The sequence below is a fragment of the Chryseobacterium sp. JV274 genome, assembly GCF_903969135.1.
GTDB lineage: Bacteria > Bacteroidota > Bacteroidia > Flavobacteriales > Weeksellaceae > Chryseobacterium.
Genome location: NZ_LR824569.1, coordinates 230687 through 460581, shown reverse-complemented (window position 1 = coordinate 460581; position 229895 = coordinate 230687). Strand labels below are relative to the sequence as shown.

The 229895-nt window shown below is 36.0% G+C and carries 229 protein-coding genes, 2 tRNA genes and 1 riboswitch (2 of these 232 running past the window's edge); of the genes, 101 read left to right on the top strand and 130 right to left on the bottom strand.

What is annotated here, in order from left to right; translation table 11 throughout:
• The 6 genes from CHRYMOREF3P_RS02180 to CHRYMOREF3P_RS02155 all read right to left on the bottom strand — a co-directional run.
• Positions 1 to 207: the start of a Crp/Fnr family transcriptional regulator gene (locus CHRYMOREF3P_RS02180; protein ID WP_077417410.1), read on the bottom strand. The gene continues 369 nt to the left of window position 1, outside the view; 207 of the gene's 576 nt are visible here — the first part of the coding sequence; its start codon is at positions 205 to 207; its stop codon lies beyond the left edge, outside the window.
• A gap of 67 nt (positions 208 to 274) precedes the next feature.
• On the bottom strand, positions 275 to 796 hold the full coding sequence (locus CHRYMOREF3P_RS02175) for a GNAT family N-acetyltransferase (protein ID WP_077417412.1): 522 nt from the start codon (positions 794 to 796) through the stop codon (positions 275 to 277).
• A gap of 17 nt (positions 797 to 813) precedes the next feature.
• Complete coding sequence (locus CHRYMOREF3P_RS02170) at positions 814 to 1395, bottom strand: nucleosidase (protein WP_180563740.1); 582 nt, start codon at positions 1393 to 1395, stop codon at positions 814 to 816.
• A 110-nt stretch (positions 1396 to 1505) separates the two neighbouring features.
• Complete coding sequence (locus CHRYMOREF3P_RS02165; RefSeq protein ID WP_180563739.1) at positions 1506 to 2207, bottom strand: DsbA family oxidoreductase; 702 nt, start codon at positions 2205 to 2207, stop codon at positions 1506 to 1508.
• Between the two features lie 74 nt (positions 2208 to 2281).
• Positions 2282 to 3448, bottom strand: coding sequence for an MFS transporter (locus tag CHRYMOREF3P_RS02160; RefSeq protein WP_180563738.1), 1167 nt, complete (start codon positions 3446 to 3448; stop codon positions 2282 to 2284).
• A complete protein-coding gene (locus CHRYMOREF3P_RS02155) occupies positions 3448 to 4392 on the bottom strand; it encodes an alpha/beta hydrolase (protein ID WP_232538949.1) in 945 nt (314 codons plus the stop codon). Before CHRYMOREF3P_RS02155 ends, CHRYMOREF3P_RS02160 begins: the two co-directional genes overlap by 1 nt.
• A 155-nt stretch (positions 4393 to 4547) precedes the next feature.
• Between CHRYMOREF3P_RS02155 and CHRYMOREF3P_RS02150 the strand changes: the two genes are divergently transcribed.
• Positions 4548 to 4925, top strand: coding sequence for a winged helix-turn-helix transcriptional regulator (locus CHRYMOREF3P_RS02150; RefSeq protein ID WP_180563737.1), 378 nt, complete (start codon positions 4548 to 4550; stop codon positions 4923 to 4925).
• Positions 4926 to 5018: 93 nt separating this feature from the next.
• Here the strand turns inward: CHRYMOREF3P_RS02150 and CHRYMOREF3P_RS02145 are convergent, their stop codons facing one another.
• A complete protein-coding gene (locus CHRYMOREF3P_RS02145) occupies positions 5019 to 6215 on the bottom strand; it encodes an MFS transporter (RefSeq protein ID WP_180563736.1) in 1197 nt (398 codons plus the stop codon).
• A 255-nt stretch (positions 6216 to 6470) separates the two neighbouring features.
• Between CHRYMOREF3P_RS02145 and CHRYMOREF3P_RS02140 the strand changes: the two genes are divergently transcribed.
• Entirely contained in the window at positions 6471 to 7202 is a 732-nt protein-coding gene (locus tag CHRYMOREF3P_RS02140; RefSeq protein WP_180563735.1) for an MBL fold metallo-hydrolase, read from the top strand.
• A gap of 14 nt (positions 7203 to 7216) precedes the next feature.
• On the opposite strand, the gene CHRYMOREF3P_RS02135 is transcribed toward CHRYMOREF3P_RS02140, so the two are convergent.
• Positions 7217 to 7558: a helix-turn-helix transcriptional regulator gene (locus CHRYMOREF3P_RS02135; protein WP_077417421.1), complete on the bottom strand. Its 342-nt coding sequence runs from the start codon at positions 7556 to 7558 to the stop codon at positions 7217 to 7219.
• Between the two features lie 544 nt (positions 7559 to 8102).
• Between CHRYMOREF3P_RS02135 and CHRYMOREF3P_RS02130 the strand changes: the two genes are divergently transcribed.
• On the top strand, positions 8103 to 8696 hold the full coding sequence (locus tag CHRYMOREF3P_RS02130) for a Crp/Fnr family transcriptional regulator (protein WP_077417422.1): 594 nt from the start codon (positions 8103 to 8105) through the stop codon (positions 8694 to 8696).
• 78 nt (positions 8697 to 8774) lie between these two features.
• Here the strand turns inward: CHRYMOREF3P_RS02130 and CHRYMOREF3P_RS02125 are convergent, their stop codons facing one another.
• Positions 8775 to 9401, bottom strand: coding sequence for a chloramphenicol acetyltransferase (locus CHRYMOREF3P_RS02125; RefSeq protein WP_077417424.1), 627 nt, complete (start codon positions 9399 to 9401; stop codon positions 8775 to 8777).
• Positions 9402 to 9622: 221 nt separating this feature from the next.
• On the opposite strand from CHRYMOREF3P_RS02125, the gene CHRYMOREF3P_RS02120 reads away from it, so the two are divergent.
• The 4 genes from CHRYMOREF3P_RS02120 (at position 9623) to CHRYMOREF3P_RS02105 (ending at position 12713) form a co-directional block, all read left to right on the top strand.
• Entirely contained in the window at positions 9623 to 10465 is an 843-nt protein-coding gene (locus CHRYMOREF3P_RS02120) for an NAD(P)-dependent oxidoreductase (RefSeq protein WP_232538947.1), read from the top strand.
• Positions 10466 to 10479: 14 nt separating this feature from the next.
• Positions 10480 to 10926: a PPC domain-containing DNA-binding protein gene (locus tag CHRYMOREF3P_RS02115; protein ID WP_180563734.1), complete on the top strand. Its 447-nt coding sequence runs from the start codon at positions 10480 to 10482 to the stop codon at positions 10924 to 10926.
• 48 nt (positions 10927 to 10974) lie between these two features.
• Positions 10975 to 11559 carry a Crp/Fnr family transcriptional regulator gene (locus CHRYMOREF3P_RS02110; protein ID WP_077417430.1) on the top strand — a complete coding sequence of 195 codons (585 nt, stop codon included), beginning with the start codon at positions 10975 to 10977 and terminating at the stop codon, positions 11557 to 11559.
• 86 nt (positions 11560 to 11645) lie between these two features.
• Entirely contained in the window at positions 11646 to 12713 is a 1068-nt protein-coding gene (locus CHRYMOREF3P_RS02105) for an SDR family oxidoreductase (protein WP_180563733.1), read from the top strand.
• Positions 12714 to 12907: 194 nt separating this feature from the next.
• Here the strand turns inward: CHRYMOREF3P_RS02105 and CHRYMOREF3P_RS02100 are convergent, their stop codons facing one another.
• Genes CHRYMOREF3P_RS02100 through CHRYMOREF3P_RS02090 form a run of 3 tightly spaced genes read right to left on the bottom strand, consistent with a single transcriptional unit; the run spans position 12908 to position 14927 of the window.
• On the bottom strand, positions 12908 to 13711 hold the full coding sequence (locus CHRYMOREF3P_RS02100) for a helix-turn-helix domain-containing protein (RefSeq protein WP_077417434.1): 804 nt from the start codon (positions 13709 to 13711) through the stop codon (positions 12908 to 12910).
• A gap of 18 nt (positions 13712 to 13729) precedes the next feature.
• Positions 13730 to 14131, bottom strand: a complete 402-nt coding sequence (locus tag CHRYMOREF3P_RS02095; protein ID WP_077418092.1) for a GlcG/HbpS family heme-binding protein — start codon at positions 14129 to 14131, stop codon at positions 13730 to 13732.
• Between the two features lie 4 nt (positions 14132 to 14135).
• Complete coding sequence (locus tag CHRYMOREF3P_RS02090) at positions 14136 to 14927, bottom strand: SDR family oxidoreductase (RefSeq protein WP_180563732.1); 792 nt, start codon at positions 14925 to 14927, stop codon at positions 14136 to 14138.
• 198 nt (positions 14928 to 15125) lie between these two features.
• Here CHRYMOREF3P_RS02090 and CHRYMOREF3P_RS02085 point away from each other — a divergent pair, with 198 nt between their 5' ends.
• The 6 genes from CHRYMOREF3P_RS02085 (at position 15126) to pdeM (ending at position 23362) form a co-directional block, all read left to right on the top strand.
• On the top strand, positions 15126 to 16574 hold the full coding sequence (locus tag CHRYMOREF3P_RS02085) for a S41 family peptidase (RefSeq protein WP_180563731.1): 1449 nt from the start codon (positions 15126 to 15128) through the stop codon (positions 16572 to 16574).
• Between the two features lie 131 nt (positions 16575 to 16705).
• Positions 16706 to 17728, top strand: coding sequence for a ligase-associated DNA damage response exonuclease (locus tag CHRYMOREF3P_RS02080; protein WP_180563730.1), 1023 nt, complete (start codon positions 16706 to 16708; stop codon positions 17726 to 17728).
• The gene (locus CHRYMOREF3P_RS02075; RefSeq protein WP_180563729.1) at positions 17725 to 19305 is read left to right on the top strand and encodes an ATP-dependent DNA ligase; all 1581 of its coding nucleotides are present in this window, start codon (positions 17725 to 17727) and stop codon (positions 19303 to 19305) included. Before CHRYMOREF3P_RS02080 ends, CHRYMOREF3P_RS02075 begins: the two co-directional genes overlap by 4 nt.
• A gap of 185 nt (positions 19306 to 19490) precedes the next feature.
• Positions 19491 to 21944 carry a ligase-associated DNA damage response DEXH box helicase gene (locus tag CHRYMOREF3P_RS02070; protein ID WP_198424125.1) on the top strand — a complete coding sequence of 818 codons (2454 nt, stop codon included), beginning with the start codon at positions 19491 to 19493 and terminating at the stop codon, positions 21942 to 21944.
• A gap of 121 nt (positions 21945 to 22065) precedes the next feature.
• Complete coding sequence (locus CHRYMOREF3P_RS02065) at positions 22066 to 22668, top strand: 2,3-bisphosphoglycerate-dependent phosphoglycerate mutase (RefSeq protein WP_077417446.1); 603 nt, start codon at positions 22066 to 22068, stop codon at positions 22666 to 22668.
• A gap of 49 nt (positions 22669 to 22717) precedes the next feature.
• Positions 22718 to 23362, top strand: a complete 645-nt coding sequence (pdeM, locus tag CHRYMOREF3P_RS02060) for a ligase-associated DNA damage response endonuclease PdeM (protein ID WP_077417448.1) — start codon at positions 22718 to 22720, stop codon at positions 23360 to 23362.
• A gap of 138 nt (positions 23363 to 23500) precedes the next feature.
• Here the strand turns inward: pdeM and CHRYMOREF3P_RS02055 are convergent, their stop codons facing one another.
• A complete protein-coding gene (locus CHRYMOREF3P_RS02055) occupies positions 23501 to 24718 on the bottom strand; it encodes an MFS transporter (protein WP_180563728.1) in 1218 nt (405 codons plus the stop codon).
• Positions 24719 to 24867: 149 nt separating this feature from the next.
• Here CHRYMOREF3P_RS02055 and CHRYMOREF3P_RS02050 point away from each other — a divergent pair, with 149 nt between their 5' ends.
• From CHRYMOREF3P_RS02050 to CHRYMOREF3P_RS02035, 4 genes are all read left to right on the top strand, one after another.
• Positions 24868 to 25458, top strand: a complete 591-nt coding sequence (locus CHRYMOREF3P_RS02050; protein ID WP_077417452.1) for a TetR/AcrR family transcriptional regulator — start codon at positions 24868 to 24870, stop codon at positions 25456 to 25458.
• 70 nt (positions 25459 to 25528) lie between these two features.
• Positions 25529 to 25987, top strand: a complete 459-nt coding sequence (locus tag CHRYMOREF3P_RS02045) for a hypothetical protein (RefSeq protein WP_077417454.1) — start codon at positions 25529 to 25531, stop codon at positions 25985 to 25987.
• Positions 25988 to 25989: 2 nt separating this feature from the next.
• Positions 25990 to 26292 carry a DUF3817 domain-containing protein gene (locus CHRYMOREF3P_RS02040; protein WP_180563727.1) on the top strand — a complete coding sequence of 101 codons (303 nt, stop codon included), beginning with the start codon at positions 25990 to 25992 and terminating at the stop codon, positions 26290 to 26292.
• Entirely contained in the window at positions 26289 to 26549 is a 261-nt protein-coding gene (locus tag CHRYMOREF3P_RS02035; protein ID WP_232538946.1) for a rhodanese-like domain-containing protein, read from the top strand. Before CHRYMOREF3P_RS02040 ends, CHRYMOREF3P_RS02035 begins: the two co-directional genes overlap by 4 nt.
• Positions 26550 to 26694: 145 nt before the next feature.
• On the opposite strand, the gene CHRYMOREF3P_RS02030 is transcribed toward CHRYMOREF3P_RS02035, so the two are convergent.
• Positions 26695 to 27648, bottom strand: coding sequence for a nitrilase family protein (locus CHRYMOREF3P_RS02030; protein WP_180563726.1), 954 nt, complete (start codon positions 27646 to 27648; stop codon positions 26695 to 26697).
• A gap of 65 nt (positions 27649 to 27713) precedes the next feature.
• On the bottom strand, positions 27714 to 28511 hold the full coding sequence (locus CHRYMOREF3P_RS02025; protein ID WP_180563725.1) for a helix-turn-helix domain-containing protein: 798 nt from the start codon (positions 28509 to 28511) through the stop codon (positions 27714 to 27716).
• A 239-nt stretch (positions 28512 to 28750) separates the two neighbouring features.
• Between CHRYMOREF3P_RS02025 and CHRYMOREF3P_RS02020 the strand changes: the two genes are divergently transcribed.
• Positions 28751 to 29257, top strand: a complete 507-nt coding sequence (locus CHRYMOREF3P_RS02020) for a pyridoxamine 5'-phosphate oxidase family protein (RefSeq protein ID WP_077417464.1) — start codon at positions 28751 to 28753, stop codon at positions 29255 to 29257.
• A gap of 226 nt (positions 29258 to 29483) precedes the next feature.
• Here CHRYMOREF3P_RS02020 and CHRYMOREF3P_RS02015 read toward each other — a convergent pair whose 3' ends face one another.
• From CHRYMOREF3P_RS02015 to CHRYMOREF3P_RS02005, 3 genes are read right to left on the bottom strand one after another with little or no spacing between them, the layout of a single operon-like run.
• The gene (locus CHRYMOREF3P_RS02015; RefSeq protein WP_077417465.1) at positions 29484 to 29717 is read right to left on the bottom strand and encodes a thioredoxin family protein; all 234 of its coding nucleotides are present in this window, start codon (positions 29715 to 29717) and stop codon (positions 29484 to 29486) included.
• A 9-nt stretch (positions 29718 to 29726) separates the two neighbouring features.
• Positions 29727 to 30611, bottom strand: a complete 885-nt coding sequence (locus CHRYMOREF3P_RS02010; protein WP_180563724.1) for a dihydrodipicolinate synthase family protein — start codon at positions 30609 to 30611, stop codon at positions 29727 to 29729.
• A 32-nt stretch (positions 30612 to 30643) separates the two neighbouring features.
• Complete coding sequence (locus tag CHRYMOREF3P_RS02005; protein WP_034698222.1) at positions 30644 to 31099, bottom strand: cupin domain-containing protein; 456 nt, start codon at positions 31097 to 31099, stop codon at positions 30644 to 30646.
• A gap of 101 nt (positions 31100 to 31200) precedes the next feature.
• Between CHRYMOREF3P_RS02005 and CHRYMOREF3P_RS02000 the strand changes: the two genes are divergently transcribed.
• On the top strand, positions 31201 to 32631 hold the full coding sequence (locus CHRYMOREF3P_RS02000; protein ID WP_180563723.1) for a PLP-dependent aminotransferase family protein: 1431 nt from the start codon (positions 31201 to 31203) through the stop codon (positions 32629 to 32631).
• A gap of 62 nt (positions 32632 to 32693) precedes the next feature.
• Here CHRYMOREF3P_RS02000 and CHRYMOREF3P_RS01995 read toward each other — a convergent pair whose 3' ends face one another.
• On the bottom strand, positions 32694 to 33830 hold the full coding sequence (locus tag CHRYMOREF3P_RS01995) for an Atu1372/SO_1960 family protein (protein ID WP_180563722.1): 1137 nt from the start codon (positions 33828 to 33830) through the stop codon (positions 32694 to 32696).
• A 128-nt stretch (positions 33831 to 33958) separates the two neighbouring features.
• Here CHRYMOREF3P_RS01995 and CHRYMOREF3P_RS01990 point away from each other — a divergent pair, with 128 nt between their 5' ends.
• Positions 33959 to 34747, top strand: a complete 789-nt coding sequence (locus CHRYMOREF3P_RS01990) for an AraC family transcriptional regulator (RefSeq protein ID WP_198424124.1) — start codon at positions 33959 to 33961, stop codon at positions 34745 to 34747.
• Between the two features lie 79 nt (positions 34748 to 34826).
• Here the strand turns inward: CHRYMOREF3P_RS01990 and CHRYMOREF3P_RS01985 are convergent, their stop codons facing one another.
• The 8 genes from CHRYMOREF3P_RS01985 to CHRYMOREF3P_RS01950 form a co-directional block, all read right to left on the bottom strand.
• Positions 34827 to 35327, bottom strand: coding sequence for a CinA family protein (locus CHRYMOREF3P_RS01985; protein ID WP_180563721.1), 501 nt, complete (start codon positions 35325 to 35327; stop codon positions 34827 to 34829).
• Positions 35328 to 35460: 133 nt separating this feature from the next.
• Positions 35461 to 37599 carry a catalase gene (locus tag CHRYMOREF3P_RS01980; protein ID WP_180563720.1) on the bottom strand — a complete coding sequence of 713 codons (2139 nt, stop codon included), beginning with the start codon at positions 37597 to 37599 and terminating at the stop codon, positions 35461 to 35463.
• A gap of 54 nt (positions 37600 to 37653) precedes the next feature.
• Positions 37654 to 38031, bottom strand: coding sequence for a hypothetical protein (locus tag CHRYMOREF3P_RS01975; RefSeq protein ID WP_077417479.1), 378 nt, complete (start codon positions 38029 to 38031; stop codon positions 37654 to 37656).
• Positions 38032 to 38045: 14 nt separating this feature from the next.
• The gene (locus tag CHRYMOREF3P_RS01970; protein WP_077417481.1) at positions 38046 to 38363 is read right to left on the bottom strand and encodes a hypothetical protein; all 318 of its coding nucleotides are present in this window, start codon (positions 38361 to 38363) and stop codon (positions 38046 to 38048) included.
• 48 nt (positions 38364 to 38411) lie between these two features.
• Positions 38412 to 38999, bottom strand: a complete 588-nt coding sequence (locus tag CHRYMOREF3P_RS01965; RefSeq protein ID WP_180563719.1) for a ferritin-like domain-containing protein — start codon at positions 38997 to 38999, stop codon at positions 38412 to 38414.
• Between the two features lie 369 nt (positions 39000 to 39368).
• The gene (locus CHRYMOREF3P_RS01960) at positions 39369 to 39983 is read right to left on the bottom strand and encodes a Crp/Fnr family transcriptional regulator (protein ID WP_232538945.1); all 615 of its coding nucleotides are present in this window, start codon (positions 39981 to 39983) and stop codon (positions 39369 to 39371) included.
• A 56-nt stretch (positions 39984 to 40039) separates the two neighbouring features.
• Positions 40040 to 40636 (bottom strand): Crp/Fnr family transcriptional regulator, encoded by a 597-nt coding sequence (locus tag CHRYMOREF3P_RS01955; RefSeq protein ID WP_077417484.1) that lies wholly within the window; start codon positions 40634 to 40636, stop codon positions 40040 to 40042.
• A gap of 341 nt (positions 40637 to 40977) precedes the next feature.
• Positions 40978 to 41862 (bottom strand): DMT family transporter, encoded by an 885-nt coding sequence (locus CHRYMOREF3P_RS01950; protein ID WP_077417486.1) that lies wholly within the window; start codon positions 41860 to 41862, stop codon positions 40978 to 40980.
• Between the two features lie 96 nt (positions 41863 to 41958).
• Here CHRYMOREF3P_RS01950 and CHRYMOREF3P_RS01945 point away from each other — a divergent pair, with 96 nt between their 5' ends.
• On the top strand, positions 41959 to 43380 hold the full coding sequence (locus CHRYMOREF3P_RS01945) for a PLP-dependent aminotransferase family protein (protein ID WP_180563718.1): 1422 nt from the start codon (positions 41959 to 41961) through the stop codon (positions 43378 to 43380).
• Between the two features lie 132 nt (positions 43381 to 43512).
• On the opposite strand, the gene CHRYMOREF3P_RS01940 is transcribed toward CHRYMOREF3P_RS01945, so the two are convergent.
• From CHRYMOREF3P_RS01940 to CHRYMOREF3P_RS01920, 5 genes are all read right to left on the bottom strand, one after another.
• Positions 43513 to 44109 carry a Crp/Fnr family transcriptional regulator gene (locus tag CHRYMOREF3P_RS01940; RefSeq protein ID WP_047374905.1) on the bottom strand — a complete coding sequence of 199 codons (597 nt, stop codon included), beginning with the start codon at positions 44107 to 44109 and terminating at the stop codon, positions 43513 to 43515.
• Positions 44106 to 44486 carry a bacillithiol system redox-active protein YtxJ gene (gene ytxJ / locus CHRYMOREF3P_RS01935; protein ID WP_077417490.1) on the bottom strand — a complete coding sequence of 127 codons (381 nt, stop codon included), beginning with the start codon at positions 44484 to 44486 and terminating at the stop codon, positions 44106 to 44108. Before ytxJ ends, CHRYMOREF3P_RS01940 begins: the two co-directional genes overlap by 4 nt.
• The gene (locus CHRYMOREF3P_RS01930) at positions 44483 to 44944 is read right to left on the bottom strand and encodes a DUF1569 domain-containing protein (protein WP_228408848.1); all 462 of its coding nucleotides are present in this window, start codon (positions 44942 to 44944) and stop codon (positions 44483 to 44485) included. Before CHRYMOREF3P_RS01930 ends, ytxJ begins: the two co-directional genes overlap by 4 nt.
• Positions 44938 to 45474, bottom strand: a complete 537-nt coding sequence (locus CHRYMOREF3P_RS01925; RefSeq protein ID WP_077417494.1) for a YfiT family bacillithiol transferase — start codon at positions 45472 to 45474, stop codon at positions 44938 to 44940. Before CHRYMOREF3P_RS01925 ends, CHRYMOREF3P_RS01930 begins: the two co-directional genes overlap by 7 nt.
• 217 nt (positions 45475 to 45691) lie before the next feature.
• On the bottom strand, positions 45692 to 46834 hold the full coding sequence (locus CHRYMOREF3P_RS01920; protein WP_077417498.1) for a DEAD/DEAH box helicase: 1143 nt from the start codon (positions 46832 to 46834) through the stop codon (positions 45692 to 45694).
• Positions 46835 to 47131: 297 nt separating this feature from the next.
• On the opposite strand from CHRYMOREF3P_RS01920, the gene pncA reads away from it, so the two are divergent.
• On the top strand, positions 47132 to 47737 hold the full coding sequence (pncA, locus tag CHRYMOREF3P_RS01915; RefSeq protein WP_077417500.1) for a bifunctional nicotinamidase/pyrazinamidase: 606 nt from the start codon (positions 47132 to 47134) through the stop codon (positions 47735 to 47737).
• Between the two features lie 180 nt (positions 47738 to 47917).
• On the opposite strand, the gene CHRYMOREF3P_RS01910 is transcribed toward pncA, so the two are convergent.
• Entirely contained in the window at positions 47918 to 49096 is a 1179-nt protein-coding gene (locus CHRYMOREF3P_RS01910; RefSeq protein WP_232538943.1) for a pseudouridine synthase, read from the bottom strand.
• 101 nt (positions 49097 to 49197) lie between these two features.
• Between CHRYMOREF3P_RS01910 and aroB the strand changes: the two genes are divergently transcribed.
• The 6 genes from aroB (at position 49198) to CHRYMOREF3P_RS01880 (ending at position 55028) form a co-directional block, all read left to right on the top strand.
• A complete protein-coding gene (gene aroB, locus CHRYMOREF3P_RS01905) occupies positions 49198 to 50244 on the top strand; it encodes a 3-dehydroquinate synthase (RefSeq protein WP_180563717.1) in 1047 nt (348 codons plus the stop codon).
• A 279-nt stretch (positions 50245 to 50523) separates the two neighbouring features.
• Complete coding sequence (locus tag CHRYMOREF3P_RS01900; RefSeq protein WP_077417504.1) at positions 50524 to 51159, top strand: porin family protein; 636 nt, start codon at positions 50524 to 50526, stop codon at positions 51157 to 51159.
• Positions 51160 to 51392: 233 nt separating this feature from the next.
• Entirely contained in the window at positions 51393 to 52016 is a 624-nt protein-coding gene (locus CHRYMOREF3P_RS01895) for a porin family protein (protein ID WP_077417506.1), read from the top strand.
• Between the two features lie 207 nt (positions 52017 to 52223).
• A complete protein-coding gene (locus tag CHRYMOREF3P_RS01890; protein WP_077417508.1) occupies positions 52224 to 52808 on the top strand; it encodes a porin family protein in 585 nt (194 codons plus the stop codon).
• Positions 52809 to 53251: 443 nt separating this feature from the next.
• Positions 53252 to 53950, top strand: a complete 699-nt coding sequence (locus tag CHRYMOREF3P_RS01885; RefSeq protein WP_180563716.1) for a porin family protein — start codon at positions 53252 to 53254, stop codon at positions 53948 to 53950.
• A 364-nt stretch (positions 53951 to 54314) separates the two neighbouring features.
• Positions 54315 to 55028, top strand: coding sequence for a porin family protein (locus CHRYMOREF3P_RS01880; RefSeq protein ID WP_077417512.1), 714 nt, complete (start codon positions 54315 to 54317; stop codon positions 55026 to 55028).
• A gap of 105 nt (positions 55029 to 55133) precedes the next feature.
• On the opposite strand, the gene CHRYMOREF3P_RS01875 is transcribed toward CHRYMOREF3P_RS01880, so the two are convergent.
• From CHRYMOREF3P_RS01875 to CHRYMOREF3P_RS01850, 6 genes are all read right to left on the bottom strand, one after another.
• Positions 55134 to 56081: a glycerophosphodiester phosphodiesterase family protein gene (locus tag CHRYMOREF3P_RS01875; RefSeq protein ID WP_180563715.1), complete on the bottom strand. Its 948-nt coding sequence runs from the start codon at positions 56079 to 56081 to the stop codon at positions 55134 to 55136.
• A 141-nt stretch (positions 56082 to 56222) separates the two neighbouring features.
• Entirely contained in the window at positions 56223 to 57722 is a 1500-nt protein-coding gene (purF, locus tag CHRYMOREF3P_RS01870) for an amidophosphoribosyltransferase (RefSeq protein WP_077417516.1), read from the bottom strand.
• A gap of 125 nt (positions 57723 to 57847) precedes the next feature.
• Positions 57848 to 58570 (bottom strand): phosphoribosylaminoimidazolesuccinocarboxamide synthase, encoded by a 723-nt coding sequence (gene purC / locus CHRYMOREF3P_RS01865; RefSeq protein WP_027372243.1) that lies wholly within the window; start codon positions 58568 to 58570, stop codon positions 57848 to 57850.
• Positions 58571 to 58606: 36 nt separating this feature from the next.
• Entirely contained in the window at positions 58607 to 59302 is a 696-nt protein-coding gene (locus tag CHRYMOREF3P_RS01860; protein ID WP_180563714.1) for a DUF3307 domain-containing protein, read from the bottom strand.
• Between the two features lies 1 nt (position 59303).
• Positions 59304 to 59909 (bottom strand): SatD family protein, encoded by a 606-nt coding sequence (locus CHRYMOREF3P_RS01855; protein ID WP_047384977.1) that lies wholly within the window; start codon positions 59907 to 59909, stop codon positions 59304 to 59306.
• Between the two features lie 450 nt (positions 59910 to 60359).
• Positions 60360 to 62273, bottom strand: coding sequence for an endonuclease (locus CHRYMOREF3P_RS01850; RefSeq protein WP_180563713.1), 1914 nt, complete (start codon positions 62271 to 62273; stop codon positions 60360 to 60362).
• 189 nt (positions 62274 to 62462) lie between these two features.
• On the opposite strand from CHRYMOREF3P_RS01850, the gene CHRYMOREF3P_RS01845 reads away from it, so the two are divergent.
• From CHRYMOREF3P_RS01845 to CHRYMOREF3P_RS01800, 10 genes are all read left to right on the top strand, one after another.
• The gene (locus tag CHRYMOREF3P_RS01845) at positions 62463 to 63602 is read left to right on the top strand and encodes an acyl-CoA dehydrogenase family protein (RefSeq protein WP_077417523.1); all 1140 of its coding nucleotides are present in this window, start codon (positions 62463 to 62465) and stop codon (positions 63600 to 63602) included.
• A 20-nt stretch (positions 63603 to 63622) separates the two neighbouring features.
• Entirely contained in the window at positions 63623 to 64120 is a 498-nt protein-coding gene (locus CHRYMOREF3P_RS01840) for a DinB family protein (protein WP_077417525.1), read from the top strand.
• A 369-nt stretch (positions 64121 to 64489) separates the two neighbouring features.
• Positions 64490 to 67420, top strand: a complete 2931-nt coding sequence (locus CHRYMOREF3P_RS01835) for a reprolysin-like metallopeptidase (RefSeq protein ID WP_180563712.1) — start codon at positions 64490 to 64492, stop codon at positions 67418 to 67420.
• A gap of 470 nt (positions 67421 to 67890) precedes the next feature.
• Positions 67891 to 68604 (top strand): glycohydrolase toxin TNT-related protein, encoded by a 714-nt coding sequence (locus CHRYMOREF3P_RS01830; RefSeq protein WP_180563711.1) that lies wholly within the window; start codon positions 67891 to 67893, stop codon positions 68602 to 68604.
• A 10-nt stretch (positions 68605 to 68614) separates the two neighbouring features.
• Entirely contained in the window at positions 68615 to 69025 is a 411-nt protein-coding gene (locus CHRYMOREF3P_RS01825) for a hypothetical protein (RefSeq protein ID WP_077417531.1), read from the top strand.
• Positions 69026 to 69130: 105 nt separating this feature from the next.
• Complete coding sequence (locus CHRYMOREF3P_RS01820; RefSeq protein WP_180563710.1) at positions 69131 to 69862, top strand: hypothetical protein; 732 nt, start codon at positions 69131 to 69133, stop codon at positions 69860 to 69862.
• A gap of 104 nt (positions 69863 to 69966) precedes the next feature.
• Positions 69967 to 70434, top strand: coding sequence for a nucleoside triphosphate pyrophosphohydrolase family protein (locus CHRYMOREF3P_RS01815; protein WP_047374946.1), 468 nt, complete (start codon positions 69967 to 69969; stop codon positions 70432 to 70434).
• A 2-nt stretch (positions 70435 to 70436) separates the two neighbouring features.
• Positions 70437 to 71000, top strand: coding sequence for a TlpA family protein disulfide reductase (locus CHRYMOREF3P_RS01810; protein WP_077417535.1), 564 nt, complete (start codon positions 70437 to 70439; stop codon positions 70998 to 71000).
• A 3-nt stretch (positions 71001 to 71003) separates the two neighbouring features.
• Positions 71004 to 71609 (top strand): DUF4230 domain-containing protein, encoded by a 606-nt coding sequence (locus tag CHRYMOREF3P_RS01805; protein WP_077417537.1) that lies wholly within the window; start codon positions 71004 to 71006, stop codon positions 71607 to 71609.
• A gap of 72 nt (positions 71610 to 71681) precedes the next feature.
• On the top strand, positions 71682 to 71864 hold the full coding sequence (locus tag CHRYMOREF3P_RS01800; RefSeq protein ID WP_180563709.1) for a hypothetical protein: 183 nt from the start codon (positions 71682 to 71684) through the stop codon (positions 71862 to 71864).
• Between the two features lie 103 nt (positions 71865 to 71967).
• On the opposite strand, the gene leuB is transcribed toward CHRYMOREF3P_RS01800, so the two are convergent.
• From leuB to CHRYMOREF3P_RS01780, 4 genes are all read right to left on the bottom strand, one after another.
• Positions 71968 to 73092 (bottom strand): 3-isopropylmalate dehydrogenase, encoded by a 1125-nt coding sequence (leuB, locus tag CHRYMOREF3P_RS01795; RefSeq protein ID WP_077417540.1) that lies wholly within the window; start codon positions 73090 to 73092, stop codon positions 71968 to 71970.
• Positions 73073 to 73681 (bottom strand): 3-isopropylmalate dehydratase small subunit, encoded by a 609-nt coding sequence (gene leuD / locus CHRYMOREF3P_RS01790; RefSeq protein WP_077417542.1) that lies wholly within the window; start codon positions 73679 to 73681, stop codon positions 73073 to 73075. The genes leuB and leuD overlap by 20 nt, the downstream gene beginning before the upstream one ends.
• Positions 73682 to 73913: 232 nt before the next feature.
• Positions 73914 to 75302, bottom strand: a complete 1389-nt coding sequence (gene leuC, locus CHRYMOREF3P_RS01785) for a 3-isopropylmalate dehydratase large subunit (protein ID WP_180563708.1) — start codon at positions 75300 to 75302, stop codon at positions 73914 to 73916.
• Between the two features lie 31 nt (positions 75303 to 75333).
• A complete protein-coding gene (locus CHRYMOREF3P_RS01780; RefSeq protein WP_180563707.1) occupies positions 75334 to 76497 on the bottom strand; it encodes a 2-isopropylmalate synthase in 1164 nt (387 codons plus the stop codon).
• Between the two features lie 148 nt (positions 76498 to 76645).
• Between CHRYMOREF3P_RS01780 and CHRYMOREF3P_RS01775 the strand changes: the two genes are divergently transcribed.
• Complete coding sequence (locus CHRYMOREF3P_RS01775; protein WP_180563706.1) at positions 76646 to 78190, top strand: hypothetical protein; 1545 nt, start codon at positions 76646 to 76648, stop codon at positions 78188 to 78190.
• Positions 78191 to 78493: 303 nt separating this feature from the next.
• On the opposite strand, the gene CHRYMOREF3P_RS01770 is transcribed toward CHRYMOREF3P_RS01775, so the two are convergent.
• Positions 78494 to 79468 carry a dipeptidase gene (locus CHRYMOREF3P_RS01770; RefSeq protein WP_180563705.1) on the bottom strand — a complete coding sequence of 325 codons (975 nt, stop codon included), beginning with the start codon at positions 79466 to 79468 and terminating at the stop codon, positions 78494 to 78496.
• Positions 79469 to 79919: 451 nt separating this feature from the next.
• Here CHRYMOREF3P_RS01770 and thrS point away from each other — a divergent pair, with 451 nt between their 5' ends.
• Positions 79920 to 81839, top strand: a complete 1920-nt coding sequence (gene thrS, locus CHRYMOREF3P_RS01765; protein ID WP_180563704.1) for a threonine--tRNA ligase — start codon at positions 79920 to 79922, stop codon at positions 81837 to 81839.
• Between the two features lie 173 nt (positions 81840 to 82012).
• Positions 82013 to 82513: a translation initiation factor IF-3 gene (gene infC, locus CHRYMOREF3P_RS01760; protein ID WP_172625635.1), complete on the top strand. Its 501-nt coding sequence runs from the start codon at positions 82013 to 82015 to the stop codon at positions 82511 to 82513.
• 131 nt (positions 82514 to 82644) lie between these two features.
• On the opposite strand, the gene CHRYMOREF3P_RS01755 is transcribed toward infC, so the two are convergent.
• On the bottom strand, positions 82645 to 83205 hold the full coding sequence (locus tag CHRYMOREF3P_RS01755; protein ID WP_077417554.1) for a hypothetical protein: 561 nt from the start codon (positions 83203 to 83205) through the stop codon (positions 82645 to 82647).
• 158 nt (positions 83206 to 83363) lie between these two features.
• On the opposite strand from CHRYMOREF3P_RS01755, the gene CHRYMOREF3P_RS01750 reads away from it, so the two are divergent.
• Both CHRYMOREF3P_RS01750 and CHRYMOREF3P_RS01745 read left to right on the top strand, forming a co-directional pair.
• Complete coding sequence (locus CHRYMOREF3P_RS01750) at positions 83364 to 84437, top strand: resolvase (RefSeq protein WP_180563703.1); 1074 nt, start codon at positions 83364 to 83366, stop codon at positions 84435 to 84437.
• Between the two features lie 114 nt (positions 84438 to 84551).
• The gene (locus CHRYMOREF3P_RS01745) at positions 84552 to 85118 is read left to right on the top strand and encodes a hypothetical protein (RefSeq protein ID WP_180563702.1); all 567 of its coding nucleotides are present in this window, start codon (positions 84552 to 84554) and stop codon (positions 85116 to 85118) included.
• 82 nt (positions 85119 to 85200) lie between these two features.
• Here the strand turns inward: CHRYMOREF3P_RS01745 and CHRYMOREF3P_RS01740 are convergent, their stop codons facing one another.
• From CHRYMOREF3P_RS01740 to CHRYMOREF3P_RS01720, 5 genes are all read right to left on the bottom strand, one after another.
• Positions 85201 to 85830, bottom strand: coding sequence for a response regulator transcription factor (locus CHRYMOREF3P_RS01740; protein ID WP_180563701.1), 630 nt, complete (start codon positions 85828 to 85830; stop codon positions 85201 to 85203).
• A gap of 2 nt (positions 85831 to 85832) precedes the next feature.
• Positions 85833 to 88067 carry a sensor histidine kinase gene (locus CHRYMOREF3P_RS01735; RefSeq protein WP_232538941.1) on the bottom strand — a complete coding sequence of 745 codons (2235 nt, stop codon included), beginning with the start codon at positions 88065 to 88067 and terminating at the stop codon, positions 85833 to 85835.
• Between the two features lie 34 nt (positions 88068 to 88101).
• The gene (locus CHRYMOREF3P_RS01730; protein ID WP_180563700.1) at positions 88102 to 90570 is read right to left on the bottom strand and encodes a tetratricopeptide repeat protein; all 2469 of its coding nucleotides are present in this window, start codon (positions 90568 to 90570) and stop codon (positions 88102 to 88104) included.
• Between the two features lie 108 nt (positions 90571 to 90678).
• Positions 90679 to 91443 (bottom strand): hypothetical protein, encoded by a 765-nt coding sequence (locus tag CHRYMOREF3P_RS01725; RefSeq protein WP_180563699.1) that lies wholly within the window; start codon positions 91441 to 91443, stop codon positions 90679 to 90681.
• A 2-nt stretch (positions 91444 to 91445) separates the two neighbouring features.
• Complete coding sequence (locus CHRYMOREF3P_RS01720) at positions 91446 to 91817, bottom strand: hypothetical protein (RefSeq protein ID WP_228408857.1); 372 nt, start codon at positions 91815 to 91817, stop codon at positions 91446 to 91448.
• Positions 91818 to 92851: 1034 nt separating this feature from the next.
• Here CHRYMOREF3P_RS01720 and rpmI point away from each other — a divergent pair.
• The 5 genes from rpmI (at position 92852) to CHRYMOREF3P_RS01695 (ending at position 97702) form a co-directional block, all read left to right on the top strand.
• The gene (rpmI, locus tag CHRYMOREF3P_RS01715) at positions 92852 to 93049 is read left to right on the top strand and encodes a 50S ribosomal protein L35 (RefSeq protein WP_002979658.1); all 198 of its coding nucleotides are present in this window, start codon (positions 92852 to 92854) and stop codon (positions 93047 to 93049) included.
• Between the two features lie 119 nt (positions 93050 to 93168).
• Positions 93169 to 93513 (top strand): 50S ribosomal protein L20, encoded by a 345-nt coding sequence (rplT, locus tag CHRYMOREF3P_RS01710; RefSeq protein WP_034694451.1) that lies wholly within the window; start codon positions 93169 to 93171, stop codon positions 93511 to 93513.
• Between the two features lie 381 nt (positions 93514 to 93894).
• Entirely contained in the window at positions 93895 to 95076 is a 1182-nt protein-coding gene (locus CHRYMOREF3P_RS01705; protein WP_180563698.1) for a M28 family peptidase, read from the top strand.
• 64 nt (positions 95077 to 95140) lie between these two features.
• Positions 95141 to 96316 carry a M28 family peptidase gene (locus CHRYMOREF3P_RS01700; RefSeq protein WP_180563697.1) on the top strand — a complete coding sequence of 392 codons (1176 nt, stop codon included), beginning with the start codon at positions 95141 to 95143 and terminating at the stop codon, positions 96314 to 96316.
• A gap of 216 nt (positions 96317 to 96532) precedes the next feature.
• Positions 96533 to 97702, top strand: coding sequence for a M28 family peptidase (locus tag CHRYMOREF3P_RS01695; RefSeq protein WP_180563696.1), 1170 nt, complete (start codon positions 96533 to 96535; stop codon positions 97700 to 97702).
• 82 nt (positions 97703 to 97784) lie between these two features.
• Here the strand turns inward: CHRYMOREF3P_RS01695 and CHRYMOREF3P_RS01690 are convergent, their stop codons facing one another.
• From CHRYMOREF3P_RS01690 to CHRYMOREF3P_RS01605, 18 genes are all read right to left on the bottom strand, one after another.
• Positions 97785 to 98207, bottom strand: coding sequence for a hypothetical protein (locus tag CHRYMOREF3P_RS01690; protein ID WP_077417576.1), 423 nt, complete (start codon positions 98205 to 98207; stop codon positions 97785 to 97787).
• Positions 98208 to 98261: 54 nt separating this feature from the next.
• A complete protein-coding gene (gene hisIE / locus CHRYMOREF3P_RS01685) occupies positions 98262 to 98849 on the bottom strand; it encodes a bifunctional phosphoribosyl-AMP cyclohydrolase/phosphoribosyl-ATP diphosphatase HisIE (RefSeq protein ID WP_077417579.1) in 588 nt (195 codons plus the stop codon).
• Positions 98846 to 99598, bottom strand: coding sequence for an imidazole glycerol phosphate synthase subunit HisF (hisF, locus tag CHRYMOREF3P_RS01680; protein WP_180563695.1), 753 nt, complete (start codon positions 99596 to 99598; stop codon positions 98846 to 98848). Before hisF ends, hisIE begins: the two co-directional genes overlap by 4 nt.
• On the bottom strand, positions 99591 to 100313 hold the full coding sequence (gene hisA, locus CHRYMOREF3P_RS01675; protein ID WP_180565729.1) for a 1-(5-phosphoribosyl)-5-[(5-phosphoribosylamino)methylideneamino]imidazole-4-carboxamide isomerase: 723 nt from the start codon (positions 100311 to 100313) through the stop codon (positions 99591 to 99593). Before hisA ends, hisF begins: the two co-directional genes overlap by 8 nt.
• Positions 100314 to 100315: 2 nt before the next feature.
• Positions 100316 to 100894, bottom strand: coding sequence for an imidazole glycerol phosphate synthase subunit HisH (gene hisH / locus CHRYMOREF3P_RS01670; protein ID WP_077417585.1), 579 nt, complete (start codon positions 100892 to 100894; stop codon positions 100316 to 100318).
• 2 nt (positions 100895 to 100896) lie between these two features.
• A complete protein-coding gene (gene hisB, locus CHRYMOREF3P_RS01665) occupies positions 100897 to 101991 on the bottom strand; it encodes a bifunctional histidinol-phosphatase/imidazoleglycerol-phosphate dehydratase HisB (RefSeq protein WP_180563694.1) in 1095 nt (364 codons plus the stop codon).
• A 166-nt stretch (positions 101992 to 102157) separates the two neighbouring features.
• Positions 102158 to 103183 carry a histidinol-phosphate transaminase gene (gene hisC / locus CHRYMOREF3P_RS01660; RefSeq protein ID WP_180563693.1) on the bottom strand — a complete coding sequence of 342 codons (1026 nt, stop codon included), beginning with the start codon at positions 103181 to 103183 and terminating at the stop codon, positions 102158 to 102160.
• 284 nt (positions 103184 to 103467) lie between these two features.
• Complete coding sequence (gene hisD, locus CHRYMOREF3P_RS01655) at positions 103468 to 104742, bottom strand: histidinol dehydrogenase (protein WP_180563692.1); 1275 nt, start codon at positions 104740 to 104742, stop codon at positions 103468 to 103470.
• A gap of 276 nt (positions 104743 to 105018) precedes the next feature.
• Complete coding sequence (gene hisG / locus CHRYMOREF3P_RS01650; RefSeq protein ID WP_180563691.1) at positions 105019 to 105876, bottom strand: ATP phosphoribosyltransferase; 858 nt, start codon at positions 105874 to 105876, stop codon at positions 105019 to 105021.
• A gap of 249 nt (positions 105877 to 106125) precedes the next feature.
• On the bottom strand, positions 106126 to 107223 hold the full coding sequence (locus CHRYMOREF3P_RS01645; RefSeq protein ID WP_180563690.1) for a glycosyltransferase family 4 protein: 1098 nt from the start codon (positions 107221 to 107223) through the stop codon (positions 106126 to 106128).
• Positions 107220 to 107996, bottom strand: a complete 777-nt coding sequence (locus tag CHRYMOREF3P_RS01640; protein ID WP_180563689.1) for a polysaccharide deacetylase family protein — start codon at positions 107994 to 107996, stop codon at positions 107220 to 107222. Before CHRYMOREF3P_RS01640 ends, CHRYMOREF3P_RS01645 begins: the two co-directional genes overlap by 4 nt.
• A 1-nt stretch (position 107997) precedes the next feature.
• A complete protein-coding gene (locus tag CHRYMOREF3P_RS01635) occupies positions 107998 to 108927 on the bottom strand; it encodes a glycosyltransferase family 2 protein (protein ID WP_180563688.1) in 930 nt (309 codons plus the stop codon).
• Positions 108928 to 108932: 5 nt separating this feature from the next.
• Positions 108933 to 110102: a glycosyltransferase family 87 protein gene (locus tag CHRYMOREF3P_RS01630; protein WP_077417674.1), complete on the bottom strand. Its 1170-nt coding sequence runs from the start codon at positions 110100 to 110102 to the stop codon at positions 108933 to 108935.
• Between the two features lie 29 nt (positions 110103 to 110131).
• The gene (locus tag CHRYMOREF3P_RS01625) at positions 110132 to 110944 is read right to left on the bottom strand and encodes a 2,3,4,5-tetrahydropyridine-2,6-dicarboxylate N-succinyltransferase (RefSeq protein ID WP_077417676.1); all 813 of its coding nucleotides are present in this window, start codon (positions 110942 to 110944) and stop codon (positions 110132 to 110134) included.
• A gap of 83 nt (positions 110945 to 111027) precedes the next feature.
• Positions 111028 to 111639: a methyltransferase family protein gene (locus CHRYMOREF3P_RS01620; RefSeq protein WP_180563687.1), complete on the bottom strand. Its 612-nt coding sequence runs from the start codon at positions 111637 to 111639 to the stop codon at positions 111028 to 111030.
• A gap of 265 nt (positions 111640 to 111904) precedes the next feature.
• Positions 111905 to 112276, bottom strand: coding sequence for a DUF2255 family protein (locus CHRYMOREF3P_RS01615; protein WP_077417680.1), 372 nt, complete (start codon positions 112274 to 112276; stop codon positions 111905 to 111907).
• Between the two features lie 108 nt (positions 112277 to 112384).
• Positions 112385 to 112714 carry a LytR/AlgR family response regulator transcription factor gene (locus CHRYMOREF3P_RS01610; RefSeq protein ID WP_077417682.1) on the bottom strand — a complete coding sequence of 110 codons (330 nt, stop codon included), beginning with the start codon at positions 112712 to 112714 and terminating at the stop codon, positions 112385 to 112387.
• Between the two features lie 14 nt (positions 112715 to 112728).
• Positions 112729 to 113301, bottom strand: coding sequence for a C40 family peptidase (locus CHRYMOREF3P_RS01605; RefSeq protein WP_077417684.1), 573 nt, complete (start codon positions 113299 to 113301; stop codon positions 112729 to 112731).
• Between the two features lie 154 nt (positions 113302 to 113455).
• Between CHRYMOREF3P_RS01605 and CHRYMOREF3P_RS01600 the strand changes: the two genes are divergently transcribed.
• Positions 113456 to 114088, top strand: a complete 633-nt coding sequence (locus CHRYMOREF3P_RS01600; protein WP_180563686.1) for a hypothetical protein — start codon at positions 113456 to 113458, stop codon at positions 114086 to 114088.
• A 39-nt stretch (positions 114089 to 114127) separates the two neighbouring features.
• On the opposite strand, the gene CHRYMOREF3P_RS01595 is transcribed toward CHRYMOREF3P_RS01600, so the two are convergent.
• Entirely contained in the window at positions 114128 to 114496 is a 369-nt protein-coding gene (locus tag CHRYMOREF3P_RS01595; protein WP_180563685.1) for a hypothetical protein, read from the bottom strand.
• Positions 114497 to 114880: 384 nt separating this feature from the next.
• On the opposite strand from CHRYMOREF3P_RS01595, the gene CHRYMOREF3P_RS01590 reads away from it, so the two are divergent.
• Both CHRYMOREF3P_RS01590 and CHRYMOREF3P_RS01585 read left to right on the top strand, forming a co-directional pair.
• A complete protein-coding gene (locus CHRYMOREF3P_RS01590) occupies positions 114881 to 115564 on the top strand; it encodes a hypothetical protein (protein WP_077417690.1) in 684 nt (227 codons plus the stop codon).
• 211 nt (positions 115565 to 115775) lie between these two features.
• Complete coding sequence (locus tag CHRYMOREF3P_RS01585; RefSeq protein WP_077417692.1) at positions 115776 to 116258, top strand: hypothetical protein; 483 nt, start codon at positions 115776 to 115778, stop codon at positions 116256 to 116258.
• A gap of 4 nt (positions 116259 to 116262) precedes the next feature.
• Here the strand turns inward: CHRYMOREF3P_RS01585 and CHRYMOREF3P_RS01580 are convergent, their stop codons facing one another.
• The 4 genes from CHRYMOREF3P_RS01580 to CHRYMOREF3P_RS01565 all read right to left on the bottom strand — a co-directional run bounded on the left by CHRYMOREF3P_RS01580 (position 116263) and on the right by CHRYMOREF3P_RS01565 (position 119352).
• Positions 116263 to 117273 carry an NAD-dependent epimerase/dehydratase family protein gene (locus CHRYMOREF3P_RS01580; RefSeq protein WP_180563684.1) on the bottom strand — a complete coding sequence of 337 codons (1011 nt, stop codon included), beginning with the start codon at positions 117271 to 117273 and terminating at the stop codon, positions 116263 to 116265.
• Positions 117274 to 117338: 65 nt separating this feature from the next.
• On the bottom strand, positions 117339 to 117914 hold the full coding sequence (locus CHRYMOREF3P_RS01575; RefSeq protein ID WP_180563683.1) for a Crp/Fnr family transcriptional regulator: 576 nt from the start codon (positions 117912 to 117914) through the stop codon (positions 117339 to 117341).
• A gap of 107 nt (positions 117915 to 118021) precedes the next feature.
• On the bottom strand, positions 118022 to 118822 hold the full coding sequence (locus CHRYMOREF3P_RS01570) for an HAD family hydrolase (RefSeq protein WP_077417698.1): 801 nt from the start codon (positions 118820 to 118822) through the stop codon (positions 118022 to 118024).
• 456 nt (positions 118823 to 119278) lie between these two features.
• Positions 119279 to 119352, bottom strand: a tRNA-Ala gene (locus CHRYMOREF3P_RS01565).
• A 443-nt stretch (positions 119353 to 119795) separates the two neighbouring features.
• Here CHRYMOREF3P_RS01565 and CHRYMOREF3P_RS01560 point away from each other — a divergent pair.
• On the top strand, positions 119796 to 120443 hold the full coding sequence (locus CHRYMOREF3P_RS01560) for an FMN-dependent NADH-azoreductase (protein ID WP_180563682.1): 648 nt from the start codon (positions 119796 to 119798) through the stop codon (positions 120441 to 120443).
• A gap of 214 nt (positions 120444 to 120657) precedes the next feature.
• Here the strand turns inward: CHRYMOREF3P_RS01560 and CHRYMOREF3P_RS01555 are convergent, their stop codons facing one another.
• Both CHRYMOREF3P_RS01555 and CHRYMOREF3P_RS24375 read right to left on the bottom strand, forming a co-directional pair.
• On the bottom strand, positions 120658 to 120813 hold the full coding sequence (locus tag CHRYMOREF3P_RS01555; RefSeq protein ID WP_180563681.1) for a hypothetical protein: 156 nt from the start codon (positions 120811 to 120813) through the stop codon (positions 120658 to 120660).
• Positions 120814 to 121058: 245 nt separating this feature from the next.
• The gene (locus tag CHRYMOREF3P_RS24375) at positions 121059 to 121214 is read right to left on the bottom strand and encodes a bacteriocin-like protein (protein ID WP_219072645.1); all 156 of its coding nucleotides are present in this window, start codon (positions 121212 to 121214) and stop codon (positions 121059 to 121061) included.
• A 932-nt stretch (positions 121215 to 122146) separates the two neighbouring features.
• Between CHRYMOREF3P_RS24375 and CHRYMOREF3P_RS01550 the strand changes: the two genes are divergently transcribed.
• Positions 122147 to 122740, top strand: coding sequence for a Crp/Fnr family transcriptional regulator (locus CHRYMOREF3P_RS01550; RefSeq protein ID WP_180563680.1), 594 nt, complete (start codon positions 122147 to 122149; stop codon positions 122738 to 122740).
• 188 nt (positions 122741 to 122928) lie between these two features.
• On the opposite strand, the gene CHRYMOREF3P_RS01545 is transcribed toward CHRYMOREF3P_RS01550, so the two are convergent.
• The 5 genes from CHRYMOREF3P_RS01545 to CHRYMOREF3P_RS01525 form a co-directional block, all read right to left on the bottom strand.
• The gene (locus CHRYMOREF3P_RS01545) at positions 122929 to 123840 is read right to left on the bottom strand and encodes a hypothetical protein (protein ID WP_180563679.1); all 912 of its coding nucleotides are present in this window, start codon (positions 123838 to 123840) and stop codon (positions 122929 to 122931) included.
• 7 nt (positions 123841 to 123847) lie between these two features.
• Complete coding sequence (locus tag CHRYMOREF3P_RS01540) at positions 123848 to 124702, bottom strand: hypothetical protein (protein WP_228408861.1); 855 nt, start codon at positions 124700 to 124702, stop codon at positions 123848 to 123850.
• Between the two features lie 10 nt (positions 124703 to 124712).
• On the bottom strand, positions 124713 to 125600 hold the full coding sequence (locus CHRYMOREF3P_RS01535) for a hypothetical protein (RefSeq protein WP_228408863.1): 888 nt from the start codon (positions 125598 to 125600) through the stop codon (positions 124713 to 124715).
• A gap of 81 nt (positions 125601 to 125681) precedes the next feature.
• A complete protein-coding gene (locus tag CHRYMOREF3P_RS01530) occupies positions 125682 to 126005 on the bottom strand; it encodes a transposase (RefSeq protein WP_077417708.1) in 324 nt (107 codons plus the stop codon).
• A 4-nt stretch (positions 126006 to 126009) separates the two neighbouring features.
• Positions 126010 to 126447, bottom strand: coding sequence for a helix-turn-helix domain-containing protein (locus CHRYMOREF3P_RS01525; RefSeq protein WP_317043624.1), 438 nt, complete (start codon positions 126445 to 126447; stop codon positions 126010 to 126012).
• A gap of 430 nt (positions 126448 to 126877) precedes the next feature.
• On the opposite strand from CHRYMOREF3P_RS01525, the gene CHRYMOREF3P_RS01520 reads away from it, so the two are divergent.
• From CHRYMOREF3P_RS01520 to CHRYMOREF3P_RS01510, 3 genes are all read left to right on the top strand, one after another.
• Complete coding sequence (locus CHRYMOREF3P_RS01520; protein ID WP_180563678.1) at positions 126878 to 128500, top strand: AraC family transcriptional regulator; 1623 nt, start codon at positions 126878 to 126880, stop codon at positions 128498 to 128500.
• A 65-nt stretch (positions 128501 to 128565) separates the two neighbouring features.
• The gene (locus CHRYMOREF3P_RS01515) at positions 128566 to 129354 is read left to right on the top strand and encodes a PhzF family phenazine biosynthesis protein (RefSeq protein ID WP_077417712.1); all 789 of its coding nucleotides are present in this window, start codon (positions 128566 to 128568) and stop codon (positions 129352 to 129354) included.
• 297 nt (positions 129355 to 129651) lie between these two features.
• Positions 129652 to 130473 (top strand): alpha/beta fold hydrolase, encoded by an 822-nt coding sequence (locus CHRYMOREF3P_RS01510; protein WP_047384836.1) that lies wholly within the window; start codon positions 129652 to 129654, stop codon positions 130471 to 130473.
• A gap of 112 nt (positions 130474 to 130585) precedes the next feature.
• Here CHRYMOREF3P_RS01510 and CHRYMOREF3P_RS01505 read toward each other — a convergent pair whose 3' ends face one another.
• From CHRYMOREF3P_RS01505 to pnuC, 8 genes are all read right to left on the bottom strand, one after another.
• Entirely contained in the window at positions 130586 to 131233 is a 648-nt protein-coding gene (locus CHRYMOREF3P_RS01505; protein WP_180563677.1) for a hypothetical protein, read from the bottom strand.
• A gap of 218 nt (positions 131234 to 131451) precedes the next feature.
• Positions 131452 to 132330: a glycerophosphodiester phosphodiesterase family protein gene (locus tag CHRYMOREF3P_RS01500; RefSeq protein ID WP_180563676.1), complete on the bottom strand. Its 879-nt coding sequence runs from the start codon at positions 132328 to 132330 to the stop codon at positions 131452 to 131454.
• A 16-nt stretch (positions 132331 to 132346) separates the two neighbouring features.
• Positions 132347 to 133750, bottom strand: coding sequence for a RagB/SusD family nutrient uptake outer membrane protein (locus CHRYMOREF3P_RS01495; RefSeq protein WP_232538937.1), 1404 nt, complete (start codon positions 133748 to 133750; stop codon positions 132347 to 132349).
• 4 nt (positions 133751 to 133754) lie between these two features.
• Positions 133755 to 136979, bottom strand: coding sequence for a SusC/RagA family TonB-linked outer membrane protein (locus CHRYMOREF3P_RS01490; protein ID WP_180563675.1), 3225 nt, complete (start codon positions 136977 to 136979; stop codon positions 133755 to 133757).
• 71 nt (positions 136980 to 137050) lie between these two features.
• Positions 137051 to 137863, bottom strand: coding sequence for a FecR family protein (locus CHRYMOREF3P_RS01485; RefSeq protein ID WP_077417722.1), 813 nt, complete (start codon positions 137861 to 137863; stop codon positions 137051 to 137053).
• Between the two features lie 333 nt (positions 137864 to 138196).
• Positions 138197 to 138691, bottom strand: coding sequence for an RNA polymerase sigma factor (locus tag CHRYMOREF3P_RS01480; RefSeq protein ID WP_180563674.1), 495 nt, complete (start codon positions 138689 to 138691; stop codon positions 138197 to 138199).
• Between the two features lie 141 nt (positions 138692 to 138832).
• A complete protein-coding gene (locus tag CHRYMOREF3P_RS01475; protein WP_180563673.1) occupies positions 138833 to 139864 on the bottom strand; it encodes a hypothetical protein in 1032 nt (343 codons plus the stop codon).
• Positions 139851 to 140447: a nicotinamide riboside transporter PnuC gene (gene pnuC, locus CHRYMOREF3P_RS01470; protein WP_077417728.1), complete on the bottom strand. Its 597-nt coding sequence runs from the start codon at positions 140445 to 140447 to the stop codon at positions 139851 to 139853. Before pnuC ends, CHRYMOREF3P_RS01475 begins: the two co-directional genes overlap by 14 nt.
• Before the next feature lie 25 nt (positions 140448 to 140472).
• Positions 140473 to 140581, bottom strand: a riboswitch (TPP riboswitch).
• A 100-nt stretch (positions 140582 to 140681) separates the two neighbouring features.
• Between pnuC and CHRYMOREF3P_RS01465 the strand changes: the two genes are divergently transcribed.
• Positions 140682 to 141275 carry a hypothetical protein gene (locus tag CHRYMOREF3P_RS01465; RefSeq protein WP_180563672.1) on the top strand — a complete coding sequence of 198 codons (594 nt, stop codon included), beginning with the start codon at positions 140682 to 140684 and terminating at the stop codon, positions 141273 to 141275.
• Positions 141276 to 141282: 7 nt separating this feature from the next.
• Here the strand turns inward: CHRYMOREF3P_RS01465 and CHRYMOREF3P_RS01460 are convergent, their stop codons facing one another.
• Entirely contained in the window at positions 141283 to 141894 is a 612-nt protein-coding gene (locus CHRYMOREF3P_RS01460) for an alpha-ketoglutarate-dependent dioxygenase AlkB family protein (RefSeq protein WP_180563671.1), read from the bottom strand.
• A 380-nt stretch (positions 141895 to 142274) separates the two neighbouring features.
• On the opposite strand from CHRYMOREF3P_RS01460, the gene CHRYMOREF3P_RS01455 reads away from it, so the two are divergent.
• Together CHRYMOREF3P_RS01455 and CHRYMOREF3P_RS01450 are read left to right on the top strand one after the other, a co-directional pair.
• Complete coding sequence (locus tag CHRYMOREF3P_RS01455; RefSeq protein ID WP_180563670.1) at positions 142275 to 144884, top strand: TonB-dependent receptor; 2610 nt, start codon at positions 142275 to 142277, stop codon at positions 144882 to 144884.
• Between the two features lie 140 nt (positions 144885 to 145024).
• Positions 145025 to 145654 carry a hypothetical protein gene (locus CHRYMOREF3P_RS01450; protein ID WP_180563669.1) on the top strand — a complete coding sequence of 210 codons (630 nt, stop codon included), beginning with the start codon at positions 145025 to 145027 and terminating at the stop codon, positions 145652 to 145654.
• Between the two features lie 43 nt (positions 145655 to 145697).
• On the opposite strand, the gene CHRYMOREF3P_RS01445 is transcribed toward CHRYMOREF3P_RS01450, so the two are convergent.
• The 15 genes from CHRYMOREF3P_RS01445 to CHRYMOREF3P_RS01375 form a co-directional block, all read right to left on the bottom strand.
• Entirely contained in the window at positions 145698 to 146177 is a 480-nt protein-coding gene (locus tag CHRYMOREF3P_RS01445) for a MarR family winged helix-turn-helix transcriptional regulator (protein WP_077417736.1), read from the bottom strand.
• 2 nt (positions 146178 to 146179) lie between these two features.
• Positions 146180 to 146668 carry a GNAT family N-acetyltransferase gene (locus tag CHRYMOREF3P_RS01440; protein WP_180563668.1) on the bottom strand — a complete coding sequence of 163 codons (489 nt, stop codon included), beginning with the start codon at positions 146666 to 146668 and terminating at the stop codon, positions 146180 to 146182.
• 183 nt (positions 146669 to 146851) lie between these two features.
• On the bottom strand, positions 146852 to 148267 hold the full coding sequence (locus tag CHRYMOREF3P_RS01435; protein WP_052198577.1) for an efflux transporter outer membrane subunit: 1416 nt from the start codon (positions 148265 to 148267) through the stop codon (positions 146852 to 146854).
• A gap of 78 nt (positions 148268 to 148345) precedes the next feature.
• Entirely contained in the window at positions 148346 to 151492 is a 3147-nt protein-coding gene (locus CHRYMOREF3P_RS01430; RefSeq protein WP_077417740.1) for an efflux RND transporter permease subunit, read from the bottom strand.
• The gene (locus tag CHRYMOREF3P_RS01425) at positions 151492 to 152679 is read right to left on the bottom strand and encodes an efflux RND transporter periplasmic adaptor subunit (RefSeq protein WP_077417742.1); all 1188 of its coding nucleotides are present in this window, start codon (positions 152677 to 152679) and stop codon (positions 151492 to 151494) included. The genes CHRYMOREF3P_RS01430 and CHRYMOREF3P_RS01425 overlap by 1 nt, the downstream gene beginning before the upstream one ends.
• A 1-nt stretch (position 152680) precedes the next feature.
• Positions 152681 to 153136 (bottom strand): hypothetical protein, encoded by a 456-nt coding sequence (locus CHRYMOREF3P_RS01420; protein WP_047384788.1) that lies wholly within the window; start codon positions 153134 to 153136, stop codon positions 152681 to 152683.
• A gap of 115 nt (positions 153137 to 153251) precedes the next feature.
• A complete protein-coding gene (locus tag CHRYMOREF3P_RS01415; RefSeq protein WP_047375086.1) occupies positions 153252 to 153764 on the bottom strand; it encodes a GNAT family N-acetyltransferase in 513 nt (170 codons plus the stop codon).
• Positions 153765 to 153929: 165 nt separating this feature from the next.
• Positions 153930 to 154160, bottom strand: a complete 231-nt coding sequence (locus CHRYMOREF3P_RS01410) for a DUF2007 domain-containing protein (RefSeq protein ID WP_047422808.1) — start codon at positions 154158 to 154160, stop codon at positions 153930 to 153932.
• Between the two features lie 61 nt (positions 154161 to 154221).
• Entirely contained in the window at positions 154222 to 155547 is a 1326-nt protein-coding gene (gene lat, locus CHRYMOREF3P_RS01405; protein ID WP_180563667.1) for an L-lysine 6-transaminase, read from the bottom strand.
• Positions 155548 to 155660: 113 nt separating this feature from the next.
• The gene (locus CHRYMOREF3P_RS01400; protein WP_047384777.1) at positions 155661 to 157211 is read right to left on the bottom strand and encodes an aldehyde dehydrogenase family protein; all 1551 of its coding nucleotides are present in this window, start codon (positions 157209 to 157211) and stop codon (positions 155661 to 155663) included.
• A 477-nt stretch (positions 157212 to 157688) separates the two neighbouring features.
• Entirely contained in the window at positions 157689 to 157877 is a 189-nt protein-coding gene (locus tag CHRYMOREF3P_RS01395) for a hypothetical protein (protein ID WP_047384775.1), read from the bottom strand.
• 84 nt (positions 157878 to 157961) lie between these two features.
• The gene (locus tag CHRYMOREF3P_RS01390) at positions 157962 to 158828 is read right to left on the bottom strand and encodes an SPFH domain-containing protein (protein WP_077417745.1); all 867 of its coding nucleotides are present in this window, start codon (positions 158826 to 158828) and stop codon (positions 157962 to 157964) included.
• 351 nt (positions 158829 to 159179) lie between these two features.
• Positions 159180 to 162455 (bottom strand): cytochrome c biogenesis protein CcsA, encoded by a 3276-nt coding sequence (gene ccsA / locus CHRYMOREF3P_RS01385; protein WP_077417747.1) that lies wholly within the window; start codon positions 162453 to 162455, stop codon positions 159180 to 159182.
• A gap of 295 nt (positions 162456 to 162750) precedes the next feature.
• Positions 162751 to 163326, bottom strand: a complete 576-nt coding sequence (locus CHRYMOREF3P_RS01380; protein WP_077417749.1) for a Crp/Fnr family transcriptional regulator — start codon at positions 163324 to 163326, stop codon at positions 162751 to 162753.
• Positions 163327 to 163392: 66 nt separating this feature from the next.
• Entirely contained in the window at positions 163393 to 164034 is a 642-nt protein-coding gene (locus tag CHRYMOREF3P_RS01375; protein ID WP_077417751.1) for a cysteine hydrolase family protein, read from the bottom strand.
• A gap of 374 nt (positions 164035 to 164408) precedes the next feature.
• Here CHRYMOREF3P_RS01375 and CHRYMOREF3P_RS01370 point away from each other — a divergent pair, with 374 nt between their 5' ends.
• The 5 genes from CHRYMOREF3P_RS01370 to CHRYMOREF3P_RS01350 all read left to right on the top strand — a co-directional run bounded on the left by CHRYMOREF3P_RS01370 (position 164409) and on the right by CHRYMOREF3P_RS01350 (position 170853).
• A complete protein-coding gene (locus CHRYMOREF3P_RS01370) occupies positions 164409 to 166961 on the top strand; it encodes an FtsK/SpoIIIE family DNA translocase (protein WP_180563666.1) in 2553 nt (850 codons plus the stop codon).
• A gap of 63 nt (positions 166962 to 167024) precedes the next feature.
• Positions 167025 to 167672, top strand: coding sequence for a LolA family protein (locus tag CHRYMOREF3P_RS01365; RefSeq protein ID WP_077417755.1), 648 nt, complete (start codon positions 167025 to 167027; stop codon positions 167670 to 167672).
• A gap of 110 nt (positions 167673 to 167782) precedes the next feature.
• Entirely contained in the window at positions 167783 to 169240 is a 1458-nt protein-coding gene (locus CHRYMOREF3P_RS01360; protein WP_077417757.1) for an LptF/LptG family permease, read from the top strand.
• Between the two features lie 108 nt (positions 169241 to 169348).
• Complete coding sequence (locus tag CHRYMOREF3P_RS01355) at positions 169349 to 170140, top strand: hypothetical protein (RefSeq protein WP_077417759.1); 792 nt, start codon at positions 169349 to 169351, stop codon at positions 170138 to 170140.
• 77 nt (positions 170141 to 170217) lie between these two features.
• Positions 170218 to 170853, top strand: a complete 636-nt coding sequence (locus CHRYMOREF3P_RS01350) for a hypothetical protein (RefSeq protein WP_077417761.1) — start codon at positions 170218 to 170220, stop codon at positions 170851 to 170853.
• An 87-nt stretch (positions 170854 to 170940) separates the two neighbouring features.
• Here the strand turns inward: CHRYMOREF3P_RS01350 and CHRYMOREF3P_RS01345 are convergent, their stop codons facing one another.
• Both CHRYMOREF3P_RS01345 and frr read right to left on the bottom strand, forming a co-directional pair.
• Positions 170941 to 172002, bottom strand: a complete 1062-nt coding sequence (locus CHRYMOREF3P_RS01345; RefSeq protein WP_077417763.1) for a 3-oxoacyl-ACP synthase III family protein — start codon at positions 172000 to 172002, stop codon at positions 170941 to 170943.
• A gap of 232 nt (positions 172003 to 172234) precedes the next feature.
• Positions 172235 to 172789, bottom strand: coding sequence for a ribosome recycling factor (gene frr, locus CHRYMOREF3P_RS01340; protein WP_047384743.1), 555 nt, complete (start codon positions 172787 to 172789; stop codon positions 172235 to 172237).
• A gap of 423 nt (positions 172790 to 173212) precedes the next feature.
• On the opposite strand from frr, the gene CHRYMOREF3P_RS01335 reads away from it, so the two are divergent.
• Complete coding sequence (locus tag CHRYMOREF3P_RS01335) at positions 173213 to 174571, top strand: lipase family protein (protein WP_180563665.1); 1359 nt, start codon at positions 173213 to 173215, stop codon at positions 174569 to 174571.
• An 81-nt stretch (positions 174572 to 174652) separates the two neighbouring features.
• Here CHRYMOREF3P_RS01335 and pyrH read toward each other — a convergent pair whose 3' ends face one another.
• Positions 174653 to 175360: a UMP kinase gene (gene pyrH / locus CHRYMOREF3P_RS01330; protein ID WP_077417767.1), complete on the bottom strand. Its 708-nt coding sequence runs from the start codon at positions 175358 to 175360 to the stop codon at positions 174653 to 174655.
• A gap of 167 nt (positions 175361 to 175527) precedes the next feature.
• On the opposite strand from pyrH, the gene porQ reads away from it, so the two are divergent.
• From porQ to CHRYMOREF3P_RS01305, 5 genes are all read left to right on the top strand, one after another.
• Complete coding sequence (porQ, locus tag CHRYMOREF3P_RS01325; RefSeq protein WP_077417769.1) at positions 175528 to 176520, top strand: type IX secretion system protein PorQ; 993 nt, start codon at positions 175528 to 175530, stop codon at positions 176518 to 176520.
• Between the two features lie 84 nt (positions 176521 to 176604).
• Entirely contained in the window at positions 176605 to 177279 is a 675-nt protein-coding gene (gene cmk, locus CHRYMOREF3P_RS01320; RefSeq protein WP_180563664.1) for a (d)CMP kinase, read from the top strand.
• A 95-nt stretch (positions 177280 to 177374) separates the two neighbouring features.
• Complete coding sequence (locus CHRYMOREF3P_RS01315) at positions 177375 to 177725, top strand: YtxH domain-containing protein (protein ID WP_047384732.1); 351 nt, start codon at positions 177375 to 177377, stop codon at positions 177723 to 177725.
• Between the two features lie 80 nt (positions 177726 to 177805).
• A complete protein-coding gene (locus CHRYMOREF3P_RS01310; RefSeq protein WP_077417773.1) occupies positions 177806 to 178114 on the top strand; it encodes a phage holin family protein in 309 nt (102 codons plus the stop codon).
• Between the two features lie 3 nt (positions 178115 to 178117).
• Positions 178118 to 178618, top strand: coding sequence for a phosphoribosyl-ATP pyrophosphatase (locus CHRYMOREF3P_RS01305; protein WP_077417775.1), 501 nt, complete (start codon positions 178118 to 178120; stop codon positions 178616 to 178618).
• Positions 178619 to 178685: 67 nt separating this feature from the next.
• Here the strand turns inward: CHRYMOREF3P_RS01305 and CHRYMOREF3P_RS01300 are convergent, their stop codons facing one another.
• Entirely contained in the window at positions 178686 to 179411 is a 726-nt protein-coding gene (locus tag CHRYMOREF3P_RS01300) for a TrmH family RNA methyltransferase (protein ID WP_180563663.1), read from the bottom strand.
• On the opposite strand from CHRYMOREF3P_RS01300, the gene CHRYMOREF3P_RS01295 reads away from it, so the two are divergent.
• Complete coding sequence (locus CHRYMOREF3P_RS01295; RefSeq protein WP_077417779.1) at positions 179397 to 182006, top strand: BamA/TamA family outer membrane protein; 2610 nt, start codon at positions 179397 to 179399, stop codon at positions 182004 to 182006. The two genes, CHRYMOREF3P_RS01300 and CHRYMOREF3P_RS01295, sit on opposite strands and share 15 nt — an antisense overlap.
• On the opposite strand, the gene CHRYMOREF3P_RS01290 is transcribed toward CHRYMOREF3P_RS01295, so the two are convergent.
• Positions 182003 to 182560 carry a vancomycin high temperature exclusion protein gene (locus CHRYMOREF3P_RS01290; RefSeq protein WP_410493603.1) on the bottom strand — a complete coding sequence of 186 codons (558 nt, stop codon included), beginning with the start codon at positions 182558 to 182560 and terminating at the stop codon, positions 182003 to 182005. The genes CHRYMOREF3P_RS01295 and CHRYMOREF3P_RS01290 overlap by 4 nt on opposite strands.
• A gap of 56 nt (positions 182561 to 182616) precedes the next feature.
• Positions 182617 to 183741: a ferredoxin--NADP reductase gene (locus CHRYMOREF3P_RS01285; RefSeq protein WP_047384720.1), complete on the bottom strand. Its 1125-nt coding sequence runs from the start codon at positions 183739 to 183741 to the stop codon at positions 182617 to 182619.
• Between the two features lie 33 nt (positions 183742 to 183774).
• Here CHRYMOREF3P_RS01285 and CHRYMOREF3P_RS01280 point away from each other — a divergent pair, with 33 nt between their 5' ends.
• The 15 genes from CHRYMOREF3P_RS01280 to CHRYMOREF3P_RS01210 all read left to right on the top strand — a co-directional run bounded on the left by CHRYMOREF3P_RS01280 (position 183775) and on the right by CHRYMOREF3P_RS01210 (position 196236).
• Positions 183775 to 184335: a TlpA family protein disulfide reductase gene (locus tag CHRYMOREF3P_RS01280; RefSeq protein ID WP_077417785.1), complete on the top strand. Its 561-nt coding sequence runs from the start codon at positions 183775 to 183777 to the stop codon at positions 184333 to 184335.
• Positions 184336 to 184359: 24 nt separating this feature from the next.
• Positions 184360 to 185331 (top strand): iron ABC transporter permease, encoded by a 972-nt coding sequence (locus tag CHRYMOREF3P_RS01275; RefSeq protein WP_180563662.1) that lies wholly within the window; start codon positions 184360 to 184362, stop codon positions 185329 to 185331.
• A 250-nt stretch (positions 185332 to 185581) separates the two neighbouring features.
• The gene (locus CHRYMOREF3P_RS01270) at positions 185582 to 185959 is read left to right on the top strand and encodes a GxxExxY protein (protein ID WP_180563661.1); all 378 of its coding nucleotides are present in this window, start codon (positions 185582 to 185584) and stop codon (positions 185957 to 185959) included.
• 98 nt (positions 185960 to 186057) lie between these two features.
• Positions 186058 to 186981 carry an ABC transporter ATP-binding protein gene (locus CHRYMOREF3P_RS01265; RefSeq protein ID WP_180563660.1) on the top strand — a complete coding sequence of 308 codons (924 nt, stop codon included), beginning with the start codon at positions 186058 to 186060 and terminating at the stop codon, positions 186979 to 186981.
• A gap of 165 nt (positions 186982 to 187146) precedes the next feature.
• Complete coding sequence (locus tag CHRYMOREF3P_RS01260; RefSeq protein WP_034694513.1) at positions 187147 to 187599, top strand: MarR family winged helix-turn-helix transcriptional regulator; 453 nt, start codon at positions 187147 to 187149, stop codon at positions 187597 to 187599.
• 54 nt (positions 187600 to 187653) lie between these two features.
• Positions 187654 to 190047, top strand: coding sequence for a 3-hydroxyacyl-CoA dehydrogenase/enoyl-CoA hydratase family protein (locus CHRYMOREF3P_RS01255; protein ID WP_077417791.1), 2394 nt, complete (start codon positions 187654 to 187656; stop codon positions 190045 to 190047).
• Positions 190048 to 190127: 80 nt separating this feature from the next.
• Complete coding sequence (gene tnpA, locus CHRYMOREF3P_RS01250; RefSeq protein WP_077417793.1) at positions 190128 to 190592, top strand: IS200/IS605 family transposase; 465 nt, start codon at positions 190128 to 190130, stop codon at positions 190590 to 190592.
• Between the two features lie 103 nt (positions 190593 to 190695).
• On the top strand, positions 190696 to 191874 hold the full coding sequence (locus CHRYMOREF3P_RS01245) for a thiolase family protein (protein ID WP_047384701.1): 1179 nt from the start codon (positions 190696 to 190698) through the stop codon (positions 191872 to 191874).
• A gap of 16 nt (positions 191875 to 191890) precedes the next feature.
• Complete coding sequence (locus CHRYMOREF3P_RS01240) at positions 191891 to 193681, top strand: acyl-CoA dehydrogenase family protein (RefSeq protein ID WP_077417795.1); 1791 nt, start codon at positions 191891 to 191893, stop codon at positions 193679 to 193681.
• Between the two features lie 85 nt (positions 193682 to 193766).
• Positions 193767 to 194312, top strand: a complete 546-nt coding sequence (locus tag CHRYMOREF3P_RS01235; protein WP_077417798.1) for a hypothetical protein — start codon at positions 193767 to 193769, stop codon at positions 194310 to 194312.
• Positions 194313 to 194361: 49 nt separating this feature from the next.
• Positions 194362 to 194673, top strand: a complete 312-nt coding sequence (locus CHRYMOREF3P_RS01230) for a hypothetical protein (protein ID WP_180563659.1) — start codon at positions 194362 to 194364, stop codon at positions 194671 to 194673.
• Between the two features lie 29 nt (positions 194674 to 194702).
• Positions 194703 to 195038 (top strand): YegP family protein, encoded by a 336-nt coding sequence (locus tag CHRYMOREF3P_RS01225; RefSeq protein ID WP_077417802.1) that lies wholly within the window; start codon positions 194703 to 194705, stop codon positions 195036 to 195038.
• Between the two features lie 80 nt (positions 195039 to 195118).
• On the top strand, positions 195119 to 195565 hold the full coding sequence (locus tag CHRYMOREF3P_RS01220) for a phosphohydrolase (protein ID WP_077418113.1): 447 nt from the start codon (positions 195119 to 195121) through the stop codon (positions 195563 to 195565).
• A 10-nt stretch (positions 195566 to 195575) separates the two neighbouring features.
• Entirely contained in the window at positions 195576 to 195992 is a 417-nt protein-coding gene (locus CHRYMOREF3P_RS01215; protein WP_232538935.1) for a hypothetical protein, read from the top strand.
• The gene (locus tag CHRYMOREF3P_RS01210; RefSeq protein ID WP_180563658.1) at positions 195964 to 196236 is read left to right on the top strand and encodes a hypothetical protein; all 273 of its coding nucleotides are present in this window, start codon (positions 195964 to 195966) and stop codon (positions 196234 to 196236) included. Before CHRYMOREF3P_RS01215 ends, CHRYMOREF3P_RS01210 begins: the two co-directional genes overlap by 29 nt.
• On the opposite strand, the gene CHRYMOREF3P_RS01205 is transcribed toward CHRYMOREF3P_RS01210, so the two are convergent.
• On the bottom strand, positions 196233 to 196949 hold the full coding sequence (locus CHRYMOREF3P_RS01205) for a DUF2490 domain-containing protein (RefSeq protein WP_077417808.1): 717 nt from the start codon (positions 196947 to 196949) through the stop codon (positions 196233 to 196235). The genes CHRYMOREF3P_RS01210 and CHRYMOREF3P_RS01205 overlap by 4 nt on opposite strands.
• Before the next feature lie 71 nt (positions 196950 to 197020).
• Positions 197021 to 198832: a TonB-dependent receptor plug domain-containing protein gene (locus tag CHRYMOREF3P_RS01200; protein ID WP_180563657.1), complete on the bottom strand. Its 1812-nt coding sequence runs from the start codon at positions 198830 to 198832 to the stop codon at positions 197021 to 197023.
• A 600-nt stretch (positions 198833 to 199432) separates the two neighbouring features.
• Between CHRYMOREF3P_RS01200 and uvrA the strand changes: the two genes are divergently transcribed.
• Positions 199433 to 202225, top strand: a complete 2793-nt coding sequence (uvrA, locus tag CHRYMOREF3P_RS01195) for an excinuclease ABC subunit UvrA (RefSeq protein ID WP_077418115.1) — start codon at positions 199433 to 199435, stop codon at positions 202223 to 202225.
• Between the two features lie 129 nt (positions 202226 to 202354).
• Complete coding sequence (locus CHRYMOREF3P_RS01190) at positions 202355 to 203122, top strand: methyltransferase domain-containing protein (RefSeq protein WP_077417812.1); 768 nt, start codon at positions 202355 to 202357, stop codon at positions 203120 to 203122.
• A 71-nt stretch (positions 203123 to 203193) separates the two neighbouring features.
• On the opposite strand, the gene CHRYMOREF3P_RS01185 is transcribed toward CHRYMOREF3P_RS01190, so the two are convergent.
• Entirely contained in the window at positions 203194 to 203835 is a 642-nt protein-coding gene (locus tag CHRYMOREF3P_RS01185; protein WP_180563656.1) for an NAD(P)-dependent oxidoreductase, read from the bottom strand.
• Between the two features lie 332 nt (positions 203836 to 204167).
• Here CHRYMOREF3P_RS01185 and CHRYMOREF3P_RS01180 point away from each other — a divergent pair, with 332 nt between their 5' ends.
• The 4 genes from CHRYMOREF3P_RS01180 (at position 204168) to CHRYMOREF3P_RS01165 (ending at position 208153) form a co-directional block, all read left to right on the top strand.
• On the top strand, positions 204168 to 205277 hold the full coding sequence (locus CHRYMOREF3P_RS01180) for an epoxide hydrolase family protein (protein ID WP_077417816.1): 1110 nt from the start codon (positions 204168 to 204170) through the stop codon (positions 205275 to 205277).
• Between the two features lie 9 nt (positions 205278 to 205286).
• The gene (locus CHRYMOREF3P_RS01175) at positions 205287 to 206057 is read left to right on the top strand and encodes an alpha/beta hydrolase family protein (RefSeq protein WP_180563655.1); all 771 of its coding nucleotides are present in this window, start codon (positions 205287 to 205289) and stop codon (positions 206055 to 206057) included.
• Between the two features lie 117 nt (positions 206058 to 206174).
• Positions 206175 to 207605 carry a S41 family peptidase gene (locus tag CHRYMOREF3P_RS01170; protein ID WP_180563654.1) on the top strand — a complete coding sequence of 477 codons (1431 nt, stop codon included), beginning with the start codon at positions 206175 to 206177 and terminating at the stop codon, positions 207603 to 207605.
• Positions 207606 to 208078: 473 nt separating this feature from the next.
• Positions 208079 to 208153 (top strand) — tRNA-Arg (locus tag CHRYMOREF3P_RS01165).
• On the opposite strand, the gene CHRYMOREF3P_RS01160 is transcribed toward CHRYMOREF3P_RS01165, so the two are convergent.
• Both CHRYMOREF3P_RS01160 and CHRYMOREF3P_RS01155 read right to left on the bottom strand, forming a co-directional pair.
• The gene (locus tag CHRYMOREF3P_RS01160) at positions 208113 to 209684 is read right to left on the bottom strand and encodes a recombinase family protein (protein WP_180565727.1); all 1572 of its coding nucleotides are present in this window, start codon (positions 209682 to 209684) and stop codon (positions 208113 to 208115) included. The two genes, CHRYMOREF3P_RS01165 and CHRYMOREF3P_RS01160, sit on opposite strands and share 41 nt — an antisense overlap.
• 95 nt (positions 209685 to 209779) lie before the next feature.
• On the bottom strand, positions 209780 to 209953 hold the full coding sequence (locus CHRYMOREF3P_RS01155) for a hypothetical protein (RefSeq protein WP_180563499.1): 174 nt from the start codon (positions 209951 to 209953) through the stop codon (positions 209780 to 209782).
• A 214-nt stretch (positions 209954 to 210167) separates the two neighbouring features.
• On the opposite strand from CHRYMOREF3P_RS01155, the gene CHRYMOREF3P_RS01150 reads away from it, so the two are divergent.
• Both CHRYMOREF3P_RS01150 and CHRYMOREF3P_RS01145 read left to right on the top strand, forming a co-directional pair.
• Entirely contained in the window at positions 210168 to 211163 is a 996-nt protein-coding gene (locus CHRYMOREF3P_RS01150) for a YhcG family protein (RefSeq protein WP_149831944.1), read from the top strand.
• 518 nt (positions 211164 to 211681) lie between these two features.
• Positions 211682 to 212125: a JAB domain-containing protein gene (locus tag CHRYMOREF3P_RS01145; protein ID WP_180563653.1), complete on the top strand. Its 444-nt coding sequence runs from the start codon at positions 211682 to 211684 to the stop codon at positions 212123 to 212125.
• A gap of 240 nt (positions 212126 to 212365) precedes the next feature.
• On the opposite strand, the gene CHRYMOREF3P_RS01140 is transcribed toward CHRYMOREF3P_RS01145, so the two are convergent.
• The 11 genes from CHRYMOREF3P_RS01140 to CHRYMOREF3P_RS01090 are packed head-to-tail and all read right to left on the bottom strand — an operon-like array spanning position 212366 to position 221348.
• A complete protein-coding gene (locus tag CHRYMOREF3P_RS01140; RefSeq protein WP_149831942.1) occupies positions 212366 to 212833 on the bottom strand; it encodes a DUF3872 domain-containing protein in 468 nt (155 codons plus the stop codon).
• 10 nt (positions 212834 to 212843) lie between these two features.
• Positions 212844 to 213404 carry a conjugal transfer protein TraO gene (locus CHRYMOREF3P_RS01135; RefSeq protein ID WP_149831941.1) on the bottom strand — a complete coding sequence of 187 codons (561 nt, stop codon included), beginning with the start codon at positions 213402 to 213404 and terminating at the stop codon, positions 212844 to 212846.
• Between the two features lies 1 nt (position 213405).
• Positions 213406 to 214308 carry a conjugative transposon protein TraN gene (traN, locus tag CHRYMOREF3P_RS01130; protein WP_180563652.1) on the bottom strand — a complete coding sequence of 301 codons (903 nt, stop codon included), beginning with the start codon at positions 214306 to 214308 and terminating at the stop codon, positions 213406 to 213408.
• 15 nt (positions 214309 to 214323) lie between these two features.
• Positions 214324 to 215622, bottom strand: coding sequence for a conjugative transposon protein TraM (traM, locus tag CHRYMOREF3P_RS01125; RefSeq protein ID WP_180563651.1), 1299 nt, complete (start codon positions 215620 to 215622; stop codon positions 214324 to 214326).
• Between the two features lie 3 nt (positions 215623 to 215625).
• The gene (locus CHRYMOREF3P_RS01120) at positions 215626 to 215895 is read right to left on the bottom strand and encodes a hypothetical protein (RefSeq protein ID WP_232538934.1); all 270 of its coding nucleotides are present in this window, start codon (positions 215893 to 215895) and stop codon (positions 215626 to 215628) included.
• A gap of 10 nt (positions 215896 to 215905) precedes the next feature.
• The gene (gene traK, locus CHRYMOREF3P_RS01115) at positions 215906 to 216529 is read right to left on the bottom strand and encodes a conjugative transposon protein TraK (RefSeq protein ID WP_180563649.1); all 624 of its coding nucleotides are present in this window, start codon (positions 216527 to 216529) and stop codon (positions 215906 to 215908) included.
• Between the two features lie 14 nt (positions 216530 to 216543).
• Positions 216544 to 217536, bottom strand: coding sequence for a conjugative transposon protein TraJ (gene traJ, locus CHRYMOREF3P_RS01110; RefSeq protein WP_180563648.1), 993 nt, complete (start codon positions 217534 to 217536; stop codon positions 216544 to 216546).
• 1 nt (position 217537) lies between these two features.
• Entirely contained in the window at positions 217538 to 218143 is a 606-nt protein-coding gene (locus CHRYMOREF3P_RS01105) for a DUF4141 domain-containing protein (RefSeq protein WP_228442233.1), read from the bottom strand.
• Between the two features lie 49 nt (positions 218144 to 218192).
• Positions 218193 to 220703: a TraG family conjugative transposon ATPase gene (locus tag CHRYMOREF3P_RS01100; protein ID WP_180563647.1), complete on the bottom strand. Its 2511-nt coding sequence runs from the start codon at positions 220701 to 220703 to the stop codon at positions 218193 to 218195.
• Positions 220700 to 221032, bottom strand: a complete 333-nt coding sequence (locus CHRYMOREF3P_RS01095) for a DUF4133 domain-containing protein (protein WP_180563646.1) — start codon at positions 221030 to 221032, stop codon at positions 220700 to 220702. Before CHRYMOREF3P_RS01095 ends, CHRYMOREF3P_RS01100 begins: the two co-directional genes overlap by 4 nt.
• Before the next feature lie 10 nt (positions 221033 to 221042).
• Positions 221043 to 221348, bottom strand: coding sequence for a DUF4134 domain-containing protein (locus tag CHRYMOREF3P_RS01090; RefSeq protein WP_047384015.1), 306 nt, complete (start codon positions 221346 to 221348; stop codon positions 221043 to 221045).
• Positions 221349 to 221560: 212 nt separating this feature from the next.
• On the opposite strand from CHRYMOREF3P_RS01090, the gene CHRYMOREF3P_RS01085 reads away from it, so the two are divergent.
• Genes CHRYMOREF3P_RS01085 through arsB form a run of 4 tightly spaced genes read left to right on the top strand, consistent with a single transcriptional unit; the run spans position 221561 to position 224098 of the window.
• On the top strand, positions 221561 to 221887 hold the full coding sequence (locus CHRYMOREF3P_RS01085; protein ID WP_180563645.1) for an ArsR/SmtB family transcription factor: 327 nt from the start codon (positions 221561 to 221563) through the stop codon (positions 221885 to 221887).
• A 58-nt stretch (positions 221888 to 221945) separates the two neighbouring features.
• Positions 221946 to 222419, top strand: coding sequence for a DUF6428 family protein (locus tag CHRYMOREF3P_RS01080; RefSeq protein WP_149831932.1), 474 nt, complete (start codon positions 221946 to 221948; stop codon positions 222417 to 222419).
• Positions 222420 to 222433: 14 nt separating this feature from the next.
• Positions 222434 to 223045 (top strand): low molecular weight phosphatase family protein, encoded by a 612-nt coding sequence (locus CHRYMOREF3P_RS01075; RefSeq protein WP_149831931.1) that lies wholly within the window; start codon positions 222434 to 222436, stop codon positions 223043 to 223045.
• 21 nt (positions 223046 to 223066) lie between these two features.
• On the top strand, positions 223067 to 224098 hold the full coding sequence (gene arsB / locus CHRYMOREF3P_RS01070; protein WP_180563644.1) for an ACR3 family arsenite efflux transporter: 1032 nt from the start codon (positions 223067 to 223069) through the stop codon (positions 224096 to 224098).
• Between the two features lie 33 nt (positions 224099 to 224131).
• Here the strand turns inward: arsB and CHRYMOREF3P_RS01065 are convergent, their stop codons facing one another.
• From CHRYMOREF3P_RS01065 to CHRYMOREF3P_RS01055, 3 genes are read right to left on the bottom strand one after another with little or no spacing between them, the layout of a single operon-like run.
• Positions 224132 to 224752, bottom strand: a complete 621-nt coding sequence (locus CHRYMOREF3P_RS01065; RefSeq protein ID WP_180563643.1) for a hypothetical protein — start codon at positions 224750 to 224752, stop codon at positions 224132 to 224134.
• Positions 224753 to 224763: 11 nt separating this feature from the next.
• Positions 224764 to 225159, bottom strand: coding sequence for a DUF3408 domain-containing protein (locus CHRYMOREF3P_RS01060; RefSeq protein WP_149831928.1), 396 nt, complete (start codon positions 225157 to 225159; stop codon positions 224764 to 224766).
• Positions 225160 to 225163: 4 nt separating this feature from the next.
• Positions 225164 to 225931: a ParA family protein gene (locus tag CHRYMOREF3P_RS01055; RefSeq protein ID WP_149831927.1), complete on the bottom strand. Its 768-nt coding sequence runs from the start codon at positions 225929 to 225931 to the stop codon at positions 225164 to 225166.
• Between the two features lie 630 nt (positions 225932 to 226561).
• Between CHRYMOREF3P_RS01055 and mobA the strand changes: the two genes are divergently transcribed.
• Together mobA and mobB are read left to right on the top strand one after the other, a co-directional pair.
• Positions 226562 to 226996, top strand: coding sequence for a conjugal transfer protein MobA (gene mobA, locus CHRYMOREF3P_RS01050; protein WP_079240877.1), 435 nt, complete (start codon positions 226562 to 226564; stop codon positions 226994 to 226996).
• A complete protein-coding gene (mobB, locus tag CHRYMOREF3P_RS01045; RefSeq protein ID WP_149831926.1) occupies positions 226993 to 228252 on the top strand; it encodes a conjugal transfer protein MobB in 1260 nt (419 codons plus the stop codon). The genes mobA and mobB overlap by 4 nt, the downstream gene beginning before the upstream one ends.
• A gap of 44 nt (positions 228253 to 228296) precedes the next feature.
• On the opposite strand, the gene CHRYMOREF3P_RS01040 is transcribed toward mobB, so the two are convergent.
• Complete coding sequence (locus CHRYMOREF3P_RS01040; RefSeq protein ID WP_079240875.1) at positions 228297 to 228575, bottom strand: hypothetical protein; 279 nt, start codon at positions 228573 to 228575, stop codon at positions 228297 to 228299.
• A 176-nt stretch (positions 228576 to 228751) separates the two neighbouring features.
• Here CHRYMOREF3P_RS01040 and mobC point away from each other — a divergent pair, with 176 nt between their 5' ends.
• Positions 228752 to 229895, top strand: partial view of a conjugal transfer protein MobC gene (mobC, locus tag CHRYMOREF3P_RS01035; protein WP_149831925.1) — the 5' portion only. It continues 857 nt past the right edge of the window; the window shows 1144 of its 2001 coding nt (coding positions 1-1144); it begins with the start codon at positions 228752 to 228754; its stop codon lies beyond the right edge, outside the window.

The following is a 229895-nucleotide window of genomic DNA, read 5'->3' as shown; positions in this document are numbered from 1 at the left end:
AATATTATTTCCCTGTTCATCTACTGTATAATACCCTATCAATCCTGATTTGATAAAATAATAATACCTTGCCATAGAACCGGATTCCAGCAGAAGATCATTTTTGTGATAGTATTCTTCCGTACAGATATCCAGTAAATCCTGAATCGTTTCTTTGGATAAAGGATAATACTGATTGATATGCTTTACAAATTCTGAAATGTTCATTTGGTAATATTTTATCCTAACACGCAATTATCTTTGAAAATTTGTGCTATCTGTGGGCAAAAAAGGTTTAATCCAATGTTTTTTTCATCATCAGATCAGTCTGTTCTTCTTCTCCAAGTCTGAAAATGTGTTTATCAAATTCAACAAATCCGTTTTTTCTGTAGAAATGTAAAGCTCTCAGATTTTCTTCCCATACACCCAGCCACAGATAAGTTTTTTTAAGTTGCTGAGCAGTATCTAAAGCCTGATTATAAAGAAGCTGTCCTACTTTTTTCCCGTGATGGCTTTTCTTCACATAGATTCTTTCAATTTCCAGGCTGGTTTCGTCCTGAAGTTCTGTCTGCGCTTTGCCGGAATTGACTTTCAGGTAACCTACCGGATTGTCTTCTTCCCAGGCAATATAGAAAGAGGAGCCAGGATTATTCAACTCAGATTTTATCTTTTCAGTATTAAAGCTTTCTTCCAGATACTTTTTCATAGCCTCTTCTGTGTTATCTTCAGCGAATGTTTCTGAGAAGGTCTGAATTCCTAAGCTTTGTAAAGTTTCTAAGTCTTCAGCCACCGCTTTGTTTATGATAATTGAACTCATGATCGTAAGAATAAATGTTATGAGAAAAGAATTTTCTTAAAAGCTTCAGAAGCCAGATGTACCTGTACGCTCCAATCGTCTGCAGCGTCACTTCCGGCATCATCAGAAATATATTTCAGGCATAGAAACGGGATCTTTTCCTTTTGAGCAATCAATGCCAGTGGATAGGCTTCCATGTCTACAATATTATAATCGGTTTCGGAGTGGTTCATTTCAAAACTGTCACCACTGCCGCAAATTCCTTCTTTCAAAGTATCCATTTTAAGACCATATTCCAATACAGGCGGAACTCCGGATAGAGGGGTTTCATACAATTTAAATCCAAGTCCTCTTACATCCATATCCCTTTGGATGAACTTTGTACAGCATACTACTTCTCCCTTGTGAAATCCTTTACTTCCTGCAGAACCTAAATTTACAATCAGTTTAGGTTTTCTTGCGTGAATTTCTTTGGTTAATTCGATGGCGGCGTTTACCTTTCCGATGCCTGTAATTAATTTATTTTTGTCATTAAATACGGTTCCTGCTTCAGAATCCAATGCAAAAACAAAAAGGGTGTCATCAATTGAATAGTGAGTTTCGTTGTTAATTTTTATCATTGAGAAATCAGATTTATACAGCTGTGGCACTGCATTACAAAGATACGTTTCTTCTAATATATTAGATTAAAAACCCCAAAACAATTTATTTGTTTTGGGGTTCTGTTATCTTAAATACTGCATCCGTCAGCATCACAGGAAGCTCCGCTGCCACCGGAAAGATCCTTAAATGGACTTACGGTTTCTTTGTAAGTCTGCTGAAGTGCATTTTCAAACGCTTCTACAGGCTGAGCTCCGGAAACTGCATATTTACCATTCAGAACAAAGAAAGGAACTCCGGAAACCCCATTGTTTCTTGCTTCCTGAATATCCTGATTGACTTCATAATCCAAATTATCTGTTGTAACCGCCTGTTTTGCCTCCTCTTTATCAATTCCTAAATTTTCTGCAAGAGCAACCAAAACTTCAGTATCTCCTACATTTTTTCCGTCAATAAAATGAGCGATAAATAATGCCTCTTCCATTTCATTGGACTTATTGTGCTTTTTAGCCAAATGAAGCAATTTGTGGGCACTGAAAGTATTGGTAATCAGAGTTTTTCCAAAATCAAAATCAATTCCGGCTTCTTTTCCCATCTGGGTAACCTGACTAAGCATTTGTGTAGCCTGAGCTTCAGGAACTCCTTTCTTTTCTCTAAAATATTGAATAGTATCCTGAGTTTTTTTTTGATCTAAAGTTGGATCCAGCTGAAAACTTTTCCACTCCACTTCTACTTCATCTTTGAAAGGCAGCTTGTTTAAAGCCTGTTCAAAATTATTTTTTCCGATATAACAAAACGGACACATTACGTCCGACCAGATTTCTATTTTCATTGTATTTAATTTTAATTCAAATTAATAGAACAAAGGTAATGTATTTTATTTAATGTAACAAAAATTATTACAGTTTAATTCTGACAGCTGGACAATACCTGGCTGCGCTTTTCGAATATCCCTCTTAAGATCATCATCAGAAATGCAAGAAGCCCGAAAACAACACCTATCCATGGAATATACTCTACTCCTTTTGTAACGATTATCCATCCTCCGATTGTAGTTCCCACTGTCACACCCAGATTTCCGAACGATGTGGCAAGACTATTAGCAAATTCCAGTGATTCCGGTGCTGAAGAGATCATATAGGTAGATGCATTCAGAAAGCTAGGTGAATACAGAAATCCCCAGATTCCGATAACGGCAATCGTTGCCCATAAATTTCCATCAGAAAAATAGAGAAGAATGGGTACCAGAATGGTTCCGGAAAGAAAGATAGCGGTAGTTCCTGCCACATTTCTATTAAGCATTTTCCCGGCAATTCCATTAGCTATCACTCCAATAATTCCAAATAACAAAAGCATATAGCTTACCATTGAAGTATCCATCCCTTTGGCTTTATTCAGATAATCTGCAAAATAGCTGTAGGTAGAAAACCATGCGGTAATCATGAAAAAGTTAGCCAGTGTACTCAGAATAAATGGAGGCTGCTTCAGGATTCTGACCTGATTTCCATAAGATTTTTTCTCTTTTACAGGCATCGCAGGAAGAAGAAAGTAAATGACTGCTAAAGCAATCAGACTTACTGCAGTCTGTATCATAAATGAGTACTCCCAGGACCAAAGCCCCGCAATCCATGTGGCAAAAGGAACCGTTGTAACCATAGCAATGGCAACTCCATTAAATACAATTCCCATCAGTTCATTTTTTTTCCGGTCATCAGCCTGGGAGACGGCCACAGATAACGCTGTTGCAATATATACAGGCTGGAGAAATGCCGGTAAAATCCTAACCAGCATCAGTAGCCAGAAAGGAGGTGAAAAAGAAGACACAAATCCTGTAATCAGAAACAGGGAAATGGCTGTAAGCATTATTTTTTTACGATCAAAACCTGAGGTAAGTAAGGTCATGAAAGGTCCTGTAAGAGCGATAATTAATGCAAAAGCACTCAACAGATACCCCGCTTTGTCTATACTGATTTTATAATGTTCTGCAACTTGTGGAAGAATTCCGATGACCCCAAATTCTGTTGTAATAACGGCTATAAACCCCAGACATCCAATGTATGCGTATTTTTTCATTATACTTTTTCTCCAACAGAATTTAAATTTTGATGAGCAAAAGCAGCCATTTCACTTACGGCAGACTCTACTTCTTCCAGAATTTCTCCCATATGCATAAATCCGTGAACCATGTCTTTGTAGAAACTTGTTGTAAGTGCAACGCCTGCATTTTTCATATTTTCAGAAAGCTGTTTTCCGTCATCAAGCAAAGGATCATGTTCTGCAAGAATGACTAAAGTAGGTGGAGTTTCTTTAAAATCTTGTATTAAGACAGGAATCGCCAAAGGATTATCTTTTTCTTCGTTGGGAAGATACCAGTCCCATGCTTCTATACCCCCCTGTTTATTAAGAACCGGTCCGTTTTCATACGTTTCCCATGATTTTGAACTAAGCTGATTATCGGCTGCAGGATAAATTAACACCTGAAATTTCAAATGTTTGCCCATTTGGGTAGAAACAGCAGTAGCCAATGCTCCGCCGGCACTGTCTCCTATAATTCCTATTTTGTCAGGATCTATTCCTAAAGATTCTGCATTGGCTATTACCCACTTTATACCGTCAAGAGAATCGTTTAAGCCCGCTGGAAAAGGATGTTCCGGAGCAAGACGGTAATCTATAAAAATAACCACAGATCCGGTTTTATTAGCCAGTTTACGGACTACCGCATCATGGGTTTCGTATCCTCCAGCTATAAACCAGCCTCCGTGAATATAAATAATAGCCGATGAATTCTGAACATCCTTTCCGTTAGGACGGTAAATCCGAATGGGAATCTGATGGTTTTCCTGTTGGATATCCAATTCTTCGATCATTGAAACGGATTCTTTCTTACCACTAAGCTGAAGAGACATTGTTTCAAGGTATTTACGGGCTCCGTCTAAAGAATCCTGTGGATTGAAAGGTTGTATTTTTTCTAAATGATTTAAAATCTGTGTTATATTAGAGGTTAACTGCATTTTCATTTTTTATTTAAGTTACTATTGTTTTTGCAGGGAACGTGAGCGCTATTGTTCCTTACTGCCGCATATTTTCTGCTTTCTACGTGCAAAATTAAATCTCAAACCTTACATTTGCACTGTATACAGCTAAATGTATGGTACTAACAAATTTGTAAGTAATGGGAAAGCTAAAAGAAAATTCGACGAATAATATCAACAGACAGTATATACAAGGATGTGACCTGAGCTATGCTGTATGTAAAATCGGAGGCCGATGGAAACTGATTATTTTAAACAAACTAAAAGACGGAAAATTACGTTTCAGCGAACTTAGGAACTCTATTTCAGGAATAACGGAAAGAATGCTTACCCTACAGCTGAGAGAATTGGAAAAAGAAAACTTAGTAAAAAGGACTGTTTATGCAGAAGTTCCTCCAAGAGTAGATTATGAGCTTACAGATATTGCCCGGGAGCTGATCCCTATATGGAAACAGCTTGATGAATGGGGAGGAAAGCATAGGGAAATGATGCTTGCACTGGAAACAATTGAAGAATAAGAGATTTCGAAATTAAATAGGTTTGAAAATAAAAGGATCGGGATTTTATCAAAGATAAAATCCCGATCCTTAAACGTCTTAGAAATATAACAATTACATCTCTGCGTTTGCTCTATTTACCCTTTTTGAAAACAAAATATGAGCGATCAAAGCCAATACCCCAAATACCGTTCCTACAAGACATACGCCGCTCCATTGAGCCTTTTGCCATGCAACGGATGCCAGCCAGGTTCCGAGTGAGCCTCCGATGAAATAAGACACCATATACACTGTATTCAGTCTGTTTACAGCATTTGATTTGATCAGAAAATAATTGGTCTGGTTCATAATATGGCTGGACTGCACCCCAAGGTCTACAAGAATTACTCCTACAATGAGTCCCCAATAGGTTTCTCCGGCAAAATAAGTAAAGCCCCAGCTTCCGATAACGATCAATAAAGAATATAATATAATGCGGTTAATATCCAGATATTTTTGAAGCTTTCCCACTTTTGCGGCAGCTAAAGCACCTACAGCTCCTGCTAATCCAAAACTTCCTACAACAGATGATCCGGCATTAAAAGGTGGTTTCTCCATGTGAAAAACCAAAGTTGTAAACAATGCACACATAGACCCAAATGCCATTGCCCCGCGGAAAGATGCCAGCTGAAGAACGGGTTGTGTTCTGGCAAGTTGAGCAACAGAACGCATCAACTCTTTGTAAGTTCCTTTAAAATTAAGGGAAAGCTCAGGAAGCATTTTATATACAGCCAGCCATACCAGGATCATAAGTCCTGCCGCAATACCAAACATCGCTCGCCAGCCCCAGACTTCACCTACTATACCTCCTACAAAACGGGAAAGAAGAATTCCCAGTAACAGTCCGGACATTACCAATCCGATATTGGCCGATTTTTCTTTATCTGATGAAAGTTCTGCTGCAATAGGAACAAACAGTTGTGGAATAACCGATGTAGCTCCAATCAGCAGACTGGCAGCATACAGCATCCACAATTGAGTGGCAAAGGTCATCCACAAAAGGGATCCAAAAACAAGAAACAAGTCTATTAAAATCAATTTCTTACGGAAAAACTTATCACCCAACGGGACAATCAGCAACAGTCCCAATGCATAACCGATCTGAGTAAGTACAGAAATTTTACTTGCTGCGCTCTCAGAAACATGCAGCTCTTCTGAAATAAGTGCCAGTAAAGGCTGATTATAATAATTGTTGGCAACTACCAGTCCGGAAATAACGGCCATAAGCCAGATAACAGTCCGGGAAATACCTTGGGAAGAACTCTCCTGCATTACGTATAAAGTTTTTATTTGAATTGAAAGGGGTCTGACGGCAGATCATAATGCATCCGTCAGATTTTTAAGAGATCAAAGATAATCATTAAAAAAAGAAATTATTCTTCCTGTGTCTTTACATTTCTAAGAATAATACAGGATTCTGCGGTAAGTAGAATGATTTCAACACCCTGTCTGTATGATTGTTTTTATTGATGATATATATCGATGGAAAACCTTTTGAATGTTAGAAATATTAAGGAAATTTGCAGCATGAAAATCATTCCGCTCAAAGAAGGCAATTTCTCAGCAAGCAAAACCAAAGACTTCACTCTTTTAACAGAAGAAAATTTTGATAAAGTTGGTGGAATCAAAATGTCTGTACAGCCTTTTCTTATCATCACTGAAAATGATTATATTCTTTTGGATGCCGGAATTGGCTGGAAAAATGAGTCCGGAGCAACTGTTATTTCAGAAATTCTGGAAAGAGAAAATATTCATCCTGATCAAATCACAAAGCTATTGCTGTCCCATCTTCACAAAGATCATATTGAAGGTGCAGTAACCGCTACTGATAATGGTTTTGAAGCCACTTTTCCGAATGCCCAGATTTATATACAGAAACGTGAACTGGATTTTGCCATGGAAAAGAAAGGTAATCCTTCTTTTGATTTTACTATTTTGGAACAGCTGATTCAGCTTCCCAATATTATCTGGATGAATGAAGACAAGGGACAAATCACAGATGAGATTTCCTATGAAGTGGCAGGAGGACACACTCCTTTTATGCAGGTTTTCTGGATCAGGCAAAATGGAGAAACTGTTTTCTATGGGGCTGATGATCTTCCGCAGGCCTCTTATTTAAAATACCATGTAGCCTATAAAAGTGATTTCGATGGCAGAAAAGCCATGGAATTACGCCTTAAATGGGAAAAGGAAGCAAGAGAAAGCCGTTGGAAAATTCTTCTCTATCATGATCTGGATAAAGCGGTAATAGAAATTTAAATAAAAAAAATGGTTTAAATTTCATTAAACCATTTATAAATATCAAATTCAGAAGGAATGTTGAGTTTTTTTCTGATCCTGTTTTTTCTGTTTTGTATCGCTTTGGGTGTTACAAAAATACAGGTTGCAATTTCCTTAGTGGTCATATTGAGCTTAAGATAAATACAAAAGATCAGTTCAGAATTTTTAAGGGCTGGCTGTATAGCAGATAACTTTTTAAAAAAATCAGGATGAACCAGTCTGAATTTATTCAGCAGACGAGGGGAATTTGCTTTGGCCAGGGCCATAATTTCGTCTTGTACAAGAATTTTCTGTTTCAAATCCTCTAAATTGGGTTCAGTTTTTCTATTTTTCATAATACTTTCTCATCTCTACGCATTTCAGATACCACATCTTTTGTGAATCTGTACAAAGTCATTTTTTTCTCTGCTCAATATGGTTTTTGCTAATTTAATATCGGGAACAAAATAATTTTTATGTATTCAAAATTTTATTGGTTTTCATTACTATAATACAACAATTCATAACGTATGGTTTGTATTTATTGAATGATTGTGTTAAAAAAATCACACCTATGAATTTTATTACATTTTTATACTGGCAAAGAAAGAAAAAATGATTAAAATTTTATAAAAACCGCGTACCACATAGATACCACGTTATATTTTAAACAAAAATATCTTAACTGCTTTTATCAGCCTGTTTCCCTTTATTTACGCATTAATTTTTGGTGGGATGTAAATGTAGTGGGTTATTGCCTTTACTTTTTATGATCTCAGTCAATGTTTTCCGGGCTATGCATGTGTAAAAAATGAATATATGTGGTATGTGAATGGTACCACATGATAAGAGAAATCAATAAAATTGATGTTCCTTTATTTTATAAATAAAATCACAACTATGATTATTGATAGTTTATTAATTTCTTTTGGAGTGGAAACCAGAACTTATCATACAGGCGAGATAATCTTTCATGAAGAAGAGCTCCCATCCCATTATTATCAGATTAAAAAAGGGAAAATTAAACTCAATAATTATACGGAAGACGGCAAAGAGTTTATTCAGAATATATTCTCAGACGGCCACAGCTTTGGTGAATCTCTACTGTTTGTAGACCGGCCTTATCCTATGAATGCTGTAGCGATAGAAGATTCCGTTATTTACAAAATGTCGAAGCAGAATTTTTTGGACCTGATCAAAAGTAACCCTGAAATTTCACTCAATATTTACGAATGTCTTGCTGAAAGAATGTATTACAAATATATCATGCTGTATAATCTTTCTTTCCAAAATCCCGTTGGTAAACTAAAACTGCTGATGGATTACCTGAAAAGTTATCATGAAGATAAAACGCTTTATTCTTTCCAGATTCCTCTTACCCGCCAGCAGCTGGCATCACTCACCGGATTACGTGTAGAAACAGTTATACGGACCATAAAGCAGATGGAGAAAGACCAGATTGTGAAAATAGAAAAACGAAAGATTTATTATTAAAAGTAAAAGCCGGAGAGATCCGGCTTTAATTATTTGTTGAACAATATATGTATTATTTTCTTCAAACTCTATAATCCTCTACTGATCAAGCTGTCTTTGAAATTCCTCCAGATATTTGGCAAGATGAAGACCATCAGCCAATCCGTGATGGGCTTCAATAGAAACTGGAAGATACTTTCTGCCGTCACGGATATTGAATCTTCCAAAAGCAATTTTAGGGACTGATTCTGTAGTATTAAAATCTGTAGGGTGTAATATAGCACTGAAGGAATTCCATGGAATAGTCGTGTGTCTTACGTGGTCTTTTCCCAGTCTTCCATTGCTTAATCTTAATCCTGAAGTCTGATGCACTCCTTTTATTTCCTCCTGCAGCGTTTCATTGAAGGTTTCAAAATCTTCTGAGAAAGGAGTAAATGAAAATCCGAAAGTCCCATCCGGTCTTCCAATCGTACTGCCGGCATGAACCGTATCAAACTGTATTACCTGACCATCGATAATTCTCAGTTTTAATTCATTCACAGTATTAATTGCGACCATAGACTTGTGAAAATAGTAGGCAAAAAAAGAATATCCTTTTTCTTTCGCTGTGTCATACGCTTTTGTACAGTCTACCTCTGTTGTAAATCCAAAATAAGGGCTTGCCATTTTAGAAAAAAATTCAAAATGCTCTTTTCTGTTCCAGTTCTCTATATCTACAATCTTCATTGATTCTTATTTGCTGCAAATTTCTGAAAGTTTATCCGGTTTTAAAAGCTTATACATAAAAATATAATTAAAACTTAATTTGGTAAATCAGCTATTTGGTAGATATTTTGCTGCAAAATACACGTATTTTACAATCTAACTTGTATATCTTCAGATAACTCCTTTTCATTCAGGAGCTTCACAACATAAAACTTAATTAATAACTACATAAAAATATAACAATGGAAAAAATCGGGTTCATCGGACTAGGAAATATGGGCCACCCTATGGCAAAGAATATTGAAAAAGCAGGATTTCCACTTTCGGTTTACAACAGAACTTCTGAAAAAGCCAGGGATTTTGAAGAGAAGTCTTCAGTCTATACCCAAATTAAAGATCTGGTACAAAACAACGATATTATATTCACAATGCTGACCAACGACAGTGCTATAAAAGCCGTATATGAGGAAATTCTTTCTTTAGATATTCAAGGAAAACTCTTTATAGATATGAGTACTATTTCCCCGGAAGCCTCAAAAGAAACTGCAGCTGCCTTGAAAATAAAAGAAGCTTCCTTTATTGATGCTCCCGTAGCAGGCAGTACTCAACCTGCACAAGAAGGGACACTAATCATTATGGCTGGAGGTGAAGAAAAAGACATCCAGCGTGCTATGCCCTATCTGTTGAAAATGGGGAAATCTGTGAAACATTTGGGTGAAAACGGAAAAGGAATCGCAGGAAAATTATCTATCAATTATTTTCTTTCCACCATTTATCAGGGACTGGCAGAAACTGTTTTACTGGCCGGAAAATTAGGCATTGAAAAATCTGATATGCTGGAAATAATCAATGAAAGTGCCAGTGGAAGCGGTGCTACCAAAGTAAAAACATCTTTATTAATAGCAGACCAATATGCTCCGGCATTTGCTCTTGATCTGATGCTGAAAGATATTCTTCTTGCTAAAAATGCAGGCGCTGATTATCCTTTATCCGAAGCTTTGATTCAAACCTATCAAAATGCACACGACAAAGGCTTTGGTCAGGATGATGTTATCGGGATCATCAATTATTTAAAAACAATATGATAAATAAGGAGATCATGAATTACAAAGGAAACCATTGGTCTGCAAGAAAAGTGGATCATATCTACATCGTCAGTCTTGACAACCGTTCTAATATTGCAGAAGCTTTAACGGACTTTATTCAAAGCCAAAATATTCTGGCAGGAGAAGTTACAGGAATAGGAGCTGTAAGTGAAGCAACACTTCGTTTTTTTAATCCTTCAACCAAAAAATATGTGGATAAGACTTTTAAAGAACAGATGGAAGTCACCAATATCTCCGGAAATATCTCTGAGATAGAAGGGAAACCGACTCTACACCTTCACATTACGTTGGGAAGAGAAGATTATACCGCTTTGGCCGGACATCTTTTAGAGGCAAAAATCCAGGGAGCAGCAGAATTCATTATATATCCGCTGGATACAAGAGTCGTAAAAATTAAAAATGAAGAAATAGAAATCAATCTCTATGATTTTGAAAAATAAAGCTCCAGTTGCAGTTGAAAGTGGTATTTTTGATAAAATATTTATTTGATGTTTGAGGTTCTGCTTTCCCATATCGAGAATAAAGTTGATATTACTGACGAACAGAAAAATCAGGTTCAGACTTTCTTTACCCTTAAAAAACTTCGTAGAAAACAATATCTTCTTCAGGAAGGAGATATCTGCAAATCGTTGTCTTTTGTAAGCAAAGGTCTGTTAAAATCTTATTTTCCGGATGAAAAAGGAAATGAACACATCAATATGTTTGCCTTTGAAGGCTGGTGGATCTCAGACTTCAACAGTTTTATCAATCAGGAAAAATCGGTACTGAATATTGATGCTGTTGAGGAAACAGAAGTATTGATGATCACCTTGGAAAATTATGAAAAAATGCTGTTGCAAATTCCTGTGATGGATCGTTATTTCAGAATTTTATATCAGAACAGCCTCGTTACAAAAGATTACAGACTCATTGTTTCCAACGGTTATACTGCTGAAGAAAAATATCTTCAACTGGCACAAAAGAACCCTGAAATGATCAAAAGAGTACCTCACAATCTTATCGCCTCTTATCTTGGTCTTGCTCCTGAAACCGTAAGCAGAATCCGTAAAAAGAATTCTTTAAACAACACTTGATCCAGATCAACCCGAATGCATGATCCAAATCAAGGATAAAAGCCTCTTATCATCCATAATTTTGTACAAGAAATTTTATAATACTTATGGAAAATATTGCATTGATAGTAGGCGCTACCGGAATTACAGGAAGTAACCTCGCTGAGGAACTGATCGCTCAAGGCTGGACAACATATGGATTGTCCAGAAATCCAACCTCCAATATCCAGAGCCTTCATCCTGTTAAGGCAGACCTGATGAATGAACAGAATCTTGCTGAAGCCCTGGAAGGAATCTCTCCTACTCATATTTACTTTACCACATGGATGCGTAATGATACTGAAGAGGAAAATATCCGTGTCAACAGTATGCTTGTAAGAAATCTGTTAAATGTTTTATCTGCTAAAAAATCAGTGAAAAATGTGGCTCTGGTTACAGGACTTAAACATTATCTGGGCCCATTTGAGGCTTATGCTAAAAAAGGAGTTTTACCGGAAACTCCTGTCAGAGAAGAACATCCAAGGCTTCCTCTTCCCAATTTCTATTATGCACAGGAGGATGAAGTGTACAAAGCTTCCGAAAGAGATGGCTTCACATGGAGCATTCACAGACCACACACGGTTGTTGGATACGCCGTGGGAAATCTGATGAATATCGGGACCACATTGGCTGTGTATGCCAGCATCTGTAAGGAAACAGGACGAAAATTTATCTGGCCGGGATCTGAGGCACAATGGAATGGTGTTTCGGATGTAACAGACGCTAGAGTCCTGGCTAAGCAATTGGTTTGGGCTTCCACCACAGAATCGGCCAAGAACCAGGCATTCAATATCACCAATGGAGATGTCTTCCGGTGGAAATGGTTATGGAAAAGGATGGCAGATTGGTTTGGTGTAGAAGCTGAAGGTTTTGACGGTACGATAAAACCTCTGGAAAAAGAACTGGAAAACGACCACGAAATCTGGACTGCAATTGCAGAAAAATACAATCTGAAAGAAAAAAATCTCAACCGTCTCTCTTCGGCATGGCATACCGATCTGGATCTGGGGAGACCTCTGGAAGTGATGTGTGATATGTCAAAAAGCAGAAAACTTGGTTTCACAGCTTATACCAGTACAGAAGATTCTTTTACAGATGTCTTTAAAAGATTAAAAGCTGAAAATATGATTCCTTAATAGAAATTATTGTTGGAAAACATAAAAACGCAGAAAAGTGTAACTCAGAGAGATTATGTAGGTTGAAATTTTATCGGAGATAAAATCTTTGCATCTTAAGAATATTTACACTGCCAAATTCTCTTTGTGTCTTTGCGTTTTCCAACAATTAATTAACTCTAATATTAAAAATTGTGTTTTTTTAATGATTTATACTAAACTTCTGTAGTCGTTACGCCAAATTTCTTTTTAAAAGAAGAATAAAAATGGGATAAATTCTCAAAACCCAGATCAAGATAAATATCTGAAGGCTTTTTATCCTTGTTTTTAATTAAATAATAGGCTTCCTTTAATCTTTTTTCCTTCAGCCATTGTTTGGGTGTCATCTGAAATGTTTTATTAAAATCCCTTTTAAATCCTGATAAACTGCGACCTGTAAGCTTGGCAAAAGCATCTACCGATACATTGAACATAAAATTTTTGTTCATAAACTCCGCAAGATCAATTTTATGAGGTTCTGAAAAATCAAAAAGCAGGTTTTTAAGATCAGGATTACTCAGCAAAAGGAGTTCTATGGCTTCTTTCACCTTTAAAGCTGATAATTTTGGAGGAATCTCCAGTGTTCTATTAATGTAAGGAATAAGAGATGTAAAATAGCTGGAAAAAAAATCGTTAGGCTCAAAAAACAACCGCTGATTCCCTGGAGAATTATTATGTACAGTTATTTTGTTTTCAGCCGCATACTGTCTCAGCGTTTCATCATCAAGCGTGATGGAGATAAACTGATACTTTTCATGCGCTGAAGGATATTTAATAGTCCTGATCAGTTGATTTTTTCTGACCAGAACTACTGTATTTTCTTTAATCACAGTCTTACCTTGCTCATGAAAAGCATGTGTTTCTCCGGAGATCTGAAATCCCAGAAAATGGTCCGGAATGAATTCTTCGTGACCTCTGTAGGACTCAAAAGCACATGAATAAACCAGTTTATCGAATATGATCTCAGAAGTGTTTTCCATGATACAAATATCTGAAATTTAAGCAATAGCCAAAGCGCCCGCCTCTGCAATTTCTTTATCCTGTTCGGGAGTTCCGCCTGATGAGCCTATCGCACCAATGATCTTTCCTTCTGTGTTTTTAAGGACAACACCGCCTGCAATAGTCAGAAGCCCATCATTTGAATTCAGCATACCGTAGCTGTGAATCCCGGCTTCCGAAATGATTTCTCCCATCACATCACTGTTTACTCCGAACATCACTGCTGTCTTTGCTTTTTTAACTGCAAAATCAATCACTCCATAAACACTGTCCAGTCTTGCCAATGCTACCAGGTGTCCTCCGGCATCCACCACGACAATGCTTACAGGAATATTCATAGATAACGCTTTTTCCTTTGCTCCATGCAGCGCTTTTTCAGCGGTTTTATAATTCAGTTCCATGATATTAGCTTTTTGCAGTCCATGCATCTGCCTGAAGCTGTTTTACGAAATCTTCAGTATCTTTTGGATGTACATTTCTGAAATGACTTTCATCATCTAATGCTACATTCACAATCACCTCTGCCATAGACTGTGGATCCAGCTGATGAGCTAATGATTCTGCAGTACCATCGAAAACTGAAGGTGGTGTAAAATTAGTTTCAGGGTTGTACCAACGGGAAATAGTATCTACCCCACGGTCATTAAATCCTGTTCCAAAAACACCCGGATTACAGGTAGCAATTTTAATATTAAACTGAGCCAATTCTGTTCTTAAACCTTCAGCTATGGATCCCATAGCATGCTTTGATGCACAATAAGCAGCTACATAAGGAACAGTCCATAGTTCACCCATAGAAGTTGTAAATACGATTTTCCCCGGTTTCTTTTGATCTATCCATTTTTTGATGAATCCCTGCGCCAGTTCCAACCCACCAAAGACGTTTACATCAAACATTGAACGGATTAAATCGATTGGCTGCTCGGCAATAGGCCCGCCCTCCATTATTCCTGCATTGCTGATTAAAATATCTATATCATATTTCCCATGAATATAAGCAATATCACGAGGATTGGTAACATCCAGTTTGTCTACTGTAATTTCTACTCCCTGTTCTTTTGCCTCTCTTATAAGGTCGCTCATCTGCGGGTAAACCTGTGCAGTAGCAATTACCTTGTGTCCTTTTTTTGCTAAATCAAATGCAGCAATCTTTCCGAATCCGCTTGCTGCACCTGTAATTAAAATTGTTTTACTCATTGTATTCTTTTTTTATGTTGGTACAAATTTCTAAGATTTCAGGAAGCTCAATATTGTTGCAGCGTTCAAATTTATATTGCTGAAAAGTTCAGATAATACAGCTAAAAGGAAAATGTTTTGCTAAATAAATACTCTTTAAAAATCATAAAAAAATATATTTATCGTTAGATTTGTAACTATTAAACTAAAAAACCATGTATGCTTAAAATTAAGACACTCTTTTTGATTTTTTTATCCACTTCTTCTTTTAGCTTTGCTCAAAACTGTACTTGTGAAAGCAATTTTCAGTGGGTAAAAAAAACATTTGAGGAAAATGATGCCGGATACCAATATGTAATCGATAAAAAAGGACTTCCTGCCTATCAGGCTCATAATAATGATTTTCTGAATAAGATTAAAAGTACAAAATCAGATACTGAATGCACTCAGACTATTTATGAATGGCTTAAATTTTTCAGAGCCGGTCATTTTTCTATTAAAATGATCGAAAAAGATAATCAGCAGCCTCAGCCAGTAACACACGAAAATAATAAAACTGAAACGGTAAAAATAGATATTGAAAAATTTAAAAAAGAAATTTTATCTAAAAAGGATTCTGATATTGAAGGTATCTGGGAAGTTCAGCCTTACACTATAGGAATTAAAAAAATCGGAGATGTTTATAAAGGTTTTATTATCCAATCCGGAGCAGAAAACTGGAAACCTTATGAATTGAAACTGAGCCTTACTACTGATAAAACAAAAGGAACTTACTATTTAAGAGACAAATCCGGACAGGAAATAACCAATGTCCGATTTATTGGAAAGAATTATCTTGAAATCAATGATTTTACCTTAAAAAGAGTTTCTCCAAAATTTGAAAGAGAAGAAAATATTGAGACTTATCTTGAAGCGGCCAGCGCAGAAAAGCCTTTTTTAAAAGAAATTAATAAAACTACCCTGCTTTTAAGAATTCCTTCCTTTAATGGAGCTTTGAAAAAAGATATAGACAGCGTGATCACAGCTAACCAATCTAAAATTGAAAGCACAGAAAATCTGATCATTGATATCAGAAATAATGGCGGCGGAAGCGACAACAGTTTTGCTAAAATCATTCCGTATCTCTACACTAATCCTATCAGAAGCGTAAGAACACAATTTTATTCTACAAAGCTGAATAACCAGAGAATGCTGGACTTTTATGAGAATTATCAGAAATATGGAATCCCGGCTGAAGAAAGAGAATATCTAAAGAAAGCCTACGACAAGTTAAGTCAGAATTTAGGCAAGTTTGTAAGCCTGCAGGATGATGGAAATATGGTAGGAATCAATAAAATGGATAAAATTTCACCGTATCCAAAAAATGTAGGAATTATCATCAATGAAAGGAATGGCAGTACCGCAGAAGAGTTTTTACTGGCAGCTAAACAAAGTAAAAAAGTAAAACTTTTTGGAACTACAACTGCCGGGGTTTTGGATATCTCCAATATGTATTTCCTTCCCTCTCCCTGTAATGAATTTAAACTCGGATATTCACTCTCTAAAAGCTTCCGTATTCCGGATATGGCCATTGACGGAAAAGGGATTCAACCGGATTATTACATAGACAAAACAATCCCTGATTATCAATGGATTGATCATGTAAGCAATATACTTAACGAAAAATAATATAGAAAAGCTGTTTCAGATTGAAACAGCTTTTTTTTATCTGTTTTCAGACATTCAATCATCAAAAAATTAACTGTTTATTGTAAATTGGTTAAGTTTTTGAAGCTTGTTCTATAAAACCAGTCACACCATTGAAATTAATCACATTTACAAAAAAAGGAATCTACTGTCCTCATGGAAAATTTTATATAGATCCGTGGAGACCCGTAGATATGGCGGTTATTACCCATGGCCACGCTGATCATGCCCGTTGGGGAATGAAAAAATACCTTTGCCATCATTTTACGAAACCTATTCTGCATCAAAGAATCGGAACTGATATTGAATGCCAGAGTCTGGAATATGGAGAAATTGTGACTATTAATGGCGTAAAGCTTTCTTTACATCCTGCTGGGCACATTATAGGTTCTGCACAAATCAGACTGGAATATAAAGGATATGTGACTGTTATTTCAGGGGATTACAAAGTTCAGAATGATGGATTGAGCACTCCTTTCGAGCTGGTGAAATGTAATGAATTTGTTACAGAAAGCACTTTTGGGCTGCCCATTTACAATTGGCTGGAAGTTCCGGATTTAAATAAAAAACTACAAAATTGGGTACTGAAGAATAAAGAAAATAATAAAACATCCGTCTTTATTGGCTATTCTTTAGGGAAGGCCCAGCGCATTATGAAGGCAGTAGAAGACCTTGGAAAAATATACGTCCACTATTCTATCGGAAAACTGAATGAAGCTTTTGAAACAGTAGGAATCGACCTTCCGGACTATACCATAGCAGATTTCAGGGAACGTCCAAAAGAGATGGAACATGAAATTGTAATTGTTCCTCCTGCTTTACTTGACAGTAATATCATCAAAAAAATTCCTGATCCTGCTACGGCAATATGTTCCGGCTGGATGCAGGTTCGCGGTGCCAGAAGATGGCGGAGTGCAGATGCAGGCTTTGCCATGAGTGACCATGCAGACTGGAAGGGATTATTACAAACTGTAAAGGCTACGGAAGCCGAACTCGTACATGTTACCCACGGACAGACTGAAGTTTTTTCAAAATACCTGAATGAAATCGGAGTCCGGGCAGATGTTGTGGAAACTTTATTTGGAGAAGACGAAGAAGAATCTGAAAAAGAAATCATAGAAAATCCCGAATCATGAGACATTTTGCAGACCTTATCAACGCTTTGGAAACGACCAATAAGACCAATGCTAAAATTGATGCCATCATTGATTATCTGGAACGTGCTCCTGATGAAGATAAAGTATGGTTTATCGCCTTGTTTACAGGGAAAAGACCCAAGAGAAATGTGAATACCAATTACATGAAAGTATGGGCTCTGGAAGTTACAAAACTTCCTTACTGGCTGTTTCAGGAATCTTATTCTTCCGTGGGTGATCTTGGGGAAACATTATCATTGATTCTTCCACCCCCGCAGGAAAATATAGAGCGTACCTTATCAGAATGGATGAATGATATTGTCGGTTTAAAAGGGAAAACAGATACAGAAAAAAAAGAATTTGTGTTGAATTCATGGAATGGCTTGGACTATACTGAACGTCTGATTTTCAATAAATTAATTGGTGGAAGTTTCAGAATCGGGGTATCAGATAAAACCTTGATCAATGCTCTGACAAAATTTTCCGGCCAGGAATCAAGTGCACTGATGCATAGCTTAATGGGAAAATGGCTGCCAGATGAAGTCTCTTTTAAAGAGCTTATTGATGCTGAAAATGTAAACCCTGACAACTCAAAACCTTATCCCTTCTGCCTTGCTTACCCTTTGGAAAAGGAAACTGAAGAACTTGGAAATCCTGATGAATGGCTGGTGGAATACAAATGGGACGGAATACGCGGACAGATTATCCGTAGAAATGATGAAGTCTTCATCTGGTCCAGAGGAGAAGAGCTCATCACAGAACAATTTCCGGAGATCACAGAAGTAGTAAAAGCCATGAAAGGCAACTTTGTAATTGATGGAGAAATACTTGCGGTAAAAGATGATAAAGTATTAAATTTTAATGAATTACAAAAAAGATTAAACAGAAAAACTTTAACTAAAAAAATGCTGTCGGAAATTCCTATAGAAGTCTTTGCTTACGATTTATTAGAGCTTGAAAATAACGATCTGAGAGAAAAACCCATCTCTGCAAGAAGAGCTTTGCTCGAAGAATTATTATTAAATGAAGTGCCTCAGAACATCAGCATCTCCAAAAGTCTTGACTTTGAAAAATGGGAAGAACTGGATTCTCTTCGTGAAAATTCAAGAGAAGTAAACAGTGAAGGATTGATGTTAAAACAAAAAAACTCACCCTACCATTCCGGCCGGAAAAAAGGCGACTGGTGGAAATGGAAAATCAATCCGTTTACTATTGATGCAGTGCTTATTTATGCCCAGAAAGGAAGCGGCAGACGAAGTGCCTACTATACAGATTATACTTTTGCTGTAAAAAACGGAGATACTCTGGTTACTATAGCCAAAGCTTATTCCGGACTTACTGATAAAGAAATTATGGAAGTAAGCAGATTTGTGACCAAAAATGCCATTGAGAAATTTGGCCCTGTGAGAACTGTAAAAGCAGAACTGGTCTTTGAAATTGCCTTTGAAGGAATAGGTTTCAGCAACCGCCACAAAAGCGGTGTTGCTTTAAGATTTCCGAGAATTGTACGATGGCGGAAGGATAAAACTGTGGATGAAATTGACTCTCTTGAAGAAATTAAAAAATTAATACAATAATATTTTAACGCAAAGACGCTAAGTTTTCATGTTGTTTGTGAGTATTTTTTGATCGCAAAGGCACTGCGTTCAGCCATAATAAAGTATAGTCTTCGCTAAGTAAAACGCCTTTGCGATCGAAAAACATTAAAAACGAATATAAACTCTTAGCGTCTATTGCGTTAACATTTAAATCAAAATATAAATTGGCAGCTTTTGAACATACCGACGGATTTAAGATCATCCAACAATGGATGACCGATAAAGGTATTGCCCCTTTTAAATTCCAGTTGGAAACCTGGAAGAAATTTGGAAACGGCTACAGCGGAATGGTCGTAGCTCCTACCGGTTTCGGAAAAACTTTTTCGGTCTTTTTAGCCTTAGTTTCAGACTTCCTGAATCATCCTGAAAGCTATAAAAAAGGCTTGAAAATGATCTGGATTACTCCACTCCGATCTTTATCCAAAGATATTGCGAAAGCCATGCAGGAGGCTATTGATGAAATAGGACTCGATTGGACTGTAGGCGTAAGAAACGGAGATACCGATCCGAAAGTACGACAGCAGCAGATAAAGAAAATGCCCGAAATTCTGGTTGTAACTCCGGAAAGCCTCCATTTGCTTCTCGCTCAGAAAAATAATGAACCTTTTTTCAGAGATATGAAATGTGTCGCTGTGGATGAGTGGCATGAATTACTGGGTTCAAAACGTGGGGTTATGGTGGAACTCGCCATTTCCCAGCTTAGGAAATATGTTCCCAAGATTAAAATCTGGGGGATTACAGCGACCATCGGAAATCTGGATGAAGCCATGGAAGTTCTTATTCCTTATGAGAGCAAAAAGACAAAAATCACAGCCAAAGAGCACAAAAAGATAGATATTCTCCCGGTTTTTCCGGATGAAATCGAAATATTACCCTGGGCAGGGCACCTCGGAAACAAACTCGCAGATAAAGTTGTTCCGATTATTCTTGAATCAAAATCCACCATTGTATTTACGAATACAAGAAGCCAGAGTGAAATGTGGTATCAGCTTTTGCTGGATGCTCACCCTGATTTTGCAGGACAGATCGCGATTCATCACAGTTCCATTGATGCCCATTTGAGAATCTGGATTGAAGAAAATCTAAGTTCCGGCAAATTAAAAGCAGTGGTCTCCACATCATCGCTGGATCTTGGTATTGATTTTAAACCTGTGGATACTGTTATTCAGGTAGGATCCGCCAAAGGTGTTGCGCGGTTCCTTCAAAGAGCAGGACGCAGTGGGCACTCCCCTTTTGAAACCTCCAGAATCTATTGTGTTCCCACCCATTCTTTGGAACTGATTGAAGTTTCTGCTTTAAAAGAAGCTGTAAAACAGAAAGTCGTTGAGCCCAGAGAACCACAGGTCTTATGTTTTGATGTTTTGGTTCAGTTTCTGATGACACTTGCCGTTGGCGATGGTTTTTATCCTGATGAACTCTATGAAAGAATCAAAAAAGTTTATGCCTTCCAGGAAATACTCGATAAAGAATGGAAAAGTATTCTTGAATTTCTTACCATTGGCGGCAGTGTGTTGAAAAGCTATGAAGAGTTTCATAAGGTTGTCATTATGGAAGATGGTCTTTATAAAGTCACTTCAAGAAAGATCGCTATGCTTCACCGGATGAATATGGGTGTGATTGTAAGTGATGCTATGCTGAAGGTGAAATTTATTTCCGGAGGGTATATCGGAATGATTGAAGAATATTTTATTTCAAAATTGAAAAAAGAGGAAAAATTTATTCTGGCCGGGCGCACGCTGGAGGTTGCAATGATCAAAGATATGACCGTTTATGTAAGAGCAGCCAAAGGAAGAGCACTGGTTCCGAGTTATCTTGGCGGAAGATTGCCTTTAAGTACCAATCTGGGACATTTTTTAAGAGAAAAGCTCTCCCATGCCTTAAACCCGAAAGCTTCCGAAAAAGAACTGAAATTTTTACATCCATTGCTCATCAATCAGGAAAAGAACTCTCATATCCCCAAAGAAGGCGAATTCCTGGTGGAAATGATTAAAAACCGTGAAGGATATCATTTGTTTATGTATCCTTTTGAAGGCCGTCTGGTGCATGAAGTAATGGCCGCACTGATTGCCTATCGTATCTCAAAACTGGCCCCTATTTCCTTTTCGATGGCAATGAATGATTATGGATTCGAGCTGTTCAGTGATAAAGAAATACCGCTTAATGAAGATAATCTGCAGCAGATTTTAACCAGAGATAATCTGATGAACGATGTGATTGCAAGTATCAATTCTGCTGAAATGGCGAGAAGAAAATTCAGAGATATTGCCGTAATTTCAGGAATGGTAATTCAAAACTATGCCGGGCAGCAGCGCTCCAACAAATCATTGCAGAGTTCAGCCGGGCTTATTTTTAAAGTACTGGAAGAACATGATTCCAATCATTTTTTAATAAAACAGGCCTATACGGAAGTCTTTAACATGCAACTTCAGGAACAGCGGCTTGTAGAAGCTTTTAAAAGGATTGAAAAGTCTGAAATTATTCTAAAACATTCCCGTTCCTTTACTCCACTCAGTTTCCCGATCAAAGTAGACAGTCTGAGACAAACACTTTCCAGTGAAGGACTTGATGCAAGAATTAAAAGAATGCTGAAACTCTCCAATATAAGTGATATTTCGTAAATAAATTCAGTGAAATTTAATCTTATTCTTAGCCTAATATTCTAAGTTAATTTTCTTGATAAGTTTAAATAATCATCGTAACTTAGAGTATAGCTTCTCAGAAGTTTAAATAAAATTTAAAATGGAAAAATTGTTCTTAGTCCGCCACGGACAGTCACTCTGGAATCTGGAAAACAGATTTACAGGGTGGAAAGATATCGATATAACTGAAGCCGGTATTGAAGAAGCAAAAAAAGCAGGTCTTGCTTTAAAAGGAGAAAAAATAGATATTGCTTTCACTTCTGCATTGATCAGAGCACAGCATACCTTATCCATCATCCTGAATGAAATAGGAAACCCCAATATACCAATCGTTAAAGATAAAGCGCTCAATGAGCGTTCTTACGGAAATCTGGAAGGATTAAATAAAGCAGAAACCGCTCTGAAATATGGTGATGAACAGGTTCATACCTGGCGCAGATCATTTGATGTAGTTCCGCCGGGCGGAGAAAGTCTTAAAGATACGTACAACAGAGTAATTCCCTATTTTGAAAGCCAGATAAGACCATTATTAAAAAAGGGTGAAAATGTATTGATTGTCGCTCATGGAAATAGTCTCCGCGCACTGATCATGTACCTTGAACATCTGTCTCCTGAAGAAATTTTAGAAAGAGAAATAGCTACAGGCTTTCCACTGACTTATGTTTTTGATGAAAAGTTTCGTGTAAGCCGGAAAGTCAGCTGATTCAATTAATATAACGTAATTTTAAACATTAAATTTTCAATTATAAAGCGTGTTTATAGCAACCAAAAGCATTTCTGTCCAAAATGAAACTTTCATTCTGACCAATCAGCGTGCGGTATTCCGGGAAAGGGAAAAAGCCCTTATCCTTTCTGATCTTCATATCGGAAAAACAGCGCATTTCCGAAAAAATGGTATTGCACTGGCCAACCATATTATGAAAAGCGATCTGGAAAGATTATCAGCACTGATTGAATTCTTTCAGCCTGAAAAATTTATTGTAGTTGGAGATCTGCTTCATGCAGGGGACAATTCTGATGTGGATGAATTCTGTACATGGAAAAACCAATATCCCAATCTACAATTTTATCTTATTGAAGGAAATCATGACCGAATCCCGGAAGCATTGGAGAAAAAATTATGTTTCCATCACAAATCTGAATGGCTGGAAGTAGATGGTATTACCTTTATTCACGATTTTGATACAGCCAGATCCGGATTTCAGGTTACCGGACATATTCATCCCGGAATTGTGCTGAATTCTGCTGTAAAAAATATCAGGCTTCCCTGCTTTGCGCTCAGCAGCAATCAGTTATTACTTCCGGCTTTCAGTGAATTTACAGGATTGGATACTAAAAATTTACCTAAGAAAAGTACATTTTTTGTGTTTACAGATGCTGAGATTTATGAAATTTGATAAAGCTTTTTAATATAAACAGAATAAAGGCAGGTTTTTATCTGCCTTTATAACACCACCTTCTTCATTTATCAATCCTTGTCAAGGTTTTAAACCTTGACAAGGATTGCTCACTAAAATAAAATGATTAGTAAAATTTTAATTTTTCTTGCTTAAACGGATACTGTATAGAGTAATCAATACGGTGACCACCAAAAATAAAGCTCCAATCCAAGGTGTACTCGCCAATCCTAATGAGGAGGTCACAATCATTCCTCCCACATAAGATCCGATTGCAATACCCATATTAAAGGCAGCAATATTAATCCCTGAAGCTACATCCTCAGTTCCCGGAAGTTCTTTCTCTGCAATCTGTACCACTAATAGCTGAAGCCCGGGAACGGAAGCAAATGATAATGCTCCTAAAAAGAAAAGTGTAATAATACTTAATACCGGACTGCTTACAGTAAAATAAAATGCAAGCAATATCAATCCCTGGGCAGCAAACATCCATAGAAGGGCTTTTAGAGGATTTTTATTTGCAATTTTTCCTCCAACAAGATTTCCCAGGGCAATGGCAATTCCATAAATCAAAAGGATAAAAGTGACGGTTGACTCCTGAAACCCTGTAATTTTCTGTAAAATAGGTGACAGATAAGTAAAAACTACAAATGTTCCTCCGTATCCCATAGCTGTCATTAAAAAGGCAAAAATCAGACGTCTGTTTCCCAATACCTTAAACTGACTTTTTAAAGAAGCTGTTTTTCCATTTTTCAGGTTGTTGGGAACCAATAATAAACTGGCAATTAATCCAATAATCCCAAGGATTGAAACCCCAATGAAAGTTGCTCTCCAACCAAAATGCTGTCCTATGAAAGTTCCTAGCGGAACTCCTGTTACAATGGCGAGTGTAAGCCCGGCAAACATAATGGAAATGGCAGTTGCTCGTTTCTCCTCAGGAACTAATGAGGCTGCAATGGTAGAACCAATGGAAAAATAAACCCCATGAGCAAATCCCGTGAGGATTCTTGCCAGCACTAAAGTAATAAAGCCGGGGGCAATAGATGCCAGACCGTTTCCGATAACAAACAACAGCATGATGGAAACCAAAAGTGTCTTGCGTGGAATTTTCCCCGTTAATGCTGTTAATACCGGAGCCCCAATAGCTACTCCTATCGCATAAAGACTTACCAACAGTCCTGCTGAAGGAATCGTGATCCCTAAATCAGAAGCTACTGTTGGAAGCAGGCCTACAATTACAAATTCCGTAGTTCCTATTCCAAAGGCACTTATCGTTAATGCCCATAAAGCTGCAGGGAGACCTTTTTTAGCAGCCTGTGTTGCAGTATTAATCTGTATTTCTTTTTGATAATTCATTGTCTTGTATTTTGTTGATATTGACAAGGCAAATTTCCGACGAATAATTGTATTATAAAAATTATTTAAATTGTATCAATGTATCATAATAATGATAGTTTTATTTTAAATTTAAAATTTGTTCCTTTGTAGAATAATCAGCTATTTTAATGAAGAAATCAGAAGCTACCCGTCTTACTATTCTCCAGAAAGCGTTCGAATTGATCTATGTGAAAGGTTTCCAGACTACAAGCATTGATGAGATTATTGCAACGACTCAGGTGACGAAGGGGGCCTTTTATTATCATTTTAAAACCAAAGATGAAATGGGACTGGCTATTATCAATGAATTGATGAAACCCAATTTCAGACGCAACTTCATTGAATCTCTTCAGAATAATAAAAATCCATTGGATAATATTTATGAGATCATCTACAACCTTCTGATGGAAACTGACTTTTTAAAAGTTGAATATGGCTGTCCTACTTCTAATTTTGTACAGCAAATGGCGCCATGGCACAACGCCTTTACTCAAGCTTTGCACGAACTTTCAAAAGAATGGGAAAATGCTTTCGCAGAAAGTATAGAAAAAGGTAAGGAAGCAGGAATCATTAAGAAAGATATAAGTGCAAGAGAAGTAAGCATTTTTGTCATTTCCGGCTATTGGGGTGTCCGAAACCTTGGAAAAGTTGAAAATTCTAAAGAGGTATATCTTGTTTATTTAAAAGGACTTAAATCGTATTTTAAAACCCTTCAATAATTTTTTTGACTAAAAACATACTAATTAGTATGTTTTTATTATACCTTTGCTCTGTTCAAAAAAATAAACAATGTATCAAACCTTAACTTTTTTACATTCTCAGACCCGCTGGCTGGTTTTAATAAGCCTGATGTATGCAATCTTCCGCTCTTATAAAGGATATTCCTCCGACAGGAAATTTACCGGAACTGATAACGCTGTGAGACACTGGACGGCTACAATAGCTCATGTACAATTAATTATCGGAATGATATTCTATTTCAAAAGTCCTGTGGTCCAATATTTTTGGAAAAATTTTAATGAAGCCAAAGAATCTTTTGAACACCTGTTTTTCGGGTTGATTCATATTTCATTGATGATTACAGCTGTTGTGATGATCACTATCGGTTCCGCTTTAGCCAAAAGAAAACCTTCAGACAAAGACAAATTTAAAACCATGGGCATCTGGTTTTCTATAGCACTGATCATTATTTTCATTGCTGTTCCGTGGCCTTTTTCTCCTTTAGCAAACAGACCTTATTTCAGATAATTATGATGGATTTATTCAAAACAAAAATCGGCCGGCTAAGAATTCTGGCGATTCTGGAAGGCATTTCACTGCTAAGTTTAATATGCATTGCCGTTCCTATGAAATACTGGATGGGGAACCCATTATTTGTACGATTAATAGGCCCCGTTCATGGAACATTATTCCTGCTTTTTCTGTTCAATACGCTGAGTGTCGGCGTAGAACAAAGCTGGAAATTTAAAGAAATAACATGGAAAGTAATTCTTGCCTGTTTTATTCCTTTTGGAACATTCTATATTGACAAAAAAATCCTGAGCAAACTATGAAAAGTGTGCTTATATTCTGTGGAATAGCTTTTATACTGTATATTGTGTATAGGATTTATCAGTTTCAGACCTTAGATAACGGATTGCCTGAACTGATCAAAAAAGGAGCAGTCATTCTTGATGTGAGAACTGAAAAAGAATACGAAACGGGACACATAGAAGGTTCTGTTAATATTTCATTAGGAACAATCAGAGAGCGGTATATAGAATTGAATCCTGAAAAAACATACATTACAGTACGTTCCCATGGACTTTGAAGTGTAAAAGCAGAAAATATCCTGAAAGAAAGAGGCTTCAAACATATTTATAACGGCGGTGCCTGGAGTGATCTCCAAAAAACAATCAATCCATAAATGAATAAATAAACCCTCCTTGAACTTTGTCGCGGGAGGGTTTATATTTTTAAACCGTTTTATCATCCAGCCATATAACTTTTTGCTCAGATGAGTGCTTCTGCCCTATGATATCTCTATATAATTCAGGTCTTCGGGCCTTAATATACCTGTATCCTCCTGCCTGAGTAAGTTTTTCAGTAGTAATAACCGCAGATTCAAAACTGTTTTCCCATGACCGGCATTCTGCAATACAATCTCCAAAAGGATCTATAATCATAGAACATCCGTTTTTCAGCTGGTCATCATCCATACCGACAGGATTTGAAAAAACAATATAAGCGCCGTTATCATAGGCTCTTGCCGGAAGCCATTTCATCAGCCAATCTCTCCCCTTCATACCATCAAATTCTAAACGCAAAGAGGTAGGATCTGCTTCCCTGTTCTCCCAAAGCTGAGGATCAACAAAACCAGCTCCCGGCCTCGTGGAAGGAGTACACATGGTAACATGGGGCATAAAAATAATTTCGGCACCAAGAAGCCTCGTCGCTCTTACATTTTCAATGATATTGTTATCATAGCAGATGAGAATACCACACTTCCAGCCCATGATATCAAATATACAATACTCATTGCCGGGTGTAAGATGGGGATTGATAAAAGGATGTAATTTTCTGTACTTAGCCTTCAGCCCTGTTTTATCAACACATACATACGCTTTAAAAAGATGATCATGCTCATCTTTTTCAAACAGTCCGGCTAATATGGTGATGTCATTCTGAGCGGCAATATCCTGCAATCTTTGAATACTCTCCCCTTCCGGAATACGTTCTGCAATATCAAGGAGCTGCTCTCTGGAAAGTTTCCGTGCAAAAGTATACCCTGTAATGGAACATTCATGAAAAGCAATGACATGAGATCCCTGGGAAGCGGCCTGGCTGGCCAGTTTTTCTATGACAGACAGATTATAAGCCTTATCACCACTTCTATTTTCAAATTGTGCGGTTGAAATTTTAATATTCATTGATTTTTTTAAGCAAAGCTAGATAGCTCAGCCTCTAAAAAATTGTATAAAACCGACAAGCTTATTTATAGTTCAATGAAATTGACAGCCATTTTATTTTCTGTTTTCAAATACTGTTTGGGAGTAAGCCCGATATTGTTTTTAAATTCCCTGATAAGATGGGACTGATCGGAATAACCTGCTTCATAGGAAAGCATCGTCATATTTTTATCATCAACACTTTTATTAACAAGGCTTAAAAAGTAATGAAGACGGATAATATTTCCATATTTTTTAGGGGATATTCCCATATGAAATTCAAATTTCCTTTCCAGATGACGTTCAGAATATCCTGTGAATTTTTCTAATTCTTTGGATGATACAACGCCTTTATTTTGAAGAATATATTGCTGTGTGGCCGCTATAATATGATGATCCGTGTTTATTGTTTCGGATAAAAATTCAGTAAAAAAAACATTAAGATCATTGATAACGGTCAAGGGATTTGTTTTCTTAAAAAGTTTTTCCTGAAATATTTCCAGTTTATCCTTTAAGACATCTTCAGCAGAGACAATCTGATCTCTAATCTCTTTGGCAGAAGTTTTTAAAAGGATATTTAAAAAATAGGGCTGAAATACAATGGCAATCAGCGAAAATTTTCCTTTTGAAGAGAAATCTTTATACCCATTTAAAGTTCCATAAAAAAAAGAAAGCGGCATCCGATCTTCTGAAACACCGGAATACAGATTCATATCTCCGGAGAGAATAAGCCCGGAACTGCCATCCGTAAACAGCCTTAGACTCCTTATATCCTTTTCAGAATTTTCCAAAAAGATATAATGCCTGATAAAAGGAGTCAAATGTTTAGGAGGCGAAATCTGCATTCATCAAATGTACATAAAACTTATGGGCAGAAAAAGAAACTGTTTTAATATTCAAATTCTCTCCAAAGATAAAATCCTGGCGCCTTATATCATAAAAAAATTATCCTTGCGTCTTTGCGATTTCCAACAAATACTCATAAGTTTTTGAAAAGAAATCCATTCCATGTACCACATTTTATTGTCTTTTGGTCAGGTATTTGAATGATTTAGTCTACATCAATCACTTAAAATATTATATTATGTCAACAAAGAATCTCAGCCATCTTGAGGCGATCAAAAAAATCAAGGAACTTTCAGAAAGTGCAAAAATATGTATGTTCTGTACAGAATTGGAAACCGTTCCTGTAAATTCAAGACCTATGACTCTTCAGGAAACGGATGACAATGGAAATCTCTGGTTTATCAGCAGTGGAACCAGTAACAAGAATTTTGAAATCAAAGAAGACCGAAGAGTACAGTTGTTTTTTATGAATAACAGTGATTCCCAATATCTTTCGGTGTACGGAGAAGCTTCTGTTTACAAGGATAAGGCGACCATAGAAGAAAAATGGTCTCCTTTAGCGAAAGCCTGGTTCGATGGAAAAGACGATCCCAATGTTACCATTATCCGTGTAGAACCTAAGGAAACTTACTATTGGGACACTAAAGCAGGAAAACTGGTCAGTCTCTTCAGCTTTGTTGCTTCTGCAATCACAGGGCATAAAACGAGCAATTCTGACGGTGTAGAGGGAAATGCAACCATTTAGAAAGTTCTGAATGGGCAATAAATTCTCTCAAAGATTTTACACATAAATGTAATTAGGAAGAAAACAAAAAACGAGGCTGTTTCAGAAAGTCAAATAATTGGCTTTTGTCATTCTGACAAAGGAAGAATCTCATTGATAACTAAATACACGAGATTCTTCACTACATTTCATTTCGTTCAGAATGACAGTTTTGAAACAGTCTCGTTTATACAACAAGATTAATATTCTATTTTTTCACATCTTCCATAGATGCTCCAAAATTAATATGAAGAACGTTACCATTAGGTGTTACTAAAGCTGGTACAGATTTTACGCCTGCCTTCTCAGCCTCTTCAATTTTGTTTCTGTCATTTCCTAAATGGATAATTTCAATATTTTCCAAACCTATAAGGTTGATAATATCATGTTCTGCACTGATACATACAGGACATCCTGCATGATAAAAAATGGATTTTTTCATAAGATTGTATTAATTAACAAGGGTTTTAATAATATTTTTTAATTCTTCAGTCTCTTTTTCCTGAAGAGGTTTTAAAGGACTTCTCAAATTTCCGCCGTTTTCACTCAGAATCGTAAGCCCTGATTTTACAGCTCTTGGCAATCCTTTATTGACAATAAATTTTAAAAGGTCAAACTGCTGGTAGAAAATAGTTTTTGCTTTTTCAAGATTCCCTTCCTCAATGGCGTTGTAAAGACTGATAGTAAGCTCTGGGATAAGATTCGGTGCAGCGGTACACCAACCTCTTGCTCCGGCACAAAAGGCGGCCAGTGCCAAAGGATTAGAACCGTTATAGAATGCCACTTCCTCTCCCAATTCTCTTCTTAAAAAGTGCATCCTTTGAATATCTCCTGTACTTTCCTTAATCATTGTTACATTAGGAATTTCAAGGAGTCTTTTCAATAAGGCTGGTGACATGTCTACTCCACTCGTTGCAGGATTGTTATAGGCCATAATCGGAATAGAAATTTTACGGGCTACCGCGTCATAATGAGTTACAATTTCATCATCTGTAAGTTTCCAGTAACTCATTGGGATAATCATCACCGCATCAGCGCCTGCTTTTTCTGCAAACTGAGCATGGTGAATTGTTTTTTCCGTTGTAAGATTGGAAACTCCCACCAGCGTCGGAATTCTTCCTTTTACCTGCTGTAAAGTAGCTTCCGTTACTTCTTCTTTTTCTTCATCAGATAAGTAAGGCATTACCCCTGTACTCCCCAATGGAGCAATTCCGTGACTTCCGGAAGTAACCAGTCTTTCTACCAGATGTTTGAAAAGAGGAATATTTACTTTTTCATTTTCATCAAAAGGTGTTATGGGATAGGCAATAATCCCTTTAAATGGAACATTTTTCATGTTTTGCTGATTTAAAATTTAAAATCCTGATATTAAAGGTCTCTGCCTTCCTCTTCTCTCAACGCAACACCCAGATTCTGCAGCTGAGGAGCATTTTCGCAGGCAATATATTTGGCTGGTTCTGTGTCGCTAAGATTCTGATGCTTGTGCCATGCCCACGAAGGAATATATACGGCATCTCCAGCTTCCCAATGCACCCTTTCATCTTCTACTTCTGTCCAGCCTTTCCCTTCGATCACAAATAATACGGTTTCATAAGTATGACGGTGTCTGTTGGTTTGCTGTCCGGGAGTGAGTCCGCCAATCGTCATACTTACATTCTTACTTGGAAGATCTACAAAGAAAACCGGGTGTTTCCTTTCTGTTGAAAACTGATTGTGCTCTCCTGCATTTTCTACATTTTTATGAATCAAATGACTTGGTTTTACATACTTTGGTCTTGCAAAAGTTTCGTGAAAATCTTTAGAACTGAATTGTTTCTTATCCATGATTTTTAAATTATTATGGTTTTGTGCTTTATTGCATGACAAAATTATTTTATATTTGGACCATTCAAATGATTCAGTTTTTACATAAATAGATAGTCCAGATGCTTCGACCTTGGAAATTAGAATTAGAAATTGATAAAAAGCTTGCTAAAGCCGTTTATCTACAGATTGCAGATACAATCATTAGCGATATCCGTTCAGGAAGATTAAAAGCCGGAGATGCACTTCCCGGAAGCCGAAATCTTGCTCAGACTCTAAAAGTCAACAGAAATACTGTTGTAGAAGCTTATCAGGTTCTGATTAATGAAGAATGGGTGGTTTCCAAAGAGCGGAAAGGAATTTTTGTTTCTGAAAGCCTTCCTCCTTTGCATGAGAAAAATGCAACTAACACACATGGTTCTTTGAATCAGCAGATTATTTCCGGAGGAATGTTAATCAACTTTGATGATGGCCATCCGGACAGTAAAATTGCGCCGGTAACGGAGCTGGCAAGGGCTTACAGACAGATTTTCAGCATTAAAGCCAAGTGGCAGATGATGGGATATGGAAACGAGCATGGTGACACGGAATTCCGTAAAATGATCTCTCAGATGCTGAATCATCAGCGTGGAATGCACATTAATGAAAATGAAATTTCCATTACAAGAGGAAGCCAGATGGGTATGTTTCTGACCGCTCAGACTCTTTTAACCTCCGGTGACAACGTTATTGTGGAAGATCCGGGTTATCAGCCCGCATGGCAGGCTTTTAAATATGCAGGAGCACAGCTTTTGCCTGTACCTGTGGATAAAGAAGGAATCAATATTGAAGCTATTGAAAAGCTTTTGACAAAACATCAGAACATAAAAGCGATATATATTACTCCCCACAGACAATATCCTACAACAGTTACTCTAAGTTTGTCAAGAAGATTGAGACTTATTGAATTATCAAACCAATATAATATCACAATCATTGAAGATGATTATGACAATGAATTTCATTTCGGTTACCGCCCTATCCTGCCGATTTCAAGTTTTCCGGAACTTCAGCATTATGTATACATCGGAACTTTAAGCAAGGTTGTTGCGCCCGCTTTAAGGATCGGTTATCTGGCAACAAAAAATCAGGAACTATTGCAAAGAATTGGTGATTTGAGAAAGATTATCGATGTACATGGAGATGTAATCATGGAGCAGGCTGTTCTGCAGCTGATCAAAGAAGGGGCTGTAAAAAAACACATCAAAAAAGCAACCATCCATTATAAAAATAAAAGAGATTTTGTATTTGAACTGCTGATCAAACATATGAAAGGCATTGCAGACTTTACATTGCCTGAAGGCGGTCTTGCTTTCTGGATCACTCCAAAAGTTAAACTGGATTGGAATGCTGTAACCGCTCAGTTATTGGAAAAGAATATTAAGATCATTCACCCGAAACAATACAGCCAGAATCATGTGAACGGATTCAGGTTAAGCTACGGGGCGCTTTCTGAAGAGCAGCTGGAGCAAAGTATTCCAGTTATTTCAGAGGTTTTTGCTAAGTTTTTTTAATCTTTACAGAGCATAATGACAAAATCTGTGATTAGAGTATAGCCACAGATTTTATTTGAAATTTATTCTACTTCAAAGACCGCCTGAATTTCAACCGAAGAATTCACCGGAATTGAAGATGCTCCAAAAGTCGCTCTGGCATGTTTTCCTTTATCTCCGAAAACTTCAACGGCCAGATCAGAAGCAATATTCATCAAATCTGCATGTTTTGTATAATCGTCTTTTGTATTAAAAATTCCTGTAAGCTGCACACATTGCTTTACTCTGCTCAAATCTCCTCCCACAGCTTCTTTCAATACGGAAATAACGTTCAGCATAGTCACCTTTGTAGCGTCTTTTACCTGTTGTTCATTCACTTCAACGCCCAATTTTCCCGGATTGAGAATTTTTCCATCTTTCAAAGCAACCTGATTAATAAATACCAGATTTCCGGAACGGACAAACGGCTGATAGTTTCCTGCGGGTTTAGGAACCTGTGGAAGTATAATATTTTTTTGTCTCAGTATTTCATTAAAGTCCTGATGAGTTTCAGCGATAGGCGCGCTTTTTTTCGGGCGGGTATCTTTCAGAGCCAATGCTATTTTTGCAAAGTTTTTCCCTTGAAGCTCAGCAATATTCCGTTCTCCTTTGGTAGGTCTCTCCACATCTTTTAAAGAAGCCATACTTGTCACTCCTAAAACTGTATTTCCCTGTGGAATAGCTTTGTTTAGCTCTTCTGTTCCACGAATTCCGTTAGACACCAATACCATTCCGTGGACAGCAAGACTGTTCCAGAATGCCTGAAGTGCAAGCTCCTTTCCTGCTCCGCTCCCCGCTGACATAAAAACAGTAGCCGGAACTCCTTCCAAAGCGTGATTGGTCCAAAGCTGAACGGTTTTAGATAAAAATTCACTCATTCCTGTACTGATATTCCCGAAATAAACCGGTGAACCAAAAGCAATTCCATCGTAGTTTGTCAGTTCATCTGCCGTTGCTACAGACAGATTTTTCAGATTGGGATGTTGGGAAGCTTTGACTAATTTGATATAAGGAACTGCATTATTTTCGCTTTCAATGCCTTTGGCAATCTCTTTGGCCAGTTCATAGGTTCCGCCATTATCAGAATGGATAAGAACAAGTATTTTAGCTTTATTTTGTGCCATGATGTTGGTGATATTAGATAATAAAATTAAAATAAAAAAAAGACATAATTTTTTCATTCAGAATAAGATATAAGTTAATATTTTTTGTTGCGATAATTCTTTTTTAATGTCTGTTATCTTGATTATACAAAATTACTATTGTCGTTTTTATTAAATTTGCCAAAATATACATACAAAACGACAATATGAAATGTGGACTGATTGAAAAAACAGAAAGCCAGTTTGTAGATTCCATCGAAAAAGAAGCTTATGTATGGTGTGAAAAAAACTGGAAACATGATGACTATGAACATCAGCATAACCGTGCCCAGCTTACATTTGTGGAAGAAGGTTACCAATATTTCCATATCGACAGGAAGATTTATCTTGTTCCGCAGCATCATGTCATCTGGATTCCGTCTGAAAAAGCCCACAAAATAACTTCTGAAGCACAAACGGTGAATCTGATGGTTTTTCTGTTCAAGTCTGTTTTTGAAGATGAATTTTATCAGAATGTACAGGTATTTGCCGTTCCTCCTGTTCTAAAAGAAATGCTTTTGTATGCTTCAAAATGGAACCAGTCATTGGATGAAAATGAAGAACAGGACCTATTTTTCAAAGCTATTTTAAAAAGCCTTCCCAACTTCTGCAAAGAAAGCAGCGGACTAGAGATCCCTGTTCCTACGGATACCAGATTGATTCCTGTATGTAATGATATCAATGTTCATTTTAAATATAACCTGGATATTGATTCATTAGCTGGAAAAGCACAAATGTCTGTAAGGAGCCTTCAGCGGATTTTTAAAAATGAAACCGGAATTACCCTGCAAAAATACCTGCAGCTGACAAGGATTTTAAAAAGCATAGAGCTGATCGATACCAGACAATATACTTTAAGTGAAGTTGCTTATAAAGTAGGCTATCAAAGTCTCTCCGCCTTCACATCATCCTATTTTGCCATCATGCAGGTAAAGCCAAAAATCAATAAAAACTAATGAGTTTCAGTATGAGGTATTGTCACTTTAAAGGTTGGTCATCGCTGCAAAAAGTGTATTCTTCAGACCTGATAGTATTTTATTTTAAGATTAAAAGCCTGTTGAGCTCACTTTTAAAACATCCCAGAATAAATTCCGTATAATACAGCTGGGCATTCAGGGCTTGTGTTTTTGGGTGAAGTTCAAGCTTTTTAGTCAGAATGATCTCCCCTTTATAGGAAAATGAGAAATATGCAAAAATTTTATAGCCGGAACTCCGGTTCGGTGTACAGTAGCCGGTTGTGGCAATAGACCAATCCGATTCGTAGAGCCTTGCAACGTTTAATGCCATGGTCTCTGCAACATTTTCTGAAACACAGTCACATTCTTCAGCTTCCTGTCTGTTGACTTTTAATAGTCTTACTTTTTCCGGTAAAGAATAGGTTGTCATGCCTCCTTTATAGAACATAGAAGCATTAGGCATCTGTGAGAAAGCCAGCTGTAAACATCCTGAAGTAACACTTTCTGCAACGGAAATGGTCTCGTCAATGGTCATGAATGACTGGCTTATATATTCAAGAAGATTTTGTTGAAATTCCATAATATTATATTTTGAATGAGGTTTAAAATTAGCTTGAGGAAATGAAAAAGAGAGGTTCAAAAAGCTGCTGAATGAATAAAACAGCAGCTTTCAAAACCCAAATATTAATATGGTGTGAAAGGTATTTTAATACTTATGAATTTCTCTCCATTTCAAGATCCCATACTCTGTGTTGGGCAATAGCATTAATAAATTTATCTGCAGGATTTCCATCTTCCCATGTAATGATTCCAGGATCATCATGTTGTTTGGCTGATACATTAGAATGATGATAAAGAGCCTGTGTATCTGTACCGAAATAAATTGCCTTACAATGTCTGTAAGCTTCATTGATAAAGTGCAGCACATGATGTTTATTTTCTGAAATCATCAGTTCTTTTACCGAATCCGCACCTGAACAGATATAAAGTGCATCAAAACAGACACTGGCTGTATTGGTCAGAGAATGTTTCGGGGTCAGGTCTGTGCCGTCATTGGTTTTTATATGAGCAAGACTTGGCGCAATCAATTCAACTTTGGCACCTTCTGCTTCAAGTTTTGCCTTAAGATCGCTGACAGCTCCTCCATCAGCACCATTGGCCAGAATAAATCCTATTTTTCTGCTTTTAATCGTATTCTTAACGGTATGTCTCATGCTTAAAGCATCAGAAGTTTTTGTATTAGGGTCCCTTTCTTCGCTCTGAAGCTCTACAATATTACTGTCTGCCGGCAAACTTTGGTTGGGCCATTCTAATTTTTTGACTTCTACCCCTAATTTTTCTGCAACCCTCCAGGCCAAAGACATATCAATAAAAGCCAGCTGCCCTACCATTCTTTCTCTAATTTCAGGACGATTCACTTTAGACAATTCAAAGATCAATGCATTCTGAAGGTGAGTTTTTTCCGGTGTCGACTGGCTGTTGTAGAATAGTTTAGCCTGTGAATAATGATCTACAAAGCTTTTGCTTCTTTTCCTGATCTTTACCCCAGAAACTCTTTCCTGCTGGGAAGCAAAACCTCCTTCAGACATCATCGCCTGAAAAGGACATCCACCTCCTATGGAATTGGGTTCATAGCTCGTTTTTCCTTTGACAATCTGCTGTCTCATGTGTCCGTCCCTTTGATTATTATAAACGGTATTGATAGACCTGTTAATCGGGATTTCATGGAAATTGGGTGATCCCAGTCTTGACAGCTGAGTATCAGTATATGAAAATAATCTTCCCTGCAGCAGCGGGTCATTCGTGAAATCTATTCCGGGAATGATATGTCCGGGATGAAAAGCTACCTGTTCCGTTTCTGCAAAGAAATTATCCGGATTTTTGTTCAGGGTTAATGTTCCTACCATTTCTACGGGCACTTCTTCTTCAGGAACCAGTTTGGTAGGATCAAGAAGATCAAAATCAAATTTGTGCTCGTCTTCTTCAGGAATCAGCTGTACACCAAAATCCCATTCAGGATAATCACCGTTTTCAATGGCTTCCCAAAGGTCTCTTTTGTGAAAATCAGAATCTACTCCTGAAATAATCTGAGCTTCGTTCCAGGCTACAGAGTGTACTCCCAATTTTGGTTTAAAATGAAATTTCACAAAATGTACTTTTCCTTCCTCATTAATGAATTTGAAAGAATGTACCCCGAAGCCTTCCATCATTCTCAGACTTCTCGGAATAGCTCTGTCGCTCATCACCCACATAATCATGTGCATACTTTCAGGCATGAGTGAAATAAAATCCCAAAATGTATCATGTGCCGAAGCGGCCTGCGGAATTTCATTATCTGGTTCCGGTTTTACAGCGTGTACAAGGTCCGGAAATTTCATAGCATCCTGAATAAAAAACACAGGTATATTATTGGCCACCAAATCATAATTTCCTTCATCAGTATAGAATTTCACCGCAAAACCTCTTGCATCTCTTGCGAGATCTGTACTCCCTTTACTTCCTGCTACAGTTGAAAATCTTACAAAAACAGGTGTTTCTTTTCCCAGTTCTGTTAAAAATTTTGCTTTGGTATAGGCTGCAAGGCTTTTGTTAAGTTTAAAAACGCCATGGGCACCGGAACCTCTTGCATGCACTACTCTTTCGGGAATCCTTTCGTGATCAAAGTGGGTAATCTTTTCTCTCAGAATAAAATCTTCCAGTAATGAAGGGCCGCGTTCTCCGGCTTTTAAAGAATCCTGATTATTATTAATCTTTAAACCCTGATTGGTGGTCAGTTTTTCATTTTCATTGGAAGTACTATGTACATCCAGCTGTTCTGCTTTTTTGTTGTGTTTGTTGGTTTCCATATTCATAATCTTTTTGTGGTTGGTGTTCAAAGCAGTGAGATAAGGAAATATTCTGCAGAATTAATCTGCCTTTTTTTCCAGAATTTCAAGAAGCCTGTTGATATATTCTTCCTCCTTCAGTACTTTATAGTAGGCTGTTTTAGCATACAAAGTGAAATCCGGGGATTCAAATCTTATTTCATCATCCATATCAGTGCTTTCCATGCTGTTTTTGGTATGAAACTCACGGATATGAAGGATATATTCTTCCATATAAGCATCTATTACTCTTTTCAGAACCTCACACTGAGCATTGTTTTTAATCTTTTCCAATGATTTGATCAGAAAAGCTGTAACTCCGTAAGAATTGATAATAAGCGGAAATAAAGACTCATTTTCTAGAGCATTATTTTTATCATTCAACCCTGAATGTTGTAAAGTGTCGTTTTCAAATATCATATTCAAAAAAGGTATTAGTTATGAGAAGCTTTTAAATATTGCTCAAAATAATGGAGGTCATTTTTATCTTTGATAGACAGATAAAACATGATCTGTTCCGGCTCTTTTAATCCGATACTGTTGAAGCAGTCAAAATGAGCAATTAATGCCTGTATACTTTCAATATCAATATCTTTCAGGATAATGAATAAAAGAAATATATTTTCTTTTATTTCTTTGGCATAGATTGCTGCTCCGTCCCCAAAACATGTTCCTGAGTGGGTGATTTTTATAAAATCTTTGTGTCTCAGCGTTTTTATTATTTTCTGGCCATCCATATATTTTGATTTCATGGTTGAAACAAGCCATGTAGAACAAGCTACATGGCTTATTGTATACTTTTAATCTTCCTGTTCTGCATCAAAATTGATGGATGCTTCTGCAATATCTGTAAGATGCGAGTCGGTGTTTTCTTCTTCCTGAAGTGTTCTTTCAAGGAGATTGGCGGCTTTATCATGTCCCATGGTAATCGCAAGCTGTGCAAGTCCGCCATACGTTGCAATTTCGTAATGTTCTACTTTTTGTGCAGCAATAATTAATGCAGCATCTCTTGTTGCAGAGCCATCTTCTGTAGATTTGATGACTTCTTCACCTTCTTCAATGATTCCTTTTATAGCCTTGCATTCCTTTTTTTCGGGCTTTTCATCAATAAGTTTAAAAACTTTTTCCAGACGTTTTACATGCTTTTGGGTCTGAAGATGGTGATCTTCAAAGGCATCCTTCAGTTCTGCGGTGGTAGCGGCTTCCTGCATTTTTTCCAATGCTTCAAGAATGGCATTTTCAGCATAATAAATATCTTTCAGGGCACTTACAAAGAATTTGTGAAGCGGGGCATTTTTCATTTCATCCTTGTTGACAGTCGTCTTATCTGCAGTTCTTTTCTGGGTGGCAGAAACTGAATTATTGGTTTCTAATATTTTATTGGGCATGGTGTAAATGGTGTTTGTATTAATGGGATTACCTCTTTATATAGGTCTAAAAAGGCAATCCCGGAAAAAGAATTATGAATTATGTCTGCCTCCGAATCTGTAGGATGTCTGGCCTTTTGAACTACGATTTTCTTGAATTTCTAGTGTTCATAACTGAATTTTTACTATTACTATTTAGTGATGTGTATTGCAGCCCGTGACTAATATTAGACGGAAACAATTGAGTCTCGGTAATTTTAAAATGATGATAAAAGCAAATGCTTTTTGCGTGCCTTTATTGAGGTCTTAGGAATGGTATCGAATAATTCTTTACCAAATATACGTCAGAATAATTCACTTTTTTATGACCTGAGTCATGTTAATCGAATATTAATATAAAATTTTGCGGTCTTTTAAAGTGATGCTCCCTTCTTTTTCCATTTTTTTTAAAGTTCTGATCACTGTTTCCACACGCAGGCCTGTAAGATTGGCAATCTGCTGACGTGTAAATGCAATATGGAAACACTGGTGACAGTCTTCATCATGATAGCTTTTAAGATAATCCAGTAACCCTTTCAGCCTCTGCATAGGGTTTTGCGATGCAAGGCTCTGCATCATTTTTAATTTATAAAAAATTTCCTGTGAAAGGCAGGCATTCATTTCCAGAGAAAGATCCGGATGCTGCCTGATCATTTCAAAGAAATTATTTTTGGGAAGTCTTATTATTCGGGAATCATCAAGACATATAGCATTGATTGGATAATCCTGATTGAGAAAAAGCATTGCTTCTCCAAAGCTCTGTTTTTTGCCCAGAATATTATGAATGAATTCTTTTCCGTTTTCATTATAATTATTCAATTTTACTTTTCCTTCACCAATCTGAAAATAATATAATGCATGATCCTCTTCTCTAAAAACTGATTCCTGTTTTTTATAGTCTTTGTCTTCTGCACCAAAAGAGTACAGAAGATTTTCATCAATATTCATGCAGCTTATTGTCTTCATAACTTCACTAGTTTTTAAATAAAAAAAAATTTACAAATAGTATGCTTTAAATTAGATTAGTATAAAATTTTACGATTTTCAATTCTCACAATTTTATCTCTTTCCATATGTTTGATGGTTCTTATAGCCGTTTCCACACACAGACCTGTAAGGCTTGCCATCTGCTGTCTCGTTAACGGAACCAAAAAAGAATAAGGAGTCAGATCCTTTTGAGAACTTTTAAGATAATCCATTAATCCCCTCAGCCGTATAGAAGGATTTTGAGACGAGAGATTCTGCATCATGACAAATTTATAATAAAGTCGTTCGGAAAGGAAGTTACTTACTTCCATGTATAATTCCGGAGATTGGTTCAGTAAATTAAAAAAAAGAGTTTTATGAAGCCTTAAAACAGTACATTCTGTAATGGCTTCAGCATTCATAGGATAAGGTTTTTCTATAAAAAGTATAGATTCTCCACAACTTTCTCCGTCAGATAAAATATTTTGAATAAATTCTCTCCCTTCCTCATTATAATTATTGAGTTTTACCTCTCCTTTAATAATCTGGTAATAGTAATTACTAATGTCCCCTTCACGGAAAATAGTTTCTGAAGGGGTATAATGTCTCGTTTCTGCTCCCGCTGAAATCAAAATATTTTCGTCGATAACCATAATAGCCTTTTTTGGAATTGTTTTCTTCTTCCTATCCTCTTAGTCTCAGTAAAAATAGTATTGGCAATCGATTTCTAACTGCATGCAAAAACCGCACCTTAATTATTGGCCATAATGTTAAATAAAGTTAAATAAATCATTAATTTCAATCAATTTTAAGCTTATTGATCTAAACTCATCAAAAAATCAGCTTTATACACAATATTTTGCAATCAAAAAACACTGCAATTCAACACAACGCTTTGATTATTAAAGCAAAAGCCCGGTTTCTGTATGAAACGGGGCTTTCTATATGGAGTTCCAAAAGAATTATTGGGTTGTCATTCTCAATATATTTTTAATTATTTCGCAAATTTCTTAGTTCCTACAACACATAATATCACTCCTACTGTCACACCCAGCATTCCCATACTCACCTGCTCATGAAGAAGCCAGGCAGCCAATGCAAGGCCAAAGAAAGGCTGAAGCAGCTGGAGCTGTCCCACAGTAGCAATACCACCCTGCGCCAATCCTTTATACCAGAATATAAAACCAATGAACATACTGAAAAGAGAAATATAAGCCATTCCAAACCATCCCTGGAAACTAACACTCCCAATATCCTCAGGGAAATAAATAAAGAATAAAGGAATCATAACAGGCAATGCCAGTACCAAAGCCCAGGAAATCACCTGCCAGCCCCCTAATGTTTTGGATAATTTTGCCCCTTCAGCATAGCCCATACCGCATAAAATAACTGCCAGCAACATCAGAATATCGCCAATGGGTGAAGCAGATATTCCTTGTGAAACTGCATATCCAATCACTAAAAGACTTCCAACAATGGAGAAAAACCAAAATATAGGATGAGGCCTCTCACCCCCACGGAAAACTCCGAATATAGCGGTTGCCAAAGGAAGCATTCCCAAAAATACAATAGAATGAGCCGAAGTAAGGTATTGAAGAGCCAGTGCTGACAAAAGCGGAAAACCTACCACGCAGCCAAGAGAAACCAAGAGCAAAGGAATTAACTGCTCTTTAACGGGACGTTTTTCTTTACCCAGCCATAATACGATAAGAGCTAATATCCCTGCCACAGCTGCACGAACTATCGTCACAAAGGTCGGACTCATTTCCATGACAGCTAATTTGGTAGCAGGCAAACCACCGCTAAATAATACTACCCCTATAAAGCCGTTGATCCATCCGCTTATATTTTCATCTTTTGATATTTGTTTTGTTATCATTGTATCGAAACTTTTAATTGATGGTTCAAAATTAAAAAGGATAATTTGATAAACACAGTATCAGTTTTGTATATTTGCATGAGCACAGTTTGAAATATGAACAAAGAATTTTTATACACAGAAATTGCAGACGGAATTGCAGGACAGATCAGGAATGGTATTTTAAAGGCCGGAGATAAGCTTCCTTCGGTAAGAATGCTATGCCATGAACATCAGGTAAGTATGAATACCGCCAAGCGTGTTTTCCTGGAACTGGAATCCCAGTCTTTGGTAGAATCCAAACCGCAATCCGGTTATTTTGTGAGTCAGTTATTATCCGCAAAACTTCCTTTGCCGGAAGTGAGCCGTCCTTCATTGATCGCCAATAATGATGAACCGGATGAACTGATCAGTAAAGTATATGAAAATATGGGTAAAAAAGACCTTACTTTTTTCTCTATTGGAATTCCGTCAGGAGATCTTTTACCTCAGGCAAAACTGAAAAAAGAAATCGTAAACGCTATCAGGGAATTAAAAGAAGGAGGTACTGAATATGAAGAACTTCAGGGAAACCTGAAATTAAGAAGAATGATTGCCATACGTTCTTTACAATGGGGAGGAAATCTGAGTGAAAACGACCTGATTACTACCAATGGCGGAATGAATGCTTTGTCTTTCTGCTTAATGGCATTAGGAAAACCCGGCGATACAATTGCTATTGAAAGCCCTTGCTATCCGGGAATTCTACAGCTGGCAAACGGAATGGGTTTAAAAGTATTGGAACTTCCTACACACCCTACTACCGGAATAGAAATTGAGGCTTTAAAAAAAGTAATTCCCCAAATAGACATCTGCCTGCTCATTCCGAACTTCAATTCACCCTTGGGAAGCTGTATGCCTGATGAAAATAAAAAAGAAATTGTAAAAATACTTTCGGAAAACAACATTCCACTGATTGAAGATGATGTCTATGGAGATCTTTATTTCGGCTCTACGCGCCCAAAATGTTGTAAATCTTTTGATAAAAACGGAAATGTACTGTATTGCAGTTCCATTTCAAAAACTTTGGCTCCGGGATATCGTGTAGGCTGGATTGCTCCTGGAAAGTATAAAGACAAAATCATGAAGCTTAAGCTCCTGCATTCCACGTCCTCTATTTCAATTGTTAATGAAGCTGTAGCCAACTTTCTGAAATCAGGAAAATATGAAAAACACCTACAGCAGCTCCGCAGAACCCTGCAAAACAATTATCAGAACTATGTTCAGACCATTGCAGAAGCTTTCCCGGAAGGTACCAAAACCAGCCGTCCACAGGGAGGATTATCTTTATGGGTAGAATTTGACAAAAAGATACGGACAACAGAACTATACGATATGGCCATCAAGCAAAATATAAGTATTGCTCCCGGAAGAATGTTTACCTTTCAGGAGCAGTTTGAAAACTGTATGAGACTCTGCATAGGACTTCCGTGGTCGGAAGATACACAAGCAAAACTCAGACAGGTTGGAAATCTTGCGAAAAAAATTTATTTGAAATAAGGAAGATGGAAGTTATTATAATTTTAAGAATAGATTATGTCAATTCTTATTAAGGATGTTTAAATAATAACTATCAAGTTCTTTTGTGTTTACCAGAACTTCAAGCTTCCCTCTCCCATCTTCCATCCTTTTTTATTTATTATCCGGGACGAAGTTTTTTCTCGCCAGCTCTTTTCTTACACGGCTCAGACTCTCAGGAGTAATTCCAAGGTAAGACGCAATCATCCATTGTGGAACTCTCAAAAGTAAATCAGGATACATTTTAATAAATTTCATATATCTTTCTTCTGCCGTCTCACCAAGCAAAGAGTTGATTCTGTTTTGAAGACTTCTGATATGTTTCTGAAGCAGAAAATCACTTCTTTCAATACTGTTTGGAAACTGTTCAACCAGCTTATTAAAGAAATCAGGATGCAGAAACAGAATTTCTGAATCTTCAACCGCTTCTATATAATAAATGGATTTTTCATTGAAATAAAGACTGCTTCGGTCAGAAATCAGCCAGCTTTCAGGAGCAAACTGTATAATATGCTCTTTCCCGTTTTTATCAATGGAATACATCTTCAACAGACCTTTTTCTACAAAGAATATATGCCGGCATATTTCGCCGTACTGAAGAAGAAACTGATTTTTAGGAATTTTCTTTACTTCATAGTGCAGGCTGCAAGTGTTCACATTTTGAAGGGGAACATTTAAAACTTTGGCTAAATAATCATTTATATTCTTCATGATACAATCTGGCTTAAAGAAATATCCTGGTGTGAAGCATTGTTTACAGGTTTTCCGTTCTCTATTACAATCAGCTGCGGACTTTCGTGTCTGATCTCAAAATCTGCCGCTATTTTATTGGAAACAGATCTGTGAGCCAACAGATCAAGGTAGTATACATTGACCGGCTGATCTGAATTTTCAACTTCTTTTTCAAAATTCTTCAGTACAGTTCTGCTGATAAAACAGCTTGTTGAATGTTTAAATATAGCAATTCTATTCTGAAAAGAGTCTTCTATAGCTTTTGTAAGGTCTTCTTCAGACTCTATCTTTTTCCAGAATGTTTTTTGGTCAGGGGTTTCGTTTTTTCCACCGAATATTTTATCAAAAAAACTCATACATTAAATTGTTTTAGATGATGATCAAGATGTTTGTATTCTAAAAATGTCCAGTCTTTTTCAGTCATGTTTCCGAATAACCTGTGATGATCCGGCAGGTTGCTTTTTTCACAAGCTTCCCGGAATTCTTCAAGCGTTTTCAGCAGATTGGTTTTTGACACATCAAAATCACACTCAAAATTAACGATTAGTTTTTGAAAAGTAGGCATGTTTCTGGGAATTCCATTATTGAAGACATACATTTCTGTTTTAGTGAATATGCCTATGGTCTTATACACAAAGTTGATACGGGGAAGTTCTACTTTTTTTAAAGCTACCTGAAGAACTAGGTCACAGTGCTTTAGCATTTGACATACGTCCATTTTCCCCCATTTTCCAGGGGAATTTTCAGATAACATGGAAATTCGGTCTACAATTTCCTTATAATATATGGGATTATTAACACGCTTCCTTACCAACCTTTTTCTATCTTCAGGTTTTCAATATGGGCAAAATGATGATTACAATGCCAGACGTACAAAGCAAGGCTGTCTCTTAGATTATAATCTCTGTTATGCTCCGGATGATGAAAAGTTCTTTCAAATTGTTTATTCGTAAGGCTTTTAAGGAGTACAACCCATCTTTGGTGCGTTCCTTTCAGCATTCTCATAGCCGGTTTTACAGGCATATGGTAACTATCCTGAAGTTCTGCCCACTTGGCTTCATCATAAGGCTTTATGGTAGGATTATCTTCTGTAAGAGCCAGCTTAAAACGGATAAAACTATTCATATGACTGTCCGAAAGGTGGTTCACAAGCTGTCTTATAGTCCAGCCTCCTTCTCTGTAGGGAGTATCCAATTGATCGTCCGTAAAATGTTCAATGAGATTTTTTAGCCTGCCGGGAAAGTCTTTGATCACTTTGATGTAAGTATCCAGTGTAGTATCGCAGATATTTTCTGGAGCTTCAAACGGGCCTATCGGAAACTTTTTTTTCTCTAAATCACTCATTGCTCAAGGGTTTAATTTTTAATTATTGCCGATTTGTCCGATGGTTATCTTTTGGAACAATTTATTAATATCAGCTTCTGTAAATTTATCAAAAATTCAAGAATCTAAGGTGAATAAAGCATTAATTATACCGATAACAATTTTTGTGGTACCAATTTTCATCAAAAAAGGCTTCAATGATAAACTGAAGCCTTTTTTAAGTTATATTGATAAAGGACTAATAACCATGTAAATCAATACCTTCTGTTCTTTGTAAGGTTACTTTTCGGCCCATTTTCTTCTGGATTACTCTGAAATGCTGCAATTCATCATCTGTCAGAATACTGATTGCTGTCCCTTTCTCATTAGCACGCCCTGTTCTACCGATACGGTGAATATAATCTAAAGGAGAACGCGGCAATTCGTAATTAATCACGCATGGTAATGACTCGATGTGAATTCCACGCCCAAGCAGGTCTGTTGCCACCAAAATCTGGGCTCCGTTTACTTTAAACTCTTCCAGGTTATTCTTGCGGGCTCCCTGCGATTTCTGACTGTGAATAGCCACCGCTTTAATTTTATTCTTTTTAAGCTTTTCCACCAGGTTATCTGCAGATCTTGTAGACGAAACAAAGATCAAAGCCTTTTCCACCTTTTTTTCCTTAATTAAATAACGAAGGAAAGGACCTTTATTTTCAGGAGAAACATGATATGCAAGTTGTTCGATATTATCAATTTCAACTTCTTCTTTTTTAATTTCAATAATAGTGGGATTGATAGACAGGCGTTCTTTCATTTCAGAAACCTTATCATTTAAAGTCGCTGAAAATAAAGTCGTTTGCTTCACCACAGGCATCATTCCGAAAAGCTTATTCATTTCTTCTCCAAAGCCCAGCTGAAACATTTTATCCGCTTCATCAATCACCAGATGCTGAATTCCTGAAATACTCAATGCATTATGGTCAATTAAGTCTAAGAGACGTCCAGGAGTGGCAATAAGAACTTCTACCCCAAACATTCCTTTCATCTGCGGATTGATGGAAACACCTCCATAAACAGCCATTGTACGAATCTCCCGCTTCAGATTTTCTGTAAAAGCTCTGAAAACTTCATCAATCTGAATAGCCAGTTCACGGGTAGGAACCAATATTAAAACCTGAACATTACGGTCTTTTTTAACTTCAGCATTCTGTAGTTTTTCTAAAATGGGCATTACAAAACAAGCCGTTTTCCCGGAACCAGTCTGTGCAATTCCCATTAAATCTTTCCCCTGCAAAATAACAGGAACTGCCTGCTCCTGTATTGGAAATGGTTTTAAATACCCTAATTTGTTAACAGAACGAATAATATTGTGTGATAATCCTAACGATTCAAATGACATAAAAATACTTATTTACTGCAAAGATAAGCTATTGAGATTTAGTTCCATTTTTTTGAACCGTAAAAGGCTTGAAGCCGGGAGATGGAAGAAAGAAGTACGAAGGACATAAAGGAATACATAATACTCTCCGCTTCATCATTTTTAAAAAGTTCTTATGCAAAGACAGTTAGCAGTTGTACCACTGAAAGCACTTCCAGCTTATTATTTTTTTATTGCCGATTTGTCCGAAAATTCGGGTTTGGACAAATTTTTGAAGATTAGTTTTGTAAATTTATCAAAAATTCGAGAAATCAAAATATGAAAAAAGCGTTAATAATAGTCGATGTACAGAATGATTTTTGTGAAGGCGGAGCCCTTGCAGTCCCTGGATCCAAAGAAATTATCCCGTATATCAATCTTCTCATGGAGGAAAATGCATATGATCAGGTGGTTCTGACACAGGACTGGCATCCTGCAGGACACAAAAGTTTTGCAAGTAGTAATGGCAGACAGGTTGGAGAAAGTATTATTTTAAATGGTGTTCCACAGTTTATGTGGCCGGATCACTGTATTCAGGGAACTTTCGGGGCAGAATTCCACAAAGATCTGAACAGAGACAAAGTAACCCATATTGTACAAAAAGGCAAAAATATAGAAATTGACAGCTACAGCGGTTTCCAGGATAATAATCACTTTATGAAAACCGGACTGGACGATTTCTTAAAATATCACGATATCCAACTGGTTGAAATCGTAGGGCTGGCATTAGACTATTGTGTGAAGTTCACGGCTCAGGATGCTGTGGCCAACGGATATGTAACATGCCTTCACTTCAATGGTACACGTGCTGTAAACGTAAAACCGGACAACGCCAGAGATGCCATCTACGAGATGATTGAAAAAGGAGTGACAGTTTTAGGGTAATGATCAATTATAAATGATTAATTATGAATTCTGGAATTCATAATTAATACAATAAAAAAAGCGCAGAAAGTAATTCTGCGCTTTTTTGTTTTTTACACTTAAATGTATTGTTTAAAAGAATGAAATAAGTTACAAATCCGAATCTGCTATTCATTTTATAACTCATAATTCATCATTATATTAAAGCATTTTAAGGTTATTTACTTCCAGTTCTGTAAGGATTCTCCAGTGTCCTCTCTTGATATTCTTCTTCGTCAATCCTGCAAACATTACTCTGTCTAAAGCTTCCACTTCGTACCCTAATCTTTGGAATATTCTTCTGATAACACGGTTCCATCCAATATGAATCTCAATTCCGATTTCATTTTTTGGTTTTCCTTCAATGTACGAAATCTGATCAACAACTGCTATACCTTCATCAAGACGGATTCCTTCTGCAATAAGACGTAGATCTTCCCCTGTAAGCTTTTTATCTAACGTTACATGGTAAATCTTTTTAGCATCAAAAGATGGATGCGTTAATTTTTTAGTCATGTGTCCGTCATTGGTCAATAAAATAACCCCCGTTGTGGAACGGTCTAATCTTCCAACAGGGAAAACTCTGTAAGGAGAAGCATTAGCTACAAGATCCATTACTGTTTTTCTTGCTTTGTCATCTTTCGTCGTAGAAATATAACCTTTTGGTTTATTCAAAAGTACATAAACCGGTTTTTCCGGAGTAATATTTTGTCCGTCAAAAACTACTCTGTCGGTTTTCTGCACCTGATAGCCCATTTCGTTGACTACTTTTCCGTTTACCTCTACCAGTCCCTGAGTAATAAGATCATCAGCTTCTCTCCTGCTGCAGATCCCTGAATTGGCAATATACTTATTTAGACGGATAGTATCTTTATGAACATCTTTGTCAATTTTATTTAACCTTCTTTTTTGTACAAAAGATTTTGCTCTGTCATCTCTTTCATCTCCATTAGAGGGTCTTCTGCCATATTTCAGACTACCTCTTTCATATTTATCTCTTGTATTAAAACTGTTTCCTCCTCTTTTTGATTTTCCGAAAGATTTTCTCTCAAAGCTCTCACTTTTATTGGTGATGTAAGGTTTTTTTTCAGATTTTGAACCCATATCTTCGCTGGAACCTTCAGAGCTGTCTGTATTTCTCTTGAAAGGTTTTTTGTCGAATTTTGAGTTAGCCCCTCTATGTTCAGGAGCTGTTCTGCCTCCGTCTTTAGAAAAAGGTTTTTTAAAAGGTTTTGATCCTGAAGAATTTCCAGATCTGGAAGCACGAGAATCATCAGAACTTTTCTTGGTTGAAATTCTTGGTCTCTTTGGTCTGTCTGAATTATTATTATCTCTGCTCATTCTAAAAATTTCTGCAAAGATAGTAATTTAGTTACGAGTTAAAAATTAAGAATCATAACTTTGCACTATAGTTTACATTTTAACTTTACAAATATTAGAAGATGATAACAATATTAAACGATAATTTTTCTCAGCTTAACGGGTTTCTTCATGAAAAATCTTTCAGTAAAATTTTCATTCTTGTAGATGAAAACACTCATGAATACTGCCTTCCTATTCTTTTAGGAAATATGGAAACAGACCTTGGCTTTGAAATTTTAGAGATTGAAGCCGGAGAAGAAATGAAAAATATCCAGACTGCCAATCAGCTTTGGGAAATTCTTACGGAAATGCAAGCAGACAGAAAAGCGCTGGTTATCAATCTTGGTGGAGGCGTGATTACTGATATGGGCGGATTTGTGGCATCTACTTATAAAAGAGGTATCCAGTTCATCAATATCCCTACTACCCTTTTATCTATGTGTGATGCTTCCATAGGAGGAAAAACAGGTATTGATCTGATGCATTATAAAAATATGGTGGGAACTTTCGCATTCCCGGAACAAATCTTTATTTTTCCGAAATTCTTAGAAACATTACCGTTTAAAGAATTAAGAAGTGGGTTCGCTGAAATGCTGAAACATGGATTAATTGCTGATAAAAATCATTGGGATCAGCTGATCAAAGTTCGTAAACTGGAGGTGGAAACGGTAATTCCGCATATTCAGACTTCTATGAAAATCAAACAGGACGTTGTAGATAAAGATTTCCACGAACAGAATATCAGAAAAACTTTGAATTTTGGGCATACAATAGGCCATGCTGTGGAAAGTTTATGTTTACAGCAAGGAAATCCTATCCTTCACGGAGAAGCGGTTGCCATGGGAATGATTGCAGAAACTCATCTGGCTTATCTGGAGAATCTTATTTCTGAAACAGATGCAAATATGGTTATTGAAAATGTACAGAGATACTATCCTTACCTGGATATCAATGATTTTAAAGATGAAGATATCACTGCATTATTACTGAATGATAAAAAGAATACAGACAGTAAAATCAATTTTTCCCTGCTTTCCGGAATCGGTTCTTGTACTTATGACCATCAGTGCAGACAGGAAAACATCCTTAAATCTCTGTCTTTTTATAGAAAATTGAATAATGCTTAACTGTTTTTTGGAAAAATAAACCTGGTTTAAAAGGTTGTTTTTAACAAAATTGTCAATTTAGAGTTCTTCTAAACAAATGTTTATTTAAATTTACAACTAGCTGAAAATCAATTTTATATTTTAAAAATCACTTAAACACTAAGTGATTTTTTTATTGATTTTACTCATAAAAAAGATTTTTGGCAAGCAATTTGAAAGATACTCTGCGTTCAACTGAAAAATGTTGAACAAGTAGTAAAATTTAAAATTAAGAAAGAGTAAAATTAAAAAATTAAAGTTATGAAAAAGTTAATTTTAGGATTAGCGTTAACTGCAGGAACATTCGCATTCGCTCAACAGACAGGAAACACATCTTCTAATCCAGTAACATTTGGGGTGAAAGGAGGAATGAACGTATCTTCACTTTCAAAAGACAGTGGACTTGATGATCAGAAATCTAAAATAGGATTCAATGCAGGTGTATTTGCCAATATTCCATTGGCAGCTTCATTCAGCGTTCAACCAGAGGTTCAATACTCACAATATGGTAATAAATCAGATTATACTATAGGAGGAACCAAGTTTTCAGCTTCAACTAAATTAGATTATATTACAGTACCGGTAATGTTCCAGTACAATCTGATTCCCGACCTTTATGTGGAAGCAGGACCAGAATTCGGTTTCATGGTAAGTGCTAAAAACAAGTTCAAAAATGAATCAAACGGACAGTCAAATACCACAGATAATTACAAAGACAATTTAAATACATTCAACTTTGGTATTGGTCTTGGTGCCGGATATTATTTCACTCCGAACTTAGGGCTTACAGCAAGATACGTTGCTGGTTTAACTGATGTAGCGAAAAACAGACCTAGTGGATCTGATGCTACAAGAAACAACCTATTCCAGGTAGGATTAGCTTATAAATTCAAATAAGCTTACACATTCACAAACAAATTTTATATTCAATAGAAAAGATCAGATTAATTTTTTAATCTGGTCTTTTTTTTATGGTAAAGCATTGATCCTTTGATAAAACATTAAACATATATCCCAAACTATTGATTTTTCAATTAGTTAAAAATATGATAAAGTCTTTACTGAAGGGGGTTCACGGCATATTGTTTGTTGCTTTCCGAGCGTTAAACAACTTAAAATAAAACTAATCTATGAAAAAGATTTTTCTAGGCCTGGCACTTATCGCAGGTACTTTCGTTTTTGCGCAGAACACTTCAACTGATGCTGCCACTCCATCCACATCTTCTTCTAAAATCAAATTCGGTTTGAAAGCGGGACTTAATGTTTCCAGTCTTTCTAATATGGATATGAAATCAAAAGCAGGATTTTATGGTGGCTTTTTTGTGAATATTCCTGTCGCAAAAGATTTTGCTATCCAGCCGGAAGTATTGTATAGCGCTGTTGGGGCAAAAGAAAAAGGAGGCAGAAATTCAAAACTTAATTTAGAATACATTTCCGTTCCTGTAATGTTTCAGTATAAAGCACTTCCTAATTTTTATGTAGAAGCTGGACCTCAATTTAGTTTCCTTATGAGGGCAGAACAAAAGGATGATGTCGGAAGTTTACAACTTAAAAATGCAACCAAGGGTTTCGATTTCGGAATCGGATTAGGAGCTGGTTATAATATTACCAAAAATATTGGTGTAAATGTGAGATATACTGCAGGGTTATCTGATATTGTGAATGCAAAACAACAGAGATATCTTTATGGGTATGGCAGATCAGGATCTGTAAGAAACGGAGTATTCCAGGTAGGAGTAAATTACAAATTCTAAAGCTTGTTTAGCTTTTCTCGTTAAGTTTTAATAATTAAAGTGGGGCCGGATTAATTTTTAATCCGGCTTTTTTATGTAAAAAAAAGATTTACTTTTTCCAGTATACAGTATAAACACTGGATTTACAACCAGTTTTAACTTTGGCACGCCATTTGATTCTTAATGAAATGTTAAATAAAACTTAAAAACTATTAAAATATAAAACTTATGAAAAAGATTTTTTTAGGCCTTGCACTAGTAGCAGGTACTTTCACTTTCGCTCAGAAGACTTCAACTTCTACTGCTTCATCTTCTCCAGTTAGATTTGGTGTAAAAGCAGGTCTTAACGTTTCTACTATTTCTAACAGTGACTTAAATTCAAAGGCTGGATTTTATGGAGGTGTTTTTGCAAACATTCCTGTAGCACAAGACTTCTCTGTACAGCCAGAAGTATTATACAGTGGTTTGGGCGGTAAATATAAAGGTAACGGTGATCTAAAACTTAACGCAGATTATATCGCAGTACCGGTAATGTTACAGTACAACCTTATTCCTAATTTATATGTAGAAGCTGGTCCTCAATTCGGTTTCCTTATCAGTGCTAAAGGAAAAGGCAACGGTGGCTCTGTAGATATTAAAGACAATTTGAAAAGTTTTGATTTCGGAATTGGTCTTGGAGCGGGATATTATTTCACACAAAATATTGGAGTGAATCTAAGATATACTGCAGGATTATCTGATGTCCCTAAAAACAACCCAGGTGATGCTTCCAGAAATGGTGTATTCCAGGTAGGTTTAGCTTATAAATTCTAAAAAATTAGGCCGCTTTTAAAAGCAGACTTTCTAATCAATACAAAGCCGGATTAAATTTAATCCGGCTTTTTTATTACACTGATGTTTTTTGGCAAGAAATTTGCGTATTGAGTAGTGATTGTACTCTATTCCGGAAATCCCAACTTATGATTCCGTTTTTACAATGAAATAGGTATTGGTTCAATTGAATTTCAATGCTCAAATCTAACTATTACCATTATAAACTTTTAACGTGAACGGCATTGGGTGGATTAACACATAGAATGCAAAGCATGATACAGAAATGTATTTTGCTCAATAATTAGATACATTTTGATTTCAATAGAAAAAGTCAGGTTTATTAGTTTAAGCCTGACTTTTTCGCTTATTGCATGATTTTTATCACTTCTCCCTTTTGTGGCAGATATTTTGTCGCGATGATGAAAAATTAAAACTTTAAAATCATGAAAAAACTCTTTGTAGTACTGGCAGTTGCAGGCTGCCTTTTCGCAAATGCACAGGAAAAAAATCAGTCAAAAATTTCTTCTCCTGTTACTTTTGGTGTTAAAGCAGGCTTGAATGGATCTACGCTTACCAGAGGAGACGGTTATGAATATGATAACAATGAAAAAATGAAAGTAGGTTTTCATGCAGGAGTGTTCGCAAATATTCCGGTTTCTGAAAAATTCAGCCTCCAGCCGGAACTTCTTTTCAGCCAGCTGGGATCAAAATCAAACTATAACTACAGAACAAGCTCAGGGAATTACAGAAGAACACAGCATTATGATTATAGTACAACATTAAATTACCTTTCTCTTCCTGTAATGGTTCAATATAATATTCTGCCTCAGCTGTATGTAGAAGCAGGTCCTGAATTTGGATATCTGTTGGGAGGAAAAACAAAAGGAGATTTAACCACTATTGAGACCACTGGAAATTCAATTACGATTGATCATACAGACCATATCTCAAAGAATATTTCAACAAGCCTTTTTAACCGTTTTAATCTGGGGTTAGGTATTGGTGCCGGATATTACTTTACTAAAAATTTTGGCGTGACCGCAAGGTTTAGTGCTGGTATTACTGAAGTTTACAAGTACAACGAGGATGATAAAGTAAGAAATAATGCACTTCATATTGGGGTTGCTTATAAGTTTAAATAGGGATATTTATTATTTTCAAAATCGATACCGGACCGTAAATGGTCCGGTATTTTATTTCAGGTCTTGAAAACAGCCTGGATACCCCGTTATTTTTACAAAAAACAACTTCTGCTTTTTAATTATTTATCATTTCAATTATCTACATTAAAGCGTTCTGAGTCTTCAACTCTTTTCATAAAATATTCAGTTTGGCAATACATTTATTCATCAAAAAGGGATAAATGATTAAAAAAAAACTTTCCAAAAAGCCCTTCAAAAGCCCTATAAATAAGCATTTTTCAACTTTGGCAAGCAATTTGCAAAATAAATGGAGTCTGATTGAGAAATCATCGACACACAAATAGTAAAATTAAAAAATAAAATTATGAAGAAGTTATTTTTAGGATTAGCATTAACTGCTGGTACATTAGCTTTTGCTCAAGAGACAGAGACAGCAACAAAAACAGTAAATGCATCACCACTAAAAAAAGATGTTCAACCCATTAGATTCGGAGTTAAAGCAGGAGGAAACTCTTCTTATTTCAGTCAGCAGAAGTTCGGGATCAATACCCAGCAACTAGGTTTTCATGCAGGTGCATTCGTTAATATTCCAATTTCAAAACAATTCAGCTTCCAGCCAGAGGTATTATTCAACCAAATGGGTGCTAAAGATGTAATGTATTCTACGGAAACTGATAATGGTGTTACGAATGTAAAGACTAAAGTACAGAGCAGAGTACAAATGAACTACATTTCAGTTCCATTAATGGTTCAAATGAGACCTATTGACAAGTTTTATATTGAAGCAGGACCTGAATTCAGTTATTTCCTTAATGGTAAAAACAAATCAGAATCTACTGTAGCAAGTACTACAGGAGGAATTACTACAACTACTGCAAGTTCAAACTCTCAGGATATCGACAAAGATATGATCAACAAATTCAATTTCGGATTGGGTCTTGGTTTAGGATATGACATCACTTCCAACATCGGTGTAAGTGCAAGATACGTAAACAGCTTAACCAAAATTGATAAGAGCAGACCTGCCGCTGAAAACAACAACAGAGTATTTCAGTTAGGCCTGAACTATAAATTTTAATTAAAAGAACCAATTTTTTAACCCTAAGTGCAGTTATCTGCACGTATAAAATAGCCGGAAGAAATTCTTCCGGCTATTTATATTAATAGATAAATGTTTTAAAAATTATTCGAATATTCTCGGATCATCGCTGATCACTCCATCTGTTCCCATATCCTTTAGTTCCTTCAGTCTTTCTTTTGTATTCACAGTCCATGGGATTACTTTCATTCCTAATAAGTGGCATTCCTTTATCAATTGGGGAGTTACAAGATTATGTTCAGGACTGTAAATAGTGGGAGTGAAACTCAGGAACTTCATATCTCCTGCCACTCCACTGAGATGATCGGGATACATTTTGAATTTTTCTACAGGAATGTTTTTAAAATAAGCCTGCTGCTGAGCCAGTTTTTTATCATCCACTTTTTCTACCAACAGAGCTGTCATTATTTTTGGATATTCTTTATGAAGGATTTCCAAGGTTCTTGGATCAAAAGACTGGATAATCACTCTGTCCTGAATCTTTTTCTCTACAATAATTTTCATCATCAGATCTACAAATTCTTTCGGTTCCGGATGAAATATATTATCAGAGAAAGGGCGTGTCTTTGTTTCTATATTATAAAAAGGCAATGGTCTCTTTAGTTCACGGGCATAAGCTTCACATGCATCTATGACTTCTGAAAAGAGAGGTTTCTGAGCCTTCATTTTCTTTTGATCAGGATAGTTATTAAGCTTTTTCAGGCCTACATCAAATGTTTTAATTTTTGCATAAGGCATTTCATAAATCTTATAATAAAAACCAGAATCTTTTGGAATATAGGTTCCATCCGGTTTTGTAACCAACTCCGGGGAAAGGAAAGCATCATGGGAAAGAATCAACTTTTTGTCCTTTGTGATGGCCAGATCCATTTCCAGGGTCGTTATATTCATTTTTAAGGCATTTTTCATTGCCTGGATGGTGTTTTCCGGGTAAAGAGATTTTCCTCCGCGGTGTGCCTGCTTATCGAAAGATTGTGAAGTGTAAAGTTGGGCAAATACCAGAAAAATACCCGTGAAAAATGCGTTTTTCATATCCTGAACTTTTAATCAGACAAAATTAAAACTCTATTATATATTGTATAATACAGGAATATTAAGCTTCTGCTACATTTATATAACAAAAAGAGCCGGGTTATAGCCCGGCTCTTTTATTTTATGCTTTCAATAAAGAAGTTAATTGAATAAATCTACCTCTTCTCCTTTTTCTACAGGATATTCTTCTGTAAAGCATCCGAAGCAGTGGTTTGCAGATCCTAAAATTTCTTTCAGATTATCAATGCTTAAAAATTCTAAGGAATCTACGCCCAAATAATTTTTAAGTTCTTCTGTGGTCATATTAGCTGAGATCAGATCATCTTTAGACGGAGTATCAATTCCAAGATAACATGGGGCAATGATAGGCGGAGAAACACTTCTAAAGTGAATTTCCTTTACTCCTGCATCTTTTAGAATTTTAACAAGTCTCTTCGATGTTGTTCCTCGAACGATAGAGTCATCAATGATCACTACTTTCTTATCCTTCATCTCAGAGATGATTGGATTCAGTTTAAGGTTCACTACCCTTTCTCTCATTTCCTGTGTAGGAACAATGAAACTTCTTCCGATATATCTGTTTTTAATCAAAACAGGACGGAAAGGGATTCCTGAAGCTTTAGAGAAACCAATGGCAGCAGGAACTCCGGAATCCGGAACTCCAATAACCAGATCAGCCTCTATAGGAGCCTGTTCCCAGATTTTCTCCCCAGATTTTTCTCTGATCTCATATACATTGATGTTTTCTAAGGTAGAGTCAGGTCTTGCAAAGTAGATATATTCAAAAGAACAGATTCTCTGCTTTCCTTTTGCCTCATCCATCATATAAGAATGAAGTTTTCCAGGTTCGTTTTCATTGGTATAAATGATCTCACCAGGAAGGATATCACGTACATATTGAGCTCCTACAGCATCCAATGCCACAGATTCTGAAGCTACTACATAAGATCTTTCATCAATAGCTCCCAAAACCAATGGACGGATTCCGTTGAAATCTCTGAATGCAAAGAATTTATTTCTGGTCATCCCCACTACGGAATAAGCTCCTTCAATCTTTTCCATTGTTGCTTTAATAGCTCCACGAAGACCTAAATCAAGGTTTTTCTGGATCAGTCTCAGGATCACCTCAGAATCAGATGTAGCTCTGAAGACTACGCCTTCAGCCTCTAATTCTTGTTTTAATTCTTTCGCATTGGTAAGGTTACCGTTGTGTGCTATAGAAAGTATAATCTGGTCATATTCGTTTTTCGCGAAAAATGGCTGGAAATTATATTTCTTTTTATCTCCTGCAGTGGTATAACGGGTATGCCCAATTGCAGAATTTCCCATAAAAGTTTCAGGTTCCTGAATTTCTTTATAAACATCTAAAACCAGTCCTTCATCTTTCATATTGGTGATTCTTCCGTCTTTTAAAACGGAGATACCACAAGCTTCCTGGCCTCTGTGCTGTAACGCAAAAAGCCCGAACTGCGAAAGAGAGAAAGTATCCAGATCATTATCCGAATACAATCCGAAGATCCCACACTCTTCATTGGGAGCATCCAGTCTTTCCTCTTCCTGAGTTCTGAAAAGATTTCTTCCGTAAGTCTGGGTTTCAAACTGTTTTAAATATTCACTTTTATGAATGTCTAAACTTTTCATTTCTATTTTTTCTAATGATTAGAAGTTAGATATTAGATGTTAGAAATTAGTCTAAGTTAACTTCAGTTTTTAATTTTTGTTTTAAATAACAAATTGTTTTACAGAAACATACTTTCTCTGAAATCTTATTTCTGTAAAAGATTTTTAAGACGGTTGTAGATTTCTACATAAGCTTCAGTAACTTCTCCTAAGTCTCTTCTGAATCTGTCTTTATCTAATTTTTTCATAGTATCTTTATCCCAAAGTCTGCATGTATCAGGAGAAATCTCGTCAGCCAGGATAATTTCACCGTCTGAAGTTTTACCTAATTCGATTTTAAAATCTACCAGGATGATGTTGATTTTGTCAAACAGGTCGATCAGGATTTCATTGATATCCGAAGTCAATTCGTACATTTCGTCAAGCTCTTCGTAAGTAGCAGCTCCCAAGAAAACAGCATGGTGATCGTTGATAAGCGGATCTCCCAATTCGTCTTTTTTGTAGCAGATATCGAAGATTGTTACCGGAGATTTGATTCCCTCTTCAACTCCTAATCTTTGTGCCATACTTCCTGCAGAGTAATTTCTTACCACCATTTCCAAAGGAATGATAGATACTTTTCTTACCAGCTGCTCTCTTTCGTCCAATTGTTTGATGAAATGAGTTTTGATTCCTTTTTCATTTAAGTATTCAAAAATAAGGGTTGTGATTGCATTGTTCATTTCCCCTTTAAGATCAACCTGACCTTTCTTTTGAGCGTTAAATGCTGTAGCATCGTCTTTGAAACGTACTACTACTTCATCAGGATTATCAGTTGCAAATACCTGTTTTGCTTTCCCCTCGTACAACATTTCTTTCTTTTGACTCATAATTTTACTTTCTAAATTGTAGTTAGATTTATTGATTTATTTTATTATTATTCCTGTTAAGACAGCCAGCCCAAAACTCAGCAGTGTACCAATTAATACATATTCTGTAAGTTTTCTCTGTTTTGCCTGTGCAAGGTCGCTGAACCTGAAAACAGATTTTGCAGCTACCATGAAACCTACACCTTCCCAGTGATTCACCATGATAAAAGTGAAGACCAGCAGACGTTCTAAAATTCCGATATATTTTCCGGCACTTGATAAAGATTCGGTTTGAATAGTGTTGGGGCCATCCGGAGCGGGTGTCCATGATGACAATAAGATTTTGATAAAAATAGAAGCCGGTGTTGTCAAAAACAATGCAGCCATAATGAGCTTTAAAAATTCCTGATTCTGCAAAAAGCTGAAACAGAATTCCTGAAAATACAGGGAAACTCCGCCAATTACCAGTACATGCAGAAGCTGATCAATGAAAAACCATCTTTTTTTAGTCTTTACATTTTGAAATGTAAGTTTGGCCGCATCAATAATGAAATGAGTAATCCCCACCAAAACTGCTACCCACCAAAGTTTCAGATCCCAAAGTAAAATAAGACTTAATGCAGTGTGAATCAGAATATGAAAGTATAAAAACTTACTTTTTAGTTTATAGTTTTCCTTATCTGCAACCCATGAATTTGGCTGAAGTATAAAATCTCCGAGTAGATGTGCCAATATGAGTTTAATAAAGATCATGCTATAGTTCTGAGATTTTCTTTCTGAAATACTGGTTGGTTTCCACGATAAGCTCATAGTTGGCTCTCTTCAGTCTCTGGCTTATAGAAGACTGTGAAATAGCAAATCTTTTAGCAAGATCTTCCTGGGTAATATCCTGATTCATGATCATTTCATGAATGATTTCAGCCGTAGCCATAGTCCAGTTGTCAAAATCTTTTGATGACCATTTCAACAGAATATTAAGATCCCTGTCCACCGGGTCACTGGATGTTTTGATGGCAACGGTATGGCCGTCATTTTTAAGGTCATTAAGCAGTCTTCCGGAATGTACATAAGCTGTACCATTGGATTCTGTGATTTTCTCAGAAGAGAAACTTTCTTCACCAATACCGATGGCCATTCTTACATCTAAATTTTCCAGACTTTTAATAAGAGATTTTATGGCTAGAAACCGCCAGAAAACGTCATCAATATTGCATTTGAACTGGAATTCATCTCCTCTGTAGATTTCCCATGTGCCAGGAGCACTTCCCCATCTTTCGAGAAGATTTTTAAGTCTGGTAATCCAAACTTCAGTATCTGCATGCTGTGAATTTATAATATCACCGGTAATGACCGCTATCATACTGCAAATATAAGCATAATTACTTATAAATAAAAAATATAAGCAGAAACACTTATAGATATTGATTATTAGTGAATCTGCTTATATCGATTATATAGTAACCATAAGGTTTTTAAGCCTTTACCAAAAAATACAAAAATATGAAAATGTAAAAACCTGATAAAACTTTTTTCATTACGTTTACTTTAACTCTACATTTTTCACTTTATTTTTAAGTAAGAAGCTATTTCCTGCTATCCGCTCATACTCCTCGCGCCTTGGCGGCCATCCTAAGCTCAGCCGAAAGGCCTCTTCCTGCTGTGGGGTAACCGCTCCTATCAGGGCTAAAACAGTCATTGCGAGCAAAGCGAAGCAATCTCATCACCCCTATTAAAAAATAAAACCTCACAGATTTTAAAAATATGTGAGGTTTAGACTTGTTACTAAAAAAGCATGGTGATCCTACACCTGTTATCTTTTAATAAACTGATGTGCTTTCTCATCAAGTTGCAAGAAATACAATCCTGTAGGAATTCCCTGTACCGAAATACTTTTCTTATTTCTGAAAGGATCTTTCTCTGTGTAGATCACTTTTCCGGAAAGATCTATAATTCGGGCTGTTTTTATTTTTTCCGTTGTTCCGCTTACATAAAGATCATTGTAAACCGGGTTTGGATATATTGTAAATTCATTATTGGCAGTAATCAGTTCTGCAGTAGACAATGTGCCACCCAGATTCTGACAGTAATTAGCCGGATAAGAATCCCATTCACTCATATTAAATGTATCTGCAGGTTTATTGATGGTACTTTTTCTATATAAAGACACATTTCCATTATTATTGGTAGTATATTTTACACCAATGGCATCTATAGTAACCGTTTTATTATAAGCAAGCTCCACGTAGTTCTGTCCTGCAAACAGCATAGGATCAGAAGCTGTAACAAATCTTGCCTGATCATTGGTATAGCATGATAAAGCAGCTTTTGGATTCAAAATAACAAAAGTTTCATTATTTCCAACCTTACCTTCCAGCTCATAGGTATCACCACTATAAATAGCTCCTGAAGAATTGTTTTTAAACTGAATATTAATTCTGTAATTATTTAAATTAACCTCATGTCCGGTTTTATTAACGATTTCCAGAGCATTATTCTTAACGAAATCTGTATTGGTTCCTGATATATATTTTGTAATCATAAGATCCGAAGCAAATGAATCCAAAGCAATTGTTGAAGCTGTCACCGTATTACTGAACGGAGACTCCAGATATGCTTTATCAAAAGCCTTCACTGTAAAAGTATAAGTTGTTGAAGGGCTCAGGTGGTCTATGCTTATAGAAGTTCCTTTTGTAACAGCTACCGGTGTTGCTGAACCATTCACATAAACCCTGTATCCTAAAACATCGGTATCAGGAGAAGCCGTCCAGTTCAAATTGACAAAATAGGCATTCTGCTGCGTTGAAGCCAAGGATCCCGGAGCTGCCGGTGCAACGTTATCGGGCGTTTCAGACCAGATCATATCAATCCATTCAGGGTGGTCAATAAATGGATTTCTGTTTTTCTGTATGGTATAGATGGCGTTATTCCGGTCAATTTCTCTTTGCGAAACAGGATCTGCAGCACTCCATTGCTTCAGCATGACAACATATGGAAGATCAACGGCTCTTTCTTCGGTTCCGTCAAGCGGACACTGATCTGTAGCCGGTGTTATGTTTGCTGATGTAGTATAAGCGGTGTTAAATGACCCCAGTTTCCCCTCATATCTTACGGCAAAGTACAATAAAGTCCTTGCGATATCCCCTTTAAACTCATTTATAGGTTCGTAAACCCTTCCGGTATATGGATAGTTTGGAATTGCGGCATTGGATATCCTCGAAGTATTGGTAAAAATATAATGATTCGTATTATTTCCTATTCCATAAGGATAATTATTCCTTCGCTGGTTAATATAAGCATCAGCAGGAATAATAAAGTTCAGATCCGAATACATAGGATAATCACTGATAGATGAACTTGTACTGAATGTGCTTTGCGGCATCATATGTTCCCTGTTATAGCCCAAACCTTCTCCTCCTGCACCAGCTATTAATTGATCTGCTTTGTATTCATAAGCATCCGGTCCCGAAGGTATTTCCGAGTAGATATCCAGCATGTACTGAGTATTGGAAGCATCATGATCATAATATTTGTCAAGATCAGTTTGATTATAGAGCACCTTCAGATCGTCATAATGCCAGTTGATCATTTTATCCGAAATAATATCGTGAAGTTTCGACTTCAGAGCATATCCTGTCAATCCTGCTGTTCCATCATAATATCCGGCAGGTGCCTGCGCAGAAATAGAAGAGGAAATTAAAATGATAGGAAGTAAAATTTTTTTCATGCTTTAAAAATTGGGAACCAAAATAGTGAAATAAAAATCGTAAAAGACTGAATATTTTATTAAGAAAACATTAATTCTGAAATTATAAAAAATTGAAAATTAAACATATTATGGCTTAAATAGTATGAATGAAATAATTATTTTAGCATTCCATCAATTTGGTTATCTTTGGGCACTAACTATTATTATATGAATACAGAGACTATTGACAACATCAAAATGATAGCGGAGACGGCTAGAGAATTTGCAGAAAAGAACATCAGACCGAACATTATGGAGTGGGATGAAAGCCAGACTTTTCCAAAAGACTTATTCCACCAGTTAGGTGAGATGGGTTTTATGGGAATTGTTGTTCCTGAACAATATGGAGGTTCCGGTTTAGGTTATCATGAGTATGTTACTATTCTGGATGAAATTTCTCAGGTTGACCCATCTATCGGTCTTTCTGTAGCAGCACACAATTCACTTTGTACCAACCATATCTATGAATTTGGAAATGAAGAACAAAGACACAAATGGCTTCCTCAGCTGGCTTCCGGAAAAGTAATCGGAGCTTGGGGTCTTACAGAGCACAATACAGGTTCAGATTCAGGAGGGATGTCTACTACTGCTGTAAAAGATGGTGACGAATGGGTTATCAGCGGAGCTAAAAACTTTATCACTCACGCTATTTCAGGAGATATTGCAGTAGTAATGACAAGAACAGGAGAAATAGGTGCTAAAAACAACTCTACAGCTTTTGTTTTAGAAAAAGGAATGCCTGGGTTTACTTCCGGGAAAAAAGAAAATAAGTTAGGAATGCGTGCTTCAGAAACAGCTGAATTAATCTTTGATAGTGTACGTGTACCGGATTCCCACCGTTTAGGAGAAGTAGGTGAAGGTTTCAAGCAGGCTATGAAAGTATTGGATGGTGGTAGAATTTCTATCGCTGCACTAAGCTTAGGTACTGCAAGAGGAGCTTATAAAGCTGCTTTGAAATATGCAAAAGAAAGACATCAGTTCGGAAAGCCTATTTCAGATTTCCAGGCAATCAACTTTATGCTTGCAGATATGGCTACAGAAATTGATGCTGCTGAGCTTCTTATTCAGAGAGCTTCTACCCTGAAAAACGCAAAACAGAAAATGACAAAAGAAGGAGCTATGGCTAAACTATATGCTTCTGAAGCTTGTGTAAGAATTTCCAACAATGCAGTTCAGATTTTCGGAGGATACGGTTATACAAAAGACTTCCCGGCTGAAAAGTTCTATAGAGATTCTAAACTTTGCACAATTGGTGAAGGTACTTCTGAGATCCAGAGACTGGTAATTGGAAGAGATATTACAAAATAAATCTTTAAATCCCAATACAAATGATTAAACAGGCACTTTTAGGTGAATTTCTGCACGAAGCTGAAAACACCAGAAAAATTTTACAGGCAATCCCTGACAGCGCATTAGACTGGAAACCGTCTGAAAAAAACTGGACAACCGGACAGTTAGCCTCTCACATTGCTGAAGTATACAATTGGTACGAATCCACTTTCAATCAGGACACTTTTGATATGGGTGCGTATAAGTATGACAAAGGAGATATTTCCAAAGCGGAAAATATCCTAGCAAAATTTGAAGAAAATGTTGCCAACGCACAGAAAGTTCTTGAAAACTCGGATGAGAATACTTATTTCAATGAGTGGAAAATGGAAATGAACGGAAACGTACTTTTTCCGCCATCTCCAAGAATCCAGGTGGTAAGAGGCTTTCTTTATAATCATTTGTACCATCACAGAGGGGAATTAGTTGTTTATTTAAGATCAACCGGAAACAAAGTCCCTGGACTTTACGGCCCTACTGCTGATGATAAATTCTAAGTAAGGATTATATAAATATAGTAAGCTGTTTCAAAATGAAACAGCTTTTTTTGTAGACAGAATGTAGAATAGATGACAGCAATTATCAAAATTTAATTCACTAACATTCTTGCATATAATTAAATAATTAACAAATTTTATTGTCTCATTTTAATAAATTAATAAAGAAATATATCTATTTTATTTTTTTAAAAAATTAAAGCACATTTCATCATTTCATTTTTCTTTTATTAATAAGCTTTTTCAATTATATTCAATGTACTGCATAGTATTCTAAGTCAACATTCTAAATTTCTCTTAAAAAATTTTGTTTTTGATAATATATTTTTCGTTAGCTTTGATATTCCACAATCAAATTTAATATTTAATATGAAAAAACAATTAACGTTGATTGGAATGCTCCTTATTTCGGGTATTTCTTTCGCACAGACTGACCGTCTTTGGTCTGAAGGTTCCAGAAAAACTTCATCAGAGATTTTTGAAAACAAAACAGGCATCAGCAATCCTAAGGTTTACAACCTGGACATCAACGGATTGAAAAATGCTCTTGCAAAAGCTCCCAAAAGACTGGCTGTAGGCGAAAAATCAGAACTCATCATCTCTTTTCCAAATTCTGAAGGCAGAATGGAAAATTTTAAAGTGAGGGAGAATTCCAATTTTGCTCCTGAGTTGGCAGCAAAATATCCGGATATCAAATCCTATGTAGGACAAGGTCTGGATGATCCTAATTCCACAGTCTATTTCAGTGTTTCCCCACTAGGACTGTCATCAATGGAAATTTACGGTGATAAATCTGCGGTTTTCATTGAACCTTACACTAAAGATCTTTCTTCTTATGTAGTGTACAGAAAATCTGACAAAAAAGATGATCTTAACAAGTTTGAATGTACAGTAGTAGATGCTGCACAGAAAGGAGTTTCCAACTCTGCTCTTGCTGCAAGACCTAACGCTGATGATGCCAAACTGAGAACGTTCAGACTGGCACTGTCATGTACCGGAGAATACACTACTTATTTCGGGGGTACAAAAGCTCAGGCTTTAGCTGCAATGAACACCACAATGACCCGTGTAAACGGTGTTTTTGAAAAAGACTTCGCAGCAAGAATGGTTCTGATCACTAATAACGATGCTGTAATCTACACCAACGCATCTACAGACCCTTATTCTGCAGCTTCCGGAATGAGCAGCTGGAATTCTCAATTACAAAGCACTTTAACTTCTGTAATTGGTGAAGCCAACTATGATATCGGACACTTGTTCGGAGCTTCAGGAGGCGGTGGAAATGCAGGCTGTATCGGCTGTATCTGTACAAACGGATCAAAAGGAAGCGGATATACTTCCCCTGCAGATGCTATTCCTTCAGGAGATAATTTTGATATCGACTATGTGGCTCACGAAATGGGACACCAGTTCGGAGGAAATCATACATTCTCCATGAACAATGAAGGAACAGGTGTCAATATGGAACCAGGATCAGGATCAACAATCATGGGCTATGCGGGAATTACCAGCCAGGATATTCAACCGCATTCTGATGCGTTCTTCCACGCGATAAGTATTCAACAGATTACAAATAATATCAAAGCTAAAACTTGTTCTGTCAATACCAATACAGGAAATTCAATTCCTACAGCAAGCGCAGGCTTAGATTATACAATTCCAAAAGGAACTCCATTCGTACTGACGGGTACAGGAACGGATGCTGACGGAGATTCTCTAACTTACATCTGGGAACAAATGGACAATGCTTCTTCTTCACAAACAGGAGCAAGTTCAGCTGCCAGTGCAACAAAAGCTACAGGACCGAACTTCAGATCATGGACACCAACCACTTCTCCTGCAAGATACTTCCCAAGAATGGCTTCTGTATTAACAGGTGCAACCACTACAGCCGGGTCTGAAATCACAGTAGAAGCACTTTCTTCAGTGGCCAGAACATTAAACTTCAGATTTACCGTTCGTGATAACAAGGCAGGAGGTTCAGGAAATAATTCTGATGATGCCGTAATCACTGTTAACGGAACTGCGGGACCATTTAATATAACTTCTCAGAACTCAGCCACAACCTATGCCGGAGGAAGTTCTCAAACAATTACATGGAACGTGGCAGGAACTACAGCTAATGGTGTGAATGCAGCCAATGTAGATATCCTTTGGTCAACAGACAGTGGAAATACATGGACTACTCTATTGGCAGGAACACCAAATGACGGTTCACAGGCAGTTACTATTCCTAATTCTACTACCACTACAGGAAGAATTATGGTAAAAGGATCAAATCACATTTTCTTTGATGTAAACAATGCCAACATCTCTGTAAATGCAGGTTCCGGAACTCCTGATACCGTTGCTCCTACAGCTCCTACCCTTGCTGCTTCAGGAACTACTGCTACAACAACTAACCTTTCATGGTCAGGTGCTACTGATAATGTAGGGGTTACCGGATATGATGTATATCAAGGGGCTTCATTAATAGGTTCTACAGCTTCTACTACATATACCGTAACAGGACTTACTCCATCAACAACCTATTCTTTCTCTGTTAAAGCAAAAGATGCAGCAGGAAACGCATCTGTTTCCAGCAATACAGTAAGTGTTACCACTCTTGCAGGAGGAAGCGTTTCATATTGCTCTTCATCAGCATCTAACACAGCAGATGAAAGAATCGGAAATGTAACATTTGGATCTATTAATAATACTTCTACAGGAACAGCTGGTTACGAAAACTTCACTTCAGTTTCTACCAATGTAACAAGAGGAAGTGCTTATACGATCTCCGTTACTCCGGTTTGGACCTCTACAAAATATAGCGAAGCATATGCTGTTTATATTGATTACAACGGTGATGGAGACTTTACAGACAGTGGAGAATTAGCATGGACAAAAGCAGGATCTACAACAAGCCCAGTAACAGGATCTATCACAATTCCAGCTACAGCAACTGTTGGATCTACAAGAATGAGAGTAATGATGAAATACAGTTCAATACCTACTTCATCATGTGAAGCTTTCACGTATGGCCAGGTTGAAGATTACACTCTTAATATCGTTTCTTCAGGAAAAGGAGATCTTCAGAATACAAAAGATCTGATCACAGATATTAAGCTTTATCCAAACCCTGTAAGAGATGTACTTTATGTTTCCAATACAACTTCAGAAGACTATAAAATCTTCGATATGGGTGGAAAACTAATTGACTCAGGAAAACTTCAGAGAGGCTCTGTGAATGTAAGCAATCTAATTAAAGGTGCTTATATGCTTCAAATTGGAGAATCAACTAAAAGATTTATTAAAAATTAATAACTTTTAAAATTAAACGATGTGAAAAAAACTGCCCTTTACGGGGCAGTTTTATTTTTGCAAAATGTAAAATATTATATTAAATATTTTTATGAATGTAACTAATTTCATAAAAATATTTTATTTAAAATAAAATAACTAGTATTTGAGTTTTTTAATTTAAATTTATCGAACAATAATATTCTTTTGTTGTACCGTTTACCCAGTTTGTATTTAAGGGAGCTCCGAAGTCGTTTTTTGAACGTCTGATACAGTTGCTTCTCTCGACCCTATTTTGGCTGAATTGATCTTTCAACAATTTACTGCCAGAAAAAACTATTATTAAGGCAGATTCCGATCATTTTTTGAACGGAAAAACATTAATAATATTCATATCAACATTTCCACTTAAGATTTTTGTAAAGAATGATGTTTCAAAAAGGCAGCCCCTTCTAATACCTCTGATTTTTAAAATAATTTAAAATTTTTATATGAAACATTTATTTAAGTACCTCTTTTTTTTTACTATTGCTTCGTTCTCTATTGCCTGTAATTCAGATAGAGATGATGAAATAGACACCAATCCGGATGTCACAACCGTATTCTACAAAAATGCTGATGAACTGGCAACAACTTATGACCCCAACAATACGGCAAGCCAGCCTCTTAGAAACCAAGCCTATGATCTTTATAAAAGAGGAAAATGGAGCGAGCTGGAATCACTTTTTAAGGCTAATAATTTAAACGGCGGATGGCCGCCTGCAAACGGAGGCTACAATATCGTTGATGATGTTGCATTACAAGCTGGACAGAAATTTGACAGATACAGCGGTGCTGTAGGCAGTTATAACGGAACAGGTGTTCCTACTTTGGGAGGAAGTTTTACAAGTCCTATCATCAACGGATATACCTATACGTTTACCCAAAGAGCATTAAACCAGCCTGAAGACAAGTACGACTTCTATTATGAGATTGATGTCTTGAACAATTCAATGCAGTTTAAAACACAGACAGCAGACATTATTCCTTGGTTTAGCCAGGCGGGTAAAGGAAAGCAAACCATGTGGAAAATTCCGATTGACATCAACACTGGTTATCAGAAAACGTGGAATAAGCTAGCAGAAGAAGGCTATATAAAAGTTACCATCAAGAAAAGTCCAAGCGGAAAATATCCTAACTTAGTGGGCACAGTTATTCAGCCATAAATTCATTCAGATGTATTCAATATCAAACAAAATAAACATTACTAAAAAAGCTTCAGTTACAAAAAGCACTTTCATTAATGATGAAGCGCTTCCAGCAGCCATTACCACTTTTACCTGCTGTAATTGCGGTCATGAAAATACGGTTGAGATAAAGCCCTACGAATCAGGATTTCCAATCTTCCAGGTGTACAATGAAGACAAAATAATATCCAAAGATGAATTATTAAAACACGGAATCGTCAACGGAACTTCTCAAAGAATGATTCATTTTGGAGAATTGACTGTTAATGATCTGCCTACCTTATATTTTGGGACAGATTGTTCTTCCTGTCATTCAAAATACATCTGCGTATTCAGCTATGGAGAAAAACAGCCAGGACTAATGATATTGAGCATCTCCGGCGTTTGGAAATATGAATAACTAGAATCATTTTACTTAATATAATAAAAGTCTACAACCTTCAAGTTGTAGACTTTTTCTTAATTTAGCAAACAAACTAATTTGAACCGTGAAAAACTTCTATAAATGAAAAAAATAATCTTATTTCTTTTTACTCTATACTTTGGATCTTCATTTTCACAAAAAACACTCGCTAAATATCCGGAAGGTCAGTTTCCTTATAAAGGAGGTACCATCCAGTTATCCTCAGAAATGCAGGACTATTTTCTGAAAAGCGGATCTAAGCCATGTGATAAAAATGAAATGTATTTTGTAAGTATAAAGATTGATGAGAATGGCAAACCTGCTTTAATAAAGAAGAAAAGTGATGAAAGTATCATAGAGAAAAACAAATGCGCTTTTACTCTTGTGGTAAAATCTTTAGGAAGCCTGAAAAACTGGCAGCCTGCAGAACAAGACGGGAAAACAATTCCGGCTTATTTTGATTTTCTGTTTCAGCCGAAAGATTTTTTTGAAAATTACAAACCCGATTATGATATCATTAAAGCATATCAGTCTGCTGCTATTCCCGGTGGAATGAAAGCTTTTCGAAAAGATGTCCTTGAAAGCTTATATAATTATTTAGATTGGGAATCTTACAACCCTAAAGGAACATTTATTATATCTTTTGCAATAGATGAAAATGGAGACATCGTCAATGTAGATCTTGAACCCAAAGTAGAAAACAATAAAATTCTTCTTGAAGATGTAAAATTTGCACTAAAAAAAATAAAAGGAAAGTGGAGCCCTGCAAAAACTAAAGGGGTGCCAGTAAGTTCATGGTTTAGAATGCCTATAAACTTTAATTCACGGGAATAAAATAAAAACACTGGATAGTCTGCATTTTTGGGTTCCATATTTTACTCTTGTACATTTCACATTTTACAAATCCTTTTCTATCTTTGTGGGAAATAAAAAAATTCATGGATAAAATTGATAGTCTGAACCAAGTAGCAGAATTCCATACTACTTTCAAAGCCCCTATTTTAGATACTCCGCAAATTCCTTCTCCGGAAAGATGCAATCTGAGAGTAGAACTTTTACAGGAAGAATTGAACGAACTGAAACAGGCAATTGCTGATAATAATATTGTAGAAATTGCAGATGCATTGTGTGATCTTCAGTATGTTTTGAGTGGTGCTGTGCTGGAATTCGGACTTGGCAGCAAATTTGTAGAGCTATTCAACGAAGTTCAGCGTTCCAATATGTCGAAAGCGTGTGATAATGAAGAGCAGGCAAAGGAAACCGTTGAATTCTACAAAGAGAAGGAAGTAGAATCTTTTTATGAAAAGTCCGGAGAAAAATTTAACGTTTACAGACAGGCGGATCATAAAGTATTAAAAAACAAATACTACTCTCCTGCTGATTTAAAATCAATTATCGAGAAATAATTATGAAAAAATTTATTACCAATATTGTTGCCATTTCAAGCTTACTTTTAGCTGCACAACAGCTTAGCGCTCAAAAAGTAGTCGTAAACCGCGAGGTTGAAACTCAGAAAGACGGCAAAATGCTTTTAGGAAACCAACTGAAAGAGCAGTTTTTAAAAGCTCCTTATGCAGATTGGTATGTAAAGGAACATGATGAATATGCTCTTGACCAAAAAGCAGTCAGTGAATTGAAAAAAGAGAAAATCGGCACCTATGACATTATTGTTTTTATGGGAACATGGTGTGAAGACAGCCACAGAGATTTTCCAAGACTGATGAAAATATTGGAGGCCGTAAACTATCCGGAAAATAAATTAAACATTATTGCCGTAAACCGTAAGAAAGAATCTCCTACCGGGGATGAAAGTCTTTATAATCTTCAAAAAGTCCCTACCGTTATCCTGAAAAGATACGGAAAAGAGATTGGAAGAATTGTAGAAATGCCTACTACAGGCTATATTGAAAGAGATTTGGTTCAAATCCTTAAAAAGAACGATTCCTCTGTTATTAAAGAAATTTTTAAATAGATTTTGAGAAATTATAGAACAATCCTGTCTTTTGCAGCTGGTGCCGGCGCTATGGTGCTTCTGTTTTTTGGTCTGAAGTCCTGTCTGAACCTTGGAACTAAAACAGAACAGTCGGATTATTATATCCTGACCAATCAGATTTCCAAGATGAATAAGATGGTGGTGATAGAACAGAACACTTCCAGTATGCAGAAAACCAAAATGGGTTATGAAGTTTTCGGGAAAGAAGTTTCCAGCAACAGCATTATTACGTATACAAAGACCAATGCACAGGTTTCTTATGATCTTAATAAAATGAAGATCGAAGTGGATTCCATCAACAAAAAACTGGTTATTACAGAATTACCTGATGCTGAGATCAGAATTACACCAAGTGTTGAAATTCAATCTTTAGATGATTCATTCATAAACCGCATTTCGGAGAAAGATATTAAGAATGTCACTGCAAAGGCTAAAGAAACGGCAGAAAAATCAATTGATCAGAATCAGTTGAGAAATGAGGGCCGTAAACAGCTGATGGAAAACCTTAATAATGTTTTCGTTTTAGCGAAAGCACTGAATTATACCATTGAGGATAAAACGGGAAAAATTGGTATTCTGGGACTTTAGGATAAAATATTTCTGTTTGGCAGACCCTTTGAATGATATTATCCATATTGTTGAAATTTAAAATTCAAAGTCATGGATAAAAAAGGAAAAACCAACAAGAAAGAATCTGCCAACACCGCAGAAACCCAAAAGCAAAATCAGGATTTCCAGAATATTCCTGCAGCAGCAAAAAAGACCAATCCACCTGATATTGATAAAGAAGACATTCAGAAGTCTTCAAAAAACAAGTCAGGAAAAACGGATAATACGAAATAACGAAAAGAGCTGTTAAGGCTTATTGGTACTAAAAAACGAAAAGTTCCGTCTCATATGAGGCGGAACTTTTCTTTCTAACTATCTAATTGAACTTTTTTGTTTTCTATACAATCGTCGATTTTCCGATCTTGATATTTTCAAAATTGTAATATGATTTTTCAGAATATCTGATATGGTCGGCAATAAAGCTTCCCACTTCACTTGTTGAGTAATATTGTTTCGTATTAAGATCAATCGTGACATATTTGTTTTCAATAGCATGTTCTACAGATTGTCTTAATTTATCTGCTGCAGCCTTTAAATTAAGATGATCCAGCATCATGGCCACACTTAAAATAGAAGCAATAGGATTGGCAATTCCTTTCCCTTTGGCCTGAGGATAAGATCCATGGATAGGCTCAAATAAAGCATTTTCTTCCCCTACCGAAGCAGACGGCAGCAATCCGATAGACCCTCCAATTACACTTGCTTCATCAGAAATAATATCACCAAACATATTTTCAGTCAAAATCACATCAAAATGCTTAGGATTAAGAATCAGCTGCATAGCTGCGTTATCTACAAACATATAATCAAGCTGTACATCAGGATATTCCAGAGCTATTTCCTGGCACGTTTTTCTCCACAACCTTGAAGTATCCAGCACATTAGCTTTATCAATAAGGGTAAGCTTTTTCTTTCTTTTCTGAGCTTCCTGAAATGCCATGTGTGCAATCGGAATAATATCTTCACGGCTGTATTTACAAACATCATAGGCATAAGCGCCTTCCGGATCTGTAAATTTTTCACCAAAATAGATTCCGCTTACCAATTCTCGGAAAATCTGAATGTCAGCCCCTTCAATAATTTCCCTTTTGAGCGGACTTTTATCAATTAAAGAAGCATATGTTTTCAAAGGACGGATATTAGCAAACAATCCCAACTCTTTACGGAGTTTCAACAACCCTTGTTCCGGTCTTACTTTTGCTTCAGGATTATTATCAAAAACCGGATCGCCAATAGCTCCGAAAAGCACAGCATCAGATTCCTTACAGATTTTCAATGTCTCTTCAGGCAAAGGATTTCCTGTCTTGAAAATTGCTTCTGCACCGATTAATCCATAATCAAAATGGAATTTACATTGAAAAGCTTCAGCAATGACATCTAATATTTTAATGCTTTCACTGATAATTTCCGGACCAATCCCATCTCCGGGAAGAACCGCGATTTTAAAATAATTGTTGCTCATTTGTTTTTTGTGTCTTTAATTCAAAATTTGTGATGGTCTGTTTTCTGCTGATTAAAAAATCAATATCGTCATAGCCGTTCAACAGACATATTTTTTTATAAGAGTCTATCTCAAAAGTCTCCGTTGTATCTTTAAAGCTTACTGATTGCAATTCCACATCAATTGCAATCTCATTGTCAGGATTTTCATTGATTCCTTCTAAAATTTCTTTTAAAAACTCTTCAGAAACTTTTACCGGAAGAAGTCCGTTATTTAAAGCATTTCCTTTGAAAATATCAGCGAAATAACTGGAAATAATTACTTTAAACCCATAATCTGTCAAAGACCAGGCTGCGTGTTCACGGCTGCTTCCACACCCGAAATTATTTCCTGCAACCAAAATCTGGCCACTGAATTTAGGATTGTTTAAAACAAAATCCGGATTAGGTTCTCCTGTATGGATATTGAATCTCCAGTCTCTGAAAAGATTTTCTCCAAAACCTTTTCTGTCTATACTTTTCAGGAATCTTGCCGGAATAATCTGGTCTGTATCTATATTTTCTGCCGGCAATGGAACTGCGCGGGATTTTAAAATAACTAATTTTTGCATGTATTCTACATTGTTAGACTTTGAACCACAAAAGACACAAAAGTTTTTTTCACTTCAGTTTACTTAAGAAAGGATAAAAAGAACCTATATAAGAAATTCGCATAAGAATGAAAATCAAATATTTTCAAAAAAGCTTAAGTGCTCTTTTTATGCAAGCGAATGATAATTTCTTCTTACTTAAGTGTTACAACCTTTTGTGTCTTTGTGGTTCAAACATAATTTAAAATTACTTTTAGTTTAAACTTTCAAAAGCTGAAATTTTGCCTTCTATTGCGGCTTTCGCTGCAGTAAGAGGACTGGCAAGAATAGTTCTTGAACCCTGTCCCTGTCTGCCTTCAAAGTTTCTGTTGGAAGTGGAAACACAATATTCACCTTCCGGAATTTTATCATCATTCATGGCCAGACACGCCGAACATCCAGGCTGACGGATCTGAAATCCTGCATCGTTGAATATTTTATCCAATCCTTCCTCATAAATCTGTTTAACTACCTGTTGAGATCCGGGAACAATCAGAGCTTTTACCGCTTCTGATTTACTTTTCCCCTTAATATACTGGGCTGCAGAACGAAAATCCTCTATTCTAGCATTGGTACAGCTTCCTATGAAAACATAATTAACCTTGATGCTGTTCACTGTCTGTCCGGCTTCAAGTCCCATATATTGTAACGCTTTCTCTTCCGATTCGTTTTGAGGAGCCGGAATAACTTCACGGATTGAAATACCCATTCCCGGATTTGTACCATAAGTAATCATCGGATAGATATCTGCTGCGTCGAAACTGAGTTCTTTATCAAATGAAGCTCCTTCATCTGTTTTTAAGGTTTTCCAGTACTCTACTTTTCCCTCCCATTCTTCTCCTTCCGGAGCGAATTTTCTTCCCTGCACGTATTCAAAAGTGGTTTCATCCGGAGCAATCATACCGCCTCTGGCACCCATTTCAATACTCATATTACAAACGGTCATCCTTCCTTCCATTGACATATCTTCAAATACATTACCCGCGTATTCACAGAAATATCCCGTTCCTCCATCAGTTCCTATTTTTGAAATGATATAAAGAATCACATCTTTGGACTGAACATTTTCATTCAATTCGCCATTGACTGTAATCCTCATTGATTTTGGCTTGTTCAGTAATAAACATTGGCTGGCAAATACCTGAGCCACCTGACTGGTACCAATCCCAAAGGCAATAGAACCAAATGCTCCATGGGTAGACGTGTGGCTGTCACCACATACAATACTCATTCCCGGCTGGGTAATCCCTAATTCCGGAGCGATAATATGAACGATTCCCTGATATTGATGTCCCAATCCGAAAAGCTCAATATTGTTTTTCTTACAGTTTTCTGTAAGCTGTTCTACCTGATTTCTTGAAAGATCATCTTTAATGGGTTGTTCCTGATGTAAAGTAGGTACATTGTGATCCGCAGTAGCTACAATCTGCTCCGGCCTGAATACTTCCAGATTTCTGGATTCCAGTTCTGCAAAGGCCTGAGGACTGGTTACTTCATGGATAAGGTGCTTGTCTATATAAATAATCTGAGGTCCGTCAGGAATGGTTTCTACCACGTGAGCGTCCCATACTTTATCAAAAAGTGTTTTTTTACTGTTGTTCATTTTTACTTTTATCTTGATTTTAAAATCAAACCTATCCTATTTTTCTGCTGAAGGAATCCATCATCATGCTTAGGTCATCGTTGTCTATTTCTTTTTTAAGGTCAGCGATTTTCAAAAATTCCTTATACAGAAAATCAAGCTCATTCTTGGTAACCTCATAGCCGATATGCTTGAAACGGTAAGCCAATGCTGAGCGCCCGCTTCTGGCAGTAAGAATAATTGAAGAAGCATTCACTCCTACTTCTGCAGGGTCTATGATTTCATAAGTTTCCCTGTTTTTGATGACGCCATCCTGATGAATTCCTGAGCTGTGAGCAAAAGCATTGGCTCCTACAATAGCTTTATTGGGCTGTACAGACATTCCCATCAGTTCGGAAACCATTGTACTCATTTCATTCAGCATTCTGGAATTCACATTGGTATGCAGATTCAGATCTTTATGCTGTTTTAAAATCATGACGACTTCTTCCAATGCTGTATTGCCAGCTCTTTCTCCTAATCCGTTGATGGTACATTCAATCTGACGCGCTCCGTTGATAGCGCCGGCAATAGAATTGGCAGTAGCCAGTCCAAGATCATTGTGACAATGGCATGAAAGCACCGCTTTTTCAATTCCTTTTACATTTTCTCTCAGATACTTTATTTTCTGACCATATTCTTCCGGCAGGCAATATCCTGTGGTATCAGGAATATTCAAAACAGTGGCTCCTGCTTTGATTACTGCCTCACAAACCTTTGCCAGGTATTCATTGTCTGTTCTGCCTGCATCTTCAGCATAAAATTCTACATCCTCCACATAAGTTTTGGCATATTTTACGGCTTCCGCTGCTCTTTCAATAATATCTTCTCTTGTCGAGTTGAATTTATATTTAATGTGAGAATCGGAAGTTCCGATTCCGGTGTGTATTCTTGGTCTTTTTGCAAACTTCAGTGCTTCCGCTGCGGTATCAATATCTTTTTTATTTGCTCTTGTCAGCCCGCATACTTTAGCTTTTCTCACCAGTTTCGAAATTTCTGAAACAGATTCAAAATCTCCCGGACTGGAAATTGGGAATCCCGCTTCAATGACATCAATCCCTAACTCATCAAGCCTTTCAGCAATAATCAGTTTTTGTTCCGTGTTCAGTTTACATCCCGGAACCTGCTCCCCATCTCTCAGTGTTGTATCAAAAATTTCAATTTTTTCGGAATCCATAAGTGAAGTTTTTTACTTAATTTTGGTTCAAAACTACGGGTTGCTATATTTTTTCATTTTCACTTTTTTTGAAAATTACAATATTCAACAGTTGAAAAAACAATCGTATTCATTTATTAATCAGCATTTTAATTTATAAAAATTTACAATGGCAGAATTGCAGAAAGATTTTTTGTTTGTATTGGTAAAGTCATTGACCACCTCTGAAAAACGACAGTTCAAGTTATATGTGAACCGTCTCGGAATTAATGTAGATGCCAAATTTCTGCTGCTCTTTTCCGAAATGGATAAGATGAAGGAATATGATGAAAGTATAATTATTGAGAAAAAAATCTCTACCAAACAGCAGCTTTCCAATCTTAAAGCCCATCTTTATAAACAGATCCTCGTAAGTCTCCGTATGAACCCGAGTCATCAAAACTATAGAATTCAGCTTCGTGAGCAGCTCGATTTCGCCAATATTCTGTATCAAAAAGGACTTTACAAGCAGGCTCTGAAGATATTGGACAAAACCAAGCAGTCTGCATTGGAACTGGATGAAAAAAGTATTGCTTCTGAAATCATAGACCTTGAAAAAGTAATTGAATCACAATTCATTACCCGAAGTATTGAAGGCCGTGCTGAAGAGCTTATCAAGCAATCTCAGGAGATCAGCAAACAGAACCGCTACACCACAAAACTGTCTAATCTTTCTCTGAAATTATACAGTGAAATGCTTACCCACGGCTATGTAAAAAATGATGCAGACCGGCAGGAAGTAATGGATGTTTTTAATGCCCAGATTAAAAATATAAACCCTGAGAAGCTAAACTTCACAGAAAAACTTTGGTACTATAAAGCTCATGTCTGGAAAAACCAGCTTTTGCAGGATTATAAATACACCTTGAAATATGCTTATCAGTGGGTTGATCTTTTTCATAAAAAGCCTGAAATGATCTACAGCCACCCGGTTTGGTATATCAAAGGGAATACTTATCTGTTGAAAATCCTGTTTTTATATGGAAATATTGATATTCTGGAGGAGCATTTCGCGAATTTTAATAAAATGGTACATGCTGAAAATTTTATCCAGAATGAAAATCTTCAGTCCCTTATTTTTCTTACCCATTACAATACGCTGATGAATATTCACTTTGTAAAGGGGGAGTTTTTCACAGGAACCAAGCTTATTCCTGAAGTGGAATTAAAAATGGAAAAACTCAGAGAAAGAATAGATGAACACCATTTTATGATTCTCTATCTGAAAATGGCGGCCATGTTCTTCGGCAGTAAAATGTTTGACAAGTCTATTGAGTATTCTATGAGGATCATAGAATCTAAGGGAAATGTACAGGAAGATCTGCTGTTTCATACCAGGATTCTGATTTTAATGGCAAAATATGAGTCAGGCAATGATGAAGATTATGATGAATTTATCGCTTCTACTTTAAAGTTTGCCAAAAAAATGAAAAAGCCTGAAGAGTTTCATTTTGAAAGTATTCAGTTTTTTAAGAATCTTAATAATCAGGTATTGAATCAAAGGCAGAAAGCGTTTGAAAGTTTTGATAAAAAGCTGGAAACATATTCTAAAAATGAATATTACAGACGGTCGTTATTTTATATTGACATCCATGGATGGATTAAATCTAAAGTCCAGAATGTAGATGTCATCGAGATTATCAAGCAGAAAGCAAAGTATAAAAGAAAGCATTAAATAAAATCACACAAACCATTAATTTACAAAGTGTTGTCACGTTTAATTCATGTAAAATCAAACACCAGATCAGCTGTTTTCTTTTTAATATACTCTCTCACAGAGTTAGTATTAACAGGTCGCTTCTCTGGAGCTTTATTTTTATGAGGACTTCATCTTTTTTTCTATTAAAAGCAGATCCCGATGGGATCAAATCCAACTCCAATGGGAGTTAACTGTTAATAGGACGTATTTGTTTTAAAATTATAGCTCCAGAGAAGCGACCTGATAATTATGCTTTGATTCAACAGACAAGAAATGATTTTATTTATACATATTCTCTATAAAATTCAGTGCATTTTTATAGCTGATCTTTTCTACCAACTCAGTTGAAAACCGCTCTTCAATTTCTTTATTGACTGCCGGATATACCGAAGCGTTGGAATGTTCAGGAAAGAAAAAAGGATGACGGGATGTGTCCGGATGATCCTTCCAGTAAAAATAATCTGCACCATAGGCTATACTATCCTCTCCGCCAAGATCAAGTCCGTATTGAATATGCTCATAAAGTCTTTCAGGATGTTCAATATCAACATAATCTTTGATAAAATTCAGGCCAATCAATCCTTTTCTGTTGATCACTTCCTTCGCCAGTTCATCAGGGAGATTTCTATTGTTTTTATAAACAGTTCTGTAATTGGAATGGCTTGCAAGAATAGGAATTGAATAATTTCTCTGATCAATATAAGTGAAAATATCATAAGCCAGCTGATCACTTGTGTGAGCTAAATCAATGGCAATTTTCCGGTTAGAAATATAGTCGATCAGTACTTTACCATCGTCTTTCAAGCCTGCTGTAGCATTATTCCCGCCTCCAAAACGGTTTTCCAGATGATGCGTAATCCCGATATAAAAGACTTTTTCAGTATTTTCAATAATTGTCTCCAGGTTTTTAAATCCGGATTCCAGGCTTTGGTTTTCATCACAGAAAGCAGATGCATTTTCGATAGAAGCGATGACTCCTACCCGATTTTTATTTTCCGGATTGTTAAAATTATCATTGTTAAAAAGGAAAAAATTCTCGTTTTTGATAAGCTTTGAAAATAATTTGCTTTGTTCCAGTCCGTGAACCGTACTGTTTGCACCTGTTCCTGCATACATTGCCATCACCTGAAGCTTTACATTTCCATCCTGTAAATAAGGCAGCGAACAACCTATTTCTTTATCATCAAGCGCTGAATCTGATCTTAAAAGGTAATATAAAAGATCACAATGTAAATCGATGTTTATCCTGTTCATAGGGATTGTAATTTTTGAAATTAATATGTATTGGATTCTGATTGAATAGGGTCTATTGTATTTCAGAAATTTATAAAAGACAAGTACAATTTCTTGTCCTCATTTATTCTAACCTTTTATTATTGTATCAATATCCTGTATTCATCGGATTAAGATATTATTTTTAATCTTCTAAACTTATATTTTTATTCTTTTTGTAAGATTTAAAATTTCTATTGCTTTTTCTGTAATCTATTTAAAAACAAACCCGAGAAAACGACAAATTCCAGCCATACTAAGGCAATAAAAGTGACAGAATTATTTTCTGAGAACACTGCAATCTAAAGCATATGACTCCCAAACGTTAAAAATCTTTCTATTTTCGATATTAATTCTCATTCTAAATACAGATGGATATAGTATTTTATCTAAAAATTCCGTATTTTTGCCTCTTAAAATTTCTTAGTAAACAATGATAAAAATTACACTTCCAGACAATAGTGTCAAAGAATTCGAGGGAGCAGTGACTCCTCTAGATGTGGCAAAATCTATAAGCGAGGGATTGGCTAGAAACACCATTTCCGCAATTGTTAATGACAAACAAGTAGAAACAACCACACCTATAACCACGGATTCTACGGTACAGCTTTTGACCTGGAATGATGATCTTGGAAAGAAGGCTTTCTGGCACTCTTCTGCCCACCTTTTGGCGCAGGCTATCCTTGACTTTTATCCTAATGCTAAGTTGACGATTGGCCCTGCCATTGAAAGCGGATTCTATTATGACGTAGATTTCGGGGATGAAAGCTTATCTGAAAAAGATTTTGAAAAGATTGAAAAAAAGATCTTAGAAAACGCGAAGAAAGGTTCTACCTTCTCTCTTTACCCGGTTTCTAAAGAAGAGGCTTTAAAAACATATGCAGACAATCCTTACAAAGTGGAATTGATCTCTAATCTCAATGATGGAGAAATCACTTTTGTAACGCATGATAACTTCACAGACTTATGTCGTGGTGGTCACATTCCGAATACTGGAATCGTAAAAGCGGTTAAAATTTTAAATGCAGCAGGAGCGTATTGGAGAGGAAATGAAAAGAACCCTCAATTGACAAGAGTATATGGTATTTCTTTCCCTAAACAGAAAGACCTTACTGAATATCTTGAAAGATTAGAGGAAGCTAAAAGAAGAGACCACAGAAAATTAGGTAAAGAACTTGGAATTTTTGCATTCTCTGAAAAAGTAGGTGCCGGGTTGCCACTTTGGTTACCAAAAGGAACTGCTTTAAGAAGAAAGCTTGAAAATTTCCTTTCAGATGCTCAGAAAAAAGGAGGTTATGAGTTTGTAATGTCTCCACACATTGGGGCAAAAGAACTCTATGTAACTTCAGGACACTGGGATAAATATGGGGAAGACAGCTTCCAGCCGATCAAAACTCCGAATGAAGGAGAAGAATTCTTATTGAAGCCAATGAACTGTCCTCACCACTGTGAAATTTACAAGACTTCACAATGGAGCTACAGAGATTTGCCTAAGAGATATGCAGAATTCGGAACTGTTTACAGATATGAGCAAAGTGGAGAGCTTCACGGATTGACAAGAGTTCGTGGATTTACTCAGGATGATGCTCACCTTTTCTGTACTCCGGATCAGCTTTCTGAAGAATTTGAAAAAGTAATCGATTTAACTCTTTATGTTTTCAAATCTTTAGGGTTTGAAGATTTTGTAACTCAGGTATCATTAAGAGATCCTGAAAACAAACAAAAATATATCGGTTCTGATGAAAATTGGGAGAAAGCAGAAAGTGCCATCATCAATGCAGCTCAGAAGAAAGGATTAAAAACAGTTGTGGAATACGGCGAAGCGGCATTCTATGGACCTAAGCTTGACTTCATGGTGAAAGATGCTTTGGGAAGAAAATGGCAGCTGGGAACAATCCAGGTAGATTATAACCTTCCTGAAAGATTTGATCTTCATTATATCGGAAATGATAATGAAAAACACAGACCGGTAATGATCCACAGAGCACCATTTGGTTCTATGGAGCGTTTTATTGCTATTTTGTTGGAAAACACAGCAGGTGATTTCCCATTATGGTTAAGCCCGGAGCAGTTTATTATTCTACCGATCAGTGAAAAATATGTAGATTATTCAAAAAAAGTTTCACAATTTTTGGAAAATCACGATATTAGCGGTCAGATTGACGACAGAAACGAGAAGACAGGTAAAAAAATCCGTGATGCGGAATTGAATAAGATTCCTTTTATGCTTGTAGTAGGGGAAAATGAAGAAAATGAAGGCACGATTTCTGTAAGAAGACGTGGAGAAGGAGATCTTGGAGTGATGAAACTGGAGGATTTCGTTGCTTACTTTAAAAAAGAAGCAGCCATATAATTTAAAATTAAAAGATTGAAGGATTCAAAGGATTAATACCAGAACAGAATCTTTCAATTTTTAAATATTTAAATCAATTAAATTAAGTAATTAACCAATAAAATTATAATACAATAGCACAAAGATTTAACAACAGGGGCCCACAAAGACGTCCTGTACAGGAGGACTTACACTTGATCAACGATAAAATTCGTGTGAGAGAGCTTCGTTTGGTGGGCGATAACGTAGAGCCAGGAATTTATCCAATTGACAAAGCAAGACAGATTGCTGCTGAACAGGAATTGGATTTAGTAGTAATTTCTGATAAGGCCGAACCTTTTATTGCAAGAATATTAGAATACAAAAAATTCTTATATGAGCAAAAGAAAAAACAGAAGGAACTTAAAGCTAAGCAAGTAAAAGTGGTTGTAAAAGAGATCCGTTTCGGGCCTCAGACAGATGACCATGATTATGAATTCAAAAAGAAGCATGCTGAAAAATTCCTTGAAGAAGGTTCTAAGCTAAAAACCTACGTATTTTTTAAAGGACGTTCGATTATCTTTAAGGATCAGGGAGAAATTTTGCTTTTAAAACTTGCTCAGGAACTAGAGCACGTGGGTAAAGTAGACCAGCTTCCTAAACTTGAAGGAAAAAGGATGATTATGATGATGAGTCCTAAAAAACCAGCAAAATAATTAAGTCATTATTTTAATATAAAGAAACCTCAAAGCAATTTGAGGTTTTTTTATGCTAAAAATTTTAGAAAAGACTGTAAATGTAGCTGATCCATACTATTCTACCCATTGAATCAACGGCAAGATGCCTGTTATCCCTCAAAATTACCACAGTCATGCTCTGTAAAAAGTGGCAAAGCTTTTTCGGTGGTAAAGTATTTTGATATTCTTTTGTTTTTTAATTCCAGCTTTTTCCCTTCTATAACGAGTTCGTAAACGGGTGCTTTATCTATTTGCGTTACGATATAAGTTCTTTCCGGTGTTTTAAAAATGGTTTTGTTTCCTTCATTAGAGAATGAAAAATCACTAATTTCAAAGGTATCTTTTTCATCACAGACATTCGTCCATATTATTTTCTCTTTGGTTATGGATACACTTGTCAAATCGCATGAATAACAGTTTCCGGAGAATTCTATGCCATATTTCTCATACACATTTACACTTTTACTATTCAGGAGATCAATGGGAACAAGTTCTGAAAGCTCACCCGGTAGCTCTGATGTTGATGTATTATTTTTTTCCGGAGCAGGTGTAGAAACCGGAGCTGTTTTAGCATCTGTAGAAGCCACTTTTTCCACTTTTTTGTCTGTAGCGGGTGAACAGGAAGCTAGTAAAGCGGTCACAATTGAAAGGCTGATTATTACGTTTTTCATTTTTTATAAATAATTTTACAATACTTAGTTTATCGTTTGGTAAAATTGTCCAAATTCTCTCATTCAATATATCCCTGTTTTCAGCCATTTATTCCCTATACCAGGTAGTTTTGTTGGTATCTGTACTGAATACTGATACATTTACCAAAAAATATAAAATGAAAGCTTTAAATCAATTCTTCATCTCATCTATGATTGTTTTTGTGGGATGCAATCAGCAGAATAAAACAACAGAAACAAACAAAATAGAAACTGAAGTTAAGCAAAAAACGATAACACTGGCCGATTTCAAAAAAATAAAAGGGGTAGATAATGTACAGGATGTTCCATTTCAATTATTTACCAAGCTGGATTCTATACAATTTTTTGCGGCTCCGAATAAAGAAGCTGCTCATATGAAAATGGCTTATAATAAGTTTGATAATTATTACGGATTTGAAGAATTTGAGGACTTCTACTCTATTCATTATAGCATTAATAACAATATTTCGAACAGTATTGAAACGTTTGTCCTGAAGTCAGAATTCACTCCGGCATATGAACTTACTTTAAAAGGCGTAGATCTTTACGAGATCAGAAGCAGCACATTTAAGGAATCGAGTGATTTTAAGAACAAATCTTTTAAGAAATTTGGTACCATTGCTGAGATTTCAGAACAGGAATTTAAAGCCAGCTCAAAAAATCAAATTGGTGAAGCATTGGTAAAAAATCCGAATATACAACTGCAGGATGGCAACTGGGTATACATAGAAAATGGAAGAAAAGAAGTCATTACACAACATGAAAATATTTCTACAGAAACCGGGCCGCTTGCTAATGAATATGTGGGACAGTCACCTTTCTTAAACCTGGAGGTTTTCAAAGAAAATTCTGACGAAGTTGTAGATTCCTTCTATTCTTTTTACAGTATAAAAAACGCAGTGATGTTTGAGCTGGGTACAGAAGGCTATCCACAAATTCTTCCTACTAAAGGCTGGGTTACTTCTGTTTCATCCAATAATGATGTGGGGAGTAATTTTGTTATTTCTAAATATTTTCCACAAACAAAGAAGCAAGATAATCTTTTGTACGTGAATTTCACCAACTTCAAAATAGCAGATAATAAAAAGGCATTCTGGACTGATAATGATACTTTTTATGCAGAAGTCTATCCACTCAATTCAGCTTCAGCCAATGGTAAAAAGCAGAAAGCAGCTTATATAAAAATCCAGTTGAAAGCAAATCTGTTTTAGGAAAAATTTTTTAAGGGTAAAATTAATTTAAGTTTAGAATAAAAACCCCTGAAATCAGCCAGTGTTTATAGCTATAAAGTCCAATATCTTTGCGGTAATATTTAAAGAGATACAATGAAAAAATTAAGTTTGACCATCCTTTTTTGTTTATTAAGTTTTATAACCTTCGCACAATCACTGAAAGTAGTTATTAAACAGGACGGAAAGGTAATTCAACCTGTCAACGATGTTTATGACCTGAAAAAATCAACGTTCCAATTTGAAATTACATCTTCCAATCTGGAAGGGTTTCTAGTGGGGGCCACTACGAATAAAGATGTTTATGCAGGAGCTTTAGGCATTTTGAACACTGAGGTTGCATGGTTTCAGAATACGGGCATGGCGGAGGAATTGTATAATAAGGACAAAGAAATGTTTCTGATGGATTCTGCGCCATCATACTGGTATTATACCGATGCTAAAGATCATAGATTCGATAAAAATCCTAAAGGTAATGCAAAACAATGGACAGCTACCCGTACTATTACAAGGTTTTATGATATCATGGCAGATCAGCCTATTGATTTAAAGGATTTTAACGACAGGGTTTTCATATTAATGTATGAGCCTGTATATAATGACGAATATGATTTAGTAGGAAAAAAAAATCTGTTCCAGGCAGCTTTGAGATTCAAAGATTAATGAGTACACACCCGATTATTTGATTATATAAAAAAAGGTCTGCTTTTACGATGTAAGCAGGCCTTTTTGTTGGATGAATATTTTATTCGATCACCAAACCGTATTCTATAGCCAGTTTAATGGCGGAACTAAGATTAGAGGTTTGAAATTTCTCAATAAGATTTTTTCTGTGGCTTTCCACCGTGTGCGGGCTGATAAAGAGCTTTTCTGCCATTTGATTGGTTGTAAGTCCTTTTGCTGCTTCAGCTAAAATTTCTTTTTCTCTTCGTGTCAGTTTTGGAACATGATTTAATCCATCTGTTGATTTTTTCTCCAGAACGGACCTGGTTTGTGAGCATAAAAACCGGTTACCGGTATATACGGCAGTGATTCCTTCAAGGATTTCGGAAACTGAAGCATTTTTCTGAATATATCCTAAAGCGCCTTCCGCCAAAGAACTGTTAATAACAGGCAGTTCATTGTGAACGCTGAGGATGATAATCTGAAGGTTACTATACTTTTTCTTTAAAGGATTTATCAGTTCGATGCTGTTGACATCTACCAGATTGATGTCCAGCAGTAAAATATCAACGGCTTGTTTTGCCAGGCCTGCATTCATTTCTGAAACGTTTCTGAAACAATCTACAACATCTATGGTATCGCTGTTTCCTAAAATATTCTTCAAACCTTCTAAGAGAAGTGGATGATCATCTGTTATGGCTACTTTTATCATGTTTAATAAATAGGAATTTGAAGTTCTATACTGGTACCAATATTCAATTCGGAGGTGATATTCATTGTTCCTTTTAAAAATTGGACTCTTAATTCTATATTGTGAAACCCTGCTGTTTTTCTAACGTCCAGGTTGGTATGATCGAAACCTTTACCATTATCTTCTACCGTAAGGTTTAACAGATTTTCTTCTTCGCTCACCTGAACAATAATTTCTGAAGTATCGGCATGTTTTATCGCGTTATTCACCAATTCCTGAATGATTCTGTAGATAATCAGCTGCTTTTCCTGTGATATGGAATTACTGTAGTTAATAAATTCAGTATGGATCTCCAATGCACTATTGGAGATACGGGAAGCAAACTCCTGAATGGCTACCTCCAAACCGTATTTCGTTAATAAATCGGGCATTAAATTATGTGCTACCCTTCTTAACTCTTCTACAGCTCCATCAATCTGATCAATTGATTTTGAAATTCCTTCTTCTATATTTTCGGATTGATGAGGGTTTAAATAAGACAACTGATGCTTAGTTCCTGAGAGCAATCCTCCCAATCCGTCATGAAGATCACGGGCAAGACGGCCACGCTCCTGCTCCTGCCCTTCAAGCAATGCAGTAAGTGTGGAAATTTTGGAATTTTGTTTCTCTTTTTCCATGGCCAGGGCATGCAATTCGTCTCTTTGTTTCATAGACTTAGCACGCTGTTTATAGGCATAAAGCAATAAGAGAATCAGAACAATGAAAAAGATAATAAAGAAAATGTAGTACGTATTGATCTTCTCTTTGAATGCCAAGAGCTTTTTAAAGTTGTTAATATCATTATTCTTCTGCCGGGTTTCCAGTTTTGCTAAACGAAGCTGCTGTTCTTTTTTTTCCGATTCAAGTTCTGAAAATTTCAATCGCTCACGCTGGTTTTCTTCCACCAGCTTTAAGTTGTTGTAGACCTGTTCGCGCTGTGCACGCAAAATGTTAATCAACTTAATTTCCTGTGCTTTCTTGTCACTTTCCAGCTGCAACTTGATATATTTCTGTTCCTGTCGTTCTTTATCAAACTGTGATTCTAATCTTTTGGTAATATCCAGTTTTTCCTGATCGTAAACGCTTTTGTATTTATCTACATAACTTTTATAATAAGTCAGCGCTTCTTTGTAATTCCCCTGCTCTTCACTAATTCTGGATAAAGATTCAAGAATAGACAATTCAATATTATGATCTCGGACCGGACTTTTCCCAATTTCCATGGAGGCTTTTAGAAAATAAGATTTGGCTAAATTATAATTCTTATTCTGCAGCGCCAGTTCTGCCAGAATCCCAAATGAAGAAGCGATATGAATGGCATCACCGGTTTCCAGGCTCACTTTATTGGCCAGCTGAGCGTATTGCATCGCCTTATCACTGTCAAACTCGGTATATAAATTGGCTAAATTGATGGCTGCATAAGAAAGACTGCTTCTGTTGAGCATTCTGTCTTTATTTTTGTTGAAAGTCGCAATAGCCTGCAGATAATACTGCTCTGTTTTATTTCTCAGCTCCGTATTTGATTGATTTTGAATGTATTTTTGTTCATACACATACCCCATTCGCATATAGGCATCGAAGATAAGATTGGGATCATTTTGTTTGGATGCGAGGAACAGAAACTGCTTACTATATTTCTCTTCCAGCTGATATTCATTGAGGTTGGAATAAATAGTGGACAATTCTTTCGCTACGTTGCCAAATCTCCCGTACAGCGTGGAGGTTGTTGGTGAGTTTTCGTAATAGTCGATCGCTTTCAGATAAGCCGCAACAGCATCAGTTGTTTTGTTATTACGGGTCAGAATCCAGCCTTTTGCGTAATTAAAATAGCCTTTAGCCTCGTTACTATTGGTTTTTAAGCTATAGACCTTTGCCATGTCAAGACTTTTTGAAGACTCTGCTGTTTTATTATCCAACCGATAGTTCATGGCTTGTACAGCGTATAAAATCGTGGCATACTTTCCATCTGCCTGTTTTGATGCAATGGAAATATTGGTTTCTAAAACCTGATAAGACTTCGGTTTAAGGTTATGAAAAAATAAGGCAGTCGCGTATTTGGGAGCCAGATTGAGCTGTTCTGCTGTATTGTTTGATGCATGGCTGTATTCCTTTTCTAATTTACTTAAAACATCCTGCGCCTGAGCAAAAAACGGACAAACACATACAATAAATATAAATAATAACCTGTACATCAAACCCTTATCTCTATTAAAATTCATTCCATTAAAGAACGTAAATATAGGTAAATCACTGCTAATCTATCTTGAAACCATGCTTTTCAGCAAAAGATCTCCATTTCTGAAATTTCTTTTCATTTTTAAAAGTCGGATCTTCACCATAGTAATACACCAAACGTTGAGCTGCATATTCGTAGGCACTATAAGCATTGGCTTGTTCAAAATACTTGATGGCTTTCTTCAAATCTGCTTTTACTCCCATTCCGAGTTCGTAGATAATACCATAATAAATACCTGAATAAGACTGATCATAGTCTTTCTTTAAATACACCAAAAGGTTTTTATAATCTCTTAACTGATAATAGATTTCTGAGATTTTATCGTAATTATAATAGTATTTTTTCTCTGCTTTCTGATAAAAATCCAAAGCTTTATCATAATCCTGTAGTACATGTTCTCCAAAATAATACAGGTCACCTAAATTGGCAAGCGCCATTCCGTCACCCAGATCAGCGCTTTTCCCATAAGCCTGAATCGCCTTTTTGATATTAAAAGAATATCCTGTTCCGTTGTGATACAAAGCCCCAATATTGTTCCAGGCTACAGGATGATTTTTTTGTGCTGCTTTTTCGTAATATATAATTCCTTTTTGTAGATCAAACAATGATTCAATCTCAGGATCAGTGAGTAATATCCCTATTTCCACCAAGCTATCCAAGTCGTCTTTCTGAGCAGATAACTCAAACAAACGAAGCGCTTCGTGGTAATTTTGATTTTCTTTTGCGTCAAAAGCCATTTTTTTAATGATTCCAACCTCCATGAATTGTTCGGAGTTTTTACCTGCCTGGCTCTTCCAACGTTTATAAAAGGAAATAAAGTATTCTAAATCTTTCCCCCGGAATGAATACCGATCCAAATAAATAGCACCATATCCGGAAGCCTCTACCCGATGGATGCTTTTATCTTCATTCATTCTAAACATATTTTCACCCTGATATAGAAACAAAAGACCTTCTTCTGTTCTGTAATTCAAAGGATTGGAAATATAGTCGTACAATTCGGTTGACAGACCATTCTCAAAATCAAATAACTGACAACCTTCATTTTTTTGGACCGATAAAAATCCATTTTCCACATAATGGATCTGTTTAATTTCTGACTGGGGAGCGATTAACCAACGTTCATTGTCTGCATCAAAAAGTCCTGATCCGACTTGGGTTTCAAGGATAAAGACATTCGTTTTATACCCGACATTTGATTCTGCTTTTACTTTAATAATAGATTCATTTTCTAACAGAAACTGATGTTTTAAGGCGTGATAAATCTTCCAGTTTTTATCTTTACGAACAGCGAGAGTTTCAAAATTATCTATTAAAATCAGTTGATCCGCTTCGTCTATGATAAGACTGCCTTTTTCATCTATTAATTTTCCTTTCTTGTCAAATTTATTCGGTTTAATCCAGAAACAGGTACTTGTTTTTAAGATACTTCCTTCCAGAAAATCACCCAGATAGTTCCCTTCCCTTGTATAATATCTACGTTTGCCGGTTCCTTTTTGTTTGGTGAAAAATAGCTCAGGGAAATAATCATATTCATAAGGACTTTCGCTTTCAACAGGAATAATCAGTCCATTTTCATCGTTGTAAATCCCAAATTCCCCACCTTTTTCTACGCCTAAGAATCCATAGGCTACTCTTTCAACAGCATCATAATCGGGAGGAATCATCCATGTGTTTGAATAGATTTTTAAAATACCTGATTTTCCATTCACTTTTACTTCACCTAAAGGTTCCTGCATAAAATCGAATACATCAAAAGCATCTTCATATATGGGAGGAATCCATTCTTTTCCATCACTTTGCAGGTAACCGAATAAAGTATCTTTTTGAATCACAGATATACTGTAATTATAGTCTGCTTCAAAAATCTCATCATAAACAGCAGGAGCTAAAATACCTCCTTTTGCATCCTTCAGTCCAAATTTTCCGCCTTCTTCATATATAGAAGATGCGGCTTTTTTATAAGCAAGTTCCTCAAAATATCCCAACCCGTAATTAATCCAGTCGGTTTGTAAAATTTCGAGAAATGAAGAATACCCTGTCTGCGAGAATAAGGAATCCAACAACGAAAGATTCTGAGCTTCCACAGCCTTTTTATACAGCTTACTTTTCTGCTGAATTTCCACCAGCCATTCCTTTGCCTGTACCCTATGTTTTTCTTCGTTCATATTGAAAACATCCGTTGCATTCAATACGAAAGAGTCGTAAGGCAAGGCCTCCAGGAACTCAAACATTTTGTTGACAGGTTCGTAGTAAGCTTTTTTGTAATGCAGCTGATAAGTATCGGCCAGCAGATTGAAAAAGTAGCGTAACTGAACAATTCCCTGGTATTTATCAGAGAAAAATTCAACACCTTCCACTCTGATATCTTCTGCCAGCAGAGGATACAGCAATAATGGAATTTCATAGTTCCACTCGCCCAGATAGGTATCGAATGTCTGATTTGATTTTTGATCGTAATTGTATAAATAAATCCGGTGTGCCATTTGTTAAATTTTATCCCGTCGGAAAGCATTAAAACATTCCTGATTACAATAATTTTATTGAAATTAAATAACAGTAATTTGTAAAACTGTCTTCCAAAGAGCTTGTTATTAAGTATATTCGAAACAAATCACTGCTTTTTGCAGCTCTTTGTCATGAAATAAATACAATTGGTCTGCTGCTGTTTTTTGAAAATCGTATCCCTCCAGGCACGCAATATAGTCCATCAATATATTATCGGTTTTATAAGGTTTCTCCAAGAGGTTACATCCAGAATAGTTACATAATTCAAAAGGAAGTTGACTTGTATTGATTTCATCAAAGATCCCTCCTGTTTTTGCCTGAATTCTTTCATGTAAATATTCATTAGGCTCATCTGTTTCCAGATCCTGCACTGTCAATTTACGAAGCCGCTCTAGCCTTCTTATATCTTCTACCTCCAATCCCGGCCGATTAAAATCCCGGTCATAGAGCTTTCCATTTTTATTGAAGTATTCTTTTAATAATGAATACATGGCACTATTCATATTATATTCAATTTCATCCTCTGAATACTGATCGCTATAATTTGCCAGATCAATTTCTTTGGAAAAAGTAAAATAATTCCAGTCTGCGTCAAATTTATATTTGCCATCAATGACATCAAAACCAACCATATCTGCTTTTGTAAACCGGGTGTGGTATTGGGATGTAGAAGAACCAATTTGTCCGTCAAAAAGTTCTTTTACCGATACCATGTGCAGCCACGTATCATCCTGAGGATCTATAAGTTTTAGATTAATTGAACAAATCGGCAGAAAATATTTCTTATGATTTTCAATATCATCATAAAATACGTCTTCATATTCCGGAAAAATTTTTATTAAGTCGTTCATTTCTATTTTCTTATGAGTTGTAACTGCTTTCCTTTTTTCACAATATCAAAGGCCATGTCTTTTGCCGGTTTGAAAGTCTTTGTAGGAGCTTCACAGGTTCCTGTCTTGCGGATACTGTCAACTTCCATTTCTATTTGATCGGCCTGCGTAAAATAATATCTGCCATATACTTCTGTAAAGCAATCATTTCCACATTCCCAACTGTCATAACTTTCAAATTTTTCTTCATCTAAAAAGTTTACAGCATAAAAATTAAGAATTAATGTAGAATCTATTCTCTTTGACAGTTTATAAATTTTATCACCACCCGGAGCAATAAGTCCTCCACTATCAACAATCCAATGGGTATTTTTCAACTCATTCGGAAAATTCATTTTTTTTCTCTCGGGATTCTTGCAGCTGGTGAACAGTGCCAATATGATACTCAACAATATAAAAGTAAGAGTCTTATTCATGAGGCTATTCCATAGTTTTATACATATTCACTAAGCGTTTTGCTTCTGAACATCGGTTTCTTCTGCAAAATAATTTTATTTTGTCGAATAAAACAACAATCCGGACGGGATCAGCTATTACTTTTACAGCTTCTCCTTCACTCAATTTTATTTGGCTAGTGTTTTTACCCATACTTTTTTAGTGTTTGTTCGAAATAAGAATTTATCTTTTAATTGGGTGTGAAAAAGAAAGCTATAAAAGTTATAAATTAATGTTTATCTAAGGGAAAGACTGTCAACAGCTATCATCAAAACCATGAATTTTTAACCGTTTTATCTTTAGTAAACTTTTGAATCAAAGATAAAAATAGGGATTATAAAAAAACATCCCTGATACCAGTGGTTTTTTAATCATTTGCGCCTTTTTAGAAAACTCCTTAAAACACCTGAATTACAGCTTTTATAACAATATCATACAAAAATAAAATGCAGCTAAAGCAACTCCAATAGTTCCGGAGATGAGAAATAAGAGCATATAATACCGTCCGCTTTTATTTTCCTTTCTTATAGAATTAAATATAAAAGTGGTGAGCGTACATAAAAATCCTGTTCCGAAAAACACGATCAAAACAGCAAGAAACAATGCTCTTTCCAGGTGTAAGTCTGCAGATGATAACATATTTTGTAATTAAGAGATTAAAATTAGGGAGAATGGAAAAACACTGCAATCCCGATTATCAGCTATATTTTAAGGAAGCTAAACCATTAACAGAGATCTTTTGGCCCTTTTCAAATCATAGTATATAAGAATAACTGACCGTAAGAGGCTATAGAAAAGACAACCCCATTCGTATGCATTAAAAATTACTTTCATGTGTCACTTTTTTTTCGTAATTTTGCACACTATTATTCCTAATGTCTTTAGGAGTAACCAAAACAGATATTGATAACAAAAACAATAAAAAAGCAGAACAATGCCAAAATTAAAAACGAAATCAGGTGCTAAGAAACGTTTTGCTCTTACCGGTTCTGGTAAGATCAAAAGAAAAAACGCTTACAAAAGCCACATCTTAACTAAGAAAGAAACTAAGCAGAAGAGAAATCTTACTACTACTTCTTACGTAGCTAAAGTGGACGAGAAAAGCGTACAACGTCAATTAGCAATTAAGTAGTTTTTATAAATCTATATTCGGTTTATAAGAATTCAAAACAAATTCAACATTTTAACCCTGAAACGGTGCAAATAAGAGTAACATCAGTTGCCGCCCTTTTCAAAAAAACAATTTAAATTATGCCAAGATCAGTAAATGCCGTAGCTTCAAGAGCTCGCAGAAAGAAAATTTTTAAGCAAGCTAAAGGTTTTTTCGGTAGAAGAAAGAACGTTTGGACTGTAGCTAAAAACGCGGTAGAAAAAGCAATGCAATATGCTTACCGTGGTAGAAAAGAGAAAAAGAGAAACTTCAGAGCACTTTGGATCACTCGTATCAACGCGGGAACTAGAGAGCACGGAATGTCTTACTCTCAATTTATGGGAGCTCTTAAAAAGAACAACATCGAACTTAACAGAAAAGTTTTAGCAGATTTAGCAATGAATCACCCTGAAGCTTTCAAAGCTGTTGTAGATCAAGTAAAATAATGTAGAATAGATTTTGTTATCAATATAAAGTCCCGGGTTTTCCCGGGATTTTTTTGTTTTTATATCTTTCCTTTTCGTGTGTTTTCAGGGTGAAATCCAGTTTCAGATCTTTCAGATTTCAGGGCTATTTGATATATCATTAGTAACATTTACCTAGTTGGATAATGAATTGATAAAATTTTTAACATAAATATTTGAAATAACAGAAAAATATAAATAAATACAATTCATTTAATGAATACCAATCTAGCATAACAATAAACAATATAAAAAGATATATTATTGTTAAAAAAACAAACAATTACAGAGAATAAGACTTAATTATTGATAATAAATAATGATTTATTGCTATATTTACAATTCTTAAAATAAAGTATCAAAATGAAAAAAGCTGTAGTTTTTTTGCTGACTTCCATTGCAGTGCAAAATATTGGTGCACAGAGTTTTATTCAGGCTTATAAAAACCGGGCTGATATGGTCACGCAAGCCAATATCAATACCAACCTTCAGGAATTTGCCGGGTTTGGAATAAAAAAGACGGGAACAACAGCTAATAATAATGCGCTAGACTGGCTTAAAAACAAATATCTGTCTTATGGATATACAGCCAATGACTTTTCTGAAGATGCTTTCACCCACGGAGGCAATCCGTCAAAAAACCTGATTATCACTAAAACCGGAACTTTATATCCCAACAAATATGTCATTATCTGCGGGCATTACGACACCATCGTAGGACCTGGCGTAAGTGATAATGGCAGCGGAACTTCTATTATTCTTGAAGCAGCAAGAATTCTGAAAGATATCCCTACAGAGTATTCTATTAAGTTTATTCATTTTTCCGGGGAAGAGCAAGGCTTGGTGGGAAGTAATCATTATGTAAACAATGTAGCTTACCAAGGAGGTACAAAGGTTCTGGATATAAAACTTGTTTTAAATATTGACCAGGTAGGAGGCCTTATAGGAAATAATAACAATACCATCACTTGTGAAAGAGATACCGGAGGAATATCTTCCAATAACGCTGCATCTAATACCATAACACAGGAATTGATGACATGTACTACCCTTTACTCTCCTCTTCAGACGAATCTTTCTTATGCTTACAGCTCAGATTATATGCCTTTTGAAGCTAAAGGATATACGATTACCGGATTTTATGAAACGATCCTAAGTAATAATGAGCATACGGTAAGTGACACCTATGCCAATATTGACCCTGTGTATGTCTTCAATGTCGGAAAAGCAGCTGTGGGAGCACTACAGCATTTTGCCGTTGCCACAACATCGAATAATCTTTTAAACACCCATGAAGCTGCGGTACAGAAATCAGCAGAAGAAATCAGAATTTATCCTAATCCTGCGAAAGATCTTGTAACCGTAGAGTTTCAGCAAAAAGTAAAACAATTCAAAATTGAAGTAAACGACATGGCCGGAAACACTATTTTAACCCTTGAAAATCAGGAAAAAATAAATACTTCAGGTCTTAAAAACGGAGTTTATACATTTACCATCAAGACTGATAAGGGAAATACAACAAAGAAAATAATCATTAATAAATAATGTCAAGTTTAAAATACAGATGAAGGTTAATTTTATCAGTATTTCATGTATTACAATCATAAAAATGAAGAAAATCGCTACTTTTTTACTGGCTTCCATCGCCTTGCAAAGTCTTGGAGCTCAAAGTTTCATTCAGGCTTATCAGGACAGAGCGAATATGGTAACTCAGACCAATATTACGACTTACCTTCAGGAGTTCGCTAATTTAGGGGTCAAAAAAACAGGCACAACAGCAAACAATAACGCTCTTGAGTGGCTTAAAACAAAATATCTTTCCTATGGATATACAGCCAGTCAGATCGCAGAAGATCCTTTTACTGCAGGAAGTTATAATTCTAAAAATCTGGTGATTACAAAGACAGGAACAGTATATCCTAATAAATATGTTATCATTTGCGGGCATTTCGACAGCATTACCGGTTTGGGAGTTAATGATAACGGAAGCGGAACTTCTATTATCCTTGAAGCAGCCAGAATTCTGAAAGATATACCAACGGAATATTCTATAAAATTCATTCATTTTTCCGGAGAAGAACAAGGGCTTCTGGGAAGCAGCCACTATGCCAATACAGTAGCGTATCAAGGCGGTAACCGTGTTTTAGATATAAAACTGGTCTTTAACCTTGATCAGGTGGGCGGTGTAATGGGAAATAATAACAATACCGTTTACTGTGATGAAGATCAGGGAGGACTTCCATCCAATAATGCGGCTTCTGCAGTGGTGACCCAGGAACTGAGAAACTGTACAGCACTCTATTCTCCTCTTCTGACCGCTGTAGATCCGGCAGAAGACACGGATTATATCCCTTTTGAACAGAAAGGCGAAGTGATCACAGGGTTCTTTGAAAGGATCAGAAGTACATATCCGCATACGGTAAATGATACTTTTGCCAATACAGATCCCGTATACATTTATAATATAGGAAAAGCAGCTGTGGGAGCACTTCAGCATTTCGCAGTTGCTACAGGAACATTGGGAACGCATGAAGCTGTCGCAAAAAACACATTGGAAACTGTAAAAATCTACCCAAATCCAGTAAAGGATGTCATCAATATTGAGCTTCCCGATTTCGGAATCAAGAATTTCACTTTTGAGATTACTGATTTCCAGGGAAGATCTATTTTCAAGAGAACCAATGAAACAAAAATCAATGCTTCCGGATTGGAGAATGGTGCTTATCTTGGAATTTTAAAAGTCGGAGATCAGACTGTAGTAAGAAAAGTAATGATCGAAAAATAGTTCGCAATTCAATATCATTAAATTATAAAACCTTTGAAACTGTTCAGAGGTTTTTCTTTTTCTGTCAATCACCAATATTAAAGAATTTACAACATTCATACATCTTTCAATGCGAAATATATTGACAGCATAATAAAAATTTCATTTTATCTTAAAACATTAAACACTTCATTGTGATTTATTTACTACATTAGTGTTACCAAAATAATATTATATATGAAAAAATTTACCACAGTATTATGCACTGCATTGATGATGCAGAGTATCGGGGCTCAAAGTTTTATCCAGGCTTATAAAGACAGAGCGGATATGGTCACCCAAGCCAATATCACTACAAATCTTCAGGAGTTTAGTAATTTAGGTGTAAAAACTACAGGCTCAGCAGCAAACACCAATACACTGAATTGGATCAAAAACAAGTATATTTCGTACGGCTATACTGCCAGTCAGATAGAAGAAAGTCCTTTTACTTTTGGAAGTACCAGCTCAAAAAACTTAATCATTACCAAAACAGGAACGCTTTATCCTAACAAATATGTCATTATCTGCGGGCATTTCGATACCATCTACGGCCCGGGAGTGAATGATAACGGCAGCGGAACATCTATTATTCTTGAAGCCGCAAGAATTCTGAGAAATGTGCCTACTGAATATTCTATAAAGTTCATCCATTTTTCTGGTGAAGAGCAGGGATTAAAAGGAAGCAGCCATTATGTGAATAATGTGGTATATCAGGGAGGTGTACGTAAATTGGATATCAAACTTGTCTTCAATCTTGATCAGGTAGGAGGTGTGAAAGGAAATAATAACACAACCGTATATTGTGACGAAGACCAGGGAGGAGTTTCCAGCAACAATGCAGCTTCTGCAGTAGTCACTCAACAGTTGAGAAACTGTACAGCACTCTACTCTCCTCTTCTTACAGCGGTAGATCCGGCTGCTGATACGGATTATATTCCTTTTGAACAGAAAGGTGAAGTGATTACCGGATTTTTTGAAAGGATAAGAAGCAGCTATCCTCACAGCTCTAAAGACACCTTCACCAACATGGATCCTGTCTATGTATATAAGATTGGAAAAGCAACTGTAGGGGCATTACAGCATTTTGCAACGGCAACTACTACCATGAGCAAACCCGCTTCTAAAAACTCATTGGAAGCTGTAAAAATCTACCCTAACCCAGCCAGTAATATTCTCAATATTGAATTACCGGATGCTAAAGAAAGCAATTTCAGCTTTGAACTCAGCAATTCTATAGGAAGAACAATGCTTAAAGTAAATAATGAAAAGAAAATTAATGTTTCAGGGCTTCAGAACGGAGTGTATATTGGAGTTTTGAAAATAGGTGAAGAAACTCTTGTGAAGAATATTATGATTGAAAGATAAAATATCTCCATATTGATAGTAAAGAAAACAGCAGGAGGAACTCTCCTGCTGTTTTTATGAAAACCATTATTCAGGTCTTACCTTACTTTAAACAGTTATTTTGTAATGCTAATTCTTTAATTTTAGAAATTATCTCTTTATCATTAATAAACCCCTCTTTGATATCTGTTAATAATTCTTCCAGAGTTACTTTATAAAGCTCTGCATCATTATTTGATAAGAACTCTATTATCTCATCAAAAGCCCTATCATAATCTTTCAATTTACAAAAAGACAGATATTTTATTTGAGAAGCCAGTTCATTATGTTCATCATTTTGCAACAATTTATCAGCGATATCAATTGCCCAATCATATTCTTCCAAATGATACCAGCAATTTGCCATGAATAACAACCTGTAGCTTTCAGACTTTGAGGATAAACCATTTAATGTATTTAAAATAGTAAGTGAGGGCATGTATTGTCCACTATCCATCAAATCTTTAGCTTTTTGTAAAGGAGTCATGAGTTAAGAGATTGGTTTATTTTTTTTAATTAAAAAACATTATTTTCAAAGGTCTTATTTATTCCTGTCCTGAAGAATCTCCTCTATTTCTTCCAATGTAAATCCTTTTGCTTTCAATAAAATCAAAAAGTGATACAGCAGATCTGCAGCTTCATTTTTAAAAAGATCTTCGTTATTATCTTTTGCTTCTATCACCAATTCTACAGCTTCCTCTCCTACTTTTTGAGCCATTTTATTGATTCCTCTCTGGTATAATGAATAAGTATAAGAATCTTCTGTTTTGTTATCTATTCTCTGAGATATTTTCTCTTCCAGTTCATATAAAAATCCCTTAGTATTCTTTTCTCCGAAACAGCTGAAACTTCCTGTATGACAGACCACATTTTTAGGAACAACTTTAATTAATAGGGTATCCTGATCACAGTCTATATCAATGCTTTTTACCGTTAAAAAATTACCCGATTCTTCACCTTTTGTCCAGAGTCTGTTTTTGGAACGGCTGAAAAAAGTAACAATGCCTTCTTTTTTCGTTTTTTCAAAAGCCACTTCATTCATGTAACCCAGCATCAGTACCTGTAAAGTTCTGTTATCCTGGATAACTACAGGAACAAGGCCATTATCTTTATTAAAATCTATTTTCATCGTACTTCAATTTTTTGAGTTTTTAATTGTTGTTTCAAATCCGGAATCCCTATTTCATTAAAATGGAAAATACTGGCTGCCAGGCCTCCTGTAGCCTTTGTTTCATTAAATACTTGAACAAAATCATTTGCAGTGCCAGCACCTCCGGAAGCAATGACCGGAATACTGATATTTTCTGAAACCAACTTTGTAATACGAAGGTCAAAACCGTTTTTTGTGCCATCTCCATCCATCGAAGTCAGCAGAATTTCTCCTGCTCCCAGACGTTCTGCTTCTTTTGCCCATTCTACCGTAAGAAGTTCGGTTGCTTCCCTTCCTCCTTTGATATGAACCAGGTCTTTATCACCAACCTGTCTTGTATCAATCGCTACCACAACGCACTGGCTTCCGAATTCTTTGGCCAGATCGGAAATAAGCATGGGGTTTTTTACAGCCGAAGAATTGATGCTGATCTTGTCTGCACCGGCTTCCAAAAGCCTCCTAACATCTTCTATAGATGAAATTCCACCTCCTACCGTAAAAGGAATACTAAGTTCTTTTGCAATTTCTTTTACCAGCTCTATAAATGTTTTTCTATCCTCAATAGTAGCGGTAATATCAAGGAAGACAAGTTCATCAGCGCCTTCCTGCTCATACTTTTTAGCGAGAACTACCGGATCTCCTGCATTTTTAAGACCTTCAAAATTGACTCCTTTCACCGTAGCTCCGTCTTTTATATCAAGACATGGAATAATTCTTTTCTTAAGCATTTTCAATAAAGTTTTGAAGTTGTTGTAAGCTTATTTTTCCCTCGTAAATTGCTTTTCCGATGATTGTCCCTGCACAGCCGATATCTTTCATTTTATAGACATCAGCAATCCCTGAAATCCCTCCGCTTGCCACCAACTGAACTGAAGTTTTATATAAAATCTCAATATAAAGTCCAGTTGAAGGACCTTCCAGCATACCATCTTTTGCGATATCAGTACATATGGTGGTCTGTATTCCTTTTTCCTGATACTGAAGAATAAAATCAATGATGTCATTGTCACTTTCTTCCAGCCAGCCTGAAGTTTTAATCTTTCTGTTTTCACAGTCAGCTCCAAGAATAACTTTCTCAGTACCATACTTTTGTAACATTTCAAAACAGAATTCCGGGTTCTGAACTGCAATACTTCCTAAAGTGATCTGTTTTGCTCCGGAATTAAAGGCTGTTTCAATATCCTCCTGGGTTTTTAAGCCACCTCCAAAGTCGATATGCAGCGAAGTAGAATTAGCAATATTTTCCAGAACCTTTTGATTGACAATATGCTTTGATTTCGCCCCGTCAAGATCCACCAAATGAAGAAACTGAATACCAAAACTCTCAAATTCTTTTGCCACTTCTACAGGATCTTCATTGTATATTTTCTTTGTGTTGTAATCTCCTTTTGATAAACGGACACATTTCCCGTCAATAATATCAATAGCCGGAATTATTTTCATCATTATAAATTTATAAAGTTCTTAACTATCTGATTTCCTATAATTCCCGATTTTTCAGGGTGAAACTGCACCGCATAGAAATTATCTTTCTGTAATGATGCACTGAATGGCAGGATATAATCACAAACAGATGTTGTAAAGTCTGAAAGCTCACAATAATAGCTGTGAACAAAATAAACATCACTGCTCTTTTCAATTCCAGAAAACAGTGGTGAGGTCTGCCCTGAAACTGTATTCCAGCCCATATGCGGAACAATATCTTTTGCTGGAAATTTTCTGACATTGATATCAAAGATCCCCATCCCTTCCGTATTTCCTTCTTCATTCTCTTTGCACATCAGCTGCATTCCTAAACATATTCCTAAAACAGGCTGTGTAAGGCTCGGAATCAGGAGATCAAGTTCTCTTTCTTTCAACAGCTTCATTGTTGAGGAAGCTTCTCCAACTCCGGGAAAGATTACTTTATCAGCTTTTAAAATCCTTTCAGGGTCATCAGTAATCACAGAGTCAATATTGAGTCTGTTGAGGGCATTCTGAACAGAGTTTACATTTCCGCCGTTGTATTTTATTATGGCTATCATATTTATAAACTTCCTTTTGTAGAAGGCAGGCTGTAATTAGTATCTGATTGATTCACTGCCATTTTAACGGCTTTTGCAAAGGCTTTAAAGATAGATTCAATTTTGTGGTGCTCATTGTCTCCTTCCGCTTTGATATTCAGGTTGCATTTTGAAGCATCTGTAAAGGATTTAAAGAAGTGAAAAAACATTTCGGTAGGCATATCCCCAATCTTTTCTCTTTTAAACGGAGCATCCCATACTAACCAGGGTCTGCCGCCGAAATCAATAGCCACCTGAGAAAGACAGTCATCCATTGGAAGCAGGAAACCATATCGTTCGATCCCTTTTTTCTTTCCTAAAGCTTTTAAAACAGCTTCTCCCAGCACAATTCCTGTATCTTCTATCGTGTGGTGCTCATCTACGGCAAGATCTCCGTTTACTTTAACCGTAAGATCCATATTCCCGTGTCTCGCAATCTGGTCCAACATATGATCAAAAAAGTGAAGCCCTGTTGAAATATCTGAACGTCCGTTTCCATCAAGATTAACTTCAATTTTAATATCTGTTTCATTGGTTTTACGGGAGACTTCAGCCTTCCTCATTCCTGATTTTAAGAACTTATAAATCTCAGACCATTTTGTTGTAGACAGTTCAGCTTCATTATTAAAGTTTTGATTAAGATAAATAGCTTTAGACTTCATATTTTTAGCAAGTTGTATATCCGTAGCTCTATCACCAATTACATACGAATTTTCCAGATCATAGTTGCCATACATGTATTTTCCCAGCATTCCGATTCCTGGTTTTCTGGTAGGAAGATTTTCATATTCAAAGCTTTTATCTATTAAAATATCACTAAAAATAATCCCTTCGTTTTCAAATGCCTGTATCATTTTTTCATGAGGTTTTATGAAATCTTCTTCGGGAAAACTGCCCGTTCCCAGCCCATCCTGATTAGTTACCATCACCAATTCATAATCCAGCTCATTAACAATTTTTGAAAGATTTTGAAAAACTCCCGGATAAAACTCAAGCTTTTCCAGAGAATCTACCTGAAAATCTGTGGGTGGTTCAACAATCAGCGTTCCGTCGCGGTCTATAAAGAGTACTTTTTTCATATGTTTTTATAAATTATTTTTAACCATTAAGCTTTTTTAAGTGATTAAGGATTATTAAGTATATAGCTGAAGCTATTCATTCAGCTATATGTATTTATCTTTGATAAAACTTAAGTTTTCTTATCATCTTATTTTTCCTTAATGGTTTATATTTTAACAAGCTATTCTATATTCCTTTTAAAAGATTAATTAATTTTTCATTTTCTGCACGATTTCCTACATTGATTCTGATACATCCCGGAATGGCAGGATCTCTTCTGCTGGTTAAAATCTCTTCTTCAAGCATTTTTCCATACACATTGTCTACATTTTCCATTTTAATCAGGAAGAAATTGGCATCCGTTGAAAATACTTTAGAAATACACGTAATTCCTTCAAACTGTTGCTTCAGCCATGCTCTTTCTTCCAAAATACGGTTTACATTTTCCTGAAGTCTGTTTTCCTGATCCAGTGTATTTAAAATGAGTTCCTGGCTCAATATATTTACGTTATAAGGTGCTTTAACCGTATTGATCAGACTGGTAATTTCTTCGGATGAATAAGCCATTCCTACTCTCGCTCCAGCAATTCCCCACGCTTTAGAAAAAGTTTGCAAAACAATCAGATTGGGGTATTTATTCAAAAGCTCCAAACTTGACTTTTTCTCAGAAAATTCTATATAAGCTTCATCTACCACAACAATTCCGTTGAAATTCTGAAGATAAAATTCAATATCATCAATACTGTTTCCGGTAGGGTTATTGGGCGAGCATAAAAAGAAAATCTTCAATGAAGGATCTGCGGCCGTCTTTAAGAAATTGTCTTTTACGATTTCAAAATTTTCATCCAAATCTAGTTTCAAGACCTTATTTTCATTAATTGTTGCATAGAAACCATACATTGCAAAAGAAGGATTCATCATCAGAATGGCATCTTTTTTAGGCTCACAGAAAATTTTAATGATAAGGTCTATCAGCTCATCGCTTCCGTTTCCTATGGCAATCTGTGAGGGAGAAACATTTTTAAGTACCGCAAGCCTGCTTTTAAGCTTTTTCTGGGTAGAATCCGGGTAACGGTTGCATTCTCCGAAAGGACTTTCATTGGCATCCAGCATAACAGGAGCATTAAATTCATTGTGATCCCTGAAACTAATGTAGGGCTGTAATTGTAATATATTTTCTCTTACTAAAGTTTTGATACTATTATTTTTCATTGTATTGCTTTTCATTTTTTGAAATTAATTTTAAACCATTAAGATGAATTGAGTTATTAAGAATAGTGAAGAAAATATCTTCAGATCTTTATTAAGCAGTAAGCTGAATTCAAATGTATTTGAATCTTAACTTTACTTAAAGTCTTTATTTTCTTAATGGTTCAATTCTTTTTTGGGTAAACACAAAGGCGCAAAGTTTTTTATTCATACATTTTTTTTAGACGTAAGAAAATCTAAGATTTTCAGCAAAGGCATGAGTATTATTTTGCGTTTTCCAACGTTTATTATTTTAATCTTATGGATACTGCATTTTTGTGGGCAAACAGGCCTTCTGCTTCTGCCATGAGTTCTATTGTTTTTCCTAGATTCTGAAGACCTTCTTTTGAAAGCTGCTGAAATGTTATTTTCTTTACAAAGCTATCCAGCGATACGCCACTGTAATTTTTTGCATAAGCATTGGTAGGAAGCGTGTGATTGGTTCCGCTGGCATAATCTCCTGCACTTTCACAAGAATAGTTACCAAGGAAAACGGAACCTGCATTCTGAACCTCCGGAATATATTTTTCAAAATCATCAATGGCAAGAATAAGGTGTTCCGGAGCATAAAGATTACTGAATTCAAGGGCTTCTTCCAACGAATTCACTACAATAAAAGAGCTGTTTTCTAAAGCCTGACCTGCAAATTCATTTCTGGGTAAGTCTTTGATTTGCTGTTCAACAGCCTCTATCGTCTCTTTAAACACTTTAAGGTCTGTAGTAATAAAAACAACCTGGCTATCACTTCCGTGTTCTGCCTGTGAAAGAAGATCGGCTGCACAAAACTCAGGAACAGCCTGCTCATCAGCTATGATAAGAACTTCACTCGGACCTGCAGGCATATCGATGGCGACTCCGTAACGCTGAGCATATTCTTTGGCAGCTACAACAAACTGATTTCCCGGACCGAAAATTTTATACACCGCAGGAATACTCTCTGTACCTAAAGTCATAGCTGCTACAGCCTGAGCGCCGCCTGTTTTAAAGATTTTTGAAATTCCGCAAAGCTTTGCTGCATACAGAATCGCAGGATTAATATTTCCGTTTTTATCCGGTGGTGTACACAGAATGATTTCTTTACAACCCGCCAGGTTTGCAGGCACCGCCAGCATCAGTACTGTAGAAAATAAAGGAGCAGTTCCTCCGGGAATATAAATCCCTACTTTCTCTACAGCGCGGTTTTCGCGCCAGCAAATCACCCCTTTTGTCGTCTCTATTTTTTGAATATCCTGTTTTTGAGAAGCGTGAAATCTGGAAATATTTTCTTTTGCCTGCTGAATTGCCTGTTTCAATTCATCACTTATCTGTTTTTCAGCATCCTGAATTTCTGCATCAGATACTTTAATAGTTACCGTTTCTGCTTTATCAAACTTTCTGTTGAATTCTATTAAAGCTTTATCTCCGTTCGCTTCAACTTCTGCAAAAATCTCTGTGATCAAACCCGAAATTTCTTTCTGTTCAAGAACAGGACGTTTTACTAAATCTTTCCAGGTTTTTTTTGTAGGATATCTGTATATTTTCATTGTATTATTTTAAATTTAAATGCCTTTTTTAACTGTTAGGTTGTTAATTTATAGGGTTTTAAATGCTTTTTAAAAATACAAAGCGCAAAGTTTTTAATTCTTATACTTTTTTAAGGCGCTAGGAAATCTAAAATTTTCAGCAAATATGCGAGTATGGCTTTGTGACTTACAACAGCATTCAATTTTATCGCAGATAAAATCTTTGCGCCTTAAAGCAGTATCAAATTCATTTTCATTGCTCCCTTGCGTTAACCAACGTTCACCATTATCATTTTTCTAAATAACCATTTTATCAATCGGGATGATTAAAATATCCTGGGCTCCATTGTCTTTCAGTTCATCAATCACTTCCCAGAAGCGCTCTTCATCAATAACAGAATGAATACTGCTCCAGCCTTCTTCTGCCAATGGAATGACTGTAGGACTCTTTAATACGGGAAGAACTTCAGCGACTTTCTGGATTTTTTCGTTGGGAACATTCATCAGAATGTATTTTGAATTTTTTGCTTTTAAAACGGCTTCAATTCTGAATACGAATTTTTCAAGAATGGCTTCTTTTTCAGTTGACAACTGAGGCGTTTGAGCCAAAACAGCCTCCGATTTCAGCAAAGTAACGGTTTCTCTTAATCCGTTTTTAAATAAGGTACTTCCGGAGCTTACAATATCACATATTCCATCTGCCAGACCAATATTAGGGGCAATTTCCACAGAACCTGAAATAACGTGAATGTCTGATACAATTCCTTTTTTTTCTAAAAAGCTTTTGAGAGTATTAGGATAAGAGGTAGCAATTTTTTTACCCTGAAAATAAGAGATTTCGTCGGTCTCTACTTCTTTGGGAACAGCCAGTGAAACACGGCATTTTGAAAATCCAAGTTTCTGGATTGTGGTGATATTTTTACCTTTTTCAATCAGAAGATTTTCGCCAAGAATAGCAACATCTACCACTCCATCTTCCAGATATTGCGGGATGTCTGAATTCCGAAGATACATGATTTCCATCGGAAAGTTATCTACTGAAACTTTGAGTTGGTCTTTACCATTGTTGACAAAGATTCCGCAGTCTTTGAGAAGCTGTAGAGATTCTTCGTAAAGCCGGCCGCTTTTTTGGATTGCAATTTTTAATTTACTCATTTTGCCTTTTTTGGGGTCCGAGTAAATAAAAACTGATCTATTGAAATTTCTGAGGAGAATTCAGGAAACAAAAAAACCGTCTATTTACTCAGACGGTTTTAATTATTTTTTGATTTTAGCACAAACTTATATCAATCAATTCCGCCTAACAGAGATGATGATAGTAATGATGTAATGCTAAAAATACTGGTTTCATTGTATTGAATTATGATGCAAATGTAGGATTTATTTTTAAAATGCAAAGTTTTTTCAGATAATTTTTTGATAAAAATTCATCAGCTCTTTTGCAATGGGTTCGTCATTAAACTTCTGAACAAACTCGAAACCCTTTTCCTCACGGCGTTTTCTCTCGGATTCATTTTCCCAGAGAAATTTTAGTTTAGCCATGATATCAAGATCATTATCCGGATTCACATACACAGAGTCTTTTCCTCCGGCTTCCGGCAGACAACTGGTATTGCTGGTAACGACAACAGTTTTAGAAAAAAGCGCCTCAATCACAGGGATTCCAAAGCCTTCAAAGAAACTCGGATAGACAAAAATATCTGCCAGTTTATAAAGACAAGCCAGCTCGTCCATAGAAACTCCTTCAAGGAAGAGCACTTGCTTTTCCATTTTGTTTTTTTTCAGGAAACGTTCTATTTTCTGATAATATTTGGTCTTTCGTCCCACAACTACAAGAGGAATTTCCGTACCGTTGACTGCTTTTACAACATTCAAAAGATTTTTGCGCTCTTCGATGGTTCCAACATTAAGTATAAACCTTTCCGGAAGCTTAAATTTTTCTTTTACAACCTGCATCAGTTCCGGAGACTGCTGTTCTTTAAAAGCATGATGACATCCCTGATAAATAACTTCAATCTTTGTCTCAGGAACTTTTAAATACTGAATAATATCTCTTTTGGTCTGTTCTGAAATAGCGATGATTTTATCAGCCATATCAGCCGCTTTTTTAAATTTCCAGAAATGGATTTTCCTGTCAAAAAAAGAATAATACTGCGGATATCTTACAAAGATCAGATCATGAATGGTAACGACCTTTTTAATAGGTCTTGAATCCCATTTTAAAGGAAGTTCGCCAGATAATCCATGGAAAATATCAGCTTCTTGTTTTTGGGCATCTTTACCCATTTTCAACTGACGTGAAAAGTTCCCTTTTGAGGTTTCAATAAATTGAACATTAGGGCGTTCCAGAATACCTTTCCCTCTCTCCGATTTATTTTTGTTGAGTAACAGATATTCGTTATCCGGTTTGTATTCGGAGAGAATTCTTACAAGATCTCTTGAGTAATTTCCCAGACCTGAGGTATTGTGGAAAAACCGTTTTGCATCAAAGGCAATCTTCATCGTTGTATCTGTTTTTGGAATTCCTGGAATGTACCGAATGTATGTCCTTTTTGTTTTAGCCAGCCTACAAACGAATCAAATCTTTCTACCATATCTTTTCCTGAGTTTTTTACAGTAAATCCAGGAAGTTTAAAAGCTTCATCTTTGATTTCCTCAAATTCCCATGGATGGAAATAAATATTAAGATAATGGTCCTTTTTCAAGGTATCTGAAGCCAGCTTTTTATAGAAAGATAACGGAAAGTTGTGAAAACTCAGCCAAAACAAAGGAATTCTGAAGTTTGGTGATACAGAGGCCGGAACCTGGGTAACATTTCCTTTCTTAAAATAGGTTCTGGATACTTTTAAATTATTATATCTTCCCGGCAAAAACGTAGGGTTGATGGATGAATTGTATGAATACCCTGCTCTTTCTACTTCTTTTTCATCTACAGGCATCATTCTCGGCATTCTTAATCCTGTCACCTTTGTGGAAAATAGTTCTTCCAGTTTTTCTCTTGATTCCTTCAGGTGTTTGTTTTCAAATTCTGAATGAAACCATGTGTGAGAAGCCAGTTCATGGCCTTCATTTAATAACCTTTCAATAAGGTGTCTGCTGTTTTCTGCAAAAACTACTGTGGAAAAGAAAGTAGCTTTGGCATTATGTTTTTTAAGGATGTCAAGTATTCTCTCTAATCCTGTCTGTGAAATTGAAATCTGCTTTTCAAAGGGAATTTCACCCTTATATTCTAATGGCATATCAAATTCTTCAATATCAAAACTCAATAAAACCATTCTAAAATTTTTTGTTTTTAATAATATAATTAGGTCTTTCTTTCACCTGTTTAAATATTTTACCTAAATAAATCCCCATAATTCCGAGGATAATCAACTGAAGTCCTCCGAAGAAAACAATGGTCATAATCAATGATGCCCAACCAGAGATCTCCGTCTTTGCAATGAAAGAATGAACCACATAGGTGCCATATCCGATTACTGAAAGTGCTGAAAATAAAAACCCCAGATAAGCTGCCAAATACAATGGTTTTACACTGAAAGCTGTGATTCCCGTAAAGGCAAAAGTGAACATTTTCTTAAGATTGTAGCTGCTTTTTCCTGAAAGCCTTTCTGCTGCGGTAAAATCAATTCCTGTTTGTTTGAAACCCATCCAGCTTGTCAGTCCTCTGAGGAATAAATCATCTTCATTAAAGTTTCTCATCACTTCCACTGCCCTCGCATCCAGTAATCTGAAATCTGATCCGCCTCCTTTCGTCAAATTAACGTCTGACAGACTTGATAAAAGCTTGTAAAATATGTCTGATGTTTTTCTTTTAAAAAAGGATATCTCTTTAGGATAAGTTCTGAAAGTAAAAACTACATCATAACCTTCTTCCCATTTCTGAATCATTTCCGGAATAAGCTCTGGCGGATGCTGCAGGTCTCCGTCCATCGAAATAACTGCATTTCCCTGAGCGTTATCCATTCCTGCTTTTACAGCGGGCTGATGGCCAAAATTTCTCGAAAACTCAATGAATTTCACTTCATCATATTGGTTGGAAAGTTCTTCTAATTTTTGTTGTGTATTGTCTCTGCTGCCATCATTTACAAATATGATTTCAAAGTCGTAATTATGTAAGCCATCAAAAACTTCTTTAATTTTCTGATGGATCATAGCGACATTTCCTTCTTCGTTATAGGCGGGAATTACAATTGAAATTTTCTTCATATTTATTAATTCAGGCTGTAATTTTTCTCAAAATCTTTAGTCAGGAGTTCATAAGTTACTCTCAACCAGATCACAATACAAGGTACAGCTTTTAATGAATATTTGATGATATAGTTTTCTTTTACAAATTTCGGGAATAGATCGGAAGTGGAAAAACAAGTGAAAATAATAACAAAAACAAGCAATCCTATAATAAGTGGTGTTCTTTCTTTCTGAAGGAAAAACCATATCAGAACTCCTACAACCGCAATAATATAGGTTGGAGATTCTGAACTGGAGCTGAACAATACTAAAAATAATAAGGTTGAAGCCAGAATCATCAGTTGGAAAGCATAGTGTTTGTATTGCTTAATTCTGATATAAGGTAAAGCAAAAAGAGGTAATCCACCTGCTAAAAATATAAGGTTGGAAATGGAAGCATCTCCTAAAACTCTTCTTACAAAGCCCATCAGAGAGATATCCTGCATATTTCCCAATACCTGATTTTCACTGTTTTTTTCTACAATAGACTGAAACCAGTCTGAATAGCACTGAATCACAAATTGTGGGCTTGAATACGCCATCGGAAGTACGAAAAACAATACTGCAATGGCTATTCCTGAAAGAATAAATTTGACTTTATTTTTAATAAAGAAAAACTGCGTTAATCCTACTATTCCGTAGATTTTGACGAATATTCCTATTAAAATGGCTGTTACTGATTTTACTTCTTTTCTTTCGTAAATGTATACTGCAGATAGCAGCAAAAGCCCTGTAAGTGCTACATTGAACTGTAAACTTAAAGCCGCTGTAATGTATTCCTGAAGACAAAGCAATCCAAAAATAGCTTTCTTGCTATCTGAAAAAGGCAGTTTATAAATACCATAGATGAAGATAAAAGTATTGCCAATATTCCATAGTGAAATTCCCAGCCAATCCGGCATCATGGCAAACGGTGCAATCAATGCACTGAAAAATACGCCATAATGGTTTAAATCAAAATAAAGATCGGGATAATGGATAAATAAATTTTTCTGATGGATGGTATTAAAGAATACATTTTTAAAAATCAGATAGTTATTGATCGCATAATCTCCTCTCAGGTATTTGGAAATTGCTGTAACAACCGATATAATAAGATAAACCCCAAATATATATTTAGGGTTTAATAGTATTTTAAGGAATTTTTCTTTCAAGATTGTGGTATTAGCTTACAATATTAATCTTAAACTGCTACATTATTCTCTCTCAATGCATCATTCAGAGATGTTTTCTTGTCTGTAGATTCTTTTCTCTGACCAATGATCAATGCACATGGAACCTGATATTCTCCAGCCGGATATTGTTTCGTATAGCTTCCAGGAATTACTACTGAACGTGCAGGAACTCTTCCTTTGATTTCGATAGGGGTATCTCCTGTAACATCAATAATTTTTGTAGAAGCTGTCAATACTACGTTTGCACCCAATACTGCTTCTTTTTCTACATGAACTCCTTCTACAACGATACATCTTGAACCGATAAAGCAGTCATCTTCAATGATTACCGGAGCTGCCTGTAACGGCTCCAATACTCCACCGATACCTACACCACCACTCAGGTGAACATTTTTACCGATCTGTGCACAGCTTCCTACTGTAGCCCAAGTATCTACCATCGTTCCAGAGTCTACATAAGCTCCAATATTTACGTAAGATGGCATTAAAATAACTCCCGGAGCAATGTAAGCTCCTTCTCTTGCCACTGCATGTGGTACAACTCTCACCCCTTTTTCAGCATAGTTTCTTTTCAAAGGCATTTTATCATGAAATTCAAACGGACCTACTTCAATAGTTTCCATTTTTTGGATCGGAAAATACATTACTACAGCTTTTTTCACCCATTCATTTACCTGCCATCCGTTTTCTGTAGGTTCAGCAGTACGAAGTTCACCTTTATCAACTAAAGAAATAACCTCTCTGATCGCCTTCTGGCTGTCTTCATTTTGTAATAGTTCTCTATTATCCCAAATATTTTCAATAGTTTGTTGTAACGACATGTTTCTTATTTAAATTAGTTTGAAAAATTATACCGGCCAAAGATACAAAAAAGTTCAGCAAAACGGTTTTTAACGTTATGCTTTTAATAAAGGCTCAACATACGTTTAACCCTATTTTTATAGGTCAGGTAATTTTGTCCGTGTACTTTCATCAAATACTCCTCTTCAAGGCGTATCTGGATCTGCATCAAAATACTTCCGATCAAAAGGAAAGTCAGAGCAATGACAGTTGGGATAACAAGGAAAAAACCAACAAGGCTTACCGTCATTCCCAGAAATATAGGATTCCTGGAAAACCTGAACAGTCCACGAGTTACCAAGTCTGTTTTTGTTGTATTATCAATTCCGATCCGCCAGGAGTTTTTCATTTGAATCTGAGCTGTGATCACCCAAATTAAAGCCAGAATCATTAAAATAAATCCTGTAAATTGAATGGTAATATTCTCCAGAAAATTGATTTTAAAAGCAGAAGAAATATCGTTATAAAAAAATGAAAGAAGTATTACATACATAAACAGTGCGAATAAAACGATCTTAAAACACAGCCCTACAAGCCCATATGCAGAATCGTCCCTGGGCAGAACATTTGGGCTTTTACCAATCTGTTTTGCCACTTTGTAGCTGATACCTACAAAGGAAACAGCAAAGAAAAGTATGAAGTATAAAGGAATAAAGAATCTGATAAAATCTGCCATATGATAATAGTTTTGGACAAATTTCCTGAGTTTCGTGGTGCAATGCTATTGCAATTAACTGCAGAAAGATTACAATTACAAACATAAAAATTCTGTTCTTTTGGAGGGGAATAAATTTTTGACGGGATAGTTAAAGAATATCGTAAAACAATTTTAGGCTAAAGCCAGTTGATTGTTTGATCTTTTATTGAACGGGCTAAAGCCCGTTTCTATTGAATGCTTTATCTACTATTTTTGAGGATAATTACACCATTTTTAAATCTATTTAATCCAGAATAACGAACTCCATTGTTCTGGCAACATGTTTTTCCTGAATAATTCCCTGTGAATATGGGATATTGTGACCGGTATTGTATTTTGTTAAATACGCTTCATTAATTTCCTCAGTAAGATCATTGATATCTTGTGGGATGAGCGCTTTTATGGAATAAATAGTTTTACCACATTGGATCTCTCCTATCGGGTTTTCTAAAAATGTATTGTACCAGCTTCTTTCGGCGAGACCCCATGATCTTGCAAATACTCTGTTCTGGACAACAACCATCCAAATTTCCAGAAAGTCCGGTCTTTGAAGTCCTGCTTTTACTCCGATAATTGAATTGTTTTGAATGTAATCTAATGCACTGTCTTTATTCATTATATAAGTTTTTGGTAAAACTAGAATAAGAAAACAGGAATAAAAACTTTTTTATGTATGGGGTAAGAAATAGAATGCAGATGACTCTTTTTCTGATGTTGATGAATTTTAAAGCATCATTTTACCGAGCGCAGAATGGAGACATTCTTTATAACTTTTGGCCACGGTAATTTTCAATTCGCCGCATATGAGGTGATTGTCTTCAAAAGATTCTATATTGGTAAGATTGACAATGTATGAATTGTGAACCCGCATAAATTCTTCCGGAAGGGTTGCAATAAGGTCTTTAAGTGTTTTGTAGTAAATATATCTTTTATGGTCTACGGTATGAACTTCTACATAATTTCCGAGTCCCTTGATGACATTAATATCTTTAAAGAAAAGCTTAACCAGCTTTTTATCTGTTTTAATGAAGGCAAATGTCCGGTTCTCTATCATTTTAAAAGATATTTTTACAGAACTCTTTGGGCATGAAGGTATGCTTTATTCCAGTATTTTTCATTCAGAGATGAAATCATTACTCCTTTTGAGGTAGAAGCATGAATGAACTTTACTTCTCCATCTGGGCCAATATCATGGACGATGCCTACATGAGACACTCTGCTTCCTCCTGCTGTTGCAAAAAACAAAAGATCCCCAGGTTTTACGTCTCTGATATCAATATTTTTTCCAGCTTCAGCCTGGTCAGAAGATCTTCTTGGAAGGTTAAAATCATTTTCTTCAAATACTTTTACGGTAAACCCGGAACAGTCGAATCCTGATGATGTATTTCCTCCGAATTTATAGGGTGTTCCGATGTATTTTTCAGCATCTTTCAGAATATCATTAATTGATCTGGATACATTTCCGTCAAATTTTGAATCCAGTTTTCTAAGATTTTCAGATTTTGCAACTGTTTTCGTATTTGATTTTTTATTGCCGGAAACACTTTTCGATGATCCGCATGACACTACAAAAGCAGAAGCAATCAGTAAAACAGACCACTGCTTTATTCTTATTTTTTGTTCAAATAACCCCAATCCCATATTCGTCTGATTTATACTCGGTTAAGTAATTCTTCAACAAATATACATTTTATATTTTAATTATAATATAACTATACTACAACTATATTATAAATATATGTTAAAATTTTGATTTCAAGTATTTATTGGTATATTTGATCTCTATTTTGAATATATGGCAACATATGAAAGTCTCATCAAGATCACAGGGGCTGTAGGCGACCTTGTATTTTATACTCTGAACGGCAAAAATGTGGTTCGGAAGAAAAGCGGGTTCAATAAAGCGGCTTTTAAAAAGGATCCGTCGTATGAGAAAGTCCGGCAGAACAGTTCGGAATTCGGGCATTGCTCCAAAATTGGAAAGATTATAAGGAATACCCTGGAAGTCTATATCAGGAAAGCAGGTGATCCCCTCCTCTACCAGAAGTTTGCAAAGGTTATGACAACGATCAAAGACCTGGATATGATTTCCGGAAGGGGAAAACGAACGGTTGAAAATGGATTAAAGACTGAAGAAGGGAAAAAGCTTCTGAGAGAATTTCAGCTGGGTACTTTCCCTAATATTTCGGATTGTATCAGAATTGAGGATCAGATCCTCTATCAAAGTGAAGATTGTAGTGCTGATAAAGCCGTCATTATGACTATAAAATTAGATTCTGAAAATTACAGCACAGAATATGCTGAAGAAATAATCAGCTGGAATCAGCAACAGCCTTTTAAAAAATATTTTTCAGAAAATGATGTTCTCCTTTATTTTATGATCCTGAAGAATGATCACGATGAGATTACCCACATGGGATTTGTTTAAATAAAAAAGTCTGCAGTAGATTCTGCAGACTTTCTTGTTTTATTTTTTCTCTCCTTTCCAGGTTCCTGACTGTGCAGGTGTAGGAAGTGAGTTGGACCAGTTTCCGTTTCCTTTTTTTTCCGTCGTTAACGTTCCTTTGAAATCTCCTTGTGAAGGAAGTCCTACTCTTGCGTTAAGATCTCCTGTCTCACTTAAATTCCCGGAAATACTGTAGTTTTCATTATTAACATCGGAATGCATTGTTCCTACCACTTTACCACTCTCATCTACCACGAAGTTCCAAACTCCTTTATCATTTCCTTCATAAGAACCTGACCATGTTCCTACATAATCATAGATAGTATCATCATCAGAGCTGCAACCGATAAATAAAAACGCCATTAATAAAAGTAAAAAAAGTTTCTTCATAGTTTCAGTAGTTTTAACCTAAAATCCTGTTATTCTCAATGTACTTCCCTCCTAAAAATTCCGTCACAGAGAATAGTGCTTAATATTTATTATTTTTTTGTTCCGTGCAAATCTACTAATTTTTTCATTCAAATTATCTGAATTTTAATTAGCACCCAATATGTTTATTAAAAAACAACATATTTTGGCTAAAATACAAATATTTTTCAAACAAATACAAGGTGTATCAGCTTTGAGTTATTTAAAAAACGCTATCTGAAATTTGATATTATTTTATTCAATATCTGTTTACAATTACTTTATATTAGATTTCAGACGATTTCTACACCAGTTTTAAAGTTATTTCCTATATTCGTGAAAAATTTAACCTTTTCAAATAATAACATGAAAACAAAAACATTCTTTTTGGCAGCACTTGCTATTGGCGGGAGTTTAACAGCACAGGTTGGGATTAATACATCTACTCCTTCTCATACACTAGATGTCAATGGTCTGGTAAGAGTAAGAGGACTTTCAAATGCTGAAAAAAAAATTGTTGCTGCGGATGCACAAGGAGTTTTAACCCTTATATCTCCTGAAGAAATTTTTGCTCCGAAAGCTTTATTGAACACGTCTACTTCTTCCACTGAACAAAGGCTGACCATCTATGAAGGAAAATGCTTTCAACCTATTGATAACGCTTCTTCCTGCACCGTTTCTTTAAATCACTATACCTCCTGTTCCGGATTTACCAATCCTGTAGACACCCAAATTATTGTGGGACAGAGCATCAATACGGGTAACGGACAGTTTTTAGGAACCTGGACAGCCCGATATGTTGATAATAAAGGATTCAGTGGAACAACTGCTGTTGCCAACCAGGTTGCACCGGATTATCCAAGAATCTCCTACCCAACAGCTAATAATGTAAACTATTTAGGAAGCGGTAACTTCAATGGTCAATGTAATACAGATCTTGTAACAACGATTAACCAGACCACCGGAGATATAAAAGTAGAGTCTGTGAAACGAAACATGTTTGCACATCTTGTGTATCTCATCAACATTGCTCGTTCCAGATCTTTATAATAGTCGATATTTGATTTCAAAAGAGGCAGCTACAATTCAATTGTGGCTGTTTTTTTATCTAAGAATCAAACATTTCCATTTAGTTTAATAACTTTAACTTTCATGTTTTAATCAAAGACTTTAATAATTCTTGTTTTAAGCTGTAGATAATCATCCTATTTTTGTTTGAACGAAAACAGAATACATCACTTAAAAATCGTACTATTATACTATGAAACAGATACTGACTGAAGAAATTTTTTCCTCACCGCAATGGTTAAAAATAATCTGTTATTTTTTCGGACCTCTCTTAATTGTGACCGGATTTGGTCTTCTCATGCAGAAAGACCTTCCAAAGGAGATTATTTTTCTGGTACCTATACTTTTGCTGATTGCTGTGAGTATGTTAATGTATACCCGACTAAAATTAATTATTTCAAATACAAATATCCGATTTACTGGAGGTCTGAAACGGCATCAATTTCTCTGGACTGACATTACAGGAATAGATATGAAAATAGTTGGGAAATATCAAACTCCAGTCTGTACTGTATATTATGGCAAAAAATCACTGGAACTCCATAGAGGTTTTTATTTAAAAGGAAATTTCAATAGAATCTTATCATTGCTGGAAATGAAGACCGCACCGGAACTATTTACAGAACAATATCAAGCGATCCGTCGTCAATATCTTACTAACTGTCATGCAAACTAATCATTTACAACAAATTCTTATTTTCCATGAGAAAAGAGAAAGCTTCCTTCACTGTTTGCTCAGAATTTTTTGGATAAAAGCCTAGTTCATTTCTGGATTTAGATATATCAAAGTTCTGTTGTAATCCCGAAAACATTGCAATCTCTTTTGTAGTTAATAACGGAGGTTTTCCAGTTATTTTAGCTGAAAATTCCATTAACCCTGCAATTGCATATAGTATAAACTTAGGAACAGAGCCTGGTATTTTGATTTTCAATTCCGGATAAAGTTTCTGAGCCAATTTGGTCGTGTCAGTAATAGTCATGCATTTTTCATGAGCTAAAATATATCGTTCCCCTGAGCGCCCTTTTTGTGCAGCAAGATAGCATCCTTCGGCGACATCTTTTACATCTATCCAATTAAGTGTTATTTTGGTATCCATTGGAATTTGCTTATTTAAAATTAGCTTCAGTACACCATAAGAGACATTCAAAGGAAGAAATGCCTCACCACCTATCATCGCACCAGGCATTACGGATACCAGTTCTATTCCTAATTCTTTGGCAAGTTGAAAGGCCAGTTTTTCACCATCGTTTTTGGAATTATAATACATATCTCGGCGGTCTGGATTATACCCATTGTTTTCTTTAGTAGGGAGATTGGTGTAATCTAAAGCCGCAATAGAACTTACATAGACAATTCTTTTTACACCCGCTTCAGCAGCGGCTTGAATAGTATTCCGGGTTCCATTTATATTTACGTCGTAGATTTCCTTTTTAGGATCTTTTGCCCACAATTTGAATGAAGCTCCTACAGCATAAAACGTATGAACATCCTGAAGAGCCTTAATAAATGAAACTTTGTCCGTAATATCAGCCTGTACTACTTCGCAGTCTAAATCCTTGAAACATTCTCTATTTTTGATGTTGCGGACAGATGCCCGGACCTGAAATCCTTTATTGATGAGTAACCTTACAAGGTTGTTGCCCAAATGTCCATTGGCTCCTGACACCAATACTAAGTTTCTGCTTGTCATATCTTTTTGATTTTAAATGATACTGCAAAGTTCAGTGTTGCCCATTCAAAATCACTTCACAAATGTTACTTAACAATCTGTTTTCGGATACGGCTCAAACTTTTAGGATTCATCCCTAAAAAAGATGCAATATACTGCATAGGGACATTGTGTAAAATTTCAGGGTTTTGAGCCATCAGCTTTAAATAACGTTTTTCGGCAGTAAGCGTTGCCAGCTCCTTTGCACGTTTTTCATTGTAGGATAATGATTGCTGCAATATCAAAAAACTAAAGTCTTTAAATGCAGGACTTTGCTGCATAAGCAGATCAAGATCAGTCTTTGTAATTCGTAAAAGCTCACATTCAGTAATGCACTCCAGATTCTCATCAGATTTACTCTGATTGGCAAAGTTAGAATAAGAGGTAATGAAGCCGGGAGGACAGTTGATATGGGTGGTTATCTCATCTCCTCTATCATTATAATGGAAAAGCCGGACAAATCCAGAAACCACAAAATACAAGTACTGTGGTATTTTTTCTTCTTCCTCAATTACTCTATTTTTTAGATACGAGACAGGTTCGAAATATTGAGTACACAGCTCTCTGTCTGAATCTGAGAGCTTTACGTTTTTCGAAATAAGTTGGTACAGCTGATCATGCATAATATGACAAAAATAACAACTTCTACCTTAAAATCTCTTAACTTCTGTAATGGATAAGACTTCTCATCAAGATATAGTTCTGGTATTATTATTTTTTTATAGATGAACTAATTCAATTGCAGGAAATCCTTAATTGTTTTCAATACCCCAAAACTATCGTTAGTAGAAGCTTCAAAATTAGCGATCTGTTTCACATGAGGATGGGCATTTTTCATTGCATAGGAATATTTGGCATTCTTCAGCATTTCTATATCGTTCATATAATCTCCGAAAGCCATCGTGTTTTCAGAAGAAATTCCCAGAGACTTCTGGAGTATTTTCAGGGCATTTCCTTTATTGATATCTTTATTCATGACATCAAGCCAATGCGCTCCGGAAATAACAACTTCGAGGCCCAGGTCTTCAAATTTTTTAAGGGCAGGATAAAGATACTTTTCAGAACCATCAGGATGATAAACAGCAATTTTAAAGGCTGTATCATCAATCTTTTCCGTCAGATCATCTTTTTTCATATTTTGGGTATAGTACTTTGAGAAAAAATCCACGAACTGCTGATCATCGGTTTCATAATAAGCATATTTCTTAGCTGACAATACAGCTTTGGCTCCCGGTATTTCACGAACAGTCTTTATGATCTCCACAATATGTTCATACTCCAGAGTATCAGCAAAAAGTTCCTGATCTTTATAAACCACATAGCCACCATTTTCAGCAATAAAACCTATCTCACTCTCTATATCCCCGAAATAATGGGTAATTCCAGGCATCTGCCTTCCGCTTGCCGGTACAAATAAAATATTTCTTTTTTTCAGTTCTTTGTAAACATCCGAAAATTCAGGGCTCATTTCATGACTGGAATTCAGAAAAGTTCCGTCCATGTCAGTAACAATTAATTTAATATGCTCCATAATATAGGTCAGTGAACAAATAAAGGATAAAACTTAGATGTTCATTAATAGAAAATAATGTAATTGAATATAAAACAATACATATAACTTATTTAAATTCTTTTAAGGAATAAAAAGATCAATTAGCGTGATTCCATAAAGAAAACATCATCTTATATTTCTAGTGTTAAAGATAGATTATTAAAATTAAAAAATACTATTAAAACAGTTAATTCTATATTACGATATCTATATCAATCACAGAAAATAATTGTCTGATAGTTGTGATAAACTTTACAAATCATCCAGGTCAACTGCTTTGTTCAACTGTTTATAAAACAAATGGAATAGCTGCAATTTTTATGAGTTCTTTGAAAATTTTGTTCATTGGGAGATAAAAAAATCCTGCAAAAAATTAAATTTTGCAGGATTAATCAGCTTTTAGCGCATTTTGAAGATTTTTTCAAATACACCAAGTGGAGAATACGGGATTCGAACCCGTGACCTTTTGACTGCCAGTCAAACGCGCTAGCCAACTGCGCCAATCCCCCATGTCTTCTCTAATTGCGAAGCGGGTACAAAAGTAAGTATTTAAATGATATTTCCAACTATTTTGTAATTTTTATTGAACTAAAATTAAATAGAATGATGCGCAAAGACAATAAAAGCCACTATTAATCATCGAATAACGTCTCAATATCCCCTATATATCTGGTTTACCCCAAATTTTTTTTATGTAAATCCTCCCTATAAACCAAACAGTATTATGATCACAGTCATAGCTTAATGCATCTCCATTAATTAAATTTGAATTCCAGAAATTTATTTTCTGAAAACATACATTTTTTTGCCTCCTGATGTCCGGGAGGTTTTTCTTTTTAAGAAAATTCCTTTCTTAAACCAGCTTAAGTATATTCCAGTGTTCTCTTTATAACTTTGTCGCACAGAAATTAAGTACTGGAGATTCATTTTTTAACAATCTATTTTATACCACATGAAAAAAAAGGTTTTACATATAAACTGCCATCCACTTTTTAATGATAACACCCATGCAACGGTTCAGTTATCGGATTGTGGCTTGGAATTTTTATCCCAGATTGAAAAAATTGAAATCAATACTCTTAATTTGTACGACAGTACTGAGGCCATTATTCCCAGAATAGATGAAACATTGCTTTCTTTATGGAAAAAAAATAGTGAGACGCCCAATGAAGAGGAAACGGTTTTGCAAAAAGCACAGGAAAAACTATTGCAGCAGTGGATTGAGGCTGATTATATTCTCATATACTCTCCCCTGCACAACTTCAACATCACTTCAAAGTTCAAAGATCTTGTTGATAACATTCTTATTGCAGGGCGTACGTTTAAATACACTTCAAATGGTTCAGTAGGTTTATTGTCCGACGATAAAAAGATTATGTATGTGCAGTGCAGCGGAAGTGAATACAGCCGTGATTTCAGATATGTGAATGCAGATCATTCCACCCAATATGTCAGAACCATATTAAGTTTTATGGGAATAAACCAACTTCAGTTGATCCGTGTTGAAGGATTGGATTTAAGATCTAATCATAGACCAGCACTTATTGACAAAGGAAAAGCAGAACTACATAGCTGTTTACAGACGTATTTTAATCATTAATAAAAAAATTGTCATCACTGAGTACCTTATTAGTCTTTCCCCACTTAAAACTGGGGTTTTGCTTTTTTAGAAAAAAAATGTATTCTATAGAGAATACGGGATTCGAACCCGTGACCTTTTGACTGCCAGTAAAACGCGTTATAAAACAGCAAATGAATCCAATAAACACCAGCTGTAGGAGTATAAAAAAGGCCGGATAACCGACCTTTATGATTTAATGAACTTCCGGATCCCATGGCGCTTTAATAATAACGCTACAAGCAAAAATACAAGATTCCATTGAGCCAAATTCTCCAATATATCTGGTACCACAGTTACATGCAAAGCCTCCTCCAATTGTTTTTAAGGCATTTCTTGATAATTTTTTCATAATAAAAATTTTTGATTAGGCTGTAAAATTAAAGATGGACAAAATCCAAGGCAAGAAACAATTAGTAAGTGTGAATGGATAGACAATAAGTGTAATCAAATAACCAAAATCATAAAAACGTTGGAATTATTATTTGAATCTTGTAAAAGATGAACTATCAATATTTCAGCATGGAATAAAGATCATTTCATAAAGCATAAGTAAATACCCATAATAAAAAATCCCTCTTGATGAGGGATTGTATTTTAAAAATCTGGACATTCCATTGTATTTTCTCTCCAGTAGCATTGTGGTATCGGACTGTTAGGGCAATGCATTTCTCTTTGTCCCGGTAAACATACCTTTTGCCCCCCATTAATACTTCTTAATTTCTCCTTAGAAATTTTCTTTAAATTTTTCATGGTTTTGATTTTAGTTTAGGATCAAATATAAAAATTATTCCTAAATAAGAGATTTAACATAAAAAAAATAATCGTTATGGGTTTCCGTAACCAGAATACATTCTATAAAAGTAACTTAGAAATATGAAAGAATTTATTATAGACTGCTTATTATTTCAAAGTTCGGATTGGCTTGAAAAACTATTCGGAATCATCACTTGGCTATGTTCCCCAATAGGATGGATTGTTTTAGTTTATTATCTCTTTTTTAAGTAGCATCTACTCCACAGAAAACAGCGAGGAATAAAAAACTGGAGCCTTTGATCACATACAACCTGCCCATCGAAGAACAAAATATTTTGGGATTTCATTTTTACTTAATACGCGTAGAATACCGCTGTATATATAAAACTACAACACTGTGTATTTTTCATAAAATGGAGTTATCTTTATTCTCACAATAATTAAAGTAACTAAATCATTACATATCAAACAGGATATAGTCATGGTCCTGTACCATTTTTTAATTGTAAAGGTAATCCAGTCACCCTTTTCGATCAATTGGTACATCTTTTTCTTGAAATACCTCATAATATGTTCCTTCCTCTTTCCTTTTAATGAAAATAAGTCTTTCATAATCTTTGATAATCTTTAATAATTTTAGTTTAACAAGCTTTTATGTTATCCTTATTTCATGGTTAGTTTTATTATTCCAAATATAGTGAAATATGAGTTCTGACATTATGACTTAGATCATAAAACTTATGTTAAAATATATTAAATCCCTTCTGGCAGGGATTTTTTTATTCTAGATGGTCGTGAAGGAATTAAAAAAAGCAAGCAAAAAATGTGGTATTTTTTTTCCAAAAATTGCTGAATATGGTTTGCTTTTTGTTGTGCGTTTTATAAATTTTTTAAAAATAATTCATTATTAACTTATAAAATTTAAAGACATGATAATAAGTAAAGATTTATTATTAGCCTACGGTGCAAATTATGAAAGTTTTGAAGCGAATCAAACGATTTTTCATGAAGGAAATTTGCCAAAGTTTTATTATCAGATTATTAATGGTATTGTTGAACTAAACAATTATCACGAAGACGGCAAAGAATTTATTCAAAACATTTTGTATGACGGAGAAAGTTTTGGAGAATCTTTTCTCTTTGATGAAAAGGTATATCCTACCAATGCTACAGCTAAAACTACCTGTACTGTTCTTAAATTATCCAAAACGGATTTCTTCAGTTTACTGGAACAAAATCCGGAAGTTTCCTCCAAAATGTTTAAATGCCTGGCTGAGCGGCTATATTACAAATATGTGATGTTATTTAATGTTTCCTCACCGAATCCCTTAAATAAGCTCAAAACGGTAATGGATTATCTGAAGGGTAATAATGATAATAACAAATATTCATTCCAGATTCCCCTCACCAGACAGCAGTTAGCTAATTTAACGGGACTACGCGTGGAAACAGTTATCAGAACAATAAAAAAAATGCATAATGCACATTTAATAAAAGTTCAGAACAGGAAGATATTTTATTAAAAATCAGGAATTCAGTAATAACAGATAAAAATAATTTGAGAGGCACCCTGAAAAGGATGCCTCTAAACATATATTAAGACATTTGTGTATTGTTTTCAGTCAATTGCTGTTAGTCAAACAATGATAAAGCAGCAAGATTCCCATAATTAAAATTTATATTTTCAGAACCTGTTTATGAATCAATATCGCTATTGTTCTACGATCGTCAGAGAATTGTATGCTCCGCTTCCTGATATATCAAATTGGCTTATTGTACCGTCAAACGCTACTGTGATCCAGGTAAAAGGTCTTAACCGGTCTCCTTTGTTCAAATAAACACTTACGGTACATGCAGAACCTACTGCCACAGCATTGGGACTGGCTCCTGTATCAGAAGCATATCCATTATTTGTTTTTACCCTTTGAGTGATTGTACCTCCCTGATTTCTGACCTCCCAAATGGCTTCTGTCTGGTTATTTCCTCCAGTATTAACCTGGCTGGACTGCAGTGCAAAAGTAAAGGTCGCAAAATATACTCCGGTTCGGGGAGCAACAAACTCTCCTGTAGCCGGATCAAAATTGTTTGTAGGCACCCCTGAATCTGAGTCAAGTTTTTCTACCCAATTGGTTAAGTAGGACGACCTGCGCTGTACAATACCAGGTTTAGTTCCTATTTCTGAGGGTGTTGCACTTTCAAACAGATAGGTATCCTGGGTTACCTTATTGGCCATTACTACAATACGGGGTTTACCTTTAGGAAAAAAACTTACCCAGTTTATACCATCAGAAAATTCTAAATATCCTTTTACCCCAATGGCCGGACTTGCAACATACCGTAAAGCTCCTGCCCCAGCCTGGCTGGCCATTTTATCTGTATTGCCTATTGCCACTGAACCATTATTTCCACTGCGTAAATCTACAGCAACCCTGGGACTGGGAACCATTACTCCCAACCTTCCCGTATTGTCTATAACAACCTTCCCGGCATCGGTATTGATTTCAACGGGATTTGTAGGATTTCCTACTCCAAATCCTATTTGTGCACTCACATGAAGCACTCCCAGAAGCAGAAGAGTGAAGACTAAGGATATTTCTTTGATTTTATATGGCTGTATCATCATTTTATTTTTATAGCTCACTAATACTTAGATTATTTAATTTTCCATCATTTAAGGTATTCCTTGCAGAACCTAGATTATGTTTAACGCTGAATTTAATCGTATTACCTGTCTTCAGGTTGAAAATGGCGTTACAGTTTCCGCTTATAAAATTGCTTACTGCTCCTGCCTGAAACGCAGGATAAGAGTTTAATGTTTTGAATATGGGAATATTCTCAGTGCTCTGATTACTTTCTATTGCGGTTTCTATAAAAGTATTTTTAGGAATGTTTCCATTAGCTAGTGTAATATTAAAAGACACCAGATAAAATCCGTCGCGGGGAGCTGTAAAAGTACCATTGGAAGGATCAAAGTCCCCATTGGGAACAGCAGTACCTAAATCAACAGTCTCATTCCAGCCTGATATTGGAGTGGATGTATTATTTCCAATACTTTGCACAGAGGTCTTATTGGCATTCACAAGTGCTTTGGTTGGCGCTGTAAGAGGCAGGGCAATCCATTGCTCTCCATCTGAGTATTCTAAAAATCCACTTGTATTATAACGTATAGCACCGGCACCGGCCTCAACCGGTGTTTGTACACTTGTTCCCAGCCCTATAATTCCTTTATTATCTGCAGAACGAAGATCCAGCTTAGTAACAGGATTCAGCAGACCAATTCCCATGTTGCCTGTTGTGCTTACAACGATATCATTAGATAATTTCAATGCATCCGGGGTATTACCGTTGTCTTTTGCGGCATCTATATGTAAAGTCTGTGCAGGATTATGAGTAAAAATACCTACCTGCGCAACGAGATTACCTGAGGAAAAACATAAAATATAGGCAAGCAGTGTATAGAGTATATTTCTATTCTTTTTCATCATATTGATTTTTTTAATGTTCGATAATTGTTAAATTATTAAACCCATCATCCGGATTGGTGGGATCTGTAGAGTTACTTGTGACCCTGAGTGTAACAGCACCGCTCGAAATAAGATTATGCCAGAGCCTCGTCACTACTTTTGTACCTGCACTCAATGTAAGTGTAACCGTACTTGATCCCCCGGCTTGTGTAGACCGGGTTGCATTAGCATCATCAGAAGTACCTGTCATTGATTGCCCGAAGGTTTTATACACACTCGCCAGAACAGTGTTTGTTGTTGTATTGTAAAATTGTGATTCAACTCTGGAGCCGTCATTAATAACTACTCCATTAAAATTAAAGGTTAACAAAAAAGTATAGGTACCATCGCGGGGAGCTGTAAAAACTCCAAAATTGGCATCAAAACTATTGCTCATATCACGTACCACATTCCAGTTACCAATATTAGTTGCCGAGCCCTGTGTTATTGACTGGCTTGTAATTTTACGTGCCACTACAACCGCCTTCTGGGGAGCAACATAGGCCTTACTCCACACCGAACCATCTGATACTTCAATCTTTGCTCCTACAGGTGCGTTGATGACATCGTACCGTACAGCTCCTGCTCCTGCCGAAGCCGCACTCATTGTGGTGGTATTTAGGCCCAGAGCATTTTCCGGGCCTGCAGACCTCATATCAAGCTTTACTCTAGGTGCAAGAACTCCCAGCCCTAAAAAACCTGTAGTCTTATTGATAATAAAATCGTTTGCAGCCTGGGTAACTGTTGGCATTCCGGCAGCAGCATTATCTTGGGCACCATCTACATGTAAAATACCCTGAGGATTAGAGGTACCTATCCCTGTTTGGGCATCTACCGGAGAAAAAAAACCATGCATACCCCCCAGTATTACTATGATCATTTTTTTATTCATCTGTTTTATATTTTTAATTGAACTATTGAAGTTTGATCCATGACAGATCTTTTAAAAGGTTAAAAAATATTAGATCGGAAAAAGACTTTTCCATTTAGTAACAGTATTCCTGCTTAATTTAAAATGTCCGGCAAGTTGGGAATTGTTCAGCCGGTTCTTTTTCTGATATTCTAATATTTGATAAATCACGGATTCATTATAAGAGCGGTGTTTCTGGTTAAAAACACTGTTTTCTTTGGAACTGTTTCTGAAAAGAAGCTCATTAAGATCTATAATATCAAGTACCGATAAATCTGATTTATCTAATAAATGGCTGCATATCTCTTTTTTTTCAGGGAATTTTATATTGATTATATCATTAAAAATTTTTTTATAATCAGGCGTGTTCTTCATTTAATTAATCTTTCTTTTTTGATTGTGCATATTTGCTCACCCATTTGTACAAAGTAGATCTTGGAATTCTATACTCTTTTACAATTTGCATTTGTGTTTTACCTCCACTATCAATTTGATCCAAAATAAAGTCTACCATCTCTTTTGTATATATGTTTTTCCGGTATTGGGGAAGGGCGGTTTTCTTTTCAGAATCATTTGAAATTGCTTGAGGAGCATAAAGGATCAGATACTGAGAATAAAGCCTGAAAAAATCATATTCCAGCAGTGTACTTAGTTTCAATATGATTTCAGAATCCAGAGACTTTTCTGATAACATAGAATTCAATTCGTCTTCTGTACATTTCAGAAATTTACATATCCGGAGTACATTGATATTCCATTCTTCAATACGCAGCTTTATCAAAGATCCTATATGAATATTTTTAAGATCCAGAATCATTGCGGAAGATTTTTACAGTTATTTTTTTCATCATTCAGGTTTTTGTTTTAGAATTTTGTGTTTATATCAAAGGCTGTTTTATTGCACATTTATTTAAATTTAACTGATATATTTTTTTAAATCTTTATCACAGCATAAAGTATTCTTCAATCGCAAATGTAGATGATTGGCATACACCAAATGAGTGTGTGTAGTAAGAAATTCGGTTTATATTACATTCCCGAAACAGGCAAAATCCAGGGTTAAAATCACATAATAGAATAAAAAGAAATGACAATGTATGAAAACACCGATTAACACGGATAAAATTAATAATCAGACATTTATCTATAAAAACAGCCATATAAATTCCGAAATAATTACATTTAAATGAAAGATAATTACTTAAAATAACGCTAAAATTGCAAACAGAAAAAACAATTTAACTAGGATGAAAAACAACATTATTCTTTTGTTCGCCTGTATCATTTTCGGTTTTTACCACGCCCAAATAGATAACCGAACCATTACCAAACAAAGTATCAACAAGAAATTAGCATCCGCTAAAAATATATCTCTTGATCCTAAGAAAAAGATTCAGCTTTATTTACAGATATTACAAGATGCTAAAGACATTAATGACAGAGAATCTATCCTTACAAGCGTAAAGAACATAATGATGCTCTATCATAATATTGATGAAAATGAAAAGTCTATTGAATACTCTTATGAAGTAGAAAAGGCAGCCAAGGCAGCTGGCGATAACGAATCTATTGCTATGGCATATATTGAGAGAGGAACTGCTCTTTCAGCACTTGGTCTTTTTGATGAAAACTATAAAGAACTTCATAAGGCAGAATATTTCGTTAATAAACTTACCGATGAAAACAAAAAACACTTTAACAGGGCACATATTTACCAGGGTTTAACGGCCGGCTATTATATTCCTAAAAAAGCTCATCAGGACACTATTCTATTGTATTTCAAAAAAAGCCTGCAGGAAGCAGAAAAAATAAGTGATCTTGAAAATACCCGGCAGACAGATCAAAAGTATGACATGATCTCATATCTTTATATGAATATAGGAATGTATTATGCGATGATTTCAAATCCCAAACGACTGGATATTGCTGAAGAATACCTGCAAAAATCTTTAAACATCCTGAATCAAAGGAAATTTACTCAGATGAAAGTTGATAAAATTCCTATATTAAATTATCTGGGACACTTCTATTCGGAACAGGGTAAAAATACAGAAGCCATTGAGTATGCACAGGAAGTTTTACAATTAGAAAAGAGAACACATTCCCCTGCCAGCAGAGTAGCTGCATATGCTACTTTGACCAATTCTTTTGAAAGTCTTAAAAATAAAGATTCTACCATCAAATATATGGCTCTTTATTCAAACCTTAGCGATAGTTTAGCCCATTCAAACAAGATGTCTGCTGATAAAACTATTAAAAAAATAAATCTGCAAAAAGATAAAGTTCATCAGAATAATATCTTACAGTTCGCCGCCGTTTTTTTTATCATAGCCCTGGTTCTTGTTACAGGAGGATGGTGGTATTGGAAACGAAATCAAAATAAGCTTCATCAGCGATATGAAACAATTATTGAGAATCTGAAAAAAGAAGTACAGGTTACTGAAAAGCAATACACTGAAATCAAACCAGAAAATAAAGGACCAGAAAATAATCTAATCATCTCTGAAGAAACTACGACTCTGTTACTGAGTAAACTTTCAAAATTTGAAAAATCTGAAAAGTTCCTGAAAAAAGATCTGACACTAACCTCTTTATCCAATTCACTGGCTACCAACCCAAGATATCTGTCAGAGATTATCAAACAGTATAAAAATAAAAGCTTCAATAATTATATTAATGGGCTTCGGATTCAATTCATTACAAATAAGTTATATGATACTCCTATCTTCAGAGAATATAAAATAAGCTATCTGGCAGAAGCTTGCGGTTTCTCTTCAAGAGAAGTTTTTGCGGTTATATTTAAAAAAGAAACCGGGGTAAGTCCTTCCTATTTTATCAGTCAGCTGAAAAAAGAAAAAACAGCAGAGTGATGAATCTGTCAACAATTGTCTGAAAAATAGAGTATCTTCGTTAGAGACAGAAATTTTTATCAATCATGAAGTTAGAATTATATCAAATAGATGCATTTACTGAAAAAATTTTCCATGGAAATCCTGCCTGTGTTGTTCCTTTAAAAAACTGGTTACCCGATGAGTTACTTTTAAAAATTGCCCGCGAAAATGCCGTAGCCGAAACAGCTTTCTTTATCAACAATGGCAGTACTGTTCACCTGAGATGGTTTACGCCCGAAATAGAGATGGACTTATGTGGACATGCTACTCTTGCTACAGCGCACTGCCTCATCTCGATCTTAAACTATCAGAGTAATACAATCATTTTTGAAACTAAAAGCGGTGAGTTAACGGTTGAGGTTAAAGATGGTGTTTACTATATGAATTTTCCTTCAAGAATGCCTGAAGCAGCTGCTCTTCCGGACAGCATATCCGAAGCACTCAATATACAGCCCAAAGAAGTTTTCAAATCAAGAGATTATATTCTGCTCTATGATTCTGAGGACGACATCAAAAATATCAAAATTGAAAGATCTGTTTTTGACCTTATCAATCTGGATCCTGGCGGTCTTGTTGTAACGGCAGCCGGTACAGACAGTGATTTTGTCTCAAGATATTTTACTCCGCAGTCCTCTATTCTCGAAGATCCTGTAACCGGTTCTGCCCACTGCTCGCTCATTCCGTTCTGGTCTTCAAGATTAGGAAAAGATACACTTTTTGCCCGCCAGCTGTCTGAAAGAGGTGGACAGCTGTATTGCGAAAATAAAAATGAAAGAGTTATCGTTGCGGGTAAAGGTAAAACCTATTCTATGGGACATTTATGGATAGAATAATATTATCCCTATCCAACTGAATAGTCAAACAACTCGTTCTAGAGAAGGATATATTGAAATGACAGCAAAAAAGGCATTAATCATCCTTGGTTAGTGCCTTTCCTGTAAAAATTTGGTTATCCAAAAGAATGCAGGCAAAAAACAGATCTGACATCCCAATAAAAATTTTTTATTAAATATGAACGAAATTAAACTAGATTAATTTCAGAGAACTCAAACTGTCCTACATTTGCTAAAGAATTAAGACAACAAAAAATTATTATACAAATTAATCATTAACATTAAAAATTTAAAACTATGAGCACACTTACATTAAAAGACGGAACTGAAATTTTTTACAAAGACCAAGGACAAGGACCAGTATTAATGTTTCACCATGGATGGCCATTATCATCTGACGATTGGGATGCACAGGTTATCTTTTTCTTACAGAGAGGCTACAGAGTAATTTCTCATGACAGAAGAGGCCACGGCCGTTCAAGCCAGAATATCTATAACCATACCATTGAACAATATGCTTCTGATGCTGCGGAACTTGTAGAATTTCTTGATTTGAAAGATGTTGTTCATATAGGACACTCTACAGGTGGTGGAGAAGTGATCCGATATGTACATAAATATGCTAACGGCAGAGCAAAAAAAGCTGTATTAATCAGCGCTGTTCCTCCGGTTATGGTAAAAAGTGAAAACAATCCTGACGGAGTTCCAATGGAAGTTTTTGATGGTATCAGAGAGCAGACTTTGAACAACAGAAACCAGTTTTATTTTGATCTGACGTTTCCTTTCTACGGTTACAACAGAGAAGGTGCAAATATCAAAGACGGAATTCAGAGAAACTGGTGGAGACAAGGAATGATGGGTGGAATTGTTGCTCACTATGACGGTATTAAAGCATTTTCTGAAACTGATTTTACAGAAGATTTGAAAGCAGTTGATATTCCTGTTTTGGTATTACATGGAGAGGATGATCAGATTGTTCCAATCGAAAATTCTGCTATAAAATCAGCGAAGTTATTAAAGAACGGTAAACTGATTACTTACCCAGGTTTCCCTCACGGAATGCCAACTACAGAACATGAAACGATCAACAAAGATCTTTTGGAATTTATCCAGTCTTAACAGAAGACAGCTATTATAAAGAAAGGTGGATTATTGCAGTCCACCTTTTGTTTTTGATAGAACAGTAAATAAAAAAGCTCCAATTAAGGAGCTTGATTTTTAACAGAACTATTTATAATACTTTTACAGTCATTTTAATAAATCTCACACTGGGAATGCATAGCAGGCCGTCAGTGTAAAGGTGAACAGCTGTTATTTGCTTTCCTTGGGAAGTTAATTGGTCTATCTTAGCTTTAAAACCATGATAAACTGTATTGGCTGCATCATTTGTCATAGGAACGCTGTTGCTTCCAAACATATCTCCATATATTTGCGCATTATCTCCGTCCTGACCTATTGTATAATCTTGAATATAACTATAATTCACACTTGAGTTATTAAAATCATTCATGGCATTGTATCCAATATAAATCTCAGTGAGACTGGTAAAAGGCCCGCCATATCCCCAAATATGTTTTGCAACAAACTCTGAAAGCCTGAGTTGATTTCTTCCATACAATGGTGCTAAATCACGATAAAGCACTTCATAAGAACTTATGTAAGGATAGTTAGGATTTACATTAATAGGATTTTGGAAATTTGATGATCCATTACATTTTAATGTGATGTTTTCACCTACCAAAAGACTGGCTCCAGATTTAGCCTTCTGTAAAGTAATTTGTTTTGAGTTTGATTCTGTATTTGCCGAAGTTTCTAATTCTTCGCCGGTTGTACAAGAAAACAATAATACACTACTTGCGATAAGTAATAGTTTTTTCATAGTTATTTAGTTTATTCACCAAATGTAGAGAAATAAGTTAATAACAAATCAGCACTCATCTTACATTAACACTTCATTACCAAACAGGAAATATTTTTTCTTCTATCGAGCTTTTTCCCATTATTACTTACGATAATCAAATTCAAATCCTTTATTCTCCATAAAATCATTATTTAATAGACAAAGCGCTGAAATCTTTGATTTCAGCGCTTTGTCTATTAAAAATAAAGCTTTTTACGTTTCAGATAATTGATAAGCTCTTTCGGTCGGTCCGTCTGAATAACGTTGACCCCTTTAGTTATATACCAATCATAAACATCCGCATTTTCCAGGACCAGATCATCATTATTTCCGGCGTTATGGTGTGGCCACAATGAATTGACCCAGATTTTGACCTTTTTTTCTCTTAAAGATTTAAAATCAATCAGATCCTTTTCCGTTGTTCCTACTGTAAATTCAAAGCCGTAGATTTTATAGTTTCTGATATAATCTGAGATTTTTTTAAGATCTTCACTTTTGCCTAACTGAATAATCGGCATATAGTGAATCTCATTTTTAATATCGCCGTATTTCTGATTGAATTCAGGGTAAGATTCGTGGCCTTTAAACAAAATCTGATCAAGCATATTTCGTTTTTTTACCAAAGGATATACCTGTTTGATGTAATCAAAACCTTTATCCAGATTCAGAAGAATTTTTCCGTCTGAGATTTCCAGAATTTCCTGTAATGTGGGAACTTTCATTTGCGTTTCCACTCCCAGACCGTCTCTCAGATGGAGTTTTTTGATTTCGTCCAGTGTAAAATCAGACGGCTTTCCTTTTCCTGTTGTCGTCCTGTCAATGGTATTGTCGTGCATCAGGATCAAGACACTGTCTTTGGTCATGGCAAGATCTATTTCAGCCATATCCACTCCTTTTTCAATTGCTTTTTTTACTGCCCATACTGAGTTTTCCGGAGCTTCTCTCCAATCCCCACGGTGGGCAACCACCATTACTTTATCATCAGGAAAATCAGAAAGTGAAATTTTCTTTTGTTGCGCAATGAACAGTGAAGAAAAAGAAAAAAGGAATACTTGTAATAATTTATTGTTTAGCATAATTTCAAATGTTTAATTAATATCCGGGATTTTGTTTAATGGCAGGGTCTGTATTGATCTGTCCCTGTGGAACCGGCATCAGAAGATGATGAGGTTTGATCTGTGCAGTACTGTAACCTGCATTATTAGTAAAATGAGCAGTCATCACAGAAATAGCCTTTCCGGTTCTTAAAAGGTCAAACCAACGGTGGCCCTCTCCTACAAATTCAAGTCTCCTTTCACGATCAATTTCATTAAGCAGAAGATCTTTTGTTGAAAGGTTTACGGGAGCAATTCCTGCTCTGGTTTTAATTTTATTCAGATATAAATTGGCATTAGCAATGTCATTCTGCTCTGCAAAACACTCTGCCATCATCAGGAAAACATCGGCTAATCTCAGCACCACAAAATTGCTTCCTCCATCTGCAATGGTATTGGATGTTTTCACCAATTTCTTACTGAAAGGAATTCCGTTTGAAGTAAGACCAATATAGGCAGAACGTCTGGTATCTCCGGCTGAATAAAGATTGTAGACTTCTTTGGTGGGAAGATTGTGTCCTTTCGCTCCCGAAACCGATCCGGAAGGGCTGAACATTTGAAATGCCGTACTTCCTTCCGAATTTCCATTCAACCCGGAAGTAAACTGTACATCAAAAACAATTTCAGCATTATTTTCATTGGTGACATCAAAAATTTTATTGACGTCAGGCAAAAGCTGGTAGCCTAAAGATTCAACCTGATTTAAATAAGTCAATGATTCACCAAATTTCTTTTGTGTCAGAAGCACTTTTCCCATAATTCCCAATGCCGCTCCTTTAGTCACTCTTCCCTTTTGCGAGGTCGTTGCCGGTAAAAGATCAATAGCTTCTTTCAAATCCTTTTCTATGGCAGAATACACCTCTGCAACAGGAGTTCTTGCCTGTCCGAAATAATCGTTAACATTTGTAGTTTCTTTTAAAACCAATGGAACATCACCATAAATTCTTACGAGGTTAAAATACATCAATGCGCGAAGAAATTTCATTTCGCCAATTCTTGTATTCTTCAGAGCATCAGTCATATCAGGAATTTTTCCAATTCTGGTAAGAATAATATTAGCCTGCTGAATACCGATATAATGATCCTTCCATGCACTTGCAATAAGACTGTTATTAGGCTGAATCGTGAAAAAATCCATTTCACCATATGTAAAAGAATCATTGGCAGGAACCTCATCATAGGTGTTATCTGAAGGCAATTCTCCGAAAGCCGGCATTGCCAGCTGATATTGTCCCGTGTATTGAAGAGCGCTGTACACTGAGATGATACCCTGCTCAATTTCAGAGGAATTGGTATAAAATTGTGATGATACTTTCTGCGCTTCAGGGTTCACATCCAAAAGATCAGACGAGCATGAGCACATCACCGAAATACTGAATATTGTAATGAATATTTTTTTCATGATTTTAAAATTTAAGGTTAAAGCCCATAGAATAAATTTTAGCGACCGGATAGTAAGCCTGATCAAATCCCTGTGTAAGAACATTATCTGAAGTGGCATCGATATTCATTCCCTTGTATTTTGACAGGGTGAAAAGATTGTTTCCTACCAGATAGATCTGTGCGTTTTCTATCCCGATATTTCGAAGCATAGATTTAGGGAAATTAAAAGCCACACGAAGCGATCTTAATCTTACATAATCTGCATTTTTAAAGTATAAATTTGAAGTTCTGGCCTCTTTTCTGTTGTTGGAAAAGTTCATATTCGGCATCCCAAAAAAACCATCAGGATTTGTTACTGCATTATAACGGTTATCAAAATAGTATTGAGAAGCCATTCCGAACCCTTCTCCTGATTCTAAAGTGGTGACCGCATCAGCATTATAGATTTTCTTACCAATTTCGCTGTACAATGAAAAGCTTAATTCAAAAAGTCCATACCTGAAGTTATTATTGAAACCGAGAATGTATTTCGGAACACCGCTTCCAAAACTTCTTTTATCGTTGGTATCAATTTTTCCGTCACCATTCAGATCTTCCATAATATAATCTCCTACCATTGTTCCGGTAATGTGTGGCGAATTGTTGATCTGTTCCTGAGTTTTATAGATTCCAAGGATATTATAGCCATACATTTCACCAATTGAACCTCCTACTTTGGTTACAGAGAAGTTATTTTCTCCTGTGATAATCTGGTTCTGCCCGTTGGCCAATGCTAACACTTCATTTTTATTAGTTGAAAAATTAAAGCTTCCCGAATACGTAAAATCTTTAGCGATAGTAAACGTTTTTGACGCAATCTGTAATTCAAATCCTGAATTTTTGATCTTACCAATATTTTGAAGTGAAGTACTGAATCCGGATTGCTGCGGAACAGGAACATCCAATAACAAACCGTCTCTGTTCAGGATATAATAATCTGCAGAAATGTTCAGTATATTCTTAAACAAAGAAAAATCAATTCCGAAATTGTTTGATCTGGACTTTTCCCAGGAAATATTCGGGTTGGGAGCGGTTGCCGTTGTGTAACCAGGTATTAAAGTTCCACCAAAATTATAATTATCCGGATTCATCAATGAAAGTGCCCCAAAATTAGGAATCTGATTATTTCCGTTGCTTCCCAGACTGTATCTGAGTTTTAAATCCGTTACGAAATTGTTTTCAGGAAAGAAATTTTCATTACTGACGGTCCAGCCTGCAGAAAAAGCATAGAAATTTCCCCACTTAGAGTTTTTCCCGAAACGCGAAGAACCATCTCTACGATAGGAAGCCATCAGGTTATATTTATTGTCAAACGTGTAATTAACTCTGGTAAAATAAGACATCAGCCGCCATTTGTACTGTGTCAATGTATTTTTAAATGAAGTTCCGCCTGCAATATTTCGGATGCTGTTATCTGGAAATGCAGTGGCTTCGGTTAAAAGCTGTGTATTATCTTCCTGCTGGAAAGACTGTCCGGCAATGGCATCCACCCGGTGAGAACCCCATTTCTGATCAAATGAAAGTAAGTTTTCAATTAAATAATTTTTGCGGATATATTCTGTTCTGTTGGCAAAAGTCACATCCGGAGCTGCCGCTCTGTACGCTCCCACGGTAGAAGGATCGAAGAAATTATATTCGTAATTTGAATAATCTCCGCCTACAGACAATCTGTATTTCAGACCTTTCAGCAATTCAAGCTCGGTGAAAATATTCCCGAATGTTTTAAATAATGTATACTTTCTGTTGGTCATTTCCTGAACAGCAACCGGATTTTCTACCAAAGCTCCGTCCGTTGCTGTATTTCCCAAAATCTGCTGAGAAATGGCAAGGCTTCCGTCATCATTATAAGGTTTAAAAAAAGGATACATTGCCGTAGCCATCTGCAAAGGATTGTAACTTCTTGAATTTTCTGCAGCATTGATTGTCCCCGTTGCATAAGACGGTGTCATGGTTACACCCACTTTCCATTTATCTGTAAGTTCAGTTGAAAGGTTGATACTGGTTGAAAATTTTTCGTAATCTGTCCCGATGACCAGTCCTTTTTGGTTAAAATAGCTTATGGTAAAAGCGTATTTGCTCTTATCGCTTCCTCCGGTAACATTCAGTGAAGTCTGACTGATAGGTGCTGGTTTCATAACAGTATTCAACCAGTCGGTATCTGTTAATCCCGGCTGCTTTGCAAGATAAGGAGCCAAATAATCGGGAATTAATTCTCTTAAAGAAGCACCTTTGCTAATTCTTGTGGCATTATTATCGGAAATACTTCTGTTACTACCTTTAGAAAGATAATTATTGTCTCTGGCTTCCTTCAGAAAAGTGGCCATATCATAAGCGTTGACCAGTTTCACATTATCACTTCTCATCTGCATTCCGTAATAGGAATCGAAAGAAACTGCCATTCTCCCCTTTTTCCCCTGCTTTGTTTCAATGATAATTACTCCGTTTGCTCCTCTGGAACCGTAGATTGCGGCAGAGGCAGCATCCTTTAAGATATCAATTTTGGCAATGGAATTAGGATCAATAGCATTCAGGTTAGAACCTTCAGTTAATGGAAGCCCGTCTACGACGATCAAAGGATTGGACCCTGCTGTCAACGTCCCGATACCTCTTACTCTTATTGATGGTGAACCTCCCGGCGTTGCATTAGCCTGAGTAATCTGAACTCCGGTTGCTTTTCCTGCAATAATATCTCCAAAATTACTGGAAGCCACTCCTTTCATCTGCTTCTCGTCAATGGAAGAAATAGAACCTGAATTGTTTTTCTTACTCTGCTTCCCATACCCGACCAAAACAACCTCATCAATATTTTTTTCTCTTGATTTTACCGTGTCTTTAATTGAATTTACATACTCTGCAGACTGTTGAGCATTGGTTCTCTGAATTTTTGCCATCGCTCTTGCATTGAGACGAACGGTTACCGTTTTCTGATCTACATTAAAATCCAGACCGACATTTTTCTTCAGATAGTCTAAAGATGCTGATAATGACTGATAGTTCATCTGAGATTCATCCACCTGGATATCTTTCAGATCTGAAACCGAATAAAAGAATTTTACGCCATGCTCTTTTGAAAGTTTTTCAAAGATTTTAATCAAAGGCGTTTTCCGCTGAATAACGGACTGTTGAAAACATTTGTTAGCCTCTGCGTAGGTAAACTGTGGCGCACACAAAAGACCCAACAACATCATGCTAATTGTTGTTTTTTTCATAGCTTTGCTGAAATTAGTTGTTATTTGACTGATTTATTTTCAATGCATCGGTAACCCCAATTACTGGTGCATTATTTTTCTAAAATGATATGATTTGCTGATTGTTTTCCTGCAGTAAGATTAAATGGAAACCCTATTGTTTTAATAACTTTATCCAGATCTCCGGTGATGTCTCCATTTATCACATTCTCTTTGTAATGCTGAGGATATGTTATGGAAACATTGTAAGTCTTCTCCAGTTGAGAAATGGCCTGCCCAAATTTCATTTCATTAAAATCAAATGTTCTTACAACATCCTGATCGTAGAAATGTTTCTCGGTTCCGTCTTTGTCAGCAAGCCAGGTTTCTTTGGGCAGAAGAAATGTTGTATTCCCTTTGAAATCAATTTTTACTTTTCCTTCCTTCAGATAGACTTTCTTATCTGTGGATCTCTGATCAAGCAAAAACTGAGTTCCCAACACTTTTACTTTAAATCCATTGGCATCAATGATAAACGGCAGCGCTTTATTTTTAGCAACACTGAAAAAAGCTTTCCCTTTAAAGGAGACATTTCTGGTTTTCTTTCCGAAATCATCTGTCAGCATCAATTCACTTTCTGGTTGCAGGATAATAATACTTCCGTCCGGCAAGGTGAATTCCTTTTGCATCGTTTCCGTTCTGAAAACCATTTGCTGATGAGATGAAGAGCTTAGAGCATTTTCAGTAAAGAACAGAGTCATCACGGTAAATAAGGGCAAAAGAACAGCCGCAGCCCACAAAAACCTTTTTGTATGGTTTCTGAATCTGATTTTATTCTCAAGCCCATTCCAGATTCGCTGATCTGCCGAATCTTTCATTTTCCGGTTTTCTTCTTTAACTGATTTCCATTGATTGTCGAAATCCATACGCTCCTTTTTGATCTTTATTAGAGAATACGCAGGAAGTGTAGAATCGTCAACCTCTATTTTTTTGATTTAACGATTTGTTCATATTGGTTGCTATTGGGTTAAAGTTAAAATTGATTTTATTTAAGATAATTATATACAATTTTACATTAATCCTGCTATCTTATTATGATGACTCTGTCATTCTGAATGTAACGCAGTGAAATGAAGAATCCAGGCTGTATATGAGATTCTTCCTTCGTCAGAAATCGAAGATTCGACGTAATCAATGACAATTTTACACCCGTTTAGAAAGAGATTTGAAGTGAAGTTTGTTATCAATATAAACGAAAGTTAAAAGAAAAAACTCAAGTTGGATCTCAGAAACTTCAGTACCTTATTAACATGCTTCTCAACAGCTGTTTTGGAAATATCATTTTCCTGAGCGATGGTAAAAAGACTGAGATTCTGGATTTTATTTTGGATGAAAAATTCACGGCTTCTTTCGGGAACCTGCTCCAGAAGATTTTCTATTTTTTTGAGCTGATCTTCCTGCTGTAGCTGTTTTTCGATTTCAGCACTTTCTTCATCCTGATTTTCCGGAAAGTTTTCAAGAGGAACGAAGATCATTTTTCTTTTACGGTAGAAATTGGAGATTTCCTGTTTGGCAGATTTAAAAATAAGTGCTTCAATTTCTGAAGGTGAGTTGGTTTTGGATAAGTACTTCCAGACATGCATAAAAATATCCTGAACAATTTCTTCAATATCTTCTTCTTCCGAAAGGTATTTGGCCACAAAAAAATACACCCTGTGCTTGTAACCGGAATATATTTCTTTAAAATGATCCATCCTTTAATACGTCTTTGAACTCAAAACTGATGGTACAAAAGTATCTAAAAGCTATCGTAATCACATTAAATTTATATTAAGTTTAAATTCTCAGCAATAACTATTCTCCGGATTTTCACAGAAATATTTTCCGCCTATTTTTCAGAAAGAAAAGTTTAAATCATCCGCTGAAGGCCTGAAATTGGAATGCATTGCTGCCGTAAAATAATCACAGAATACCTGATAAACTGCAGAATTGGTATCTGTTGCCCTGATTCCCAGCTGTATATAAACAGTAAGGATCTGATGGGATAATTGCTTGGTTAATTCTGTTCCATAAGTATGAATCTCATTCTGTTGATCATCAGAAATCTCTTTGTGATCGCTGAGTATATTTTCTATGTCTCTGGCAATACTTAATACTTTTCTTAAATGCTTTTCAACAGACTCTGCAAAACTTTTGAAACTGATCTCAGGACGAATAAGTTCTGCTTCTTCAATAAAATGAGAAGCCGTTCCCAGATAATTCACCAAAAGTGTCAAATCTGCAAAAACCCGAAACGGAATGCTGTCCAGAATATCATCCGTGAAAAAATGATCGTAAACAAAACTGTAATCTTCGCTTACTATAAGATTTTTAAGGGTAAAGGAATAGGTCCCGCTGGCTTTCATTCCCATAGATCTCCAGTTGGGGATAATTTCAGCCTGCTCTTTAGGAACTATGAATGAGCGGATGATTTCATTTCCATTGTTATCAATTATTGGTTTACCGTTTTCTGTAATCCTGGCATTCAGCGTAAAATGGGTCAGATGGGGAGCTCCGGTTGCGAAATTCCATAATCCATTGATGATATAGGTATTATCATTTTGCTTTTCCGCAGTTCCGCCAACCATTCCGCTTCCTCCAAAACAAATGTTAGAATTGGTAAACAGTAATTCAGCAATTTCAGGTTTTATATTTCTGGAAAAGTAATTGGCTCCGGCACACAATGTCAGCATCCAGCCAAAGCTTCCATCGGTTTCGGCCCAGCCAAATAATGCTTTAAGTCCTTCTTCAAAACGATAACCCAAGCCACCATATTTTTTCGGTACCCAGATCTTAAGCCATCCTTCTTCATGTATATGTTGGATCACCTTATCAGAAACTATAGAAGCACCCTGAAGGTCTTGTCTGATGTCTTTAGTACTCAGCATTCGCTTTGGTTTTAATAATTTTTTGCCATTCGATATATCCTGAGATCGCCACTAAAAATAAGAATGACGTTAAAACAGCATACAGATATAATTCTTTATGAATCATTAAAGGGATTGAAATGATATTGCTGACATTGAGGATCACCCAATTTTCAATTTTCCGTCTTGCCATCAGCCACATCCCTGCCCAGGCAAAAGCACTTACCAGAGAATCCCAAACCGGGACATCCGAATCGGTAAAATGCGTCAGAAAAGACCAGAATAAGATAAAGGTTCCCAAAACAATTCCTCCGGTAATCCATTTTTCGGTAGTTGAGGTAACAGAAATTTCCATTTCAGATTTTTGTTTCCCGAATTTCCAATACATCCATCCGTAGATGCTCATGACCAGATAATAAAGATTTAAGGTAAACTCAGCATAAAGCTTGGAAGTAAGCATCACATACAGCGTAAGCAGAATACCTGCAATCCCGAAAAGATAATTATTGACATTGTTTTTACGGGCCAGTAAGACCTGAATGACTGAAAATAAGACTCCAAACCATTCCGGTAAGGTAATTTGTTTTAAAATGTCCTGCATCATATTAATTGTTAGAAATCAAATGATGAGATGATAAGTAAGCAATCCCTACGCCGGCATTATCCGGATCAGGTGTGGAAATATATTCCTGGGTATCATCTCAGCCAGCGTTATCTGTAGCACCCCATTGTTGGGCAAAGGTGCAGCTTTTTTACGGAAAAATAAAATGCATCCTGCTTTTTATTGGGATTACGAATATTTTTTATATTTGTCAGATACACTATAGAAACGATAACCATGAACTTCTTCAAAAAATTTTTTTCAAAAAATCCAGATACAACTGGTCAGCAGCAGTCTGAAAGTCCAGGAATAGACGGAATATATACAGATGAATATTTCAGGAACAGATATACTGAAGATGAGCTTTTGTCAGAGGATGTTCTGGTTGACGGTTCATTCAGAATGTTAAGCAGCTTTTTTATCGATAATAAAGTAACACTGGCTATAGAGAACCCTGTCTACCACCCTAACAATATAGACAAGGCCGTTACTACAGAACCAGGATTTTATCAGTATTGTAAATCATTTGATCAGGAAGACAAACAGATTGGACTGATGCTAACGATAGCATTTTCATACTATATGATCCATGAATTTGGATTTAAACTGTACAGAGATAAAACTCCGGAATTTCCTTTACGATTCATGACCTTAAAATATGACAATAACGGAGGTGTTATTTCTTTATATCCTTTCGAATATTCATTGAAAGTCTTAAACGGAGAAGCTTTATTCAGCGATCTTCTGGAAAGAATTAAAAGTAATCTAGGAAATCTCCCAAGCGCGGAGGATTTACTAACTAATTTTAAACAGAACCTGTCTCAGGAATAAATTAACCTCATTCTTTATGAACTAGCCGGAATGTAAGATTTATACGTTCTTTCATAGAAGTTACAGATTTAGCGATCCGGTGTTCCCAGTTTTCCTGCAGATCTCCTTTCATAATCAGTAATGAGCCATGAGGAAGAGGCAGGCTGTATTTACTCTGATGATGATCTTTTTTCCGGAAATCAAAATTTCTGGTTTGTCCTAAACTTAAAGAAGCAATTACCGGGCGTTTTCCATATCTGCTTTCCTTATCACGATGCCAGGCAACAGAATCATTCTGATTTCTGTAGAGATTAAGCAATACGGAATTGAATTTATATTTAAACTCTTTTTCTATCCTTTGTTTTAAAGAAAACAGCTCAGGAGTCCAGAGATTATTCTCCACTTCAACATCTCCCAATGGGTAAGCCGTTTTCTGATCACCATACCAAGCTGTTAGGCGTGGTGTCAAAACCGTTTTATCATACATTTTCTGGGTCCGTTGTTTCCAGGGAGCTGTTTCAAGCAGATGATCTTTAAGGTTATCAGCTTCTTCCTGATTCAGGAAATGTTCTCTGTATTCCAGAAGGTCTTTTGGAAATTCATATAAATCTTCTGAGTCGAATAAACTGAGTTGGGTCATTTTTTCACATTTTTAAAATAGCAGAAAATCTTATGTTATCTGACGAAATGAAACTGATACAAATAATATCTGCAAAAATATTAAAAATGATACAAATCAAATCAAAAATAATTGAAATCATTCAGTAAAAGACAGGCAATGATGAAGTTTATAGGAATCGCATAATTATTTTATTCATTTAAATACATTTCCAGTTTATAATAATTCACTTTTATAACAAATTGTAAATTAAATATCTGAAATAATTAATACACTCAAAAAAATGAATAATAATGCATTACAAGCACACAGTAGGAAGTCACTTCGTGAAGATTTAATACTTAATTCAAAAATAATTATCCATCTTTGCAGCCTTAAATTCAAAAACGCTAGTTTATTTCATGAGCATTATTTTTAAAAAGCGACTAATTATAGCGCTTGTATTACCTACGGCCGCCCTTTATTACGGGCAGAGTACGAAGGATTCTTTAGAGAAATCAAAATCTATTGATGAGGTGATGTTGGTAGGTAGAAACCTTTCCCAAACAGCCAAAGAAAGAAAAACTCCTGTTGCAGTTTCCACCATCAAGGCAGCGGAAATTCAGGAGAAGTTAGGAAACAGAGAATTTCCTGAGATTATGAAGTCTACCCCATCCGTGTACGTTACCAAAGTGGGCGGAGGTTTTGGAGACAGCAGAATCAATATGAGAGGTTTCGATGGGGCTAACATTGCAGTGATCATCAACGGACAGCCGGTGAATGACATGCAGGGAGGAACTGTATACTGGTCTAACTGGACCGGGTTGGCAGACATTGCGAGCAACATCCAGATTCAGAGAGGTTTGGGAGCTTCTAAATTTGTAGTTCCTTCTGTAGGAGGAACGATCAATATTGTGACCAAAGCTACAGATTCTGAGCAGAAAGCAATGATCAAAGGAGAAGTGGGTAACGATAACTACTCCAGAATATCTGCGATGTACTCTTCCGGCTTAAAAAACAAATGGGGAACAACCGTATTGCTTTCCCGCTGGCAAGGTGACGGCTACATCAACGGAACGAAAGGAGAAGGTTATTCATGGTTTTTCTCAACAGGGTTTAAGCCCAATGAAAAGCATGCGTTTAATTTAATTGCAACCGGAGCACCACAGGTACATGATACGAGAAGGTCTTCAGCAACCGGAGCGAATGTGGCTACTCTACAGCAATTTGATACGTATGGAAGAAGATACAACCCTCAGACAGGGATGTTGAATGGTTCTCAGTTCAATCTGGCTCCTAACTTCTATCATAAGCCTATTGCATCATTGAACTGGGACTGGACGATGAATGATAACCTGAAACTATCTACCGTTCTTTATGGTTCATGGGGACGTGGCGGCGGTGGTACCGGATTGAACGGTTCTATCAAAAACGGCAGCGGACAAACCATGAATTTTATGAATTACGGTGCAGGCGGTGACGGTACTATCAACTGGGATATGATTTACCGCTATAACAGAGGGGGTATTGTAACAGATTATAACGGAAACACTTTCCAGAAATCAACCTTTACTGCACCTGCAGGCTCTCCTACTGATTATAACGGACAATATGTGGCTACACTGAACGGTACCAATGGTATCGTAAGAAAACAGAGTATCAATGCTCATGACTGGTATGGAGTAATCGCAGATCTTAATTACAAAAAAAATAACTGGACCTTTAACGGAGGTATTGATCTTAAAACTTACAAAGGAGCACTTTACGATATTGTGACTGACATGTTGGGATCTGATGCATTATTTGTTTCCAGTACGGCAAACGCTCCAAAAGGTTATTATATCAACAGTACCGTAAAACCGGAACCTCTTACTAAACTTAAGGATGCTCAAAAGGTATCTATACACAACGAAGGTCTGGTAAAATGGGCAGGTTTATATGGAATGGTTGAATACAGCTCTGAAAAACTAAGTGCATCCGTTCAGGGATCAGTTTCTGAACAGTACTACAAAAGAAGAGACTATATGCTGTATACTCCAGGAAACCAGGAAACAAAATGGTACCACAAAACGGGTTATATTGTAAAAGGAGGTGCCAACTATAATATAGATGAGCATCATAATGTATTTTTCAATACAGGAGTTATTTCAAGGCAGCCATTATTCAATGCTCTGTTCCCTTCAAACCAAAATATCTATAACGATGCAAAGAATGAAAGAATCTTCTCTGTGGAGTTAGGATATGGTTTCAAATCCCGTTATGTAGATGTAAATATCAATGCCTACAGAACGCAGTGGGATGACAGATTTATTTCAAGAACCTTTAATGCAGGAGCTGCAGACGTAGCCAACTTCTCACAATTACAGCTTGGAAATGCTTATTTCTACAACGCACTGAACGTTGGACAGATACACCAGGGTGTTGAACTGGAAGCGAAGGCAAGACCATTTGCTAACCTTAGACTGAGAGGGATGTTATCATTGGGGAACTGGAAGTACAAAGGAAATGCAAATTTCAATATTCTTGATGTTCAAAACAATCAGGAGGTGGCAGGAGCTACAGGAGTTATCAATATCAAAGATCTAAAGGTGGGAGATGCTGCACAAACTACAGCAAGCCTTGGAGTTGATTATAACATTACCAAAGCTTTCAGTATTGATGCCAACTGGGAATATTATGACAAGCTATATGCGCAGTTTAACCCAATCAACTTCCTTACTGAAGCAGCAAGAGAAAAAGGAATTGTAAAACTGCCAAGTTATAATTTATTTGACGTAGGTGCTTCTTACAAATTCACACTTGATGCGAAAAAGTCTTTAACATTGAGAGCGAATGTGTACAACTTATTCAACAAATATTATATTTCTGAATTAAGCTCCAATATTTTCGCAGGGGACAAAATTGCCAGCGGCCCAAATGCCGGAAAAACTTACCAGGAAACCGGAAGAGTTTATCAGGGTATTGCTGATGGTAACACAGGATTCCTTGGTTTTGGAAGAACGTGGTCTGTTGCAGCGACTTTAAGATTCTAATACAGCATCATTTCAATAATGAATTAAAAGAACCCGCCAATTCTGGCGGGTTCTTTTATATTATATAGCTATTTTAAAGAAATAAATAATACATTAGACAAGAAAAATAATCAAAATCATTTAACTCTTTTCAATTGGGTATGGATCAGGAAACGACGAATTATATTATCAACTATTTCAGTGAATTGATGACGAAACATGAAAAGTTAGCCCTAAAACATCAAATTTCTTCTTTCAAGAGTAATGAAAATCCAAAATTCAGAAAGATAATGATAGAAAAGAACTGGATAAGTTCTGATCCTAAAATCACCAATCTATTAGAAAATGGATATGAAGTTTTTAAACAAAACATTATAACTCGGATAATGACTGAAACTCCTGAAAAAGTTTTTTTCAATAATTGTCCGAAATGCAACAAACTTGCCCGTACTCCATATGCAAAACAATGTAGATATTGTGGAAATAGCTGGCATCATTTAATTGTTGCTCAGTTTAAGCTCAATGATACTATCCAAATTACAGGAAGACCGTTTTTCTTACTAGGACAAATTACAGAGGGCGAAATTAATGAAGGGCAACGAATAGATTTAAGGCCTTTAGGGCTGAATAAAAAACCAGTAATTAACTCCATTGAATTTGCCCTGAAACGCAAAGATGGAAAAGCCTGGGAAGATATTGCTCTTGCCACCAATGAATTAACTGAAGAAGACAAAGAATATTTAAAAAATATAATGCCTACCAGAAATCCGGTTGATATCATGATAGAATAAAAGAGTTTTACTGATTGGGTACAACTCTTTCATAGGTATTATTTTATTTCGAATTCTTCGCCTGAAATGCCCTCTGATAAAAAGACTGGCTTGCAATTTTCTCCTCGGCTTCATCAATAGCTGCCAGCAGATTATTATTGTTATCGGTAATATCTCCCAGAATCTGGGACATCAGTTGCCAAACCGGTTTCATTTTCTCAATGAGTTCTTTTCCTTTTGAAGTCAGGATAAATAATCTTTTCCGTTCGTCCTGTTTATCTTTTTCCCATTGTATCAACTCCAGTTTTTCGAGTTCTTTGAGCAGGGTTATGGTAGATGGATGGGTGTACCCGATCTCATTAGCAATTTCGACAACGCTTGCGATCTCTTTTTTATAAATGGTAAAGATCACCGGAAACCATTTAAGCTCAAAATCGATTCCGAATGCTTTATAGATAAGCGCTCCATCTTTTCTCAATTGTTCACTGAGACGATGAAGTCTCGTTGATATAGCAAGAATCCCTGCTTCGTTGATCACATTCATATTCAGTCAATATTTAAATGGTAAAAAATATTATCAGCGCTCATCAAAGGGAATTTTACAGGAAGATTTCCTTTTTCAATCTTTACGAACTGATTCCTTTCGTAGAAACGCTGTGCTGCTTTCAGTACCGTTATGGTTCCCAAATATAAATCATCAATTTCGTTTTCGCGGCAGAAAGAAATTAAAACTTCCAATAGTTCCTGGGCAATATTCAGTTCTTTGCCTCTGAATTCTTTTTTAACAAACATTTTTCTGATTGCTCCTGCCCTTTCATCAAACTTAACCAGTGCAATGGAACCTACCAGTTCACCATCCACGAAAGCTCCCCAAAAGTTACCTCCTGCTTCCGTATAAAAACTTTCAATCTGTAAAAGATCAGGCTGATCTTTTATTGTAATCGGAATATTAAACTCTTTCTGTTGAATGGTCAAAATCAAATCAATGGCCTGCTCCGAATAAGAATTTCCTATGGGTTGTATTTCTAGTTTCATAGTGTCTGCATTTTAAAGTATAAAACTACGTAGTTAAATACATATATACAAATTGATTTTACCTATTAAATAGTTTTAGCATGATCAATAATTACATGCAATAACCTTTAAACATCTATCTATATGAAAAAACGTATGCCATTACTGACATACGTTTTTATGATATTAGATTACAAAATACGCTTACTTCCAGCCTCCGCCTAAAGCCTGATAAAGCTCTACAGCAGCTTTCATTTTACTGTATCTTGCATTTGAGATGTTCAACTCTGCATTCAATGAATTTACGCTTGCATTTAATACTTCAAGATAGTTGGCCATACCGTAGTTCACCAATTCCTGAGAATAGTCAACCGATTTTTTATAGGCATCCAGTTCTTTTTGTTTTAATTCAATAAATGAATCCTGTACAGAGAAGACTCTGATGGCATCCGAAACTTCTTTTCCAGCAGTAAGAACTGTTTTTCTGAAGTTTAAATAAGCCGTTTCCTGATTGGCAAGACTTACATCATAGTTGGTCTTGATCTGTCTTTTATTTAGAATCGGCTGAGCCAGGCCTGCTACTACATTCGCAAATAATGAATTTACACTGAATAAGTGATCAATATCCACAGACTGAAGTCCTCCGCTTCCTGTCAATTTTAAAGTTGGGTAAAACTGAGCTTTGGCAGAATTTGTCAGTTCAAAAGCATTCATTAAGCTGTATTCTGCTCTCATTACATCCGGACGGTTAGCCAACAGCTGAGTTGGGTATCCCAATTTTAAATCAATCGGAAGGTTCTGTCCTTCTAATGTAGATCTTTCAATAGAATGAGAAGGTTCTCCCATTAAAAGACTCATGGTATTTTCAAGAAGCTGGATCTGTGTATCAATATCAATCAGTAATGATTTCGCATTGAACACAAGAGCCTCACTCTGCTGTACCGCAACTTCTGTAACTGTTCCTGAAATTTTTAAAGCCTTTGTAGCTTCCAGGTTTTTCTCTCTTACCGCAATGGTTTCTGTAATAATCCTCTTCTGCGCATCAAAAGTTAACAATTGATAGTAAGCAGAAGCGATGGAAGATACCAGACTGCTTTTTACCGCCTTATGAGCAGCAACAGTTCCTAAATAGGTAGCCAGCTGTGCTTTTTCCTGTGCTCTTAATTTCCCCCAGATATCTGCTTCCCATCCAATACTCGCCGTAATGTCAAACTGGTTTACATAACGTCTTTCTCCAATGATCTGCCCAAACTGGGTGTTGATAGACTGGGTCTGAAAGGTATAGTTGGGCCCAATAGAAAGTGTCGGCTGATAAGCAGCTTTGCTTTGTTTAAGATATGCTTCTGCAGAATTAATGCTCTCTAAAGCGATTCTGATATCAAGGTTGTTTGCCAGTGCTTTAGAAATATGCCCCTGCAATATTGGATCTGTAAATATCTCTTTCCATGAAATATCTGCGATACTGGTACTGTCAGAAGGAAGCATATCCGTACGGAAAAGCTTTTCGTCCACAACGTTCTTCGGTCTTTCATATTCTTTTCTTGCCATACAAGATGAAATGGCCCCGAGTATGAAAACTGAAAAAGTGATTCCTTTTATGATGTTTAATAAACTCTTCATTATGTAAAATTAGAAGTTAGAAATAAGAGGTTGGAAGCTGGATGAATGACTAGCTTCCACTACCTCAAATTTTTAATTTTATTCTGCTAAATTGATCTCTTCTTTTTTGATAGGTTTAATTTTTTCCTGCAGTGTTTCAAAGATCACATACAGAACCGGAATTACAAATAATCCCAAAATAGTTCCTATCAATAGCCCGATTGCCGCACCCGTAGCAATAGATCTGTTACCTACTGCACCAATTCCACTTGCCAGCACTAACGGTAATAAACCGAAGATAAAGGCGAATGATGTCATTAGAATAGGTCTTACTCTGGCTTTCGCTGCATTGATGGCCGACATTACAATGGTTTCACCATGATGTCTTCTCTGAACAGCAAATTCAACAATAAGGATCGCATTTTTCGCCAATAATCCCACGAGCATGATCAGGGCAATCTGGAAGTAAATATTATTTTCCAATCCCATAATCTTCTGTCCGAAATAGGCTCCCATTACCCCAAGAGGAAGAGAAATAATAACGATCAGCGGAAGAATATAACTCTCATACTGTGCAGAAAGAATGAAGTAAACGAAGATCAAACTTAGCCCGAAAATCAAAAGCGTCTGAGATCCTGAATTTAATTCTTCTCTGGTCAACCCTGTAAATTCTACTGCATAGTTTTGATTCAGAGTTTCATTAGCTACCTGCTGTACCGCTGCAATTGCATCCCCGGAACTGTATCCGTCTGAGTTTGCTCCTGTCACCTTCACTGAAGTAAACAGGTTATAACGGCTAACAGATTGTGGTCCGTATGCTTTTGTCAATGTTACAAACTGTGAAATCGGAGACATGATGCCTGATCCTGTTCTGACATAAAGCTGGTTCAGGTTTTCGATATTTTTTCTGTTTTCAGGAAGAGCCTGAACCATCACTCTGAACTGTTTTCCATACTTGGTAAAGTCGGCAGTATAAATACCACCAATATATCCCTGCATGGTAGACAGAATGTCATTTACAGAAACTCCAAGCTGTTTGCTCAAAGGAACATTAATCTCCATCTGATACTGAGGATATTTAGTATTGAATGAAGTCTGCGCAAACTGAATTTCCGGTCTCTCCATCAGCTTACCGATAAATTCATTGGTTTTATTATCCAGATCAGCATATTCTCCCCCTGACTTATCCAGTAATACCATTTCAAAACCTGCACTGTTACCAAATCCAGGTACACTTGGCGGTTGGAAGAATACAACTTTAGCATCAGGAACAGCTCCTACAATTCCAAATAATTTTTTGGTGATATCTTCAGAAGTCTGTCCGTCTTTTTTTCTTTCTTCAAATGGTTTTAGCTTAACAAAGGCAAGACCGTTGTTACTTCCGTTTCCGGATAAGAACCCTCTTCCCGTAGAAATCGTTACATTCTGCACTCCCGGAACTTTCAATGCTTTAGCCTGAAGTGTTTTCAATGCGTTGTAAGTTCTTTCCATAGAAGCTCCCGGAGGAAGCTGAACATCGGTAAAGATAATCCCTCTGTCTTCTGTAGGTACAAATCCTTTTTTCATACTGCTGCTTGCCCAGAATAAGATACCTCCGGTAACAGCAAAAATAATCAGGGTTACCCATTTATGTCTTAACAGGAATACAAATCCTCTTCCGTAACGTTCAGTAGTTGTTTTAAAAGCGATATTAAACTTATAGAAAAACTTCTGTAACAGATTTAAATTTTTATACTCTTTATGATGCTCTGCGTGAGGTTTTAGGAATAATGAACATAAAACCGGACTCAGCGTTAATGCATTAATAGCAGAAATGATAATTGCTATAATCAGCGTAATACCAAACTGCTGGTAGAATACCCCTGTAGGTCCTGTAATGAACGTTACCGGGATAAATACTGCTGCCATTACCAAAGTAATAGAGATAATAGCCCCTGTAATCTCATCCATTGCTTCTACCGTTGCTTTTTTAGCATCTGAAATACCATGTTCCATCTTCGCGTGAACGGCCTCGACGACGACGATGGCGTCATCCACTACAATACCAATCGCCAGCACCAATGCAAATAAGGTTAAGAGGTTTAATGAATATCCGAAAAGATTCAGGAAGAAGAACGCCCCTACAATAGATACCGGAACCGCGATGGCCGGAATCAGGGTAGATCTGAAATCCTGTAGGAAAATATATACTACAATAAATACCAGAATGAAGGCTTCAATCAGGGTGTGTACTACCTTTTCAATAGAAGCTTCCAGGAATTCGTTGGTATCAAAGTTGAAAGTATATTTTACGCCTTTTGGAAAAGTTCCCTCGGCTGATTTCAGATAGGCTTTGATATTTTTAATAATCTCCTGTGCGTTGGATCCCGGAGTCTGGAAGATCCCCATACTGATGGAAGGATTGTTTCCGTTTTCCCCGATTCCTGTGTAAGACTGACCTGCCAGTTCTACCTTAGCAACGTCTTTCAGCATCAGGTTTTGTCCGTTTGCAAGAGATTTGATGATAATATTATCGTATTGTTCTTTATCGTTGAATTTACCTACGTATTTGATGATATATTCAAAAGAACTACCGCTGTTCTGACCAATAGAACCTGCTGCTGCTTCTCTACTCTGCTCATTGATGGCATTGGTAACATCGGTAGGAGTTACGCTGTAGGCAGCCATTTTTGCAGGATCCAGCCAGATTCTCATCGAGTAATTTTTACCACCGAAAACGTTGGCATCCCCTACACCATTTACCCTTTTCAGGTTTGGAATAATATTAATATTCAAAAAGTTCTGAAGGTATACGTCATCAAGATCTTTATTTTCAGAATAGAAAGACATATACATCAGGGCACTGGTTTGCTGCTTCTGGGTTACAACCCCTGAACGGGTTACTTCAGACGGCAAAAGAGGTGTCGCTCTGGCCACACGGTTCTGTACGTTTACCGCTGCAATATCCGGATCTATTCCTTGTTTGAAGAAAACCTGGATCTGAGCAGAACCGTCGTTTCCGGCACTGGAAGTGATATAATCCATACCTTCCACCCCGTTGATCTGTTCTTCCAAAGGCACTACTACACTTTTCATCACCGTCTCAGCATTGGCTCCCGTATAGTTTGCGGAAACACTTACCGTAGGCGGTGCAATATCCGGATACTGCGTAACCGGTAACGAGATCAGTCCCAACACACCGAGAATCACAATCAAGATTGAGATTACAGTAGATAAAACCGGTCTGTTAATAAAGTTTTTTATCATTAGAATTTCGGTTTTATTGATTGAACAAGACTATCCATTTTGATTGGTTTCGGTTTTACTGCTGTTCCCGGTTTCAAACCTCCGATACCAGCTGCAATAACTTTTTCACCTTTATTAACTCCAGATTTGATAAGCGCTAAATTGTCAATTCTGTCAATCACATTTACAACAACGTTTCTGGCAGTATCTCCTTTTTCTACTTTATATACGTAAACAATACCTTGCTGTTCATAGGTCGCACTTTCAGGAACTACAAGAACATTATCATATTGCTGAGGGAATCTGATGGTTCCGCTATTACCATTACTTAATAATTTCTGAGCATTCGAGAAAGCAACTCTGAACTGAATAGTCCCTGTTGTAGGATCAATCTGACCGGTAATGGCTTCAATTTTTCCTTTTTCAGGATAAAGACTTCCATTAGCCAGCTGAAGCTCAACCATTGGTAAGTTTTTGATTTTCTCAGGCATAGAAGCTCCCGGAGATTTTTCAAGAAAATCAAAATATTCTTTTTCATTCATTGCAAAGTAAGCAAAGATCTCAGAAGTATCAGAAATCGTTGTCAGAGCTGTCTGATCAGACGGTCCTACCAAACTTCCTACTTTTAACGGCAGTCTTCCGATCACCCCTGAAATAGGAGCACGAATGATAGAATATTCGATATTGGCTTCTACTCCTTTATAATTGGCTTGTGCCTGTCTTTTGGAAGCATTGGCCTGCTGTAACTGAGCCTGGGCCTGAGCCAGCTGAGCCTGAGCAGTCTGTAGCTGTACATTACTGATGATGTTTTTCTGAACCAGAGGTTTTAGTTTGTTTACTTCAACCTGAGCAGCATTTACAGAAGCCTGAGCAGCTGCAATACTGGATTCAGCAGCACCGATTCCTGCTTTGGAAGCGGCCGCATTTTCGTTCAGAATATTGGTTTCCAAACGGAACAAAGGCTGTCCTTTTGTAACATATTGTCCTTCATCTACCAATACCTGGGTAATATATCCCTGTATTTTTGCACGTACATCATTGTTTACCCTACCCTGGATGGTAGCCGGAAACATCTGATAACCCACTATATTTTTTGACTCCACGGAAATAACAGGATACGGCTTGGCACCATCCTGTTTCGGAGCTTCTTTTTTGCAGGCAGTCAGTGAAAGCGCTGCAATGGAAAGTATAACTAGCTTATTATTCATTTTATAGTTTATTAAGAGATTCCTGAATATTTTCTATGTTTTTGTTTAAGAGTGCTTTGTAAACTTCTATTCTTTCATTGTATCCATCGTCTTTACTTTTTTTAAAATTGTTTAAATCATCTAATAGTTTCATTTCGTCCTGCATTTTCTGGACAATTTTCTCGAATCGTATTTTTTTGTATTCATCATTGATGAAAAAATACCGCTTCCGCTCATCCATTTTGTTATGATCAACAATAAGCTGAGCATTTAACAATAATGAAATACTGGTAGAAACGGAGCTTTTGCTCGCGGAGAGCACTTCAACAAATTCGTCAAAAGTAATTCCTACTTTCTCATAGTCAAAAAGAAGGTAGGAATAGATTTTCGATGCTAAAGGGGGTAAGCTGAACACGGTGCCATAAAATCTTACGGCATCCTGAAAAATTTTCTCATCAATTTCTATACTCTGGTGCATATATAAAAATTTGAACAAAAGTAAAAATTAGTTCAGAACCAAACGAACAAACCCGATAGAGTTTATAAATACAGGCCGGTTTAAAAATTCAATGAAAGATGATTTAACTTTTTACTTAAATTATAATCTTCTCAAAAGCTTTTCTCATGCCGTCTCTTAAAAGAACCTCTCCACAATAGGAATACCCTCTTCCTTCAAGGATTTTCAACATGGCAATATTATCATGGTTGGTATCTACTTTAATACTTTGAATGTCATGGGATTTGGTGAATTCTTCGATATGATCAAAAAATTTCTTCACCATTCCCTGTCCTGCAAATTTTTCATCTACAGCCACTCTATGAACGACTACGAATTCCCCATCACTCAGCCAAGCTCCTTCAATGGTGCTGTACGCTGGCTCATCATTCAGAATCAAAGCTCCATATACTGCAATTTCTCCGTCTACGGTCAAAACATGTCCGAAACCTTTAGCAATATCACTTTCTACAGTCCCCAAATTAGGATATCCGTTCTGCCATTGGGTACTTCCGTCTTGTCTTCTTCTTTCAATAGATTGCTGGATAATTTCCCAAATCCTGTTTCTGTCTTCAATTTGCGATTGTCTTAGTTTGATCTCCGGGTTCATGTGTAACATTTGATTTAAAAATTAAAAGATTGAATGATTAAAAAATTAGAATAACTAATAATTGCAAGAATAATTTTTTAATGGTTTGTAGTTAATTAAAAAACCGAAAATTAATTAAGATTAATTTTCGGTTCGAAGTAGTAAAATTTAAAATTATGAAATTGTTTATTGATTTTCACTTTGTTGAAGGTAAGCATCAATAATTTCAAATGCTTTTTTTTCTTCTTCCAGATCTACCATTACCTTCAGCGAAGTTGCTGTTGGGGTTGTGGTAAACGTAAGATAGTTATTTTCAACAGTATTTGTAATTTGCGCATCATCCAATTTAGACTTAACCAACTGAATTTCTGAAGGGTTATCACTTTCATAAACTGATACTCTCGTACTTCTTTCCATATTCTAATTGTTTGAGTATCTAAATATACGATGTTTTTTTTTAAATTACAAATCCCGGGTTTTAAATTTTATTAATATTGCTTTCAATTTTGTCTAGTGCAAGTTGAATTTCTTCCTTTGTCACATTCAAATGAGGTCTGAAACGAAGAGACTGATCTCCACATGGAAGAATGATTAATCCATCATTGAAAAGCTCATTCATCAGGTGATTTCTCTGTTCTGCGGATGGCAGATCAACAGCACACATCAGGCCTCTTCCTCTTGCATTTGAAATTTTTTCAGGATATTTTTCAGCAAGGGCTTTCAGGCTTTCCAATAAGAAATCGCCAACTACTCTTGCATTCTCCACAAGGTTTTCTTTTTCGATCACTTCCATTACCAGCTGGAAACGAAGCATATCAATAAAGTTTCCTCCAAATGTAGAATTGATTCTTGAGCTTTCTCTGAAAACGTTATTCGGAACTTCATCAAACTTTTCTTTATTGGCCAAAACACCACAAACCTGTGCTTTTTTACCGAAAGAAATGATGTCTGGTTTTGCTGTAAAGTGCTGGAATGCCCACATTTTCCCTGTAATGGCAATACCTGTCTGAACTTCATCAAAAATAAGTAAGATTTCGTTGTCATCACAGATTCTTCTTAATCCCAACAGGAATTCGTCTCTGAAATGGTTGTCACCTCCTTCTGCCTGAATAGGTTCTATGATGATACATGCCACTTTATCAAGGTGCATCAGAATAGCCTCTTCAATCTGAAGTAAAGCAAGATTTTCATTTTTGATTGTTTCTTCAAGGTTTTCTTCTGTAATCGGGAACTTTAATTTTGGATTTAAAATTCTCGGCCAGTTGAACATTGGGAAATATTGGTACTTTCTTGGGTCAGAAGTATTGGTTAAGCTCAAGGTATAACCGCTTCTTCCATGGAAAGCCTGTTTGAAGTGGATACAGATTCCAGCTTCTGTTTCTATTCCTTTTGCAAAGTTTTTACGGGTTTTCCAGTCGAAACATGCTTTCATTGCATTTTCAACCCCCATAGTTCCGCCTTCGATAAAGAAAGCATATTGTAATTCTTCAGGAATAACTACTCTTTCAAATACTTCAAGGAAATGAGCATATTCTTCCGAGTACACGTCAGCCAAAGTAGGTTTGTTCACAGCCATTCTTCCCAACCATTCTGATCTTTCTAAAAGATAAGGGTGATTGTATCCGATGGATGCTGATGCGAACATAGAAAACATATCCAGATATTCTCTGTCTGTAAGTTTATCATAAAGCCATGATCCGTGTGATCTTTCAATATCCATCACAAAATCGAAACCGTCTGCCAACACATGTTTTCCTACAGTTTCTTTTACTTTATTTGCTTTTATATCTAATGTCTGTTCCATAATAAATTTGTAGTGTGATTTAATAAGTGAATGATCAAATGACTCAAAGAATGAAGCATTTGATCATTCAGGTTATTATTTTTTTTGTTTTTTGAATGCTTTAAGTAAAGCTTTTATAAATCGAATTTAATGCCTTGTGCCAAAGGAAGTTGAGCAGTATAATTGATAGTATTGGTTTGTCTTCTCATATAGTACTTCCAAGCATCAGATCCAGACTCTCTTCCTCCTCCGGTTTCTTTTTCACCACCGAAAGCTCCACCAATTTCAGCACCCGAAGTTCCGATATTTACGTTGGCAATACCACAGTCTGAACCTGCATGAGAAAGGAATAATTCTGCTTCTCTTAAGTTCTGGGTCATAATCGCTGAAGATAGTCCTTGTGGAACATCATTCTGAATAGCGATAGCTTCTTCCAGTGTTTTATATTTAATCAGATATAGGATCGGTGCAAATGTTTCATGCTGAACGATCTCATAAGAGTTTTTCACTTCTGCAACACATGGCTTCACGTAGCATCCGGATTCGTACTCTTTTCCGGTTAAAACTCCGCCTTCAACAACGAATTTCCCACCTTCTTTTTTACATTTCTTGATGGCTTCTTCGTATTGGTTTACAGCATCAGTATCAATCAGAGGACCTACATGGTTGTTCTCATCCAATGGATTTCCGATTTTCAGCTGCCCGTAAGCTTTTGTTAATCTTGTTTTCACTTCATTGTAAACACTTTCATGGATAATCAGTCTTCTTGTTGAAGTACATCTCTGACCTGCAGTTCCTACCGCTCCGAAAACAGCTCCAATGATAGACATATCAATATCAGCTTCTTTTGTAATGATAATTGCGTTATTTCCGCCTAATTCAAGGATAGATTTCCCGAATCTTTCTGCCACTTTAGAAGAAACCATTCTTCCTACTCTTGTAGATCCTGTGAAAGAAACAAGGGCAACTCTTTTATCATCTACTAATTTCTGTCCGATTTCGTGGTCTGATACCAATACACTTGAAAGTCCTTCAGGAAGATTATTTTCCTTTATAACCTCCATCATGATATTCTGGCATGCGATAGCACAAAGTGGTGTTTTTTCAGATGGCTTCCAGATGGTAACGTTACCACAGATCCAAGCCAATGCTGTATTCCAAGACCAAACAGCTACCGGGAAGTTGAATGCAGTAATGATTCCTACAACTCCCAGCGGATGGTATTGCTCATACATTCTGTGACCAGGTCTTTCAGAGTGCATAGTGTACCCCTGAAGCTGTCTTGAAAGTCCTACAGCGAAGTCGCAGATGTCAATCATCTCCTGAACTTCTCCAAGCCCTTCCTGTAATGATTTACCCATTTCGTAAGAAACAAGTTTACCAAGATCATCTTTATATTCTCTTAATTTTAAGCCCAGCTGTCTTACGATCTCTCCTCTTTTGGGAGCCGGGATCAGTCTGAATTCCTGAAATGCCTTTTGAGCAGTTTCAATTACTTTGTCATAATCACTTTCTCCGGAAGTTTTTACTTTAGCGATCAACTTTCCGTCCACAGGAGAAATGCTTTCTATCACCTTTCCTGAAGCGAAATATTTCCCGCCTGTTGAGGTACCTTTGTTCTCTTCTTTAATACCTAAATTTTTCAGCGTTTTTTCGATTCCGAAATCCTTTACTTTTTTTGACATAAAATCTTACTTTTCGTTCTCTCTAAAGATAAAAATATTATGTGAACCTCAAAACTTTAATTTTTAATGTGTTTTTTATTTGGACTAATTATAAACATGCTTATCTTTGCAGGGTAATCATTTTGATAATCACCAATGGAAAATTCACAAGAAAATAACTCAAAGCTTAAGAAGTGGTTCAAGCGTGTGGGATGGGCAGGACTTGCTTTCTTTACCATTAAAGGCTTGATTTGGCTCGTCATATTCTACGTTGGAGCAGATAGTCTTCAAAGTTGTATAAAATAAAAAAAGCAGAGAAATTTTCTCTGCTTTCTTTTTGGTATAAGGTTAATTGAATTGTTATTTATTTATTGAAAAGCTAAAAAAAGAATCCTTTTTTATATTTTCTGTAATTTAAAAAAGAGAAGAAGTACGATCTCCTGACTGCTATATTCCCTGAAAAGAGCGTTTATAACCCCTCACTTCATCTTTTTTAAACTACTCTTTCTTCTTCCTCCCTGCGTTGACCAGACCCTGATGCAAAAGGTATTCTATCTGTCCGTTCACACTTCTGAAGTCATCATTGGCCCACTTTTCAAGGAGTTTATAAGTAGACTCATCTATCCTTATTACAAAAGATTTTTTGCTTTTGTTTTCTGAAGAGTTCTGAGCTTTTTCTGATTTCATTTTCTAAAATTCTCTAACATTATTTCTGACTATTGTAGTGCAAAAAATATCTGCAGTACAATCTACTTGTTAATTTTTCACTTCTTAATTGTAAAGTGTTCCCGCATTTAATATCGGTGTGGCTGCTTTTTCTCCGCAAAGAACTACCATTAAATTGCTCACCATTGCCGCTTTTCTTTCATCATCAAGCTCAACGATATTGTCTTCTGAAAGCTTTTTCAACGCAAGGTCCACCATTCCTACAGCTCCTTCCACAATCTTGGTTCTTGCCGCTACAATAGCTGTTGCCTGCTGTCTCTGAAGCATAGCGCCTGCAATTTCCGAAGCATAAGCCAAATGCGAAATCCTTGCCTCCTGAATCACAATTCCTGCTTTTGAAAGACGGTCTGTAAGTTCCTGCTCCAAGATAGAATTGATTTTATCCCCACCTTCTCTCAGAGTAATAGGAGCATGATCATCTTCTAAATTATCATAAGGAAAGCTCATGGCCAAATGACGTACCGCTGCTTCACTCTGCATTTTTACAAAATCAGAATAGCGTTCTACATCAAAAGCGGCTTTATAAGTATCTCCTACTTTCCATACGATGACCACCGCAATTTCAATAGGATTTCCCATTTTATCGTTTACCTTCAAAGTCTGTCCCTGTAAATTCTCAGAACGTAAAGATATCTTCTGCGATGAATACAAAGGATTGATGAAGAATAATCCGTTCTCTTTTACACTTCCTACATATTTTCCAAAAAAGTTCAGCACTCTTGAATGGTTGGGCTGAATGATCATTAAGCCTTTTAAGAAAAAGCACGAAAGAAGAAAGCAAAGCATGGCAATAACCACATAGGCTATACTTTGATCCACACCACTAACAAAAAAATAAACTGCTGCCACAAACAAGGCAAGGCAGATGACCAATGTAATATAACCTGACATGGGTTTTAATGTTTTTTCCATAATTGAATTTTAATTTGATATTATTTTGATATCATAAAGATGGTAATAAATTTTGAATTATGAATTATAAATTATGAATTTTTTACGGGCTCGTGATTCGAGGTGTTTAACTAAACGCAAAGTTCACGAAGTTAATTTATTATTAGTGCTTTACTTTTGTTAGCAAAGGCACTTCGTTTAGCTAAGGACACTATTTCATTTTGCTGAGTGAAATGCCTTTGCAAACAATCAATTAACACCATAAAGATCATTGCAAACCTTTTGTGATTAAAAACTTCCAATAGTATAAATCATTAGCAAAAAAAATCCCGGAAGATAAATTCCGGGATTTTAATTGATATGTTCAATCTTTTATTTCTTCGTTAAGGCTTTAAACTTGAAATAAGAAACAGCTGATAAAAGAATCATTGTTCCTATTCCGATGTATACCCAAGCCGGTACTGGCACAGGATCTCCTGCTGCATAGGAGTGAAGTCCGCTTAAGTAATAGTTTACCCCAAAATAAGTCATTACCATTGAGCAGAATGCAAACATTGTTGCGATGTGGAATGCCCATCTGCTTCTCAATCCTGGTACCAATCTCATGTGTAATACAAAGGCATATACCATGATGGAAATGAAGGCCCAAGTTTCTTTCGGGTCCCAGCTCCAGTATCTTCCCCATGATTCGTTTGCCCAGATTCCTCCTAAGAAGTTTCCTACCGTCAGAGCAAACAATCCGATAGTTAATGACATTTCAGAAACGATTACCAATTCCTTTAATGTAGTATCGTGGTGAATTTTATAAGTTTCTTTATTAGATATAATATAGAATACCAATGAGATTACAGCAATAATCATCGACAAGGCAAAGAACCCGTAACTGGATGTAATAATGGCTACGTGAACAATTAACCAATAAGACTTCAGTACCGGAACCAGCGGTGTGATCTGAGGATCAAGAGCAGAACCTCCGTGTGCAAATCCCATCATAATAACTGCCACCATGAATCCGGCTGCAGGAATTAATGCATTGGAATTTCTATATAAAAATAAACCTGCTGTAATACCTACCCAAGAGATGAAGATAATGGCTTCATATCCGTTACTCCATGGGGCATGTCCTGAGATATACCATCTTGCAACAAGCCCTAAGAAATGGCAAAGATATCCTACTAAACCAACCGCGATGATTACTTTAATGATTTTATTTAAAACTTTATTGGATTTAAACAGCTCAACAAATCCTAAGATTAAAAGAAGTCCTCCGATAAGAGTATAGAAAATCAATAATTTAAAGTTAATATCTGCTTTATTCATGAAAACCTCAAGATCAACTTTAGATTTTGCAGGAACTACTGCCTTACCCCATTTCTGCTGGTATTCTGAAAGCTTTGCCAGCTCTGTATCTGCTTTGCTCCAGTCTCCGGTTTTCTGTGCGGTAAGCGCTTCAGCAAAATAAGGACCCATCACCTGCTGAGACTCCATATCCGGTTCGAATTTTTGATCTAACCATGAATGCCATGTGTGGTTGGCATCATTTTTCACAGGAACAATTCTCATAAACTGACCGCTGAAGAACTCATTGAAGATCTGTACTCTTTCGTTTACAGCAATTACTTCTTTATCATAGTTCGTTTGTTCAGCTGGTTTTTTACGGAATGCAGTATTGTAATCATGCTCTAAAATATAGGTTAGATTACCATTGGCATCTGCCGGGAAAAGGTTCATCAATGAAGTATACCCTTCTTCATCTGCCTTTGTTTTATTTTTCAGTTCATCACCTCCTTTCGTTCCTACCTTGATCATAGGAACCATAGTCCAGCTTGGAGTATCTGTATTGATTGAAAGGAACCATTGGTTGGCAGTCAGATACTTTCCGTCTGTTCCTTTGAATTTATCTTTCTTGTATAGTTTTCTTAAAACATCCAATGCTTCAGTATTGATAGGAACAATTCTTCCTTCAAAACTTTGCACCAAAAGGTATCCGAATTTTTCGGCATGCTCTTCACTGATTTTGTTTCTTGCAATGATCTCATCCGGCGAAATAGATCTCATTTTCCCCATTGGTGTAGCCAGAGAGTTCTGCTTTGGAGCAGCGCCATCAAGCGGCTGGACAGATGGAGCCGGAGCGTGGGTATGATTGTCACCTTCCACATGAATGTGTTCTCTGCTTCCGTCCGTAGTTCCGTGAGTTTCAATTTTCTGTGCGTTTAAACCTAAGCTCAGGAACACTAAAAGTATTGCTGCTGCTTTTGTTTTCTTTTTGTTTGCATCAATCAGCATTTTATTTAATTTCCAGAAGTGAGTTCCTTTCCAGAAGAAGATCACAAACATTCCAAAGAATAAAAGTCCATATCCGATATAAGAAATCAAAGTTCCCCAATAGTCGTGGTTTACAGAAAGAACTGTTCCCATTCTGTCCGGATCAAAACTTGACTGGAAAAAACGGTAACCTTTATGGTTAAGAACATGGTTCATATAGATTTTATAAGGAGTTTCTTTGCCTTCGTCAATGATTTTCACATGGCTTTCATAAGCACTTGGAGATGAACTTCCAGGATAGGTTTCCATCACGAAGTCATCTAATTTCAAGGCAAAAGGAGTATTATATACTTTAGGCCCGAATCCAACCATGATGTTTAATCCGTCCATAGTAACCTGTTTGTATGCATTAGGATTCCCTTTTTCCACAGAAAGGTCTACCAATTGCTTTGTTTTTGGACCCTGAAGCTCAACCTGAAGCATATCCGGAACATTAGCATCTTTCTTTCTGTCTCCTTCAATTGCCATCAGTCTTCCTTTTTTAAGACCTTCAGGTACTACAAGTTTCAGTTCGTTGATGGTATATAAACTTCTTAATGCCAAAGGCTGGAATTCATTTTTCACTGTACTTCCCGTTGCCTGAGTAGCCATGGTCATATAGCTTGCATCTACAGGAGTTTTAATGAATAACTTTCCTCCTTCATTTTTGAATTCAACCGCTCCTTCAATAGCTCTGTTGAACGTCACCAAAGTTCCGTTGATCGATTTTGTTTCGCCCGGTTTGATGTAAATATTCTGTCTTCCAGTATTTCCGGTAGATACCAAATGAAGATATTCTGCACCGTTTGGCTCAGCTACAAGGCTGTCTTTTTTTCTCTGAATGTATTCCTTGGCAAACACTTTCACTTCTTTTCCGTGGAAGTCATAAGTTGCTTTGAAATCTTTGTTCAAAGGTGACATCAGATAAGGAACGTCCTGATAATTAAGAACATCACCTTTTTCTTCAATCTGAATTTTAAAGAAATTTTTATCCGTTACAATTTCGTTGGATGTTTCACCTTCTCTGATGTGCATAGTTCCTTCAAAACTGATGTATCTTGTGATGGCACCACCGATAAAAATAAAAATAAAGGCAAGGTGAAAAACAAGAACCGGCCATTTCTCCCTTCTCCATAATCTATATCTTCCGATATTTCCTATGAAATTAAGAATGAGCAGGACCATGATCAGTTCGAACCACTTGGCCTCATAAATTAATGCTTTTGCTGTAGGAGTTCCGTAGTCGTTTTCTAAGAACGTTGCATATGCCATCGCAAATGCGTACACCAGCAACAATACAGCCATTGTCCTGGTTGAGATAAGAATATCTTGGAGCTTCTTCATGATTTATTGTACTTGACATGCAAAAATAAGCATGATAAACCATAAAGAGCTTAAAAAAAGCTGTTTTTTGTCACTTTGGCCTCTGTTTTGCTTATTTTGAAAGATTCTTAATAAGCCTGGAAAGATTAAGGAAAATTCAATTTTAAAAATCGCTTCAATCCAGATTCATAATACCTATATCAGTGATTGAATTCTTCTATTTAAAAACACAACATTAGCAAATAAACAGCTGATTTTCAATAAATAAACTTCAATTATATTACCCGAGAAAAGAAAAAGAACAATAAACCATTTTCTACAATGATATTTTCTTTCTGATTTTACTTAAAAATTCATGGGTAATCCCCAAATATGAAGCAACCTGCTGCTGGGTAAGTTTCTGTTCCAGTCCCGGATATTTTCCAAGAAATTCAAGATAGCGTTTATCTGCCGTTTTACCCGTTAATGAAAGTATTCTTCTCTGCAATGCTACTGAAGACTTTTGGTTCATGATCCTGAAAAGTTTTTCTATCTGAGGCATGGTCTCATACAAAAGCTCTTTGTCTTTTTTGGAAATCATCAATACATCGCTGTCTTCAAGGGCTTCAATATTCAGAATACTCGGAACATTATTGATCAGACTGTCGATATCTGTGATCCACCATCCTTCTATCGCAAAATATAAAGTCTGTTCAAATCCGTTTTCATTCAGATAATAGATTTTGAAACAGCCATTCAGAACAAATCCTTCAAAAAGACAATAATCTCCTTTTTTGAGAACAACCTCTTTCTTTTTAAACTTTTTGTATTCAAATGGCTTTACAAACTGTTTAAAATCCTCCTGCGAAAGGAGTATATATTGACTAATATTTTTAAGAAGTAAATCGGACATTGTTTTATTTAAGCAAAATAAAGGTATCAAATTATTGATACCTTTACAAAACTATGTTATGTTAAGTTATTTTCCGTTTAAAAAAGCATTGGCACTCGCTATTTGGGCATAAAGATTTCCAAGAGCAGATATTCCCGCCAAAAAAGACCTTTGAACCTCCGCAGCTTTCACCACTTCCCCATTAAGCTCCCTGTTTCTGGTGGCTGTAGCATCTCCGATAATTGTATTATGAAAACCGTAGTCGAAAGCGGCTCTGGTAGTTGCTTCTACACATACATCCGTCATCATTCCTGTAATTACCAGATTTTTGATTTTCTTTAACTGAAGATAGTCCATGAGATCCGTTTCTCTAAAGCTGTTGGGAAAATGCTTGGTGATTATTTTTTCATCCTCTTTAGGTAAAACCAACTGATTAATCTTGGCTCCATCCGTATCCGGAAGAAAAAAAGTGGCTCCTTCATTCGTTGAGATATGCTTGATATGAACGATAGTCAGATTATTTTTTCTGAAATATTCTAAAATCCTCTTGGTATTTTCTCCAGCCTGCTCAGCCTTTTCCAATGTCATTTTTCCTCCGGGGAAATAATCATTTTGTACGTCGATAATTAATAATGCGGTGTTTTCCATTTTTTGTTTTTGTGCGTTCATTGTAATCAGTGAAATAAATATCAGACCTAAAGTCAGAATAGTTTTGAATGTGTTTTCCATGTGTGAAATTTTCTGAGACAAAATTATAGTTGTTTTAAATCCTGACCTTTGAACTAGTTCAAAAAACACCCCTGATCTTAAATAATATCAATCATAATTTTTAATATTATTATTTTTTTCATTTCTCTATATTTAGATCAGAAATTTTATTATCTTTTTTAAAGAAATGTAAATATGGATTAGTTAATATTATTTAACAGCATCAGATTTGCATAAACAAAAAAAATAGCCCTATTTTTATTTTATAATTGCGAACAATATTTTTTAATCAAATTTTAAATAATCGTTGTAAAAAGCGGGATTTCCAAAATATTTTTTGGAGAAAAAAGATTCTTTTAGTGTTGAAAAAACATTAAATTTGCGACATTGATATTATGGATAAAAAGACACAAAAAAAACAGACTGAATCGCCTGAAGCAGGCAAAATTTTATCTAAGCCGCGTATTTTTTCCGGGCTTACTTTTATACTTTTATCGGTTGTTCTTGCATTCTCATTCATTTCTTATTTAATGAACTGGAAAGCAGACCAAAGCCAGGCAGGAACAATGCTGGACAAGAGTATAAAATCTTCCAATATCTTTGGCAAGGCTGGTGATTGGCTGGGGAATATTTTCATTTTCGAAAGTATTGGTATTGCTTCATTCATCATTGCATTTTTATTTCTTGTAGTTGGCACACTGATTCTTAAGAAGAAAATCTTCAAACCATGGAAAACCTTCGGGCACTCTTTATTCTTTATCTGCTGGCTTCCTATTTTTATGGGAGCACTTACGAAAGGGCAAGGTGTTTTAGGAGGAGTGTATGGATATCAGGTTATGGATTACCTTAATTCTATTATTGGAACGGTAGGCCTATGGACTGTATTAGTGTCAAGCATTCTTTTATATTTTATTCTTGAATTTAATCTTCGTCCAAGTTCTATCAAAGCAAAGCTGGATAAGATCAATGAAAATACTATTGGAAAAGTAAAATCTATGATTCCTGATTCTGATGATGATTTCGAGGCAGATGAGGAGTTGAAAGAAGAAGCTGAAGAAACAGCTGCATCCCGGGTTACGGTAAGTGATGTTACCAATAGCACTTCCAATAATTCAATCAATACTGTGAGAGAACCAGAACCTGTAAGCATTCCAAAAGGATTTCCAGAAGTTCCGGTTTCAACCGATATAGAAACTATTACGACTCCTAACCACACTTCTTTTGAAGCGGAGCCGGTAAGTTTAAATCTTTCTGCAAAACCCATTGTTCCGGTTTCTACTCCGGAAGAAGCATTTGATATCAGACCATCTGCTCCATCTTCCGCTGTAAACACTGCACCGGCACAGGAAAATATTAAATTCAATATAGAAGTAGCTCCTGTAATTGACATTCTGGACGATTCTGAGAAGCAATCACAGGAACTTGTAGAAAAACACGGTTTGTATGATCATAAGCTGGATCTGGCTAAATTCCAAATGCCGCCTGTAGAATTGCTGAAGGACTATGGCAGTGAAGAAATTTCCATCAATAAAGAAGAATTAGAAGAAAATAAAAATAAGATCGTTGGACTTCTGAAAAACTTCAACGTCGGAATTGCAGAGATCAAGGCAACAATTGGTCCTACTGTTACATTATATGAAATTGTACCGGAAGCAGGAATCCGAGTAGCTGCTATTAAAAAACTGCAGGATGATATCGCATTGAACCTTTCCGCTTTAGGAATAAGGATTATTGCTCCAATGCCTGGAAAAGGAACAATTGGTATTGAAGTACCAAGAAAAAATCCTACAATGGTTTCTATGCGCTCTGTAATTGCTTCTCAGAAATTCCAGAATACAGATATGGATCTTCCCGTGGTTTTCGGAAAAACGATCTCTAATGAAATTTTCATGGCCGATCTTTCAAAGATGCCTCACTTATTGATGGCCGGAGCAACAGGTCAGGGTAAATCTGTAGGGATTAATGCCATTCTTACTTCCCTTCTTTACAAAAAACATCCAAGCGAGCTGAAGTTTGTGATGGTAGACCCTAAAAAAGTTGAACTTTCATTATATTCAAAAATTGAAAGACATTATTTAGCGAAACTGCCGGATGCAGAAGAAGCAATCATTACAGATACCAATAAAGTAATCAATACCCTGAACTCTCTGTGTATTGAGATGGATACCCGATATGACCTTCTTAAAAATGCTTTCTGTAAAAACTTAAAAGAATACAATAAGAAATTTGCAGAAAGAAAGTTAAACCCTGAAAACGGTCACCGCTTCTTACCTTACATCGTATTGGTAGTAGACGAGTTTGCAGATTTGATCATGACAGCTGGAAAAGAGGTTGAATTACCAATTGCCAGATTGGCACAGCTTGCCAGAGCTGTAGGTATCCACCTTATTGTAGCAACACAGAGACCGTCTGTAAACGTAATTACAGGGATGATCAAGGCCAACTTCCCTGCGAGAGCAGCCTTCAGAGTAATCTCCAGTGTAGACTCCAGAACCATTCTTGATTCTCCGGGAGCAGACCAGCTGATTGGTAAAGGAGATATGCTTTATTTCAACGGAAATGAGATCCTGAGACTTCAGTGTGCTTTCGTAGATACACCAGAAGTGGAAAGACTTGCTGAATTTATCGGAGAACAGAAAGGATATGCTTCTGCATTCTTACTTCCTGAATATGTTTCTGAAGACTCTACAAGTACAGTAGGTGCTTTTGACCCGAACGAAAAAGATGCTCTTTTTGAAGATGCAGCCAGAATTATTGTTTCCACTCAGCAGGGATCTACCTCAATGCTTCAGAGACAATTGAAACTGGGCTATAACAGAGCAGGAAGAATTATGGATCAGCTTGAAGCCAGCGGTATTGTTGGAGGCTTTAACGGAGCTAAAGCAAGAGAGGTTCTGATCAGCGATCTTCATTCTTTGGAACAGTTTTTGGAAGATCTGCGTAGTTAAGGGAAAAATCGAATGATTTAACCTTTCCAAATTAAAAATGTCTAAAGATTATTAAATAAAAAAATGAAAAATATTATTTCAAAAGTTATATTAGGAAGTTTTGTTGTAAGTGCAGTAGGTATGGCCAATGCTCAGAAGATTGATGCTAAGGCTAAGAAGATATTGGATGATATTACAGCCAACTACAATTCTAAAAAGAATTCTTACTTCAAATTTTCTTTTGGAAGCGGCCTTAACGGGCAGGTTACGAAAACAGAACCGGGTATTTATTACGTTGCGGGAGAAAAATACAAACTGAAGATTATGGATACAGAACAGATCTTCGACGGAAGCAAGATTTACAATATCAATGCAGATGATATGGAAGTAACAGTCGCTAAGCCCAACGGAAGCGGTACCATGTTCTCCCCTATCAACTACCTTACGACTTACAGAAACGATTATAATGTAACTTATAATGGTAAAAAGATGGTCAATGGTGTGAATGCTGATTTTATTAAACTTACTCCGGTAAAAGCAAATGGAATACAGTTCGTATATATTTTTGTAGATTCTGCGAAAAAGCAAATGGTAAAACTGGAACAACACGGAAACAACAAAGATGTGGCAGTAATTGCGATAAAAGAATACAAAGAAAATCAGCAGCTGGATCCTAATATGTTTGTTTTTGACAAAAATAAGTTTAAAAATTACGTAATTACAGAACTTTAAAAAGCTGAAAGTGAATTGGCAAATACGCAAATTTGCTTTTTAAGTTAAAAAATTAACAAAATATAAAAAGCCACAAGTAAACTTTGTGGCTTTTTGATTAATTTTGGCGCATGGTAAAAATACTAGACCGATATATCATAAAAACCTTCTTTGGACCGTTTTTCTTTATATTCAGCGTATTGTTTTTCATTTTTATTGTAAACATTATCTGGGTTCAGCTAGGGCAATTTATGGGAAAAGGATTAAGCTACTGGCAAATCCTTAAACTTCTTTTTTATCTTGGAGTAAACGTTATAAGCATGGTTCTCCCACTGACAATCCTCCTCGCGAGTATTATGTCATTCGGGGAATTTGGAGAACGCTATGAACTTGCTGCAATGAAAGCGGCAGGAATTCCTTTGACCAGGGTAATGACTCCTCTGCTTGGAATTTCAACAGCCCTTGCGATTATGTTGTTTTTCTTCTCCAATAATATTATCCCTGATTTTCAGAAAAAAGCCAAGAACATGCTTTTCAATATTGCCCAGACAAAACCGGCAATCAACTTTACTCCAGGACAGTTTATTGATCAGATTCCCGGGTATATGGTAAAGTTTGATAAAATATATGGGGAAAACGGAGAAAATATTGAAGGGGTTTTTGTACATAAAAAAGCCAATGCTTATGAAAATCAACAATCTGTTGTAGCAGAAAAAGGAAAGTTTGTTCCGGCAGCTAATAAAAATTTCCTGAAACTTGTACTCTATAATGGATATGTCTTTGAAGATGCCTTTGCCGGAAAAGGCGATAATGTAAGACAGAAACAGCCCGATCAGGCTATTAAATTTGATACATTGGTTTCCCACTTTGACATCAGTGAAATCATTAATAAAGCAATCGAAAAAGAGCAGATCACGGATGACTACCGTTTTCAGACCTATAATCAACTTGACGGAACGATTAACAAAAACAAAAAAGACAATAAGCAGTTCTTTGACAATATCGGTTCCGAGGTTCTTAACCAGACCAATTCCGTTGTAACTTATATGGATAAGGGCAACAAGCATAAAGTAGCTCCAAAAACACAGATCAAACTGGATACGGTAAAAGGAGACAAAAAGCTGGAAATCATTTACAACTCTTACAACAGGCTGGATAATCTGAAGTCTACACTGGAGTCTAAAAAGAATGAATACAGTTCCAATGTAAAATATTTCAGCAAGGTTGTCATTTATCAGCAAAGGATTGTAGCGTATTCGGTGACCTGTATTATCTTCTTCCTGATTGGAGCAAGTTTAGGTTCTATCATCAGAAAAGGAGGAATGGGACTTCCTGTAATCATCGCCATTGTGATTTTCATTATCTTTTATGTAATGAATGTTGGGGTAGAAAACATGTCCTGGAGCGGGAAAATGAATCCTTATCTTGCAGCGTGGCTTCCTAACCTGATCCTTCTTCCTTTTGGAGTTTGGATGACGTATAAAGCCCTTACAGATTCGCAATTATTTGATGCTGAAAAATACAAAGCATTATTCAAGCCTATCACCAAAAGGTTTACAAAAAGTAAAGAACATCAGAGATATCAATAATTCTGGTATCAGTAATAAAAGTAAAAAGCTCCGATTTTTTTCGGAGCTTTTTTGTTGAGTTATTTTGGATATAAAAAATTATATTTGCCGAAGTTAAAAAACAATACCATGAAAAAATTACTACTTATTGGCCTATTCGGTCTTGTTTCGCTGAACACCTATGCCCAGGAACAGGATGAAAACGGAACCTACAACGGTGAAAAATACGGATACATTATTGATAAAAGCGGAAAAAAAACTGAAGGTGTCGTTCATTTGCATGGAGGATACTCCAGCCCATGGCAAAATCAGTTAAAAGTAAAATTTGCAGCCATTGCAGATATTGATAAAGTAAAAAACAAGATCAAGTTTAAAACGTATGACACAGACGATATCAAAGAATATATGCTGTATGAAGGTGATACTCCAAGAATTTTTAAATCAGTTAAATATTCGAATATGAGAGAAGCCCTCAACAGTTCAGAAAGCACAACAGGTTTGGCAGCCGGGTTTAAAGCGATCAATAATCTTTCAAGAACAGATCAGTTTGCAGAAGTGGTAACGGAGGGAAAAATTACGGTTTATAAACTGTATGGCTATCCGACAGCTTTTTCAGCAAACAGTACCCAAGCCATCACTTACGCAGAAACAGAAAGATTAAAAGAAAATCCCAATTATATCTTTTCTAAAAAAGGCGGAAAAGTGGAAGAACTGACTCCGGCAAAAGCAAAAATAATCCTTGCAGACTGCCCGTATGTAAAAGCAAAAATTACTAAAGGAGAATATGGTTCTCTTAAAAATGAAGAGAAGAAAAGAACCGGTCTTGGGAAGTTCATTAGAGATGAAATCAGCAATTCAACAGTAGACAAACTTTCAATTATCAATGAAGTGATTTATGATTACAATGAAAATTGCAAATAAAAAGTAAGGCTTTCAATTGAAGGCCTTTTTTGTACCATTATTTTGTATTTTTATCCAGCCACCAAACTATTTATCTTATGAAAATCCTATTTCTCACAGCAGGTTTATTTCTTGTTTTTTCATGTAAAAATGATAAGGCAGTTCATAAAAAACCTGCTTCAATAGACAGTTCTTTCGAAAAAAAGGATTCAGCACAGACTAACATGGCAGCGGATCCCATTGATCAGATAAAAAAAGAATATGCTGCTCTTCAGATTCAATTGGAGACTAGAAAACTAAGTCAATCAAAGTTTATTTATGATTGTAATGATGAACCTTCAGGTGAAGTCACTTTTCATTCAGACAAAAATGAGATCAAAGTGATAGAGCATTTTTATGCAGAACACAGTCATTTCTCCGGATCTGAAAAATATTTTATAAAAGATGGAAAGCCTTTCTTTATATTCAGACAGGAAACCGTATGGAATTTTGATGGTGGTACTCCGGAAAAACCTATTACTAAAGATGATATTACAGAAACCCGTATTTATCTTCAGCATGGCAAACCCCTGAAATGCCTTGAAAAGAAATACAGTATAAAATCTGATCAAAAAGAAAAAACAGCAGATAATATTCCAAGTAAAGAAGTGCAGTGTAATGCCGATAAATTGCTTACCAACTATCAATCTCTGTTACAGCATAGAGATCAGAAAGGACAAATCAAATGTCTGTAAAAGCAAAAGAGGTTTCCAATAGAAACCTCTTTTTATATTTTAAAACTAAAAATTATGCTTTATAATTTCAGCTTTTTCATGCTCAGTTTAAAACTTGTAAACAAAGGCATTAATGTTCATTCCTGCCCCTACAGAAGCAAATAATATCACATCATCCTTCTGGATTTTATGATGTTCCAGTTCGTCATTTAAAATCATAGTCAGCAAAGACGGAATGGTAGCCACACTGCTGTTTCCCAGTTTATGAATAACCATCGGCATTATATTTTCAGGAACCGGTGTATTATACAATTGGTAAAACCTGTTAACAATAGCCTCATCCATTTTTTCATTAGCCTGATGAATAATAATTTTATTCAATTGACTGATAGAATACCCACTGCTGTCCAGACATTTTTTCATGGCATCAGGAACATTTATTAAGGCAAACTCATAAATTTTTCGCCCATCCATTTTGATATATTTTGTATCCGGGCATTTCTCATTATTGTACGATTTCCCAAAATACAGATAATCTTTCTCCTCAAAAGTATAGGAAGCTGACAAATGAGCCTTTATTCCGGAGTCATCATCGTTGTTCACTTCCAGCACAGCCGCTCCTGCTCCATCAGCATAGATCATACTGTCCCTGTCATGAATATCCACTACACGGGAAAGAGTTTCCCCGCCAATCACCAAGCATCGTTTGGCAATACCGGCTTTAATAAATGCATTAGCCTGTATCACTCCTTCAATCCAGCCAGGGCATCCAAAAAGAACATCGTACGCCACACAGAAGTTATTTCTGATTCCTAACAAATGCTTTACCCTTGCCGCAAGACTGGGAACCGCATCGGATTGAATTGTTCCAAAACGAACATCTCCAAAATTATGGGCAAAAATAATATAGTCTAATGTTTCAGGATCTATTCCTGCATTTTCAATGGCAGCCTTAGCTGCAATAAATCCAAGATCTGAAGTAACCTCTGTACTATGAGCATATCTTCTTTCTTCAATGCCCGTAATTTTTTTTAATTTATCTGTAATAGATGTATTATTTTCTTTTAATAATATCCCCTTTTCATTAAGAAAAATATGCTTATCAAAAAATAGATTGGTTATCATTTCAGATGGTATGTAGTTGCCTACACCAATAATCTTCGTCATCACTTTTAAAATGTTTAATTTCCTGTTTTAAGTTAAGTCTGCAGGAATAATTCTATAAATATAATGAATTAACGCAAATACTCATCAATATATTATGGAATGAGACCTCTTTACGATAAAGTTCTAAACAAAAAAACCAAATACATAGTTTAAAAGCAACAGAACAAGCTTATCTAAAAGAAAAAAAAGAGGCTTTCCATCGAAAACCTCTTTATTATTTTTCAAAAAACCTAAATTATACTTTCATAATTTCAGCTTCTTTTGTCTTAAGATGCTCATCGCAAAGCTTTACATATTTGTCTGTATAGGTCTGGATTTCTTCTTCCACTCCTTTTACAACATCTTCAGAAACTCCGTCCAGTTTTTTAAGTTCTTTCAAACCATCCTGTCTTGCGTTTCTTACAGTTACTTTAGTATTCTCAGCTTCTACTTTAGCCTGTTTTGCAAGCTCTCTTCTTCTTTCTTCTGTCAAAGGCGGAACATTAAGGATGATGTTTTCCCCATTGTTAGAAGGTGCAAAGCCTAAGTTTGAATTGATGATCGCTTTTTCAATCGCATTGATTGCCGTTCTGTCCCAAGGTTGAATAGAGATTGTCATTGCATCCGGAACAGAAACATTTGCCACCTGGTTGATAGGAGTCATTGCTCCATAATATTCTACCATTACATCCTGAACCATTGATGTAGAAGCACGTCCTGCTCTAATTCTTTGAAATGCGTGATCCAGGTGCTTTACAGCTGCATCCATGTCTTGTTTTACAGATTCTAATATAAGATCTAATTCTTCCATTATTATATTAAAGTTTGATAAATTACACATCTATTAATTAATCTGAATATCAATCAGTTAAAATTTACAAATCCTGTAAACATCAGTGTTATTTCACTGTTTAAAACTATTTTTTGCTATTCAGTGCTGCAAAAATAATAATTGTTTTTGAATAATAGGTATTTCACAGATGTATTTTGCGTACTTGTCCTTGCTTTGAAAAAAAGAAGATGGTTTTTAATGATCTTAATTGATGAATTTCAGGTACAAATACCTATAGAATATTTTGGTTATTTCTACTTACCGGTATACCATTTTTAATGGTTTATTTTACTTTATCATTTTAATGAAGTTCTCAATAAAGATTATAATATCACACAAAAGAGAATTTTATGTAAAATAATTCATAATCATTTTATCAACTAATTTTAAACCAATCACATTATGACAAATCCATCTTTAGATGCCTATCAACAAGTATTTGGTATGGCAGGTCTTGCAAACCGTGCGGGAGGCTACAACGGCCTAGGTATCCAATTGCAATTACAGCTTCAGTATGACTTATCTTTTTATTTTAACAATGTTCCTCCTGTTAAAATAATGGGCCAGGAAACGCCTTCAACAGCTGACCCTTCAGTTTTGCCGGTATTAGGAAGCTGGGATCTTGTCTGGGGACCTGCCCTGATTGAAGAAAAAGATGAAAAGGGTTTTCCTACAGGAGTTGCTGATAATGCATTATATGTAGCTAAATGTGATGCTCTCGCATTTCCGGGAGGTCCTACACTGCCTGCTTACGTTGTGGCTATTGCAGCAACTAATCCTTCATCACTTTACGATTGGGAAACAGAAGATTTCTCAGTTTCAGAAGTGGTGAACTGGACGACTTATAATCCTTCCAATTTCGTTCCAACAGCTTATAATGGTACAGACCCTTATATTTCAAAAGGTACAGCTACCGGTGTAAGTATCCTTCTCGGACTTGAAAGCCCTCATTCTGCAGCTTCCCCGAATACGACACTGCAGCAGTTTCTTGCAGGCTTACATCCGGAACCCGGTACAGCTATTATATTTTGCGGACACAGTCTTGCAGGAGCATTATCACCTACTCTTGCCCTTTATCTGAAAGAAAATAAAGATCTGAATGCTTTCGGTGTAACGCTTGTATATCCTACCGCCGGACCAACTCCTGGTGAGGCAGCATTTGCCAGTCTGTTCAACAGTAAATTTCCACCGTTGCCACCAGGATGGCAGCAACAATCAGGAACTTACCAAAGCTGGAATACCATGCACTGGAATGATTTGGACGTAGTGCCTCATGCTTGGCCGGTATCAGAACTGGAAAAAATTGCAACAATATATGGTCAGGCTCCTACACATATGACGGCCGGCATATTAAATGCTTTACAGAAGATGGCTATTGATGATTCTTCAAAATCAGGAGCCAGCTATACAAGAATACAAAACCAATCGCTTCCAGGTCAGCTGCAACACTCAAGCAGTTCCTCAATTAGCATCAAAACACCTCCTGAAACTTTGCAAGACTATATGCTTCAGTTATCAGTACAACATGTGGGCATGTATAATGGTATTCCCGCGACAAAGTCTGATCCTCAGGTAACCGGTCTTATTTTACAACAGCCATTACCCAAACCTGACGTTGTGAAACTGGTACCGGGAGTAACTGCGGTGACCGAACTTGAGATGATCATGAAAATAATAAATCAGATCATTGAATGGGTTTTCTCCCATTACACGTTGGTTGAAAAGGAAAATGCCACGCAAAATGTTGAGGCAGATCAATAAATATTAAAACCAATATAAAACAAAAACACCTGCCACAATAATCATGGCAGGTGTTCTTATATTTTTTAGTTCTAGGATTGATTATAAATTAACCAAAGTACCTACATTCTCTCCGTCTACAATTTTTGACAGGTTACCATCTTTATTCATATCGAATACAATAATTGGCAATTTGTTTTCGTGGCTCAAGGTAAAGGCAGTCATATCCATTACCTTAAGGTTTTTTTCAAATACTTCATCAAAAGATAATGAATTGTATTTTACAGCATCAGCATTTTTTTCAGGATCGCTGTCATAGATTCCGTCTACTCTTGTTCCTTTTAAGATCACATCAGCTCCAATTTCGATTGCTCTTAGAGTAGCCGCTGTATCTGTAGTAAAATAAGGGTTTCCTGTACCTGCTCCGAAGATTACGACTCTTCCTTTTTCAAGGTGTCTTACAGCTCTTCTTTTGATGAAAGGTTCAGCTACTTTATCCATTTCGATAGCAGATTGAAGTCTTGTTTTGATTCCTGCATCTTCCAATGCTCCCTGCAATGCCATACCATTGATTACAGTTGCCAGCATTCCCATATAGTCTCCCTGCACTCTATCCATACCTTTTGCAGCTCCTGCAACACCACGGAAAATATTTCCTCCTCCAATGACGATCGCTACTTCACAGCCTTTTTCGACTACTCTCTTAATCTCAACGGCATATTCCTGCAGTCTTTCGGTATCAATACCATATTGCCTGTTTCCCATTAAGGCCTCACCGCTTAGTTTCAGAAGGATTCTTTTATATTTCATCTTTTATTTTTAGTAACTTTTTATTAGTATGGGTTTCCCCTGAATTTGATTTTGCAAATATAATCATTAAAGATATTGATGAAAGAAAAATATTTAAGTAGAAATAATGTAAGAAATATTTTGAAAAGTACGAAAAAGGATTATTTTTGCATTAATTATAAATTGAGTTGAAGAAAATTATCATTTTTTCATTATTTCTATCAGGAATTGTTTCTTATGCGCAAACAGGAACAAATGTTTATCCGTTCTTAAATGTACCTGTATCTGCAAGACAGGCTGCTTTGGGTGGCGATGCAATTTCGATAAGAGATTATGATGTTTCCTTTGCTATTGCAAACCCTGCCCTGTTAAATAGAGATTCTGACAAACAGCTTTCTGTAAACGCAACAGCTTATCTTGCCGATTCAAAATACGGAACTATTGCTTATGCCAAAGACTTTGAGAATGGCCATATGGCTACCATCAACGCCAGGTATATGAGCTATGGAAGTACACCGAGAACGGACGAAAGCGGTTTCGAAAACGGAGAATTCAAGGCTTCGGATGTAGCCATTGGCGCAGGTTATGCCTACCAATTTGAAGAAGACTGGACGATTGGTGGAGGGCTTAATTTCGTTACCTCAAAAATTGACAACTATACTTCTTCCGCAATTTCAGGAACAGCGGGAGTTACCTATCATAATAAAAAGAACAAAGAAGTAGTTTCTCTTGTGATGAGAAATTTTGGTTTTCAGCTGAAGTCATTCAATGGAACAAGAGAGAATCTTCCTTTCAGAATTGATCTTGGGTATACCAAAATAATCAAGAACTTCCCTCTTGCAATTACTATTACAGCGCATGATCTTCAGAAATTTGATATTTCTTCAGAATATAACCTGGACGGACAGAAAGTGAATGCCGGCAGAAAAATAGCAGATCACTTTTCATTGGGAGCTGAATTGTTTCCGGAAAAAAACTTCAACATCCGATTGGGATATAATGTAAAAAGAGGAAATGAGCTGGCAGTTGCAGATCAAAGAAACTTCTCCGGACTTTCTGCAGGATTTGGAGTAAAAGTTTCCAGATTCCGCATAGATTATGCTCATGTAAGATATCACAACTCTTCCAATGTCAATCAGATAGGAATTTCCATGGACCTTTCCAGCCACAGAGGAGAGTAATCTTTTCGGCTGAAATTTTCTTAATTATTCTGAAATTTTCTTACTTCCTCTTGATTTTTAAGAAAAAATCTTGAAATTTGCAGTATGAAAAAACCTGTAATTGCTATCGATGGGTACTCGTCTACCGGAAAAAGTTCTATCTCTAAAATCATTGCAGATAAACTGGGACTTATTCATATGGACACAGGAGCTCTTTACCGAGGAGTTACCTGGTATGCATTGCAGCATTGTCTGGACGAAAATGGAGGAATTGATCTGAATACATTATTCTCTTCCTTAGACCAGATCCGCCTTGAGTTTAAAAACAACGACGGAACACTTATCCTTTTTCTTAATGACACGGATATCTCCAAAGAAATCCGTACTAATATAGTATCTGACAATGTGAGCCTTGTTGCCAAACAAAAAGAAGTAAGAGACTTTTTGCTTCAGTCACAGCGCACTTTGGCAGAAAAAGGAGGTGTCATTATGGACGGACGTGACATTGGGACAGTAGTTCTGCCAAATGCGGACTATAAATTCTTTCTTACTGCCAGTATTGATGAAAGAACCAGCAGAAGGTTCCTGGAACTGCAAGGTATGGGAATTGAAGCAGATAAAGAGCAGGTAAAGCAGAACCTTATAGAGCGTGATAAGATTGACAGCGAGCGCGAAATAGCCCCTTTGAAGCAGGCTGAAGACGCTATCGTTATTGATAACTCAGAATTGACCAAAGAAGAAACTATTGAACTTATTTTATCTCACATCGAAAAGATTTAACAATTTTTAATAGGCCTCAAGCCCCCTTTGGTATACAAATTGTAAGTTTTATTACTGTAAAAACTAATCTATTATTAATTATTAAAAAACTTAAAATGTCTAGAAAAGGAAATAATACAGCAGGTATATTGGCAGGACTTCTTGCAGGTGCTGCGGCAGGTGTAATCTTAGGAATGCTTTATGCACCGGAAGAAGGTAAAGAAACCAGAAAAAAAATAAAGGATAAGGCAAATGATCTTAAAGATCAGGCTAAAAATAAATACGGAGAGGTTTCTGAAAAAGTAAAAGACCAATATGGCAATATTTCTTCTACTTTCAAAGAAACTGCAAACAGCGTAGCACATACTGTGAAAGACGGATATGACAAATATAAAGATCAAATTGTTTCTAAAACTGCAGATTTGGCAAAAGATGTAGAAGCAGAACTGAATGATCTGAAAAAATAAGTAATTTATCTTTTTTAAGTAAATTACAGAAAGGAACTTTTGTGCAAAAGTTCCTTTTTTTGTAACTTTAAAAAAAAACAATGATAGAAACTATTAAAGAATACGCCTCCAAGAGAATAGATCTTCTGAAAATTGAAGCGACTGAAAAGTCGTCCCTTTCTGCCGGGCTCATTACTTACTTTGTAGTACTGCTTGTTGCTTTTGCTTTTTTTATTATCCTTTTCAATTTTGGAATCGCTTTCCTTATTGGAAAAGCACTGGATAATTACTCTTACGGATTCTTAATTGTTGCTGCATTCTATGCACTGGTAATGGCATTTGTTGTTGCCTTCAAAACGAAGATCGTAAATGCTGTTGCAGATCAGGTTATTAAATTTTTAAATCATTAAACTATGGGCAGAAAATACGAGAGCATAGAAGAATTAAGAAGAAAGAAAAAACTGCTTCAAGGTGAAATAAATGATCTGGAGAATCTTCTTACCTTCAAAAACACAAAGGAAAGCCTAAGTGCATTTACCAATGGATTAAGCGACCAATATCTTCAGGAAAAGATAGATGAAGACGGTGATGAAAAAGTGGTTCTGAGAAAGGACGTCATTGCCAAACAGCTTACCTCAGAAGTAAAAGATCTACTGATTAACAAAAATACAGCTGTAGGAATTGCAAGCTCCGCTTTCAAAGGAGGGAATATTACGGACAGCCTTGTTAAACTAGGGGTTACCGCTATCGTAGGAAACTACGCCAAAAAGAATATGAAAAGCTCCAACTGGAAGAAAAAACTGATTGGTGCGGCATTAATCTACCTCGCTCCTATAGCGTTGAAGTATGTCAGAAAAAAGATGGAAGTATATCAGAAAAATAAAAGTGTTTCCAGCATGGAACAATTGATATAAGGAATTAGGGCTTAGGATTTAGAAAATAATGTTATATTTTCACTCCCTAAGCCCTAATTTCTAAGTTTTATTTTGAAAATAACTGTCCTAAAATAATCCCGGCAGCCATGGATACATTCAGACTTTCTGTAGACTGGGATTTTCCAAATCTCGGGATGCTGATACTTTTTTGTAAAAGTTTTTCAGTTTCTGGTCTCATTCCATTTCCTTCATTTCCTAAGATCAGATTGATCTTTTCAGGTTTTTCAAATGTATAAATGTTCTCCCCTTCCATATCCGTTCCGATATTTACATTTTCTGTTGCAGAAAGATATTCCACAAGATCAGTATACACAACATTAACTCTGGTAAAAGAACCCATAGTAGCCTGAATCACTTTCGGATTGTAGACATCTACGGTATCTTCACTGCAGATAATCTGTTCTATTCCGAACCAGTCTGCCAGCCGTATAATGGTTCCTAAATTTCCTGGATCCTGTATTCCATCCAAAACCAGCTGTATATTCTTATCCGCCCATTTTTCTTCCTCAGCAAGATAACATACCGCTACGGAATCTTTTGGTGTTTTAAGAAAACTAATTTTTTTTAATTCATTTTCAGAGATATGAGTAACAGGAATATCAGTACGGTCCAATTTTTGTGGATCGGTTGATAATATTTCTTTAACTTTAAAGTTAGAATTAAAAAGTTCACAAATGATTTTATTACCTTCAACCAAAAACAAATTGTATTTTTGTCTGAACTTCTTTTTATCTAAAGACTGTAAAATTTTTATTGTATGAGCTGTAAGCATTATAAGAATTCTCCTCAAAAATATTATAAAATTATCTCATTTGCAACATTTGTTGGTCTCCTTTATGCTTGTAGTACAACAAAAAAAGTTCCTGAAGGCGAATATCTGCTTACCAAGAACACATTAGGGTTCGAGGATAAGAAAGAATTTTTCGATGAGGAACTCAAAGATTATATTCAGCAAAAGCCTAATAAAAAGCAATTTCTTTTCATGCCATTAAGTCTTCTTCTGTACAATATGGCTGACACGAAATACGATACGATACTTAATGAATATATGACCTATCCCGGAGAGATGAGAAATCAGAAACTGAGAGACTCTTTATTCCTTAAATATAATATGAAAAGCAGTGTTGGAAAAAGCCTGCTGTTCGATCGTTTATTGCATAACTGGGGAACACCGCCAGTGATTCTTGATCAGACCAGAAGTGAAAAAAGTGCTGAATCTATTAAAAAAAGACTTACTTACAGAGGATACTGGGATGCGGATGTAACGTTTAAACATACCCTGGATTCCGCTGCTAAAAAAGCCGCTGTTAATTATTCCATTAAGCATAATGACCCTACCCGAATCAAGGATTATTTTTATAATATTCCGGATCAGGGGATCAAAGGTTACTACAACTATAATTTGAACAGAAGTCTTATAAGATCCGGACAGATTCTTGATCAGACTGTTCTTGAAAGAGAAGTCACCCGAATTACTGATCTGATGAGAGAGTTTGGGTTCTATAGATTCAATGCCTCCAATGATGAGGTTTATTTTGTAGCTGACTCTCTCAAAAGCAGAAAACAGGTTCCTTTGACACTGGAAATTCACAAAGATTCTCTGGATACTCCATATAAAATCTCAACTTTCGGAAATATAGATGTTGCGATTGTTGATGAACCGGGTGATTACCCTAAAAACACCAAAAAAGACAGCTTAAGGAGAATAAGATTTCATACGATGAATGATAAATATAAACTTTCATCCATATGGAGAGCTATTATTCCGGACAGTAAAAAAGTTTTCGACCAGACTAAACTTGACGTAACGAAGAGAAACCTTTTGGCGATGAACAATTTCAGCATCGTTAAGGCAAGAGATTCCCTGAGACAAGGAGGAATGGCATCACCTAACGACAGTATTGTTGATGTTTTATATGTACTGAAACCTCTTCCAAAGTATGAATTTAAACTGGGAACAGATATCAATTACTCTCAGCTCTTAAATCTCGGTATCTCTCCTTCTGTAGACCTTACTACCCGTAATGTTTTCAGGGGGGCAGAAAACCTTTCCACGAGTCTTTCAGGAACATTTGGATCTATCAGAAGTACAAAGGATATTGATAAAAGAGTTGCCGCCTATGAAATATCAGCTCAGGCATCTTTGAATTTCCCAAGGCTTTTGCTTCCATTTAATTATTATAAATTTATCCCTAAACGATATACGCCTACTTCATCTATTCTGTTGGGGGCGTCCATACAGAACAACATCGGTTTGGGAAGAATTATTTTTAATACAGGACTGAATTATCAGGCAAGTGTTAATGATCAGGTATACCATAAGCTTACTTTATTCAATACTCAGGTCAGTTTAACCAAAAATAAAGATGCTTATTACGACTACTTTGTCAATGACAGAAGAGTAAAAGATGAAGTTTTCGGGAATTATTTTATGTTTAACCCGCAAACTGCACAAACTGGTCAGGATTATAAAGATGGAAAACTAAGCGTAGATGAAGTTTCTAAAGAAATTATCGAGAACGATGCTTACCGTGGAAGTCTGAATCAGCAGGGAACAGATCTTTTAACGGCATTTACCGGAACATTGGTCAACAAAGACAGACAAACGCAGGATGTTCTTATTTCTTCCATGATCTATAACTTTGTATACAGTGAAATTGGGAAAAAGGAATATCCAAACGCATTTTATTTTAATGGGAAAGTTGAGCTTGCAGGAAACATTTTAAGCTTATTCAATAAAAAAGATAACGACGGAGGTGTTGTTACCGGTCCTCAAAAAACCATTTTCGGACTGCCATATGCACAGTTTATAAAATTTGATATTGATGCCAGAAAATATTTCAAATTCAATGGAAACCAGACATTAGTACTTCGCCAGTTTATCGGGGTTGGAATACCGTATGGAAATTCTCAGGATATGCCAATCATCAAATCATATTTCAATGGAGGTTCCAACGATATCAGAGCATGGGTAGCATTTGGAGGATTAGGTCCTGCAGATTCTCAAGTGGATGAAAGAGTACGTACTTATATGACAGACAATTTAAAGCTTACCACCAATATTGAATACCGAATTCCGTTCAATAAAACCTATGAGGGTGCTTTATTTACAGATATAGGAAATACATGGAGTCTTCGTAACTATAATGACGGATATGGAGATGAATTTAAATTTAATAAGTTCCTGAAGCAGGTAGGTATCGGAAGTGGATTTGGATTAAGATTGAATATCGCGTATGTAACGGCCAGAATTGACCTTGCTTACAAGATCTATGACCCGAATAAACCTGATGGAGACCGATGGAGATTCAAATATTTCCAGCCTTTTAAACCCACTGTTAATATCGCGTTCGGATATCCTTTCTAATCCGGAGAAACGCCTAAAATAAAATAGACTACAGCAATCACACGGGCGAGGATTTCCCTCGTCTGGTTTCTGTAGAAGCTTTCAGATTTTGTGACATCCTGAGCATCAAATCCCAAAGCATTCATATCATTGTTTCTTGCAAAAAACAAAGCCCGCAGGTTGTGATATCCCTGAGATACAATGATGACATTTTTCTTTTTATAAACATCCTTACAACGGAGAATACTTTTATAGGTATTGAAACCTTTCGGGTCTTCCATAATAATATCTTCCGGAACACCTTCCAGATAAACCAGATAATTTTTCATTGCTCTCGGTTCATTGTACCCTGTACTCTTCTCCCCGCTCACTATAATTTTCTTGATTTTCCCATGGTGGTAAAGAAGAGCTACAGCATCCATTCTTTTCGTAAAATAGGGATTAGATTTTCCGGATCTCATTTTCGGAGATGTCCCCAGGACCAATGCTACCTCTCTTGGTGGAATTTTTGAGATTTTGGTATAGGTTCTCCCGTTGGTAAGCCCGAAAACCCACACATTACAGAAACATATCATCAGAATTCCCAATTCCAATGATATAAAACCCAGGTTAAATATGTTCCTAATGACTCTCAACTAAGATCAAAGTTAAGCTTTATTTTTTTACTTTTCACAATAGACATGCAAGCCAATATATGCCCCTGCTCTTCTTCTCTTTCAGTAAGATACTCATTCTCCAGCAGTTCCACTTCTCCTTCTTCTAAAGAACATTCACAGCTTCCGCAGATTCCAGACTTGCATGAATAAGGAACCGGAAACTTCTGAATCAGAAGCTGCTGCAGGATTTTGTCCTTGTTATCAGGAAGATGAGTTGTATATTTTTTTCCAAGCATGGTAAATTCAACCTCTATATCTTCAATCAGAGGAAATTCTTTTTCTACAGGATAAATATCATCATTAAATTCCTCAAAAAGTTCAAAATGGATGTTCTTTTTCGGAATTCCGTGATGATAACAGGCATTGGCCAGTGTCTTGATCATTTCTCCTTTTCCGCAGATCAGCACTTCGTCCACCGCATCCCAGATCGTAGATTCTTCATCGGTATCATCCAAATGGAGAATCTGATTGATGATAAGATTTAATTTCTTGGCATCCAATCTGCCATAAAAAAACTGATCTCCTGTTTTCTCCTGTGAGAAGAAATAAAATATCTGAAGTCTGTCACCACATGTTCTGGCAAGATTATCCAATTGATCACGGTATACCAGGTCTTCTGAACTTTTATTTCCAAAAAATAAAAATAACCGGGTTCTGGGTTCTGTATGAAGAATATTCTTAAAGTGGCTCAAAATCGGGGTAATTCCAATACCGGCAGCAAAGGCTACAATGGTTCTGAACTCACTTGGCTTAGAAACCAATGTAAATCTTCCTGCAGGTTCACTCACCCATAGAATATCATCCGCATCATAGTTTTGAAATAACTGGGAAGCAGCACCTTCAGGGGAATTCATCTTTATTCCTAAACATATTTTTCCCTCATAAGGTGCCGAAGTCATTGAGTAATCATTAATAACCTCTTTACCATATGCCTGAAATTTTATACTGACGAACTGCCCGGCTTCAAACCTGAAATTTTCTTTTAAATTCTCAGGAATATCAAACTCCAGAGAAAAAGTATTTTTGGTCAGCTCTTCCTTTTTCGCTATTTTTAACGGATGAAACTGTATCAGTTTTCCTTTATAGATTTGTTGTTCCATAACTTCAATTCAAAAATAGATAAAAAATAATTTATGAAGAAGATAATTTTATCCACGTTACTCCTTACTGCATTGTACAGCTGTAAAAAAGAAGGCCAGAAAACTGAAAATACTGCAGCTGCAGATTCTCTTTCTGTAACCCAACCAACAGGTGCTGAAGAAAGTACGTATGTTCCCAAAGAACTTTCTCCTGAAAATGTAAGTCAATATTTAGCAAAAAACAATGATACTTTATATGTCACCAACTTTTTTGCAACCTGGTGCGGCCCATGCATGAGAGAAATTCCAAGTTTTAAAAGTAAAATGGATGAACTGAAGGGTAAACCTGTAAAATTTACTTTCATAAACCTTGACGATAAAGCTGATTGGGCTGGTGCTGTAAAGAATTTTGCAACAGAAAATAAGCTGGGAAAAAATGTTATCTTACTTGATGGACAAAAACTAGATCAGAATTTCTTCGCTTCCAATTTCAAACAATGGGACGGAGGCTCTATTCCTTTTACTTTCATGAGAAAAGGAGATAAAACCGATGAATATCTGGGAATGATGACGGAAGATGTATTAAATTCAAAAATCGATTCTTTCTTAAAATAAAATAGACTGAACTCTTTCTAAATCATGTCAAAAAGATTTAAAATCCTGTGTTTGCTATTTATGATTGCCATTATTATGAGTGCTGTCATCAATCTGAACACAGGGTTTTTAAGTTTAAGCTTCCAGGATTTCTTTCTGGATTCTGCTCATAACCAAATTGCCGAAATCCGCATCAACCGTGTTTTGGTAATGATGCTGGCCGGAATTTCAATTCCTACTTCAGGTTTTCTGATGCAGGAATATTTTCAAAACCCGCTGGCAGGACCTGATATATTGGGAATCACTTCGGTTGCCAGCCTGTCTGTCGCCTTTTATATTTTCTTTTCCCACAATATTTTACTTCCTGAGTTTTTACAGAACAGTTTTCTCAGTTTATCAGCTATTGGAGGAAGCTTGCTCTTAATGCTGATATTGTTGTCGATGTCTAATAGATTTCAGGACAAATCTTATCTCATTATTTTTGGGTTTCTTGTATCTGCTTTTGCCGGGGCAATTGTATCACTGCTTCAGTTTTATGCAGAGAATCAAAGCTTGAAAAACTATATATTATGGTCTTTCGGAGCCAATAATATGGTGACCAGAAACCAGATTTATGTGTTGCTTGTTTTGGTTTTAATTGGAGTATTGATCTGTTTTAGAGCTATAAAACCACTTATTGGAAATTCTCTTGGGAATTCCTATGCACAAAGTTTAGGAGTAAATCTGAAACAGCTGAAACTTTTAATAATAGTTGCCTCCTCTCTCCTTTCAGCTTCTGTTACTGCATTTCTAGGACCTATTCTCTTTATAGGAATTATTGTCCCTCACTTCTGCAGACTTGTCTATAATCCATCCAAATTATGGCAGCAATGGATTCTTAATATGTTTCTGGGAATGCTGATCATGCTGCTTTTCTCGGTTATTGCAGAAAAAACTCAGATTCCTCTGAATGTAATAAGCTCTGTATTTGGAATTCCCGTGATTCTGATGATGCTTTTGAAACAGAATAAGGTGTAGTTTTTATGTTGGATAAACGCAAGGATTTTTTATACTAACGCTTATTTTAAGGTGCAAGAAAATCAAAGATTTTCAGCAAGCGTCAAGTATATGATTCTATGGCTTTAAATATTCAGTATTCAATTTTATCGTAGATAAAATCTTTGCGCCTTTGCGTTTACCCAATAGCATACCTAAATAAATTATTGCACCTACATTCCCGTACTTTTACCTAACAATTCATATATTTAAGTTCAATAAGACACAACAAATGACAGAAAATGAACTATCAAAAATTGTTTTTGAAACAGGATTAAAAATTCATAGAAAACTTGGAGCAGGTTTATTTGAACATGCATATGAAGAATGTATGTACTATGAATTAACAAAAGCTGGATTTTTAGTAGAAAAACAAAAGTTTCTTCCCATCATTTATGAAGATTTGAAAATAGACAATGCCTTTAAACTTGATCTGATGGTTGAAAGCAAAGTAATTCTGGAAGTAAAAACAGTTGAATATATATCACCTACTCATAAAGCACAGCTTTTAACTTATTTAAAAATGGCAAATTGTAAATTGGGGTTATTACTCAATTTTCAATCTGATGTTTTCAAAAATGGTGTAACAAGGATTGTAAATAACCTGTAAAGAAAAAATATAAAAATTTTGACAAAGTCAGATTCCTTGCGCCTTAAAACCTTATTTTTGTAAAACATTCTGCGCTTCTGCGTATAATCAAATCAAGTATGCACCTACAGATCAAACAGGCAAATATCGGCTACAATACAACTTTAATTTCCAATGCCAATGCGGACTTGAAGCTTGGTGATGTATGCCTGCTGATTGGTAATAATGGGGTTGGGAAAACAACGCTGATCAAATCTATTCTGCATCAGCTGCCTTTACTGAATGGGGAAATTTCTATGAACGGGAAAAATGTAAAAAGTCTTTCTGTAAAAGAAATTGCGGAGAATATTGCTATTGTTTTTTCAAAGTCTGTTATTCCGCAGCATTATACGGTTGAGGATCTTATTTCTTTGGGGAAATACATCTACTACCCTTTTTATTTTGAGTTAAAAAAAGAAGACCGTGAAGAAGTGGCCCACATCATTGAAGAACTGGATTTAAATCAATACCGATATACCCTTTTGAAAAATCTGTCAGACGGAAACCTTCAGAAAGCTTTTATCGGACGGGCGATAACCCAAAATTCCCCGATCATCATTCTGGATGAACCAACTACTCATCTGGACGAAAAAAACAAAATCATTATTCTTAAAACTTTGAGAAAACTGGCTAAAGAACAGAATAAATTGATCCTGTTTTCTTCTCATGATTGGAGGCTAGCCAAAGAGTTTGCAGATAAAATATGGTATGTAAAGGACAATCATCTGTATTCTGGAATTGTTGAGGACATTCTTCTTCAGCATGAGGAGCTCACCAATGCATCATTATTTCAAATTAATGAGACTTTTATTCCGCCTTTCATCTCGGCACCCCAGTTTCACAAGGAAATGCTGTATTCTCTGCTTCAAAAAAACTTTCCAAAAGACCTATCTGCCTTTAATTTTGACTTTCAGAATGCTTTTTGGGTAATTACTAAAGATTCCTCTACTTACCAATGTGAATCTTTTGAAGAAATCATTGATTTGATTACAAACATTCATTAATACTAGATTTTCTTTGATCAATTCACATACTATGCATGCATAGTATTATGCTAATCATACAATTTAATCTATTTATTCTCAGGTTATTAACAAAATTTAACGTTAATAAATACTATGCATGCATAATATTTACTAAATTTGGGTAAAACCATTGGCGCAAAAATGATGGATAATAATAAGGAAAAAATAGAAAACGTAGATTTAATTTTAAAGCAGACCTGGTTGGCTGTTTCTAAAATGTACACAGAATTAGCCCAGGAACATGATTCCACAGCGGTACAGGCGCTTACTCTTCTTAAAATTGATCCCAAAGAAGGAACCCGAAGTACCAATCTTGGTCCTAAGATGGCTATTGAACCCACTTCATTAACGAGAATCATCAAACTTCTGGAAGATAACGGATATATCTATAAGGAAAAGACAACCACTGATAAAAGAGAGGTTATCATTAAGCTTACAGATAAAGGACTAAACTCCAGAAACATGTCAAAGGAAGTCGTTGTCAACTTCAACAAGAAGGTGATGGAAAAAATTGCTCCCGAAAAGCTGGATGCTTTTAAAGATGTGATGACTGAAATCATGAAAATAGCAAACGAATTATTAAACAACAGAAAATAAATTATGATGAAACCTCCGGGTGGCATATAATCTTATAAAAATAAAAATTTACATATGAAAAGAAGAATCAAACATGTAACGGTTCTTGGTTCAGGAATTATGGGAAGCGGTATCGCGGCTCACTTCGCCAACATCGGTGTTGAAGTATCACTCTTGGATATTGTTCCTTTTGAACTTACTGAAGCTGAACAGAAAAAAGGTTTGACCAAAGATGATAAGGTAGTAAGAAACAGAATTGCTTCCGAAAACTTTGAAAAACTTAAAAAAGCAAGTCCTGCACTTCTTTATTCACCAAAGTTTGCAGACAGAATTAAAATCGGAAACTTCGATGATGATCTTCCGAAAATAAAAAATACAGACTGGATCATTGAAGTGGTAGTAGAAAGACTTGACATTAAGAAGTCTGTATACGAAAAGATTGAACAGTTCAGAAAACCGGGAACATTAATTTCTTCTAATACATCCGGGATTCCTATTCATTTCCTGACAGAAGGAAGAAGCGAAGATTTCAAAAAGTACTTCGCAGGAACACACTTCTTCAATCCTGTAAGATATCTTCCTCTTTTAGAAATTATCCCTACTAACGATACAGCTCCTGAGATCATCGATTTCTATATGAACTACGGGGCGAAATTCCTAGGTAAAACTACCGTTTTAGCCAAAGACACTCCAGCTTTCATCGCCAACAGAATCGGTGTATTCTCTATGATGGATCTTCTTCACAATGTACAGAAATTAGGACTTACTGTTTCTGATGTTGATAAATTAACTGGTCCGGTAATAGGACGTCCAAAATCTGCTACGTTCAGAACAGCTGATGTTGTAGGTCTTGACACTTTGGTAATGGTAGCCAACGGCGTTCGCCAGAGCGGTGCTGAAGCTAATGATTTCAATGATGTTTTTGCGCTTCCAGGTTATATCCAGAAAATGATGGATAATAAATGGCTAGGTTCAAAAACAGAACAAGGTTTCTATAAAAAAGTGAAAAATGCAGAAGGAAAATCTGAAATTCACGGATTAAACCTTGACACTTTAGAGTATGAACTTCAAGGAAAATCTTCATTCCCTACCTTAGAATTAACAAAAGCGATTGACAAACCAATTGACAGATTCAAAGTTCTGATCGGAGGTAAGGATAAAGCTGGTGAATTATACAGAAAATCGTTAGGAGCATTATTCGCTTACGTTTCACATAAAGTTCCTGAAATCTCTGACGAGGTTTATAAAATTGACGATGCCATGAGAGCAGGTTTCGGATGGGAAAACGGACCATTTGAAATCTGGGATGCCGTAGGGGTTGCCAAAGGTATAGAACTGGCAAAAGATGCAGGATACGAAGTTTCTGACTGGGTGAAAAATGTAGAAACTTTTTATAAAGTTAATGATGAAGGGCAAAGTATTTACGTTGATAAAAATTCAGGAGAATACAATAAAATCCCAGGTCAGGATGCATTCATCATCTTAGATAATATCAGAAAAAACAAAACACTTTGGAGTAATTCTGGTGCTTCTATTGAAGATTTAGGAGACGGAATTATCAACTTCGAGATCCGTTCAAAAATGAACTCTCTTGGAGGTGAAGTTCTTGATGGATTAAACAGAGCAATTGATTTAGCAGAAAAAGAATATGATGGATTAGTTGTAGGAAACCAGGGAACTAATTTCTCTGTAGGAGCAAACCTTGCTATGATCCTTATGATGGCTATCGAGCAGGATTGGGATGATTTGAATATGGCGATCGCTTACTTCCAGAAATCAATGATGAGAGTACGCTACTCCTCTATTCCTGTAGTTGTTGCTCCTCACGGAATGACTCTGGGTGGAGGATGCGAAATGACAATGCATGCCGACCGAGTGGTTGCAGCAGCAGAAACATACATTGGACTAGTAGAAACTGGTGTAGGTGTAATTCCTGGCGGAGGTGGTACTAAAGAACTGACTTTAAGAACTTCCAGAGAATTCCATAATGATGATGTTAAAAACAACAGACTTCGTGATGCTTTCATGAATATTGCAATGGGTAAAGTAGCAACTTCTGCGTATGAAGCTTATGACATGGGAATCCTTGAAAAAGGAAAAGACATTGTTTCCGTAAGCAAAAACAGACAAATTGCTGAAGCTAAAAAAGTAGCAAAACTATTAGCAGAACAAGGCTATACTCAGCCAATCGAGCAAAAAGTAAAAGTTCTTGGTAAAGATGCATTAGGAATGTTCTACGTAGGAACAGACCAAATGCTAACCGGAAACTTCATCTCTGCACACGACAAGAAAATTGCAGATAAACTAGCCAACGTAATGGTAGGTGGAAATCTGTCTGAACCAACAGTCGTTACAGAACAATATCTATTGAATCTTGAAAGAGAAACCTTCCTTCAGCTTTGTGGAGAAAGAAAAACTCTGGAAAGAATCCAATACATGTTACAGAACGGAAAACCTCTAAGAAACTAGCGGAAGCTCCGTAGGAGCGAACTGTTAATAGATGAATAATTTAAAAATTGGAGAGCCTCGTAGAGGCGGCCTGTTAATTTATGGCAAATACATACACTCAGATTTATATTCAAATTGTTTTCGCTGTAAAAGGAAGACAAAATCTGATTTCAAAAGAAAACAGAGAAGAATTACATCAGTTTATTACAGGTATTGTGTCCAATAGAAACCAAAAGTTATTCGCAGTTTTTGCAATGCCAGACCATGTACATATTCTCGTAAGTATGAATCCGACCCTTTCGGTTTCAGATTTAGTAAGAGATATTAAAGCGGGTTCTTCAAAATTCATCAATGAAAAAGGGTGGATCAATGGAAAATTCAATTGGCAGGAAGGCTACGGAGCTTTTTCATATTCTAAAAGCAGTGTGGATTCTGTTGTAAAATATATTTTAAATCAGGAAGAACATCATAAAAAGAAAACTTTTAGAGAAGAATATCTGGATTTTATGTCAAAATTTGAAATAGAATATGATCCAAAATATTTATTTGAATGGGTTAGCGATTAACAGGTCGCTCCTACGGAGCTCTACAAAGAAAGCATAAACAAATATTATGAACAGTTTACCTCTACGAGGCAAAAAAGTCTAAAAATAATTTAATTAAAACAAAATGAAAACAGCATATATAGTAAAAGGTTTCAGAACTGCCGTTGGAAAAGCTCCAAAAGGAAGTTTAAGATTTACAAGACCTGATGTCATGGCGGCTACCGTTATTGAAAAATTAATGGCAGAGCTCCCACAATTAGATAAAAACAGAATTGATGACCTTATCGTAGGAAATGCAATGCCGGAAGCTGAACAAGGGCTGAACGTTGCACGTCTGATCTCTTTGATGGGATTAAATACCGATAAAGTTCCGGGGGTAACCGTCAACAGATACTGTGCTTCTGGAAGTGAGGCCATTGCTATTGCTTCTGCAAAAATTCAGGCTGGTATGGCAGATTGTATCATCGCGGGTGGTACTGAATCTATGTCATACATTCCGATGGGAGGTTACAAACCGGTTCCTGAAACGGATATCGCAAAAACAAACCCTGATTACTATTGGGGAATGGGTTACACGGCTGAAGAAGTTGCAAAACAATATAATATTACGAGAGAAGAGCAGGATCAGTTTGCTTTTGAATCTCATATGAAAGCTTTAAAAGCTAATCAGGAAGGAAAATTTGCCAACCAGATTGTTCCGATTCCTGTAGAATATAACTTCCTGGATGAAAATCAGAAAATGCAGACTAAAAAGTTTGATTTTTCAATAGATGAAGGTCCAAGAGCTGATACTTCTTTAGCTGGTTTAGCAAAATTAAGACCTGTATTTGCCAACGGAGGAAGCGTAACAGCCGGAAACTCTTCTCAAATGAGTGACGGAGCTGCTTTTGTAATGGTAATGAGTGAGGAAATGGTAAAAGAATTAGGTTTGGAGCCTGAAGCAAGATTAGTTGCTTATGCAGCAGCCGGATTAGAGCCAAGAATCATGGGAATGGGACCTATTTATGCTATTCCAAAAGCTTTAAAACAAGCAGGTTTAGAATTAAAAGATATTGAATTAATCGAATTAAACGAAGCATTCGCATCACAATCTGTTGCCATTAAGAAAGAATTAGGCTTAAATCCTGATATTCTAAATGTAAACGGAGGAGCCATCGCATTGGGTCACCCTCTTGGATGTACAGGAACGAAATTAACAGTTCAGCTTCTTGACGAAATGAGAAAGCGCGGAAACAAATACGGAATGGTTTCTATGTGCGTTGGAACAGGCCAAGGCGCAGCTTCAATCTTTGAATTATTATAATTAAAAAACAAAAATAATGAGTGATACACTTAATAAAACATTAAAAGGCGGTGAGTTTTTAATTAAACAAATTCCAGCTAATGAAATTTTCTCTTTGGAAGAACTTTCTGAAGAACAAAAAATGCTTCGTGATTCTGCTAAAGAATTTATAGACAGAGAAGTAATTCCACAACATGACCGTTTTGAGAAAAAGGATTATGCATTGACTGAAGAAACAATGCGTAAATTAGGAGAAATGGGATTATTAGGAATCACTGTTCCTGAAGAATATGGCGGTTTGGGAATGGGATTTGTGAGTACAATGTTAGCTTGCGATTATGTTTCCGGAGGAAATGGTTCATTAGCTACGGCTTATGGAGCACATACGGGAATCGGAACTCTTCCGACTCTACTTTACGGGAATGAAGAATTGAAAAAGAAATACCTTCCGGATTTAGCTACAGGAACAAAATTCGGTGCCTATTGCTTGACTGAGCCGGATGCAGGATCTGATGCCAATTCAGGGAAAACAAGAGCAAAATTGTCTGAAGACGGAAAACATTACATCATCAATGGACAAAAAATGTGGATTTCCAATGCAGGTTTTGCAGATACTTTCACATTATTTGCAAAAATTGATGATGATAAAAACATTACAGGTTTTGTGATCAACCGTTCAGAATTAGAAAATCCAAACAGTTTAACATTTGGTGAAGAAGAACATAAATTAGGTATTCGTTCCTCTTCCACCCGTCAGGTTTTCTTCAATGATATGAAAATTCCTGTTGAAAATATGTTAGGTGAAAGAAACAACGGTTTCAAAATCGCTTTGAATGCATTAAATGTTGGTAGAATTAAATTAGCTGCAGCAAACCTTGACGGACAAAGAAGAATTTTAAACCATTCTATTCAGTATTCAAATGAAAGAAAGCAATTTGGTGTTTCTATTTCTACTTTCGGAGCAATCAGAAAGAAAATTGCAGAAATGTCAACCGGAGTTTTTGTGAGTGAAGCTGGTTCTTACCGTTTAGCAAAAAATGTTGAAGATAAAATTGCAGACTTAGTTGCTGGCGGAATGGATCATCAACAAGCTGAATTAAAAGGTGTTGAAGAATTTGCAGTAGAAGCTTCTATCCTTAAAGTTTTCGTTTCTGACCTTACTCAAAATACAGCTGATGAAGGAATCCAGATTTATGGAGGAATGGGATTCTCAGAAGATACACCTATGGAATCTGCATGGAGAGATGCCAGAATTGGTAGAATTTATGAAGGTACCAACGAAATCAATAGATTATTGGCTGTAGGAATGCTTATTAAGAGAGCAATGAAAGGTGAATTAGATCTTTTATCTCCTGCAATGGCAATCAGCAAAGAATTGATGGGTATCCCTTCATTTGAAGTTCCAGATTATTCAGAATTCATGAGTGAAGAAAAAGCTATTATCGCAAATCTTAAGAAAGTATTCCTGATGGTTTCCGGAGCTGCACTTCAGAAATTCATGATGGATATTGAAAAACAGCAGCATTTATTATTAAACGCTTCTGAAATCCTTAACCAAATCTATATGGCAGAATCTGCAGTATTAAGAGCAGAGAAACACTTCTCTCCTGAATCTGTAGAAGCAGCTATGGCTCAGCTTAATCTTTACAAAGCGGTTGAGAAAATCATCTCTGCTGCTAAAGAAGGAATCGTTTCTTTCGCTGAAGGAGATGAACAGAGAATGATGCTTTCAGGATTAAGAAGATTCACAAAATATACCAATCATCCGAATGTAGTAGCTTTAACTGAAAAAGTTGCGGCTCACTATATCGAGAAAGGAGCTTATTAGTCTTTAATAACATAAATTTGATTCAAAACGCCTCATTACGGGGCGTTTTTTATATATTTAATGTAATAATCTTTATTTTTTATTGATGAATTTAAAATTATATGTTTTTATTGTATTTCTGATTCCCGGAATTATTTTTTCACAACGAAAGCCCAATGATACCCTTAGAGGCAGCAGCCTAATGGAAGATCCGATTATAAACAAAATAGTATATGCCTACCAAAACAAACCTGAGAAACCTAAAAAAATAGTTAACAGTGAACGGACCGCCTTTTGTGGAACAGAGCTGATGAAGGAATTTGAGGAAGAAACATGTATTACAACAAGGATGATTCTTAATGATTATCCTTTTTTAATAAATGAAATTAAGAAGCTTGTCAATCACTATCCGAATTATATAAGATCAGATATATTTTGGATAGACAGAAAAAAAGAAAGGAATGATAAAAGCTTACGGAGTTACAGGGAAGAAACATTAAAAAAATGGGAATCAAAAGGCAATCACTCCTATTTTTCAATTCTCATTATTTCTGATAAAACCAATAACAGTCATGAGGCTACAACCCTTACAATCAGATTTTCCGGGAAAACAATCACAAAACACTACAGATTATTACTGAAGGATCAATAATTTTTGCTAATTTTATTATAACTAAAAACCATAAAGCGCGAAACATAATATGAAGACATTATTTCCTCTACTCCTTTTATCTGCTTCTCTGACGGCACAAAAAAAGGAAAACTTAATTCCTATTCCAAAAACAGATACCGTAAAAATTGTCAGCAAAGGGAAATTCCCCGGAAACTTTGCGCTGAAATCAAATCAGTCCCGGATAGGACTTTATAAAATGTTGATTAAGAAACCTAACGATACTACGGCTTATCTGGCTTTGAAAGAATCCTCAAAGGACTATTCACAATACAAAATTTTAAACGCGATTACTCCTGACAAATTCCAGATAAGTCCAAAGAAGCTTTTACCATCTAAATAATACAACACAAATTCAAAAAAACGATAAACATGGGAAAATTTATTATCTCTAAAAGAACAAACGGAGACTTTCAGTTTAACCTCAAAGCAGGAAACGGACAGGTAATTTTAACCAGCCAGGGTTACAGCACAAAACCATCCTGCGAAAACGGAATCGGATCTGTAAAGACCTATTCACAGGAAGATTCAAAATTTGAAAGAAATACAGCCAATGACGGCAGATGTTATTTCAATCTTAAAGCAGGAAACGGACAGATCATAGGAACCAGCCAGATGTATGAATCTGACAACGGCATGGAAAACGGAATAGAGTCTGTAAAGAACAATGCTCCGCATGCTCACGTAGAGAATGAGGCAAGTCTTTAAAATGAATTGAAATAATCTTAATAAAAATGTCTTATTTTTTTAAGGCATTTTTTATTTTTGTATTCTATTTTTCATTAGAAATGACAAAAGAAGAATTACTGAATAGAGCAATCAAAATTGCTGACAAAGCCCATAAAGGACAAACCGATAAATACCATGCTCCATACATAGCCCACGTGATGCGCGTGATGGAATATGGCAAAACACTGGACGAAAAAATCGTTGGAGTACTGCATGATGTCGTAGAAGACCATCCGGTGGAATTCAGTCTGGATTATTTAAGGTCTGAGGGGTTTCCTGAATATATCATTTTCGCCATCAGCTGTCTTACCAAATTTGATCCGGAAGAAGATTACGATGATTTCATTAAAAGAACAGAAAGATCTCTGCTCTCGGTTGCCGTAAAACTGAATGACCTTCGGGACAATATGGATCTTAGAAGAGTAAACAGAGAACTTACGCCTAAGGATATTAAAAGATTCAATAAATATCTGAAAGCGTACCGTTATCTGATAGAGAAGTATTAATAAAAAATACATGACTAATAACCTTCCTGAAATTTCATCAGCTTATCAATCCAAGCTGGTCTCTGCTATTGTATCTATTTCAGTTTTTTTCCTGATCTATCTGATACTTATACTCGCCTCACTCCTGATGATATTCTTATTAGGATATGGGGCTATAAAACTGTTAAGTATTTCTCTCAATTACTTTACCGTTTTTGGTGCAGCAGGATTGCTAAGTGTTGGAGTTTTTGTATTTATATTTCTTGTTAAATTTATTTTTAAAAAGACACATTACAGCACCCGTCACCTGATAGAAGTCAACAGATCACACCAGCCTGAGCTGTTTGCCATTATTGATGAAATTGTAGCTGAAATCAAAGTAAAAGCTCCACAAAAAGTTTTTCTTTCACCTGATGTGAATGCTATTAAAAGCAGAAGAACCCTTTAAACAAAAGACCAGGGAACTTCTTGAAAATTCAGCTTATAAGGAAGCCTTAACTGATGAAGATAAAAATCTTTTACAGGAATTTATAGATTCTGAATATATTTACTTCAACAAAGACAAATATCTTGAGCATGAGGTAGGTGCTATATCTTTGCTGATTGAAAAATACCGGGCATTACTCAATGATCACTATCTTAATTCTAAGCTGGATTTATTAAATTTTCAGTCAAGTTTACGTAAGAATTAATCTGCACCTGGGAAATCGTAGGTCTTCGTGTGATGATCCGTCCCATCGATGTTGATGTTTAACGCAAGGTAAATGAAATGTAAATTTTTGTTCCCTTTCGCTTCAAATTCACGCTGCCAAAGATATCCGCTCACGATTCCAAAGTAATCATCAATCTGATACCCAAAACCACCATAAACTCTGTTTCTGGCAAAGCTAGGTTTCATAGGGCTTACAAAGAAAATTTCGTCATACGCATTAGCGAAGACAGTACCTTTCTTTATTGTTTTGGAATTTAAAGGGACACTTACATTCAGGCGGTATCTGTAACGCATTCTCTGGGAAGTAAGATCTGTTTTAGGCTCATAGAACCAGCTTTTTTCAACACGAAAACGGTTTTCAAATTTTACGATGCCTTTTTTAATATCAATGACATCCTGAAGCCATACTCTGAATTCCTCTCTGCTTAAACTGTGCTCTTTATAGTTGACATATCTTCCCAATCCTACGAAAGGCTTGTGATTTTTGGTAAGATTATATCCTAAGCCTCCTTTTATCTCATAATAATCAGGATAGGTATAGTCTTCATTACCACGCATCTGTCCTTCTGCATAAAGGAAAAATTTTGGATGAAACTTATAGGTCAGAGTCACTGCATTGAAGCTGGAAATATGTTCCTGTGCTTTAAAAAAAGAAATTCCAAGTAGTAAACCTAGGCCTATAAGACGTTTCATAAAAAATTTTTGCAAATGTATATTTTTTAACAATTTGTTAATATTAACTTTCATTAATATTAAATTAACACCTACTTAATATTAATTGTGTAAGAAAAACCAATGTGGAACCACCTTTGTGGCATTGCCACCCCAAATGCTTCCGTATAATTTGTATTGGTAATATTATTAACCAAAACGTAAACTGAGTAGTCTTTTTTAGCAAAACTCAGCTTTTCATCAACAAGATTATAAGTTCCCAGATTTACTCTTTCATTGTAACGGTAAACAAGCTCATTGGTGAAGTTTTTCAGGAATTTCACTTCTAATTTGGAAATAAACTGGTGTCTCAGGTTGTCCAGAATATATCTTGAAACCAAACCGTTTTTTTCTTCATATTTACTGTCGATATACGTATACCCAACTGTGTATTTCAGCCAGTCTAACGGCCTATGACTCCACTCTGCTTCAATCCCTTTCGTTTTGATGTCTCCTACATTCTCGGCAAACCAAATTTTGTCTTTAAGGTCATTTTTAACCCAGTCAATAGAATTGCTGGAGTTCCTTAAAAACCCGCTTATTTTAGCTAAAATTCTGTTATTTTGATATTGATATCCTACCTCGGATGAAAGCGCATTTTCAGGCTGTAAATTCGGATTTCCCTGTTCTGTTCCGCTGACATAATAAAGTTCAGTAAAGGTTGGTATACGATGTACTTTTGCGATATTTCCGTAGATTTTACTATTGGGATTAAAGTTATAGCCGACATCCAAACCAGGATAAAAGAAATTTCCTTCTTTAGAATAGTTGGCCCATGAAATTCCCGGACTGATGTTCAGTTTTTTATCCAGTAATGAAAAATGGTGCTCAAAGAAAACCTGAGATACAAAGCGGTTTCTATCTCCCAGATTACTGCTCACTAAAAATTCTTTTCTCAATTCTACTCCAATTCCGGTGGTTCCCAATCCCCATTGATAGCTAGAATTTACCTCACCACCTACATTATTTCCAATATGCATATTTCTGTAAAAATCAGGATTCCATCTGTCATAAAGATACATATCCTGTCCTCTTCTCCAGTATACATTTGAATTAAGCTTTAGTTTCCCAAAAGTCTGCTGATGGGCTACACTTACAATAGAAGCCTGTGTTTCCTCATATTGTTTTGTTGCAGCACTGGAAGCATAAAAACCGTTGGCTCCGAATTTCTTTTCCGAAAAACCGGCCTGTACCCTTACGTCTCCGTTTTTGATATTCAGCTTTCCCTGATAAAATACATTTCTGATCTCATAATCAGTATTGAACATATATCCTTCTGAAGAAGCAGAATTGGCCTGAAGGGAGTTGGTAAACTTTTCATTTCCTATCTGCGCGTTGAATCCAAGGCCATACGTACTGAAATCTCCCCCATCTGCACTGATCTTAACTTTCTTTCCGGGAACTGTTTTAGTAATAATGTTGATAACACCGGCATAAGCATTCTGCCCAAAACGTCTGGCAGCCGGCCCTTTTATGATTTCTATCCTTTCTACGTCATCCAGGTCAACCGGGATATTCATATTGTTATGCCCGGTCTGGGAGTCATTCATCCTGATTCCGTTCAGAAGCAGAAGAACCTGCTCAAAAGAACTGCCCCGGAAGCCGATATCACTCTGTACCCCATTGGCTCCTCTCCTTCTGATATCCATTCCTGGTACCTGCTGAAGAATTTCATCTATACTTCTAGCCGGAGAATTTGCAATATCTTCTCTGCTGATAACGCTGATATTCTGGTTGGCACTTTTATAAGGTGTAGAGATAAATTTTCCCTGAAATTCAATGCTTTCAATATCTGTTGTCTTCTCCTGTGCATTTACCCAAAGTAAAGATCCCAGAAAAAAAGCACTTCCTATCTTTTTGATCATAATCGTTCCGTAGTTTTTCTTTTATAACAGATTCCAAAAGTAAGGGAGTTCACCAAGACAGACAAATGATAGTTGTCATAAAAAAAGATGCAGCGGAATGCTGCATCTTTGTGAGGGATTAATTCTATCTTTTCTTCATTAAATGTGTAACCAGATCTCTGAATAATTTTCTCATTTCTTATTACATATTTAAGGGTACAATTTTAAATAATTTTAAAACACAAAACAATAGTTCAGCAAAAAAAATATAACATAATTTATAAAACTTTATAAAATACTGTAAAATAAACGGTAAAACAGGAATAAATCACAAAACCACCTTCATTTTACCATTTTTCCATGATTATATTTCATTTTTTATCCCCCTGATTTACCATTTATGATAATAATTTTTAACAATAATATATGCATAAAATTTTCACTAAAAATTCGTAATTTTGTGGGTCTTAATTTTACGATGAAAGTATTCTTTTTCAAAGCTAATTTTTGAGGAAAATATTTAAAAGTTCAATTGATGACAGCCTTGGAATATTCTGTGGCAAAACACCATTATACTGGCAGCCTTAATGCTGTACAGTTACTTTTATGAATAAACAAAATATGGCTAATACAACAGAAATAGACATAAAAAAACAGATTTTTGTTAAGAATGCACATCTTAACAATCTGAAACATATAGACGTCCTGATCCCGAAGAATAAACTGATTGTTATTACAGGAGTTTCAGGAAGCGGTAAGTCATCTCTGGCCTTTGATACTATTTATGCTGAAGGGCAGAGAAGATATGTTGAAAGTTTAAGTTCCTATGCGCGTCAGTTTTTGGGGAAATTAGAAAAACCAAAAGTAGATGACATTAAAGGACTTGCGCCGTCTATTGCAATCCAGCAGAAAGTTATTTCTTCCAATCCGCGTTCTACGGTAGGAACATCTACGGAGATCTATGATTATATGAAGCTTCTTTTTGCCAGAATCGGGAAAACCTTTTCTCCTGTTTCGGGAGAAGAAGTAAAAAAAGATTCGGTTTCTGACGTGGTAGATTTTATCAAAGCTTCCAAAAAAGATACTTCTTTTTTATTGACTGCTCCTTTAGAATATGATACTGACAATTTCAAAGAAACACTGAATATTTTAAAGCTAGCGGGTTTCACAAGACTTGAAATCAATGGAAACTTAGCCGGAATCGAAGACCTGGAAAGCTTTGGATTTGCTCCTGAAAAAGGAATGACGATCAATCTTGTCATTGACCGCTTTTCCTATGAAGAAGACGAAAGCTTTTTACAAAGACTTGCGGATTCTATTCAGATGGCATTTTATGAAGGACGCGGCTATTGCTCATTAAAAAATACAGATACTGAAAAAGTAAAAGAATTCTCCAATAAGTTTGAACTTGACGGAATGGAATTTCTTGAACCGAATGTTCATTTTTTCAGCTTTAATAACCCATATGGAGCATGTCCTGCATGTGAAGGATATGGAAAAGTAATCGGAATAGACGAAGATCTTGTAATTCCCAATAAGACATTATCCATCTACGAAGATGCTGTTGTCAGCTGGAGAGGTGAAACCATGAGTGAATGGAAAAAAGATTTCATCAAAAAAGCAGGAGACTTCCCTATTCATAAACCTTATCACCAATTAACAAAAGAACAGAAAAACTTCCTTTGGAAAGGTGACGGAAAAAGTAGTTTTCCATCCATCAATAATTTCTTCAAAATGCTTGAAGAAAACTTATATAAAATCCAGTACAGAGTAATGCTTTCACGCTACAGAGGAAAAACCCTTTGTCCTACGTGTGAAGGATTGAGACTTCGTGAAGAAACCAGCTGGGTAAAAGTGGACGGACATAATATCCAGTCGATGATAGAACTTCCTTTGGATGAACTGGCTCCGGTAATCAATGGGTTACAGCTTTCAGATCATGACAAAGAGGTTGCCAAAAGGCTTATCTATGAAATCACAACCCGTCTTGAATTTTTATTAAAAGTAGGATTAGGCTATTTAACATTAAACAGGACTTCCAATACGCTTTCAGGAGGGGAAAGTCAGAGAATCAACTTAGCAACAAGCTTAGGAAGTTCTTTGGTAGGTTCTATTTATATCCTGGATGAACCTTCTATTGGTCTTCACTCCAAAGACACGGAAAACCTGATTGAAGTATTGAAAAATCTTCGTGACCTTGGAAACACCGTAATTGTGGTAGAACACGATGAAGATGTAATGAGAGCCGCAGATTATATTATTGATATTGGTCCGGAAGCGGGTTATCTTGGTGGTGAACTGGTATTTGCCGGAGATTATAAAGATCTGAAAAAAGCAAATACTCTCACTTCAGAATATCTTACCGGAAGACTGGAAATTGAAGTTCCGAAGAAACGAAGAAAAGGAAAAGAATGGATTCATATCAAAGGAGCTCGTCAGAACAACCTTAAAAATATAGATGTAGATGTTCCACTGGAAAGCCTCGTTGTCATTTCCGGGGTTTCAGGAAGTGGAAAATCTACTTTGATGAAAGAAATTCTTACGAATGACATTCAGATCCAACTTGGAATGGGAGGTAAAAAAGGAGACTATGATTCTGTAGAATTCCCGAAAAAACTAATCAAAAATATTGAACTTATTGATCAGAATCCGATTGGAAAATCATCCCGTTCAAATCCGGTAACTTATCTGAAAGCTTATGACGACATCCGTGATCTTTTTGCCAAGCAGAAAGTAGCAAAAATGATGGGTTACAAGCCTAAACATTTCTCTTTTAACGTAGATGGCGGAAGATGTGATGAATGTAAAGGAGAAGGTGTTATCAACGTTTCTATGCAGTTTATGGCTGATATCGAGCTTGAATGCGAGGTTTGTAAAGGAACACGATTCAAAAACGAGATTCTTGAGGTGAAATTTGATGAGAAAAACATCTCGGATATTCTTCATATGACCGTAAATGAAGCGCTGGAATTCTTTAAAGATAATAATGAAGAGAAGATTGTAACAAAACTGAGACCTCTTCAGGAAGTCGGTTTAGGATATCTGCAGCTTGGACAAAGCTCTTCTACCCTTTCCGGTGGTGAGGCACAGCGTGTAAAACTGGCTTCATTCCTTGTAAAAGGAGTAACAACGGATAAAACTTTATTTATCTTTGATGAACCTTCTACAGGACTACACTTCCATGATATTCAGAAGCTGTTGAAATCACTGCAGGCATTGATTGATCTTGGACATTCAGTGATTGTTATTGAGCACCAGCCTGATATCATCAAATGTGCCGATTATATCATCGATATCGGTCCGGAAGCAGGAAAACATGGTGGTGAAGTTGTATTTGCAGGAACTCCTGAAGATCTGATAAAAAATAAAAAATCTTATACCGCAAAATACATCAAGGAAAAACTTGAACAATAAAATTAAAAGCGACTGTTTTAAAAATAGTCGCTTTTTTTATGTCAATTTAAAATAGTAACTGAGAAGATTTTGGCTCCTATTTTTAAGATAGATTCTTTACCTTTATAGTATCATTTCAAAATTATTTTTATGCCCTGGAATCCCGAATTATATGATCAGTACAAAGATGTACGGTACAAACCCTTTTACGATTTAGCAGCATTAATCAAGCCTGAAAACAATATAAAAGCCATCGACTTAGGCTGTGGTACCGGAGAGCAAACCTCCATTTTAACCGAAAAACTGACAGGTTCTACATTTTTAGGAATTGATTCATCGGCAGAAATGCTTGAAAAATCGAAGAAATATGAAAATGAAAACCTACATTTTAAACTTCAGAGCATTGAAGATGCTGTACAGTCAGAACAACAATGGGATCTTGTTTTCAGTAATGCAGCTCTGCAATGGGCGGACGATCATGAAACTTTATTTCCTAAGATCATTGGACTGCTATCTCCTGAAGGGCAGCTCGCCATTCAAATGCCCGTTCAGAAAGAAAATGTTCTCAATCAGATTCTGACAGCAATGGCAAATGAAGAACCTTATGCATCGCAGTTGAATCATTTCAACCGTGATTCACCAGTACTTTCAATGGATGATTATGCTCAGATTTTGTTTGATAACGGAATTCAGGATATAGAAATATATCAGAAAGTTTATCCCATTATTGCGGATGATCATGAGGCTTTATATGAATTTATTTCAGGAACAGCCTTATTACCTTATCTGGAACTTCTGGAAGGAAATCAAAAAGAAAGTTTCATTACCGAATTTAAATCCCGAATAGCACAAAGGTTTACAAAATATCCGGCCATCTATGCTTTTAAGCGGATACTTATGTATGGCCGTAAAAAATAAAGATATTTAAAACAGAATCAGCCACAGAACATTGTGGCTGATTCTTCATTACATTAATATATTCTGATTTTTTATTCTTTCAGATTATACAAAAACGGACTTTTCCTTAGGTATTCAACATCATCAATTTGAGAAACTAAGAATGTTGAAAGATCTGAAGCGCTGATATTTTCCCCTAGGCAGTCAGTAAGATTTGTTTCAGTTTCATAACTTTCTTCTGTGAGGTGAATCAATGGTAATCTTACCAAAGTCCAGTCCAGATTGCTTTCCATAAGAAGTTCGTACTCTTTTTGCTTATCAGCCGTCGTTTCAGGATAGTTCTGGTACATCCAGTCTGTAGCCATTTTTACGTTTTCGTTTTTTTGATCAGATAATGTATTCACACTCAAACCTGTGGTTACAATATAGCGACTGATCCCGTAATGATTCATCGCTTTGATGATATTTTTCACCGCATCACTGAATATAGATCTCTCTCCTTTTGGCTGGCCTAGCGTGCTTATTACAATACCAGTCCCTTCAATCAGTGTACGGACAGCTGTGTCATCTCTTACATCTCCTTTTACCAACTCAATAAAGGAATTTTGAATGGTGAAATTTTCAGGATGTCTTACTAAAAGTTTAAGGGAATATCCTTTTTTCAAAAGGTTTTGTACCAGATATTGACCGGATTTTCCTGTTCCGCCGATTACGGCAATTTTATAGGTATTCATAATGATTTTTTTATATTAAATATCAATAGCCAATTCTAAGCTAATGACATTGATAGGGGCAAATGACGTATTGTCTTTGCTTAGTTTTATATGATAGAGGTATTGGGTTCAGAAATTGAACCTAGATTTTCAGGTTTCAGAATGACTCCTGAATCAGTAATATGTATTACGAGATTTTAATGAACTAAAGTTACATTTTTTTCGACATTAAAAAATCAAAAAATTTATGATTTTGACAACACTTATTAAAAGAGAAAGTTTATAACTTTGATAACATCCTTATTGTCAACAACTTTCAAATCACCACTTTTACACCAATATAATATATAGATATGGAACCATTTACTATTAACATTCCCGAATCGGTGATAGCCGACCTCAAAAACCGCATCCAAAACACCAGATGGCCCGAAGAACCTGAAGGCTCTGGCTGGAACTACGGCACCAACGAAACTTATCTGAAAGAACTTACCAACTACTGGGTAAACGATTACAACTGGAAGATGCATGAACAGCAGCTAAATCAACATCCACAGTATACAACCCGCATAGACGGAATCCTGATTCATTTTCAATACATCAGAGGAAAAGGCTCCAACCCCAAACCTTTGATTCTTACCCATGGCTGGCCGGACAGTTATTACCGTTTTCATAAAATTATTCCTTTGCTTACCGAAGGCGAACAGAGTTTTGATCTGATTATCCCTTCTATTCCGGGATTTGGCTTTTCTGATAAAACGGCGGTCAACAGTGCAAAAGTCGCCGATCTTTGGAAAAAACTGATGACTGAAGTGCTTGGATATGAAAAATTCTGTGCTGCCGGAGGTGATATAGGTATGGGAGTAGTAAAAGCATTGATTTCAAAATACCCTGATGTAATGGAAGCGGTTCATCTTACAGACGTTGGATACCCAACCGGCCAGGAAGATCCTGCAACAATGAGTGAAGATGAAAAACAATTCGCACAGTTTGTCCAGCACTGGTGGTATAGTGAAGGAGCTTATGCAATGGTACAGTCTACCAAGCCCCAGTCTCTTGCTTACGGGCTAAACGACTCTCCTATCGGGCTTGCAGGCTGGATCATAAGCTTTATCAACGCCGGATCTCCACCAGAGCTAATAGAAACTGCATTTGGAGGAAGGGATGAGATGCTCACCAATATTATGATTTACTGGGTAACTCAGACGATAGGATCTTCTGCCAGAATGTACAAAGAAGACGCTGCAGCTTTATGGAGCGGAACTCACGTTCATCAAAAGAGCAATGTCCCTGCCGGAGTACTCGTATTTCCCCGTGAAGCTCAGTTTCCCAAAGAATGGGCAGAACGTTTCGTGAATGTAACCAGCTTTAAAAAGATGAGTGAAGGTGGTCATTTTGCCGCATTGGAATTACCTCATATATTTGCAGATGAACTAAGATCATTCTTTTATTCTGTCAAATAAAAACAATCCATGAAGTACTCCTTTTCTATTCTTTTGGCCATTCGTCTTTTTATAACCAGCTGTACTTTACAAAATAAAAACACTGAAAGTCATGATTACGAAGTAAAACTGGATACTTTAACCTTTTTTGATCAAAGCAGAAACCGTAAGATTCCTGTCGCCTTTTATGAGCCGAAAACTGATAAAAAGATTTCTAACCAACAGATTATTATCTTCAATCATGGATATGGTTTCAATAAAGGCGGAGATTACTTTGTGTATTCTTATTTAACGGAAAAACTGGCTTCAAAAGGTTATTTTACAGTAAGCATTCAACATGAACTGACGACAGACAATCCTTTGCCAACAGAAGGAAATTTACAATTGGTGAGAAGACCTTTCTGGCAAAGTGGTTCGGATAACATTCTGTTTGTACTTCATGAACTTAAAAAAGTAAAACCGGAACTTGATTATAAACATCTGACATTAATAGGTCACTCCAATGGTGGTGATATGGCAGCGTTATTCGGCAATCAGCATCCTAATCTGGTGTATAAACTGATCACAATGGACAACCGGAGAATGCTCCTGCCGAGAACTTCTGTTCCTAAAATTTATACTTTACGTTCTAACGATTATCCGGCTGATGAAGGAGTACTTCCCAATGAAGCAGAACAAAAGAAGTATTCTATAACGGTACAATCAACCTCCATCAATCATGGTCATATGGACAATAAAGGCAGTGATGAAGAGAAAAAAATCTTAAATGATTTTGTTTTAAAATACCTTTCTGAACAGTAATTGTAAGAAATCATAGGTAAGTCTATAATATGTTAATCCTTCTAAACCATTACTAAAATTTGTTAACAAGGTATAAATTTGTTGACAAGTTCTTTATTTTAGCCCAAATTAATAACTATGAAAAAATTGACCTACACTATGATAGCAGCATTTCTGTTCTGCTCAGTGGAAGCTCAAATACAAAATGCAGGGTTTGAAAACATGACAGATGGATTACCCAATCACTGGAATATTAAAAAAACGGATTTATACGAAGGAAAGGTAGATTATACACAATACTTCGGAGGAAAAGCCTCAATGCAGTTGACAGGAAAGACTAATGACACCAAAAATTTCCAATCTTTTTCCCAAAAAGTTCCTCTTGACATTCAGCAATTAGAGAAAATAGAAATCAGTGCTTATGTAAAATCTGAAAATACCAATGGAATAATCAATCTATGGACCCAAGTAAAAGATGAAAATGGCCGGATGATTGATTTCGGAAATTCAGAATCACAGCAAAAGTCTATTGCTGTGAATAAAGGCTGGACAAAATATTCTTTAATTTTCACTGTTGATAAAAATGTAAAAAGCCTGCTTCTTGGAGGGGTGTTTACAGGAAACGGAACCGTTTGGTTTGATCATTTTGAGCTCAATAAAATTGCGTTTTCAAAAGAGGAGCCTTCTAAAATTTCTATAAAATATATTCAGGAGTTTAAAGATATTGTGAAAAAGAATTCTATAGTTTCAGATAAATTAGACTGGCAAAATATTGAAACAAATCTGGGCTATCTTTCAAAAGGGATGAAAACCGTTAATGATACTGATACTGCTTTAAATTATATCATCAAAAACCTGAGAGAGGCAGGCGATAATCATTCTTTCATTGATGGCAAAGAACGTACTGAGAAGCAAAAAATTGCTAATACTAATGATGCAAAGCCTGATTCCAGACTGATCGATCAGAACATCGGGTATGTTTCAGTGCCGGGTTTTGCTTCTTTAAATACAGAAGTTGGGGATACTTTTGCCTTACAGATTCACAATATGATTAAAAAACTGGATTCCGGAAATGCGATTAAAGGCTGGATAGTAGACCTAAGAACTAACACCGGAGGAAATATGCACCCTATGATCAGTGGACTTGGTAGTCTGATCGGTGAAGGAACATTGGGCTATTTTGTTTACAATGGTAAAAAGAGTCCATGGATCTATAAAAACAGAAAATTTGGTCCGCATAAAATTAAAGAACCTTATGAGCTTAAGAGCGGTCAGTCAAAAATAGCGGTACTAATTGGCCCAAGTACAGCAAGCTCCGGAGAAGCCACTACCATTGCTTTTATTGGGAAAAACAATGTAAAATTATTTGGTCAGCCTTCAGCAGGATATACTTCAGCAAACAGACCTTATACGTTAAGTGACGGTAAAAGCCTTGCTTTGGCTACTTCTTACGAAATGGACCGTAACGGAAAAGTCTATTATGGAAAGATAGATCCGGAAATTCCGGTAGAACCCAAAGAGGAACAGGATATGGATATTGAGGCAGCAAAAGTCTGGATTTTAAACTAACGACAGACTTATCCACAATAAATTGTGGATAACTTGTGAATTTTAACATTAAATTCATATTTCGTATTAAAATTATTACTACATTTACTATGTAATAAAAATCGAAGTGGAAACTTTATTTGCTTTTCTTACTACTATTGAAATTGCAATTAAATTTGAAATAAAAATTTAAGCACAGCATTGTCGGCTGTGCTTTTTATTGTTGTCTAATTAAAAAAATGAGATGTATTTATCTACTGGATCTGCCCCTAAAGGGCAGATTCTTTTACCCATATACCTTTTAAATAAAGCTTTCTGAAGATTATTCGACTCAGTTAAAATCTGGAAAAATATGTATACTGCTTACATTTTTTACGCAAAGGTTTAATTATTTAAATTTTATATTCTAAAGGCAGCAAAGATGTAATCAACTTCGTTGTGCTTCATAAGCAAACTTACGGCTTAGAGAAGCAAGAAACGCTTCATTTAGAACAGGCCTCATAGTTCAATGGATAGAATAAAAGTTTCCTAAACTTTAGATTCAGGTTCGATCCCTGATGGGGCTACCAGACAGGGATAAGCTGTTTTCTTATCATTTTTTTTATTATTTACATCACCTAATCTATTGGTTACAAGAGATATACTTCTTAATACAGAGTTTACTCTGGTAGTTCGATATTCAATTCCTGTAAATTCAAGATTTTCCGGATATATCGAACTAATTATTTTTCTTTTTGCTTCTACACTACTTGATTGGTATAATAATGATAAGTTAGATATTACTGATAGAGCCTTGTTTAAGCGATCATCAACTTTTTCTGGTTTACGAGTCGCAACTAAACAAGAATGAAGTTCATTTTCAAGAATTTCAATTTTTTGTTTAGACTGTGCTTTAATAATCATGTAATCGTCATCTTCAATTTTTTCCGCTAATAATTTTTCTCGTGCAAAAGCTATCTTAGCATTGTAAGTTTCTATTTCAGAAATTATTCTTTTTCTTCTATCGCCAGTTTTGTTATTATACTTTTTATAGGCTGTTAGTAGAATATTTTGTAAGATTTTTTGAACTGAAGGAAGAAACTCATATTTCTTTAATTCCTCTACAAAAAGATTATTGGTAAGTTCAGCACTTTGCCTAAATCCACAAGATGATTTACAATGATAGTAATAATATACTTTCTGACTTCCCTTTGAACCGCTGGCAGTTAAATTTTTTCCACATTTCGGACAAATCAAAAAACCTCTCAATGGAAAAACATCCGCAGAACTAAATTTTATATACTTTCGGGTTTTTCTTTTATTACCTTCTAAAATGAGCTGAACTTTATAAAATAGTGTCTCACTTATAAGAGGAGCATGTAAAGATTTTACATAGTGAGCTTCTTCATCCCGGTATTTCTTTATAAATATTTTACCACAATACACTGGATTTCTTATCGCAACATGAAAAGCTTGATTACTCAAAATTTTTACTCCCTTTTCTGAAAGCTGTCGTCGTATAGTTTCAGGAGCTTCAATTCCTTTTGCTATTTCATTGAATAAATAACGTATTATTGAAGCTTCAGGTTCTTTAGGCTCAATAAACTTATATTTGCCATCCTCAGTAATTTTGTTAATGTATCCGAAAGGAGCACTAGCCATCCATCTTCCTTCCTTTTTAGCTCTTCGCATACCATAAAATGTGTTCAGTGCTCTTCTGTCATTTTCTACTTCTGGTGCAGCAAGATAGATGGCTAACATCATTTTATTTTCTGGTATGAAAAGATCCAATGGCTGTTCTATAGCCTGGACTTCTACTCCCAGTTTTTTAAGAATACTTATCATTTGATATGCATCACCTGCATTCCTGCTAAAGCGGTCCCATTTAGTAAATAAAACTTTATCAATCTTAGATTTTTTTTTCTTTAGATAAATTAAAAGCTCATTCCATCCTGGACGATTAAAATTTTTTGCTGAATGATCTTCAAAAATAAGACTATCAATTTTAAGATTATTAGTTTCACAATACCTTTTTAAGCGTTCTTCCTGATCACGTTGAGAGTAACCTCTATCTGCCTGCTCATCAGTTGATACACGAATATATAAAGCAACATTACTCATAATAATTAGTTTAAAAATTTTCACCTAAAGATATCGAAAAGTATTTACAAGGTTTGTAATCAACTTAATAGTAAAAACAAGATTTATTAAAGGAGTTAGTCGACTAGTATTATTTCAAAATTAAATTTTTCACTAGTTACAAGACCGGCAATTAAATATAAAAATACTAAAATCTTTTTCGCTTCTTCCACAGTAACGTACACACCATCAGTTTTAAGAAGCTCAATTGTTTCTTCAGTTGTCATTGTACTTATTTGTAATTTTTCCATATTCACACTTTTGTTTTGGAACATAAAATTGAATACATAATTTAGAGAAGATATCGTTATGAAAGTAAAAGCATCTGTTTGGCAGTAAATGACTTATCTTCCTATACTTGAAAGTTTCCAAGTGTCTTCAAAATGTATTTGATGGCAGTCTGTTGCATTTAATTGACTACAGTTTTTTTTATCCAAAACATCTAATTTTTGTACATTTGAGACTATGAAAGAACAGCACCTGGAGCCAAAGCAAGAACTTTATCATTCAATTGCTAAAATTATTGCAGATTCAAAATCAAGCCTTTACAGAACTACTAACACCATATTGTTAAAGATGTACTGGGAAATAGGTAAACTCATTGTCCAGGATGAGCAAAATGGTGAAAAACGTGCTGGTTATGGAAAATATTTACTTAAAAATTTAGCAAACCAGCTATCTCTTGAGTTCGGCAAGGGGTTCAATGAAAGAAACCTGAGCAATATGAGGGCATTCTTTAGCTCTTTCCCAATTTGGAACGCAGTGCGTACCGAATTGAGTTGGACTCATTACAGGATTATAAGCAGAATTGATAACCCGAATCATAGAATTCAGTATATTGATCATTCCATTGAAGGAAATTGGAATACCAGAACATTGCAACGAAATATTGACAGCCAGTACTTGGGCAGATTATTAAAATTTCCAGAGAATAATGATGGGAAAGAAGTTTCATCTTTCATAAAAGATCCATACATATTTGAATTTCTAGGATTACCAAATGATACCTCACAAACAGAAACTCAAATAGAATCAGCACTCATCTCTCACCTTCAACAATTCCTGATGGAGTTAGGGAAAGGTTTTGCATTTGTTGCAAGGCAACAGCACATTGTTACCGATACCTCCGACTTCTTTATAGATCTTGTCTTTTATAATTACTATCTTAAGTGTTTCGTACTTGTCGATTTAAAAACACATAAATTAACGCACGAAGCTATTGGGCAGATGGATATGTACGTTAGGATGTATAATGATCTTAAAAAAGGTGATGATGACAATCCAACTATTGGCATCATTCTATGTACGGAAAAAGATGAAACAGTGGTAAAATATTCTGTTATGTCTGAAAATGAAAAATTGTTCGCAAGTAAATACAGAACATATCTCCCCGATGAGAAAGAATTAAAGCAGCTTATCGAAGCAGATCGATTAAAACTTGAACTGGATAACCTCAGCTAAATAAAACAAGTATATAACAAAGCTAAGCCTTTCAGATTATATTGGAAAATCAGTAAAATTTGATTGTGCTGAAAAAACTACATAGCTAATCACTTATACTTAGTGATTGTAAATCATGTCCAAATAACTCCCACCTTAGATCTTATATTGCAACACCTTAGTTTTATAATAAGACTTTATATTCATTAATCCTACTGGATTTTTATTGAAAGTTCTAACATTTCCAAAAATAACCGGTAAAAAGGCAGCTAAGCTATTGTTGCCAGCCATCGCTTATGCAGCCAAAAGACTACGGCATAAACGGCTTCCTCCCTGAAGGTACCCTCCAATTATTCCGTTTCCTTTTGGCTTTTTTCATTGTCAGCACTTCATATCTGCTTTCTTTTTTCCGGTTTTTCTTTTGAAAAATATTAAACAAACCCTAAAAGGTTTGTAGGGACAAAGAAGGATAAAAGATAAGAACAAATCACAAATATAAGTACGGGAAATTCAAGTCTCTGCCGTACAAGAGCAATCACATGGATTTTAATATTGTCAATGAAATAAAATTAAGTTATTCACGAAAAGGTAATTCAGAGAAATTAATAAGCTGTTCACGTGATGCTGTTGATGTATTCCGTCAATACTTTGATATTGATGAAATAGATTATAGGGAATCATTTTTTGCTTTGTATTTAAATCAGGCAAACAAAGTTTTAGGGATAAAGAAAATATCTGAATCAGGTATTTCTTCAACAATAGTCGATGTAAGAATTATTATGCAGGCCGCGCTATTATGCAATGCATCTGCCGTAATCTTAGCACATAATCACCCGTCAGGAAATTTAAAACCTTCAGCGGAAGATCAAAAAATTACTCAGAATATTAAAAATGCCTCAGAATTTTTAAATATTAAATTGCTGGATCATTGTATTTTGACCTCAACTGATTACTTGTCATTTGCTGATGAAGGGCATTTTTGAATCAAAAATTATCACTACCTAACATAAGCGACAATAATGAATTGTCGCTTATATCAATTCGGCGAAAAGACAATTCCTTCTTTGAGCGGGAACGTCTTTTCGCAAATTATGAGTAACCCTATTGAAAAAAAATAGCTTATATGAATTTTCTCAAAAAGATTACAGTTAAAATAGTAGGTTATTATTTATAACCTACTATTTTAAAAGCAAAAGGCTATTTCTGATGAAATAGCCTGAAATTTAAATGATAGCTTTTTTATAAAGTCCCTCACTTTGAGGATTAAATTGGAAACTGAACATTTGTTTATTATCCACATTATCTGAAATCCAAATATCAAAACTTTGGGAAACTGTAGATTTAGAAGTATAATACAACCTGAATTCCTTTTCAGTTAACGGATAGAAATCATTAGGAACAAAAGATGGATCGTTAAATAAACGAAGACTTCCCTGCCCTTCGTACTGAAAATATCGTATTGAATAAGTGGTTCCTGTATAATTTCCATTTGGAATAATACGACATCTGATTTCTACAGTTTCACCTTTAGCAACGTATTTCTGAACAGGCATCACTTCTACCTCAAAAGGAAAATTTTGTTGAATTTCTAAATCATCTTTTTCACATGATTGTACAAGTAATCCGACCATAACTGCTATGATGAAAAATTTAAAGTGTATTCCTTTTTTATTATTAATTATATTTTTCATTTTAAATATTTTAAAAATTATATCTTATTCCAACCCCGAACAGAGATTGAAACTGAGCCATTTGACTATTTTTCAAAAACCGAAGTTGCCCGTTGACCAAAAAAACAAAGTGATCCGTCAGATAACTTTCAAAGGAAAGCTTACCATTTGCTCCATAAATAAAGTTATCTGTTGCTGTTAACAATGAACCGTCATATAGCAATTCATTACCTCTATTAAGCCGTTCATAACCTGCAAGAGCTCCGATTCCAAGATTAAGATTGACACTGCGCATGAAGTCTCCCCATATATAAAAACTGTAACCATCGCCCAGGAGGAAAGTATCTATCGGAATATTATAGTTGGTGTATTCATAATACTTTATGCTATATTCTGCCAATGCAAAAAAGTAATTACCATTCCTTAGGTAAGAAACAAGCCCCGCACTTAGCGCATAATTTTGCTTTTCAGGAGATTTTGGAAATACTGAATAAGAAAATTCAACACCTGTTTGTCCAGGGATCATTTGTTGAGCAAATGTTTTGCTGTTCAATGCAATCGTTAAGATGACTGCTAAAAATATTTTGTTCATCTTACTTCGTTTTTATTGTTAAACTGTTTATCAATCTTGCACGAATCAGATCTGAATTTTCAAGCTGTACCTTCTGATGTCTTCCCCCGTTCTTCTCCAGAATTTCAATTTCCAACACCTGATCTTTTAAAAGAGTAAACTGATCCAGCAGGAAAACACCTTTTATGTTTGAATGATCAACTGCTGTCATTTGCGGGAAATAGGTACGTACCTTTTCTAATACCCTATCCTGAACAACGGTTCGTTTTAAATTCTTCTTGTCAACAATTTTAAAGTTGACCCATTCAATACTATACGCCACATTACTTTGATTCTCAATTTGCAATGTGAAATAAAATTTGCTTTCATTAACGTGGAGTGCCCTGACTGAAAACTCAATTCCATAACTTTTTGAAACAATATGTTTAGTAGTTCTGTTGCTTTTCTCGTAGAGATTTTCCATAATAAGCCCAGTCAGAGTAGTTGAGCTTCCTTTAAGGTCCTCAAATAATACATCAGTAGTATATTGCCGTTCAATACCCCTTTGAAGCTTTAATAAATCATAGCTGAGTATTTCTGGATAAGAACTGTAAGACACATCAAAATTGTAAAATTTTCCATCTTCAGTAATGACCGAAAAATTGGTTTCCTCTTCAAAATCTCTCACAACCGATTTAATTCGGAGAACATTTCCGATAGGCTCTGCCTTATTAGCAACTAACAGTTCACTCCCCAGATCAACATATCGTATAGGTGATGGAAAAATCACGTGGCTCGTTTTACTGTAGGTGACCTGCATTTTGAAAGGTTCCAATTTTCCCTGTTCCAAGGAAATATAAGTTGTCACAGAATCCTGACCAAATATTTTGCTTGCCAACAGAAGTAATAGCATAATGAGAATATAATGGCTCTTTTGTGTATTCATTTTTTAATTTTTTGATTAGTTATTTTGGGGTAAGAGTAATACCTGATGGCCCGCTTTTACAGTGACTTTCAATTGTCTGACTCTTTTTTGAAAATAGCCCGACAATCCCTGTACGACTCCCCTGCTCAGATCAGCTGCAATCTGTTGTCCTGCTGATTGGGTCATCATAATACTAGTACCGGAAGTCTGGCTCATATTAGCTACAATATCACTTACCGCATTTTGTTCAGGTGAATACGGAACATATAAACCCAATTGTCCGTCATTGTCACGAACATTGATTTCTACAGGATAGACATTACCTTGATATCGAATGGAGGATATTTTTAACTGAAGCCGTCCGCCCTGAAATTTACTTTTGGCAATCAGCAAACTCCCTTCTGGGATTTCAGTTCGTCCGAGTTGCATCGCTTCTGAAAGCCTTATGGATACTATGCTTTCGTTTACCAAAGTTTTAGTTTCATTGACCACACCTCTTATTGCGTTTTTTGTTTGAACTGAGTTCTCTGAATCATTTTGACTGTCATAAAATCTATTCTGATTTAAACCTGCAATAAAGGCACTATCTGATGGTTCTCTGTACAATGAAGAAACAATAGTGGGATGTGCTGCTTTTGCTGAAGTCAATTTAATCTTCTTTTCAGTTGGTATTTCCACCTCTTCTTTTGGTGCCGGCTCTTCCTGTTTTGAAGTCGTTGGAAGGTACTTAGCTGCCATCTGATATGATTTTTCCATCAGTTCTAGCTGGTCGTTTATTCCTAAGCCAACGGGAGCAGCATTATTCTGCATCGCTTCATTCTTTAATCTTGAAATTTCTTTCCTCATATTATTGACTTCCTGATCATCCCGACTGTAAAATGAGCTCAAGGTCTGTTGGGAATTGCGATAGCTGTTCAGAGCATTCTGATCTGATTGCTGAAGAATACTCGTTCTAGCCGTCACACTTGATGGATTTTTATTAGAATTTGAATCGCTTTGGTCATTCCAATAATCGGATAAGGTGGTTACAGCATTTCTTTTCTCTTCGTTCTTTTGCTCTAACAACTGCTGCTCATAAGCCTTTTGCTTATCAGACTGCAACTGACCATCTTTTGCCTGCGGAATGGCTGCATTAAAACCACTCTCTTCAATAACGGTATTGTTGGATTTTGGTTTAAAAATGAGGTAAAGGCATGACGCACACACGGCAGCCATCAAAAAATAGATGATGGGTTTCTTCAGTCTTTCCCATTGAGCTTTGGGAGGGTCACTCACTCCGTTGGAATTTAGTGAGAGATCATTTTCTGTCACTTTAATTTTCTCTGAACTTTTCATATTCTATTTTTTAATGAGTGATTCTACTGTGTCATTCTGTTCAGAATCTTTTTCGATAGATTTCTTAGAAATACCATCAATATGATTGATAGACATGACATTACTTCTTTGACTTGTAGAAATGAAAACACTGATAATGACAATAATTGTCAGCAAAACATAACTGCCAAAGAAAACCTTGGTCAGGAATTTTTGTCGCTCTACTGGAAGAACTTTCCAATGATTTTCAACCTTTACAACATAATTTTCGATTTTATCTCTTAGTTTTTTCATTACTTTTCTTTTAGCGTTCAAAAGTTTCGACATCTCTATTTTCAAGCACGTTGAATTTTTCAATGGTAAATCCCTGCGGATTGTTGTCAGACCGTACAGAATTAACCAATGAACAATTGGTAACTAAATTCCTTATGGTAAGATTACTGGATCTGATTATAAACTGTCTTGCGTACGTCTTTACGTCATATGGGTAACTATCAAAGTTGGCAACAACACTGTCCACCTCAACTCTTTGCTGGATATTACCTGAAATAATTCTGTTATAGTAGCCTTTCTCCTGAAGATCTTTATAGTAGTTAAATGCAGATTGATCGGCCAAATTAAACGCTCTTTTTACATTACTTTCAATAGCATTCTTATCAGGTGCTATCGTAAAGAACAATTCATGAAATCGTCTCACATGCTCTCTTGCTTCCACAGGTCTGTTCATCGACATATCTTGTGATAAAGCCACCATTAAAGATTTGCCATTATCCAAGACATATATTTTCTGACGCTGCTGCTCGGCAAACTGATAGGATTTAAAGACAACTACACCTACCACTCCAAAACACAACACGGCAAAAACAAACGTAAACAAGCGGATCTGCCTGAAGCTGCTCTCAATATTTCTTAAAGTTTTAAATTCCATACCACTACATTTTTTTATTTTAATAATCTTCCCGAAATATTTCCTGTTGCTGAACCTACTGCTGCTCCTGCAACATTGCCTGATTTCGTGGCAGTTTGATTTACATTACGTATGAAATTGCCTGCTCCTCCAGCCTGAATTACCCAACCAGTCACCGTTGGCACCGTAAAATAACCTATGATCCCAATCACCATATAGATGATGTAAACGGTATTTGAGGTATCAGGAATAAAGGTTGGATCTGCGAGCATTTCGATATCCCGTTCCAAGATCAAGGTTTGTATCTTGGCAAGAATGGCACTGAAAATATCAGCAACAGGCAGCCATAGGTAAACACTGATATATCTTGTCAGCCATTGACTTAAAGTGGTCTGAAATCCATCCCAAACTGAAATCGCGAATGCTACTGGTCCCAAGATTGAAAGCACTATCAGAAAGAATGTCCTTATCGTATCAATAACCAAGGCTGCCGATTGAAACAATATTTCAAGAAACTCCCGGAAACCATCTCTGATATCTTTTTTGATGGCAAACATTTCTCGTTCAATATACATTCCGGACATCGTGACCAAATCCGATGGCGACCATCCTAGCTCTTCCAGCTTTTTATCAAATTCTTCATTTGAAATAAGGTAAGCCATCTCCGGATTCCTGAGCATCGCTTCTCGTTCTAAAAGATCCTTTTTCTGCTGCAGTTCATTCATATCCAACACTTGATTTTCCAGCATTGAGTGGCTTCCCTTAACAATCGGACTCATTACCCCATTAAGACTTCCTAAAACCAATGTCGAAAAAAACATAATGCATATGCCTATGGCAAAAGGTCTCAGCATGGGAAACAAATCAATAGGTTCTACACGGCTCAATGACTGCCAGACTTTTAGTGCTACATAGAATAAAGCTCCCAATCCCGCAACACCTTTGGCTACTGCCGCCATATCAGCGCACATCGGCATCATTTCCTCATAAACGGAACGAAGTACTTCGTGTAAGTTGCTCGGTTCCATCTTACCAGTATTTTTGATTAGAGGTTCCGTAAAGATCTAACACCCTTTGGGTGTTGTTCTGTTTTTTTGCTCTGAGATAACTAACCGAAATATTCTTATTGGTATAGTATCGTACCAGATTATGATACGCTTTGACCTCTTTATAGACTCTGTCAACAACATCCATCCTTTCTTTATCATTCAGAGAAAGACCGTTAGAAGTGATGATCTCTTTGAGTTCTTTCAATAGCTCCGTACTCTCGGTAAGAAGCGCAGAATAACCATTGGCAATAGAAGCTAATTCTTGCGCATTGAAGTTGGGATCACTCAGCATTTTACCGAAATTATTCACATACATCTCAGAAACATCACCTACCAAAAGAACAGTCTGCTGAACCTTTCTGGCATCTTTGACCAGATTATTAATGGCTTTCAGCTGGTCATAATACTCCTTACCCTGTTCATATACTTTCTTAACTTCATTGAAGTTCTTAACAACGTTAGATACCGTTGATGAAGTCTGCACGATTTCATTGGCTGAGTTTAAAATTCCCGAAGCCAGGTTTGCGGGATCTGTTACGACAAATTGTGCTTTTGTATAGGTCACGGCAGCAAAAAATGCTACCATTAAGGTTTTAATGATTAAGTTTTTCATTGTTTTTAAATTTTTAAATGATTTAATTTTCTTTTGTATTCGATTTGATTCTCTTAAGAGAAATCCTCTTGATGGCATGTTCGACATTGCCTTCAAGTTCTGATGCAAGATTCATCACTTCCAATTTTTCCGTTTCTTCTGTAGTATAGGCCAGATATTCTTCGGTAGATACTTCGGTCGCGTAGACCGCAGAGTGCGTTCCGCCTAATCCAATCCAAACTTCTTTGTAAAGCCTTCGAGGGTCATTATTCATATTGATAGAAAGCACCTGAGCTTTTTCTTTATCGGTTAGTCCCAGCATTGCCTGAATATCATCAAACTTGTTCATGTACTTCCTTTGGTCAAGAAGAATCTTACAATCCGAATTGTTGATGATACTTTCCTTAACAATCGGTGACTGGATAATATCATCGACTTCCTGAGTCACCACAATGGCTTCTCCGAAAAATTTTCTTACCGTCTTGAAAAGGTATTTGATGTACTCTGCCATACCTTCTTTGGCAATGGCTTTCCAGGCTTCTTCGATGAGGATGAGTTTTCTGATTCCTTTTAATCTTCGCATCTTATTGATGAAGACTTCCATTATGATAATGGTCACAATAGGGAACAGAATTTTATGATCTTTAATCGCATCAATTTCAAAGACTATAAAACGCTTGGATAACAAGTCCAGTTGCTTCTCTGAATTGAGCAGATAGTCATACTCCCCTCCTCTGTAGTAAGGTTCCAACACATTGAGAAAGTTAGCAATATCAAAGTCTTTTTCCCTGACTTTCTTCTGCTCCAGTACCTTCTGGTAATCTTCTTTGACATACTCATAGAATCTATTGAAAGAAGGATGCTGGTCATTAGATTTTATCACTTCAATGTATCCACTTACAGCATTGGACAGGGCCACTTCCTCTGAACGGGTTGGTGGTTCATCATCTCTTTTCCATAGTGTCAGAATCAAGGTTTTGATACTCTCCCTTTTTTCAATGTCAAAGATTCCGTCATCGGTATAGAAAGGATTGAAAGCAATAGGATTGTCTTCTGTATAAGTGAAATACACACCATCCTCTCCTCTGGTTTTACCTTTAATGAGTTCACATAATCCCTGGTAGGAATTTCCGGTATCTACAATAAGGACATGCGCTCCCTGCTCATAATACTGTCGTACCATATGGTTCGTAAAGAAGGATTTACCACTTCCGGAAGGTCCAAGAATAAACTTATTTCTATTGGTGATAATCCCCTGCTTCATCGGCAGATCTGAAATATCCAGATGAATCGGCTTTCCCGTTAGACGGTCAGCCATCTTAATCCCAAATGGTGACGGTGAATCCTGATAATTGGTTTCCCATGTGAAAAAACATAAAGCAGGTTCGATGAATGTGTAGAAGCTTTCTTCACTTGGAAAATCTGCTGCATTGCCCGGAATTCCTGCCCAATATAATGTTGCTGTATCTGTCGTATTATGACGAGGTTTACATTCCATTAAAGCCAAAGCACTTCCAGTATCATTCTTTAACTGCTTTAACTCCGCAGGATTATCAGACCATGACATCACATTGAAATGAGCACGAATGGATTGCAGACTAAAAGAATGTGCTTCATTCAGATACTTCTCGATCCATGCTTTATTGATTTGATTTGCTCTACTGTATCTCGCCAGTGAATGCATATTCCTTGCAGATTTTTCAAACTGACGAAGGTTCTCATCACTGTTGTCAATGAACAGATACTGGTTATAAATGTGATTGCAACTGAGCAGAAGACCCACGGGAGAAGCAAATGATAGAAGACAGTCACTGCGGTCGGTGCTTAACTTCTCATAACGGCTGTGTGATGAAACAGTGCCGGGCAGATCTTCTGTATCCGATAAGGTGTGCATGCTAATACGATTGTTACCGATTCGCATTTCTTCAGATCCTAACTTGATATCCTGCAATGATGGATGGGTTTCACGGGATAGGGTCAGATATTGCTCCAGTAGTCCTGACCTTTCGGAAGTTCCGGATATCTCATCTTCTGTTATCCTTTCCAGATGGATATAACCACTGTCATTCATTATCCGCTCCAGCTGGTCAACAGATTCAAGAAAGCGATTGATGACTTCTTTGTCCTTAATCTCTTTTGGAATCAGCTTGCCTTTGCATAGAGATGAAAAGTTACTCTGCATCCGCATTCTCTCCTTACTGGTTTTTGTTATAAAGAGATAGCAGTAATGATTTAAAAAGGGTCTCTCATTGAAATGTCTTTCAAAAGACTTGGAAAGAAAACTCTGATCTTCTCTTGAAAGATCAGGATTGTAGTTTTCTTTAATAAACCAATCCTGCTTATGAACCACAGTAAAATCTGGGAGTGTTTTAATGGCCTTGAACCAAGTGGAATGCATGGCTTCATATTCAGTGGAAGCAACGGTAAACAGCTCAGGGAGTCTAACCTTAAAGCAAATCGTAACATCAGCATCCTTTGAAATGATACAATCATTTTCGATAGCCAGCAATGGAAATTTACTTTCCAAAGTGGCTGCTTTGGAAGAATTTCTCATAGGTCTATTCTTTTACGGTTAGTTTTCAAATACCTGTAAATACTCTTTCGACTGATGATATATTTTGGATGCTTCTTGCCTGCGCCTAATTTCATCAGACCGTGCTCACCGTATTTTCTATTCAGTGTAAAGGTTTGCCATATAAGAAGTCCACTGCTTACACCTCCGAGAATTAAACACAGGTACGTATTAACTCCAGCCATATACATAATCATTAAGGATATGAGTATTCCTAACAAACCGCCTGAAAAAATAAAAAGGTATTGCGCTTTAAGTCCCTTAAATTCTACCGTCCTCCCTATTCCTTTATTGATATGATAACTATTCATAATCATCATTTTAAAGGAAGAATGAACGAAGGATTGTTGCGGCAACAATTAAGAAGATACATGCTCCGAACCAGCTGGCAGCCGTCTTACTGGTGTCAGGATCACCACTGCTGAACTTATTGTAAACTTTAACGCCTCCAATGAGTCCGACGACTGCACCTATGGCGTAAATTAATTGGGTAGCGGGTTCAAAATAAGAAGTGACCATCTGCGTAGCCTCGTTGATCCCGGCACTGCCATTGCCTTGTGAAAAAGCATACGGAGCAACCAAAATTGCCAGTATTGCATAGATCAGTTTTTTTCTCTGTTTTTCCATTTTGTAAACATTTTTTTGTTAATGAGAACTGCACTCTGCAGGACTCAGTAGCAAATGTGCTTTGGAAAAACAGACTTATCGGGAAATGTCAGCAGTGGGAAGTGAATGGCTTTTAGTGGCACCTAAATAGTAATATGACCACTTCTACTAAAATTAATTTTTGAACTTCAAAAAATTAATCGTAATATTGCGATAAATTATTTTACAAAATTATGGGAGCGACCAAAACCGACCATTTTACAGATGAACAAAATAAAATTGCTATAATAGCAAAAGCATTAGGGCATCCCGCAAGAATTGCGATTATTGAATATCTTTTGAAGGTAAATACCTGTATCTGTGGTGATATTGTTAATGAATTGCCATTAGCGCAGGCAACGGTTTCTCAACATTTAAAAGAATTAAAGAATGCAGGTCTTATAAAAGGTAACATTGAAGGAACTGCGATTTGCTACTGTATTGATGAAAGTACTTTTGCAATACTAAAAGATTATTTTTCAAATATAATTCTGACGACTACAAATCAGAAATGCTGTTAAGGCATTTTTTTTAAATACATATATCGCAATATTGCATTTAACCAATAAATAAAAATTTATGAAACTATCTGAAATTAAAGAAATCTTACCCACACTGGATAATGTTGAATTTCAATTAGAAAATGGAACATTTGTTCCTGAGCATTTTCATGTAACAGAAGTAGGAACTATAACAAAACATTTTATCGATTGTGGCGGAACAATCAGAAATGAAAAAGTAGTAAACTTTCAATTGTGGAATGCTGATGATTTTGAACATCGTCTAAAACCCGCAAAACTTTTAAATATTATTAAGCTATCAGAAGAAAAACTTGGTATTGAAGATGACGAAATTGAAGTTGAATATCAAAATACTACAATAGGCAAATTTGATTTGGAATTTAATGGGAAAAATTTTGTTCTTAAAAATAAAACAACAGCGTGCTTAGCTCAGGATGCTTGCGGAATTCCAGCTGAAAAACAAAAAGTAAACTTATCTGAACTTTCTAATAATCAAACCTCTTGTTGCACTCCAAATTCTGGGTGCTGCTAAATTCAAATAAAATTATGTATTCAAAACTATTAAAAACAATAGAGTTATTGAAAAATCAGGAAATCAGCGAAGATAGAAAAGCTACTTTAGCTCCATTAGTTGATTTTATTCAAAAAAGGGTTGAAGAACAAAAAGAAGTAACCATTAACTTTATTTGTACCCATAATTCAAGAAGAAGCCATTTGTCACAAGTTTGGGCACAGGTTGCAAGTGTTTATTATAATTTGTCGAATGTAATTTGTTATTCAGGAGGCACGGAAGAAACAGCTATGTTTCCCAAAGTTGTAGAGACTTTGCAAGAACAGGGGCTTTTTATCAATAAAATTTCTGATACAGAAAATCCTGTATACACTATCAAGTATGATGAAGATAAACACCCAATTATTGGTTTTTCTAAGAGATATGACAGTTCATTTAATCCTACTAGTGGCTTTGTTGCGATTATGACCTGTTCTCAGGCAGATGGAGGATGTCCTTTTATTGCAGGGGCAGATAAACGCATTCCAATAACGTTTGAAGACCCTAAAATTTCAGATAATACGCCCGAACAAACGGCGGTTTACAATGAAAGAAGTTTGCAGATTGGTGCAGAAATGTTCTATGTTTTTTCTCAGATAAAAAAATAAGAATTGATTAAACAAATGTAAATGCAACCAAAATTAAAATTTCTTGATAGATTCCTCACTTTATGGATATTCTTGGCTATGTTTTTAGGGATAGGTTTAGGATACTTCTTTCCCAGTATTTCTAATATTACCAATTCCTTGTCCATCGGAACAACAAATATTCCATTGGCAATTGGCTTAATCATTATGATGTACCCACCGTTAGCAAAGGTTGATTATTCATTGTTGCCTAAAGTTTTTCAAGACAAAAAGACAATTGGAATTTCTTTGTTACTGAATTGGATTATCGGTCCGGTTTTAATGTTTTTATTAGCAATTATTTTCCTGAGAGATGAACCTAATTATATGATTGGTTTAATTCTTATTGGTTTAGCCAGATGTATTGCAATGGTACTTGTGTGGAATGATTTAGCAAAAGGTAATCGTGAGTATGGAGCATTGTTGGTAGCCTTGAACAGTATATTTCAGGTATTAAGTTATAGTTTTCTGGTTTGGCTTTTTATCAATGTTTTACCGGCAAAGCTTGGTTTGGCTAATTTTAATGTGACTGTATTAATGACAGACGTTACTGAAAGTGTTTTGATATATCTAGGGATTCCTTTTCTAGCAGGCTTTTTGAGCCGTTACTTATTAATCAAATCGAAAGGTTTGGAATGGTACAATAGAAAATTTATTCCTACTATATCTCCACTGACTTTATATGCGCTTTTATTTACGATTGTACTTATGTTTAGTCTTAAAGGAGATAAGATTTTAGAATTACCATCAGATGTGGTAAAAATAGCTATACCATTAATGATATACTTCGTGCTAATGTTCTTTGTGAGTTTCTCTATCAACAAATCGCTTGGTGTTCCTTATGATAAAAATGCTTCGATAGCTTTTACAGCAACAGGAAGTAATTTTGAATTGGCGATTGCTGTAGCGATTGCAGTGTTCGGAATCCAATCTCAACAGGCATTTGTCGGCGTAATCGGGCCTTTGGTAGAAGTACCAGTTTTAATATTGCTTGTTAGAATAAGTTTATGGCTAAAGAAAATGGTTTATACTTAATACGACCATTAATATAGAAAAAAGGGAGTTCGTCTATACAAACTCCCCTATATCGAAACCATCTACAGAATTATTATGCTTAGAAGTAACGGCCTTGTCATTATTTGAAATACTCTCGTTTAACAAACTGGCAATTCTTTTTGAAGCATCTCCTAAAGAGTTCTCTAACAGATCAAAAAGCTCGGTTCCCTGAATTTTTTGAATTATATTTACTGCTTGTCGTTCTAAGTCAGGCTTCAGCACGTCCTGTTGAAGCAGCTCACCCGCAGTACTCAATTCCTGGAAGGTAACCCCTGTAGCAAACCCGCTTTCAATAGTAGAGCTCTCATATTTCCAATCTTCATTCTCCTGCTCCCATTCATCATTTTTAACTAGGATATCATCCAGATTTTTAGTCTGACCCATAGTATCAAATTCAGCTTCTCTGGTTTCTGATTCAAAAATATATTCTGCTTGTAAAGTAGATTCATTTTGTCTCTCATTCGTATCGATTGGCGATGCTTGTCTTTCTCTTTGTTTTGTATCTCCAATAATAGATGGTAGATTCTTAGTTTTAGTAACATTATCTTTTCCACGGATATTGATTGAAAATTTTTTGTCTACAAGAACTAAAACAAGAATGATTAATAAACCGATGATGATTATTTGTTCCATAAGATGATAGATTAAAAGATTGGACGGTATTTGTTATTGAAATCATCAGTAATCTCCTTTTCAAACATTTCAAAATGATAAGCCAGAATATTATCCAGATAAGCATAAAGAGGAATCTGGTCATCAGCGATGATTTGAATAATGCGTGAGAGGCGTTCGTGATATTCAGGACGGATATAAATACTTTTATCCCCACGCTTAGTCATTGTATGATGCTTAAGAAACTGCTCCATATAACTTACATCATTACTTTTCTGAATCTTCAACTTATTTTTTGTTGCAGCTTTCTCTTTTTTGGGGTCTGCATTTTTTACAGGAACTTCTTTCTTGGGACTTCCTGCCATAATGGACATCAGATATTGCTCATCGATACTGTGATCTTGATTGTTATTATTATCGTAATCCATACTTTTATAGTTTTACAATTCTTAAAAATTCTTTTATAAATTGATCCAGCCTGCATTGTGCTAGCAGCTTAGGATCTGCAGGCAGTAAAGTTGATCGGAAAACAGCCTTTGTAATGGTCTCCCCTTCTTTTCGAAATCTTTTACTATCTGTAATGGTTGTTTCCATAAGCGGAAGCCCTAAATCCAAAATCACTTTACTGTAATTTTTGTAAAGTAATGTCCGCTCTCTTCCATCCACCTGATTCCAGAAAAGATGGATATCCCGGATTTCTGTTTGCGTTTCTTTCATTAATACATTGGTTAGAACATTCGTGAAACTTAGCGTACTTTCCAATACGAGACGATCTGCAGTAATAGGAGAAAAAATATAATGGACATTCGTCAACGTTTTTAAAATACCAACAGTATTCACAGTTCCCGGCAGATCTAAAAAAACAATGTCAGGAGTTATTTCCGAGCCATCAACATACATATCTATTTCTTGTAAAACCTGATCAGTTTTACTTTGAAAAATAGGATAAGCTTTTTTATTAATACTCGTAAATTGTTTGTGAGCCATCTTTTTTAAAATTTCATTCTGCATCACCATTTTTAAATCCCGCTCTCTCATCTGGAGTAAACTGTACTGAGGAAAGTCACAATCAAAGACAGCAATCTGATATCCCATTCGATAATGAAGGATACTTGCCATTAATGTTGTAAACGTGCTTTTTCCTACACCTCCCTTTTGAGTGGAAAAAGCAATAATTGTGGGTTGTTTTTTTGTTTTCATTATATTGAATTTTAGTTAATCCAAAGTTGAAAGGCTGATGGACAGCAGGCCTTCAAACCATCATAAACTCAAGCATGATACTTAGCCCTCACGAATGTTAGCTATGATCCGTGAAAGCTGTATTGGCTTCCAGCATTGATTAATCAATCTCATCCATCTTGCACTCCTGATAGATTGAATTTCTGACTTCTATCTGTCAAAAATGATATCACGAAAGCTGACAGTCTAGAAGGCAAGAAGGCAGGATTTCCAGAGTTATAGAATTCTATCGGATTTGCAGTTAGTCCTGACCTCAATCTGATGCAAATGAAAAATATTTCTGTTTCAGTGCTTTTATAATGGTAGTTCTTGGCAGCCCACTTCCTTCTTTGGCTTTGTTTACTATTCCGTTTCTCTAATTGAATGTGATTTACTTTGCTTTAGAAGATTGAGGAGTTTTTTGAAATGGTAGTGTCTGAATAGTATAATGTTATAAATCTATTCAATTCAAGATATTTCCTTTCACCCGAAAGGGGCAAGTTATGTTTTGAGTGCCTCATAACTTTTTTCGTGCCTCAAAACAACTTGCCCTGGCTGGGGCTTTAAAAACCACTCCGAAGTCGTGATTTTCTTAAAATTAAATTAGAGAATATGGAAACGAATAGAAACAATAAAGGAGGGCGTAAGCCTAAGCTGAACCCAAGCAAAAACAGATATGTATTTCGATTGACAGATGAAGAAAATGTTGGTTTTCTAAAATTATTTGAAGCTTCAGGCATGAGCAACAAAGCCAAATTTATTACAACAATTTTGCTTCAGAGAGAATTAAAAATTATAAAAGTGGATGTTTCAACGATGGATTATCATACTCAACTCACTAAATTCTTTTACCAGTTTCAGTCGATTGGAAACAATTATAATCAGATTGTAAAAATTTTATATCGAAACTTTACTGAGAAAAAAGCTTCTCTCTATCTCTTTAAACTGGAAAATCATACTAAAAATCTAGCTGTAATCTGTAAACAGGTGATAGAACTTACGAAAGAATTTGAACAAAACCATATTCAAAAAACTACTGATAAATGATCGCAAAAATTGGAAAAGGTGAAAATCTTTGGGGTGCGCTTACCTACAATCAGCAAAAAGTGGACAACGAAAATGGAACGGTTTTATACACTAATAAGATTCCTGATTTGTGGGATCGACCTTATTCGGTTAAATTTTTTCATCAGTATTTTGAACCCTACTTGATTGCCAATAACAAAACTGAAAAACCGGTAAGACATATTTCCCTTAATCCTGACCCTAACGATCAGGTTGATGACAAAGATTATAGAGAAATGGCTCAACAATATATGGAGGAAATGGGGTATGGCAACCAACCCTATGTCGTTTTTAAACATACGGATATCGACAGAACTCACATCCATATCGTCACCACTTGTGTACAAATCGATGGGAAGAAAATATCAGATCGCTATGATCACCCGCGATCAATGGAAGCCTGCAGAAAACTGGAAAAACAATATAACCTGAAAGTCGCTGGTGAGAACAGAAATTTAAATCAAAGCTCTATTTTTAAAACTGTAGATTATACTAAAGGAAGTATCAAAACACAATTATCATCCGTAATAAGGCATATCCCTAAAACCTATGGCTTTCAAAGTATGGGTGCTTATAACGCTTTGCTCTCTCAATTTAATATTTCCAGTGAAGAGGTTAGCGGAGAACTGCATGGAAAGATGAGAAAGGGAATCGTCTATTTTGCTACGGATGAAAATGGAAAGAAAGTAAGTAATCCTTTTAAATCATCCCTTTTTGGTAAGCATGCAGGAGTAGAAAATATTCAGGTGCTCATTGAGAAATCTAAAGTGAAAATAAAAAATGATCCTTCAAAACATCTTCTTAAAAGAACAGTAGAAACTGCACTCAGCACGAGTAAATCGGAAGCTTCTTTTAAGTCTCAACTATTGGAGCAGGGAGTTGCTACAGTTATTAGAAAAAATAATCAGGGAAGAATATATGGAATTACATTCATAGATCATAACTCAAAATTAGTCTGGAATGGCTCACAGCTGAGTAAAGAACTATCTGCCAACTCATTCAATACACTGTGGAATGAGTTAGAAATTAAGAGTGAAACAAAATATAATCATAATGATCACTTTAATTTTTCTGAGGAAGTATGCACAGAACAATTTCTTACGGCTAGCATAAGCGGAGTTTTTGACGGATTCTTTTCCAGCTTATTGTCTTCAGATACAAATACGGATCAGGAGGAACAAGTTTTTGCATTTCAAATGAAAAAGAAACAGAGAAAAAAGAAAAAAAACAATCGTTAGAATATAGTAAAGCTACAATCTAAGAGCTTTACTATATTTTTCAACTATTTCCAATGTTTTTCAACGAACTTTATTAATTCATCTCTCATAACAATTTTGCTGGCTTCAGGCAGGCGAATTAATTCTTCAACTTTTTGAAAACTACCCTTTTTTTCTAAATTATGCTTTTTCAAAAATGCATTACAAAAATCTTTGACTTCATAAAGTTCTTTCTTATTTACCCTATCCCTATCTTTCTTTCCTATGTACTTAGGATCATCACTTGCAGTGGTTGTCTTCTCGTAATCATCATACAGTAAATCATCTTCTGTAAATTCTGCCATATTATTTTAGTTTTAAATTGTTGTAAATTTAGTACCTAGTATATTATTTCTTTTACGGGAAAACGTAAAAAATAAATATCGAAGAAAATAAATGCTATCAAGCTCCACATACTGCCATTTTTTTTGATAAGATCATACATCTAATATTTTCAACCTGTTAATTTAAACTATTTGAAATGCAGGGTGAAGACGATTTAAGAGGACTTGCCAAAATCATGGCGTTTATGCGAGCGGTAAGCATTATTCTAGTACTAATGCACCTCTATTGGTTTTGTTACGGATTTTTTGCAAAGCAACAATGGACACTGGAACTCATCAATAAAATACTTTATAATTTTAATAAGACAGCAGGCCTTTTTTCTCTACCTATTTATTCTAAGCTATTCGCAATAGTTTTACTGGCTTTGAGTTGCCTCGGAACAAAGGGAGTCAAAAATGAAAAGATTACTTGGAAAAAAATTAGTATTGTTTTTTCTATAGGTTTTGTACTATTCTTTTTAAACGCAATTCTCTTACAATCTGCCAGCAGTTTTACTCCTATACTTTATATTCTATTTACTGGATTCGGATACATTCTTCTGATGCAGGCAGGGGTTTGGATAAGCCGTCTTCTGAAGCATAACTTAATGAGGGATGTTTTTAACAGTGAGAATGAAAGTTTTCAGCAGGAAACTAAATTACTCTATAATGAATACTCAGTTAATCTTCCCACAAAATTCTATTATCAGGGAAACTGGCATCAGGGATGGATTAATGTAGTCAATCCATTTCGTGCGACCATTGTTTTAGGAACACCAGGTTCAGGAAAATCCTTTGCCGTGGTAAATAACTATATCAGACAACATATTGAAAAAGGATTTTCCATGTATATTTATGATTTTAAATTCGATGATTTGTCTACTATTGCTTACAACCATCTTCTCAATCATTCTGATGCGTATACCGTAAAGCCGAAATTCTATATCATCAACTTTGACGACCCAAGAAAAAGTCATCGATGTAATCCTTTAAATCCCGATTTTATGACGGATATATCTGATGCATATGAAGCTGCCTACACCATTATGTTAAACCTGAACAGAAGCTGGATACAAAAACAGGGCGATTTCTTTGTTGAGAGCCCTATCATACTGCTAGCTGCCATCATATGGTTTCTTAAGATATATAAGAACGGTAAATACTGCACTTTTCCACACGCTATTGAACTGCTTAACAAAAAATATGAAGAGGTCTTTACGATATTAACTTCTTATTCTGAATTAGAGAACTACCTATCTCCTTTTATGGATGCATGGCAAGGGGGCGCCCAGGATCAATTGC

Coding starts and splice junctions, on each gene's coding strand:
- CHRYMOREF3P_RS02175 (WP_077417412.1), bottom strand. CDS start 796: ATGAGTTCAATTATCATAAACAAAGCGGTGGCTGAAGACTTAGAAACT.
- CHRYMOREF3P_RS02170 (WP_180563740.1), bottom strand. CDS start 1,395: ATGATAAAAATTAACAACGAAACTCACTATTCAATTGATGACACCCTT.
- CHRYMOREF3P_RS02165 (WP_180563739.1), bottom strand. CDS start 2,207: ATGAAAATAGAAATCTGGTCGGACGTAATGTGTCCGTTTTGTTATATC.
- CHRYMOREF3P_RS02160 (WP_180563738.1), bottom strand. CDS start 3,448: ATGAAAAAATACGCATACATTGGATGTCTGGGGTTTATAGCCGTTATT.
- CHRYMOREF3P_RS02155 (WP_232538949.1), bottom strand. CDS start 4,392: ATGAAAATGCAGTTAACCTCTAATATAACACAGATTTTAAATCATTTA.
- CHRYMOREF3P_RS02150 (WP_180563737.1), top strand. CDS start 4,548: ATGGGAAAGCTAAAAGAAAATTCGACGAATAATATCAACAGACAGTAT.
- CHRYMOREF3P_RS02145 (WP_180563736.1), bottom strand. CDS start 6,215: ATGCAGGAGAGTTCTTCCCAAGGTATTTCCCGGACTGTTATCTGGCTT.
- CHRYMOREF3P_RS02140 (WP_180563735.1), top strand. CDS start 6,471: ATGAAAATCATTCCGCTCAAAGAAGGCAATTTCTCAGCAAGCAAAACC.
- CHRYMOREF3P_RS02135 (WP_077417421.1), bottom strand. CDS start 7,558: ATGAAAAATAGAAAAACTGAACCCAATTTAGAGGATTTGAAACAGAAA.
- CHRYMOREF3P_RS02130 (WP_077417422.1), top strand. CDS start 8,103: ATGATTATTGATAGTTTATTAATTTCTTTTGGAGTGGAAACCAGAACT.
- CHRYMOREF3P_RS02125 (WP_077417424.1), bottom strand. CDS start 9,401: ATGAAGATTGTAGATATAGAGAACTGGAACAGAAAAGAGCATTTTGAA.
- CHRYMOREF3P_RS02120 (WP_232538947.1), top strand. CDS start 9,623: ATGGAAAAAATCGGGTTCATCGGACTAGGAAATATGGGCCACCCTATG.
- CHRYMOREF3P_RS02115 (WP_180563734.1), top strand. CDS start 10,480: ATGAATTACAAAGGAAACCATTGGTCTGCAAGAAAAGTGGATCATATC.
- CHRYMOREF3P_RS02110 (WP_077417430.1), top strand. CDS start 10,975: ATGTTTGAGGTTCTGCTTTCCCATATCGAGAATAAAGTTGATATTACT.
- CHRYMOREF3P_RS02105 (WP_180563733.1), top strand. CDS start 11,646: ATGGAAAATATTGCATTGATAGTAGGCGCTACCGGAATTACAGGAAGT.
- CHRYMOREF3P_RS02100 (WP_077417434.1), bottom strand. CDS start 13,711: ATGGAAAACACTTCTGAGATCATATTCGATAAACTGGTTTATTCATGT.
- CHRYMOREF3P_RS02095 (WP_077418092.1), bottom strand. CDS start 14,131: ATGGAACTGAATTATAAAACCGCTGAAAAAGCGCTGCATGGAGCAAAG.
- CHRYMOREF3P_RS02090 (WP_180563732.1), bottom strand. CDS start 14,927: ATGAGTAAAACAATTTTAATTACAGGTGCAGCAAGCGGATTCGGAAAG.
- CHRYMOREF3P_RS02085 (WP_180563731.1), top strand. CDS start 15,126: ATGCTTAAAATTAAGACACTCTTTTTGATTTTTTTATCCACTTCTTCT.
- CHRYMOREF3P_RS02075 (WP_180563729.1), top strand. CDS start 17,725: ATGAGACATTTTGCAGACCTTATCAACGCTTTGGAAACGACCAATAAG.
- CHRYMOREF3P_RS02065 (WP_077417446.1), top strand. CDS start 22,066: ATGGAAAAATTGTTCTTAGTCCGCCACGGACAGTCACTCTGGAATCTG.
- CHRYMOREF3P_RS02055 (WP_180563728.1), bottom strand. CDS start 24,718: ATGAATTATCAAAAAGAAATACAGATTAATACTGCAACACAGGCTGCT.
- CHRYMOREF3P_RS02050 (WP_077417452.1), top strand. CDS start 24,868: ATGAAGAAATCAGAAGCTACCCGTCTTACTATTCTCCAGAAAGCGTTC.
- CHRYMOREF3P_RS02045 (WP_077417454.1), top strand. CDS start 25,529: ATGTATCAAACCTTAACTTTTTTACATTCTCAGACCCGCTGGCTGGTT.
- CHRYMOREF3P_RS02040 (WP_180563727.1), top strand. CDS start 25,990: ATGATGGATTTATTCAAAACAAAAATCGGCCGGCTAAGAATTCTGGCG.
- CHRYMOREF3P_RS02035 (WP_232538946.1), top strand. CDS start 26,289: ATGAAAAGTGTGCTTATATTCTGTGGAATAGCTTTTATACTGTATATT.
- CHRYMOREF3P_RS02030 (WP_180563726.1), bottom strand. CDS start 27,648: ATGAATATTAAAATTTCAACCGCACAATTTGAAAATAGAAGTGGTGAT.
- CHRYMOREF3P_RS02025 (WP_180563725.1), bottom strand. CDS start 28,511: ATGCAGATTTCGCCTCCTAAACATTTGACTCCTTTTATCAGGCATTAT.
- CHRYMOREF3P_RS02020 (WP_077417464.1), top strand. CDS start 28,751: ATGTCAACAAAGAATCTCAGCCATCTTGAGGCGATCAAAAAAATCAAG.
- CHRYMOREF3P_RS02015 (WP_077417465.1), bottom strand. CDS start 29,717: ATGAAAAAATCCATTTTTTATCATGCAGGATGTCCTGTATGTATCAGT.
- CHRYMOREF3P_RS02010 (WP_180563724.1), bottom strand. CDS start 30,611: ATGAAAAATGTTCCATTTAAAGGGATTATTGCCTATCCCATAACACCT.
- CHRYMOREF3P_RS02005 (WP_034698222.1), bottom strand. CDS start 31,099: ATGGATAAGAAACAATTCAGTTCTAAAGATTTTCACGAAACTTTTGCA.
- CHRYMOREF3P_RS02000 (WP_180563723.1), top strand. CDS start 31,201: ATGCTTCGACCTTGGAAATTAGAATTAGAAATTGATAAAAAGCTTGCT.
- CHRYMOREF3P_RS01995 (WP_180563722.1), bottom strand. CDS start 33,830: ATGAAAAAATTATGTCTTTTTTTTATTTTAATTTTATTATCTAATATC.
- CHRYMOREF3P_RS01990 (WP_198424124.1), top strand. CDS start 33,959: ATGAAATGTGGACTGATTGAAAAAACAGAAAGCCAGTTTGTAGATTCC.
- CHRYMOREF3P_RS01985 (WP_180563721.1), bottom strand. CDS start 35,327: ATGGAATTTCAACAAAATCTTCTTGAATATATAAGCCAGTCATTCATG.
- CHRYMOREF3P_RS01980 (WP_180563720.1), bottom strand. CDS start 37,599: ATGAATATGGAAACCAACAAACACAACAAAAAAGCAGAACAGCTGGAT.
- CHRYMOREF3P_RS01975 (WP_077417479.1), bottom strand. CDS start 38,031: ATGATATTTGAAAACGACACTTTACAACATTCAGGGTTGAATGATAAA.
- CHRYMOREF3P_RS01970 (WP_077417481.1), bottom strand. CDS start 38,363: ATGAAATCAAAATATATGGATGGCCAGAAAATAATAAAAACGCTGAGA.
- CHRYMOREF3P_RS01965 (WP_180563719.1), bottom strand. CDS start 38,999: ATGCCCAATAAAATATTAGAAACCAATAATTCAGTTTCTGCCACCCAG.
- CHRYMOREF3P_RS01960 (WP_232538945.1), bottom strand. CDS start 39,983: ATGAAGACAATAAGCTGCATGAATATTGATGAAAATCTTCTGTACTCT.
- CHRYMOREF3P_RS01955 (WP_077417484.1), bottom strand. CDS start 40,636: ATGGTTATCGACGAAAATATTTTGATTTCAGCGGGAGCAGAAACGAGA.
- CHRYMOREF3P_RS01950 (WP_077417486.1), bottom strand. CDS start 41,862: ATGATAACAAAACAAATATCAAAAGATGAAAATATAAGCGGATGGATC.
- CHRYMOREF3P_RS01945 (WP_180563718.1), top strand. CDS start 41,959: ATGAACAAAGAATTTTTATACACAGAAATTGCAGACGGAATTGCAGGA.
- CHRYMOREF3P_RS01940 (WP_047374905.1), bottom strand. CDS start 44,109: ATGAAGAATATAAATGATTATTTAGCCAAAGTTTTAAATGTTCCCCTT.
- ytxJ (WP_077417490.1), bottom strand. CDS start 44,486: ATGAGTTTTTTTGATAAAATATTCGGTGGAAAAAACGAAACCCCTGAC.
- CHRYMOREF3P_RS01925 (WP_077417494.1), bottom strand. CDS start 45,474: ATGAGTGATTTAGAGAAAAAAAAGTTTCCGATAGGCCCGTTTGAAGCT.
- CHRYMOREF3P_RS01920 (WP_077417498.1), bottom strand. CDS start 46,834: ATGTCATTTGAATCGTTAGGATTATCACACAATATTATTCGTTCTGTT.
- pncA (WP_077417500.1), top strand. CDS start 47,132: ATGAAAAAAGCGTTAATAATAGTCGATGTACAGAATGATTTTTGTGAA.
- CHRYMOREF3P_RS01910 (WP_232538943.1), bottom strand. CDS start 49,096: ATGAGCAGAGATAATAATAATTCAGACAGACCAAAGAGACCAAGAATT.
- aroB (WP_180563717.1), top strand. CDS start 49,198: ATGATAACAATATTAAACGATAATTTTTCTCAGCTTAACGGGTTTCTT.
- CHRYMOREF3P_RS01900 (WP_077417504.1), top strand. CDS start 50,524: ATGAAAAAGTTAATTTTAGGATTAGCGTTAACTGCAGGAACATTCGCA.
- CHRYMOREF3P_RS01895 (WP_077417506.1), top strand. CDS start 51,393: ATGAAAAAGATTTTTCTAGGCCTGGCACTTATCGCAGGTACTTTCGTT.
- CHRYMOREF3P_RS01890 (WP_077417508.1), top strand. CDS start 52,224: ATGAAAAAGATTTTTTTAGGCCTTGCACTAGTAGCAGGTACTTTCACT.
- CHRYMOREF3P_RS01885 (WP_180563716.1), top strand. CDS start 53,252: ATGAAAAAACTCTTTGTAGTACTGGCAGTTGCAGGCTGCCTTTTCGCA.
- CHRYMOREF3P_RS01880 (WP_077417512.1), top strand. CDS start 54,315: ATGAAGAAGTTATTTTTAGGATTAGCATTAACTGCTGGTACATTAGCT.
- CHRYMOREF3P_RS01875 (WP_180563715.1), bottom strand. CDS start 56,081: ATGAAAAACGCATTTTTCACGGGTATTTTTCTGGTATTTGCCCAACTT.
- purF (WP_077417516.1), bottom strand. CDS start 57,722: ATGAAAAGTTTAGACATTCATAAAAGTGAATATTTAAAACAGTTTGAA.
- purC (WP_027372243.1), bottom strand. CDS start 58,570: ATGAGTCAAAAGAAAGAAATGTTGTACGAGGGGAAAGCAAAACAGGTA.
- CHRYMOREF3P_RS01860 (WP_180563714.1), bottom strand. CDS start 59,302: ATGATCTTTATTAAACTCATATTGGCACATCTACTCGGAGATTTTATA.
- CHRYMOREF3P_RS01855 (WP_047384977.1), bottom strand. CDS start 59,909: ATGATAGCGGTCATTACCGGTGATATTATAAATTCACAGCATGCAGAT.
- CHRYMOREF3P_RS01850 (WP_180563713.1), bottom strand. CDS start 62,273: ATGAAAAAAATTTTACTTCCTATCATTTTAATTTCCTCTTCTATTTCT.
- CHRYMOREF3P_RS01845 (WP_077417523.1), top strand. CDS start 62,463: ATGAATACAGAGACTATTGACAACATCAAAATGATAGCGGAGACGGCT.
- CHRYMOREF3P_RS01840 (WP_077417525.1), top strand. CDS start 63,623: ATGATTAAACAGGCACTTTTAGGTGAATTTCTGCACGAAGCTGAAAAC.
- CHRYMOREF3P_RS01835 (WP_180563712.1), top strand. CDS start 64,490: ATGAAAAAACAATTAACGTTGATTGGAATGCTCCTTATTTCGGGTATT.
- CHRYMOREF3P_RS01830 (WP_180563711.1), top strand. CDS start 67,891: ATGAAACATTTATTTAAGTACCTCTTTTTTTTTACTATTGCTTCGTTC.
- CHRYMOREF3P_RS01825 (WP_077417531.1), top strand. CDS start 68,615: ATGTATTCAATATCAAACAAAATAAACATTACTAAAAAAGCTTCAGTT.
- CHRYMOREF3P_RS01820 (WP_180563710.1), top strand. CDS start 69,131: ATGAAAAAAATAATCTTATTTCTTTTTACTCTATACTTTGGATCTTCA.
- CHRYMOREF3P_RS01815 (WP_047374946.1), top strand. CDS start 69,967: ATGGATAAAATTGATAGTCTGAACCAAGTAGCAGAATTCCATACTACT.
- CHRYMOREF3P_RS01810 (WP_077417535.1), top strand. CDS start 70,437: ATGAAAAAATTTATTACCAATATTGTTGCCATTTCAAGCTTACTTTTA.
- CHRYMOREF3P_RS01800 (WP_180563709.1), top strand. CDS start 71,682: ATGGATAAAAAAGGAAAAACCAACAAGAAAGAATCTGCCAACACCGCA.
- leuB (WP_077417540.1), bottom strand. CDS start 73,092: ATGAGCAACAATTATTTTAAAATCGCGGTTCTTCCCGGAGATGGGATT.
- leuD (WP_077417542.1), bottom strand. CDS start 73,681: ATGCAAAAATTAGTTATTTTAAAATCCCGCGCAGTTCCATTGCCGGCA.
- leuC (WP_180563708.1), bottom strand. CDS start 75,302: ATGAACAACAGTAAAAAAACACTTTTTGATAAAGTATGGGACGCTCAC.
- CHRYMOREF3P_RS01780 (WP_180563707.1), bottom strand. CDS start 76,497: ATGGATTCCGAAAAAATTGAAATTTTTGATACAACACTGAGAGATGGG.
- CHRYMOREF3P_RS01775 (WP_180563706.1), top strand. CDS start 76,646: ATGGCAGAATTGCAGAAAGATTTTTTGTTTGTATTGGTAAAGTCATTG.
- CHRYMOREF3P_RS01770 (WP_180563705.1), bottom strand. CDS start 79,468: ATGAACAGGATAAACATCGATTTACATTGTGATCTTTTATATTACCTT.
- thrS (WP_180563704.1), top strand. CDS start 79,920: ATGATAAAAATTACACTTCCAGACAATAGTGTCAAAGAATTCGAGGGA.
- CHRYMOREF3P_RS01755 (WP_077417554.1), bottom strand. CDS start 83,205: ATGAAAAACGTAATAATCAGCCTTTCAATTGTGACCGCTTTACTAGCT.
- CHRYMOREF3P_RS01750 (WP_180563703.1), top strand. CDS start 83,364: ATGAAAGCTTTAAATCAATTCTTCATCTCATCTATGATTGTTTTTGTG.
- CHRYMOREF3P_RS01745 (WP_180563702.1), top strand. CDS start 84,552: ATGAAAAAATTAAGTTTGACCATCCTTTTTTGTTTATTAAGTTTTATA.
- CHRYMOREF3P_RS01740 (WP_180563701.1), bottom strand. CDS start 85,830: ATGATAAAAGTAGCCATAACAGATGATCATCCACTTCTCTTAGAAGGT.
- CHRYMOREF3P_RS01735 (WP_232538941.1), bottom strand. CDS start 88,067: ATGAATTTTAATAGAGATAAGGGTTTGATGTACAGGTTATTATTTATA.
- CHRYMOREF3P_RS01730 (WP_180563700.1), bottom strand. CDS start 90,570: ATGGCACACCGGATTTATTTATACAATTACGATCAAAAATCAAATCAG.
- CHRYMOREF3P_RS01725 (WP_180563699.1), bottom strand. CDS start 91,443: ATGAACGACTTAATAAAAATTTTTCCGGAATATGAAGACGTATTTTAT.
- CHRYMOREF3P_RS01720 (WP_228408857.1), bottom strand. CDS start 91,817: ATGAATTTTCCGAATGAGTTGAAAAATACCCATTGGATTGTTGATAGT.
- rpmI (WP_002979658.1), top strand. CDS start 92,852: ATGCCAAAATTAAAAACGAAATCAGGTGCTAAGAAACGTTTTGCTCTT.
- rplT (WP_034694451.1), top strand. CDS start 93,169: ATGCCAAGATCAGTAAATGCCGTAGCTTCAAGAGCTCGCAGAAAGAAA.
- CHRYMOREF3P_RS01705 (WP_180563698.1), top strand. CDS start 93,895: ATGAAAAAAGCTGTAGTTTTTTTGCTGACTTCCATTGCAGTGCAAAAT.
- CHRYMOREF3P_RS01700 (WP_180563697.1), top strand. CDS start 95,141: ATGAAGAAAATCGCTACTTTTTTACTGGCTTCCATCGCCTTGCAAAGT.
- CHRYMOREF3P_RS01695 (WP_180563696.1), top strand. CDS start 96,533: ATGAAAAAATTTACCACAGTATTATGCACTGCATTGATGATGCAGAGT.
- CHRYMOREF3P_RS01690 (WP_077417576.1), bottom strand. CDS start 98,207: ATGACTCCTTTACAAAAAGCTAAAGATTTGATGGATAGTGGACAATAC.
- hisIE (WP_077417579.1), bottom strand. CDS start 98,849: ATGAAAATAGATTTTAATAAAGATAATGGCCTTGTTCCTGTAGTTATC.
- hisF (WP_180563695.1), bottom strand. CDS start 99,598: ATGCTTAAGAAAAGAATTATTCCATGTCTTGATATAAAAGACGGAGCT.
- hisA (WP_180565729.1), bottom strand. CDS start 100,313: ATGAAAATAATTCCGGCTATTGATATTATTGACGGGAAATGTGTCCGT.
- hisH (WP_077417585.1), bottom strand. CDS start 100,894: ATGATAGCCATAATAAAATACAACGGCGGAAATGTAAACTCTGTTCAG.
- hisB (WP_180563694.1), bottom strand. CDS start 101,991: ATGAAAAAAGTACTCTTTATAGACCGCGACGGAACGCTGATTGTTGAA.
- hisC (WP_180563693.1), bottom strand. CDS start 103,183: ATGAAAAATAATAGTATCAAAACTTTAGTAAGAGAAAATATATTACAA.
- hisD (WP_180563692.1), bottom strand. CDS start 104,742: ATGAAAATATACAGATATCCTACAAAAAAAACCTGGAAAGATTTAGTA.
- hisG (WP_180563691.1), bottom strand. CDS start 105,876: ATGAGTAAATTAAAAATTGCAATCCAAAAAAGCGGCCGGCTTTACGAA.
- CHRYMOREF3P_RS01645 (WP_180563690.1), bottom strand. CDS start 107,223: ATGAAGATTGCCTTTGATGCAAAACGGTTTTTCCACAATACCTCAGGT.
- CHRYMOREF3P_RS01640 (WP_180563689.1), bottom strand. CDS start 107,996: ATGGTTTTATTGAGTTTTGATATTGAAGAATTTGATATGCCATTAGAA.
- CHRYMOREF3P_RS01635 (WP_180563688.1), bottom strand. CDS start 108,927: ATGAAGAAAATTTCAATTGTAATTCCCGCCTATAACGAAGAAGGAAAT.
- CHRYMOREF3P_RS01625 (WP_077417676.1), bottom strand. CDS start 110,944: ATGTCGTTACAACAAACTATTGAAAATATTTGGGATAATAGAGAACTA.
- CHRYMOREF3P_RS01620 (WP_180563687.1), bottom strand. CDS start 111,639: ATGGCAGATTTTATCAGATTCTTTATTCCTTTATACTTCATACTTTTC.
- CHRYMOREF3P_RS01615 (WP_077417680.1), bottom strand. CDS start 112,276: ATGAATAAAGACAGTGCATTAGATTACATTCAAAACAATTCAATTATC.
- CHRYMOREF3P_RS01610 (WP_077417682.1), bottom strand. CDS start 112,714: ATGATAGAGAACCGGACATTTGCCTTCATTAAAACAGATAAAAAGCTG.
- CHRYMOREF3P_RS01605 (WP_077417684.1), bottom strand. CDS start 113,301: ATGGGATTGGGGTTATTTGAACAAAAAATAAGAATAAAGCAGTGGTCT.
- CHRYMOREF3P_RS01600 (WP_180563686.1), top strand. CDS start 113,456: ATGGCAACATATGAAAGTCTCATCAAGATCACAGGGGCTGTAGGCGAC.
- CHRYMOREF3P_RS01595 (WP_180563685.1), bottom strand. CDS start 114,496: ATGAAGAAACTTTTTTTACTTTTATTAATGGCGTTTTTATTTATCGGT.
- CHRYMOREF3P_RS01590 (WP_077417690.1), top strand. CDS start 114,881: ATGAAAACAAAAACATTCTTTTTGGCAGCACTTGCTATTGGCGGGAGT.
- CHRYMOREF3P_RS01585 (WP_077417692.1), top strand. CDS start 115,776: ATGAAACAGATACTGACTGAAGAAATTTTTTCCTCACCGCAATGGTTA.
- CHRYMOREF3P_RS01580 (WP_180563684.1), bottom strand. CDS start 117,273: ATGACAAGCAGAAACTTAGTATTGGTGTCAGGAGCCAATGGACATTTG.
- CHRYMOREF3P_RS01575 (WP_180563683.1), bottom strand. CDS start 117,914: ATGCATGATCAGCTGTACCAACTTATTTCGAAAAACGTAAAGCTCTCA.
- CHRYMOREF3P_RS01570 (WP_077417698.1), bottom strand. CDS start 118,822: ATGGAGCATATTAAATTAATTGTTACTGACATGGACGGAACTTTTCTG.
- CHRYMOREF3P_RS01560 (WP_180563682.1), top strand. CDS start 119,796: ATGAAAAAAAAGGTTTTACATATAAACTGCCATCCACTTTTTAATGAT.
- CHRYMOREF3P_RS01555 (WP_180563681.1), bottom strand. CDS start 120,813: ATGAAAAAATTATCAAGAAATGCCTTAAAAACAATTGGAGGAGGCTTT.
- CHRYMOREF3P_RS24375 (WP_219072645.1), bottom strand. CDS start 121,214: ATGAAAAATTTAAAGAAAATTTCTAAGGAGAAATTAAGAAGTATTAAT.
- CHRYMOREF3P_RS01550 (WP_180563680.1), top strand. CDS start 122,147: ATGATAATAAGTAAAGATTTATTATTAGCCTACGGTGCAAATTATGAA.
- CHRYMOREF3P_RS01545 (WP_180563679.1), bottom strand. CDS start 123,840: ATGATGATACAGCCATATAAAATCAAAGAAATATCCTTAGTCTTCACT.
- CHRYMOREF3P_RS01540 (WP_228408861.1), bottom strand. CDS start 124,702: ATGATGAAAAAGAATAGAAATATACTCTATACACTGCTTGCCTATATT.
- CHRYMOREF3P_RS01535 (WP_228408863.1), bottom strand. CDS start 125,600: ATGATCATAGTAATACTGGGGGGTATGCATGGTTTTTTTTCTCCGGTA.
- CHRYMOREF3P_RS01530 (WP_077417708.1), bottom strand. CDS start 126,005: ATGAAGAACACGCCTGATTATAAAAAAATTTTTAATGATATAATCAAT.
- CHRYMOREF3P_RS01525 (WP_317043624.1), bottom strand. CDS start 126,447: ATGATTCTGGATCTTAAAAATATTCATATAGGATCTTTGATAAAGCTG.
- CHRYMOREF3P_RS01520 (WP_180563678.1), top strand. CDS start 126,878: ATGAAAAACAACATTATTCTTTTGTTCGCCTGTATCATTTTCGGTTTT.
- CHRYMOREF3P_RS01515 (WP_077417712.1), top strand. CDS start 128,566: ATGAAGTTAGAATTATATCAAATAGATGCATTTACTGAAAAAATTTTC.
- CHRYMOREF3P_RS01510 (WP_047384836.1), top strand. CDS start 129,652: ATGAGCACACTTACATTAAAAGACGGAACTGAAATTTTTTACAAAGAC.
- CHRYMOREF3P_RS01505 (WP_180563677.1), bottom strand. CDS start 131,233: ATGAAAAAACTATTACTTATCGCAAGTAGTGTATTATTGTTTTCTTGT.
- CHRYMOREF3P_RS01500 (WP_180563676.1), bottom strand. CDS start 132,330: ATGCTAAACAATAAATTATTACAAGTATTCCTTTTTTCTTTTTCTTCA.
- CHRYMOREF3P_RS01495 (WP_232538937.1), bottom strand. CDS start 133,750: ATGAAAAAAATATTCATTACAATATTCAGTATTTCGGTGATGTGCTCA.
- CHRYMOREF3P_RS01490 (WP_180563675.1), bottom strand. CDS start 136,979: ATGAAAAAAACAACAATTAGCATGATGTTGTTGGGTCTTTTGTGTGCG.
- CHRYMOREF3P_RS01485 (WP_077417722.1), bottom strand. CDS start 137,863: ATGGATTTCGACAATCAATGGAAATCAGTTAAAGAAGAAAACCGGAAA.
- CHRYMOREF3P_RS01480 (WP_180563674.1), bottom strand. CDS start 138,691: ATGGATCATTTTAAAGAAATATATTCCGGTTACAAGCACAGGGTGTAT.
- CHRYMOREF3P_RS01475 (WP_180563673.1), bottom strand. CDS start 139,864: ATGCTGAGTACTAAAGACATCAGACAAGACCTTCAGGGTGCTTCTATA.
- pnuC (WP_077417728.1), bottom strand. CDS start 140,447: ATGATGCAGGACATTTTAAAACAAATTACCTTACCGGAATGGTTTGGA.
- CHRYMOREF3P_RS01465 (WP_180563672.1), top strand. CDS start 140,682: ATGAACTTCTTCAAAAAATTTTTTTCAAAAAATCCAGATACAACTGGT.
- CHRYMOREF3P_RS01460 (WP_180563671.1), bottom strand. CDS start 141,894: ATGACCCAACTCAGTTTATTCGACTCAGAAGATTTATATGAATTTCCA.
- CHRYMOREF3P_RS01455 (WP_180563670.1), top strand. CDS start 142,275: ATGAGCATTATTTTTAAAAAGCGACTAATTATAGCGCTTGTATTACCT.
- CHRYMOREF3P_RS01450 (WP_180563669.1), top strand. CDS start 145,025: ATGGATCAGGAAACGACGAATTATATTATCAACTATTTCAGTGAATTG.
- CHRYMOREF3P_RS01445 (WP_077417736.1), bottom strand. CDS start 146,177: ATGAATGTGATCAACGAAGCAGGGATTCTTGCTATATCAACGAGACTT.
- CHRYMOREF3P_RS01440 (WP_180563668.1), bottom strand. CDS start 146,668: ATGAAACTAGAAATACAACCCATAGGAAATTCTTATTCGGAGCAGGCC.
- CHRYMOREF3P_RS01435 (WP_052198577.1), bottom strand. CDS start 148,267: ATGAAGAGTTTATTAAACATCATAAAAGGAATCACTTTTTCAGTTTTC.
- CHRYMOREF3P_RS01430 (WP_077417740.1), bottom strand. CDS start 151,492: ATGATAAAAAACTTTATTAACAGACCGGTTTTATCTACTGTAATCTCA.
- CHRYMOREF3P_RS01425 (WP_077417742.1), bottom strand. CDS start 152,679: ATGAATAATAAGCTAGTTATACTTTCCATTGCAGCGCTTTCACTGACT.
- CHRYMOREF3P_RS01420 (WP_047384788.1), bottom strand. CDS start 153,136: ATGCACCAGAGTATAGAAATTGATGAGAAAATTTTTCAGGATGCCGTA.
- CHRYMOREF3P_RS01415 (WP_047375086.1), bottom strand. CDS start 153,764: ATGAACCCGGAGATCAAACTAAGACAATCGCAAATTGAAGACAGAAAC.
- CHRYMOREF3P_RS01410 (WP_047422808.1), bottom strand. CDS start 154,160: ATGGAAAGAAGTACGAGAGTATCAGTTTATGAAAGTGATAACCCTTCA.
- lat (WP_180563667.1), bottom strand. CDS start 155,547: ATGGAACAGACATTAGATATAAAAGCAAATAAAGTAAAAGAAACTGTA.
- CHRYMOREF3P_RS01400 (WP_047384777.1), bottom strand. CDS start 157,211: ATGTCAAAAAAAGTAAAGGATTTCGGAATCGAAAAAACGCTGAAAAAT.
- CHRYMOREF3P_RS01395 (WP_047384775.1), bottom strand. CDS start 157,877: ATGAAATCAGAAAAAGCTCAGAACTCTTCAGAAAACAAAAGCAAAAAA.
- CHRYMOREF3P_RS01390 (WP_077417745.1), bottom strand. CDS start 158,828: ATGGAAAAAACATTAAAACCCATGTCAGGTTATATTACATTGGTCATC.
- ccsA (WP_077417747.1), bottom strand. CDS start 162,455: ATGAAGAAGCTCCAAGATATTCTTATCTCAACCAGGACAATGGCTGTA.
- CHRYMOREF3P_RS01380 (WP_077417749.1), bottom strand. CDS start 163,326: ATGTCCGATTTACTTCTTAAAAATATTAGTCAATATATACTCCTTTCG.
- CHRYMOREF3P_RS01375 (WP_077417751.1), bottom strand. CDS start 164,034: ATGGAAAACACATTCAAAACTATTCTGACTTTAGGTCTGATATTTATT.
- CHRYMOREF3P_RS01370 (WP_180563666.1), top strand. CDS start 164,409: ATGGATAAAAAGACACAAAAAAAACAGACTGAATCGCCTGAAGCAGGC.
- CHRYMOREF3P_RS01365 (WP_077417755.1), top strand. CDS start 167,025: ATGAAAAATATTATTTCAAAAGTTATATTAGGAAGTTTTGTTGTAAGT.
- CHRYMOREF3P_RS01360 (WP_077417757.1), top strand. CDS start 167,783: ATGGTAAAAATACTAGACCGATATATCATAAAAACCTTCTTTGGACCG.
- CHRYMOREF3P_RS01355 (WP_077417759.1), top strand. CDS start 169,349: ATGAAAAAATTACTACTTATTGGCCTATTCGGTCTTGTTTCGCTGAAC.
- CHRYMOREF3P_RS01350 (WP_077417761.1), top strand. CDS start 170,218: ATGAAAATCCTATTTCTCACAGCAGGTTTATTTCTTGTTTTTTCATGT.
- frr (WP_047384743.1), bottom strand. CDS start 172,789: ATGGAAGAATTAGATCTTATATTAGAATCTGTAAAACAAGACATGGAT.
- CHRYMOREF3P_RS01335 (WP_180563665.1), top strand. CDS start 173,213: ATGACAAATCCATCTTTAGATGCCTATCAACAAGTATTTGGTATGGCA.
- pyrH (WP_077417767.1), bottom strand. CDS start 175,360: ATGAAATATAAAAGAATCCTTCTGAAACTAAGCGGTGAGGCCTTAATG.
- cmk (WP_180563664.1), top strand. CDS start 176,605: ATGAAAAAACCTGTAATTGCTATCGATGGGTACTCGTCTACCGGAAAA.
- CHRYMOREF3P_RS01315 (WP_047384732.1), top strand. CDS start 177,375: ATGTCTAGAAAAGGAAATAATACAGCAGGTATATTGGCAGGACTTCTT.
- CHRYMOREF3P_RS01310 (WP_077417773.1), top strand. CDS start 177,806: ATGATAGAAACTATTAAAGAATACGCCTCCAAGAGAATAGATCTTCTG.
- CHRYMOREF3P_RS01305 (WP_077417775.1), top strand. CDS start 178,118: ATGGGCAGAAAATACGAGAGCATAGAAGAATTAAGAAGAAAGAAAAAA.
- CHRYMOREF3P_RS01295 (WP_077417779.1), top strand. CDS start 179,397: ATGAGCTGTAAGCATTATAAGAATTCTCCTCAAAAATATTATAAAATT.
- CHRYMOREF3P_RS01300 (WP_180563663.1), bottom strand. CDS start 179,411: ATGCTTACAGCTCATACAATAAAAATTTTACAGTCTTTAGATAAAAAG.
- CHRYMOREF3P_RS01290 (WP_410493603.1), bottom strand. CDS start 182,560: ATGATATGTTTCTGTAATGTGTGGGTTTTCGGGCTTACCAACGGGAGA.
- CHRYMOREF3P_RS01285 (WP_047384720.1), bottom strand. CDS start 183,741: ATGGAACAACAAATCTATAAAGGAAAACTGATACAGTTTCATCCGTTA.
- CHRYMOREF3P_RS01280 (WP_077417785.1), top strand. CDS start 183,775: ATGAAGAAGATAATTTTATCCACGTTACTCCTTACTGCATTGTACAGC.
- CHRYMOREF3P_RS01275 (WP_180563662.1), top strand. CDS start 184,360: ATGTCAAAAAGATTTAAAATCCTGTGTTTGCTATTTATGATTGCCATT.
- CHRYMOREF3P_RS01270 (WP_180563661.1), top strand. CDS start 185,582: ATGACAGAAAATGAACTATCAAAAATTGTTTTTGAAACAGGATTAAAA.
- CHRYMOREF3P_RS01265 (WP_180563660.1), top strand. CDS start 186,058: ATGCACCTACAGATCAAACAGGCAAATATCGGCTACAATACAACTTTA.
- CHRYMOREF3P_RS01260 (WP_034694513.1), top strand. CDS start 187,147: ATGGATAATAATAAGGAAAAAATAGAAAACGTAGATTTAATTTTAAAG.
- CHRYMOREF3P_RS01255 (WP_077417791.1), top strand. CDS start 187,654: ATGAAAAGAAGAATCAAACATGTAACGGTTCTTGGTTCAGGAATTATG.
- tnpA (WP_077417793.1), top strand. CDS start 190,128: ATGGCAAATACATACACTCAGATTTATATTCAAATTGTTTTCGCTGTA.
- CHRYMOREF3P_RS01245 (WP_047384701.1), top strand. CDS start 190,696: ATGAAAACAGCATATATAGTAAAAGGTTTCAGAACTGCCGTTGGAAAA.
- CHRYMOREF3P_RS01240 (WP_077417795.1), top strand. CDS start 191,891: ATGAGTGATACACTTAATAAAACATTAAAAGGCGGTGAGTTTTTAATT.
- CHRYMOREF3P_RS01235 (WP_077417798.1), top strand. CDS start 193,767: ATGAATTTAAAATTATATGTTTTTATTGTATTTCTGATTCCCGGAATT.
- CHRYMOREF3P_RS01230 (WP_180563659.1), top strand. CDS start 194,362: ATGAAGACATTATTTCCTCTACTCCTTTTATCTGCTTCTCTGACGGCA.
- CHRYMOREF3P_RS01225 (WP_077417802.1), top strand. CDS start 194,703: ATGGGAAAATTTATTATCTCTAAAAGAACAAACGGAGACTTTCAGTTT.
- CHRYMOREF3P_RS01220 (WP_077418113.1), top strand. CDS start 195,119: ATGACAAAAGAAGAATTACTGAATAGAGCAATCAAAATTGCTGACAAA.
- CHRYMOREF3P_RS01215 (WP_232538935.1), top strand. CDS start 195,576: ATGACTAATAACCTTCCTGAAATTTCATCAGCTTATCAATCCAAGCTG.
- CHRYMOREF3P_RS01210 (WP_180563658.1), top strand. CDS start 195,964: ATGCTATTAAAAGCAGAAGAACCCTTTAAACAAAAGACCAGGGAACTT.
- CHRYMOREF3P_RS01205 (WP_077417808.1), bottom strand. CDS start 196,949: ATGAAACGTCTTATAGGCCTAGGTTTACTACTTGGAATTTCTTTTTTT.
- CHRYMOREF3P_RS01200 (WP_180563657.1), bottom strand. CDS start 198,832: ATGATCAAAAAGATAGGAAGTGCTTTTTTTCTGGGATCTTTACTTTGG.
- uvrA (WP_077418115.1), top strand. CDS start 199,433: ATGGCTAATACAACAGAAATAGACATAAAAAAACAGATTTTTGTTAAG.
- CHRYMOREF3P_RS01190 (WP_077417812.1), top strand. CDS start 202,355: ATGCCCTGGAATCCCGAATTATATGATCAGTACAAAGATGTACGGTAC.
- CHRYMOREF3P_RS01185 (WP_180563656.1), bottom strand. CDS start 203,835: ATGAATACCTATAAAATTGCCGTAATCGGCGGAACAGGAAAATCCGGT.
- CHRYMOREF3P_RS01180 (WP_077417816.1), top strand. CDS start 204,168: ATGGAACCATTTACTATTAACATTCCCGAATCGGTGATAGCCGACCTC.
- CHRYMOREF3P_RS01175 (WP_180563655.1), top strand. CDS start 205,287: ATGAAGTACTCCTTTTCTATTCTTTTGGCCATTCGTCTTTTTATAACC.
- CHRYMOREF3P_RS01170 (WP_180563654.1), top strand. CDS start 206,175: ATGAAAAAATTGACCTACACTATGATAGCAGCATTTCTGTTCTGCTCA.
- CHRYMOREF3P_RS01160 (WP_180565727.1), bottom strand. CDS start 209,684: ATGAGTAATGTTGCTTTATATATTCGTGTATCAACTGATGAGCAGGCA.
- CHRYMOREF3P_RS01155 (WP_180563499.1), bottom strand. CDS start 209,953: ATGGAAAAATTACAAATAAGTACAATGACAACTGAAGAAACAATTGAG.
- CHRYMOREF3P_RS01150 (WP_149831944.1), top strand. CDS start 210,168: ATGAAAGAACAGCACCTGGAGCCAAAGCAAGAACTTTATCATTCAATT.
- CHRYMOREF3P_RS01145 (WP_180563653.1), top strand. CDS start 211,682: ATGGATTTTAATATTGTCAATGAAATAAAATTAAGTTATTCACGAAAA.
- CHRYMOREF3P_RS01140 (WP_149831942.1), bottom strand. CDS start 212,833: ATGAAAAATATAATTAATAATAAAAAAGGAATACACTTTAAATTTTTC.
- CHRYMOREF3P_RS01135 (WP_149831941.1), bottom strand. CDS start 213,404: ATGAACAAAATATTTTTAGCAGTCATCTTAACGATTGCATTGAACAGC.
- traN (WP_180563652.1), bottom strand. CDS start 214,308: ATGAATACACAAAAGAGCCATTATATTCTCATTATGCTATTACTTCTG.
- traM (WP_180563651.1), bottom strand. CDS start 215,622: ATGAAAAGTTCAGAGAAAATTAAAGTGACAGAAAATGATCTCTCACTA.
- CHRYMOREF3P_RS01120 (WP_232538934.1), bottom strand. CDS start 215,895: ATGAAAAAACTAAGAGATAAAATCGAAAATTATGTTGTAAAGGTTGAA.
- traK (WP_180563649.1), bottom strand. CDS start 216,529: ATGGAATTTAAAACTTTAAGAAATATTGAGAGCAGCTTCAGGCAGATC.
- traJ (WP_180563648.1), bottom strand. CDS start 217,536: ATGGAACCGAGCAACTTACACGAAGTACTTCGTTCCGTTTATGAGGAA.
- CHRYMOREF3P_RS01105 (WP_228442233.1), bottom strand. CDS start 218,143: ATGGTAGCATTTTTTGCTGCCGTGACCTATACAAAAGCACAATTTGTC.
- CHRYMOREF3P_RS01100 (WP_180563647.1), bottom strand. CDS start 220,703: ATGAGAAATTCTTCCAAAGCAGCCACTTTGGAAAGTAAATTTCCATTG.
- CHRYMOREF3P_RS01095 (WP_180563646.1), bottom strand. CDS start 221,032: ATGAATAGTTATCATATCAATAAAGGAATAGGGAGGACGGTAGAATTT.
- CHRYMOREF3P_RS01090 (WP_047384015.1), bottom strand. CDS start 221,348: ATGGAAAAACAGAGAAAAAAACTGATCTATGCAATACTGGCAATTTTG.
- CHRYMOREF3P_RS01085 (WP_180563645.1), top strand. CDS start 221,561: ATGGGAGCGACCAAAACCGACCATTTTACAGATGAACAAAATAAAATT.
- CHRYMOREF3P_RS01080 (WP_149831932.1), top strand. CDS start 221,946: ATGAAACTATCTGAAATTAAAGAAATCTTACCCACACTGGATAATGTT.
- CHRYMOREF3P_RS01075 (WP_149831931.1), top strand. CDS start 222,434: ATGTATTCAAAACTATTAAAAACAATAGAGTTATTGAAAAATCAGGAA.
- arsB (WP_180563644.1), top strand. CDS start 223,067: ATGCAACCAAAATTAAAATTTCTTGATAGATTCCTCACTTTATGGATA.
- CHRYMOREF3P_RS01065 (WP_180563643.1), bottom strand. CDS start 224,752: ATGGAACAAATAATCATCATCGGTTTATTAATCATTCTTGTTTTAGTT.
- CHRYMOREF3P_RS01060 (WP_149831928.1), bottom strand. CDS start 225,159: ATGGATTACGATAATAATAACAATCAAGATCACAGTATCGATGAGCAA.
- CHRYMOREF3P_RS01055 (WP_149831927.1), bottom strand. CDS start 225,931: ATGAAAACAAAAAAACAACCCACAATTATTGCTTTTTCCACTCAAAAG.
- mobA (WP_079240877.1), top strand. CDS start 226,562: ATGGAAACGAATAGAAACAATAAAGGAGGGCGTAAGCCTAAGCTGAAC.
- mobB (WP_149831926.1), top strand. CDS start 226,993: ATGATCGCAAAAATTGGAAAAGGTGAAAATCTTTGGGGTGCGCTTACC.
- CHRYMOREF3P_RS01040 (WP_079240875.1), bottom strand. CDS start 228,575: ATGGCAGAATTTACAGAAGATGATTTACTGTATGATGATTACGAGAAG.